A 226,153-nucleotide genomic window follows, 5' to 3' on the forward strand; every position below is an offset into this window, starting at 1 on the left:
CGCGCCGCCATGGCGATAGTTCCCCAGCACTCGCACCTCTTCACCGGCACCATCGCGGACAACCTTCGCATCGCTGCCCCGGACGCAACGGACGAGGAACTCTGGGAGATCCTCGAAACTGCCCAGACCATGCGCTTCATGCGGGATTTGCCACTGGGACTTGCCACGCCGCTTGGCCAGGGCGGCACCAACCTCTCGGGGGGCCAGCGGCAGCGGCTGTGCATTGCCCGCGCCCTGCTCCGCAAGACTTCCCTGTACCTGTTCGATGACAGTTTTTCCGCTCTCGACTATGACACGGACACCAGGCTGAGGCAGGCCCTGCAATCCACGCTGGCCGCCGCCACGGTCATAGTGGTCGCCGAGCGTATTTCTGCGGTTGAAGACGCGGGACTGATCCTGGTGCTCGACGGCGGCCGGCTCGTCGGGCAGGGAACACACCAGGAGTTGCTGGAAACATCCTCCACCTACCGGGAGATAGCCGAGTCCCAGTTGGCACTGGACGGACGCCCATGACTGAGCCAGCCGCCGTCGAGCAGACTCCGGAAAGGTTCTGGCCCACCGCACGCCGGCTTCTTGCCTTGCTGCGGCCCTTCCGCCTGCGCATGCTGGGCGCCGTCGCCGCCACCTGCGCCTTCGCGGGGATGAACGTCGCCGCGCCCAAGTATCTCGGTGACGCCACCGACATCGTGGTTGAAGGCGTCCTCCGCGGCGCCCTGGACCAGGACGGGCTCGGAGTCCTCCTCGGGGCCGTGGCGCTGATGTATGTCTGCGCTTCCCTTTTCAACTGGATCCAAGGCGCATTATCCGCCTACTCCGTGCAGGGCCTGATGTACGGACTGCGGGAGTCAGTGGAGGAAAAACTGCACCGGCTGCCGGTGCACTACTTCCGGGAACGTTCCAGGGGCGATGTCCTGAGCCGTGCCACCAACGACATCGACAACATCACCCAGGCGCTGAACCAGCTCCTGACGCAACTGATCATGTCCGTCCTGATGCTGTGCGGTTCGCTGGCCATGATGCTGTGGATATCGCCGCTGCTGGCTGCAATCGCGATCGCGACGGTTCCCTTTTCCACCCTCATCACGGTGCTCGTGGCAAGGAAGTCCCAGGCCCAGTTCGCCCGGCAGTGGACCGAAACCGGCGAACTCAATGCACACGTGGAGGAGTTCGTCACCGGCCACGAGGTCATCAAGGCGTTCGGGCAGCAGTCACAGGCTGCGGAAGTCTTCGCCCGGAGCAACGAGCGGCTCGCACGCGCCGCCACCAAGGCACAGTATTCAGCCGGGGTGGTGCAGCCACTGATGGTCCTGATGTCCAACCTCAACTACATCGCCGTGGCCGTGGTCGGGGCCCTCCAGGTCATCGCCGGCGCCATGACCATCGGTGGCATCCAGGCCTTCATCCAGTTCAGCAGGCTTTTTACCCAGCCTGTCGGCCAGATCGGAGGCATGCTGAACCTCATGCAGTCGTGCGCGGCTTCCGCAGCCCGTGTTTTCGTACTGCTGGATGCGGGGGAGGAGCCCGCTGATCCGCCGGCAGCGGGTGAGGTGGCCGAGACGCCCGGACGGATCGTTTTCGATGACGTGACGTTCGGTTATCCGCAGGCAGCACCGGCGGTCCGAAACCTTACCTTTGCGGTGGAACCGGGCCGGACGGTGGCGATTGTTGGGCACACCGGTGCGGGCAAGAGCACCGTCATCAACCTCCTGCTGCGGTTCTGCGAACCACGTTCAGGACGGATCACTATCGACGGGAGGGACATCGCGGCCATTCCACGGGACCTCCTGCGGGCACAATTCGGTGTGGTGCTGCAGGACGCGTGGCTCTTCGCGGGCACCATCCGGGAGAACATCGCCTATGGAAACCCCGGCGCAGCAGAAGCCGACATCCTGGCGGCGGCGGAGGCCAGCTACGTGGACCGCTTCGTCAGGTCCCTGCCCCGCGGGTACGACACCGTGCTGGAGAACGGCGGCGACGGGTTGAGCCAGGGCCAGCGGCAGCTGATCACCATCGCCAGGGCGCAGCTGGCGGGACGGTCGGTACTGATCCTCGATGAAGCAACGAGTTCAGTGGATTCACGGACGGAGCTGCTGATCCGCCAGGCCATGCAGCGGTTGCGCAGCGGCAGGACCAGCTTTGTTATTGCGCACCGTTTGTCCACCGTGCGCGACGCTGATCTAATCGTGGTCATGGACCACGGACGCATCGTCGAGCAGGGCAGCCACCAGGACCTCCTGGCCGCGAACAGTTACTACACCAGGCTTTACAGCGCCCAGTTCGCGCGGCAGGCGGGACGCCCCGGTGTGCTCGAGGCCGGCATTTGAGCGCGGCGGCCGGCTTTCCGGGCTCGTGGAAGCCGAACGCGGCCAGCTCGGTACCGCTGTTCGAGCAGCTGAGGCTCCAGGTCATCCATCTGGCCGACGGCGGAAAGCTGCCGCCGGGGACGCGCCTGCCCGCTGTCAGGGCCCTGGCGGAGAAGTTGGACGTCGCCCCGCACACGGTGGCCAGGGCATACAAGGAGCTTGAGGCGGCCGGCGTCGTGGCCACGCGTGGGAGGAACGGCACGGTGGTGTGTGCGCGTGATGAACGTCTCGGTGGACTTTCCGAGGCTGCCGCAGCCTATGCTGCCGCGGCCAAAGCCCAGGGTGCGTCGTTCGCCGAGGCGGTGCAGCTGCTGGCAGCAGCGTACGACGGCGGCTGAGGGCTGCCGCGTGGATGTTCGAAGAAGTTTTCGATTAGCATTAGTGGGTGCCTAAAGCCGTAGCTGAAGAATCTGCCATCCATTCCGTTGAAGCCGCCGTAGCCCAGATCGCGCCGCCGAAGCGCCCGGACCTTTCCCGCCTCGTAGTCAAGGGTGCCCGGGAGCACAACCTGCGCAACGTGGATCTGGACCTGCCGCGTGACGCCATGATCGTCTTCACCGGGTTGTCCGGCTCCGGCAAGTCGTCGCTCGCCTTCGACACCATTTTCGCCGAGGGGCAGCGCCGCTACGTCGAATCGCTCTCCGCCTACGCCCGGCAATTTCTCGGGCAGGTGGACAAGCCCGACGTCGATTTCATCGAGGGGCTGTCACCGGCCGTCTCCATTGACCAGAAGTCCACCAGCAAGAACCCCCGCTCAACAGTGGGAACCATCACCGAGATCTACGACTACATGCGTTTGCTCTGGGCGCGCGTCGGCCGGCCGCACTGCCCGGTATGCGGAGAGCCTGTGGCCAAGCAGACACCACAGCAGATCGTTGACCAGCTCCTCGAGCTGGACGAGGGCACCCGCTTCCAGGTCCTCGCTCCGGTGGTGCGCGGGCGGAAGGGGGAGTTTGTCGACCTCTTCAAGGAACTGACCGCCAAGGGGTACTCCCGGGCCCGCGTGGACGGAAACCTGGTCCAGCTGAGCGACCCGCCAAAGCTGGGCAAGCAGTTTAAGCACACCATCGAAGTTGTGGTTGACCGCCTGGTGGTCAAGGAAGGTATCAGCCAGCGGCTCACCGACTCCATCGAAACCGCCCTTGGCCTCGCCGAGGGCCGGGTCCTCGCCGAATTCGTGGATCTGGACGCTGACGATCCGCACCGCCTCCGGGCGTTCTCCGAGAACCTGGCGTGCCCGAACGAACACCCGCTGGCCATCGACGAAATCGAGCCCCGGTCGTTCTCCTTCAACAACCCTTTCGGCGCCTGCGCGGCCTGCAGCGGCATCGGTACCAAGCTGGAGGTGGACGAGGAACTCATCGTTCCCAACCCGGAACTCTCCCTGTCCGAAGGCGCCATCGCTCCCTGGTCCCTGGGCACTGCCACCACTGAATACTGGAACAGGCTCCTGGAAGGACTGGCCAAGGAACTCGGCTTCTCCATGGACACCCCGTGGGAGAAGCTGGGCAGCGACGTCCGCCAGACCGTCCTGCACGGCAAGGACCACAAGGTTGTTGTTCAATACCGCAACCGGTTCGGCCGGGAACGGAAGTACAGCACCGGCTTTGAAGGTGCCATCCAGTACGTCCACCGCAAGCACGGCGAGACGGATTCGGATTGGGCCCGGGACCGCTACGAAGAGTACATGCGGCAGATTCCCTGCCCCGCATGCAACGGCGCCCGGCTCAACCCTGCTTCCCTGTCGGTGCTCATCAACGGCAAGTCCATTGCCGACGTCGCCGCCCTCCCCATGCGTGACTGCGCCGAATTCCTGAACAACCTCGTGCTCACCGGCCGTGAGGCCCAGATCGCGCACCAGGTGCTCAAGGAAATCCAAGCCCGGCTGACCTTCCTGCTGGACGTCGGGCTGGAATACCTGAACCTTGAAAGGCCGTCCGCCACGCTCTCCGGCGGGGAAGCCCAGCGCATCCGGCTTGCCACCCAGATCGGCTCCGGCCTGGTGGGTGTCCTGTATGTCCTCGACGAACCCTCCATCGGGCTGCACCAGCGCGACAACCGGCGCCTGATCGACACCCTCACCCGGCTGCGGGACATGGGCAATACGCTGATCGTGGTGGAGCATGACGAAGACACCATCCACGTGGCGGACTGGGTGGTGGACATCGGACCCGGCGCCGGCGAACACGGCGGCCAGGTGGTCCACTCCGGTTCCTACAAGGAACTGCTGGAAAACACCGCGTCACTGACCGGCGACTACCTGTCCGGGCGCAAGAAGATCGAGGTTCCGAAGAAGCGCCGGAAGTACGACAAGAAGCGTGAACTGAAGGTGATCGGCGCACGGGAAAACAACCTCGTCAACGTCGACGCCGCGTTCCCGCTGGGCCTTTTCACCGCCGTGACCGGCGTGAGCGGTTCGGGCAAATCGACGCTTGTGAACGAGATCCTGTACAAAGTGCTGGCCAACAAACTCAACGGCGCCAAGCAGGTTGCCGGGCGGCATAAGACCGTCCAGGGACTGGAACACCTGGACAAGGTGGTGCACGTTGACCAGAGCCCCATCGGCCGTACGCCGCGCTCGAACCCGGCCACGTACACGGGCGTCTTTGACAACATCCGCAAGCTTTTCGCGGAGACCACCGAAGCGAAGGTCCGCGGCTACCTTCCAGGCCGGTTCTCCTTCAACGTCAAGGGCGGGCGCTGCGAAGCATGCTCCGGCGACGGCACGCTGAAGATCGAAATGAACTTCCTGCCGGACGTCTACGTTCCGTGTGAGGTGTGCCACGGCGCCCGGTACAACCGCGAGACCCTGGAAGTGCATTACAAGGGCAAGACCATCGCGGACGTGCTCAACATGCCCATCGAGGAGGGCGCGGAGTTCTTCGCCGCCTTCTCCCCGATTGCGCGTCACCTGAACACCCTCGTAGACGTAGGCCTGGGCTACGTCCGACTGGGCCAGCCGGCTACCACGCTGTCCGGCGGCGAGGCCCAGCGCGTCAAGCTGGCCGCTGAACTGCAAAAGCGTTCGAACGGCCGCAGTGTCTATGTCCTGGACGAGCCCACTACGGGCCTCCACTTCGAGGACATCCGCAAGCTGCTGATGGTCCTGCAGGGCCTGGTGGACAAAGGCAACACGGTGATCACCATCGAACACAACCTGGATGTCATCAAGAGTGCCGACTGGATTGTTGACCTCGGTCCGGACGGCGGCTCGGGAGGCGGCCAGATCGTCGCTGCCGGTACCCCCGAACAGCTCGCCAAGTCCACCACCAGCCACACCGCCACTTTCCTCGCGGAAATCCTGCCCTAAGGAGCAAAGTATTCCTTGGCGGGTATGCGAGTTTCAGGCATGCGTGCTGTCGTGAGAAACTAACCCGGTGACTCAAACAACAGTGCCCGTGATCTTTGACCTGGACGGCACTCTTGTCGATCCGGCCGGTGGGATAACAGACGGAATTGCTTCAGCCCTTCGCGGGCTGGGGCTTCCGGTTCCCGGCCAGGACCTGCTCGAAGCGATGATTGGCCCCAAGCTGAGCGACTCGCTGCTCAACGTGGCCCAGGTGCCGGCGGAGCTGCTGGACGACGTTATCCGCCGCTACCGGGAGTATTACGTGTCTACCGGAATCGCCCAGAGCCGGCTCTACCCGGGCGTCCGGGAGGTCCTTGAGTCCTACGCTGCCGCAGGCCGGCCGATCGCCGTGGCAACGCAGAAACCCCAAGGCCTGGCGCGCACGGTCCTGGAGCACCATGGAATCGACGGGCTGTTCCACGGCATCCACGGATCGGCAGATGACGAATCCGCTGTGGAAGGCGTTCCGCTGGGCAAGACGGAGATCATCGCCGCAGCCTTAAAGGACCTGGGCACGCAGCACGCGCTGATGGTCGGGGACCGGGCCCAGGATGTGGCGGGCGCCATTGCCAACGGCCTGGACTGCATCGGCGTTGCCTGGGGCTTTGCCCCCGACGGGGAGCTGGAAACGGCGGGTGCCGTAAGCGTTGTGGAAACCGCCGCGGAGCTGGTTTCCACCATCGACCGGTTGCAGGCCATCCACAGTGCCGCCATGAGCGAGGTGACGAACGATGGCACTTTTTGAGGCTGTCCGCTGGACCACGCGAAGCTTGATCTCCGGCTCCTGCCGGCCCACCGTCATCGGACTGGAGAACGTGCCCACAGACGGTCCGTTCATTGTGGCACCCAACCACCTCTCCTTCTTTGACAGCGTCATCGTCCAGGCGCTGATGCCGCGCCCGGTGGCGTTCTTCGCAAAGGCGGAGTACTTCACCACCGGTGGCGTCAAGGGCAAGGTCATGAAGTCCTTCTTCGAATCCGTGGGCTCCATCCCCGTGGAACGCGGTGAGCAGGCCGCCAGCGTCCAGGCGCTCAAGACCCTGCTGGACATCCTCGAGTCGGGCAAGGGCATCGGGATCTATCCCGAAGGCACCCGTTCCCGGGACGGCATCCTGTACCGTGGGCGCACCGGCGTGGGCTGGCTGGCGTTGACCACCGGAGCCCCGGTCATCCCGGTGGGCCTGATCGGAACGGAAAACCTTCAGCGCGCCGGGGAGAAGGGCGTCCGGCCGCAGCACTTCACCATGAAGGTGGGGGAGCCCCTGTACTTCGACAAGACGGGACCGGACCACTCGCTGCCGGCCCGCCGGGAAGTCACCGACCGCATCATGGACGCCATTGCTGAACTCAGCGGCCAGGAGCGGTCCACCAGCTACAACCAGGCCAAGATCGCCGATTAGGATCTGCAGGCCTCGGGTTAAGGCGCGGGTGGCTCCGTGTGGCGGAGGCACCCGGTGCGCCTCAGTAGAATGGATAGGTGGCAAATCCAGCAAGTTACCGCCCGCAGACGGGTGAGATTCCCACCAACCCAGGGGTGTACCGGTTCCGCGACCCCAACGGGCGGGTCATCTACGTAGGCAAGGCGAAAAGCCTCCGCTCCCGGCTGAATTCGTACTTTGCCAACCCTGCCGGACTCCTGCCCAAGACCTACGCGATGGTCCACGCGGCCAGCAGCGTGGAATGGACCGTGGTGGGCAGTGAGCTGGAATCGCTGCAGCTGGAATACACCTGGATCAAAGAGTTTAAGCCCCGGTTCAACGTCGTCTTCCGCGACGACAAGACCTACCCTTACCTCGCCGTAACCATGGGCGAAAAGTACCCGCGCGTGCAGGTGATGCGTGGCGACCGGAGGAAGGGCACCCGCTACTTCGGGCCGTACACCGCAGGAGCCATCCGGGAAACCATGGATACGCTGCTCCGCGTCTTCCCGGTGCGCAGCTGCAGTGCCGGTGTCTTCAAGCGCGCCGAAGCAAGCGGCCGGCCCTGCCTGCTGGGGTACATCGACAAATGCTCGGCACCCTGCGTGGGCCGCATCTCGCCGGAAGACCACCGCGCCCTCGCCGACGATTTCTGCGCTTTTATGGGCGGGGAGGCCAAACGTTTCATCGCCAAGCTCGAAAAGCAGATGGCGGAAGCGGTAGCGGAGCTCAACTATGAGCGGGCGGCCCGGCTGCGCGACGACATCGCGGCACTGCGCAAGGTTTTTGAGAGGAATGCAGTGGTGTTGGCGGAAGACACCGACGCCGATATCTTCGCCCTGCACGAGGACGAACTGGAAGCCGCAGTGCAGGTGTTCCACGTCCGCGGCGGCCGGGTCCGCGGCCAGCGCGGCTGGGTGGTCGAGAAGGTAGAGGATTCCACCACCCCCGACCTCGTGGAACACCTCCTGCAGCAGGTCTACGGGGACGAGGGGCACGGCCACGGCCGGCTGCCCCGCGAAGTCCTGGTGCCGGTCGCACCCAGCAACGCCGCGGAACTGACCGAGTGGCTGGGTGGGATGCGCGGCGCCAAGGTTGACATCCGGGTGCCGCAGCGCGGGGACAAAGCCGCCCTGATGTCCACGGTGCGCGAGAACGCCGAGCACGCATTGAAGCTGCACAAGACCCGCCGGGCGGGGGACATTACCGTGCGGTCGCAGGCCCTGCAGGAACTGCAGGAGGCGCTGGACCTTCCGGTGCCCCTGCTGCGCATTGAATGCTTCGACGTCTCCCACGTCCAGGGCACCAACGTGGTGGCATCGATGGTGGTGGTGGAGGACGGCCTTCCGAAGAAGTCCGATTACCGGAAGTTCTCGATCACGGGCGCCGCGGCCACCGACGACACTGCCGCGATGCACGACGTCCTGACCCGGCGGTTCCGCCATTACCTCCAGGACAAGTCGGCGCAGGTGGACGAGGCCGTCCTCAACTCCAGCGCGGACGAAACGGACCAGCGTGAAGCCGGAGGTGTGGAGACGGGGCAGCAGGAACCGGCCAGGGACGCGGCCCTGCTGGACACCACCACGCCGGCGCCGCGCGCCAAGTTCGCCTACCCGCCCAACCTTGTGGTGGTGGACGGCGGAAAACCCCAGGTCAACGCCGCCGCCCGGGCGCTGGCAGATCTGGGCATCGACGACGTATACGTCGTGGGCCTGGCCAAGCGCCTGGAAGAGGTCTGGCTGCCGGACAGCGACTTCCCGGTGATCCTGCCTCGGACATCCCAGGGGCTGTACCTGCTCCAGCGGATCCGCGACGAGGCCCACCGGTTCGCCATCTCGTTCCACCGGCAAAAGCGCGGGAAGGCGATGACCGTCTCCGCCCTGGACGGCGTTCCCGGCCTCGGCGCCTCCAAGCGGAAGGCCCTGCTGGCGCACTTTGGATCCGTGAAGGGCGTCAAGGCGGCTTCCGTGGCGGAGCTTTCCGAAGCGAAGGGGATCGGACCTGCCCTCGCGGGCGCCATCGTCAGCCATTTCTCCGCCGGCGGACCGGAGGCAGCCGCCGTACCGGCCATCAACATGACCACCGGTGAAGTCATCGAATCCTAGTGGAAACTGCTGAAACGCAGCGGAGTTGAAAGAAACTTAGCTAGGGTTGAGGGCGGGGTGTCGGCCGATGCGGGCCGGCCCACAAACCTAGAGCAGAAACGGGGCGGACCTAATGGCAGACACAACGGCGGAATCCGGAGCAGGGCAGGACGGGATGCTCCCCGTCAAGCCGCTCGAAGCGGAACTGCTGGTGGTCACCGGGATGTCCGGAGCGGGGCGCAGCACGGCGGCCGACGCGCTTGAGGACCACGGCTGGTATGTCGTGGAGAACCTTCCGCCGCAGATGCTGGGCACGCTCGCCGAGCTCGTGTCCCACGCGCCCCAGTCCATCCCGCGGCTGGCCGTGGTGATAGACGTCCGCAGCAAGGGGCTGTTCGCCGACATCCGCGCTGCCCTCGGCGCGCTGGCCGCCAGCGGCGTCGCCTTCCGCGTCCTTTTCCTCGACGCCAGCGACGACGTCCTGGTCCGGCGGTTCGAACAGGGACGCCGGCCCCATCCCCTGCAGGGCGGGGGCCGCATCCTCGACGGCATCGCAGCCGAACGCGACCTGCTGCAGGAACTGCGCGACAGCTCCGACGTCGTGCTGGACACCTCGGGCTACAACGTTCACGGCCTCGCCACGGCCATCACGGAACTCTTCAGTGAAACGGGACCCGTGGCCCTGCGGCTGAACGTCATGAGCTTCGGCTTTAAGTACGGCCTGCCCGTGGACTCAAACTACGTGGCAGACGTCCGGTTCATCCCCAACCCGCACTGGGTGCCGCAGCTGCGCCCGCACACCGGGCTGGACAAGGACGTCAGCGACTACGTGCTCGAAGCCGAGGGCGTCAAGAACTTCGTGGATCGCTATGTGATGGCACTGGAACCGGTCCTGGACGGCTACCGTCGCGAGAACAAGCACTACGCCACCATCGCCGTGGGCTGCACCGGCGGTAAACACCGCTCGGTGGCAGTCGCCGTCGAACTCTCCAAGAAGCTGGCCCAGTACCCGCGGGTCACGGTGACCACCACGCACCGGGACCTGGGCCGCGAGTAATGTCGCTTTTCACCGGGGCACTGCCGCTGGTTCCGCCGGCCGGAACGGCGGCCTTCCAACACGATAAGGGTCCGAATGTCGTTGCCCTGGGTGGCGGGCACGGCCTGTCCGCGTCGCTCTCTGCACTGCGCCTGCTCACCTCGGAGCTCACTGCGATCGTCACGGTCGCGGACGACGGCGGTTCTTCCGGGCGCCTGCGGGACGAGTACGGTGTCCTCCCGCCCGGGGACCTGCGGATGGCGCTCTCTGCCCTGTGCGACGACACCGACTGGGGACGCACCTGGCGAGACGTGATGCAGCACCGCTTCCGTCCCGGGAAAGGACCGGGCGGCTCGCTGGATGACCACGCCACCGGCAACCTGCTGATCGTCACCCTCTGGGAGCTGCTGGGTGACGCGGTCGCAGGACTGCGGTGGGCCGGCGCACTGCTGGGCGCCCGCGGCCAGGTCCTGCCCATGTCCACGCAGCCGTTGACCATCGAAGGCGACGTGCGGGTCACAGCCCCCGACGGCGAATCCGTGCTGCAGACCATCCGGGGACAGGCACGCTGCGCCGTGGCGGGCTCATTGGAGCAGGTGCGCCTCCTGCCCGAGGCGGCGCCGGCCTGCCCTGAAGCACTGAGCGCCATTGAGCTCGCGGACTGGGTGATCCTGGGCCCGGGCTCCTGGTACACCTCGGTGCTGCCGCACCTGTTGCTCCCCGAAATGCGGCAGGCGCTGTGCCACACCCCGGCGAAACGCTGCCTGACCATGAACCTGGCAACAGACACCAAGGAAACTTCCGGCATGACGGCGGCCGACCACCTGCACGTCCTGCGGCGCTACGCCCCGGAGTTCAACGTCGACGTTGTCCTGGCAGACCCCGCCTCCGTTCCGGACCGGCAGGAGTTCGAGAAGGCCGCCGCGATGATCGGCGCCGAGGTGGTCTTGGGTAAAGTAGGGGCGTCGGGCCGCCGACCCGTCCACGACCCCCTGCGTCTGGCCACGGCGTACAACGACATTTTTGGGAACAGTTAGGAAGGTGCCATGGCACTGACAGCATCAGTCAAGGAAGAACTGTCCCGTCTGGACATCAAGAAATCATCAGTCCGGAAGGCTGAAGTCTCCGCCATGCTCCGCTTTGCCGGCGGGCTCCACATCATCTCGGGCCGGATTGTCATCGAGGCCGAAGTGGACCTGGCCTCCACCGCCCGCCGCCTCCGGGCTGCCATCGCCGAAGTCTACGGGCACCAGAGCGAGATCATCGTGGTGTCCGCAGGGGGACTGCGTCGTGCCAGCCGCTACGTCGTCCGGGTAGTGCGCGACGGCGAGGCCCTGGCCCGCCAGACCGGCCTCCTCGACGGGCGCGGCCGCCCCGTCCGGGGGCTGCCCTCCGCCGTCGTCAACGGTTCGGCAGCAGATGCCGAAGCCGTATGGCGCGGTGCCTTCCTGGCGCACGGATCGCTCACCGAACCGGGACGGTCCTCCTCTCTGGAGGTCACCTGCCCCGGCCCGGAATCCGCGCTGGCACTTGTGGGTGCCGCCCGCCGCCTGGACATCCAGGCGAAGGCCCGCGAAGTCCGGGGCGTGGACCGGGTGGTCATCCGCGACGGCGACACCATCGCCGCCCTCCTCACCCGCATGGGAGCCCACGACGCGCTGATGGTGTGGGAGGAACGCCGGATGCGCAAGGAAGTACGGGCCACCGCCAACCGGCTTGCCAACTTCGACGATGCCAACCTCCGCCGCTCAGCCCAGGCCGCCGTGGCGGCCGGGGCCCGCGTGGACCGTGCCCTGGAGATTTTGGGCGACGACGTCCCGGAGCACCTGAAGTACGCCGGCGAGCTGCGGGTGGCGCACAAGCAGGCCAGCCTGGACGAACTGGGCCGCCTTGCCGATCCCGTGATGACCAAGGACGCAATCGCCGGACGGATCCGGCGCCTGCTGGCCATGGCGGACAAACGTGCGCAGGACCTGGGCATCCCGGGGACGGATGCCAATGTGACGCCGGAAATGCTGGACGAGTAACAGCCCCCTAGAATCAAAAAGATTCCGGGTGCCAGACGCCCGGATGCACAATCCGAGAGTTACCAACCGGACTGAGTGTCCACGATATTGGAGGATTTTGTGACCGAGTACGTACTGCCCGAACTCAGCTACGATTACGCTGCCCTGGAGCCGCACATCTCAGCGCGCATCATGGAGCTGCACCACAGCAAGCACCACGCAACCTACGTGGCCGGTGCCAACAACGCCCTGGCCCAGCTGGCCGAGGCGCGCGAGAAGGGCGACTTCGCCAACATCAACCGCCTGTCCAAGGACCTGGCGTTCCACACCGGCGGCCACGTCAACCACTCCGTGTTCTGGAACAACCTCTCCCCGGACGGCGGCGACAAGCCCGAAGGTGAGCTCGCAGCGGCCATCGATGACGCCTTCGGCTCCTTCGACGCCTTCCGCGCCCAGTTCTCCGCGGCCGCACTCGGCCTGCAGGGCTCCGGCTGGGGTTTCCTGGCTTACGAGCCCATCGGCGGAAACCTGGTCATCGAGCAGCTGTACGACCAGCAGGGAAACGTGGCGCTGGGCACCACCCCGCTGCTGATGCTGGACATGTGGGAGCACGCCTTCTACCTGGATTACGTCAACGTGAAGGCCGACTACGTCAAGGCATTCTGGAACATCGTGAACTGGGCCGACGTCGCCAAGCGCTTCGAGGCTGCACGCACCAACGCCACGGGTCTCATCACGCTCCCGTAGTGACCCGCGCTTCACACGCATGTAACAAAGTTCACATTTAGGGGGTAAAGCTCCCGGAATGTGGACCGTCCGCCCCCGCACTTGCGGGGGCGGACCCAGTTAAACGTAAGATAGGTCACGGAAGGCGGTTAGCCTTCAGCAATGAGGCTGGTCGCCCTCCGTCTGTAAATCATCTCTGCCCAATGGCGTGCGGGATCTGTTAGTTGGCTTGAACGCCCGCTCAACTAGTTGTGCTTTTGAAAGCACCAAGGAGACTGAAAAAGTGACGACCCGTATTGGTATCAACGGCTTTGGCCGTATTGGCCGCAACTACTTCCGCGCAGCACTGGCACAGGGCGCGGACCTGGAGATCGTTGCTGTCAACGACCTCACCAGCCCGGAGGCCCTGGCCCACCTGTTCAAGTACGACTCCGTCGGCGGCCGCCTGAAGGAAACCATCGAGGTCAAGGACGGCAACATCGTCGTCAACGGCAACGTCGTCAAGGTCCTGGCAGAGCGCGACCCCTCCAACCTTCCCTGGGGCGAGCTGGGCGTGGACATCGTCATCGAGTCCACCGGCTTCTTCACCAAGGCCGCCGATGCGCAGAAGCACATCGACGCCGGCGCCAAGAAGGTCCTGATTTCCGCCCCGGCCTCCGATGAGGACATCACCATCGTGATGGGCGTGAACCACAAGCTGTACGACAACGCCACGCACCACATCATCTCCAACGCATCCTGCACCACCAACTGCCTCGGCCCGCTGGCCAAGGTGGTCAACGACGAGTTCGGCATCGAGCGCGGCCTCATGACCACCGTCCACGCCTACACCGCGGACCAGAACCTGCAGGACGGCCCGCACAAGGACCTGCGCCGCGCCCGCGCCGCCGCCGTCAACATGGTGCCGACCTCCACCGGTGCAGCCAAGGCAATCGGGCTGGTCCTGCCGGAGCTCAAGGGCAAGCTGGACGGCTACGCCATCCGCGTCCCCGTCCCCACCGGTTCCGCCACCGACCTCACCGTCACCGTCTCCCGTGAGACCACGGTGGAGGAAGTCAACGCCGCCCTCAAGCGGGCAGCCGAGTCCGAGGACCTGCAGGGCTTCCTGACCTACACGGACGAGCCGATTGTCTCCTCCGACATCGTTGGCGATCCCGCATCCTCCATCTTTGACTCCGGCCTCACCAAGGTGATCGGCAACCAGGTCAAGGTTGTCTCCTGGTACGACAACGAATGGGGCTACTCCAACCGCCTCGTTGACCTCACGGAGCTTGTGGCAGCCAAGCTGGGCTAGGGTTAGACACATGACATCTCACACCCTCAACGAACTGATCGCTGAAGGTGTCCGCGGGCGGTACATTCTGGTTCGAAGTGACCTGAATGTGCCGCTCGACGGCTCTACAGTGACTGACGACGGCCGCATCAGGGCCTCACTGCCAGTGCTGGGAAAGCTCACGGACGCCGGTGCCCGCGTGCTGGTAACAGCCCACCTCGGACGCCCCAAGGGCGCCCCGGAGGAAAAGTACTCCCTTCGCCCCGCCGTCGACCGCCTGGCCGAACTGGCAGGCTTCAAGGTCTCCCTCGCCGGGGATACGGTGGGCAACTCCGCTAAGGAAGCTGCAGCCTCCCTCCAGGACGGCGAAGTGCTGGTCCTGGAGAACGTGCGTTTCGACGCCCGCGAAACCAGCAAGGACGACGCCGAGCGCGGCGCCTTCGCTGACGAGCTGGTGGCCCTGACGGGCGGCAACGGCGCATACGTCGATGACGCTTTCGGTGCCGTGCACCGCAAGCACGCCAGCGTCTACGACGTCGCCACCCGGCTCCCGTCCTACCTGGGCGACCTCGTGCACACTGAGGTGGAGGTGCTCCGCAAGCTGACGGCAGACACCCAGCGCCCCTACGTGGTGGTGCTTGGCGGCTCCAAGGTTTCGGACAAGCTCGCAGTCATCGACAACCTGCTCGGCAAGGCGGACACCATCCTGGTGGGCGGCGGGATGCTGTTCACGTTCCTCGCCGCATCCGGACACAAGGTGGCCTCCAGCCTGCTGGAGGAGGACCAGATTCCCGTGGTCCAGGACTACCTGAAGCGGGCAGCAGACGCCGGCACCGAATTCGTGGTGCCCACGGATGTTGTGGTGGCGGAGAAGTTCGCTGCCGACGCAGCCCACGAGACTGTTCCGGCCGACGCCATCGAGAACAGCAGCTTCGGTGCCCAGGGCATAGGCCTTGATATCGGTCCGGATTCAGCAGCCGCGTTTGCCGACCGGATCAAGGGTGCCAAGACCGTCTTCTGGAACGGTCCCATGGGAGTCTTCGAATTCGAAGCGTTCGCCGCCGGCACCCGGGCCATCGCGCAGTCCCTGACCGAAACCGGGGCCTTCACCGTGGTGGGAGGCGGGGACTCAGCAGCCGCCGTCCGCACCCTCGGCTTCGCTGACGACCAGTTCGGCCACATTTCCACAGGTGGCGGCGCCAGCCTGGAATACCTCGAAGGCAAGGAACTCCCGGGACTCAGCGTCCTGGACCGGTAGCAGCACCTCCGGCAGCAGTACCTGGCTCTTCAATCCTCCGGCCGGCAGGTTGCCCCGCGGCAGCCTGCCGGCCGAACACTTATCAAGACTTTTTGGAGAATACGTGACAACGTCAACGAACGGCGCCTTCGACCGCAAGCCCTTCATAGCGGGCAACTGGAAAATGAACATGGACCACGTGCAGGGCATCACCCTCCTGCAGAAACTCGCGTGGACCCTCTCCGACGCCAAGCACGACTACAACCGGGTCGAAGTTGCCGTCTTCCCGCCGTTCACCGACCTCCGCGGCGTGCAGACCCTGGTCCAGGGTGATGACCTGGACGTTGCCTATGGCGGCCAGGACCTCTCGCAGTTCGACTCCGGCGCCTACACTGGCGACATCTCGGGCCAGTTCCTGAATAAGCTGGGCTGCACGTACGTCCTGGTCGGCCATAGCGAACGCCGGACCATCCACAACGAGTCCGACGACGTCCTCAACGCCAAGGTGAAGGCCGCCTTCAAGCACGGCCTGGTTCCCGTGCTCTGCGTCGGCGAAGGGCTGGAAATCCGCCAGGCCGGCACCCACGTGGACCACACCCTGGCCCAGCTCCGCGCTGGTGTTGCAGGACTTACCCCGGAGCAGGCCAGCGAGCTTGTGGTGGCCTACGAGCCCGTCTGGGCCATTGGCACCGGCGAAGTAGCGGGGCCGGGTGACGCCCAGGAAATGTGCGCCGCCATCCGCGCCGAGCTCGAGTCCCTGTTCGGAGCAGACGTCGCGTCGAAGACCCGCCTGCTGTACGGCGGTTCCGTCAAGGCAAACAATGCAGCCGCGATCCTGAAGGAACGCGACGTGGACGGCCTGTTGGTGGGTGGCGCAAGCCTCGATCCGGCCGAGTTTGCTAATATTGTCAGGTTCGAGAGTCACCTGGTGACGGACTAGTCCGTCCCGCCGCGCATACTCCCGCAATTCCAACTTTCTGAAAGGCCGTCGTGGACGTTCTTCATGTCATTCTGCAGATCCTCCTGGGCATCACCAGCCTCCTGCTGACGTTGCTCATCCTCCTCCACAAGGGACGGGGCGGCGGACTGTCCGACATGTTCGGTGGCGGCATGAGTTCAGGGCTGAGCTCCTCCGGCGTGGCCGAGCGCAACCTCAACCGGTTCACGGTGATCCTCGGTGTCACCTGGGGCATTGTGATCATCGCCCTGGGGCTGATTATGCGGTTCACCGGCAGCGGCGACTCCTAAAGCACTGCCAAGAGGATCGGCGCGGGCACTGCCGCGGCGCTGATCTGCGAACTAAACTGTGGCTGTCGGTTTCCGGCAGCCACAGTTCTGTTTAAGAGGCAGGAGCCCCGATGGTACATCCAACGTCAGGTTTCCGGGGCACCCGCGCGGGTGTCACGGCAGGATCAGGACCAAGCCTCCAGGCCGCCGAGGACCACGGGAAAAGCCTCCCGCGCGTCCGGATCTCGTACTGGTGCGCCAAGGGACATGAAACCCGGCTGGTCTTCCTCAAACTTCCTGACGACCAGCTTCCTGCCGTATGGGACTGCCGGCGATGCGGGGCCATGGCAGCGAGGGATGGCATGGCGGCCGCCGAGGCCGACGGCATGGACGACGGCTACAAAAGCCACCTGGAATACGTTAAAGAACGGCGCTCCAGCCAGGACGCCGAAGACCTCCTGGCTGGAGCGCTGGAGAAACTACGCGCCCGCAGCGTCCTTCCGGACGAGCTGATGGGGGACGCGTGACGCCGCGTTCTCATCGATGAGCCAGAGGGTCCGCGACGTTCCCCGGGGACCCGCGGCAGGCACCTGGACAGGGTTGGCACCGGCCAGTGCCAGCCCCACTGCACCGGCCTTGTCCTCGCCCGCAACAACCATCCACACCTCAGACGCCGTGTTGATGGCGGGCAGCGTCAGGGAAACGCGCAGCGGAGGCGGCTTGGGCGAATTCCGCACACCCACCACCGTCCGCTCCTTTTCCCGGATTCCGGCATGCTCGGGAAACAGCGACGCCACATGCGCATCGGGTCCCACACCCAGCAGGACAACGTCCAGGCGGGGGAGTGCAGCCGGCTGTTCAGGCCGGTCATCGGACATGTCCGCGGCGTGCTCTGAAGCGGCAGCATCCCGCAGTTGGCGGGCGTAGTCCTCGGCAGCCTCTTCCGGAGTACCGAACTGGTCCGATGATCCCGGTTCATGGATCCGCTCCGGATCCACCGGAATGTGCGAGAGCAAGGCTTCGAACGCCTGCCTCGTGTTCCGGTCGGCATCGTCTGAGGAGACAAACCGCTCATCTCCCCACCAGAAGTTGACCTTGGACCAGTCGACGGCGGGCGCCGCCGGAGAGTCAGCAACAGCCTTGAGCGTGCCAATACCCACCGTGCCGCCGGTCAGGACCACGGTAGCTTCACCGTACTTGTCCTGGACATCAACAAGCTTGGTGATCAGGCGCGCCGCAATGGCCGCCATCAGCACGGACGAATCAGGATGAATGCTTACTCTTGGCTCAACGCTCACTGGGTCGGACGCTCCTTAGATTGGTACGTGGCAGTCCCATAGTAATCACTTCGCCGAACACTTCGTCCGGGTCCAGACGGCGCAGCTCCTCTGCAAGGCAGTCGCGGAGGCTGCGGCGTGGAAGCGAGATCCGCTGGGCAGGCTGGCCCGGCTGGGTCAGTTCGGCCACGGACAGTCCCGGGCGGAAGAGTTGCACGTCGCCGCCGGGGCGGGTGAGGCGGACGCGGCGGATGCCGGTCCCGGCCGGGTCCGCCACGATGGTGACCGGTGCGTCCAGAGTGAGGGTGAGCCAGGCCGCGAGGAGGATGGTGCTCGGGGAGTCCGAGGCACCTTCAACCGCGACGGCGGTCACGGGCGAGGAGTCCACCTGGTCCAGGACAGCGGCGAGTTGGATCCGCCAGTTGGTCAGGCGGGTCCAGGCGAGGTCCGTGTCCCCGGCCCGGTAGGTGGCGTGGATGTTCTCCAGCGCCGCCTGCGGGTCCGGTTCGTTGGCGGAGTCGGTGATTCTGCGGTGCGCGATGCGGCCGATGGAGGTTTCGCAGGCACTTTCCGGTGCGCCGTGCGGCCACCAGGCCACAATCGGTGCGTCCGGGAGCAGCAGGGCGGCGACGAGGGATTCGCTTTCGTGGGCGAGCTGGCCGTAGCCGCGCAGCACGATGACCTCGGAGGCCCCCGCGTCGCCGCCCACGCGGATCTGGGCGTCCAGTTTGTCCGCGGCGTCGGCCCCGGCGTCGGCCAGGACGATGATCCGGCAGGGGTGTTCCCGGCTGGCCTCGTTGGCTGCCTCGATCGCTTCTTCCTCAAGCCCGGACTTGGTGACCACCACGAGGGTGAGCACCCGGCCCAGGGCGATCACGCCGCCCTGCTCACGCAGGGCCATCAGCTTTTTGGAAACGTTCGAGGTGGTGGTGTCCGGCAAATCTACAATCATGGCCTTCTCCAGGTTCGTCCGTCACGGGCCAGCAGCTCATCAGCACTGGCCGGGCCCCACGATCCCGGGGCGTAGGGCTCGGGCTGTTCATCCAGGGTGGCCCAGTATTCCTCGAACGGGTCAAGGATCTTCCAGGACAGCTCCACTTCCTCGTGCCGCGGGAACAGCGGCGGCTCGCCCAGGAGTACGTCCAGGATCAGCCGCTCGTACGCCTCCGGGGACGACTCGGTGAAGGAGTGGCCGTAGCCGAAGTCCATGGTCACGTCCCGCACTTCCATCTGCGTGCCAGGAACCTTGGACCCGAACCGGATGGTCACGCCCTCGTCAGGCTGGACCCGGATCACCACGGCGTTCTGGCCGAAGTCATCCTCACCGTGGTCACGGAACAACAGGTTCGGTGCACGCTTGAACACCACCGCGATCTCGGTCACCCGGCGGCCCAGGCGCTTTCCCGCGCGCAGGTAGAACGGCACACCGGACCAGCGGCGGGTGTGGATGTCCACCCGGATCGCGGCGAACGTCTCGGTGGTGGAATTGGCCGGGATGCCTTCTTCCTCCAGGTAGCCCTGGACCTGTTCCCCGCCCTGCCAGCCGCCGGTGAACTGGCCCCGCGCAGAATGCGTGGACAGGTCATCGGGGAGCTTGACGGCGGCGAGGACCTTTTCCTTCTCCGCACGCAGGTCATCGGCGTTGAAGGAAATGGGTTCCTCCATCGCTGTCAGCGCCAGCAGCTGGAGCAGGTGGTTCTGGATCACGTCGCGGGCCGCGCCCACGCCGTCGTAATACCCTGCCCGGCCGCCGGTGCCGATGTCTTCGGCCATCGTGATCTGGACATGGTCCACATAGTTCGCGTTCCACAACGGCTCGAACAGCTGGTTCGCGAACCGCAAAGCCAGGATGTTCTGGACCGTCTCCTTGCCCAGGTAATGGTCGATCCGGAACACCGCGTCCGCCGGGAATACCGACTCGACAATGTCGTTCAGCTTCCGGGCCGATTCCAGGTCGTGCCCGAACGGCTTTTCGATCACCACGCGGCGCCACTTGTCGCCCTCGGCCTGCGCCAGGCCGTGCTTGGACAGCTGGCGGCAGACCTGCTCGAACGCCTTCGGCGGGATCGAGAGGTAGAACGCATGGTTCCCCCGGGTGCCGCGGACGTCATCGAGTTCCTTGATGGTCTCGCCGAGCCGCTCGAATGCACCGTCGTCGTCGAACTCACCCTGGACAAAGCGGATGCCCTCGGACAGCTGGTTCCACACCGCCTCATCAAAAGGCGTCCGCGCGTAGGCCTGGACGGAGGCCTTCACCTCAGCGGCGAAGTCCTCCTTGTCCCACTCACGCCGGGCGAAACCGACCAGCGCGAAGCTGGGCGGCAACAACCCCCGGTTGGCCAGGTCATACACGGCCGGCATGAGCTTCTTGCGGGCAAGGTCACCGGTGACTCCGAAGAGCACCAACGACGACGGACCGGCGATCCGGTTCAAGCGGCGGTCACGCGGATCCCGCAACGGATTCCGCGGCGGCTTTCCGGGGCGCGCCCCGGACGTCCTGCCGTATTCAGTTTCTGGCATGTTGCTTCTGTGCCTTAGCTTTCAGTAACGGAGGCTGACCTGGCGGACAGCGCAGCAATGATGTCCTGCAACTGTGCCACACCGGCAGCGCGGTCGGTCAGGTGCAGGCGAAGCACGGGACGGCCATGCTCGCTCAGGACCTGGGCGTCACCGGCGGCCTGCGCGGCGATCAGTTCACCGAACGTGAAGGGACGCTCCGGGATGGAAAGGTCTTCGGCCGAAGCAGCTGTGACCTGGAGGAACACACCGATGGCGGGGCCGCCCTTATGGAACTGACCGGTGGAGTGCAGGAACCGCGGCCCCCAGCCGAACGTAACCGGGCGGCCCGAGACGGCGGCAAGCTCATCACGTATGCCCTCGAGCTGCGCGAACGCCAGCCGGTCGAAGTAGGCCTGGACGCTCAGGTAGCTGTCCGGCTGGAGTGTTTCCAACAAAGCTCGGACTGCTTCCTCGGCCGTTGACGCATCGCTCAGCCACTCGCCGCCGCGGACCTCGATGGCGCCGTCGACGAAAGCTGCGGGGGTGGGTTCCGGCTGCGCGTCCAGCAGGCCGCGTGCCGCCACCTTGGCTGCCTCAACGTCGGGCTGATCGAACGGGTTGATACCGAGCAGGCGCCCGGCGACGGCCGTGGCGAACTCCCAGACCATCATCTGGGTGGGCAGCCCGCCAGCGATGGCAACCTGGTTTTCACCGAGTTCGACGTCGGCATCCGGGGCCACCAGCCGGACCACCAGCACGTCCTCGGCCCCGGAGGTTACCTCGGGCGAAGAGGGTCCGGCCACGACCGGCAGGACGCCGGTGCCCAGCTTGCCCGTCGATTCGGCGATGAGCTGCTCGGCCCAGTCGGCGAAGCCCACAATGCCCGAGCCGTCCTCGGCAATGACGATTTTGTTGCGCAGCGGGCTGGTTCCGCCCAACGCGGTCCCGAGCGCAAGGCCGATGTTCTCGGGTGCGTCGTCGTTCAGGACCTCGGCGGCCTCCTCGGCCTCATCCAGGAAGGCCTGGATGTCCACCCCGGCCAGGCCCGAGGGCACCAGGCCGAACGCGGTGAGCGCGGAGAAACGGCCGCCGACATTGGGGTCCGCGTTAAAGACGGCCCGGTAGCCGGCCTCACGGGAGGCCTTGTCCAGCGGGGAACCCGGATCCGTGACGATGATGATGCGGCTCTTGGCGTCGATGCCTGCGTCATTGAACGCCTTCTCGAAGACCCTTCGCTGCGAATCCGTCTCTACGGTGGATCCGGACTTGGAGGAGACCACAATCGCGGTCTCCGCCAGCCGGTCCGCCAGGGCAGCACGGACCTGGTCCGGGTCCGTGCTGTCCAGCACAGTCAGCTCGACGCCGGCGGTGCCCGCAATGACTTCCGGAGCCAGCGAGGACCCGCCCATACCGCACAGCACGATGCGGGTAACCCCTTCGGCGCGGAGGGCGTCGCGGAGTTCCAGGATCTCCTTCACCAACGGCTGGGAGACGGTGGCCGCCTCAATCCAGCCGAGGCGGATGGCAGACTCTGCTTCCGCGTCAGGGCCCCACAGGGTGTGGTCCTTCGCGAAGATCCGGGTGGCGATGCGGTCCTCCACCAGGGCGGGGAGGTGCTGTTCCAGTGCCTGCTGTGCGGCACCTGTGGCTTCGTAGCTGAGTGTGCTCATTGTCGGTTAGGAAGCCTTCCGTGCAGAGGCGAGGGCGCGCTCGACGTCGCCGAGCAGTTCCTTCCAGCTGGCCACGAACTTGTCCAGGCCTTCGGATTCAAGGATTGCGACGACGTCGTTGTAGGAGATGCCGAGCTTTTCGAGGGCGTCGAGGGTGTTGTTGGCTTCGGTGTAGGTGCCGGTGACGGTGTCGCCGGTGACCGTGCCGTGGTCGAAGGTGGCGTCCAGCGTCTTTTCCGGCATGGTGTTCACAACACCGGGGGCGACAAGTTCCGTGACGTACAGGGTGTCCGGGTAGGCCGGATCCTTCACGCCGGTGGAGGCCCACAGGGGACGCTGGGGGTGTGCGCCGGCTTCGGCGAGCAGGGCCCAGCGTTCGGTGGAGAAGAGCTCTTCGTAGACCTGGTAGGCCAGGCGGGCGTTGGCCAGGCCGGCCTTGCCCTTGAGGGCCTTTGCCTCGTCCGTGCCCAGGGCGTCGAGGCGCTTGTCGATTTCGGCGTCCACGCGGGAGACGAAGAACGAGGCCACGGAGTGGATCTTCGAGAGGTCGTGGCCGTTTTCCTTGGCCTGCTCCAGGCCGGACTGGAAGGCGTTGATGACGGCGCGGTAGCGCTCCAGGGAGAAGATCAGGGTCACGTTGACGCTGATGCCCTCCGCCAGGGTGGCGGTGATCGCTTCGAGGCCCTCAAGGGTGGCGGGGATCTTGATGAGGACGTTGTCCTTGTTGACCCTCTTGTACAGGTGCTTGGCTTCGGCAATGGTGCCGGCGGTGTCCCAGGCCAGGCGCGGGTCAACCTCGATGGATACGCGGCCGTCCACGCCATTAGTGGCTGCAGCGACGGGTGCGAACAGGTCGCAGGCGTCGGCGACGTCGGTGGTGGTGATTTCGAAGATGGTGTCCTCGACGGACGCGCCGGCTGCTGCCTGCTTTGCGATCGTGCCGTCGTAGTCGGCGCTGGTTGTGATCGCGGCGTGGAAGATGGACGGGTTGGTGGTCACACCAACCACGTTCTTCTCTTCGATGAGCTTGGCCAGGGTGCCGGTGTCCAGGCGCCCGCGGGAAAGGTCATCAAGCCAGATGGAAACTCCGGCGTCGGAGAGCTGCTGGGTGGGAGTAGTCATTGTTCTATATCTCCTAGGAAATCGGGTTTTCAGGCCTGCAGGCCTGCGAGGGAGTCCTTGGCGGCCGCAGCAACTGCTTCTGCGGTGATGCCGAACTCCTGGAAGAGGCGCTTGTAGTCCGCGGAAGCGCCGTAGTGCTCAAGGCTGACGGAACGGCCGGCGTCGCCGACGAATTCCTTCCAGCCCAGGGCCAGTCCTGCTTCGACGGACACACGGGCCTTGACGGCCGCGGGGAGCACTGACTCGCGGTAGGCGGCGTCCTGCTTGTTGAACCACTCAACGCAGGGCATCGAGACGACACGGGCGGCGATGCCTTCGGCCTGCAGGGCTTCGCGGGCCTTCACGGCCAGCTGGACCTCGGAGCCGGTGCCGATGAGGATGACGTCGGCCGGGACGGTGGCGCCGTCCTTGGCGGCTTCGGCCAGGACGTAGCCGCCCTTGGCGACGCCGGCAACGGAACCGAACGTGTCGCCGTCGGCCTCACCCTCGCCGCGTTCCCAGGTGGGGATGTTCTGGCGGGTCAGGACGATGCCGGCCGGGTTGGAGTGGTTTTCCAGCATCGTCTTCCAGGCCACGGCTACTTCGTTGGCGTCACCGGGACGGACCACGTCCAGGCCAACGATGGCGCGCAGCGAGGCGAGCTGTTCCACCGGCTGGTGGGTGGGGCCGTCCTCGCCCAGGCCGATGGAGTCGTGCGTCCAAACGTACAGGGACGGCACACCCATCAGCGCGCCAAGACGGATGGCGGGCCGCTGGTAGTCGCTGAAGATCAGGAACGTGCCGGAGAACGCGCGGGTCCGGCCGTGCAGGCTGATGCCGTTGACGATCGAGGCTGCGGCGTGCTCGCGGATACCGAAGTGCAGCACACGGCCGTACGGGTTGCCCTTCCACGCGTCCGTCTGCTTCGACGCCGGAACGAACGACGGCGAGCCCTCGATGGTGGTGTTGTTCGACTCTGCAAGGTCGGCAGACCCGCCCCACAGTTCGGGCAGGACCGGGCCCAGGGCGTTCAGGACCTTGCCCGAGGCGGCACGGGTGGAGACGTCCTTACCGGCCGGGAAGACCGGAAGGGCCGCGTCAACATCGTTGGGCAGTTCCTTGGCCTCGATGCGCTGCAGCAGGGCCGCGCCCTCGGGGTTGGCCGCCTGCCAGGCGTTGAAGGACTCTTCCCACTCCTTGCGGGCGGCAGCACCGCGGTCCACCACGGCGCGGGCGTGGGCCAGGACGTCCTGGTCCACGTCGAAGGACTTGGCCGGGTCAAAGCCCAGAACCTCCTTCAGTGCGGCGACTTCCTCTGCACCAAGGGCAGAACCGTGGATCTTGCCCGTGTTCTGCTTTTTGGGGGCCGGGTAGCCGATGATGGTGCGCAGCGACACGATGGACGGCTTGGACGTCTCAGCCTTGGCCGCGAGGAGCGCCGAGTAGAGCTCCTGGACGTCTTCCTTGTATTCACCGGTCTTGGTCCAGTCCACGCGCTGGACGTGCCAGCCGTAGGCTTCGTAGCGCTTGAGGACATCCTCGGTGAACGCGATGTCGGTGTCGTCCTCGATGGAGATGTGGTTCTCATCGTAGACAACAACGAGGTTGCCGAGTTCCTGGTGGCCGGCAAGCGAGGAAGCCTCAGCCGTGACGCCTTCCTGGAGGTCGCCGTCGGAGGCAATGACCCAGATGGTGTGGTCGAACGGGCTGCTGCCGGCGGGAGCGTCGGCGTCGAACAGGCCGCGCATCCGGCGCTGGGAGTAGGCAAAGCCGACGGAGGACGCCAGGCCCTGGCCCAGCGGGCCGGTGGTGATCTCCACGCCGGCGGTGTGCTTGTACTCGGGGTGGCCCGGGGTCAGTGAACCCCACGTCCGCAGCGCCTCCAGGTCCTTCAGCTCCAGGCCGTAACCGGAAAGGAAGAGCTGGATGTAAAGGGTGAGGGAGGTGTGGCCCGGGGACAGGACAAAGCGGTCACGGCCCAGCCAGTCAGGATTCCGCGGGTCGTGCCGCATCAGCTTCTGGAAAAGGAGGTACGCGGCCGGCGCCAGGCTCATTGCCGTTCCCGGGTGGCCGTTGCCCACCTTCTCCACGGCATCTGCTGCGAGCACGCGAATGGTATCCACCGCGCGCTCGTCCAGGCTGGTCCAAGACAGTTCTTGCTCTTCCAAATGTGGCACGAAAACCGGGCCCCTCTCTGTGCTGATGGCAGATGGCACACCGGATCCGTTTTAAGGCACGCTGTGTGGCGCCCGCTGCGGTGTGTACCAGCCGTTCACCATCGAAACGTTGATCTTTTCACTCAGCCACTGGCCAGTCCTGGAATGCGTTTTCCACTGCTTCCTTGCTGCGTGCTGATCTGGTGACAGCTTAGCTCTATTCCACTCTGCGGGAGGCCGAAATCTCACGTTTTGGACGCAATTTCGCCTTATGTGAATCCTTCTGAAGTGAGGGTGAGTTAATCTGCTCGAATCGATGCGCGAGCGATCATCAGCACCAAATGACGGGCCGTTGGGACGGGACCGGCACGGTATGATATTTGGAGGCCAGCGCCGGGTGGCGGACCTTTTTTAGCTCCCGCGACTCCCGGCCAAGGCGAGGATCGGTGATTACGGTTCCGCCGACGCTCCGAAGGGCGGGCCTCATGACACAGCTGGACAGCCAGACAGAACTGCCAACAGAACGGGTGACTGCCACCGTGAGCACAACAGATACGCCGCTGAACGCATCCCGGGCAACAAGCGCCGGGATTGCCCGTAAGGCCAAGGCGTATCTTGCCCTCACCAAGCCCCGCGTGATTGAGCTGCTCCTCGTCAGCACCCTTCCCACCATGATCTACGCGGAGCGCGGCTTCCCCTCGATCGGGCTCATCCTCGCCACGCTGGTGGGCGGCGCCTTCGCCGCCGGCAGCGCCGGAGCGTTCAACTGCTACATCGACCGCGACATCGACAAACTGATGCACCGTACCGAAAACCGTCCGCTGGTCACCGGTGAGGTGACGCCGCGTGAAGCGCTGGTCTTCTCTTGGCTCCTGGGCGCGGCCGCCATCGCCATCCTCTGGTTCGGAGCCAATCCGCTGTCCGCCTGGCTGGGACTGGGGGCCATCTTCTTCTATGTGGTGATCTACACGATCATCCTTAAGCGGCGTACCGCGCAGAATATCGTGTGGGGCGGTGCTGCCGGCTGCTTCCCGGTGCTGATTGCCTGGGCTGCTGTCACCAACTCGGTGGAATGGCCCGCTGTCATTCTCTTTATGGTGATCTTCCTCTGGACACCTCCGCATTACTGGCCCCTGTCCATGCGCTACGGCGAGGACTACCGCAACGCCAAGGTCCCCATGCTCGGAGCCATCGCCGGCGCCAAAGTGGTCTCCGTTCAGGTGGTCCTGTACGCGTGGGCCATGGTGGCCTGCTCATTGCTGATGATTCCCGCCGGCGGAGCCGGCTGGGTCTACACGGCCACCGCCGTCCTGGCAGGCGCCTGGTTCCTGTACGAGTCCCATTCCCTGTACAACCGGGCCCAGCGTGAGGACATCTCCGACAAGCGGGCCATGAAGGTCTTTCACGGCTCCATCAGCTACCTCACCCTGCTTTTCATTGCCCTGGCGGTTGATCCGTTCATCGGGCCGGCGGTTATGGCGGGCTAAAGGCGCCATCCTGCGGCACGTCAAGCCTCTCCCGGTTCTGCCGGGGGAGGCTTGCCCCGTTTAAGGAGTCCGGGAAGCCTTCAGGTGAGCGGACCCGCCGCGGGCCTCGCCGTCGCCGTTGCCGGGCTGGTCCAGGAGTTCGGCTGCCAGGTCACTGAGCGAGCCGGCATTCAGTTCCTCGACCCTGCCCAGGCCCCGCGAAGACCCGTCCCTGCGGGGACGCGTGCAGGCTGACCAGCAGGAACCACGCCGCCAGATTCCAAGCGCCCCGGTTCGGAAGGAACCGGGGCGCTTGGCATTGCAGATTGGGAAGCGGGCGGAACTACTCCACGGGGCTGGACCGGGCGATGTCCCAGGCGTTGGTTGCAGCCACCATCAGCAGCGCGGCACCCAGCATATGGGCGGCCACCAGCAGCGCTGGAATGCCGTTGTAGTACTGGGTGAAGCCGATGACGCCCTGAAGGAGTGTCACGCCGAGCAGTGCCAGGACGGCGGTGCGGAAGGACCCCTTGATCCGGCGCAGGAACACCAGTGCGAGTGCCACCAATGTTCCAGCGGTGATGAGGTAGGCGGGAACGGCGTGGATGTGGGAGAAAAGGTCCCAGTCCAGCCCGTTCCGGGGAGCGTCGGCGTCGCCAGCGTGCGGACCGGCCCCGGTCACCACCACGCCGAGCATCACCGCAAGCGCGGAGAAGAGCGCGACGGCGGCCGTCACCGGGCGCATGACACCCGGCAGGGCGGGGTGGGAGACGGTCCGGAACCGGCCCGTCCGGCCAAAGGCACGGTTCACCAACAGCGTGGCGAACACCACCAGCGCCATGGAGACCAGGAAGTGCAGGCCCACCACCCAGGGGTTGAGGTTCGTCAGTACGGTAATGCCGCCGATCACGGCCTGGGCCGGGATGCTGGCCAGCAGCCCCAGTGCCAGCAGGAAAAGGTCCCGGCGCTCCTTGCGCAGGTTCCACAGGTACACCAGCATCAGGGCTGCGACGGCGGCAAGGGCGAAGGTAAGGAGCCGGTTACCGAATTCGATGAACCCGTGGATACCCATTTCCGGTGTGTTTACCAGGGAAGTGTCCGTGCAGCGCGGCCACGTGGGACAGCCCAGGCCGGATGCCGTCAGCCGCACGGCGCCGCCGGTGACCACCAGGAGGGTCTGGCCGATCAGGGAGGCAACCGCCAGGCGGCGGACCCTGACGTCCACGGTGCGGGGCAGCCGGGACGACAGGCGGTTAACAAACTGGGGGAGGCGTGCGGCCGTGCTCACGGATATCTCAATTCCACTTGAACCAACGGATGGCTGCTGCCCCGGCAATGACGGTCCACAGCAGCAGGATGAGGGTGGCGCCGCCATTCAGCGTGCCGGCAAGGAAAGCCTCGCGCAGGGATTCACCCAGCGCGCCGGAGGGCAGTAACTCCACCATTGCCTGGGCACCGGCAGGCAGGCGTTCCGCCGGGAGGACGATTCCGCCCAGTGCGCCCAGCAGGATCCAGAGCAGGTTGGTGATGGCGAGCGTGGCTTCCGGCCGGACGGTCCCGGCCACCAGCAGGCCCAGTGCGGTAAAGGCGGCGGCGCCCAGTGCCAGGAGGAGCAGGCCGGGAATCCAGGCGGCTGCCTGCGGCTGCCATCCCAAGGACAGGGCCACCACAGCAACCACAACCACCTGCAGGCAGAGGACGGCCAAGACCGAAAGCGCCTTGCCGGCGATCAGCCCCCCGCGTCCCAGGGGGGTGGTGGAAAGGAAACGCAGCACGCCATAGCGCCTGTCGAAGCCGGTGGCGATGCCCTGGCCTGTGAATGCCGTGGACATGGCGCACAAGGCAAGGATCCCGGGTACGGCAACGTCAATGCGGCTGGCCCCCATCCCGTCCAGGAACGGCGTCACGGTCAGACCGACAAGCGCCAGGAGCGGCAGCACTACAGCCAGGATCAGCTGCTCGCCGTTCCGGAGCATGGCCAAAGACTCGTACTTGCCTTGCAGCAGAACGCGGCGCAGCAGGGAGGCGGGGTCCTGCCGGCCTGAAACGCCACCCAGGGTGGTGCTTGGACCATTGCCTGGAGTGGCGCCGGCAGCGCCCGGCGCTGTCCCGTTCATCGGATGTCCTTTCCCGAAATATCCAGAAAGACGTCTTCAAGGCTACGCGCCTGCAGGGTCATGGAAGCCGGCATGATGTTATGCGTTTCCCACCATCGTGCCAGTGCTGCGAGGTGGCCGGGAGTCAGGCTGCCCGTGACGGAGTAGCTGCCCGCGCGGGTCTCGGAGACGGCAATGCCGGCTGGCAGAAGCCCGGCAAAATCCAGCCCTGGATGCGCTTCGAACTCGAGTGTGCGGATGTGCTCGGCCCCTGTTTCCAAGGCAGGACTGCGCTGGAGCAGTTCCTGGACGGTGCCCTCGGCCACGTTGCGGCCGCCGTCGATGATGTAAACGTAGTCGGCCAGCCGCTGGGCGTCGTCCATCAGGTGCGTGGTGAGGATGATGCCCATCCCGGCGTCGCGTAGCTCGGAAATGAGGTTGAACACCAGTTGGCGGGACTGCGGGTCCAAGCCGGCACTGGGTTCGTCGAGGAACAGGACTTCCGGCCGGCCGATCAGCGCAGCGGCGAGGGCCAGGCGCTGCTTCTGCCCGCCGGAGAGCCGCCGGACGGTGGTCCGGCTGAACGCGTCGATGCCCAGCCGCTCAATGAGGTCATCCACGGGCCAGGGCCGTGCGTAGAGTCCGGCTATGTGCCGCAGCAAGGGAACAGGCCTGGACGACGGCGGCAGCCCGCCGTCCTGAAGCATCACACCCACGCGGGAGCGCAGTTCCGCCCCTGCCGTTGCGGGGTCGTGGCCCAACAGGGAGATGGTGCCGCCGCTTCTTTTTTGAAGGCCTTGGGCGCATTCGAGTGTGGTGGTTTTCCCGGCACCGTTTGCGCCCAGGAGGGCCGTAACCTGGCCGCGCTCAGCGACAAGGGAGATCCCGCTCACCACCCGGAGCATTTTTCCGTCCAGGCTTGCAAGCGGGCCTACATCCTTAACTAGCCCGCTGATGGACAGAACCGGGGATTGGGGGGATCGCACCCGAATATTCTACGGGATGTAGTATTTTCCGACGTCCTTCGGCGGCGCAGCAGGGACCTCCACGGGTTTTTGTCCAGGTATGAGGACTTCCGCAGTGGCCAGGCCTGCAGATCTGGACAAAAACTCCGCAGCTCTGCTGAGGTCAGCCTGCCCTTACTGGAGCGAGGGAGTAAATTACGACATGATTGTGTTGTGTATTCCATGAGCAATGCTACTGCTATGCCCTTTGCCGGGCACGGGACCTCACCGGCTCCCGCAGACCGCGGCCCCCTGGCCGCCGGTCCGGTGGCTGACGCCGATGAGCGCACCCGGGACCGCGTCCTCTCGGCCGTCCTGGAACATGGGCCAGTCAGCGCCGCTGAACTCGGCGACCTGCTGGGATTCACTCCGGCGGCGGTTCGCCGGCACCTGGACCATTTATCCCGTGCAGGCGTTATTGAAGTCAAGCGCGTGGCAAAGGCCGGCGCCGGGGCAGGCCGTCCCGCACGGCGCTATGTCCTCAGCTCCCAGGGCCAGTCGAGCCTCGGCAACGATTACCTGGATATTGCCGCACTTGCGCTCCAGCAGCTCCAGAAAGTTGCCGGGCCGGACGCAGTGCGGGCATTCGCCGTCGAGCGCTTCGCCGAGATGGAACGCCGCTACGCCCCGGAAATCGCGAAGGCGGGCCCGGACATCACCGACCGCGCCAAAGCCTTGGCGGACGCCCTGAGCCGCGACAACTTCGTGGCCTCGGCAGCCTCCATCGAGGCCAAGCCCCCGCTCCCGGCGGCACTCTCCAGCGTGCAGCTGTGCCAGGGCCACTGCCCCATCCAACAGCTCGCCGCCCGGTTCCCCGTGTTTTGCGACGTGGAGACCGAAGTGTTCTCGAGGCTGGTAGGTGTGGACGTGCGCCGCCTCTCCACACTGGCCCGCGGCGGGCACGTCTGCACCACCCATATACCCACAGGCAGGTTGTCTGCCCAAGGACCCCTGAGGTCCCCGGCAGCCCCCGCCAGCCTGAATGAAGTAAACAACCATCAGCAAGAAAGGCCGTGATGACGGACCAACTATCAGAGAAAGCGGTAGCCGAAAACACTGTGATCTCGGAGATTCTGGAAAAGAATCCCGAGCTTCACGGCATCGGCAACTACGAGTACGGATGGGCTGACAAGAACGACGTCGGCGCCAACGCACGCCGTGGGCTCAACGAAGAAGTGGTCCGGGACATTTCGGCCAAGAAGAGCGAGCCGGAGTGGATGCTCGACCTGCGCCTGAAGGGCCTGAAGTACTTCGACCGCAAGCCGATGCCCACCTGGGGTGCAGACCTCTCCGGCATCGACTTCGACAACATCAAGTACTTCGTCCGCTCCACGGAGAAGCAGGCTGCCACCTGGGAAGAGCTGCCCGAGGACATCAAGAACACCTACGACAAGCTGGGCATCCCCGAGGCCGAAAAGCAGCGCCTGGTTTCCGGTGTAGCCGCCCAGTACGAGTCCGAGGTCGTTTACCACCAGTTGCGTGAGGACCTGGAGCGCCAGGGTGTCATCTTCCTGGACACCGACACCGCCTTGAAGGAACACCCGGAGATTTTCCAGGAGTACTTCGGCACCGTGATCCCGGTGGGCGACAACAAGTTCGCTTCGCTGAACACCTCTGTCTGGTCCGGCGGCTCCTTCGTGTACGTCCCCAAGGGTGTCCACGTGGACATTCCACTGCAGGCATACTTCCGCATCAACACCGAGAACATGGGCCAGTTCGAGCGGACCCTGATCATCGCGGACGAGGATTCCTACGTCCACTACATCGAAGGCTGCACCGCGCCGATCTACACGTCGGACTCGCTGCACTCCGCTGTGGTGGAGATCATCGTGAAGAAGGGCGCCCGCGTCCGGTACACCACCATCCAGAACTGGTCCAACAATGTGTACAACCTGGTGACCAAGCGTGCCATCTGCGAAGAGGGCGCCACCATGGAATGGGTCGACGGCAACATCGGCTCCAAGGTCACCATGAAGTACCCGGCCGTTTACCTCGTGGGGGAGCACGCCAAGGGCGAAACCCTGTCCATCGCTTTCGCCGGCGAGGGCCAGCACCAGGACACCGGTTCCAAGATGGTGCACATTGCGCCGAACACCAAGAGCTCCATCATTTCCAAGTCGGTGGCCCGCGGCGGCGGCCGTGCAGCTTACCGCGGCCTGGTTCAGGTCCGCGAAGGGGCCAAGCACTCCGCCAACACCGTCCGCTGTGATGCTCTGCTGGTTGATACCATCAGCCGCTCGGACACCTACCCGTACATCGACATCCGCGAGGACGACGTTGTGATGGGCCACGAGGCAACTGTTTCCCGGGTCAGCGAAGAGCAGCTCTTCTACCTGATGTCCCGCGGCATGCGCGAAGACGAAGCCATGGCGATGATCGTCCGCGGCTTCATCGAGCCCATCGCCCGCGAGCTCCCCATGGAGTACGCACTTGAGCTGAACCGCCTGATTGAACTGCAGATGGAAGGGTCCGTCGGATAACGATGACTGAAATCACTACTGAAAAGGCACGCATCGGCGCGCCCTCAGCCCAGCCGTTCATCGACGGCTTCACCGAAGAAGGCGAGAGCCTCTCGCCGATCAATGCCGGCTCCAAGGCACCCCTTGCGGGTGCTTCGGCCAAGAGCCACTCCCACGGCGGCGGCGTTGGCATCCCGGACAGCTCACGTGCCGGCCGGCTGACCTCCTACAAGCTTGCCGACTTCAAGCCGCTCACCGGCATGGAGGAAGACTGGCGTTTCACCCCGCTGAAGCGGCTCCGCGGCCTGCACTCCGAGGTCCTCTCCGGCGCGGCACCCACCGTGGTGGTCACCGGACCCGAGCAGGTCACAGTGGAAAGCGTCAACCGCGACGACCAGCGGATTGGTACCGCCGGAATCCCCGAGGACCGCGTGTCAGCCAACGCCTGGGAAAACTTCGCCGGCGCCACCGTCGTCACCATCCCGGCTGAGTTCGAAGCCCTGACGGAGATCTCCGTCGATATCGAAGGCACCTCGCTCGAGGCAGCCGCCCAGCACCTCGTGATCGTGGCGGAAAAGTTCTCCAAGGCAGTTGTTGTCCTGAACCACAGGGGATCCGCCGTTGTATCGGAAAACGTTGAGATCATCGTTGAAGACGGCGCCAGCCTGACGGTTATCTCCCTCCAGGAATGGAACGACGACGCCGTCCACGCCTCCTCCCAGCAGGCAAAGATCGGCCGCGACGCCAAGCTCAAGCACGTCATGGTCAGCCTCGGCGGGGACCTGGTCCGCGTCACGCCGTCGGCACGCTTCACCGCCCCCGGCGGCGAGGCCGAGCTGTTCGGCCTGTACTTCGCCGACGCCGGCCAGCACCTGGAGCAGCGCCTGTTCGTGGACCATGCAGTACCCAACTGCAAGTCCAACGTGCTGTACAAGGGCGCACTGCAGGGCCGCAACGCCCACGCCGTCTGGGTTGGTGACGTCCTGATCCGCAAGGAAGCAGAGGGCACCGACACCTACGAGGCCAACCGCAACCTGCTGTTGACCGACGGCGCCCGTGCCGATTCCGTGCCCAACCTCGAAATCGAGACCGGACTGATCGAGGGTGCCGGCCACGCCAGCGCCACCGGCCGGATGGATGACGAGCACCTCTTCTACCTGATGGCCCGCGGCATCCCGGAACCGGTTGCCCGCCGCCTCGTGGTCCGCGGCTTCCTGAACGAGATCATCCAACAGATCAAGGTCCCCTCCATCGAGGAGCGGCTGACCGAGGCTGTTGAGCATGAACTCGCACTGACGGACAACTAGAGGTAACGGGGCACGGGCTTAAAGATGACTGACCAGCCAAAGGGCGAGCTTGTCTGCAAGGTGGATGAAATCCAGCTGAAGCAGGCGCTGCGGATCCTGATCGACGACTACCCTGTGGCGATCGTCAAGGACTCCATGGGGGAGATCCACGCAATCGGTGACACCTGCTCGCACGCGGACATTTCCTTGTCCGAGGGCGAAGTGGAGGGCTGCGCCATCGAGTGCTGGGGCCACGGCTCCCAGTTCGACCTGCGCAGCGGGGAACCGCTCCAGCTGCCGGCCTACGATCCCGTTCCGGTGTTCGCCGTCGAGATCCGGGGTGATGAGGTCTATGTGGACTTCACCAACATCCTCAACGGCGCCGAAGCCCCCAACTTCAGCTAGCACCACAGAATTACGAACCAACTTCCAGACAGAGACCGCACCGCAGCCGCCAGGCTCGGCGCAGAGGAGAACAAGACACATGTCTACTCTTGAGATCAAGGACCTGCACGTCAGCATTGAGACGGAGCAGGGCACCAAGGAAATCCTGAAGGGCGTCAGCCTGACCATCCGGACCGGCGAAACCCACGCCATCATGGGCCCCAACGGCTCCGGCAAGTCCACGCTGGCCTCCACCATCGCAGGCCACCCGCGCTACAACGTGACCAGCGGCTCCATTACCCTTGACGGCGAAGACGTCCTGGAGATGAGCGTTGACGAGCGCGCCCGCGCCGGTGTCTTCCTGGCCATGCAGTACCCGGTGGAGGTCCCCGGCGTCAGCATGACCAACTTCCTGCGCACGGCCAAGACCGCGATCGACGGCGAAGCCCCCAAGCTGCGCACCTGGACCAAGGACGTCAAGGCTGCCATGGAGCAGCTCCGCATCGACGCCGACTTCGCACAGCGCAACGTGAACGAAGGCTTCTCCGGCGGTGAGAAGAAGCGGGTGGAAATCCTGCAGCTGGAACTCTTCAAGCCCAAGTTCGCCATCCTGGATGAGACGGACTCCGGCCTGGACGTTGACGCGCTGAAGGTTGTGTCCGAGGGCGTCAACCGTGCCCACGCCGAGGGCAAGATGGGCACGCTGCTCATCACCCACTACACGCGGATCCTGCGCTACATCAAGCCTGACTTCGTGCACGTGTTCGTGGACGGCCAGGTTGTTGAGGAAGGCGGCCCCGAACTGGCCGACCGCCTGGAAGAAGAAGGCTACGACCGCTACGCGAAGGGCGCCGGCGCCGCCGCTGCACCCGTCGCCGCACAGGCCTAGTAAGGGACTTTCGCCATGACCGAAATCGACGCGTCCCGCACCAGCCTCGAGGACATCGAAGAGGCGCTGAAGGATGTCATCGACCCGGAGCTCGGCGTCAACATTGTGGACCTCGGCCTGCTCTACGGCCTGAAGTACTCCGATGACGACGGCGCGCTGCTGATCGATATGACCCTGACCACCGCCGCCTGCCCGCTCACCGATGTTCTTGAGGAGCAGGTGGGCCAGGCCCTGGACGGCGTTGTTGACGACTGGCGCCTGAACTGGGTCTGGATGCCGCCATGGGGTCCGGAACGGATCACCGACGACGGCAAGGACCAGATGCGGGCCCTCGGCTTCAACATCTAAATAAAGTACGACGACGGCGGGTCACCTTCCCGGGGAAGGTGACCCGCCGTCGTCGTTCCCCACCGCCCCTAGCCTCGCAAGCTCGGCCAGGGAACCCTGCCGGTGTGGGCCCACCTCAAAGCGTGGGCGCGGAGAAGGTGTCGCACTGGTTGATGTCGCCGGTTTCGTAGCCCTTGTAGAACCACCGCTGGCGCTGCTCGCTGGAGCCGTGGGTCCAGGCCTCGGGGGAGACCCGGCCGGTTGCTGCCTCCTGGATCCGGTCATCGCCGACGGCCGAAGCGGCGGACAGTGCGTCGTTCAGGTCCTGCTGTGTCAGGGCCTCCAGGAACGGCTGGCCTGCCGGGCCGGGCTGGGTTGAGGCGTGTTTGGCCCACAGACCCGCGTAGCAGTCGGCCTGAAGCTCAACGCGGACAGCGCCGGACTCCGGGCCCTGTGGGTCCTGCTGTGCCTGGTCCAGGTTCCCGAGCACGTTTTGGATGTGGTGCCCGAACTCGTGGGCCACCACATACTCCTGCGCCAGCGGACCGCCCGAGGAACCGAACCGGTCCACGAGCTCCTGGAAGAAGCCGGGATCGAAGTAGGCGGTGGTATCGGCCGGGCAGTAGAACGGGCCGACAGCGCTGGAAGCCGCGCCACAACCTGTGTTGACCCCCTGCTCGAAGATCACCGTCTCCGGCTGCGGGTACCGCACGTTGTACTGCTGCAGATAGGCGGGCCAGAACGCGTTCAGGCTGTTCACGGTGCCGGTGATGCGGCAGTCCACGCGGGCGTCTGCGTCGGCCCCGGTTTCGCAGGCCGGCGCGGTGCCCTGGCTTTGCGGCGCCTGACCTGCTCCCGCCAGTCCTTCCAGCAACTGCGGGTTGACGCCCAGGAGCGCGGCGATGAGCAGGATGAGCCCGCCGCCGATGCCACCGCCAACCTTTGCTCCGCGGCCCATGCCGCGCCGGTCCTGGACCTGCGAAGGATCCAGCTGCACATTGTCGTTGAAACTCATAAAGTCACATTACCCGCGGACCCGAAGCTCAATCCGTGCCGGCCGGTAAAGTTGATCCGATGCCTTTCCTCAACAGAATCCAGCGCTGGGCCGACGAACGGCCGCACGACACCGCCGTCGTGGTCGCGGGTCAACACCTCACGTGGGCGGAGCTCCGTGATTCCTCTGCTGCCCTGGTCGCGGAAACGAAGGCCGTCACCGCGCTCTGTGAAGCCAACTCAGTCCCCTTCGCCGTCAAGTTCGCCGCTGCGCTGGCCGGGGGACGACAGTGCGCCGTCGTCGACCCCACTTGGCCTGCTCTGCTGCAGGAGGACGTCGTCCGCCGCATTGAGTCATCGGCGCAGCCCGCCGCGGTGTCCCCGGACGATGTACTTGCGGACGGCACGCCGGAATCCACGTTCCTCATCGGTCTGACGTCCGGCACCACCACCGTCCCGAAGGCCTTCACACGGTCCCGCCGGTCCTGGCAGGAGTCCTTCGACGCGTCCATCGAGTTTTTCGGGCTGCGCCAGGACGATGTCACCCTGGCGCCAGGGCCGCTGGCAGCCAGCCTTAACCTCTACGCCCTGGCCGAGTGCCTCTACGCTGGGTCAGAATTCCAGACCCTTGACACGTTCGACGTCGGCGCCGTCCACGCAGCCATCTCGTACGACCGGGTCACCAGGCTTGTGCTGGTACCCACCATGCTGAGGATGCTGAGCGAGCGCGGACTGACAGGATGCGTGGACGCCTCCGGGGTTCGCAGCATTATCTGTGCCGGCTCTAAACTCGATGCGCGGACCCTCGAAGCTGCCCGACGCTGGGCCCCGAACGCCACCATCTACGAGTACTACGGCGCTTCGGAGCTGAGCTTTGTGTCCGGGGCCGGCCTGGCTGCGGGCGAGGAGGCATCCCTGGGCGGGACCGGCATCGGGAGCCCCTTTCCCGGCGTGGACGTCAGGATCCTCGATGACTCGGGCGGCGCCCTTCCGGACGGGACCGCCGGCAACATCTGCGTGCGGAGCCCCATGGTCAGCAACGGCTACCTCTGGGGTGACGACGGCCAGGCATTGAGGTCCTTCGACGGATGGTTCACTGTGGGGGACCAGGGCTACCTGGAGGCGGGGGAGCTCCACATCCTGGGGCGCCGCTCGGACATGATCCTCACTGCCGGCAAGAACGTGTACCCGCACGAGGTGGAACTGGCGCTGGCCGCGGTGCCCGGCGTAGCAGCCGCGGTGGCGGCCGGGATGCCGGATGACCTGCGGGGACAGCGGGTGGTTGCGGGGGTTGTCCCGTCCGCCGGCGCTGTTACTGCCACCCAGTTGCGGGCGGGCCTGGACAATATTTTGGCCCGCGACAAGTGGCCGCTGCAGTATTACGCGGTCACCGAACTCCCCGTTACGGACCGCGGGAAGATCAGCCGGAACCTGCTGCTGGACTGGATCAGCTCGGGGGACCAGAGGATCCGGAACCTTGGCGCCTGAGCTCCTTCCGCCGGACCGCCAGCCTGTCATCGTTGCGGCCCGCCGCACCCCCGTATGCCGCACCAACGGATCTCTGCGAAAACTGCGCGCGCACAAGCTGCTGGCGCCCGTCCTGCGCGAGCTCGTGGCGGGTCAGGGAATAAATCCGGGCTCCGTCACGGATGTGGTGATCGGGAACGCGGTGGGCGGCGGCGGAAACGTGGCCCGGCTTGCACTGCTGGAGGCCGGCCTGCCGGTTACGGTCCCAGGCCTCACCGTTGACCGCCAGTGCGGCTCCGGTCTGGACGCGATCGTCCTGGCTGCAAGGCTGGTGGCTGCCGGCGGCAACCCCCTGTATCTGGCCGGTGGAGTGGAAAGCACCAGCACCGCGCCCCTGCGCGCGCACCGGAACGACGACGGCGGGCCGGAGTTTTACGCGCGGGCACAGTTTGTGCCGGACACCCTCGGCGACCCGGACATGGGCGTGGCCGCAGAAAATGTGGCGCGGAAGTTCGGCGTAGGCAGGGCACGCCAGGATGCCTTCGCCCTGCGTAGCCACGGCTTGGCTCTTGCCGCCGCGGAAGCCGGAAATTTCGACGGCGAGCTGGTCCCGCTGGAGATAGCTGGCGGTACTGTTGCTGCGGACGATGGGCCACGGCGGGGCCTGAGCGCGGCGGTGATGGCGCGGTTCCCGCCCGCCTTTGTGGACGGGGGAACTGTCACGGCCGGAAACTCCTGCTTCGACGCTGACGCTGCATCCGCCGTCGTCATCACTTCGCTGCAGCGGGCCCGGGAAACGGGCGCCACTGACGGTCTGATGGTGCTCGGCACGGGGACGGCGGGCGTGGATCCCGAGCTGCTGGGCGTCGGCGCCGCCGCTGCTGCCCGCAGCGTGCTGACGGCCGCGGACGTGGAAGCTGACGAGTTGGACCTGGTGGAATTCAACGAGGCATTCGCGTCTCAGACACTTGCCTGCCTTGACGAGTTGGGGATCGACGCCGGGCGGGTGAACCTCGACGGCGGCGCGTTGGCTTTAGGGCACGCGTACGGAGCGTCGGGTGCTGTGCTGGTGACCCGCCTGCTGGCCCAGGCGCGGAAGACCGGAACGCCCGGGAGCTTGGCGCTGGCAATGATCAGCATCGCCGGCGGAATGGGTACCGCCGCCTTGCTGCAATACGAGCGCCTCTGAGGCACTCTCCCGGGAGCTTAGTCTTCGGCATCGCCCAATCCGCGGGCGGCGAGCGCCTCGCCCGTCTGCCGGGCGAAGGCCACGGAGGTGATGAACACCGGCAGGATCAGGGCGCGGGGATTGCGCTCCAGCCCCCGCGCACGCGCGGAATCACGGACGTCGGCGAAAGTGCCCGCGATGTAGGGGATGCTCCGCAGCATGATGCCGATGGTGAGGGCGAACCGCTCGGGGTCGGCGCCGAACCGACGGAAGGGGGTGGCCAATTTGACCACTCCGTCCAGCAGGCTCTGCACCGGTGTGGTGGCGGTCAGCAGCGACGCCGCCACCACACAAACGAGGATGTTCAGTACGATCCGGGCAGCGGTAGGTGCTCCGAGCTGCCACCACTGGAAAAGTCCGATGACCAGCAGAAGAGCGGCGAGCGGCCGGACGGCAGCCCAGAGGCGTTTCAGGCCGGCGCCCGTCAGCAGGAAGAGGCCGGCAAGCCCGCCCAGTACTGCCAGCGAAACCCGCCAGTCAACGATGACGAACGAGGCCAGCCCGCAACTGAAGACCAGGAGGAACTTCAGCGCCAGCGGTGCCCGGTGAATTGGGGAGTGGCCCGGCACATAGTTGGCCAGGAGGAAGCCGTGGCCCCTCATCGGCTGGCCGGTCCCTGGGCTTGATAGCCGTCCATGCACAACGCCCGGTACGCTGCCACGGCCTCCGCCGGGCCGCCGTCGAACGCGACTTCTCCCTGTTCGATGACCAGCACCCGGTCCATCTCCAGGGCGAGGTCGAGGTCATGGGTGGACATGATGATCTGCTGGTCGAGCCCGGACAGGGTCCGGCGGAGGAGCTCACGGTTGCGGAGGTCAAGGAGGGTGGACGGCTCGTCCAAAACCAGGACCGCGGGGTTTACCGCGAGCACGGCGGCGAGCGCCATGAGCTGGCGTTCGCCGCCGGAGAGCTCATGGATGCTCTGGTCCGCCAGGTGCAGGAGCCCCAAACGTTCAAGTGCTGCTTCAGCCTGGTTCCGCCGCTCGGCGCCGTTTTTCACAGCGCGGCGGAGTGACAACTCCACGTCCTCCCGGCCGGTGGGCATCACCAGCTGGGACAGGGGATCGGTGAAGACAAAGCCGACGTTCCGCCGTACTTTGCGGACGGCACGGACGGTATCCTCGCCGTCGACCAAAACAGTGCCCGCCGTGGGCTGGACGAGGCCATTGACCAGGCGCAGCAGCGTGGACTTCCCGGAGCCGTTGGCGCCGATAACGCCGATGCGCCGTTCCTCGAGCCGGAGGTTGACCTCGCTAAGGAGGACTTTGGGCTCCGGGGCGTGGTCCGTCTCGACGGCGACGGTTACCTGGTCAAAGGTCACTGCGGGCATGGTGCGGTCCTCAGGCCTTCGCAGGCTGGATGATGCTCCGCCGGACGCGGCGCACCAGGATGTCCGGGAAGGCGCGGTGGAGTGCGACGGCGATGACTGCTGCCAGGATGTTCTTGATGATGTCTCCCGGATAGAAGACGACGTCGCTCAGGAAGGCCTGTTCGAGGGTGGCCTTCGTGTTCAGGACGATGCCCGCGACGCCCAGTGAGTGCACAAACACAACACTGGTGACAGTGGCGGACAGGAACAGCCACAAGGCCCGGGCTTTGGTGGTCCGGCGGATTACCACCGTGGCCAGCCAGCCCACGACGCCCGCGGCGATGGGGAAGGCGAGGATGTAGCCGGCGGAAGGGCCGGCAAGGATGCCCAGGCCGCTGCGGCCCTGGCTGAAGATGGGCAGGCCGGCGAGGCCCAGCAGGACGTAGAGTCCGACGGCGGCGAAGCCCCTTCCGGGGCCCAGCACCAGACCGGTGAGCATCACGGCAAGGGTCTGGAAGGTGATGGGCACGCCGAAGCCGTTGACGGCCAGGCCGGGCACCAATGCTGCGCCGGCGACAAGGGCGGCGAAGACGGCGATCAGCCCAAGGTCGGTGGCGTTCCAGCGGCGGCGCCCGGTGTTCAAGGTGGTTTTGACGGCAGTGTCAGTGTTGCTCATGGCAGTCCTGTCGGGGTTGTACAAGCGGAATCTAATGTACTGCCGACGTTACTGCGGTGCGACGGCCCCTATTTTGTAGGGGGTCTACTAAGCCCGGCACCCAGCGCTGATTGCTGGGCACAATCGTGCTTTGATTTGGGCTGCACTATAGGTCGGGCTCGGTGTGTTCACCGTTGCCATGCAATTGGACCAGGAGTGCTTCCTGTTTGGGGGAAGCTTGCGCTTTTTCCCCGTAGCCGACCTGTGGCCTTAGCAATCTTCAGGACACGAGAGCTTCGCGTTGCACGGTCACGTCTTGCTCATCCGTAGAGACTCTGGCGTAGCCATCATTGTTGAGTTCATGAGCAGCAGTGTCTTATAGCCGCCATTCACCGGACAATGCATCGGACGGGAGATACGGGACGAATTTTCGTCGGGTTAGTGGCGTCGCAGGTCATGAGGGCCTCTTCCAGCGCAGGACCGGCTTTCGGGACGGGTTGTGGGCGAGCCTCCGCAGGACGAAGGGTCAGGGCTAGACTCGCTCTCATAACTAGCTTGGGGGACCAAATGAGCACGCCTACAGAGCCGACTCGCACGGCAACCGGTGGACTAAACAAGCTGTCCATTGCAGCGATTGTTCTTGCTGTCATAGCAGCATCGGGGTTCTGGTTTTTTGGGGTCGCGGTTCTTGCTGTTTTTGCAGTTGGCGCCGGCCACGTTGCCCTGAATCAAATCCAACTCAGAGACGAGCGAGGCAAGTGGCTAGCAATCGCTGCCCTCGCCCTTGGGTACGGCATTGCCACTCTGGCATTGATCAGCACTTTGGGGTTCATACCCAGCGCAGTCCAACAGTTTTCGCAGTAACTGTGATAGCGGAGCCACGCCACGAGCCGGATGATTGCTTTTGCCCGGCGGAACATCGAAGTACGTCGTGAAGATGGTTCCTCGCCTGGATCCTGTTACAACGGCGGCGGAAATCCCTCTTCAAGCATGTACTGGGAATGCTCTGGTTGTAGGCTCTGCACAATTGAAGAGGCGAGACAGGAGCCTATAGATCATGCAATCCCTTCTACACGCGCAAAAGGGCCCGATCCCTGCATCCCGGTTCATCCTGGTCGTGGCTGGCGCTCTCCTGCTTATTCCCGTCTATCCTTTCACCGCTGTCTCGGCGGCATTTTCGAGGATCGCCCTGATTCTGTCCTCGCGCGAGGCCCCCGGCAGGGGGAAGACGATCACAAGCATCGTCGGGGCCTCGCTGGTCTTAGTGGGCCGATCTCTTCACACTGATGTCTCTCCAACCCGGGACAGTGGGACCCATCATGGACGAAACGACAGAAATACTCCAAGGTGAAACCGCACACGACTAAAGGGTGCCGTGCGGGCCAACAACGGTCTGGCCGACATCCCTAACTCTTGTGCCGGTAAAGGTTCCCATCCAACTCGGTGTCTTAAAATCTTTCCGCCTCAAAACACTACCCAGAGATTTGCGAGTTGCGACTATGTAAAGCAGTGCAGCCCGTGAGCTAGTCACACCATTCGTTGCGGATCGTGCCGGAGGACTTACTTCTGTTAGCCCAAGCACTGGTTCAACGGCGAGCAATACTCATGTGGATATGATGTCGGGACCTGACAGCCTGAGGGGGCAGCGCCATCAAAACTCGAACTTTCTCCTTATTTCTAGCAAGCTATTTCGCGGCCGGACTTCTTCTGACCGGCTGCTCCAGTCCATCCGGTCTGAAAGTCTTGGAAGATGCGGCAGCATCAACCAACGATCTTCCCCCTGAGGTCACTCTCTCGGAAATCAAACTGGATAAGGTTGTCCTCGCGGCAGTGGCTGGCGGCAAGAAGTACTTTCTGGGCCAAGGTGCTGACGGCAAGAACACGTGCCTTATTGCTGTCCCTGCCGACCCAGCGCTGTGGAATGCCGGCTGCAGTGAAGCCACCGAAGGCGAGTTGCTCAGGACTTCCGGACCGGACCAGATCACGGCAATCCTTGTGGCGGACAGCTTCGATACCAAAGACCTGGAGTCTGCCGGGTGGGCAAAGATCCAGGACATCCTCGTGCCCGAGGGTAAGGCTGGAACAGCATCCTGACGCCCGGCAGCCAGGCCTAAAGCAGGTCGGTTCTCCTAGCCTCGACTCGAGGTCTCGTACCACTACGCCTCAAAACCGTAGAGTTCTGAGGGCAGTAGGGGATGGAGTTGGGAATTCTCAAGCGATGTATGGGGAGCGTGTATGCGCCGGCCGGAGGATGTCCAGTATGGGTCAGCGGGGCTATCATCGGCAGATGAATGAGCGCTTGGTTTCGACCGAGGCTGACGGATATACCTTCACGTTCGGTATTAGCCGGTCGTCGCTTCGGATGGCTGGGATGTGTGCAGTTGTTGCCGGGGCAATCCTGGCTGTCTTGATAAACGCGACGGAGCCTTTCCGCGTCCCTTTGGGCATTGCGCTGGGCGTCCTCTTAATCACCCTGCTAATCACTTTCGCCGTAAACAGTTCCTTAGGGACCCACGAGCTGGAGCCGGCGAGGGCTAAACGCGCCAGAGGGCCACGGGTGATGGTCGGCAAGATTATGGGTAAGAGATCGCTGGCGGCCGAGCTTGCCCTCCTTGCCGAACTGCACGGACGAGGCGCGCTTACTGACGAAGAGTTCAGCGCCGCAAAGCGCCGCATCCTTGGAGACAGCTGACTTATGCGTGCCGCCCTGATTGGACAGGTTCAGACGGACATGAAACCTGTCTAATCAGGGTTCCGAGAAGGGGCCTCAGGTTTTTGCCCGTCAGCAATAATCAGCTGTAGGACGCGAGGATCGTGCGCGTTGATCCGTTCATCGTGATGCGTCCGCCATAGGGCAGGATCCACTGGGGGCGGGTATGGCCGAACGGGACTCCGATGCAGATGACGGCCTCGGGGTTGTACCGGGTGACCTCCTCGATGACCGCGTCCCGCTGGGCGGCTCGCAGACGGGAGCGTTCATCGGGCTCCGGCCGGTGTTCAAAGTTGCTGGTTGGTGCCCTGGCTACGAGAATCCCCTGAACCGCGTTGAGGATGCCTCGCTCCCCGAGGCAGCGGACCCACCGCTTCACCCAGTCGGCGGGTGGGGTCAGCTCGCTGGTTTCCAGCAGCAGGATGGACCCGTGCAGGTCCCTAACCGAAGGCAGGCGGTCCGCCAACGCAAGCTGGTCGATGACCTCCAGGCATCCGCCCCACGTGCGTCCCGATACCAGCCGCTCCGGCCCGGCCCATGCCCAGGGTTCGGTGGGCTCCCGTTCACCGAATTCAACGAGGGCTTTGGGGTCGCGCCATTCATGGCCGAAGTCTTCGGATTCACCGGGATCGGTGATAGTGAGCTCTCCGCCGTTCATCAGGGCTGCCTTGAGGGAGGTGAGGTGGTCTTCGTCGATGCTGGGGCCCGGACCGAGATGTACTTGGGTGGAACCACCGTAGAAACCGCTAATGCCGTTCGCCCAGAGCCAGTTGAGCAGATTTGTGTTGTCGCTGTAACCAAGAAATATCTTGGGGTCGGCCCGGGCGAGTTCGGCGTCCAGATGAGGGATGACCGTGATCTGGTCATCGCCGCCGATGGTAGCGAGGATGGCTCGGATGGTTGGGTCAGCGAAGGCGGTGTTGAGGTCGGCTGCGCGGTCCCTGGCGGTGGCACCGAGATGCCGTGTCGTCGGGAATTCCACGGGTACCAGTCCGGTCACGCCTGTGAACCGGTTCATGGCCTGCTCGTGAACTGCAGGCGCGAAGCCGGGAGCAGCGAACGAAGGTGACAGAATTGCCACGCGGTCGCCCCTACGAAGTTTGGGTGCTGACACAATGGATCCGCGTTTTTCCATCCCGCCATTCAAACACAGTGGAAAAGACATAGGTTCTCCACACAAACGAACTCACCCGGCCCGGGGCTTGTCTTCGTAAAACTCGTCAGGAGAATCACGGACCGCGCTCGGTGTTTCTTTTATACGCCGCTAGATGGGCGTCTTGTGGAGCCAGATCAAACTGAATAGCGGGTGGCTACTGCATGGGGCGCTACGACTACCTGCACGTCGTCTTCGTAGAGAATGTTTCCCGGGTCATTCGAGTGAAGCACCTGCCACCCTACGCCATAGCGGCTAAGTAGATGCGTGTAAAACTACACTCCGACGAATAGATCGGTGGCCGTGTGCTTGAACCAGGATTGCGCTGAGGAGTTGATTGCCCGGTCGTAAATCAGCTTGTCCACAGTTGAAGGGTCGGTATACCCGGAATCGAAATGGTTATTCGCTTTCCTCCAGGCGACCCAGTCTTTGTCGCTGCGTTTTCCGTCTCTTGCCAAACCGTTGGCAAGAGCGAAAATTCCGGGGTAGCTACCACGACCGTTGGGATTGCTTGCTTGGTAGCGTACAAACTTTGACTCCATGTTCCCCAGCAATTACTAGCCGCATGATTAGGGCGGCAGGCGCCCTCTCGCAATGATGAACCCGTAAAGGGGTTTCCGAAACGTACTGGATCAGTCTTTTTTCAGTTCTTCGGCGAGCATCACGAGGATTCCGCTGGGACCGCGGAGGTACGTAAGTTTATAGAGATCGGCGTAAGTCGCCACGCCACGTAGCGGATAACAGCCGTGCTTTGCAGCTACCTCAAGGGCCGTGTCGATGTCGTCGACCGAGAAGGCCACGCGATGCATCCCGATATCGTTGGGACGGGTTGGCTTCGACTCGATAGCTTTAGGGTGGATGTATTCGAAAAGCTCAAGTCGACCGTAACCGTCCGGGGTCTGGAGCATCGCAATGTTGGCGTGGTTGCCATCAAGTCCGACGGCGGTGTCAGTCCACTCCCCGCTGACCGTGTCACGGCCCACGACCGTAAGCCCGAGGTCGGTGAAAAAGGCGATTGCCGCTTCGAGGTCGCGAACAGCGATACCGACATTCTCAAGTTTGATGGCCATATGTCGCAACCTACCAAGGCCAATCGATTACCTCCAGTGACGGGCGGGACCTGATTAAACAAGCCCCCGAGCCGGCTCAGAGGCGAGCGAGGCCCGGGGCTTGCCAGTGCCCCTGCCCGTCGCGGACCACCCGCCACCGTATAATCTGAGCATGCCGATCACGCGCCTAAACCGAGGCTTCCACGCCCAGCTGTCCATCCTCGAGCAGTGCGGGAGCGGTTTGTGAGCGGCGGTCTCGTCGCCCTGCTGGACGACGTCGCAGCCCTGGCCCGCATAGCCGCCGCCTCAGTGGATGACGTGGCCGCCGGGGCCGCCAAGGCGGGGGCCAAGGCCGCCGGCGTGGTGATCGACGACGCCGCCGTCACCCCGCAGTACGTGTCCGGGGCGGACCCGTCCCGCGAATTGCCGATGATCAAGAAGATCTTCTGGGGATCGCTCCGGAACAAGCTGTTGATCATCTTGCCGGCACTGCTGCTGGTCAGCGCCTTCGTCCCCTGGGCCATCCCGTTCATCCTCATGCTGGGCGGCACCTACCTTTGCTACGAGGGCGCCGAAAAGGTCTGGCACAAGCTCCGCGGCCACCACACCGCGGAGGAAGATGCCCCGGCGGTTGAACGCGGCCCCGAGGCCGAGGCCAAGGTCATCAAGGGCGCCATCACCACCGACTTCATCCTGTCCTGCGAGATCATGGTTATCTCGATGAACGAGGTGGCCGCAGATTCCTTGTTGTCCCGGGCGATTATCCTGGTGGTCGTGGCCCTGGTGATCACTGTACTCGTGTACGGTGCGGTCGGACTGATCGTCAAGATGGACGACATCGGCCTGCACCTGGCCGCAAAAGATTCAGCGGGCGCCAAGCGCTTCGGCGAGCTGCTGGTCAAGGGGATGCCCGCCGTGCTGGCCGCGATAACCTTCATCGGGACCATTGCCATGCTGTGGGTCGGCGGCCACATCATGCTGCAGGGTGCCTACGACCTCGGCTGGCACGGTCCGTATGACATAGTCCATGTCCTCGAGCACCCCTTCGCCGGGATCGCAGTGGTTGGCAGCTTCCTGGCCTGGCTCGTGAACACCTTGTGCTCAGCCGTCATCGGGCTCACTTGGGGCATCGTCGTCATGGCAATCGTGCATCCGCTGCTCAAAGCGCTGCCATTCGGAAAAAAGAAGGGCAGCCACGAGGAGGGCGACGTCCGCGCCGAACTCGCCGGTTACCGGCCGACGAAACGCAACACCGATCCCTCCTCCTAGCTCACAGGCAACGGGGGAAGACAAAGGGCACTAGGCGGGATCCTGTGCTGTGCGAATGTCGGGGCCCCCACCGACAAGTGCCCGCTTTGAGCGGGAGGTGCGGAAGGCGTTGCCTGCGGCAATGACTTCCAACAGGAGGATCAGGGCGGCGATCTGCTGCCACTCGCCGTCGAATACGTCCAGCTTGGTTGACATTGAGGCATTGAAGGACGCGTGCAGCAGCCCCACGATGAACAGACTGTACCCCGTTCCCAGGTAGGCGATTCCCATGAGTAAGCGGAAGAACGGGGCAAAAAGGAACAGGACCAGCCAGGAGATTGCCACGTCGCTCCAGGGCGTGCCGGAGAAGCCCCTCTCGGCAAAGGCGAACGGTAAATGGATGAGTGCGAACGGGATGGCGGTCAGCAGGGCGGCAATGACAGGTCCGCGCCGGTCCATGATTCGGTGCTGCACCACGCCGGTCCAGGCGAGCTCCTCCCAGATGTTGCCCAAGAGGGCACCGATGATCAGGGTGTTCAGCAGATAGTTGCCCAACAGCGGCCCCCAGCCCGCGGCGGGCGGATGGAACGTTCCGGTGGCTGCAGCAATGAGCGCCGTTAGCGCGGGAAGGCCCAGCAGTGCTGCCACGTACCACGCCGGAGCTACCCTCCACCGGAACGTCCGGCGGAACAGCTCGCGGACCGCGGGCCGGCCGTCGGCGACGCCCGTGACCAGGATGGCCGTGCCCAGCAGTATCACCAGCTCGGCGAGGATTCCCGGCAGGATGTCCCCCAGCAGCAAGAGGGACAGGATCTGGCCAGTCCAGGACAATAGGAGGACGATGAGCAGGAACGCTGCCACCGGATGATGTTTGATGAGGGACAGGGGAGCGTTACTAGAACCAGGCGAGCTCATCAGCAGTACCGCTTCCTAGATTTTCCGGTTAGGGAGGGCACCGCAGCGCATGCCGCCACGTGCCGAAGGAGCGCTGAGCCGCTGACGTGGGAATCAGGACCATTCTCTGCCCTCTGAGGACTGTGATCAAGCAAAAAGGATGAGCGTCCACTGCAGTTGCACCCGCAAGTGTGTCAGTGATGTTTCATCGCAGGGTCTCGCATTCCGCCGTAGGCTGCCGCGACACCTGCGAGGAAAATGAGCATAGCGAGGTAGACCGGGCCGAGAAGTCCCAGCGTGGCCAGGCCCCACGGGTAATGTGCGGGGAGGGCAACTGCGAGTCCGACGGTGGGACGATTACCGCTGAGGCGAAAGCCCACCGCACTCCTCTCCGCACCCCGTACCAGGACAAGGCTGTGATGGCCAGGCCTGTTGCAGCGATGAAGCCGCTGAGCGCAATGTGCAGATGGCTGATGTAGTGGTACAGCTCCGGGCTGAAGGCCTCGACCTCAGCTTTCCCCTTGTCCACTTGGTCGGGGCCAATGCCCAGCTCAAGGAAAGCGCCCGTGAAGTTGGATGCCAGGAAGACGACGGCGTACCCCACGAAAGCCAGCCCGGCAAGCGTCATGAGAGCGGCTCCCGTCCGCAGGCGGGATTCATTCCCCGGGATAGTTTGAGTGGGCGGGCTAGCCGCCACCCCCTCTCTTTTCTCATTTGTACTCGATAAGAGTCCCCGGGCTTCAGCCCTGTCAAGGGAGACTCCTGTACGGGAGGCGCTAACGTCCAGTTCGGTCCAAGGTCGAATACTGTGGGGCAGGTGACGGGCGGACAAACAACGACAGAATCCGGCTGGGTGAACGTGCCCCATGCCAGAATTTATTGGGAGGCAACGGGCGAACCTGCTGGCATTCCAGTCCTTTACCTTCACGGCGGCCCGGGTGGTTCCCTTGGTCGAGGCGGTTACCGTCAACGCCATGACCACAGCCGATTCCGCATCATCGGATTGGACCAGCGCGGTTGTGGCAAGAGCGCACCTGCTGCCCAGGACGACCTGGACCACCTGTCGGAGAACACGACCCAAACTTTGATCGAAGACATTGAGGCCGTCAGGGAGCACCTGGGCGTAGAAAAGTGGATCGTCACCGGAGTTTCCTGGGGCAGCACGCTTGCCCTCGCCTATGCCTTGGAACATCCCCGGCGGGTGTTGGGTATCGCTTTGGTGGCGGTGACAACAAGCAGCCGGGAAGAGATCCAATGGATCACAGAGGATGTCGGGCGCATCTTTCCTGAAGCTTGGGCTAAGTTCGCGCATGCGGCCAAGGCAGCCCCGGGTGAACGACTGGTTGAGGCTTACGCCCGCCGGCTGGCTGGCCAGGATCGCGAAGACGCCCGACTGGCCGCCCTGGCCTGGGACCGTTGGGAGTCTACGCACATATCCTTGGACCCCAGCTGGCTTCCTGGCCTCCTGTTTGAAGACGAGCGGGAGCGTATGACGTTCGCTCTTCTGGTGACGCACTACTGGGCCAGGGACGGGTTTCTCGTCGCCGGACGGGAAATTCTCCCGCGGATTCACGAGCTCAATGGCATCGCCGGTTACCTGATTCATGGCCGGCGGGACGTCAGCGGCCCCGTCGTCACTGCCTGGCAGCTGCACCGGCTTTGGGAATCAAGCTGCCTTGTCGTCATTGAGGATGAAGGGCATGGCGGCCCTTCATCCATGGCGGCACTGACGCGGGCAGTGGAAGATATCGCGGCCAAACGGGGCGCAGAACTCGGGGGAGCGAAGCCGTGATCAGGCCTGGGCCCGCGGCAGCACCAGCAGGTAGCCGGCTGGCATGTCGGTGCTCCAGCGCCGCGGCTCGCGGATAACGAATTGCGCAGCCAGCTGCTCGGGGGTGAGCAGGCTGTTCGGCTCGGGCGACGGACCCCACTGCCCGCTGCCGTGCGGGTAGAGCGGATCCAGGACGCGGATGCCGGTGACCGAAAACTCCGGGAACTGCTTTGGATCGCCGAGTGACTCGAAGCCACTCATCACCCACGCGTGGCGACCGCTCCACATAACCAGCCCCACCGGCCTGCCGGTGTCAGCGATGGCGCGGGCCGCCGTCTGCAGCGCGTCCTCATAGTTGCCGACGCTGACAACGGAGTACGGCCCCATCCCAACTTCGGTCAGGACCTGCGCCCAGCCCAAAGGGTTGGCGCCGTTGAACGAGTTGGACGACCGGGCCCGGGCCATGTCCCAGAGTTCGCCCTGGTGGGCGCGGTCGCCCCACGTGCCGCCGCCGGTGTCGTCTATCAGGTTGTGCGCTATCTGGATGCTCGCTGCAACACACCAGTCGAAGGTGTACTGCGGCACGAAGTCCCCCTCCTGATAGAGGTTGAGCGCGAACGGCTGGGGCACAGGCGGTGGCGCGGGAACCACCGTCGGAGTGGGGGTGGGGGTCCCCTGAGGCGGGAGGGCGACGTCGACGGAGGCTGAAGGTGCCGAGGACGGCGGGATCGGGCGGCCGGTATCGGCGTCATCGAGGCCGATCGCGGGCACACAACCCGCGAGGAAGGCCGCCAAGGCGACGAGCCAGGCGAGAAGACGGGTACGGGCACCAATCATGATTGGTCCAGTTTAGCGCTGCATGTCAGGCGCCGGCAGGGGAGGCGATCGTCCTCAGAACGCGTAGCGGATCCGGCAGTACGGCGCGATCTGCTCAATGAGCGCCGTAAGTTGCCGCACGTAGCGTCCTTTGGTTCCTGAACGGTAGCGAACGTTGGTGAAACCGTTGGAGGAGACCTTCGCTTCCTGCAGGTCCGGACGCCACAGCACGTTCTCGGCCTGCGGATGCCACCCCAGGTTGACCTCGTGGAGCCGCTCGTTGTGGGTCAGGAAGATGACTTCCGCCGCGAGCTGGGCTTTTGCGGCATCCGTGAGGGTGGCATCGAGCTGGCGCAGCAGGTCCTCCCAATCAGTGAGCCAGGTGTCGGTAATGATGACGGGGGAAAAGTTGACGTGCACCTCGTACCCGGCATCAACGAAGTCGTTGATTGCAGCTATGCGTTCACCCACCGGTGAGGTCCGGACGTCCACCGACTTCGCCAGATCAGCGGGCATAAGTGAGAAGCGAATCCTGGTGCGGCCGCCGTGGTCCCAGCCGAGCATGGCCGGGTTCACGTACTTGGTGGCAAAAGACAGCTTGGCTGTGGGCAGATCGCGGAAAAGGGTGACAAGATCCTCCACGTTGTCGCTGATCAGCGCGTCAACGGAGCAGTCGCTGTTTTCACCGATGTCGTAGACCCACAGGTCCGGGTCGCACTGGTTGGGCTCCAGCTTCATGCCCTGGCGGGTGGCGTGCCGCTCAAGCACTCCGGCAATCTGGTCGATGTTCGCAAACACGGTCACCGGGTTGCTGTACCCCTTGTGCCGGGGTACGTAGCAGTAGGCGCATGCCATGGCGCAGCCGTTCGCGGTGGAGGGGGCAATGAAATCCGCTGATCGGCCGTTCGGCTTGACGGTTAGCGCCTTCTTGACGCCGAGGACCAGGGCCTCCGTCTTGATCCGGGACCAGCGCGGCACGTTCGTTTCATCGCCGTGCACCTCCGGGATATTCCAGTGGTTTTCCACCAGTACGACGTCGGCGTCCGGCCAGCGTTCGACGATCTCCTTGCCCCGGGGCAGCTCCAGGGCAGCAGGCTGCGCATAGATGCGCCGGATCTGCAGCAGCCGGTTGAATTCCATGCCTTCATTCTCCCAAGCTGCCAAACATGCCGCGGCCGATTAAGCCCAAGGCATCTTGTGCTGGCGGCGAACCGCTACCTCCCTGGGTCCCGCCTGCGCCTTCAGCTCCGCAAACTCTTCAGCGCTCGCCGTCCGCTACTCGGCCGACGGCCGCCTGCGTTGCTGTTTGGTTGTTGACCGCAGTTTCTTGGCGACGAGGCGGCGGCGGTTGGAACCGCGGGTAGGTTTGGTTGCCCGGCGGCCGGGTGCAGCAGGAGCAAGGCCCCCTGCCACAAGGTCGGCGAGCTTGGCCAGTGCGATCTCGCGGTTGCGCAGCTGCGAGCGCCGCTCGGAAGCGGCCACCGTTACTACCCCGCCGATGAGGCGTGGTCCGAGACGCGTCAGCAGGATCAGCCGTTGGCTGTCTGAAAGCGCCAATGATTCCCTGACGTTCCACGAGAGTTCGACCCGGCTGTCCGAGGTGTTGACGTGCTGACCGCCTGGGCCGGACGACCGCGAAAACCGCCAGTCGAGTTCGGACGCTGGGATCGTCAGCCCGGGCAGCACTTCCAGTTCCATGCAACCAGCGTGACATGGTGTGGGACCTTCAAGAAGCGTTAACGGTCACGGTCCGGGTCGCCAGGACCTGGCCTGTAATCCAGTGCAGGAAGTCGACCGCGATGGTGTACCGTCCTGCCGCCGGCGGGCGGAGCAGGAAGTCAAACTTCTCGGCAGCACCCGACTTAAGGACGCTGGTTACCAGCGACTGGCCAGCCACCGCGGGCTGAACCGCCGGACCGTCCGGGTTGGGGGTGTTCCAGAAGGGGCGGCCATCGTGGGCGATTAGTTCGGCAATCTCAGCCGGTTTGCCGGCCGCATCGAGAAACCGCGTAAGGGTGGGGAAGTAGTCCACATTCACCATGCGGACGAGGGTGGGCGCGTAGCCGGGCCGGGGAACGTTCGCGCGCATCGCGCTGATGCTCCATACGCTGTCCCCTTTGGGTCTGGTGGGAATGGTGCCGCCCAGGAGAACGAAGTGTTTGGGGTCGAAGCGGTTAAGGCCTGCGTCGTCCCCGGACAACCCGGCTGCATGGTTCAGTTCGTGCCAACGCGGGTCGATCGAATAGGGGGCAATCAACGTCTCGGTGGCGATGTCGTACAGCGGGCCGTCCGTCGAGTGGCGGCGGGTTCCTTTCGGCGCCGGGGTGGTCGAGTTGACCGGCGGATCCACGATGATGGGCCCGAACATGCCCATCTGTACGTGCAGGGGTGTGTTGACGTGGCAGTGATAGAAGTACGTTCCCGCCGAGCCGCGGTTGGGGTTCCCGGCCTCGCCGACGTCTGGCCTCCACTGATAGGTGTAGTGGCCGGTAACTTCGAAGGAGGTGTGGCCTACGCCGTCATTCCGGGGATCAGGTTCGATGCCATGCCAGTGGATGGTGTGGACCCTCTTACTGGGTTTGATGGTTCCGTGAAACAGTTGTCCCTCCGTCAGCCGCAACAACGGTCCGGGGAGCCCCCGCCCTGACTTGCCGTGCTCGAAACTCCAAAATTCAAGTTCGGGGCCGTTAGGGAGTTTCAGTTTCTTGTTGAAGAAGTCGAACTCCATTCTGACGTCGGGGCGCTGGCGGAACTTGGTTTCCGGGCTTCCCTCGTGAGGCTGGTCCGAAGCAAACTCCACCTGGCTCCGGTATTTGTGATGGGCGTCGTCGGTGGTGCTCGGAAGGCCCGATTCTGGGTTGGTGCCCGCGGCCAGTACCCAATCAGCGACGAGGCCGCCGGGGTAAAGTCCGCCGGCCGCGGTCTGCGAGGGCTCCGCGTGGCAGTGCATCGGATACTTCCAGTCTTCGGTTCGGGCGTCCCACACCGGATCCACCACCTCGGGTGGGCGCCGGACGGGGAGCATTGACTCCTTGCGGTCCAACGGCTCCAGCTGAATGGTGTCCTCCCAGTGCTGCAGGATGACGTCACCCTCCGGGCTGACCGATCCACCTTCGCGGGGGAAATCACGGCCGTTGGCACGGACTGTCCAGACGTGGTTACCGTGGTAGTGCAGTTGGTGGTCCACGATGCCGGCGTTGACCATCCTCATCAGCTGGCCGGTGCGGACGGCGCCCTGGGCCGGCGAGGCGCTGAAGTTGCGCACATCGGTTTCGCGCGGGTGGCCTGAGGGCAGCGTGTCCTGCTCCCGGAGTTCGTTGAATTCCTCATTGGTGGTAACGGCCAGCGACTGGAAGCCGGAGTACCCGTTAAGGGTGAAGTACCGGGGCGCGGCCGGCGTTGAGGCGGGATTGACCGTTTGGCCCCGGGACGCGATGCGGGCCCACTGAGGATCCACGTCATGGCACAACCACAGCCACTGGCGTTCGAACTCGCTCCCGCCGGGGACGAGCCGCCAGGCGTTGGCCGGGTCTATGACCACCAGCGCGCCGTAGAGGCCAAGGGTCCGTTCCACCGGTTCGTTGCCCGGGTCCGAGAACAGATAAGTTCCCGGCGGGGGAGCTTCGAACTCAAGGAGAGTTGATGCTCCGGGAGCTATGGCGCCCGTGCCCTTATCCCCGCCCGCAGGGGCGATATGGAACCGGAGTTCGTGTTCCTGCGAAAGATGGTTGTGCACCAAAATCCGGATGGTGCTGCCTGTTTCGGCGATGAGGGTCCGGTCCGGAAAGTAGCTGGCCCAGTATTCCTTCCTCACCAGGTACTGTCCGGGATTTGCCGGGTCAGGCTGCAGCGGGGCTGGCCTGCCGTGCGGAGGCGGCGGAGCGGTGAGCGGATAAGTCCGGCTTGCCACAACGTCTCCGGCAGCCGTGAAGACCCGCGGGCCCATGGACAAGGACGGACTGATGTCCGACACGATGGTGCGGCGCTCGCCGAAGCCCCGGTGGTAGACCAGGGAACCGTCCACCATCGCCACATACCCCTCGTTGATATGGAAGTCCAGTAGGCTCATGACCGGACCTCGTTCGTAGTAAGGGACGGGAGCGCCAGCCGGTAGGTCCGGTCCTGCTGCTCGTCGGAGTAGTCCAGCGCCAGCTCCGGGGAATCACGCGGCGCCAGGTAGCTGATCAGTAGGTGCTCCGAGCTGTGTGGTGCTATCGGGCCGGGGTCGCGGTCGGAATCACGCGGCGTGACTGTTACCGCCGATGAACCCAGCTTTAGCCGGAGCTGGCCCGGACTGAAAAGCACCGGCACCGCCCCGGCATTCTGAAGTTGCACCTCGAGCAGTACGACGTCGGCCCAGGTGAGGTTCAGCGGTTCCGGCCCCGCCGCGTCTCTCAACGTCCCGTCGTCGTGGCCGTGAACGTCGGGGCTGGGCTGCGTTGTGGTACTGACACGCCGAATCCGCATACCGCCTCCGGCGCCGCCGGCCTTCATGTGGGAAGCAGCGGCCGCCAAGGTCTTGAAGGCCGGTTGTCCCTGGGCATCGAGCCGCGCGAGGCGTCCGGCCCGAACAATTGCCAGGGACCCAAATCCCGTGGCCACGCTCGTGGTTGTGTTCTCCCGACTCCGCCCGGCAATGCCATAGGTACCGCCGGCCAGCAGCAGGAAAGCGCCACCACTCAGCACCAATCCGAACTGGCGGCGACTGAGGCTTCGACTAGTGAAATGGCTTGATTGAGAATTCATGTCGTCTCCCTGTATTCGCGGATTGGGATCATCCTGCTGGCAACCACCTGCGGAAACCTTGGGGGCAGCTAGGAGGGTGTCTCGATGTGGTTCAGCAGGGTATTGCCGTAATGCCGTTCAGTTCACCGGTTTGGTCCAAAACCACTGGTGCAACCGGTGCCCTGGCTGCCACTCTGAGTCATGAATACTGCTGACCAGCCGTTTCCGGAGCCGGGCGGGCAGCCCCCCAAAAAATCGCCACCGCCACAGCCGCAATGAGGCTGCACGCCGACGGACTCCTCGACCTCGACGCCCCGATTGGCACCTATCTCCGTGGCTACCGCCCACACCCGCGGCACGGTCACCCACCACGAGGCAGCTCCTCACCCACACTGCGGGACTGGGCAACCCCCTGCCGGTGCGGTGGATCGCCCCGAGCATCATGCGGCAGTCCCAAACCGGCAGGCCTGCATCGTCCGCACCACGGGACACCACACACATCGGTTGGCAGCCGGGCAGCCTACTCCAACATTGGTTACCTGCTGGCGGGCGAAGTCATGGAGGCCGCCGCTGGACGCCCCGTGGAGTTATGCGTCCAGGACCTGGTGCTCAACCCGTTGGGCATGACCGCGACAGGATACGGCTATAACAGCGCGGCTCCACGTGCGGTGGGATATATGCGCACGGCACCTCTCCTTCGGCCGGTGCTGGTCCGGATTCTGCCGAAAGGGGTGGTGGACCGCAGGTGGGACGCTACACGAGCCTGAACCCGCTCCTGGTGAACGGCGCCGCGTACGGTGGCCTCGACGGCACTGCTGCCGACGCCTCCCGGCTAGCCGCGGCGCATGCTGCCGCGGCTACGGACCCGCATCCGGTTCTGAGACAGGACGACATCGACGAGATGCGGACTATCCACGCCTCCGGCAAGCCTTTCGACCATGGCATCGGCTGGTTCCGCAAACCGGCGGATGCCACGCGCAGCCCTGGATTCGTCGAATACTACGGGACCGGTGACGGCTTCTGGAACGCCATGCGCATTTACCCTGAGGACCGGTTGGCCCTGGTTGCCATGGCCAACACAACTGCCGCCTGGGACGTCGATCGCCTCTTTACCCGGCTCAAGAGCCTGCCCTGGGCATGATCAGTTTCAGTTCGCGCAGCTAAAGCCCGCAAGTGGGCGCACCGGCCAGGTGACGGTTCCTTGCCTCGATGAGCTTCTGGAGGTAGCGGGCCAGGACCAGTCTTTCGATTAGGCGACCTAGGAGTCCGAAAGGAGCCTCGAACTCGATCCGGTCCACCATTGTGGTCCCGGCAGGATCCTCCCTGAATTCGTGCACGTGCCGGAACCGCCGAAACGGTCCCCGAACCTGCTCATCCACAAAATATTCGGGTGCCCGCAGCTCGGTGATCCGGCTTGTCATCCTCAGCGGCAGGCCGAAATGCCAGGCCCGCCAAGTTACTTCGTTACCCAGCGAGATGAGGCCCGAGGTCACCCCGGCAATGGCTTCCTCACGGGACGCAGCCATCGATTCCTTATGGGCGTCGACGCTCCGGGCCAGGTCAAACAGCTCCGGTCTGGGCATGCTTGTATGCGTTGTGCACTCAAAGTAGACGGCCATTGTCAGAGTATGGCAGTTCTTCGTTTCCCTGCCCGACATGGTGCAGGCGGAAACGCGATCGCCGCCCGGGAGCTGGAACCGTACAACCCCACCCGTCCTGCGGTTCTACAGCGCAGGCGCGGACGGTAGACTTGGATGGGCCGTTCTCCGGCCATTGCCGCCCACGCCCACCACAGACGCTCTGGGCCGCGGCTTATCCCTCTGTGAAAGGCTTTACCTGCTGTGATTACTGTCCAGGATCTTGAACTGCGCGCCGGCGCCCGGCTCCTGATGGACCAGGTGAGCTTCCGCATCGACAAGGGAGACAAGATTGGCCTGGTGGGCCGCAACGGCGCCGGGAAGACCACGCTGACCCGGGTTCTCGCAGGGGAGGGGCTCCCTGCTGCCGGCAAGGTCACCCGCACCGGCGAGATCGGCTACCTGCCCCAGGATCCCCGCACCCCGGACATGGAGCAGCTCGCGCGGGACCGGATCCTGTCCGTCCGCGGCCTGGACATCGCCGTCGGCAAGCTCCGCCTGGCCCATGAAGAGATGGCCAGCGAGGACGCCGCTGTCCAGCGCAAGGCGATGAACCGTTATGACCGGCTCGAGTCCGAGTTCCTGGCGGCCGGCGGTTATGCGGCCGAGGCCGAGGCGGCCGCTATCTGTTCCAACCTCGCGCTGCCGGATCGTCTCCTGAACCAGCCGCTCAAGACGCTCTCCGGTGGCCAGCGGCGCCGCGTGGAGTTGGCCCGGATTCTTTACTCGGATGCCGAGACCATGCTCCTCGATGAGCCCACCAACCACCTTGACGCCGATTCCATCGCCTGGCTTCGCGACTTCCTGAAAAACCACCAGGGCGGACTGATCGTGATCAGCCACGACACCGAACTGCTCGAAGCCACCGTCAACAAGGTTTTCCTGCTGGATGCCAACCGCGCCCAGATCGACTTCTACAACATGGACTGGAAGCGCTACCTCACCCAGCGCGAAACCGACGAGCGTGCCCGGAAGCGGGAACGTGCCAACGCCGAGAAGAAGGCCCAGGTCCTCTTCGACCAGGCCAACAAGATGCGGGCCAAGGCCACCAAGGCCGTCGCAGCGCAGAACATGGCCAAGCGCGCCGAGCGCCTGCTGAGCGGGCTGGAGGCCGTCCGTGAGCAGGACCGCGTGGCAGCCTTGCGCTTCCCGGACCCGTCGCCCTGCGGCAGGACTCCGCTGACAGCCGAAGGCCTCAGCAAGTCGTACGGTTCACTGGAGATCTTTACCGACGTGGACCTTGCCATCGACCGCGGCTCCAAGGTTGTTATCCTCGGCCTCAACGGCGCGGGCAAGACCACTCTCCTGCGCATGTTGGCCGGCGTGGACAAGCCCGACACCGGTGACGTGATCGCCGGGCACGGCCTCAAGGTGGGCTACTACGCCCAGGAACATGAGACTCTCGACGTCGAGCGCACCGTCCTGGAAAACATGCGGTCCGCTGCTCCCGACATGAAGGACGCAGAGGTGCGCGGCATCCTGGGCTCCTTCCTGTTCTCCGGGGACGACGTCGACAAGCCCGCCGGCGTGCTTTCCGGCGGTGAGAAGACCCGCCTGGCCCTGGCCACCATCGTGGCCTCCAGCGCCAACGTCCTGCTCCTGGACGAGCCCACCAACAACCTCGACCCCGCCAGCCGCGCCGAGATCCTGGGCGCCCTCAAGAACTACAGCGGCGCCGTCGTCCTGGTAAGCCACGACGAAGGGGCGGTCGAAGCCCTTAACCCCGAGCGTGTCGTCCTGCTGCCCGACGGCGTCGAGGACCACTGGAACGAAGATTACCTGGACCTGATAACCCTGGCGTAAGCCTTCCCGCTGCCTGCCTTACGTCCGCTTCGCGGCGTAGGTGATTCCCGCGTGCTGGCTCCTTCGTCGCCTCTGACGCACGCTACATAAATCACCTACGCCGCTTCGCTCGTGCCTCTGGAGCCTTACGCTTCAACGCACCTTCAGTTCGATCGCTTCGGTTACTTCTTGAAGCTGCCGGTAGGTGATGCTGAACATTGAGTTGTGGTCGCCTGCGCCTGCCCAAAGGAGCTCGTGCTTCTGGAGCGACTCGTCCAGGAGGGTCCTGATCTTTTCGGGGTGGCCAACTGGGGCTACTCCGCCTACATGCTGACCGGTGTGCTTCAGGACGAACTCCGGGGAGGCGCGGCGGATTCGGCCTTCACCCAATTGCTCAGCCACCAGCTTTGTGTCCACGCGGGCTGCGCCGCTGGCAAGGATCAGCAAGGGCTCTCCGTTGAGGTCGAAGATCAGGCTGTTGGTGATTGCCGCGAGGTCGCATACCAAAGCCTCCGCCGCCGCGGCTGCTGTCGGGACGCCGGCCGGAAAGGTCCGCACAGTGTCGCCCACGCCGGAGCGTACCAACGCCAACCTCACCCGGCCGACCGGGCCGCCGTCGTACTCCGTCATGCGTCAGTAACCCTGAGCGTCCAGGAGGGCGTCTTCCTCTTCCTCCGAGGTCGCGTGCTTGCGTTTGCGCGGTGCGGAAGGACGACGGCCGGCTGCCGCGGCAACCGAGTGGATGGGGCTGCCCGAGTCGAGCGATCCGTCCGTGCTTGCGGCCTCGTCTTCGGCGTCGATCGCTGCGTTACGAGCCTGCTGGCGGGCCGCGTAGCCGAAGCCCACAAACATCAGCACGCCGAACGCGAACCACTGCAGCGAGTACGACAGGTGCGTGCCCTCCTCGGTGGACGGCTTCGGGAACGGCAGTGGCATCTCGGCGGCAGGCGGAGTTTCGGAGGCAAGCTGGCCGTACGCTCCGGTGAGCAGGGGGTGCCCAAGCTGCGCCGAGTAAGCGGCGAGGTCGATGGAAGCCAGCTGGCCTTCCGGCGCACCACGTTGCAGTTCCGGCTCCGGATGCTTCAAACGCACGACGACAGTCACCTCACCGGCAGGAGGTTCGGGCACCGAATCAGGGCTGCCCGGATTCATGTTGCCGATGGGCAGCCATCCGCGGTCAACCACCACGGTTTCGCCGGTGGTGAGTCGGAACGGGACAACCACCTCATAGCCCGGCTGGCCGTTCAGTGGCCGGTTCCGGACGACGCGCTGCTCATCGGCGAGGTACGAGCCCTTCAGCTCCACCTGCGTCCACTCCATGGCAGGGTCCAGCCGGTTGCTGAACTGCTCCTTGGCCTCTGAGAAGGGGATGGGCGTGGCCGAGTAGTTGGTCACCACACGGTTGATTTCCGCCAGGGTCTCCGCGCGCCGGTCCATCTGCCAGCGGCCCAGGAAAACGCAGGCGGACGCAAAGATGGCAGCCAGCAGGAGATAACCCAGCCACTTGCTGGAGAAGAGAAAACGGTACATTCAGCTGTCCTGCTCCAAGGCCCCGGACAAGCGGTGGTCCGCAAGCGGCAGAGTTTCCTTCCAAAGCCCGCGGGTCTGGAGGTAATCCTCCAGCCAGTCCCGGTGGTCTGCGCAGGCCAGCCAGGTCTTGCGGCGTTCGGGAGAGTGGATCTTCGGGTTGTTCCACTGGAGCTGCCAGGTTGCCTGGGCTCGGCACGCCTTCCGCGAGCAGATGGCAGCGGCTTCCGCCACCGTGGGATCGGTTCCCGCTGCGAAGTCAAAAATACTCATGATGCCCTTCGCTCCTGCCCGGATGGTGTTTCGTCGTCGTCAATCAACTCGCCCTGCAGGACCTCGCTGCCGTGCTCGTCATCCGGGGTGGGAGCGGGCGGGCTCTCAATCTCGGCCAGCGGGGCAGAATCCAGCAGCAGGTCGCTGTGGCCCTCGGCCTTGTCGTTGCCATTGGCTATGACAACCGCAATCCAAGGCAGGAACACTGCTCCGGCGACCATAACCAGCTTAAGCCAGCCGTCCACCACGAAGATCAGGATCAGGCATACCAAGCGGATTCCCATGGCCAGCGCGTATTTGACCATGCGCTGGTGCATGTCCTCGGAATGGGCTCCGGCGGCATCCGTGATGCTGTGGACTTCCGAATCGCCGGAGAACCGCCCGGGTTCTCCAGGCGCGGATTGTCCCGCGTGGTTTTCAAGGGTCACGGTGATTGATCACGCTCCAAAGGCTTACGTCAATTCTCTCACCAACGGCAGTGGTGCCCAAACCAAGCCCGGGGCTGACGCTAAGATCGAAGTCAGCCAAATCACCCCTCTTCTACGCGGCCCACTGCCGCAGAAATCCGGAGCCCTTTTCATGACTGAAGCAGCCACCGCCCCCCGCAGCGTCCTCATCACGGGCGGCAACCGCGGCATCGGCCTGGCCATCGCCGAAGCGTTCCTGGCCAATGGGGACAAGGTGGCCGTGACATACCGCAGCGAGTCCAAGCTGCCGGAGGGAATCCTGGGTGTGAAGGCTGACGTCACCGATGAGGCATCCGTGGATGCCGCCTTCAAGGAAGTGGAAGCGGCCCACGGGCCGGTGGAAGTCCTGGTGGCGAACGCCGGCATCACCAAGGACACCCTGCTGCTGCGCATGAGCGAAGACGACTTCACCTCCGTCATTGACACCAACCTGACTGGTGCGTTCCGGGTCATTAAGCGCGCCTCCAAGGGCATGATCCGCCTGCGCAAGGGCCGCGTGGTCCTGATCTCTTCGGTGTCCGGCCTGTATGGCGCCCCCGGCCAGATCAACTACTCCGCTTCGAAGGCGGGCCTGGTGGGCATTGCCCGTTCGCTGACCCGCGAACTGGGTTCTCGCGGCATCACTGCGAATGTGGTGGCCCCCGGCTTCATCAACACGGACATGACCGCTGAACTTCCTGAAGCAACCCAGAAGGACTACCTGTCCAGCATCCCGGCAGGACGATTTGCCGAGGCCACGGAGGTTGCCAACGTGGTCCGCTGGATCTCCAGCGAGGAAGCCGCCTACATCTCGGGTGCTGTCATTCCCGTGGACGGCGGCCTGGGCATGGGCCACTGACCCGGGAGCGGGACAGCAGCACCATCATGAGGCGGCCGCGAACGCCTCCGCCAGCCAATCTGCCACCTCGCCGTCAACCTCGTCCACGCCGTTTAGTTCCAGGTGGTGCATCCAGACACCAGGGGACGGATGGATGATCTCCTTGAACCGGCCGGATTCCAGGCGCCGTGGCAGGGCGATGGACAGCACCGCCGGAACGTTGGTCTTCAGGTATCGGCGCGGGTTCCAGACATAGGCGAACCCGCGCCGGTTCCGAAAAGCCACCTGGCTGGTGGTGGTCCGCACCGTGGCGTGATGAGGTATGACGTGCTGCACGGCCGCGCAGATCTGCAGCCCTTCCGGAAAACCGCTGAACACCTGCTCCGGAGTGGACACGGCACCGGACGCGCCCGCCTGCTTTTCCATACGGCGAGCCTACGCCGGGTCACTTTGTGGGGCGGCGCGTTGGCCGGTCCTGGCGCCTGGGCGCGTTCCGCCCAACTAGCCGTCGCCACCTTCTTTGTGGGGGTCGCACAAGCGGATCGGCGGCGGCCGCTGGCATGATGGACTGCAGACCTTCAGCGATTTAGACGTTTCGAACAAAGGGAGCTCGTATGGGACTGCTGGACAACAAGACCGCCATCGTCACCGGATCATCACGCGGCATTGGGGCTGACGTAGCCAAGATCCTCGCTGGCCAGGGTGCCGCCGTCGTGGTTAATTACCGCCAGAAGGCACCCCGCGCCAACAAGGTAGTGCAGGGAATTGAAGCCGCCGGTGGGCGTGCCGTGGCCGTGGGCGCGGACCTCACCACCCAGGAAGGCGTCCAGGCTCTGGCCTCCGCCGCCATGGAAAACTTCGGGACGCTGGACATCCTGGTGCTCAACGCCTCCGGCGGCATGGAAACCGGCATGGGCGAGGACTACGCGCTCAAACTGAACCGCGACGCCCAGGTCAACATGCTCCACGCAGCCGTGCCCCTGATGAAGGAAGGCTCCCGCGTGGTGTTCGTTACCAGCCACCAGGCCCACTTCATCAACACCGTGCCCACCATGGAGGCCTACGAGCCAGTGGCCCGCAGCAAGCGTGCCGGGGAAGACGCACTGCGCGAACTCATCCCCAGCCTCGCCGAAAAGGGCATCAGCCTGGTGGTTGTGTCCGGCGACATGATCGAGGGCACCGTCACGGCAACGCTGCTCGACCGCTCCACCCCCGGTGCCATCGAAGCGCGCCGGGCTGAAGCCGGAAAGCTGTACTCCGTGGAAGAGTTCGCGGAGGTAGTGGCCGGTATGGCTACCGCCGACGTCGAGTCCGGCCACACCGAATACGCGGGCGGCGCCGACTACTTCGGCAAGGGTGCCGGCCAGCCCAGCTAGGCCCCGGAACGCCGGTTAGGCCCACACCGTCAGGGAATCCTGATGGCGTGGGCCTATCGCGCTTAAGCGGGACTAGACGCCTGCCACGTGGCGGACGGCGTCGAGGTACGGCATGTTGACGGCAGCGTCAGCCACAGCACGCACGGCAGGCTTCGCGTTGAACGCGACGCCGATCCCGGCGGCGCCGAGCATGTCAAGGTCGTTGGCGCCGTCGCCCACGGCCACAGTGTGTTCCAGGGCGATGCCCTCAGTGGCTGCCCATTCACGCAGGTACTTTTCCTTTGCCGCCCTGTCCACCACTGCGCCCAGCACCTTGCCGGTCAGGGCACCGTCGACGATCTCCAGCTCATTCGCCTGCCAGTAGTCCAGCCCCAGCTCAGCGGCTATCGGCTCCAGGATCTGGTTGAACCCGCCCGACACCACGGCCACCACATGGCCCGCGGCCTTGAACGCCGCCACGAGTTCGGCGGCCCCCTCGCTGAGTTTCACCTCTTCACGGACAGAACGGACGACGTCGGCCGGCAGCCCCGCGAGCACCTGCACCCGGGCGTGGAGGCTCTGGGTGAAGTCCAGCTCGCCGCGCATGGCAGCTTCGGTGACAGCAGCCACCTCTTCGCGCTTCCCGGCGTAGGCGGCGAGGAGTTCGATGACCTCCTGCTGGATCAGGGTGGAATCCACGTCCATGATCAGGAGTTTGCGTTCCGCCGAGCGGAGACCGTTGGGGACCAGGGCGGTGTCCAGTCCGCTGATGGATGCCTCGGCGACGGCACGGCGTAGCGCAGCGATCCCGGCCGCAGTGGCGTCCGGAAGCTGAAGTTCGGCCACGTGCACCTGGTACCGCTCGTCGCCAAGGTCCGTTTCGGACAGCAGGGCTGCCCCTTGTCCGGTGAGGACGGAACGCAGCTGCTCCAGCCCGGTTGGGGTCACATTCAGGCCATAGCTGACGGCGGTCACGTTCGAAGTCATGCCTGCAATCTTAGTCAGCGGGGGAGGAGTCCCTTGAATTCATTGCGCGGCGGCTACCCGCCTGCCTTCCGGGCGGCAATCGTGTAGGTACAGGGAACAAGATCACGCTCAGATTCCGGCCACGCGAACCCGTCCGCCACCTCCACCATGCGGGGCGAGAACTTCCACGGGAGAGTTTTATCCTCACCCAGATGAAGAATCTGCAGACCCGCCGCGATGAGGGAGTTGATGATTTCCGACAAGGGGTGTGTCCACTGATACGTCCGGGAGTGGGCCACCTTGCCGTCGCCGGCGTAGGTGGACTCGTCGTCCCATAGCTGCGCTTCGCCATTCCCGAAGTACGGATACCGAAGCTGCAGTCCGTCGGCATGCTCATCAATGGCTAGAGGGCTGGGTGCCCGTCCCGGATGTAGAACGTTCCTCCGGGCCGCAGAAGCGCTGCTGCCTGACCGGCCCAGCGGGCCAGGTCCGGCAGCCAGTTAATGGTTCCGATGCTGGTGTACACAAGGTCGAAATCACCATCGACGGCGTCACGGGCCTCAAGGACATCCGACTCGACCCACGTGGCATCAAGGCCCAAACGTTGTGCCAGGCCGGCGGCGGACGCCAAGGCGCCTGGTGAGAAGTCCACGCCGGTGACCCGGGCACCGGCCCGGGCCAGGGAAAGCGTGTCGGTGCCGGAGACCGTGCCGCCAGGGAGGAATGGCGCGAGTGCGGCCAGGTCCGTCCGGATCACGCCGGTGAGACCGTTTGGGTCGTCCAACTCGCTGATCGCGTATGCCTTCTCGTGTAGGGGAACCCGGTCTTCCCAATTGGCACGGTTACTCGCACGCGCGGCATCCCAATCGATTCCAATCCGGCTATTACTCATGTGGCGAGTCTATGCAGAGGCAAGCGGGACCACCTGTTACCTCCAATGACAGACTGTCCCGATGGAGTGGAAGCGCGCGAAGGACTGGCTGATCGGTGCAACTGGACTTCTCCTCGTCCTGGGGATCGCAGCTGTGCTCCTGTGGTGGGTGGTGAGCGAACGGGCCGCCGGGGAGGCAGGACCTGTGCCGTCGCCGACGGTGGGCACCGAACGCATGCCAGGCGCAGAGCCTCCTGCCGGCCTGCGCGGGGACGAGGTGTGGCTGGCGGATCTTTCGCTGGATGCCGGGACAGTGGTGGCCGCGGGCTCGACGCTGCGGGACGTCCGGGTGGTGGGGCAGGACGTGACCACGGGACCGGACGGGCCGGTCGCTTCCCGGCTCACTGTAGATGCGACCGTCCCCTTCAACGTTGTCGCCGGGGAGCTTGGCAACGGGACCGAGGTCCGCGCTGCTGAAAGGGGCCAAGCCACGGTGCTTCGCACGGTCGAGGCCTTGGGCCGTGAACTGCGTGTGACAGCCACCGGCACAGTCGAGGTTGAGGCCGGCAGGCTCGTCGTCGAGCCACGCTCGATCGACTTTGGCGGGCCGGATTTCCTCTCCGACGCTACCGCCGCCGTCGTGCGGGAACTCGTAACCATAGAGCATGACATTGAGGGCCTGCCCGAAGGCCTCGTGCTCCAGGACGTCGTCGTCCAAGGTGACGGTTTCCGGGCCAACCTCCGGGGCGAGAACGTCCGGCTCGTCCGGTAACTTCACGCCTCCTGTCCGGGCATGACACCGGTTATCAGTCAGCCTCTTTTTTGTCCTAGTGTCTACTCCTATGAGTGATGTTCTGGAATTGGCTTCCGTTAGCGTTGTCCGAGGTAAAAAGACCCTGTTGGACAAAATTGACTGGGAAGTCAACGAGGGCGAACGCTGGGTAATCCTCGGACCCAACGGCGCCGGCAAAACCACTCTTCTCCAAATCGCAGCCGCCCGGATGCACCCGAGCAGCGGCAAAGCCGGAATACTGGACGAAATCCTCGGCCGGGTGGACGTCTTTGAACTCCGGCCCCGCATTGGCCTTTCCTCTGCCGCCCTTGCCACCCAGATCCCCGAACACGAGAACGTCCTCAATGTCGTGGTCACCGCCGCTTACGGCGTCACCGGCCGCTGGCGTGAAGGATATGAGCGCGACGACGAGCGGCGGGCCTTCCGCCTGCTCAACGACTGGGGGATGGGCCCGCTCCTGAACAGGACCTTTGCCACACTTTCCGAGGGGGAGCGCAAGCGCGTCCAGATCGCCCGCGCACTGATGACTGATCCCGAGCTGCTGCTGCTCGATGAACCCGCCGCCGGCCTGGACCTCGGCGGCCGCGAGGAACTCGTCCACAAGCTTGGGGAACTCGCCCGTGATGAGGCAGCACCGGCGATGGTCCTGGTCACGCACCACCTTGAGGAAGTCCCCCCGGGCTTCACCCACGCCATGCTGATGCGCGACGGCGGAGTGGTTGCCGCTGGCCCCATCACGGACGTACTGACGGCCGAACACCTCAGCACCACCTTCGGGCTGGACCTGGATGTGACCGTCAACGGCGGCCGGTACACCGCCGTCGCGCGCCGCTAAGGCGGCACTGCAGCACCTTGGATCTTCTCAGCAGTATCTTTGTGTCCATCGCCGGCCTCTGGGCCGGCACCATCAACGCTGTGGTGGGCTCCGGAACACTGGTGACGTTCCCCGTCCTCATCGCCTTGGGCGTCACCCCAGTTGTGGCCTCCATGAGCAACGCCATGGGCCTTGTCTTTGGCACCGCCGCCGGTGCCTTCGGTTACCGCCGGGAACTGAAAGGCCGCGGCCGCCAGCTGCTGCGGCTCCTTCCGGCGTCCCTCCTGGGCGGCATTTCCGGCGCCTGGCTGCTGCTGCACCTCCCCGAACAGGTCTTCCACTACGTCGCCCCGGTCCTCCTGGTTCTGGCCCTCCTGATGGTGGTGTTCCAGCCCCGCATGCAGGCCTGGGTCCGCAACCGTGAGGAGAATCCGGAGCACGCCGTACGGGACAAGCGCCATACCGTTCTCCTGGTGGTCCTTGTCTACCTTGCCGGTGTTTACGGCGGCTACTTCGTGGCTGCCCAGGGAATCCTGCTCGTCGGTATCCTGGGCGTGTTCCTCACCGGCACCATCCAGAACGCCAACGCCATGAAGAACATCCTGGTGCTGGGCGTGAACCTGGTGGCAGCCATCTCATACCTGTTGTTCGCGTTCGACCGAATCAACTGGCTGGTGGTGCTGCTCATCGCCATCAGCTCAAGCATCGGCGGCCTGCTGGGCGCCAAGGTGGGCCGCCGGCTTTCCCCGACAGTGCTCCGCGGTGTGATCTTCGTCCTGGGCCTGGTGGCCCTCGGATTCATGATCGCGAATCTGCTGAAATAATCACCCGGTGACAATTCACTATCTCGAGTCCGCCGCTGACCCCCGGGTGACCGACTACACCCAGCTCACGGACGTGCACCTTCGCAAGCTTCGCGAACCGGCTGAAGGCATGTACATCGCCGAATCGTCCCGCGTGCTGCGCCGTGCCCTCGCCGCAGGGCACCAGCCCCGGTCCTTCTTCCTCGCGGAAAAGTGGCTGGACGACCTCCAGGACATTCTGGGCGCCTACCCGCAGGTTCCCGCCTTCATCGGCAGCGCGGCCCTGCTGGAGGAGATCACCGGGTTCCATCTCCACCGCGGGGCCATGGCCGCCATGCAGCGCCCGGCGCCGGTCCCGTTGCCGGAACTGCTGGCCGGAGCACGGCGGGTGGCCGTCCTGGAGGACATCGTGGACCACACCAACGTGGGTGCCATTTTCCGCTCCGCCGCCGCCCTGGACATTGACGCTGTCCTTGTTTCGCCGCGCTGCGGCGACCCCCTCTACCGGCGAAGCGTCCGCGTGAGCATGGGCACCGTATTCCAGGTGCCGTGGGCCCGCCTCACCAGCTGGCCGGAGGACCTCCACCTGCTCAAGGACCAGGGGTTCACCGTGGCCGCCCTGGAGCTGACGGCGGATGCGCAGGACGTGGACGCGGTTGCCGCGCAGAATCCGGAGCGGCTCGCCCTGGTGCTGGGCACCGAGGGTGCCGGCATGAGCGCGGAGACCCTCGCCGCCGTCGACCTCGCGGTGAAGATCCCCATGCGCAACGGTGTGGATTCGCTGAATGTTGCAGCAGCATCGGCCGTTGCCTTCTGGGAGCTGCGCCCCCGGGATTAGGGGCCGACAGGCGGTTCGCGGGCACCCCGGTTATCCGCTATTATTGATAGCTGGCTGCCCTGCGTCTTACGGCGCGGAATGCGGCCATCCCATTCATACCTGGCAGCTGGCAAAATCCAGTTGTGCGAACAAAGGTCCCATTATGAAGTCTGATACCCACCCGAAGTACGAAGCTGTTGTTTTCAACGACTTGGCTTCCGGCGTCAAGTTCCTGACCAAGTCCACCGTTTCTTCCTCGAAGACCATCGAGTGGGAAGACGGCAACACCTACCCGGTCATCGACGTCGAAATCTCCTCTGAGTCCCACCCGTTCTACACGGGCAAGCAGCGCATCATGGACTCCGCAGGCCGCGTCGAGCGCTTCAACGCTCGCTTCAAGGGCTTCGGCGGCAAGAAGTAATTCACTTCCCCCAAGCTTCAAAGGGAAAGCCCGCACCGGTGACGGTGCGGGCTTTCCCCGTTAACGGCCGGCATCGTTTCAGGGGCCGTGCCATTTTGGGGCAGGATGGGAGGCATGACTGCCACGCCCGCTCCAGCTGCTGATTCCACGTCCCGCCGGCACGGCGAGTACAAAGTCCCCGGCGGCAAGCTCGTCGTGGTGGACCTAAACGTTGTGGACGGCCAACTGGCCGACGTATCCGTCAGCGGGGACTTCTTCCTGGAACCGGACGAAGCGCTGCTGGACATCAACCGCGGGCTGACGGGGTTGCCGGACACAACGACGGCGGCCGAGCTTGCCGCCGCCGTCACCGCTTCGCTGCCGGAAAGGGCCGCCCTGTTCGGCTTCTCGGCCGACGCCGTGGCGATCGCTGTCCGTCGTGCCCTGGCGAAAGCCACCTCCTGGGCGGACCACCAGTGGACCCTCATCCCGCCCACTGTCCTGCCCACTGAAATCAATGTAGCGCTCGATGAGGTCCTCACCGAGGAGGTGGGCGACGGCCGCCGCAACCCCACGCTCCGCTTATGGGACTGGCAGGAGCCCTCCACGGTGATCGGCAGCTTCCAGTCCTACCGCAACGAGGTGGACCCCGACGGCGTGGTGAAGCACGGCATCAACGTTGTCCGCCGCATCAGCGGCGGGGGAGCGATGTTCATGGAGGCGGGCAACTGCATCACCTACTCGCTGTACCTGCCCCAGACCCTGGTGGACGGCCTTAGCTTCGCCGACTCCTACCCTTTCCTGGACGCCTGGGTCATGGCCGCGCTCGAGAAGCTGGGCATCACCGCGTTCTACGTGCCGCTGAACGACATCGCCACCGACCAGGGCAAGATCGGCGGCGCGGCACAGAAGCGCCTTGCCAACGGCGGCATGCTGCACCACGTCACCATGAGCTACGACATCGACGCCGACAAGATGGTGGAAGTTCTCCGCATCGGTAAGGAAAAGCTCTCGGACAAGGGCACCCGCAGCGCCAAGAAACGGGTGGACCCGCTCCGCCGCCAGACCGGCCTGGCCCGCGCCGAAATCATCGCGGCCATGATGGAAGTCTTCACGGAGCGCTATGGCGCCACCCCCTCAGAACTGACCGAGACCGAACTGGCCACGGCGCGGGAGCGGGTAGACACGAAGTTCGGCACCGACGAATGGCTCCACCGGGTTCCCTGAGCTTTGACTGGACCGTAACCGCCGTTGGCGGTCGGGTTCGGTGCGCACAGGCTGGCCCTGCGCATCGAGGCGGGGCTTTACTGCGCAGGAACGCTCGAAGACGGAGCCTTGACCTCGGCGGCCTGTGCCGTCAGCGCCCGCAGCAGATGGCTGCGCTGCTCCACGATAATGCGGCGCAGTGCACGGGGCGCCTCTGCGTCGTCGGCCAGCCACTGGTCCGTGCGCCGAACGACGGGATGCTCCGTTGGTTCCGCCCCCTCGGTTAAGTCCTGCGACATTGGGTACAGGCCGCGGACAATCCGGCTCGCAATCTCGATGCTCCGCTCGTCCCAGACTTCGCGCAGGCACTCAAAGTATGGCTCCACGTAAGGTTCCAGCAGCTCCGCAGGGGCCGTCACGAACCCGATGATGGTGGCGGTGAGCAGCTGGTTGGACAGTTCATTTCCTTGAACGGCCTTGTTCCACGCTGCTGCCTTGACGTCCGGGTCAGGCCGGGAAGCGAGGGCGGTGGCGTGGCCGGCCCGTCCTGAGGCCGTGGTGTCACGGCCCAGCTCGGCGTCCAGCTCCGCCGCCGTCGCCTGGCCGTTCGCCGCCAGGGCGTGCCAGAGGTGCCACCGCAGCTCCGCATCCACGGCCAGGCCGACAACCGGCGACGTGCCGTCCAGCAGGCCCTTCAGCCGGGGCAGCATGGCGTCATCGTTCCTGCTGACGGTGGCGAGGGTCCTGGCCCAGGCCAGCTGCTGGTCCGAGCCGGGCTGGGCGCGGTCCAGTTCTGCGGCAGCTGCTGCCAGGAACGAAGCCCGGACTGCTTCGCGTCCGGCTGCCGGTGTGTAGCGTTCGACGGCGGTGCTTGCGTTGTCGAGGATGTTCAACAGGACGCCGATGCCTGGCTCAGCCGGTCCGAAGGCAGCCACAGCTTCGACGTACCGCGCGGCAGGGCTTTCGCCGTCGCGGGCGGAGTTCCAGAGCGCCGTCCAGCACAGGGCACGGGCCATCGGGTCCACGATCCGGTCCAGTGCGGCCAGGGCCGTCGCCTCGGATGCGGGGTCCAGCCGGACTTTGGCATATGTCAGGTCGTCGTCGTTCACGAGCAGGAGCGCGGGCCGTGGCACACCCGTGAGCTGGGGGAGTTCGGTCCGTGCCCCTGGCACATCGGTTTCGATACTTCCGGTGCGTACCAGCGCGCCGTCGGCGTCGAAATCGTAGGAGCCCACGCGCAGGCGGTGCGGGCGCAGTTCCTCGCGTCCAGTGACGGGATCGGTTGCCTCCTGGACGATCGCCACGCTGCCCAGAACGCCGTCGTCCGTCGGGTCTGCGGCGATGTCGAGGGACAGCCTGGAGATACCGGAGGTCTGCAGCCACTGCTGCGCCCAGCCGGCAAGGTCCCGCCCGGAGGAGGCGCTGAGGGCTGCCAGCAGGTCAGCCAGGGAAGTGTTTCCGTACGCGTGTTTGCGGAAGTAGTCGCGGGAGCCGGCGATGAACGCCTCGAACCCCACATAGGCCACGAGCTGCTTCAGCACTGACGCGCCCTTGGCGTAGGTAATGCCGTCGAAGTTCTGCTTCGCGGCCTCCAGGTCCGGGATGTCCGCCACAATTGGGTGCGTGGTGGGCAGCTGGTCCTGGACGTAGGCCCAGGCCTTGCGCTTGTTGGCGAAGTTCACCCAGGCGGTGTCCCAGTCCGTGGCGCGGTCAACGCCAAGGGTGCCCATATAGTCGGCGAAGGATTCCTTGAGCCACAGGTCATCCCACCACTGCATCGTCACCAGGTCCCCGAACCACATGTGTGCCATCTCATGCATCAGGGTGTTGGCCCGTGCCTGGTACTGCGCGTCGGTGGCGCGGGAAGTGAAGACGTAGCTCTCCGTGAACGTCACCAGGCCGGGGTTCTCCATGGCCCCGAGGTTGTATTCGGGGACAAAGGCCTGGTCGTACTTGCCCCAGGGGTACGGGTAGTCGAAAAGCCTGTTGAAGAAGTCCAGGCCGTTCTTCGTGAGCCGGAACAGCTCGTCGGTGTCGAAGGAATCCGCCATGGAAGCCCGGCAGTACAGGGCAAGCGGCACGTCCAGGGAGGTGCCGTCGTCGAGCGTTGCCTGCCAGCGGTCCTCCGCCTTGAAGTAGGGCCCGGCCAGCACGGTGGTGATGTAGGTGGACATGGGTTCGGTGGTGGCGAAGTCCCAGGACGCCGTTGACTGGTCGCCGGCAAGGAGGGTCCGGCCCACCTCCGCGCCGTTGGAGGCGACGTGCCAGCTGGCGGGAGCCGTCACATGGAAGGTGTAGCCGGCCTTCAGGTCGGGCTGTTCGAAGTTGGCGAAAACCCGGCGGGCGTCTGCCGGCTCGTACTGCGTGTAGAGGTAGCACTGGCCGTCGGCCGGATCCACGAACCGGTGCATGCCCTCGCCGGAGCGGCTGTACTGGGCGGTTCCGGTCACTGTCACCGTGTTTTCGGCCTGCAGATTGTCCAGCCTGATCCTGGCCCCGTCCACTGCGTCCTCCACACGGAGTTCCCGGCCGTTCAGGAACACGCGGTGGACATCGCCGATGAAGTCCAGGAAAGTCGAGGTGCCGGGCTGTGCCGCCGAGAAGGTGATGACGCTGCGGGTCGGGTAGCCTGCCACGTCCGGGTCCCCGGCCTGGCGCACGTCCAGCGAAACGTCGTAGCTGGTGGTGCTGATCAGGGCTGAACGTTCGGCGGCTTCGTCGCGCTGCAGATTCTCATGTGACACTCCGCTATCTAATCACGGCTTATGCGGCGATCAGCAGGGCGGCAGCGAGTCCCAGGAGTGCGATCAGGAGCCAGGATACGAGGGCGGCCAGGAGCGCACGGCCGCCGGTGTGGAGCAGCGTGCGCACACGTACGGCTGAGCCCAAACCGAACAGCGCGGCGCCGAGCAGGATGTCCTGCAGTGCTGCTCCGGCTTCAAGCCAGCCCGCGGCGAGCCAACCGGTGGAGCGGAGGCCCACCATGGCAATGAAGCCCAGGACAAAAAGAGGAACCACCGGTGGCAGTTTCGCCTCCCTGCCCTCCGCTCCCGGGCCGGGCTTGGCAAACAGCCGCTGGTGGGCACCCGCCAATGCCGCCACGGGTGCCAGCAGCAGCACCCGGGTAAGTTTGACGACGACGGCGATGCCCAGTGCCGCCGTCCCCGCGGTTTGCGCCGTGGCCACTACCTGGCCCACGTCGTGCACCGAGGCGCCCGTCCAGGCGCCAAAAACCGGCGCGCTGAGCTGCAGGGGATGGACCAGGAGGGGCATAACCCCAATGGCGAGGGTCCCGCAGAGCGTCACCAGCGCCACCGGCAGGACGGTGTCCACGTGCCGGATGCGCCGTACGGCCGCCATCGCGCCGATGGCGGACGCACCGCAGATCGAGAACCCTGTGGCCACCAGGAGTGAGGTCACCGGGGGGAGCCGGAACAGCCGGGAGATCAGGTAGGTTCCGCCGAAGCTCACCGCCACCACCCCCGCTATCAGCACCAGTGCCATCCAGCCCAGTCCCAGGACGTCCATAACGCTCACCTTCAGGCCCAGCAGGACAATTCCGCCGCGCATCAGGTGCTTGCCCGCAAAGTCCAGCCCCGGGCGCGCCCTCCCGGCAGTCCAGACTCCCGCCGCCGGCAGGTTGGCGGCCAGGACGCCCAGGACCACGGCCAGGGTCATGGCCGGGAGAACGGGCACGAGCCAGTGGACCAGGAAGGCAGCGGCCAAGGCAACAGCCGCTGTGGCCAGGCCTGGGAGCAACCGGTCAGCGCCGCCGGGGATGCCCGGGCCGGGGGTGGGGAGGCTTCTGCTGACTGGCACTCACCTACTGTGCCGGAAAGGACACGATATCCACGAACCAGACCACCTCCGCCAACACGCCACAATGGATGGCAGTAATGAATTCGAAACAAAAAGATGGTTGGCTATTGGACATGTCAGACCTATTCCAGGATTACTCCGTGGCCGCCGGCCGGACCGGAGCCTACGACGAGATGTTCGCCCCCGGGCAAGAAGCACGGGGCTCTTATGAGCAGGTGGCGGACGCCCTTCGCAAACTTTCCCTCGCCGACGTCAGCGCGCGGGCGGACTCCATGGCGCGCACCTTCCTGGACCGTGGTGTCACTTTTGACTTCGCCGGCGAGGAGCGCCCCTTCCCGCTTGATATCGTCCCCCGGGTGATTCCCGCGGCGGAATGGGATGTGCTTGAACGCGGCGTCGCACAGCGCGTGCACGCACTTGAGGCCTTCCTCAACGACGTGTACGACAAGATGAACGTGGTGTCCGACGGCGTGATACCCCGGCAGCTGGTGACCACCAGCGCACACTTCCACCGCCAGGTCCACGGCTTCGAACCGGCCGGCGGCGTCCGCGTGCACATCTCCGGCATCGACGTTGTCCGTGATGCCGCGGGGACCTTCCGGGTGCTGGAGGACAACGTGCGCGTCCCCTCCGGTGTGAGCTATGTCCTGGAAAACCGGCGCGCCATGGCCAAGGGCCTGCCCGAAGCCTTCGGCCAGCAGCTCATCCGCCCCGTGGAGGAGTACCCGCGCCGGCTCCTCTCGGCCCTGCGCAAAACCGCGCCGGCCGGCGTGGACGATCCCACCGTCGTCGTCCTGACGCCCGGGGTATTCAACAGCGCCTACTTTGAGCACACGCTTCTCGCGGGGCTGATGGGTGTTGAACTCGTGGAGGGCCGTGACCTTATCTGCCGCGGTAACCGCGTCTACATGCGCACCACGGCCGGCGAGCAGCGCGTGGACGTCATCTACAAACGGATCGACGACGACTTCCTTGACCCGCTGCAGTTCCGGGCCGATTCCATGCTCGGCTGTCCCGGACTCGTCAACGCCGCCCGGGCAGGCGGGGTGACTATCGCCAACGCAGTAGGCAACGGCGTCGCGGATGACAAACTGGTCTACAGTTACGTCCCTGACCTCATCCGCTACTACCTCAACGAGGAACCCATCATCGCGAACGTGGACACCTTCCGGCTGGAGGAGAAGGAAGCGCGCGAGTACACCCTGGACAACCTGTCAGAGCTCGTGGTCAAGCCGGTGGACGGCTCCGGCGGCAAGGGCCTGGTGATCGGCCCGGACGCCTCCCGGGACGAACTCGACGCCCTCCGCCAGCGGGTCATCGCGGACCCCCGCGGCTGGATCGCCCAGCCGGTGCTGCAGCTCTCCACCGTGCCCACGCTGAGCGGGGACAAGTTTGGCCCCCGCCACGTGGACCTGCGGCCTTTTGCCGTGAACGACGGCGACAACGTCTGGGTGCTCCCCGGCGGCCTTACCCGCGTGGCACTCAAGGAAGGGTCGCTGATCGTGAACTCCAGCCAGGGCGGCGGTTCCAAGGACACCTGGGTCCTTGCCGATTCGCCGCACCTGCCGGTGGAGACCGTGCCGCGGCAGTCCATGTCCATCCGCGAGCGTGTGTCCGTGTGGCCGGTCGAAAGCAACTGGCGCGACCGCCAGTCGGAGCAGCAGCAGTGAACCGGCCCACGACCGTGCCAATGTCTTTTTCAGTGTCGGGCCTGCAGGAGGTAGCCGCGAATGCTTAGCCGTATTGCCGAGTCCCTTTTTTGGATTGGCCGTTATGTGGAGCGTGCCGATGGTACGGCGCGTATCCTCGATGTTCACCTGGAGCGGCTGAACCACCTGCCCATGGACGAACGCAAAAGCGTGGCACAGGAGCTCCTGGCTGTGATGGGCGCCCGCCCGCAGAGCGAGGACTTCGGGCTGCCGGAGCTGCTCCACGCCCTGGCCTACGACAAGACCAGCGCCACTTCCATTGCCGGGTCATTGGGAGCCGCACGAGAGAACGCCCGCCGCGCCCGCGAAACGGTTTCCTCCGGCCTCTGGGAAAGCCTCAACACCACGTACTACGGGCTGAGCCAGCACCGCAAGGACGTGGTGGGCACCTACCGCTTCTGCAACTGGACGCTGGAACGCACCGCCATGGTGAGCGGACTGGCGGACACCACGGTGAGCCATGACGAAAGCTGGCTCTTTCTGGTACTGGGACGGTCCCTGGAACGGGCGGACATGACGGCGCGCATGCTATCCACCCGCGACGTCCTGTCCGCAGGCATGTCCTGGGTCAACATGCTCCGGTGCGCCGGTGCCTACGAATCCTTCCTGCGTACCCGTCGCGCTGCCTTCGGTGACCAACACGCCGCCGAGTTCCTGCTTCTGGACCGGCTGTTCCCGCGGTCCATTGTGTATGCGCTGCGGGACGCTGACGAATGCCTCGCCAAGCTGGATCCGTCTGCGCAGCGCGTGGGCTTCATCAACGACGCGCGCCGGATCGTGGGCCAGGCCCGCACGTTCCTTGAATTCCACCGCACGGACGACCTCATGTCCGAGCTGCCCGAACACATGGAACGCGTGCAGAAGGCAGTGTCCCAGGCCTCGGACGCCATTTCCCGTAAGTACTTCAATCAGGCCGACGAACTGGCTTGGGTGGGAGAAGTTTCATGACCCGGCTGAGCATCGTGCACAAGACGGCCTACAAGTACAACAAGCGGGTCACGCTGTCCTATAACGAGGCCCGCATGACGCCCCTCACGGATTCCCAGCAGGTGGTGCTGGAATCGGTGGTCAAGGTCTCGCCCTCGCAGGCTGCGGTGAGCACGTACCGCGACTACTGGGGGACCAGGGTCACGGCATTCGACATGCAGATGCCGCACGAGCACCTCGAGGTCGTCTCCAACATCACGGTGGAAGTACACCGTGCCGAGAAGATCCCCGCCGAGTCCGACATCGTGGGCTGGGATGTCCTCGCCTCGCCCGGGACGCTCAATACGTACAGCGACTGGCTTCCCCAGTCCCGGTTGAGCGGTCCCGGGGACGAGGTCCTGGGCCTCATACCCGAGGTGGTGGCAGGGAAGAACCCGCATGACGCCGCCATGGCAGTCTTCGAATGGATGCGCGGCGAGATGACGTACATGTCCGGCTCCACCGCCGTCACCACGAACGCAGAGGAAGCCTGGGGTCAGCGCCAGGGCGTGTGCCAGGACCTCGCCCACCTCGCCATCGGCGCGCTGCGGAGCTGCGGAATCCCGGCCCGGTACGTCTCGGGCTACCTCCACCCGCGTTCCAGCGCCGGCATCGGCGAGACGGTCGCCGGGCAGTCACATGCCTGGCTGGAATTCTGGGACGGTGACTGGCGCAGCTGGGACCCCACCAACCACAAGCCTGCCGGCGACTTCCACGTCACGGTGGCACGGGGGCGGGACTACCGCGATGTGCCCCCGCTGAAAGGCATCTTGTCCGGTGGCGGCGGGTCGGCTCTTAGCGTCAGCGTGGAGATCACCCAGCTGGCCTGACCGGCAGGTCCGGACCGAGAGCTGTAAACACCAGGGGCGTCCACATCTGTGGACGCCTCTGGTGCTTACTCCGGGGATGCCTTGGCGGCTCCGCTGAGCTGGGTCCACCACGTAAGAGGTTCCGTTACCTTGAACCGCCGGCCGGTGATGCTGTCCGGCGCGACCCGGACGAAAGCATCCTTTTTGCCCGCCTGCCAGGGGAAGAGGTAAAGCTCGGCAGTGGCAAGGACCTGGTCTGTTCCGGGGACCACCTCGGCAGTGCCTTTGACCACGACGCTCCAGGCCAACCCGTTGTCCGGATCCACGCCGTCCGCCTCCAGTGCCACCGCGGCGCCTTTCGACGCGCCAGCGAGCTTTGTGCCTTCCCCGGTACGGAACACAAGTGTTCCGCCGTCCACGGTGTAGTTGATGGGGAAGATATCGGGACGCCCGTCGGCCAGCACAGCAAGCCTGCCGACGGACACCGTCCGCAGCATGGCCCAGCACTCGTGGTGTTCCAGGTTCTGTACGTCGGGGGCAGTCTCGTGGCTCATGCCGCCGAGCATACGCCTACCAGGGGCTTGGCTTGTAGTCCTTGAGGAACACGCCGTACTGGTCCTCGCCGTTCTCGCCCATCACGATCGGATCGTAGACCCGTGCAGCCCCGTCCACCAGGTCCAGGGGCGCGTGGAAGCCTTCCTCCATGAGCCGGACCTTGGTGAAGTGCGGCCGCTCGTCAGTAATCCAGCCGGTGTCGACGGCGGTCATCAGGATGCCGTCGCTGTCCAGCATCTCCTGTGCGCTGGTCCGGGTCATCATGTTCAGCGCAGCCTTGGCCATATTGGTGTGCGGGTGGCCGGGGCCCTTGTAGGCGCGGGAGAACTGCCCCTCCATGGCGGAGACGTTCACAATGTACTTCCGCCGCGCGGTGGACTGCTTCATGGCCGAGCGCAATCTGCTGACCAAAAGGAACGGCGCCGTGACGTTACAGAGCTGCACCTCGAGCATTTCGAGCGGGTCCACCTCGTCCACCACCTGCGTCCAGCTGTTGATCGTCGCGAGGTCCGGGACCAGTCCGCCGGCGTCGATCGCTGTTCCCGCCGCGATCCGCTCCAGCGAAGCCGAACCGGTGGAGAGCGCCAGGGAGGTGATGGCGTCGCCGGCAAGGACCGGGTGCTCAGTAACGCTGCTGGCAAGGGCCAGGGGGTGCTTGTCGTGGGCGTGGCCGAAGGTCACCAGCTCGGGCCCGCCGTTGGCCTGCTCCAGGGCCGCGGGCAGCGGTTCGTCCTCAGCGTCCACCAGCGGCTTGTAGGCGTTGCCGGACCGGCGCACCGTCTGGGCTGCGTTGTTGATGATGATGTCCAGCGGGCCGGCCTCGTTCAGCGAGTCGGTCAAGGCCATGACCTGGGCGGGGTCCCGCAGGTCGATGCCCACGATGCGGAGCCGGTGCAGCCACTCGCCGCTGTCCTCCATGGCTGCAAAGCGTCGGGCCGCGTCCTTGGGGAACCGCGTGGTGATGGTGGTATGGGCGCCGTCGCGGAGCAGCCGGAGCGCGATGTACATGCCGATCTTGGCCCGCCCGCCGGTCAGCAGCGCGCGGCGGCCCGTCAGGTCCGTGCGGGCGTCGCGCTTGCCGTGGTTGAACGCGGCGCACTCGGGGCAGAGCTGATGGTAAAAGGCGTCAACCTGGGTGTAGTGCTGCTTGCAGATGTAGCACGGGCGGGACCGGATGAGATGGCCGGCCACCTTGCCGGTGGCGGAAGGAGCCAGTTTGTTCCCGCGGGTTTCGTCGTCGATCCTGTCCGGGGCCGCGGTGGCGGTCTGGGCAATCACTGCCCGGTCGGCCTCGGAGATCAGGTCCCGCTTGGTGACGCGGCGGTGCCTCTTGACGGCCTTGAACATCTTGCCGGTGGCACGGCGGACCGAAACGTAGTCCGGATGCTCCTCGTCATAGGCGTGGATCGTGTTGAGGACCTTGAGGCAGGCCTGGATTTCCTCAGGCGTCAGATCGGGGGAGCTCATTGGACCGATTTTACAGCCTGGGAGTCCCCGCCGGTCACACCATCAACAGGGCCGGCAGCGGGGGAGCGCCCGGCCCGGGCGCTCCCGGCAAGCGATCAGGAAATACTCGCGCCGGGCGCCATTTCCGCCGCTGCCGCAGCGTGCGTTTTGGCGACCTTGTCAACGGACTCGCGGACGTCCGGGTACTGCGCGGCGGCGGCCTTGACGGCGTTCGGCACAAGATGGAGGTTGGCGGCAGCGAGCTTGCGCTCTTCTTCGCCGGGCTCCGGAACCTCCTGGCCCTTGGACAGCACAGTAATCCCGGAATCGGTGACCTTGAAGCCGCGGGCGCGGTCCAGTTCCGGGTCCAGCCCAATCGCCGCCCCGGCCGGCACCTTGACGTTTTTGTCGATGATCGCCCGGTTGATAACGGCGCCCTCGCCGATCTGCACCTTGTCCATCAGCACCGAATCGATGATCCGGCTGCTCGTTGCCACATAGACATCGTTGGAGAGGACCGAGCCCTCCACAACACCGCCGGAGATCACTACGCCGCTGGAGACGATCGAGTCCAGGGCGGTGCCAACAGTGTTGTTCTTGCCGCGGACGAATTTGGCCGGCGGGGAGATGCTCTGCCGGGTGTAGATGGGCCACTCGGAGTTGTACAGGTTGAAGACCGGCAGCGGGGAGATGAGGTCCATGTGGGCATCGTAGAAGGAGTCGATGGTGCCGACGTCACGCCAGTAGGTGCGGTCCCGCTCGGTGGAGCCGGGGATGTCGTTGAGGGTGAAGTCGTAGACGCCGGCTTCGCCCTGGTTCACGAAGTAGGGGATGATGTCCCCGCCCATGTCGTGCTTGGTGTCGAGACGCTCGGCGTCGACGTGCAGCGCCGCTACCAGTGCGTCGGCGTCGAAGACGTAGTTACCCATGGAGGCCAGGAACTGCGAGGGATCTGCCGCCAGGCCGGGCGTGCTGGCCGGCTTCTCTACGAAGGCGGCAATCTTCTGGGGATCGTTCTGGTCCACCTCGATGACACCGAACTGGTCGGCCATGTGCAGGGGCTGCCGCACGGCGGCGACCGTCGCTTTGGCACCGCTGTTGACGTGCTGCGCCACCATCTGGGCGAAGTCCATGCGGTAGACGTGGTCCGCACCCACCACCACCACGATGTCGGGGTTGGCGTCGTGGATGAGGTTCAGGGACTGGTAAATGGCGTTTGCGCTGCCGAGGAACCAACTCTTGCCCACGCGCTGTTGCGCCGGGACGGAGGCGACGTAGTTGCCCAGCTGCGTGGACATGCGCCAGGTCTCGGAGATATGCCGGTCCAGGCTGTGCGATTTGTACTGGGTGAGCACAACGATCTGCAAATAGCGGGAATTCACCAGGTTGGACAGGGCGAAGTCGATCAGGCGGTAGCTTCCCGCAAAGGGCACCGCGGGTTTCGCGCGGTCTGCCGTCAATGGCATCAGTCTGTTTCCCTCGCCGCCTGCGAGGACAATGGCCAGGACTCTTTTGTTCAACGGCATAATGGTCGCTCCTGTACGCCTTCGTAACTCCCCAAGACAGTCCGGCATGCCCGGACTCCTTCACACTAGAACAGTTATGCGTGAAGGACTACCTTGGGTCTTGTGCGAATAGACATTGTGACTAAAGAGTTTCCACCGGAGATCTATGGTGGCGCGGGTGTCCACGTGGCCGAATTGAGCAGGGTGCTTAGTAAGCACGTTGACCTGCAGGTTCGTGCATTTGGGGCTCCCCGCGACGCCGACTACCATGGCGCGGCGGTGACGTCCTACTCCGTTCCGGAGGATCTTGGCTCGGCCAACGCCGCGGTGCAGACCCTGGGTGTGGACCTGCGGATCGTCCCGGACGTCGAAGGCGCGGACCTGGTCCATTCGCATACCTGGTACGCCAACATGGCCGGACATCTTGCCTCCCTGCTCCACGGGATTCCGCACGTTCTCAGCGCCCACAGCCTGGAACCGCTCCGGCCGTGGAAGGCAGAGCAGCTCGGCGGAGGTTATGCCCTGTCCTCGTGGGTGGAGAAGACCGCCTACGAAGCTGCAGCGGCCATCATCGCCGTGTCGGAGGGCATGCGGCAGGACATCCTGCGCAGCTACCCCGACGTGGACCCGGCCAAGGTGCGGGTGGTCCACAACGGCATCGACGTGGAGCTGTGGAACCGCGACGAGAACACTGACGCGGTCCGCGCCCTGGGCATTGATCCGGACAAGCCGAGCGTCGTTTTTGTGGGGAGAAACACGCGCCAGAAGGGCGTTCCCTACCTCCTGCGGGCCGCCGCGAAGCTTCCGGCCGACGTCCAGCTGGTCCTCTGCCTTGGCGCTGCAGACACTCCGGAACTGGCCGCGGAAACTGCCCGCCTGATCGAGGACCTGCAGCGGGAGCGCACCGGCGTTGTCCTCATCGAGCGCATGCTGCCCCGCAACGAGCTCATCCAGGTACTCAGCCACGCCACGGCATTCGCCTGCCCCTCCATTTACGAGCCGCTCGGCATCGTCAACCTCGAGGCCATGGCCTGCGGCGCAGCAGTGGTGGCGAGCGCCACCGGCGGTATCCCCGAGGTGGTGGAGCACGGCCGGACCGGCCTCCTGGTCGATCTGGAGCAGGTGACGGACGGTACCGGAACACCCCTTGACCCGGAAAAGTTCGTCACCGAGTTCGCCGCCGCCCTCACCGAGGTTGTCTCGGATCCCGAGCGCGCACGCGCCATGGGACAGGCCGGCCGGCTGCGTGCCGAACAGCACTTCTCGTGGGAATCCATCACCGAAACCACGCTTGAGGTGTACCGCTCAGTGCTTCCGGCGCAGGGCCAGCCCTCCTAGGGACATGACGACGGCGCCGCCCCCTTCACAAGGGGAGCGGCGCCGTCGTCGTTCCTTGCGTCCGGGGACGGTCAGTTGCGCTTGCCTACAGCGGTACGGGCTATCAGCACCTTTTCGTCAACAGGCGCCTGACCGCTGGCGCGCTGGCTCCGAAAGTAGGCGCGGGCCTCGTCCTGCCGTTTTTTCTCGGCACCGGTGGCGATCGTTGCCCGAACGTGCTGCTCGCCGTATCCGAAGGCGTCCACGAGGTCCACGGCGTGCGGGCGGAGCTTGACCAGCAGCCGGTTGATGTACTCGCCCACCGTGCGGCCCCGCTGCATGGAAAGGCGGCCGTTCATGAGGTACCAGGACAGGTTCTTTTCGATCAGGGAAAGCCCGAACAGGTCGCGCAGCCAGGTCAGCACTGTTTTCGTGCCGGGGTCCGTGACAACGCGGAGAGCGTCCGTGAACGCCTCCCACTGGAGCAGCTCGGCGTGCGCCTGGGCTGCGTCAATGAGCTCGTTCTGGTGCCGGTTGAACAGGGCTGCACCCTTCTCCTGCGACAACCTGCCCGTGCCCTTTAGCGCAGTGGCAGCTTCAGCCACCATGGTCTGGACACGGTCCGTGAGGAGCGCGCGCTGGCTTTCCTCGTCCCGCAGCGCAATGGCCGCCTTCTGCACGGAGCCGGTGTCCGCGACGAACTGTGCCACCTGGCGCAGGCCGGTGCGGTGGATGGCGGCGCCGGTAGCCTGGCCCACCACGTAACGGGCCAGGACCCCGAAGTCGACACTCCGGAATTCCTTGGCGTAGTCGGCCAGCAGCCGTTTGGCAACGAGCTGCAGCAGCACAGTGTTGTCGCCTTCAAAGGTGGCGTAGACGTCCAGGTCGGCCCGCAATGAGGCAAAACGGTTCTCGATCAGGAACCCTGCGCCGCCGCAGGCTTCGCGGCATTCCTGCAGGGTGTCCAGGGCATGCCAGGTGCTCAGCGGTTTCAGTGCTGCGGCGAGGGTTTCGAGGTCCTGGCGGTCCTCGTCCGTGTCATGGGCACCGGAGAACACATCGTCGAACTTTTCCAGCAGCTGCTCGTGCGCGAAGCCTGCTGCGTATGTGGTGGCCAGCCTCGTGAACAGGCGCTTTTGGTGGCGCTGGTAATCGAGGAGCACTTCCTCTTCGGTGTGGGAAGAGGCATTGAACTGGCGGCGCTCGGTGGCGTACTGGATGGCCGCCTTCAAGGCCACTTTGGATGCGGCTACGGCAGCCCCGTCGAGGGATACCCGGCCCTGTACCAGGGTGCCCAGCATGGTGAAAAAGCGGCGGCCCGGGCTGGCTATGGGGGAGGTGTACCGGCCGTCGGTATCCACGTTCCCATAGCGGTTCAGCAGGTTGGTCCGGGGGATCCGGACGTTTGTGAAGTGCAGCCTGCCGTTGTCGATTCCATTGAGGCCGCCCTTGACGCCGTCGTCCTCGCCGCCGATGCCCGGCAGGAATTCCTTTGTCGCGGGGTCCCGGAGATCCACGTAGAACGCGTGGACCCCGTGGTTGACGCCCCGGGTAACCAGCTGGGCGAAGACCACTGCGCCCAGGCCATCATTGGCCGCGTTTCCGATGTAGTCCTTCCAGGCAGCCCGGAAGGGGGTATGCACTACAAATTCGTCAGTGGAAGGGTCGTAAGTGGCGGTGGTGGCGATACTGGCCACATCCGAGCCGTGCCCTGTCTCCGTCATGGCGAAGCACCCCGGGATCTCCAGGTTCATGATGCCCGGGAGCCATCTGGCGTGGTGTTCGGCAGTGCCGAGGTGCATCACCGCGGAACCAAAAAGCCCCCATTGAACGCCGGCCTTGATCTGCAGCGAAGGGTCCGCCACCACCAGTTCTTCAAAACCGGCGATGTTCCCGCCGTGGTCATCCGAGCCGCCCAAGGACTCGGGGAACGCGCGGTGCACGGCCTCGTTCTCCACGAGGTACTTCAGCTGGCCGAACACCCTGGCGCGGTGTTCAGTGTGCGTCAGGCCTTCGATCTTGTGCAGCTCGGGTGACGCTGCGAGGTTGCGGGCCTGGAGCCGGACTGCGGCCCACTTGCCAAGGAGCTGCTCACCCAGCGCGTCGACGTCGACGGCGGGCTGTGCGGAGGCTGCTCCGGACGCGGCAGCGGCCACCGTGGCGGGGCGGTGCCTGTTTCCAGCGGGACGGTCCACTAGTTCAGTCATGTCATTGTCCTTCGTTGGTGCTGACAGATGGGTTGGTGGTGCTGCGGCAAAGCAAGGGGGTTCACGCGTCGGGGGCGGACAGCCTGGGCAGTTCAGGAGCGATGCCAACGCACAGCCAGGCGGTGATCTGCCGTGCCATCGCCTCCTGCCCTGGTTTTGTTGGGGAGTCCGGCGTACTCAGCCACTCTTCACCGGCATTCCGTACCAGCCCTATCGCCGCTTTGGGCCAGTAACCAATGACGGCCTCCTTGCCGTCCCCCAAATGCGAACGCATGGGGGTGGCGATCATGTCGGCGACGGCTTCAAAAAAATGTCCCAGGGCAGCCGATCCCGCTGCGGGGTCCTGCGTAGTCTCCGGTTCTGCTGCGGCATGCCTTGTCACAAAGGTGTAGACGTTGGGGCTTGTACTGGCCATCTGAAGGTAGGCGGTGACCATTGCCAGCAAACCTTCACGCGGGGTGACGGCGCTCTGCGCAGCCTCCTGGATCCGGCGCTGCATCTGGCTGAGGACAACTTCACCCACTGCCTGCTGCAACCCGGCTTTGTCCCCGAAATAGCGGTAGAAGACAGACTTGGAGGTGCCCGCTGCGGCGGCAATGTCCTCCATGGAGGCGTCGCTGCCCAGTGCGTGCACCGCGCGGCGGGCTGACTTGATCAGCTCCCTGCGCCGCTCCTCCCGGTGGCTCTGCCAGCGGGACGCGCGGCCGTCTCCGGGCCCGGCGGCAACGGCGGGCACATGCCCTGCTTCCTGGATGTTCACGATACCCAGCGTATCAGGTACGCTGGGTATCGGTAATCGAACGTGACCCGAGGAGACAGCCATGTCCATTGACGGACAGCCCACCACCGGACCCGACGCAGCCGGAACTCCCGCCGCAACTTCCGCCCCTGCACCCCGCAGGGCCGTCATCGTGGGAGGCAACCGAATCCCGTTTGCGCGGTCCGGCGGGGCCTACGCCAAGTCCTCAAACCAGGACATGCTGACAGCTGCACTGGACGGACTGATCGCACGTTTCGGACTGCAGGATGAACGCATCGGGGAAGTGGGCGCCGGTGCAGTGCTCAAGCACTCAAGGGACTTCAATCTCACCCGTGAGGCCGTCCTCGGTTCCGCACTGTCCCCCGAGACGCCTGCCTACGACCTCCAGCAGGCCTGCGCCACTGGGCTGGAAACTGTTGTAGGACTGTCGAACAAGATCAAGCTGGGCCAGATCGACTCCGCGATCGCCGGCGGTGTCGACTCTGCCTCTGATGCACCCGTGGTGGTCAGCGAAGGACTCCGTGAGGTGATCCTCGACCTCAACCGGGCCAAAACCCTTCCACAGCGGCTGCAGATCCTCAGCCGCCTCCGGCCCAAGGATCTGGCACCGCTGGCGCCGGGAACGGCCGAGCCGAGGACGGGGCTGTCCATGGGGGAGCACCAGGCATTGACCACGGCACAGTGGAAGATTTCGCGGGAGGCACAGGATGAAGTGGCCCTGAACAGCCACCGGAACCTCGCTGCCGCCTACGATGCCGGATTCTTCGACGACCTTCTCACCCCGTACCGGGGGCTGACGCGGGACGGCAACCTGCGGCCCGATACTTCCCTGGAAAAGCTCGCAACCCTGAAGCCGGTCTTTGGCAGGAACCTCGGTGCCGACGCGACCATGACAGCCGGCAACTCCACTCCGTTGACGGACGGCGCCTCCACTGTATTGCTGTCCTCCGAGGAGTGGGCCGACGCCCGCGACCTGCCCAAGTTGGCCGCTGTGGTGGACGCCGAAGCCGCCGCGGTGGACTTTGTGCACGGGAAGGACGGCCTGCTGATGGCACCCGTCTTCGCCGTGCCTAGACTGCTCTCCCGGCACGGGCTCACCCTTGACGACTTTGATTTCATCGAGATCCACGAAGCCTTCGCAGCGACTGTCCTCAGCATTCTGGCCGCGTGGGAGGACGAGGAATTCGGGCGGACCCGGCTGGGGCTGCCTGGTGCCTTTGGCAAAATCGACCGATCAAAGTTGAATGTCAACGGGTCCTCGCTTGCCGCCGGCCATCCGTTCGCCGCGACCGGCGGCCGGATTGTGGCTTCGCTCGCCAAGACGCTCCACGAAAAAGCCAGCACCGAAGGCCGTCCCGCACGGGGCCTCGTCTCGGTCTGCGCAGCCGGCGGACTTGGCGTCGCCGCGATTCTTGAATCACTGTAGGGGGAACGCATGACAGACAAGTACGCACAACTGGTAAACCAGGGTTTGGGCAGGAACGTGGCCAAAAAGCTCGGGCTGCCCCAGCCGGCAGTACTGCGCCGGTACGAGCCCGGCCAGCCCTTGATTACCGGGCCCATCCTGGTCCAGGGCGGCACTGCCGGTGCCGACAGCCTCGCCGCCGAACTGCTCTCCTGGGATCTCGACGTCAGGCGGCACGCCGTTCCGCGGGAGAAGCTTGGTGCCATCATCATGGTGCTGGACGAAGTGGCGGAACCTGAAGACCTCGGGAAGCCGATTCTCTCCGCTGCAGCCTCCCTGCGGGATCTCGCCCAGGGAGGCCGTGTCGTGACGGTGTCCCGGCCTGCCTCGGACGCACCCTCGCCGGCGGCAGCAGCCGCACGCCAGGGGGTGGACGGGTTCCTGCGCTCCCTGGCCAAGGAACTGCGTGGTGGTGCCACCGGCAACGGTATTCTCCTGGCGCGGGACGTGAACACAACGAGCCCAAGCGCGCTGGCGGCAATCCGGTTCTTCCTCTCCGGCCGCTCCGCATTCGTGGACGGCCAGTTCGTCACGGTGTCCACGACGGCGGGAGAACTTTCCACGGACCCTGAGAAGCCCCTGGCCGGGAGGATCGCCGTCGTCACCGGAGCAGCCCGTGGCATCGGTGCGGCCATAGCCCGGACACTGCACCGGGACGGCGCCACCTTGGTGTTGGTGGACATCCCTGCGGCGGGCGACCAGCTGGCTGCGGTGGCGAATGAGGTGCGGGGGACAGCCCTCCAGCTGGACATCAGCAGAGGGGAGGCCGGGCAACGGATCCTGGAGCACGCCGCCCAGCGGTACGGGCGCCTGGACATTATGATCCACAATGCCGGCATTACCAGGGACAAGCTCCTGGCCAACATGGATGAGGGCCGCTGGAACTCAGTGATCAACATCAACATTGCCGCCCAGCTCCGGATCAATGAGGCCCTCCTGGCCTCAGAACACTTCCGCAGCTCTCCCCGGATCGTCTCCGTCGCCTCCACCAGCGGCATCGCCGGCAACCGCGGCCAGACAAACTATGCGGCGTCCAAGGGCGGAGTCATGGGCATGGTTCGCGCGACTGCGCCGCTTCTAGCCGCCCAAGCCGGCAGCATCAACGCCGTCGCGCCGGGGTTCATCGAAACCGAGATGACGGCCCGGATACCCTTTGCACTGCGGGAGATGGGCCGGCGCCTGAACTCGCTTCAGCAGGGTGGCCAGCCAACCGACGTCGCAGAGACCATAGCCTTCCTGGCCAGCGACGCGGCTGGCGGTATCAACGGCGAGGTGCTCCGGGTCTGCGGCCAGAACCTGGTGGGGGCATGACGCCTGTACAGCCGCTCATCCTGGGGGAGATGCCGTCGCTTTCCAAGCTCTACGTCAATGCTGCCGCCCAGGCCGCCCGGCGCCGGCTGCTGGGGACGCATGACGGATCAGTCCTTCCGGCAGAGAGCCACGAAGTCCGCGGCGTCACGGTTGACGTCGGTAACCTTACGGCCTACCAGCACCTCATCGGCGAAACTGCCAGTGACGTGCTGCCCGCAGGATTCATCCACGCCCTGGCTTTTCCGCTCGCCATGAGCGTCATGAACCGGGATGATTTTCCCTTGCCGCTGCTCGGGATGATCCACCTGCGCAACGTCGTGGAACACAGGCGGCCGCTCGTCTTCACGGATACCCTGGTCATCGCCGCGCACGTGGAGAACCTTCGTGGTCACCGGTCGGGCACACAGGTGGACCTGGTGGTCGAGGTCCGCAGGGCCCCGGGTGGGGAAATCTCCTGGCGGGGGGTCTCCACCTATCTGGCCAAGGGCGTTTTCCTGCCGGGAATCGACAAACCAACAGTCGCCCCGGCACGGCCGGAGTTCACGGCGCCGGATCCCACCGCGCTGTGGCAGCTCGGGGTGGACACCGGAAGGGCATACGCGGCAGTTTCCGGCGACTTTAACCCGATCCACCTCAGCGTGCTGTCCGCCAAGGCACTGGGCATGCGCCGCTCCATCGCCCACGGCATGTACCTAGCGGCCAGGGCACTCGCCGACGTCGGCGCGGTCCGGGGGGATTCCTTCACTTGGGAAGTCGACTTTGAGGCGCCGGTTTTCCTTCCCTGCCGGGTCGCCCTGGACATCAGTACGGTGCAGGGGGCGGCAGGAGCTTGGGAGCGTTCCGACTTCGTCGCGTGGAATCCCCGCTCCGGCCGCCGTCACTTCAGCGGCTTAGTCGCCGCCCTCTAGAGTTTCCCCTGGGGCGGTGCCTCCGAATCACTTGACGGGTGGACGGCGCGAAGGATCCGGTGGAGGCTCAGGAGGATGGATTCGGACGCCGGAACCGCGCCTTCGTCCAGCTCACGGGTGGCGGTGGCTGCCATGCAGGCTTCCACCGCCGTCCTGGCGGCCTGATAGAGCTCCTCCTGCTGTTGCGGGTCTTCATTGCTGAATGAGCGCAGCAATTCGCCCGTGGCGGTGATAGCCCCGGCCAGCGGACCGTTGTCCTGCAGCGGGACGGTGTACGGCACGTCGCTTTCCCAGATGACGTCGGAGAGCACGTCCGTCATGTCCTGAATGTGGAAGGTTACCCTCTCCAGCTGGCGGAGATTACGGTAGTCACGGTCGATGTCCCGGGGGTGGAGTTTACGGCGGGGGTTGGCACGCCGGCTGGCATCGGCTTCCTTGACGAGATGGCGTACGGTGCGGGCGGCTGATGCAAGCTCATCCGAACGGCGCGACCATTCCTCGTGCTCGGGCGGCCATTCTTCCTCCAGCGCGGCGCCCATGTCGGTCAGTTGCCTGCCCAAGGCAAAGCGGAGTTCATCGAGGCTGGCCGCGGCGGCTTTCAAGTGCAGCGGGGGAAAAACCAAGAAGTTCACTGCGATGCCTACGGCAACGCCGGCGCCCATCTGCACAAGGTAGCCAAACGAAAAGTCGTCCGCGTTGCTGCCTCCCACGAGGAGCACCAGCAGGGCCGCCGTCGGAATCCAATCACTGCCCGAGCCAATTCCCGGCAACCCGCCCAGCAGTACGCCTATGCCCATGAACAAAGCGACCGTCAGGGGCGAGGGATCCGCGATGTTCACCAGGATGACCGCGAGACCTATTCCCATACTGAGTCCGGCGAGGGCCTGGAAGCCTTGCCGGACTGATCCGGCCACGTTGTGGTACATCGCCACCAGCGCTCCCAGCGGCGCGTAGTACGGGTAGTTCGCGGCTGCGCCGGGCATGAGCGGGGCGATGAGGAAGGCCAACCCTGCGGCCAGGGCGGCTTTGGCCGCCAACTGCAGGCGTTGTGCAGCGAGCGCCGCGGACAGTCCTTCCACTGCCTGCTTCAGAAACTGGGTCCCCTTGGCCCACCGGACTGCCGGACGTGCTTGAGATTTGCCCATCCGATCCACCCTAGGGGGCCTGTGGGGCAAGGGACAAAGCCACTGGTCAGGACGGCAGTAAAAGGCGGCGGGCGAAACTTCTAGGACAAAGCCGCCGCTGAACGGCGCACGGCTGCGGCCAACTGGTGTGCCTTTCCAGGGGTGCGGCCGTCCTCTGCCCGCCGTGGGATGTAGCCGAATCCCAGGCCGTAGGCGGGGTCCGCGAACCCGAGGGCAGCGTTGGCGCCTTCGTGGCCGAAAGCCCGGTGGCTGCCAAAGTTCCGGGAGGGATGCGGCTTCATAAAAACCACGGCGAAAGCGTTGTCCAGGCCGGAGGAACGGTCCAGGCCCCACACCTGTTCCTGGGACATCAGCTCCACCGTTCCGGGAGCCAGGAATCCTTCCCCACCGCTGACGCCGGTGGTGGCTGCGGCATAAAGCCGGGCCAGTCCCTCAGCAGATCCCACTCCGCCGGCCGCCGACATGCCGGCACCGCGGACACTGCGGACGTTGGGGAGCTCCATGATGGTGCTGACGGGTGCATTGCTGTTCAGCCCGTCGAGGCTGAGCGGATCGACCCAGGGCTGTTGCGGATCGATGGTGTACAGGACGTCCCGGTAGCGGGGCTCCATGTCCGCCGGCAGGCCCAGGAAGAAATCGATGTCCAGTGGCGTCCGAATCCGGCGGTCATAGAAGTCCTGCAGCGATTCTCCTGCGGTGCGGCGGCACAGCTCTTCCATGATGATCCCGATGGTCAGGGCGTGGTAGCCGAACTGGCGGCCAGGCTGCCAGGACGGCCGGGCCGCTGCGAGGCGGGCGGCAGCACCAGGGGTGGTGAACCCGTCAAGGGCGAAACCGCCCTCCACCCCCATGATTCCGGCCTGGTGGGACAGCGCCTCCCGCACCAGCAGCCGGTCCTTGCCATGCACCGCAAACTCCGGCCAGTAGTGGGCAACCCGGGCGTCAAGGTCAAGCAGCCCGTCCTGGACCAGGAGTGCGACCACCATGGCCGCGACTCCCTTCGAGCAGGAGTACGCGCCCGTTATCGTATCTTCGTCCATGTCCGGTCCACCTGTAAGTCCCACCACCTGCTTCCCGTGATGGTAGGCCGCCAGCTGCGCACTGTACTGCGGGTCCTCAGCCAGGAATGATTCGAAGAGCTCCAGGACATTTTCGTAGCCGGGCGCTACGTGGCATTGAGTTGTCTGCATCCGGCCAGTTTAGCCAGAAAGCGCTTTCCTTCAGGAGTCCGCTCCGTGTCCCGGCGCAACTTCTTCGCCGGTCTTCACCGGCCCCGGCGGGGTTCCATCCCCGAAGGGCCGGCCGCCCAGGGACTCGCGCCCGTGAGCGTCAAGCCAGCCACCCAGCGCTGGGCCGGCAGGGACGATGCCGGTGGGATTAATGTCCTCATGCACGATGTAGTAGTGCTGCTTGATCTGGACGAAGTCGGTGGTGTCGCCGAACCCGGGAGTCTGGAACAGGTCGCGCGCGTAGCCCCAGAGGGCAGGCATCTCGCTGAGTTTCTGGCGGTTGCATTTGAAGTGGCCGTGGTAGACGGCGTCGAACCGCGCCAGCGTGGTGAACAGCCTCACGTCGGCTTCCGTGATGGTGTCGCCCACCAGGTACCGCTGCCGGGAGAGCCGGTCTTCCAGCCAGTCCATGGTTGACCAAAGCCTCGCATAAGCGGCGTCGTAGGCCTCCTGCGACCCCGCGAAGCCGCAGCGGTAGACCCCGTTGTTGACTTCGGTGAACACCCGTTTGTTGACCTTGTCGATCTCCTCCCGGAGATGCTCGGGGTACAGCCGGGGTGCGCCGGGCCGGTGGAACTTCGTCCATTCCGTCGAGAAGTCAAGCGTGATCTGCGGAAAGTTGTTGGTGACCACTGCTCCGGTGGCCACCTCAACAATCGCCGGAACGGTAATGCCCCGCGGGTAGTCAGGAAACCGCTTGAAGTACGCCTCCTGCAGGCGTTCGATTCGCAGGACCGGGTCAACGCCGTCGGGATCCAGGTCGAAAGTCCAGGACCGCGCGTCATGCGTGGGGCCGGGCTGCCCGAGGGAAATGGCATCGTCCAGCCCCAGCAGCCGGCGGACAATAACCGTCCGGTTTGCCCAAGGGCATGCCCTTGCGGCGATAAGGCGGTAGCGTCCCGACTCCACTGGCCAACCGGGCTCCCCGTTAAGGCCCGGCCTGCCGTCTGCGGTGATCCGGTCCTCGATGTAGTTGGTGTCGCGGTTGAATTCCGCTCCACCGGTTACGTAGGCGCCGCGCGTGCTGTGCTCTGCGGTACCCCCGCCGTCCACTTGCTGGGTGCTTTCCGTTTCCTGGCTCATAAAACCACCCTAAACCCCGCTGGCAGGACTGCAGAGATAGGCTGCCAGGCGACCAGCCAGGACCCGCCCACCAGGACCGTAAACAGGAGGATCCACACAACGGAAGGAACCGCCGTCGCACGGTACAAGAGGTACGCGTCGGAACTGGCAAGCCGCTCCCTGCGCCGCAGGTGCACATGCGCGAGCTTAATCAGGTCCCGTACGGCGCCCACCAGCAGTACCAGGCCCAGGATGACGGACACATGGCCCACGAAACCGGCCGGCACCAGGAAAATAAGAGTTATGTTGCCGCCTATCGCAGCGGTGGTGATGAGGAACCCCGCGGAGTTGCGGAGGAAGAGCAGTGTCGCTGCAAGGGCCACCGTGCTGACCGCCAGGGCGGCAGGACCCCACCCGGTGAAGCCGCACCACACGAACGCGGCGCCTACGACTGCAGGGACGGGATACCCCCAGAAGCAGGACCACACGGTGGCGAGTTTGCTCCGGCTGTATGTGGTGGTGGTGCCTGAATGGTCGAACCGAAGCCGTATCCCTGACAACCGCTGGCCGCTCGTGACTGCTGCGAAGGCATGTCCCAACTCGTGGGTGGCTGTTGCAAGCAGGCCCACATACTTCCAGGACTGGCGGGGGATCGACAAGGCAGTCACTATGCCCAGGGCGAGAATCAGCTCAGTGAATGTAATGACGGGAAGGTCGGTGCGGCTGAAGGCACTGATGAACGTATTCCAAGGGTCCTTGGCAAGGTTCACCGAATGCTTCCCGGGCATGAGTGGTCATTTTTGGCCATAAGCACCTACGGTACTAGGGATGGGTGGACGCTGCCGCGGCGCCCTGCGGCGCTCCGTCCCAATGAAAGAAAAAACACAGGAACAGAGGAAACGTGTCATCTTTGAAGGAACGGTTGCAGGCCGACGTCGTCATCCATATGAAGGAACGCAATAAGACTGCGCTGACCACTGTCCGGAACGTCTTGGGCGAGATTGAGACCCGCGAGAAGTCGGGGAAGACACCCGTGCAGCTCGATGATGCGCAGGTGACGTCACTGCTTCAAAAGGAAGCAGCGAAGCGCCGGGACACGGCTGGCATCTACGCGGAAGCCGGACAGCCGGAGCGGGCGGCGGCGGAAATTGCTGAAGCGGAGGTGATCGAGTCTTACCTGCCAAAGCCCCTGTCCCTGCAGGAGGTGGAGGCGATTGTGGACGAGGTCATCGACGGGCTCCGCGCCGAGGGACGCGAACTGACGCCGCGGCAGATGGGCGAAGTGATGAAGCCCGTGACGGCGAAGGTTGCAGGGCGCTTCGATGGCAAGGAAGTCAGCCAGCTGGTGCGCCAAAAGCTCGCTTAAAGCGGAAAGGCACGTCCACACGATAGTGGGCGTGCCTTCTGCTCAGTTAGGGGCGGCTGAATGCGCCGTCCCGCCTGACTTCCTGATTTAGCCTTCGCACTCCGTGCAGTAGCTGTGGCCGTCCTTCTGGCGCGCAATCTGCGAGCGGTGGCGGACCAGGAAGCAGGAGTAGCAGGTGAATTCGTCCTCGGCCTGGGGGATGACCTGAACAACGAGCTCCTCAGCGACAAACTCGCCGCCGGGTACGCCCGCGCCGTCGAGGCCGTCAGCTTCGTCCAGCTCCAGGACGACGCTGCGCGCGTCGGGAGCGTTGGCTGACTGGAGCTGCTCGAGAGAGTTGTCCTGCGATTCCTTGACGTCGGAACGCAGTTCGTCGTAATCGGTTGCCACTTTAGGTGCTTCTCTTTTCTTTGGTTCGTCTGTCGCGTATGAAACGTACAGCATCATCCGGGTATTCCCCAATAGCCGGAGTATATTGACCGCCGTTTGGGTAGAGGTTTAAGGAAACGGCCTCAAGGTTCATCACCCTACTGTGGCTGTACGGGCCGGGGAGGTCGCAGCGAACGCTGCGGTCTCCCCACTATCTGAAGGGGTATATGTGGAGCAGCTCACTGCAGAATTCGGAGGCGCCGGGCGGACCGGCACGGGCGTTGGTCCTGTCCTGGAAAAGTTTGAGTCGGTATCAAGGATAGCCGTATTGCGCGGCGGGGGCCTCGGCGACCTCATTTTCGCTATTCCCGCCATTGCCGCATTGAAAGCGGCATACCCCCAGGCCTCCATAACCCTCCTCGGCACGCCGGCGCACAAGGCTTTGATCGCCGCGACGAAGAGCCCGGTGGACGAGGTTCAGGTCCTTCCCTTTTCCGAAGGTGTCCGGCCCGGAGCCGAAGACGAAGAAGAGCTGGAGCGGTTTTTCGAGGAGATGCGGGCACGCCGCTTTGATCTGGCGGTCCAGGTCCATGGCGGCGGGCGGTATTCCAATCCCTTCCTGCTCCGGCTCGGCGCCCGCCACACTGTTGGAACGCGCACGCCTGACGCAGCAAGCCTGGAGCGTACGGTGCCCTACCTCTATTACCAGCATGAACCGCTAAGGGCCCTGGAGGTGGCCGGGTTCGCGGGTGCGTTCCCTGTTGATCTCGAGGCGAGGCTGGCTCCGGCGGAGGGCCTGCGCCCCTCACCCCAAACGGCCGACGACGATAGCCAGCCTTTAGTGGTGATGCATCCCGGCGCTACGGATCCCCGCCGTCGTTGGCCGGCGGAGCGGTTCGCTGAACTTGCCGTCGCCTGCGCCGGGGACGGCTTCCAGGTGGTGGTAGTGGGCGATGAGAGCGAGAAGGAACTTGCCGGGCGGATCGTCGAACTGGCCGCCTCGGGCCACGTACGTTCCGTGGCTGGTGAACTGGACATGGCAGGCTTGGTGGCACTGCTGGTCCGTGCGGCGGTGGTGGTCGGAAATGACAGCGGCCCGCGCCACCTGGCCCAAGCCTTGGGGGTTCCGACCGTCGGTATCTTCTGGGCCGGCAACGTTATCAATGCCGGTGCACTGGGCCGGAGCCTTCACCGGATCCACGCTTCCTGGGTGACCGCCTGCCCCACCTGCGGCATAGATGTGACCCAAGTCGGCTGGACGGCACCGCGCTGCTCCCACGACGATTCGGCGGTGGCCGGCATCGCCGTGCGGGATGTGCACGAGGATGTCCGCAGCCTTGCGGCCACGGAACTGTCCGGGCAGCAGTCATGAGCGCTACGGAGAGTGCGCCAGCGCGGGAAGCCAACGAGCCGCACGACGGGAAACCGGAGCTCCTGGTCCTTCGGGCGTTGAAGCTTGGGGACCTGCTGGTCGCAGTGCCTGCCCTGAAGGCGCTCCGGCGTGAGTTCCCGGAACACCGGCTGAGGTACGCGGCCCAGGGCTGGCTTTCTGAGGCGCTGGGGCTCGTGGGCGGTTATGAACTTCTGCCCACGCACGGCCTGGACGAGCCGCTGGCCATGGAACCCGGCGTTGTGGACGTGGCAGTGAACCTGCACGGCAGCGGGCCGGAAAGCCAGGGCAGGATTGAGGCGTTGCAGGCCCGCCACACCATAGGCCACCGGAGCCAGTACCGGGACGGGCCGCCGTGGCGGGCCGAGCTCCACGAGAGGGAACGCTGGGTCAGTCTCCTGGCATGGCACGGCATCGAGGCCGACCCCCTGGACATCCACCTGGATACTCCCCATGTGCCCAGCCCCGTACCGGGTGCCACCGTTTTACACGTTGGAGCCGCCTACGGCAGCCGGCTCTGGCCCGCCGAGCGGTTCGCAGCTGTTGCCGCAGCCCTTGACTCGGCTGGGCACAACGTTGTCTTCACCGGTGGCAGCAGCGAGAGGGACCGGGCCCTTGACGTGTGCCTGCGGTCGGGGCTTGCCGAGGATGCAGTGTTGGCGGGACGGCTTGGCCTGGCGGAGTTCGCCGCGACCATCGCAGCGGCCCGCCTGGTGGTCTCCGCCGATACGGGGGCTGCGCACCTGGCTTCCGCGTACGGAACGCCGTCTGTGGTGTTGTTCGGGCCTGCTCCGCCCGAGATCTGGGGTCCGCCCCCGGGTCCGCACGTCGTCCTGACCCGCGCTGAGCTGCGGCGGGGAGACACTTTCGCGGCCGAGCCGGATCCGGCGCTGTTGGCCATTACCGTGCCGGATGTTCTCGCTGCAGTGCGGGAGCTAGGGGTGTTCTAGGCGTACTGCCCAGGCGCATCAAGCCGGGGCCGGCCAGGCCTCCTGCCGGACGCCGGAAAGTCCTAAAATAATGCCATGGGCACCGAGATCGAAATTGCCTTGGTATTGACGATGGCGTTCCTGTGGGTCGTCGGCACTTTCGCCATCCTGTCCGGGATTGACCGATTGGAGCGGAAGGCCCGGCGCCAGGAGCGCAGGGCCGACCGGGAGCGGCAACGCCGCGTCCAGTACCGTCCGGTTGCGCCCCGCTCCCGGCTGCTGGGCCGTAGAAGGCACGCGCACACCCGTTAGCCTGCACCCGGGGGAGGATGGCATCGTCTGTTTACCCCACCCCATGTGGTGGGGGAGCAGATTCGGACCGGGCCGCACCGGCGATCACCACCGAGTGGGGGTTGGGGTGGCCGGCCCGGACCAGGGTGGCAATGGCGTGCGCAATCTTCCGGCCACCCTGTGACGAAGGTTCAATGGGGTTGGCGTAGTCGGCGTCTTCGCTGCAGATCAGCCTCAGGTCGATCACCGGCGTGCCGCTGGAAAAGGCTGCCCGAGTAATCGAATCGTTGAAGAGGGACAGTGCTGCCCTGACGATCTTCTGGTTCGGTTCCGATGGGGGAGTGTCGTAGATGGTGCATACCGCCGCGGGCAGGCCCTGTGACAGGACGGCGGGCAGCATGGCCCGGTAGTCGGCGTCGAACCTGTCCCTTCCGGCGTCAAGCATGAGCAGGGCCTCGGCAACCGAGCCGGGCCGCTCCTGCAACAACGGCGCGTAGCCCAGGGCATCATTGCCACCGACGCTCACCACCAGGTGGGTAGCGTCCCGGGGAAGGCCGCGGAGCTGGCGGGCGACGCCGGTGATGACGTCCCCGTCGATGGCCAGGAGCGAGCATTTCCAGCCTGGCAGTTCCTGGCGCAGCTGGCTGATGACGTCCGGGCCGCCGTCAACATAGGCAGCATTGTCGAAGATGGAGTCGCCCAGCAGGACCACGTGCCCCGTCTCCTTGCCCTTTCCAAAGTCCATGAGGGTCATGTTCCACCCTGGTGCCCGTAACCGCCACCCGCGTCAGCGGGACAGAATCTGCCCTTCGTGGAACCCACCCGGCGACACGAGTGGGAACCGGGACAAATGACGCGCTCCTACTTCGCATCTACCGGTTAGGGAGTTCATCACCCAGAGGCCCGGAGCCCCGGGAGTATAGGTAGAGTCTCGAAGTGACCTCATCCAAGAACACCTTGATTGACGACATTGAGATCCGAATATCGCGCTCCAGCGACGCCGGGAAATTGAAAGACGCCTATCTGACAAACAGGGAGTACCTCACCCCCTGGGAGCCAGCACGCTCCGAGGATTTTTTCACTGTGGCCGGGCAGAACAAAATCATAGAAGCGCGTTTGGCCTCCTACGCTGCTGGTTCTGAAGTACCGTGGGTAATTCTCGATATGGATCGCATTATCGGCGCCATAACGCTTACTGGAATTGTGCTCGGACCTTTTTGCAGCGCCAACGTTGGGTATTGGATAGACCACGAGTACTCCGGCCGGGGAATCGGCTCGGCGGCCCTGACCCATGTGCTCGGTTATGCAAAGAACAAGATGGGCTTGCACCGCATCCAGGCGGCAACCCTTCTGCACAATGCCGCGTCACAAAAGATTCTTCAACGTGCCGGCTTCGAAAAGATTGGAGTGGCGCCGGCTTACCTGAAAATCGCCAGCACTTGGCAGGACCATAACCTCTACCAGCGCATCCTCTACTGAAAGACTGCGTCAGCGCGGCCGGTACCCTTGCCGTTCTGAGTGGCAGGGTCCTCAGCCGAAAGTCGGATGAAACCCGGTCTGTCAGCACGACGCGCACCGATTTAGACTGAAGCATTCCGGGCAACCCACCGCTTCCGGTCCACGTCGCGGGGACGCCCAGCCAGGACAGGAGGAACCTATAGGAGATCCGGGCCAAAGCTAGTTCTCGCTGGCGCGCAGGTCAGAACGGACCTGCGCAAGTTCAGGGACTTCATCGGATCTGACGGCACATTACCTGACGCAGGGCGACGAAGCCGTAGGAAAACCCCGTGACCGGGGAACTTCTAACGCCCGCTCGGGCGCAACCTAAGGAGAATGCCATGACCACAGCACGTGAAATTATGACCGGCGGCGTTGAATGCATCGGTGAGAATGAAACTCTGGAAGCAGCGGCGCGGAAGATGAAAGACCTGAACGTCGGCGCACTGCCAATTTGCGGCGAGGACAACCGGCTCAAGGGCATGATCACGGACCGGGACATCGTCATTAAGTGCTTCGCGGAAGGCGGCGATCCCCGTACGGCGAAGGCAGGCGATTTTGGCCAGGGCAAGCCTGTCACCATCGGTGCGGACGATTCCGTCGAAGAGGCGATCAGCACAATGCAGGAGCATCAGGTGCGCCGGCTGCCGGTCATTGACGGCCATGATCTGGTCGGCATTCTCACGCAGGCAGACATTGCCCGGAACTACCCGGAGGACAGAGTCGGGGAACTCGTAGAGCTCATTTCCTTCTACTGAGTGCACTCAAAACGAAGGTAGGAAGCGGCTGCCCCAGGGCCCTCCATCAGCTGTGTGCACAGCTGGTGTTCATCGCATTCATGTATGTGCAACACGTTTTCTCGCTAATGCCCATGTACCCGGGCGGTGAAATACGTCACGCCCTGATGCTGAGGAGGCCCTGATCAGTTCGGTCACCTGGTCCGCAATCCACCTCCCGGTCTTGGGCCTGTGGGTTATCCTGTTGCTCTGGCGCCGTAGGTTACTCCGAAAGAGCAATGCCTAGCGGAATATACCTTGGCAGAACTGGTTGAGCGAAGCGGCCGCGCGGTCAGACACAAGGAAGCCCCGGAAAATCAATGATTTTCCGGGGCTTCCGTTTGTGCGCGGAGGGGGACTTGAACCCCCACCCCCTTTCGAGGACTAGCACCTCAAGCTAGCGCGTCTGCCATTCCGCCACCCGCGCAGGTGGTATTTCGGGAACCGTTTCCGCCTTTCAGCGTTTCGGGTTTCTCCGAAGCAGCGAGAAAAACTCTAACACGACTTTTCCCGAAACATCGAATCGGACCAAGTGGGTAGGCTGAGGGCAGCAATCCAGCGCTGCAAACCCGTCATTCCCCAGTGAGGAGCCCTCAATGCCTGACGTCCTGCCCGAGGATGAAGTTGTCCGTATCTGCCAGGAACTCATCCGGATAGATACGTCGAACTTTGGTGACGGGTCCGGTCCGGGGGAGCGGGCTGCGGCAGAGTACGCCGCAGGGCTCATCGAGGAAGTCGGTATGGAGGCTGAGATCTTTGAGTCAGCGCCAGGGCGGGCCAACGTGGTTACCCGGATGGCCGGCGAGGATCCTTCCGCCAGCGCACTGGTGGTGCACGGCCACTTGGACGTGGTGCCAGCCCTCCGCGACCAGTGGTCGGTGGACCCGTTCGGAGCCGAACTGAAGGACGGGCTCATCTGGGGCCGCGGCGCCGTCGACATGAAGGACATGGACGCCATGATCCTCGCAGTCCTGCGAAGCTTTGCCCGCACGGGCAAAAAGCCCAAGAGGGACATCATTTTTGCCTTCTTCGCGGACGAGGAGGCAGGCGGCGCGTATGGTGCCCGCTACGCCGTGGACAAGCGCCCGGAGCTCTTTGAGGGTGCAACCGAAGCCATCTCGGAAGTGGGCGGGTTTTCGGCAACCATCGGCGGGCAGCGCACCTACCTGCTGCAGACCGCCGAAAAGGGCATCTCCTGGCTGCGCCTCGTGGCCCATGGGAGGGCGGGCCACGGCTCACAGATCAACACCGACAACGCCGTAACCCGGCTCGCGGCCGCAGTGAACCGCATCGGGGAATACAAGTGGCCGATCGAACTGACACCCACCACCAGGCAGTTCTTGGACGGCGTGACGGAACTCACGGGGGTTGAGTTCGACGCCGACAATCCCGACCTCCTGCTGAACCAGTTGGGGACGGTGGCGCGGTTTGTGGGCGCAACCCTGCAGAACACCACCAACCCCACGCTCGTGAAGGGCGGCTACAAGCACAACGTCATCCCGGAATCCGCTGAGGCGCTCATCGACTGCCGCACGTTGCCCGGCCAGCAGGAGCACGTCCTGGAAATCGTCCGGGAGCTGGCCGGAACGGGGGTGGACGTGAGCTACGTCCACAACGATGTGTCCCTCGAAGTGCCCTTCGCCGGCAACCTGGTGGATTCCATGATCGACGCCCTGCATTCCGAAGATCCCGGTGCCAAAGTGCTGCCTTACACACTGTCGGGCGGCACGGACAACAAGTCGCTCAGCAGGCTGGGCATCACCGGTTACGGTTTCGCACCCCTGATGCTGCCGGATGAGCTTGACTTCACCGGCATGTTCCACGGCGTGGACGAGCGCGTTCCCGCCGACTCCCTCAAATTCGGCGCCAGGGTGCTCAACACCCTGCTCACCAACTACTGAGCAGGCCCGCATGACCCCGGAAGAAGTCCTGCCGGACGCCCTTTTGGAACGGATCCGTGCCAGGGCCGCCGGATACGACAGGGACAACGCATTTTTTCACGAGGACCTGCAGGAACTTGCGGAGGCAGGTTACCTGAAGCTTTTTGTCCCCGCGGCCGACGGCGGGAAGGGCCTTGGGCTGGAAGCGGCGGCGCAGTGCCAGCGAAGGCTGGCAACGGCTGCGCCCGCCACCGCCCTGGCGGTCAACATGCACCTGGTGTGGACCGGCGTCGCGCATGTCCTTCAGGCAAGAGGGGACAACTCCCTGGATTTTGTCCTCAAGGAAGCCGCCCAGGGCGAAGTCTTCGCCTTCGGCAACTCCGAAGCAGGGAACGATTCAGTCCTGTTCGACTCCCGGACGGTGGCCGAGCGGCAGCCCGGCGGCGGCTACACCTTCAGCGGTACAAAAATCTTCACCAGCCTGTCGCCGGCGTGGACCAGGCTGGGCATCTTCGGAAAAGACCCGTCCGCAAGAGAGGGTGACGGTGAACTCGTCCACGGCTTCATCACGCGCGAAACAGCCGGCTACAGAATTCTCGATGACTGGGACACCTTGGGAATGCGCGCCAGCCAGTCCAACACCACGGTCCTCGAGGGCGTCCACGTCCCCGAAAACCGGGTCTTCCGGAAACTACCCGTCGGACCCAACCGCGACCCTCTGATTTTCGCCATCTTCGCGTGCTTCGAGACGCTGCTCGCAGCCGTCTACACGGGAGTGGGGGAGCGGGCGCTGGAAGTGGGCGTCGAAACCGTCAAGCGCCGGACTTCCTTCAAGAATGCGGGACGGAGCTACGCGCAGGATCCGGACATCCGCTGGAAAGTGGCGGAGGCCGCGATGGCTATGGACAACCTGTACCCTCAACTGGCCTCGGTCACCGCCGACGTGGACGCCCTCGCCGATCACGGTCCGCAGTGGTTCCCGAAACTCGTAGGCCTCAAGGTCAACGCCACGGAGACCGCACGCCGCGTTGTAGACCTCGCCATCCGCGTCAGCGGCGGATCAAGCTACTTCCGGGGATCAGAGCTCGAACGGCTCTACCGGGACGTTCTGGCTGGTATGTTCCATCCGTCCGACGACGAATCAGCCCACAACACAATAGCCACGGCCTGGCTGGGGCCCCTCGAGGATTAGACGGTCCGCTGGACCCCTGTTGTCTACACGGTCCGCTGGACCTGCAGAACCCGGCGGCGGAGCCAGAACCGCCTGCCGCCCCCGACGTACAGCTTGCTGCGCTCCAGTTCCCACTTGCCGTATTCGGAGTGCTCCACCAGCCGGCGCCTGGCTTCGTGCAGTGAATCGACAGGGCTGACCGTCAGTACCAGGTACTCGTACTGCTTCGCATAGTCCCGTTCCCGCTGGACCGAGCTGGTGAGAAATTGTTCCTTCATTTGCTCTCCATTTTCGTCCTTTTCCGGCTAACGTGAAGGCATGAGCATCGATCCGCGTGTCGCGCTTCAGTCCTTGACCACCGCTTTGGAAGAACACCTTATAGCAGCATCCAACCGCCGCGGAGATGGTGACCCCTCCGTGGAGGCGGCGTTTTTCGCAGTAGCCGATGCTTTTGAAGTCTACGAGGACGCACTCTACGAGGCCTACAACGAGGTCACGCCGCTTCAGGTCTTTGACGACGAAGATGACGAGGAAGAGGAAAGCGACGTGGACGACGAAGACCTTGAAATTGTCGAGGACCGGAACGTCTGACACAAGGCACGGGCCCCGCTCCCAGCGAAAGCCCTACTGAAGCGCTGATGCGTCTTCCAACGCGCAGGCTATCTCCGGCGGCAGGGGCGTCAGTTGGGCATCCACGATTTCCTTGAGCTGCGCAGGCGTGCGCGGGCCGACTATCGCCGTGGCGACACCGTGCTGGGAAAGCAACCAGCTCAGCGCCACGTCCTGCGGCGTCCGGCCCAGGCCCTTGGCCGCCATGCACACGGCCTCGACTGTCCTGGACGCTTTCCCGTCCAGATAAGGCTCGACATACCCGGCATCCGTGACGGACGCTCCCCGTGAACCGGCAGGAATGCTGCCCCGGTACTTTCCGGTCAACACCCCACGGCCAAGGGGTCCCCATGCCATCAGGCCCAGGCCTGCATCCTCGATTGCCGGAATCAGCTCCGCTTCAGGCTGCCGCTGCAGGAATGAGTACTCGGCCTGGGCCGCCACCAGGGGAAACCCTGCGATGGCCGCGGCCTTGGCCGTCTGCCAGCCGTTGAAGTTCGAGACCCCGGCGTACCGGGCCCTTCCGGTCCGTACGGCGAACTCCAGCGCGGACAGCGTTTCGTCCAGCGGCACGTTGCCATCCCAGGCCTGCGCAAACCAGATGTCCACGTAGTCGGTGCCCAGCCTGGCCAGGCTGGCCTCCAGGCCGGTGAGCATCGCGTTCCGTGACGTGTCCACACCCCGCCGGCCATCCGGCGTCGTCATCCCTGCCTTGGTGGAGATGGAAATCTCCGTGCGGGCAACCACGTCGCCCAGCATTGCCCCAATCATGGCCTCCGAACGTCCATCGGCGTACGAGGCTGCCGTATCGACATGCCGTCCGCCGGCGTTCAGGAAGGTGCGCAGCAGCTCGGCGGCGTCCTGTTCGTCGGTCTCGCCGGCCCAGGACATGGTGCCCAGGGATAGGGCGGAAACTCGCAATCCACTGTTGCCGACGTAACGCTGCTGCATAGCAGCAAGCTTACGGGCAGAACCAGCACTGCCCATGCCGTAGGGTCTTAGCGTGAACTGGTTTGAGGCGGCCCTGCTGGGCCTTGTGCAGGGACTGACCGAATTTTTACCGATTTCATCAAGCGCCCATCTGCGGATCGTTGGGCAGTTCCTGCCGAACGCCGCCGACCCCGGAGCCGCTTTTACCGCCATCACGCAGCTGGGTACCGAAACCGCGGTCCTGATCTATTTCTGGCGGGACATCGTCCGGATCGTAAAGGCGTGGGCCGGTTCCCTTTCCGGAAAAGTCTCCAGGCAGGACCCTGACGCCAGGATGGGCTGGCTTGTTATCCTGGGCAGCCTGCCCATCGTGGTGCTGGGTCTGCTGTTCCAGGACCAGATCGAGTCAGTGCTCCGCAGCATGTGGATCGTGGCCACCATGCTGATCGTGTTCGGCCTGTTCCTTGCCGTTGCGGACGCAGTGGGCAAGCAGGAACGGGACCTCAGCCGGCTGACCTACAAGCACGGCATCCTCTACGGCCTTGCTCAGGCCATGGCGCTCATCCCCGGCGTGTCCAGGTCCGGCGGTACCATCACCGCGGGCCTCCTGATGGGCTACACCCGCGAAGCTGCGGCACGGTACTCGTTTCTGCTGGCCATTCCCGCGGTGTTTGGCAGCGGGCTGTTCCAGCTCTACAAAACCGTGTCCAATGAGGGCATCACCGGCCCCTACGGGTTGCCGGAGACAGCCCTGGCCACCGTGATCGCCCTGGTGGTGGGCTACATCATCATTGGCTGGTTCCTGAAGTTCGTCTCCACCCGGAGCTACCGCCTGTTCGTCTGGTACCGGATCTTCCTGGGCCTGGCCCTGTACCTCCTTCTCGGTTTCAATGTCATCAGCGCCTAGCACTAGGCTTGGCGTGTGAAATCCTGGATCTCCCGCCCTGTTCCCAACGTGCCCGGCAGCATGCCGGCCATCCGGTTGTTCGATACCGCTGTGGGCCGCGAGGTGGCCCTGGAAACAGATGGCCGGCCCTCCATGTACGTTTGCGGCATCACGCCCTACGACGCCACGCACATGGGCCACGCCGCGAGCTACGTGGCGTTCGACCTCCTCAACCGCGTTTGGCGCGATGCCGGCCATGAGGTGTCCTATGTCCAGAACGTGACGGACGTGGATGATCCGCTGCTGGAACGCGCCACGGCCACCGGCGTGGACTGGCGGGACCTCGCAGCAAGCCAGATTGAGCTTTTCCAGACAGACATGGAAGCGCTCAACGTCCTCGCGCCGGACCACTACGTCGGCGCGGTCGAGTCCATTTCACTGATCGTGCCCGAGGTGGAGCGGCTGGTCAGCCTGGGGCTGGCTTACAAGGTGCAGGGCACCAACGGCGAGCCGGACGGGGATGTCTATTACGACGTCGAGGCCGCAGGCAAGCAGTCCGCGTCACCGGACGCCTGGTCCCTGGGATCCATCTCCGGCCTCGCCGAAAGTGAAATGCTGGAGCTCTTCGCCGAACGTGGCGGTGATCCCGGCCGCTCCGGAAAGCGCCAGGCGCTGGACCCGCTGCTGTGGCGGGTGGCGCGGGAAGGCGAGCCCAGCTGGCCCGGCGGCAGCTTGGGAGCCGGCCGGCCCGGCTGGCATATCGAGTGCACGGTCATCGCGCAGAAGTACCTGCCCTCGCCCTTTACCGTCCAGGGCGGCGGGTCGGACCTGATCTTCCCGCATCACGAAATGGGTGCCGGCCACGCGTTTTCACTGGCTGGAGTCCCCCTTGCCAGGCATTACGCCCACGCCGGAATGGTGGGGCTGGACGGCGAAAAGATGAGCAAGTCCAAGGGCAACCTGGTGCTGGTGTCGAAGCTGCGCGCCGCAGGGGAGGACCCGGCAGCCATCCGGCTCGCCATCCTTGCCCACCACTACCGTTCGGACTGGTCCTGGACGGACGAAGGATTCGCTGCCGCGAAGTCAGACCTCGCGTCATGGCGCCGTGCGCTGGACCAAGCCCCCGAAGGCTCCGCGGAACCGCTGATCGTGGAGATGCGGGCAGCCCTTGCCACCGACCTGGACGCCCCCTCTGCCGTTGCAGCGGTCTCCAGCTGGGCACGGAAGGCGGACGACACCGGCGCTGCCGCCAGCCCTGCAGACCAGCACCTGGTAAAGGACGCCGTCGACGCCCTCCTGGGCATCCGGCTCTGAACTGGCAGTCCCCGGCGTAACGCCGGGAACTGCCATCTACAGGAACCCGCCTTTAGGGCCTGTCCTGCCCGCGGCGTTTGAGGTAACGCTCAAACTCGCGGGCAATGGACTCGCCCGTGGCTTCCGGAAGGTCAGCGGTGTCTTTGGCCTCTTCCAGCTGCCGCACGTAGGCCGCGATTTCCGGGTCCTCGGTGGCCAGCTCGTCCACGCCACGTTCCCAGGCATCCGCTTCCTCCGCCAGCTCGTGCGTGTCAAGGGGAACCTGGAGCAGTTCCTCGATCCGGTGGAGGAGGGCCAGCTGTGCCTTCGGCGATGGCGCCTGCGCAACATAGTGGGGGACGGCGGCCCATAGCGAGACCGTGGGGATGCCTGCAAGGAGGGACACCTCGGAGAGTACTCCGACGATTCCCACCGGGCCTTCGTACTGCGAGGCTTCCAGGTTCATGCGTTCCCGCAGCGGTGCGTCGTCGGAGGACGTGCTCACCGGAATGGGCCGGCTATGCGGAACATCTGCCAGCAGTGCGCCCACCAGGACAACGTAGTCGACGTTCAGTGCTTCGGCGTGCACCAGGAGTTCCGCCGTGTAAGCCCGCCATTTATAGGACGGCTCGGTGCCTTGGACAAAAATGACGTCAACGTTCGAGCCGGGTGCGCTGGCCTTGTAGATCCGGGTGGAGGGCCACTTGATCTTGCGTTCTCCGGCAGCATTCCTGCGCACGGTGGGCCTTGTGAACTGGAAATCGTAGTACTCGTCGGCATCTATGGACGCCACTTTCTTGCCGCCCCACAGCTTATTGAGGTAGCGCAGCGAGTCGCTTGCAGCCTCCCCGGCGTCGTTCCAGCCTTCAAAGGCGGCCAGCATCACTGTGACGCGCTGTCCGTCAGCCACAGGCTGCAGGAAGCGCTCACGGGCGGGTCCGGCACCCGGTTCGGTGGTGTCTCCCTCGAAGCTATTCATTTCTTCACCCTACGTCCAAGGAGCAGGGTCTTGCATTGAATGAAGCGCCGAAAAATGCGTCTGAATCTCCCGAAGAGGCAGCAAACCCGGCCGTATTCGCCGAGGGCGTAGCCACAGCCCCCGTCCAGACAGTCCCCGTAGACTGGGGGCATGCGACCGCCACCCACAAGTTCCCCGCTCAAAGCCGTCCTCTGGGACATGGACGGCACCATCGTGGATACGGAGCCCTACTGGATAGCGGCTGAACATGCACTGGTGGAAGCCCACGGCGGAAGTTGGTCCCATGAACAGGCCATGCAGCTCGTAGGACAGTCTTTGACGTTCTCCGCCGGCCTCCTCCAGCAGGCGGGCGTCGATCTTGGGGTCCGCGACATCATTGACACCCTCACCGCAGAAGTGGTCTCCAGCGTTAGGCGTCGGGTGCCGTGGCGCCCGGGTGCGCGGGAGCTCCTGGAAGACCTCCACCTTGCCGGTGTGCGATGCGCACTGGTGACCATGTCCGAGGGGCCGCTGGCCCGGGAAGTGGTGTCAAGCCTTCCCCGCCCCTACTTCGAAGTGGTAGTCACCGGGGATACCGTGGCGCAAGGAAAGCCGCACCCGGAGGCGTACCTGAAAGCAGTGGAACTGCTCCAGGAAGACGACGCCGGTCTGGCGATCCACCACTGCGTGGCGCTTGAAGATTCGGAACCGGGCGTGGCAGCGGCAGTGGCGTCCGGAGTGGCCACCGTCGCCATTCCCCACATCGTCCCACTGCCTGAAGACGGGCGCTACACGTTATGGGAGTCCCTGGCGGGACGGTCCCTGGCTGATCTTGAGGACCTGGTGGTGGCCCGCTCAGCAGCGCCGTCCGCTGCAACACCGGCCGGCCTGCTGGAGACTTCCCATGACTGAGACCGCGGCCCCGGTCCGCCGGGAGGGAATCCCATTGGGCAGGATTGCCGGTGTTCCCGTTGTCCTCGCTTATTCGTGGTTCCTCATCGCCGCCTTCACCGTGATTGTCTACGGGCCCGTACTTGGCCGGAACAACCCTGCCCTTGGTGCAAGCGCTTACATCATTGCTTTCGCCTACGCTGTCCTGCTGCTCGTCTCCGTCCTGGTCCACGAACTGGCCCATGCCCTGACGGCCAAGATCTATGGGTGGCCAACCCAGAAGATCGTGCTCAACCTCTGGGGCGGGCATACGCAGTTCGAGAGCTTCACTGCCACCCCGGGACGGTCCGTGCTGGTGGCCCTTGCCGGCCCCGCCGCCAACTTTGTCCTGGCCGCAGGCGCCTGGCTGCTTCTGACCGGTGCCACCCTGGGCAGTGTCGCCGAGATCCTCACTAACATCTTTATGTGGGCAAACTTCCTCATTGCCGTCTTCAACGTCCTGCCGGGGCTCCCGCTTGACGGAGGCCGGCTGGTGGAATCCGCCGTCTGGAAGGCCACCGGCAGCCAAGCCAAGGGAACGGTGGCAGCAGGTTGGGGCGGCCGCATCATCGTGGTTGCGCTCGTCTACTGGTTCATCCTCCGGCCACTGCTTGCCGGTGACTCACCGGAGTTCAGCCTGCTCATGATTACCGTGCTGGTGGGCGGCTTCCTGTGGATGGGAGCCTCGGCCGCCATCCAGCAGGGAACGCTGCGCGGACGGCTGCATCTGGTCAGCGCGGCAGGGTTGTCGACGCCAGCCGTCGGCCTGCCTGCCACGGCGTCGGTGCAGGACGCACTCCGGCTTGGCGCACCGGACAGAACGTCAGTGGTGGTGTACGGCCATGGCGGACGGCCCGAGGCCGTCGTTGATCCTGCTGCGCTGGCTTCGGTTCCGGCCGCTGCCGCCGGGGCAACTCCCATCACTGCTGTGTCCTATGCCCTTGCCGCGGGCGCGTACGTACCGGAATGGTCGAAGGGACAGGAACTCCTGCACTTCCTCTCCCAACTCGAAGGACGGGACTACGCCGTAGTGGACCACAACGGCAGGGTGACCGGGCTGCTCTCCCAGGACGCGGTGCTGTCCGCGATCACGGGCAGGCGCCAGCAACCCGGTAGGCACCCGCAGGGCAGGAACCGGTAGAGTTACCTGCCGGTCGTGCATTGCCGCCGCAGAAGCCACAATGTCCTTAAGGACATCGGCGCGGGGGCACCACAGTTTTACAGGAGCGAGGAAAATCATGAGCAGCGAAACTGCCGTCAACGAAGCCACAGCAGCAGCCGAGTCCGGTGTCGCCGCCAGCGGCTCGCAGCCGGTGGGAGCTGCCCGTCGCCGCGGTCCCTTCCGGGAAGGCGAACGCGTCCAGTTGACCGACGAGCGGGGGCGCATGAACACGATCACCCTCGAAAGTGGCGGTGCTTTCCATACCCACCGCGGTTTCCTGAACCACGATGACATCATCGGCAAGGTTGACGGCTCAGTAGTGGTCAACAACGTGGGCCAGCAGTACCAGACCCTGCGCCCGCTGCTCTCTGATTTCGTCCTCTCCATGCCCCGGGGAGCTGCCGTGGTGTACCCCAAGGACGCCGGGCAGATCGTTACCATGGCCGACATCTTCCCCGGTGCCCGGGTGGTGGAAGCAGGCGTTGGATCCGGCGCCCTCTCCATCTCGCTGCTCCGCGCTGTCGGAGACAACGGCTACCTGCACTCCTTTGAACGGCGTGAAGAATTCGCGGACATCGCCCGTGGAAACGTTGAGACGATTTTCGGCGGCCCGCACCCTGCCTGGCAGATCTCCCTTGGCGACTTCCAGGAGGAAGTGGTGCGCAGCGAGGCCCCGGGCTCCGTGGACCGCGTGGTCCTGGACATGCTCGCGCCCTGGGAGTGCCTCGATGCCGTGGCCACGGTCCTGGCGCCGGGCGGCGTGTGGATCAACTACGTGGCAACCGTCACCCAGCTCTCCAGGACAGCGGAGGCCATTCGCGCCGACGGCCGGTTCACTGAGCCGGACGCCTGGGAGTCGATGGTCCGTGGCTGGCACCTCGAGGGCCTCGCCGTCCGCCCCGACCACCGGATGGTGGCCCACACCGGCTTCCTGCTGGTCACCCGCCGGCTGGCCGACGGCGTCACTGGCATCTCCGTCAAACGGCGCCCCTCAAAGACAGACTTTAACGAGGAGGACGTCAACGCCTGGACGCCGGGCGCGGTGGGGGAGCGGCTGGTCTCCGACAAAAAGCTTCGGCGCGCCGCCCGCGATGCCATTGCGGGCACGAACGTCAAGGACACGCCGGACATCACGAACTAGTCCATATTTCGGGAGTCTCCCACCCTACCTGCCATCTTGGGACTAAGGTCTTAATAGAAGCGCAGGAAGGGGCTGATACATCATGGAGACGCCAAACCAGGACTCCGGACGTACACCGGCAGAGCAGTCTGCCGCCAACGACCTCTCGGTTGCCGACCGCCAGGTCAACATCCTTAGGGACAAGCTCAGGCACATCGACCGCCAGTTGGCTGCGGCAACGCAGAACAATACCAAGCTGGTCACGATGCTTGAGGCCGCGAAGGCCGAGATTCTCCGGCTGAAGAACGCGTTGGACCAGGAAGGACAACCTCCCTACAGCTTCGGCACCATTCTCCAGCTGAACCCCCGGAGGCAGCCCTCACCGGGCAGCAGCGGGCAGGCGGCCACTGAAGAATCAGTGGACATCTTCAACGCCGGCCGGAAAATGCGGGTGGGCATCAGCCCCCTAGTGAACATCAACCAGCTGGCCGTGGGCCAGGAAGTCCTCCTCAACGAGGCGCTCCTGGTCGTCGCCGGGCTCGGTTACGAGCGGGCGGGGGAACTGGCCACCCTAAAGGAGATGCTCGGCTCGGACCGCGTTCTCGTGGTGGGACGGGCCGACGAGGAGCGGGTGGTCCGGCTTTCCGGTGCGCTGCTCGCCGAAAAGCTCCGGGTGGGCGATGCCCTCTCCATCGACTCGAGGACCGGCTACGCACTGGAGAAAGTGCCGCGGTCCGAGGTGGAGAACCTGGTCCTCGAAGAGGTCCCCGACATTACGTACGAGGACATCGGTGGACTGGGACCGCAGATCGAACAGATCCGCGACGCCGTCGAACTGCCCTTCCTGCATCCGGACCTTTACCGGGAACACGGCCTGAAGGCGCCCAAGGGCATCCTGCTGTACGGCCCTCCCGGCTGCGGTAAGACCCTCATCGCCAAGGCCGTGGCCAATTCACTTGCTGCCCGTGCCGCGGAGCGCTCCGGGAACGTGGACCTGAAAAGCTACTTCCTGAACATCAAGGGCCCCGAACTCCTGGACAAGTACGTAGGCGAAACGGAGCGCCACATCCGGCTCATCTTCTCCCGCGCCCGGGAAAAGGCGTCAGACGGCAGCCCCGTAGTGGTATTTTTCGACGAGATGGACTCGCTGTTCCGCACCCGCGGCACAGGGATTTCCTCCGACGTCGAAACCACCATCGTTCCCCAGCTGCTCAGCGAGATCGATGGTGTGGAGCGGCTGGACAACGTCATCGTGATCGGCGCGTCCAACCGTGAGGACATGATCGACCCGGCAATCCTTCGGCCCGGCCGGCTGGATGTCAAGGTCAAAATCCACCGCCCGGATGCCGAGGCTGCTGCGGACATCTTCAACAAGTACATCACTCCGGACCTGCCGTTCCACGAATCCGACCTCGCTGAGCACGACGGTGACGTCCAGGCCACGGTGGACGCCATGGTCCAGCGCACGGTGGAAGCCATGTACTCCACGGACAAGTCGAACGAGTTCCTGGAAGTCACGTACGCGAACGGTGACACCGAGATGCTGTACTTCAAGGACTTCAACTCCGGCGCCGTGGTGCAGAACGTGGTGGACCGGGCCAAAAAGTACGCCATCAAGGACCTGTTGACCACACACCAGAAGGGGCTGCGGATCGAGCACCTGCTGCGGGCCGTGGTGGACGAGTTCCGCGAACACGAGGACATGCCCAACACCACCAATCCGGACGACTGGGCCCGGATCTCCGGCAAGAAGGGTGAACGGATCACTTACATCCGCACCATCGTTCAGGGCAAAGCCGGCCAGGAGCCTGGAAAGTCGATCGAAACAATGCCGACCACAGGGCAGTATCTATGACGGCTGCGCAGGAACCTGCCCCCGGGGGAGCCCTCCCCGTAGGCGGGGCCTTGCGGGTCATGGGAGCAGAAACCGAATACGGCATCCATGCCCCGTCCGCCCCGTCGGCGAACGCCACCATGATGAGCGCGAGGGTGGTCCAGGCATATGCCCAGGTGACCCGCCAGCGTGCCGCAGGCGGGGCAGAAACGCGGTGGGACTACACCGACGAGGAACCCCTCCATGACGCACGGGGCTGGACGGTGGACAGGGGATCCGCCCACCCCAGCCAGTTGACCGACCAGCCGCCGGTACTGGACGCGGAGGCCGTTGCGCTGGCCTACGGCCGGGAGGAACTCGAACTCGACGGGCAGGATGAGTCCGGCACCCTCCTGATGAACATGGTCCTCGGCAACGGAGCCAGGTTGTACGTGGACCACGCCCATCCCGAGTATTCAAGCCCTGAGGTGACGAACCCCCGTGATGCGGTCAAGTGGGACGCTGCCGGTGACGTCGTGGCGCTGGCCTCGGTGCGGCGGCTGTCCGCTGATCCCGACCTGCCACCGGTAAACCTCTACAAGAACAACACTGACAACAAATCTGTGTCCTACGGGTCACACGAGAACTACCTCATGCCCCGCTCCGTTCCGTTCGGGGATATCGTCCGCGGGTTGACGCCCTTCTTCGTCAGCCGCCAGATCCTCTGCGGGTCCGGCCGGGTGGGGATCGGACAGGACGCTTCCACCCCCGGCTACCAGATCAGCCAGCGGGCTGATTTCTTCGAAGCCGAGGTGGGCCTTGAAACCACCATCCGGCGTCCCATCATCAACACCCGGGACGAACCCCACTCCACCGCGGACAAATACCGCCGCCTGCACGTGATCATCGGTGATGCCAACCTCAGCCAGGTCTCCAACTACCTGAAGTTCGGAACCACGGCCATGGTCCTCAGCCTTATCGAAGCCGGGCTCGCACCAAAGATCGAGGTGTACGAACCCGTGGCCGGACTGCAGACGGTCAGCCACGACACCTCCCTTACCGCGACGCTTCGTCTGCTGGACGGCAGGCGTGTCACAGCCCTCGACCTCCAGTGGATGTATCACGAAGCCGCTGCAAAGCTGGCACAGGACACCGGGGTCGGTGACGCCGTGGACGGCGATGGACACACCCACGACGTGCTGGACCGGTGGGCCACCGTCCTCACCCAACTGGACAATGACCGGGCAGCGGCTGCCCGGTCCGTTGAGTGGGTCGCAAAGCTCTCGCTCCTTGAGGGCTACCGCGAACGTGACGGCCTGGAGTGGAACGACGCCCGGCTTGGGCTGGTTGACCTTCAATGGGCCGACATCAGGCCGGAAAAAGGCCTTTACTACCGCTTCCTCGCCAGGAACCGCGTGGACAGGATTGTCGACGACGGCGCCATAGCGGCTGCCGTGGGCGAGCCGCCGCCGGACACCCGTGCGTTCTTCCGCGGCAAGTGCATCAGCAGCTTCGGCAAGGACGTGGTGGGGGCCAGCTGGGACTCGGTCATCTTCGACGTCCCGGGCTACGGCAGGCTTCAGCGCGTGCCCACCCGGGAGCCCCTTCGGGGAACCAAAGCACTGACCGGAGCGTTATTCGAACGCTACCGTGAAGCAGGCCCCTTCCTCGCGGAACTCCTGGGACACAACAGAACTCCGCCTGCGGCATAAACCGCGCCGGAAGGCCTGCATCGTGGCAGGATTGGCATATCGGAGGATCCGCCGGATCCGACGGCAGGAAAGGGAGAGGTAAAGATGGCAGGCCAGGAGCAGCAGCAGCCGCAATCGCGCGATACCCAGGTCGACGAGGACATTCCCGAGGCCCCGCCCGCGCCGCCCGAAGCGCAGGCATCAGCATCAACCGAAGGCGTGGATGACCTCCTCGACGAGATCGACGGAGTGCTCGAATCCAATGCCGAGGAGTTCGTGCGGGCCTTCGTCCAAAAAGGCGGCCAGTAACCCGGACCGGTGGGTGGCGGATGCCGCGGACGGCCGGAATCTGTACCGACGTTGAAGAACTACGTTCAAGGAGTGCATGAGTGCAGGAATCAACCGCCAACCAGGTAGCCGCCAACGCCACCTCGTCCTTTACGGAACATCTGCAGCGGGACCGGCCCGAACTCCTGCCGTACAACAGGGGACATCGGGCCGTCGTGCCCGGGACCCCACCGCTGCAGGTTCCGCATGCCACCACGATTGTGGCCATGAGCTACGCCGGCGGTGTTCTGATGGCCGGGGACCGGCGGGCCACCATGGGCAACGTGATAGCCAGCAGGCACATTGAAAAAGTCTTCCCTGCCGACCGTTATTCCGTCCTCGGCATCGCCGGCACTGCCGGCATAGCGATTGACCTCACCCGACTGTTCCAGGTGGAACTGGAACACTACGAGAAGATAGAGGGCACCCTCCTCAGCCTGGAAGGCAAAGCCAACAGGCTGGGAGCGATGATCCGGGGCAACCTGCCCCTCGCCATGCAGGGACTCGCCGTGGTGCCGCTCTTCGCCGGCTTCGACACCAGCGCCGGCGTGGGAAGGCTGTTCTCGTATGACGTCACGGGTGGCCGGTACGAGGAACACGAGCACCATACGGTCGGTTCAGGCTCTGTCTTTGCCCGGGGCGCCCTGAAAAAGCTGTGGCGTCCAAACCTGAGCGAGGCCGAAGCGGTGTCCGTCGCCGTCGAAGCCCTCTACGACGCCGCCGACGACGATTCCGCCACGGGCGGACCGGATACCGTCCGCCAACTTTGGCCTGTCATTTATACCGTGGACAAGGTCGGCGCACGGCGGGTAGCCGAGGACGTGCTCGCGGCGGCCGCTGGAAACATCATCGAGGCCCGCACCAACGCCGGACGGGAGGCCTGAGATGACCCAGCAGTTTTACGTATCGCCAGAGCAGCTAATGAAGGACCGTGCGGATTTCGCACGGAAGGGAATAGCCCGCGGCAGGTCAGTTACGGTCATCAGCTGCGCAGACGGCATTGCCCTGGTCGCCGAGAACCCCTCCCCGTCCCTGCATAAGATCGGCGAGATTTACGACAAGATCGCATTCGCGGCCGTCGGGAAGTACAACGAATTCGAAAGCCTCCGGCAGGCCGGCGTCAGGTACGCAGACGTCCGCGGCTACTCCTACGACCGCGAGGACGTTACCGCCCGCGGCCTCGCCAGCGTCTATGCACAAAGCCTCGGCGCAGTATTTACCGCCGAGCAGAAGCCATTTGAGGTTGAACTCGCAGTGGCGGAGGTAGGTCCCACGCAGGCCGAAGACCACCTCTACCGCCTGACTTTTGACGGCTCCATTGCAGACGAACACCAGTTTGTTGTGATGGGCGGCCAGGCAGACAAGGTGTCCTCAGCCATCGATCAGGGCTGGCGGAGCGAAATGAGCTTTGCAGACGCCCTGCGGCTTGCCATGGCAGCACTGGTTCCGGGCACCGAGACTGGCGAACAGCCCAAGGCATTGCCTGTAACGGCCGTGGAAGTTGCCGTGCTGGACAGGTCATCGGAGAGCTCGCGGGGTTCGCGGCGCGCCTTCCGCAGGCTCGACGACGCGGATATTACTGCATTGCTGGCCTAGGAGGACAGATGGACAAGAGAATCTTCGGTATCGAAACGGAATTCGGGATTTCGTATTCCAGCCCCGACTCGAGGCCTCTTGCCCCCGAGGAGGTGGCCCGGTACCTCTTCCGCAAGGTGGTCAGCTGGGGCCGTTCATCCAACGTCTTCCTCACCAACGGCTCGAGGCTGTACCTCGACGTCGGCTCCCATCCCGAATACGCAACGGCTGAGTGTGACGACCTCGCGCAGCTGATCGCCCACGACCGGGCAGGGGAGCTGATTCTCGACGACCTCGTAGACGAAGCGCAGGCCCGCCTCGGGGCTGAGGGCTTCAATGGCACGGTCTATTTGTTCAAGAACAACACGGACTCGGCCGGAAACTCCTATGGCAGCCATGAGAATTACCTGATTCCCCGCCGCGGTGAATTCTCCCGGCTGGCCGAGATCCTGATTCCCTTCCTGGTCACCCGGCAGCTCATCGCCGGCGCCGGAAAAATCCTGAAGACCCCGCACGGGGCAACCTTCGCCTTCTCCCAGCGCGCGGACCATATCTGGGAAGGGGTCTCCTCGGCCACCACCCGGTCCCGCCCCATCATCAACACCCGCGACGAGCCGCACGCGGACGCCGAGTTCTACCGCCGGCTGCACGTCATCGTCGGCGATTCGAACATGTCCGAAGCCACGGCCCTGATGAAGGTGGGCACCGTTGACCTGGTCCTGAGAATGATCGAGGCAGGGGTCATTATGCGGGACATGCGGATGGAAAACCCTATCCGCAGCATCCGCGAAATCTCCCATGACCTCAGCGGACGGGCACTGGTCCGCCTCGCCAACGGGCGCCAGCTTACCGCTTTGGAAATCCAGCAGGAGTACCTCACAAAAGTAACTGCCTTCGTCAAAGAGCACGGTGCCCACAACTCCCATGTCCCGGTGATCCTCGACCTCTGGGAACGTACGCTGAAGGCTATCGAAAGCGGCGACACCCGGGGCATCGACACCGAGATTGACTGGGCCATCAAAAAGAAGCTGATGGACAACTACAGGGAACGCCACGGGCTCGGGCTGGACGCCCCACGGATAGCCCAGCTTGATCTGACCTACCATGACATCTCCCGCAGCCGCGGCCTCTACTACCTGCTTCAGGGCCGCGGGGCCGTCCGGCGGATTGTGGACGACACCGTTATCAAGGACGCCGTTGACGCGCCGCCGCAAACCACGCGCGCAAAGCTTCGCGGTGACTTTGTCCGGCGGGCGCAGGAGTTGGGCCGGGACTACACCGTGGACTGGGTGCACCTGAAACTGAACGACCGGGCACACCAGACCATCCTGTGCAAGGATCCGTTCCGCAGCGTCGATGACCGCGTGGATGCCCTTCTCGATTCTATGGGCTGACACCCAGCTTCAGGGGCTATTCTGGATAGGGTCCCTTTAAAGGGCCTGCCGCGGTGCCGCCCGCTGAGATGCGGACCACTGCCTCCATCTTGCCCCGACGAAAGTTCTCTTACGTGCGCCGACTACTAGCAATCCTTCTTCCCGCCCTGCTGCTGTTGACCGCCTGCGGTGGTTCAACCGCGGAGCCGGAACCCACCAGCAAGTCAGCTGGCGAGACTGCAAAGTTCGACTCCCTCAAACTGACCGACAACGGGGACAAAAAAGCTCCGGGAGTGGAGTTCACCAAGCCGCTGGAAGTGGCAGAGCCCACCATCAAGGTGGTCACCGAGGGCGACGGCGACACAGTGAAGGCGAACCAAATCGCCAACATCTCCATCCTCGCCCTCAACGGTACGGATGGATCCACTCTCGAGGACACGTTCGCCAGCGAGCCCGAGCCGTTGGAACTCAACGAGGAATTGAAGACCGGCAGCGAGGTCATCTACAACGCGTTTGTAGGCGTTAAGGTCGGTTCCAGCCTTGCACTCGCCGTTCCCGGTCAGGCCGCTGCTGCCGGCGGCGAAGCCCAGCCTACCCAGCTGCTGGTGATCAAGGTCCTTTCAGCCTCCGACGTCACCCCGGTGCTTGAGAAACCCGAAGGTGAGACAGTTACCCCGCCGGCCGGCCTGCCCACCGTCACTGAGAAAGACGGCGTTCCGGAGATCTCCGTCGAAGGGGTTGCCGCTCCTACCGCACTGGTCTCCCAGGACCTCATCAAGGGCAACGGCCCCGCTGTCAAGGAGACCGACACCCTTACAGTGAACTACGTGGGCGTCAACCTGGTGGGGGGAACGAAATTCGACTCGAGCTTCGACCGTGGCGAGCCTGCATCCTTCCCCCTTACCGGCGTCATCAAGGGCTGGACCCAGGGACTGGCCGGCAAGACTGTAGGCTCACGCGTCCTGCTGGTGATCCCCAAGGACCTGGCCTACGGCGACGCCGGTCAGGGCGAAGCCAAGGGCGATCTTGTCTTCGTAGTGGACATCCTCGGAGCCAAGTAGCAACAATGGCAACAGGCCCGGCCCCCGCCGCGGCATCCAATCAGCACACCAACTACAGGACACCAAGGAGCAAGCATGTCTTTTGGACAGCGGGAATTTGACCGCCAAAAGCCCGAAATCGACTTCCCCGAGGGCGACGTTCCCACGGAACTCGTCATCACCGACCTCATCGAGGGGGACGGCCGCGAAGCAAAAGCCGGAGACACCGTTTCCACCCATTACGTCGGAGTTGCCTGGTCCACGGGTGAGGAATTCGACGCCTCCTGGGGCCGCGGCGCACCGCTGGACTTCCGGGTGGGAGTCGGACAGGTCATCCAGGGCTGGGACCAGGGCCTCCTCGGCATGAAGGTTGGCGGCCGCCGCCGCCTCGAAATCCCCTCCGAGCTTGCCTACGGTTCCCGTGGCGCCGGCGGCGCCATCGCCCCCAACGAAGCCCTGATCTTCGTGGTTGACCTCGTGGGCGTTCGCTGACCCCAGCAGAAATCCGTGTGGAGCGCGGCAGCAACAGGACCATCACATCCCGTTGCTGCCGCGCTTCCTGCGTTACGCCGCGGAGTTTAGTAACGTAGCGAGGGTGTCCGCATCCCGTACTGAACGCCTCCTGAACCTGCTGATCGCCCTGCTGAACACGAGGTACGGCCTGCGCCGGAACGAACTGCGCGCAACGATCTACCGCGACACCCCCGGCAACGAGGCATCCTTCGGCCGCATGTTCGAACGGGACAAAAGCGATCTTCGCAATTTCGGCTTCGACGTCGAAACGCTGACGGACCTGGGCTGGAGCGAGGATGATCCCGCCACCACCCGCTACCGGATCGGCAAAGAATCCAACCGCCTGCCGGACGTTCAGCTCGGGCCGGAGGAGTGGACGGTACTTCTCCTGGCCTCCCAGTTGTGGGAGCGCGCAGCACTGGGCACAGCCGCACAGAGCGCGTTGCGGAAGCTCCAGGCCTCCGGAGCGATGGCCGACGTCCAACTGCCGGCAGGGGTCCAGCCCAGGATCAAGCCCGCCGGCCAGGCCTTCGACGACCTTGTTGCCGCGATGCACGCCAAGCACCCCGTCACGTTCACCTACCTTGCCGGCAGTACCGGAACCGAGGAACAACGGTCGGTTGAGCCCTGGGGGCTCGGAAGCCGCTTCGGGCACTGGTACCTTGCGGGCTACGACAGGGTCCGGAAGGCACCCCGCCATTTCCGCCTGTCCCGCTTCACCAGCGCGGTGACCATCCTCGAGCGCGAGCAATTCACGCCGCCGCACGACTTCAACATCCGGCAGGAACTGGACCGCCTGCCGCAACTGCCGCTGCGCACCGCCGTCGTGGACGTCCGAAAAGGGCGGCTATTGGCACTGCGCCGCCGTGCTGTCGCACAGGACGTTGCGCTGGAAGGTGCACAGGGCAGCGGCGCCGCAGAACCACCCGAAACGGGCTACGAGCGGATCAGCCTGGAGTACCGGGACCCGGAGGTTCTTGCCGAAGAACTAGCTTCCTACGGCCCTGACGCTTTGGCAGTAGCTCCCGCCGAACTTGCGGACGCCGTCCGGCGCCGGCTTCGCGCCGCAGCAGAGTTCAGCGCCGCCCCTGTCCCCGCATTCAGGTTCGCCAGCACTCCCTCCCGGCCCGTCCGCGCGCGCACCTCGGAGGACCAGCTCAAGCGGATGCTCCAACTGGTGCCCTTCCTGGTCCACAACCAAGGCCTGCACATCGAGGACGTCGCAAACCGCTTCGGGATCAGCAGGAAGGAACTGGAGGATGATCTGCAAATCCTCATTTGTTCAGGCCTTCCGGAGGGATATCCCGACGATCTGCTGGACATCCAGTGGGAGGACGACCACGTCTACATCACGCAGGACCTGGACCTGACCAAACCCGTCCGCTTCACCGTGGAAGAGGCGTGCGCCCTCCTGACCGGGCTGGAGACGCTCAACGGGTTGCCGGAGGTAGCAGAGGGCAGCGCCCTGGAATCGGTGACGCTCAAGCTCCTGGCGGCCGCCGGCGAGGAAGGGCTCCGGGCAGCTTCCCTTGCCGGTCCGGAAATGGCACCGGCAGATGCCGCGACACACGCCACGGTACGGCAAGCCATCGAGTCCGGATCCCAGCTGCGCCTGACGTACCTGGCCCCGCAACGGGACAGCGTCTCGGAACGTGACGTCGACCCGCTCCGCCTCTATTCGCTGGACAACATCTGGTACTTCGAGGCCTATTGCCATTCAGTGGAAGGGCTGCGGAATTTCAGGCTGGACCGCGTCCAGGACCTCCACCCGAACGGGCGGCCGGTGCCGGCCGGTACAACCCCCGCCGACGGGGTTCCGGCCAAGCTCTTCACGGCCAGGGACGACGACACGATTGTCACCGTCCAGCTCACCCGGCAGGGGAGGGGGCTGGCCGACGACTATTACGCGGAACGTACTGCCGAGCTCGACGACGGCGGGCTGGTTGCTGATATCCGGTTCGGCAACACCGCGTGGCTTCCGATGTTCGTGGCCCAGCATGGCGGTTCCGCCCGGATCCTGGCCCCGGCGGAACTGGCCGACGCGGCCCGCACATGGCTGGCGGCGTCCCTGGCCAGGTACGGCGGCTAGACTTCTCAGCATGCCTTGGTGGTCCTGGATTTTGATATGGGTAGCGCTCGTAGCGCTCTCACTGCTCCTTTATGTCTTTTTGGGCTTCCGGCTGTTCCGCCAGTTCATGGCCACCCTCAAGGACTTGGGGGCAGCCGGTGAAAAACTGGGGCAATTGGGCCCCATCGAGCAGTCGGACGCGTCCCCGGATCCAACGAAGCCGCAGCCGGGTTCCGCAGTTTTTGCCTCCCCGACCGTCATGCGACATGATTACGAGGCATCCAAGTCGTCCCGACGGGAAGAACGCCGCCTCAGACGAGTGCAGCGCAAGACGGACCGGGGTCAGCCGCAGGCGCTCGGCGATCTGGACTTCACATAGAAGTAAAATGTACTTAGACGAAAGGATTTCCCGTGGGAAGACTGTTTGATGGCCCCTGGCCGATCGTAATTATCATCGTTGTTGCTTTGCTTCTTTTTGCCGCGCCCAAACTTCCGGCGATGGCACGCAGCCTGGGCCAGTCCATGCGGATCATCAAATCCGAGGTCAAGGAAATGAAGAACGACGGCAAGACCGACTCCAATGACGCCTCCGGTCCCGTGGAAGGCACCATCGTCAACCACCCCAAGGCGAAGCCCGGCGAGTCGACAGACGGCACTGACGTTCCGCCGTCGAACCGCGCCTGACCCCCAGTGGCACTGTCGCGGGCCCGTAAAGCCAACCCCGAAGGGCGCATGGCTCTTTGGGACCACCTCAAGGAGCTGAAAAACCGGCTGATCAAGTCGGCTATCGGCGTCGTCATTGGCGGCATCGGAGGCTGGATACTTTACGATCCGTTGCTGAAGGCGCTGGCCGATCCGGTCAACCGCATCTCCCAGCAAACCGGCGGGCTCTCGGCGATCAACTTCGGAACCATCGCCTCGCCGTTCGACTTCAAGCTCCAGATGTCGCTCCTCATCGGGGTGGTCATTTCCAGTCCCATCTGGATCTACCAGCTGTGGGCGTTCATCACGCCAGGCCTGACCTCCAAGGAGCGGCGGTACACCCTCGGCTACATGGCGGCCGCCGTCCCGCTCTTCCTTGCCGGTATCTGGGCTGGCTGGCTTGTGGTGCCGCAGGTGGTCCGCGCACTGACACAGTTCACACCGGACGGCTCGTCCAGCGTGATTGATGCGCGCACGTACATTGAGTTCGTGACGCGGATGGTCCTGGTGCTGGGGATCGCCTTCCTGGTCCCCGTGGTGCTGGTGGGCATCAACATGGCCGGTGTTATCTCCGGCCAAACCATCCTCAAGGCCTGGCGCGTCACTGTGTTCCTGGTGTTTGTGCTGGCGGCAATTGCTGCTCCGGGGGCCGACGCCATCTCCATGTTCATGCTTGCGGGCCCGCTGCTGGTGCTCTTTTTCGCGGCCATCGGGATCTGCCTGATGAATGACAAGCGCAGGGAGCGCCGCCAGGCCAAGCGCCTGGCGGAAACTGATGCCACAGCCGACATCGCCACCCCGGGCAGTGAGCTGAAGAACCTCTAGGCTCCTATTAGGCTTGGAGTATGTCCTCCAACGACGGTTCGTTCCGGCCCAGGCTATTCCCGTCCGGCCCCAGCGATCCTGAAGAGTTATCGCCGGCCGAGAGGTACCGTGCCAGCGCCGAACGAACGGCAGAGGCGGCCACTTACCTCGGTTCCTTTTCGCGCACCCTGGACTTCGAGCTCGACGACTTCCAGCGGCAAGCCTGCCGTTCCCTGCAGGAAGGCAGGGGGGTGCTGGTCGCAGCGCCCACCGGGGCCGGAAAAACCATCGTTGGCGAGTTCGCGATCTACCTGGCGCTCCAGCGGGGCCTGAAGGCGTTTTACACCACACCCATCAAGGCGCTGAGCAACCAGAAGTTCACTGAGCTCAGCGACAAGTATGGAGCCGACAGCGTGGGCCTGCTGACCGGTGACACCAGCATCAACGGTGATGCCCCGGTGGTGGTAATGACCACAGAGGTCCTGCGCAACATGCTCTACGCCGATTCGGCAACCTTGGGCGACCTGGGCTACGTGGTGATGGACGAGGTGCACTACCTTGCCGACCGCTTCCGCGGTGCCGTCTGGGAAGAGGTCATCATCCACCTCCCCAGCGAAGTGCAGGTGGCCTCCCTCAGTGCCACCGTATCCAATGCGGAGGAATTCGGCGCCTGGCTTGATACCGTCCGCGGCGATACAGACATCATTGTGTCCGAGCACCGGCCGGTGCCGCTCTGGCAGCACGTGATGGTGGGCCGCCAGATCATGGACCTGTTTGCCGGGGAAACCACCTTCGACGAGATTGCTCCACCCGTGGACTCCGACGAGGCTCAAGAGAACTCCAGCAAGGACAGGGCCAAGAGCCGGGGCTTCGACGTCAACCCCGACCTCCTCACGGTGGCCCGCAGCGAAAGCATGCAGAGCTTCCGTGCCAGATCGGGGCCCAACGGCCGGGGCCAGCGCGGAAGACGCGGGAATGAGCGCCCTGGCCGGGGCGGAGACGAACGGGGAGTGCGGCCGGCCAGCCGGCCCCAGGTGATTGCAAGCCTTGACCGCATGGACCTCCTGCCGGCCATTACCTTCATCTTCTCCCGGGCCGGTTGTGACGCTGCCGTTGCCCAGTGCGTCGGTTCCGGGCTGTGGCTCACTACGGAAAAAGAGCAGCGGATCATCGCCGAGCGCGTGGACGAGGCCGGCCATGACATTCCCCCGGACGACCTGGACGTTCTGGGCTTCTGGACCTGGCGGGACGGCCTGCTTCGGGGTTTCGCGGCGCACCACGCCGGGATGCTGCCCACCTTCAAGGAAGTAGTGGAGAAGCTCTTCGCCGACGGCCTGGTGAAGGCTGTTTTTGCCACCGAGACGCTTGCCCTCGGCGTCAACATGCCGGCCCGCTCCGTTGTGCTCGAAAAGCTGGACAAGTTCAACGGTGAAGCGCATGTGGACATCACTGCCGGGGAGTACACCCAGCTGACCGGCCGCGCCGGCCGCCGCGGCATCGACGTCGAAGGCCACGCTGTGGTGCTGTGGCAGCCGGGTACGGACCCGACGGCGGTCGCCGGCCTGGCCTCACGGCGTACCTACCCCCTGAATTCCAGCTTCCGGCCCACCTACAACATGAGCATCAACCTCCTGGCCCAGTTCGGCCGGGTAAGGGCCCGCGAGATCCTGGAGTCCTCCTTCGCCCAGTTCCAGGCGGACCGCTCTGTGGTCGGCCTGGCACGGCAGGTCCGCAGCCGCGAGGAATCGCTGGCCGGCTACGCGAAATCGATGACCTGCCACCTCGGGGACTTCACGGAGTACGCGCGGTTGCGCCGGGAGCTCTCCGACGCCGAGAACACCACCTCCCGCACCAAGTCACGGGCGCGGAAGTCGCTCAGCGATGATTCGCTGGCGCGCCTGCTTCCCGGCGACGTGGTGCACGTTCCGGGCGGCCGGGCCCCTGGCCCCGCGATTGTGCTGAGCTCGGACCACAGCAGCCGGGAGCCGCGTCCCGCCGTGCTGACCCTGGACAACCAGCTGCGCCGCATCGGGACCGATGACCTGGAAGGTCCCATCGCGCCCGTGACGCGCATCCGCATCCCCAAGTCCTTCAACGCCAAGGTTCCCAAGTCCCGGCGCGACCTCGCATCCTCGGCCCGGAACGCGCTGCGGGAAAACCGCCCGCCTGCACCCGGCAATAACCGCAACAACGACTTCGGCCTCGCCACCGCCCTGCCGAACCAGGAAAAGCGGATCGCCGACCTTCGACGCGCACTCCGCGCCCACCCCTGCCACGGGTGCAGTGAACGGGAGGACCATGCCCGCTGGTCCGAACGCTGGTGGAAGCTCCGGCGGGAAACGGATGGGCTGGTCCGGCAGATCCAGGGCCGCACCAACACCATCGCCAAGACGTTCGACCGGGTCTGCGACGTCCTGTCCTCCTACGGTTACCTCGAACCCGCCACCGACGGCAGGCTGATCATCAGCTCCGACGGGCACCGGCTGCGGCGGATTTACGGCGAGAAGGACCTGCTGATTTCCCAGTCGCTCCGGCTTGGCGCCTTCAATGACCTTGACGCCGCGGAGATCGCAGCCCTTGCCAGCGTCCTGGTGTACCAGGCCAAGCGCGAGGACCGGGGGCTGCGCCCGCGGATGCCCAGCGTCTCCCTGGAGACCTCGGTGGACATCGTGGTGCGCGAATGGTCCGCCTTGGAGGATACGGAAGAGGAATACAAGCTTCCGTTGACCGGCGAACCCGAACTGGGCCTGGTGTGGCCGATCTACAAGTGGGCGCGGGGCCGGCACCTGCAGGACGTCCTGAGCGGCACCGACCTCGCGGCGGGTGATTTCGTCCGCTGGGTGAAACAGGTGGTTGACCTGCTGGACCAGCTCGCAAAGATTCCTGGCCTGGATCCCCGCCTCGCACGCCTTTGCTCCGACGCCATCTCGCTGATCCGCCGCGGCGTCGTGGCCTACTCTTCCGTTCTCTGACCTACCGCCCGCTGCTGCCGGCCGTCTTATCTCCAGGAGTACTGCTTACCTATGCCCCGTCCCGAAGACCTGCCCGGATCCCGTGCCAAGACCAGCCCGGTCCTCTATCGCAACGGCTCTGTCTACACAGCCGCCGACCCCTTTGCCACCGCCATGCTTGTGGACGGAGACACGGTGGCGTGGGTGGGATCCGAACAGGCAGCTACTTCCATCGCGGACAGCTCCATGGACATCATCGACCTCCGCGGCGCGCTGGTTGCCCCCGGCTTCGTGGACTCCCACATGCACCTGACGGAAACAGGAATCGCCTTGGATTCCCTGGCACTGCAGAAGGCCAGCTCTGCACGTGAACTTTTGGACGCCGTCGCCGCCGCACCCGGCGATGGTCCGGTCCTGGGCCACGGCTGGGATGAAAGCACCTGGGCCGATGCCAGCCTGCCAAGCGCGGAGGAACTGGAGCGGGCTTCAGGAGGCCGCCCGGTGTACCTGTCCCGCGTGGATGTCCACTCAGCCCTGGTCTCGGCGTCGTTGGCAGACTCGGCAGGCCTCCGCGGCCTTGACGGCTTCGACGGCGGCCCAAGGGTCCGGCGGGCCGCGCACGCAGCAGCCCGGCAGGCAACGCGCCGGCTCCCCGAGGAAGTGCTCCGGGGGCACCAGCGCCGGGCCCTCACGGAGGCTGCCGCCAACGGCTACGTGGCAGTCGCTGAGATCGGCGCTCCGCATATAGGGGGCGCCAAGGACCTCAGGCTGGCGGCAAGCTGGAACAACAACAACGGGGGAGTGCCGGTGCCTGACGTACTGCCGTACTGGGGCGAACTGGCGACATCCGAAGAGCACGCCCGCAGCATTCTTGATCAGCTGGGCGTCGGCGCCCGGGGCCTGGCCGGCGACCTTAACATCGACGGCTCCATAGGATCACGGACGGCGGCCCTCAGATCGGTTTACAGCGACGCCCCCGAAGAGTCCGGCAGCCTGTACCTGACTGTTGAGGAAGCAGCGGCGCATCTCGCTGCCTGTTCCCTCGTCGGGATCCAGGGCGGTTTCCACGTTATTGGGGACGCCGGGCTGGATGCCGCACTGCAGGCCTTGGAGCTCGCGGCGGCCGAGGTGGGGGAGCAGCGCGTCCGGGCTGCAGGCCACCGGTTTGAGCACGTGGAAATGGTGGATGCAACAGCCATCGCAACGCTTGCCCGCTACGCCGTGACCGTTAGTGCCCAACCAGCGTTCGACGCTGCATGGGGAGGTCCCGGAGGACTGTACGAGAAGCGGCTGGGGGAGAGGAGCAGGTCCATGAATCCGTTCGCCAGCCTGTACTCCGCGGGGGTTCCGGTGTGCTTTGGCAGTGACAGCCCCGTGACCCCGCTCCGCCCCTGGTCCAGCGTCAGGGCCTGCGTGGAGCACCACAATGAGGATGAGCGGATTTCGGCGCGCGCGGCTTTCCTGGGACACACCCGGGCAGGGTGGCGGGCAGCCAGGTATCACAACCCCATGGCGGGCCAGTTGGTCCCCGGAGCTCCGGCGAGCTTTGCTGTGTGGGAGGTTGAGGAGCTGATGGTACAGGTGGCCGACGGCAGGGTGCAGTCGTGGAGCACCGATCCGAGGGCCCGAACACCGTTGCTGCCTGCGCTGGACACCGGCTCCGACCCGGTTTGCCTGCAGACGGTAAGGGACGGTTCTGAACTGTACTCCAGCTCTTCGCTGCGTTCCTGACCCCCGTTCCTGACCCCCCGGTTCCTGGCTCCTGTGCCGCCCGCCCTATAATAGGTAGCTGCGCCTGCCAGCGATTTCGCTCGTCCGCGGGCGCACCGACCGTTCCCACCAGGAAGGCTCTCTGTGCGCGTCCTTACCATCATCCCCACCTACAACGAGCTGGAATCGCTGCCTATCACCCTGCAGCGGCTCCGCGCAGCCGTACCGGCCTCGGACGTGCTGGTAGTGGATGACAACAGCCCTGACGGCACGGGCCGGCTGGCCGACGGGTTTGCGGCCGAGGACGCCCAGGTGCATGTCCTGCACCGCAAAGGCAAGGAAGGGCTGGGAGCCGCCTACATCGCCGGTTTCAGGTGGGGGCTGGACGCCGGATATGACGTGCTGGTGGAGATGGACGCCGACGGCTCCCACCAGCCCGAACAGCTGCCCCAGCTCCTCGAGGCCATCGACCAGGGCGCCGATCTTGCCATGGGTTCGCGCTGGGTCCCCGGCGGAAGCGTGGTGAACTGGCCGTTGTACCGGCAGGCCATCTCGCGGGTGGGAAGCACCTACGCCCGCCTCATGCTGGGCCTGAAGATCAAGGACGTCACCGGCGGCTACCGCGCCTTCCGCAGGACCACGCTGGAAAAGCTCAACCTGGACCAGGTGGACTCAGTGGGCTACGGCTTCCAGGTTGACCTCGCCTGGCGGGTTTCCCGCATGGGCCTGCGGATCGAGGAACGGCCCATCACCTTTGTGGAGCGCGAACTCGGCGCCTCCAAAATGAGCGGCAACATCGTGGTGGAGGCAATGATCAACGTCACGAAGTGGGGGCTCCAGGCTCGTTGGAACACCCTCACGCGCAAGAAGGCGTCGGCGCAGCCGTAACTAGCCCTGGCCTGCCAAGAAGCGGCCGCGGCAAAAGCAAGGGCCGTCCCCCACGGAATGGGGGACGGCCCTTGGTGCATTTTTGGGTGCTAGGCGGAGCGGCGCTCTCCGCGGCGTTCGCGCAGGATGGTCAGCCGGTCCTCCAGGATCTGCTCCAGCTCCGGAAGCGAGCGGCGTTCCAGCAGCATGTCCCAGTGTGTGCGGACGGCCTTGTCATTGCTGGTGTCCGGGCGTTCGCCGTCGACCAGGAGGGCTTCCTTGCCGGTCTTGGAAACCCAGACCGGGGGAATCTCCGCCTCGGAAGAGAACGTTACGAAGACCTGCTCGCCGTCCTCGCACCGGTACTCGACGCGCTGGCGCGGAGCCGGCTCGACTCCGGACTCGGTCTCCATGCTCTGCGCACCAAGGCGCATGCCCCGCAGGCTGCGATCGCTCATGTTTTCTCCCTCTGATCGGTTCGCGGAGTAAGACCCCGCGCAAGCCGGTGGCTAAAAAGCACCTCCGGACTACTGTGTGCTCTGTGCTGCATCTTAAGATTCAACGCATCGCGAAGCTTGGTTGTTCCAGCGGATCTGCTCCTGCCGGACAAATACCCAATTATACGGGTGTCATGCCATCCGGGCCAAAATAGAGGGGATCCGCAATTGCTGCGGATCCCCTCGAAACGCTTTCCCGGCCTTGAGCCTATGGCTCGGAGGTCTTGGCTCCCACTTCGTCGAACAACCCCGCCGCGGCGGGATCAGGGTTGGTTCCCCCCAATGCGTTGCCGATTCCCTTGAGGGCTTCGCCGACTTCGCTGGGGATGATCCACAGCTTGTTGGAAGAACCTTCCGCGAGCTTTGGAAGGGTCTGCAGGTATTGGTATGCCAGCAGTTTCTGGTCCGGATTGCCCTTGTGGATGGCGTCAAAGACCTTCTGGATGGCCTGGGCCTCGCCGTCGGCACGCAGGATGGCGGCTTTGGCGTCGCCTTCCGCCGCCAGGATGGACGCCTGCCGCTGGCCTTCGGCCGTCAGGATGGCTGACTGCTTGGTGCCTTCGGCAGTAAGGATGGCGGCACGGCGGTCCCGCTCCGCGCGCATCTGCTTCTCCATCGAGTCCTGGATGGAGTGGGGCGGGTCGATGGCCTTGAGCTCCACGCGGGAAACGCGGATGCCCCAGCGGCCGGTTGCCTCGTCCAGGACGCCGCGCAGCTGGCCGTTGATCTGGTCGCGCGAGGTGAGCGCCTCTTCGAGGTTCAGGCCGCCCACAACGTTGCGCAGCGTGGTGGTGGTCAGCTGCTCCACCGCCTGGATGTAGTTGGCGATCTCGTAGGTGGCGGCCCGCGGATCCGTGACCTGGAAGTAGACCACGGTGTCGATGGAGACCACCAGGTTGTCCTCGGTAATAACCGGCTGCGGAGGGAACGACACCACCTGTTCGCGGAGGTCCAGCAACGGCAGGAGCCGGTCCACGAACGGGATCAGGATGGTCAGCCCTGGATTAAGCGTGCGCTGGTACTTGCCCAGCCGTTCGACCACGCCTGCGCGGGCCTGCGGAATTATCCGCACCGACCGGACCAGCACGATAATCACAAACACGATCAGGACCACCAGCACAATGGCCAATGCAGTTCCTCCTGCGTTATCCATACATCTCCTTGTTCCCCATTTGTTCAGGCTGTATCAGGACTGGCCAACTGCTTCCGGCGGCGCTGACACCACTGCCGTGGCTCCTTCGATGGCGGAAACCACAACTTTTTGGCCGGCGGGAAGAACGCCCCCGGCAGAACGGGCTGTCCAGATGTCTCCGCCGATCTTGACCAGTCCGCCGTCGGATGTCACCGGTTCCATCACCACGGCCTGCTCGCCGATGAGCCGGTCAATGTTGGTGCGCTGCTCTGACGGACCGTTCTTCAGGTGGGCCAGAGCCACGGGCCGGACAAAGGCAATCATGAGCAGGGACACCACGCAGAAGACCACGATCTGTAGCCAGAGGTCCGCGCCTGCGAAGTCCGCGACCAGTGCGGCGAGGGTGCCTCCGCCGAGCATGATGAAAAACAGGTCAAGCGTGATCATCTCGATCACTGCAAACGCCAGGAAGGCCGTGAGCCACAATGCCCACCAGTTTTCCCCGAGCCATTCGAACAACGTTCTCCCCCTTCGCTACGGGGAGCATGCACGCGCGCACCCGCCAGTAACTGTCCTTCAATCTTAGTGCGGCCCACTTCGCTGTGGGCGGGCTCTCACCAGCGGGGCAGCGATAGTGGCCAAGTCGTTACGTCGCGGCCGCTTTCCTCGGCCGGAACACCGTCAGCCTGAACCTGGCTTCGGCCTGGACCGGCTCGGGCATCGCGAGCAGCCGTTCAGACAGGTCCCGCCGGGCAAGGTGGTGGCCGGCCGGGCCCATATAGGCGAGGTCCGCGGCCTCCCGGCGGGTCAGTGCCAGTTGAATCCCGACGTCGGTGCTTGTCTCGGCGTCAAAATGGCTGCTCATCGCTTCGGCCAGCCGGGCGTCCTTGTCTTCCTCGATGCCAAGCATCCCGGTAGCGGCTGCGATGGCGCCAAGGTGCCCGCTCCGTGGAGTAACCACCACCAGCAACCCGGTGGGTCGCAGGATTCGGGCAAACTCGGCGGCATTGCGTGGCGCAAAGATGACTGTGATGGCGTCCACCGAATTATCTGCCAGCGGCAGAGGCTGCCAGACATCGCATACCAGGTTCACGGCCTCGGGGTTGAGCCGCGCGGCGCGGCGCAGCGCGAACTTGGAGATGTCCACGCCCAGCGCAGCCACGTGGCGGCGGCTGCGCGCCGCGGCCTGATCGAGCACAGCCCTGAGGTAATGTCCCGTTCCCGTCCCTGCGTCAAGGACAGCACTGCCCCCTTCAGGCAGGCAGGGCACGACGGCGGCTGCCACCGCAGTTGCCAACGGGCGGTAATGCCCCGCCGCCAGGAAATCGGAGCGTGCTTGGACCATTTCCGCGGTGTCGGCCTCGAAAGCAGTGCCCTTCCCGACCAGCAGGTTGAAGTAGCCTTGGCGTGCGGCGTCAAAGCTATGGCCGGCAGGGCACACCAGGCGGTTCTGACCGGCATCGGCGGCTGTCCGACGTTCCAGCGGTTTCCGGCACACCGGGCACAACAGTGGCGGGTCAGTCGTAGGGGGCATGCGAACCATCCTATGGCTCCAGCATCCGGTTTTTCTGGACGGGTCGTGGTACCGGCAGATCAGTGGAGGCTGATGCCGGCAGGACCTGCGCCGAAGCCGAGCCCCTGCTGCGCCTTGGCGATGCCTGGCTCTGCCCAATGGGCGGCGTATTCGGCGTTGGTGCTCAGGGACCTGAGCTGCGCGCGGTCCACGTACAGCACACCGTTCAGGTGGTCAGTCTCATGCTGGACAATCCTGGCCTGCCAGCCGGAAAACTCCCGCTGCATCCGTGTGCCATCCGGAGTCTGGAAGTCAAGAAGCACATTCTCGTACCGGGCCACCACGGCCTGGAGGCCGTTGAGGGAAAGGCAGCCCTCGTAGAAGGATGCCAAGCCATCGCCCTGGGGCGTGTAGCGGGGGTTCAGGACCACAAGGAAGTCCAGGGGGCTCCGGTGACGCAGGGCGGCGGCCTCAGGATCGACGTCGAACTGGTCCTCCACGACGGCCAGCTGCAGCGGTATGCCGAGTTGAGGCGCGGCCAGCCCCACGCCCGGAGCCTCATGCATCACCTGGCGCATGAGCGTAATCAGGTGCCCGAGCTGGTCGTTGGACAGTTGCCCGTCAAAGGCGGCAGCGCGCTGCCTGAGCGCGGGGTGACCTGCCTGCACAATGGGCGGGAGCGCACCTGTTTCGAGGATCCGCTCCACGGTTTCGCGGATCTGCTCTGCGGTGTGGGTGGTCTCCGGCGCGCCTTGGTTCATGGGGAAAGCCTAGCGGCCGGGCGGCCCCGGCTCGGCTAGTGTCTATCCCGTGCCTGAAGACTCCTCCGTGCAGACCCCGCCGCTGGACCATGTCCTTGAATTCATCCGCGTCCTGGAATCCGGCGGGGGAGCGGCAGCCATCAGGCCTTTCCTCGCCGACTCCTTTGTCCTGGTGGAGGCGCCGCACCTCCTGGCGCCCGAAGGCTCCAAGCGCGCACTGGCGGAGGTCCTGGCGGGCGCCGACCAAAGCCCGGAAGTGGTGGCCCACCAGAAGTTTGTGGTCAGGCGGACCACCTGTGAGGGCGGACGGGTGGCGGTGGAAGCGGATTGGTCCGCGACGGCCCTGATGGACCTTCGTTACTGGGACCGGGGGGAGATTATCCGGGCCAGGACGTCGTCGGTGTTTGAAGTCAGCGATGGGCTGATCGTCAGCCAGGACAGCTATGACTGCTACTTCAGGTAACCCTGCTACGTCCGGTAGGCCAAAGCGGCGCCCACGCCGGCTGCCTGTCCAGGTCTTGCATGGTGAAGCGGCGGGCCACCCACTGGTTTACTGACGGGGTGGCAGCTGCCGCGCTGATCCCCAGATTTCGGAGGTCCAGCAAGGGCCGGGGCAACGGCCGCCCCAGCAGCATGTTGATCTCGGACTGCCGCTGAGCCAGCCTCGCGGCACGTTGCCGGTTGGCCTGGAACTCCTTGAACTGCAGGTCAACCTGCTCGGGGTTTGCAAGTGCCGCCTGGAGGAGGGGAGAAAGGGCCCAGGCGTCCAGCCACCCGAGGTTCATGCCCTGTCCGCCGATGGGGCTGATCTCGTGGGCAGCATCTCCGAGCAGGAACACCCTCCCGGCCATCATCCGGCGGGCCATGGTTGAACGGACGCTGAACGCGCTCACCATGGTATTGGTGCGGGCATCCGGGAAGATCCCGGTTCGGCGCAGGACCTGCTGTGCCAACTCATCCGGCGTGGCGGTACCGGCAGGCTTCCCCAACCGCACAACCCAGCGCCGGACCCCGCCCGGCAGCGGAAAAGACTCAACGATGCCTCGCGGCTCAAGGAACAGGACTGCCCGTTCGCCGTAAAACCCGGCGTCCTGGAAATCGCCCATGAGGTAGTGGTCGGGATAGTTTTTTTGGCGCACGGGCACACCCAGGAGGCCGCGCACCTGGGACCGCGCGCCGTCGGCCGCTACAACGAAGGATGCCGTCCACGTGGATTCCCTGCCTGTGCCCTCCCCGGCAGGTCCGGCGGCGACGGCGACCTGCCCGCCGTCGTCCTTCACCCGCCTGACGCGCACACCCCTGACGAGGGCGGCGCCGTCCAGTTGGCGGACACGCTCCTCCAAAAGCTGTTCCGTGCGGAACTGGGGCAGGGCCAGCACGAAGGGAAAGGCCTCCGAGACTCCGGCGAATGACATGGTGCCCACAGTCTTTCCGCCGCTGACTGCCAACCCTTCCCGGATTTGTACGCCCTCCTGCACCGCGGAAGCCGCAATGTCGATGCGCTGCAGACCCTCAAGGGCGGGGGGATGGATGCCGATGGCCCGTGAGTGCAGGTTCCTGGCCTGCCTCTGCTCCAGGACCTTGACGCTGACGCCGTCCTGAAGCAGCAGGGCGGCCAGGTACAGGCCCACCGGGCCCCCGCCGATGATCAGAACCTCCGTTTCCGTTGACATGTCAGTTCCTGCGCAGGGCGAGAATCTGATGGAATTTGGAGCTGGTTTCAACGGTCCAGCCCGGGGGAGCGAGGTCCGCCAATTCGGCGGGGGTGTAGCTCCTGCGGATGGACGTCAAGCCGTCCGCCCGGATGAAAGAACGACGGAACGGCAACGCGGCGGCAGAGAAGAGGGCGTAGGCGGCGGGGCTTCGCCTCAAGTCGTTGTGCAGCGCTTTTTTAGTGCTGAGAGCGGCTGAATCGGCGAGCAGTTGCTGTAGTTCGTGCGCCGAAAGGTGGTGCAGAACGTGGTTCGAAATGACGAAGTCGAAGTGCCTTCCTTCCCGGAGAAGATCCGCGCTGTGCGCCTGCCGGAACTGCACACCGGGTATGGGCGGCCTTGCCAGCGCGTACGCGGCCGCACGTGGATCAGGGTCTATGCCGGTGATGTGCATCGGAAGTCCGTCGCGCCGTGCCCAGCCTGCCAACATATGCGCGAGGTCACCTCCGCCGGCGCCGATGTCGAGCAGTGTGGCTGGAGCGGTGTTCGCAGCCAGGGAGGGACGAAGCTCCCTGACATAAAGCCCCCGCCAACCCGCAAGCGCGCGGTTGACCACTGCGAACTGGCGGTACGTGTTCTGGAGGAGCCGGGCGTCGCACTCCGGCCTGTCCATGATTTCCAAGGCGTCGACGGCGCGCTGCCGCAACAGCAAGTCCATGGATTAGGGGACCGATACTTCTGCCGCTGCCTGGCCCGGCACGTGTTCCACCAGTCCTGCACTGGGAGCCTGGCCCACTTTTGTGAACAGCGCGGTTTCCACTGTGAGTCCCGGGCCGAAGGCCATGGAGCAGATGCGTTCGTCCCCGTCCTCAGGCTCCTGTTCCAGGATGTGTTTGAGGACAAAAAGTACTGTGGCGCTGCTCATGTTTCCGTAGTTCCGCAGCGTCTCCCGCGCCGGCACCAGCTGCTCTTCGGTGAGGCCGAGCCGGGACTGGACTTTGTCCAGAATGCTCCGGCCGCCCGGATGGATGGCCCAGTGCCGGATGGAGGTGTAGGGGAGTGCTTCCAGTTCCGGGTCCTTGGCCAGGAGGGGCCGCAGGGCACCCACAATATGGTCATCGATGATGTGCGGCACATAATTTCCAAGCACCATTTCGAATCCGTGGTCGCCGATGTTCCAGGCCATCGCGTCCTCGCCGACCGGGGTGAGGACCGTTTCGAAGTGATCGAGCTGGAGCAGGGACTTTTCCGCCGACCCGCTGCGTGCAGTGACGACGGCGGCGGCCGCACCATCAGCGAACAGGGCTGAGCCCATGATCGTGTCCGGATCGTTTGAGGTGCGGACGTGCAGGGAACACAGCTCGGCACACACCACCAGGACAACGGCCTGCGGGTCGGCCTCGCAGAACAGCTTTGCGGCGCGCAGTGCAGGGAAAGCTGCGTAGCAGCCCATGAAGCCCAAGTGGTAGCGCTGGACAGCGGGATCCAGGCCCAACTCCCGAACCACCTTATAGTCAGGGCCCGGGTTGAAGAACCCGGTGCAGGAGACGGTGATGAGATGAGTTATGTCAAGTAAATCGAGTTCTGGGGCAGCGTTGACGGCGGAGCGGGCAGCCTCCACAAAGAGCTTGGTTGCCTCGCGGCCGAAAATATCGTTGCGGACCTTTGTGCCAGGGTTCAGCAGCAGGCCGGTCTCCTGATCGAAAAACTGCGGATTTTCGGCGCGATGATCCGTGGTGAGTTCTTCGACGGCGGTGAAGCGTGTATCAATCGCCGCGGAATCAAAACAGGTATTGACCAGCCGTGAACCAAGCCTGGACAATCCGGGCTGGGCCGCAAAGACGTCACGGGCTTCTGCCTGGAGCAGCATCGTTTTAGGAACTGCAGTTTCAAGTGATCGCACGTAGACCGTCATTGACTCATTCTTAACGAGCGCCCGGAATAAGACAATGCTGACCTGCGGATTCATCGTCCCCATGAACGATACTGGGCACGGGTCGCAAATGTATTGTTTCCCGCCCCCTCCCGGGTCCGATACAAAACGCCGATAATCTACATTATGTAAAGTTGCAGTTGAGAAGGGTTGGAAGTAGCACCCATTTCCAGTCTCATGCTTTCCCCTGGTGGACTTAAGCAGGATCGCGCTCTAGCGTTCAAGCTGACTGCACGATGAGGAAAATCAAACTGGTGGGGGCCATTAGATGCGAAAAGCTATTGCCGTTTTAGGAATCGCGGGGCTGGGAATGGCTGGCGGAAATGCTCCCGCCGTCGCGGCCCCTGTCGCAAACCAATCGGGCGCGTTAATCTGCCACCTCACAGAGTCGGGCACGTATGAGCCGTTTCTTGTCTCTCGCCATGGCATGATCCATAACCTGAATGGCCATGGAAGTCACAGTGGCGACATCATTCCGTTTCCCGGGTTTGGCGGTTCCCCTGCTGGCCAGAACATGACCCCGGAGAACGTTGTGATCTTCAACAACGGTTGCGTTGGAGCGGCGGGCTCACCGGCAGGTCCAGCCGTTCCCGCTCCACCGGCAAACCCCGCCGTTCCCGCTCCACCGGCAAACCCCGGGAAAGCGCCGGGCGTTGCCAGCACGAATCTGGGATACAACGTGGATACCGGCGTTCAAGCGCAACCTGTCCGGACGGAATCCGTCCATCTCCTCCCCACCTGGTTGGGCTGGGCCAGCGGCCTCCTCGCGGCCGGATGCGTATGGACGGTCTGGAGATCAAGGGCCCACGCGAAGGGCTCTGCCCGATAAAAGCCGTGCTCGCCGTACGTCTCCAACAGTTCCGAGGCACCTCTGTTCTTGCAGGCAGCCTCGCGGGCTTGCTGCTGGTTGCCGGGTGCGGCGCTGCATCAAATGTCAATCCACCCGCGGGTTCTGTGGGGTCGCCGCAAGTCATCAGTGAACGGCGTCCGGTTCCGCATGCTGCTAGCGATCCGGTGGCTTCCCCACCGATTCGCATACGCTACCCCGCCGCCGGCATGGACGTTGCCGTTCACGCCCTCGACCCTGATGCGGAAGCCGAGGCCAGCCGCAACCTCGTGCCGCCGGAGACGATGGACGGCTATTGGCTGGCGTCCTTTGGTTCTCCCGGTGCAGGCTCCTCGAACACAACCTATATCATCGGCCATAGTTGGGTAGGGCGGGAGGCACCGTTCAATAAACTGAGCACAGCAACCGCTCCGGGCGACAAGCTGACAGTTTGGACAGCGGCGGGGAACCTGGACTTTCAAGTGGATTCGGTCGCTACCTACACGAAGGCAACCCTGCGGGACAGCACCGTCTGGGCTGTTGTACCCAACAGGCTGGTACTGATCAGTTGCCACACGGGCGATCCCAATGGCAAGAACGTAGTGGTCACCGCGTCCCCTTCGCCAACCGGCCGTAGCGGCCCATCGCCCACCCGTTCCTATTGGCGGTGATCTACCAACCAACGAGGCAGGTCATACGGGATTCCCGGCAACGGCCCTCAGAAGGACATTGGGGGTCTTCACCCTGCATAGACCGGCTATTGGGACGGCTTCAAGACTGGCGTTGCGCCAACTACCGCCCGGGGCGAGATGTTCGGCTTAGCCCTGTTTCCTTATTCCCACCGGCTCTTGTTGCCCGCCTGAGACGTAACGCGAAGTAGACGACGGCGGCCCCGCTTAGAACTCCCAGCGTCCATGTGCCTTCAATCCCGAACAGCGGACCACTGGTACATACACTTGTAGCGCCCGAGCCCTCTGCGGCATCAAGGCACTCACCACGTCTGAACCCGAGGTAAAGGACGTTGAAGACGACTAAGCCCAGGATCGCCATAGCCCAGGGCCACCGCGGTGAGCTGTTCTCTGAATTTGCGTCCATGAGTTCACCCTATGGACGGGCAGCGGAAAAGCGTTCCCGCAAAGGTCTCGGTCCGAACACATTTATTGACCGAAACAACGAACTGAATAGACGTGGTGCGGCACTAACAGTGCCCAACCGCTCCGCCGGGTAAAGTGCACGCCATGACATCAACGTGCCCAAAACTTCAGCCGTCCCGTAGCCTCGGGCACGTCCCGGAAAGCCTGCTTCCCTGACATGACGGCCAACGACCTTTACTACACCTCCCCAGCGCTGGACTGGCTGGACGGGCTTCCCCTGGGCAACGGCCGTCTCGGCGCCATGGTGCTGGCGGCTCAACACCAGGTCAGGCTGCAGGTCAATGACAGTACGGCATGGTCAGGGAGCCCGGCCAGCGAGCACCGCTGTGGAGCCATCAGCCCTAAAGTTGCGTCGGCCGCCCTTGCCAGTGCGCGGGCGGCGATAGCCGAGGACCGGCCGGTTGATGCAGAACGTGACCTCGAGGCACTGCAGGGCCGGTACTCCCAGGCATACCTGCCGTTTGCCGACGTGTTCATAGAGACCCTGAAGCCCGGCCGGCTGGTGGAACGTGGCCTGTCCCTTCGCTCGGCTACGCACAGCAGCCTTCAGGAGGCGGCCGGCACCAGCATCCGGCAGGAATCCTTCATCAGCGCCCCGGACCAGGTACTGGTCCACCGGCTCCGCTCTGAGTCCCCCACTGAGGTCATCCTGCGCCTCCAGACTCCCCTTCGCCAGACGTACTGCGCGTCCGGATCCAGCGAACTCTCCCTGCAGCTACATCTTCCCGCGGATGCCGCTCCCGGCCACGAACCGGACGAGCCGCCCCTGACCTGGGAATTGCCGGGGATCGCACCGGTGGCCGGCGCGGCTGTCTTGGCCCTGGCCCACGATGGACAACCCGGCGCTGCCGGCAGCGATGGTGGTACTGCGTTAGTCGTCCTTTCCGGTATCACCGAACTGGTCTTGGTGCTGGCCACCAGCACCACTTTCACGGCACCCGGCCACCCGCCGCGCGGCAGTGCCGGCGATTGCGCCGCAGAAGCCTCCGCCCGTGCCCATGCAGCCCTGGACCGTGGCTTTGACGTGCTGTGGAAGGACCACGTGGAAGCCCACAGGTTCCTCTTTGACCGGGTGAGCCTGGTCCTCGAGCCGCGCCCCGATGCGCAAACAATCCTTCCAAACCTGCCCACAGACCAGCGGATCCTGTCGGCCGCCGGACAGCCAGGCGCCGCTCCGGCTGCTGATCCCGGCCTGGTGTCGCTGCTCTTTGATTACGGGCGGTACCTGCTGATCTCGTCCTCCCGGCCCGGCTCCCTGCCGGCAACGCTGCAGGGAATCTGGAATGACGAACTGCAGCCGCCATGGTCCTCCAACTACACGCTGAACATCAACACTGAAATGAACTACTGGGGAGCAGAAGCAGCCAACCTTGCCGAGTGCCACGAGCCACTGCTGGACCTGGTGGAGGCACTGGCAGAACACGGACGTGCCACGGCTCGAACCCTCTACGGAACGCGCGGCTGGGCAGCGCACCACAACAGTGACGCCTGGGCGTTTACGTCCCCCACGTCCGGACATGCCAGCTGGTCCCAGTGGGCAATGGGCGGCGTGTGGCTCGTTTGCCACTTGGATGAGCGGCGACGCTTCGGCTCAGCCACTCCGGACGAATTGCGGCGCTTCTGGGCGATCGCAGTCGGAGCCGCAGAATTCGCATGCGACTGGCTCATCGACGACGGCGGCGCCACTTTGCAGACCCGGCCCTCCACCTCCCCCGAAAACTGCTACCTGAGTGGACAAGGCAGGGCCGCCGTTAGCACCTCCACCGGAATGGACCGGGCGCTGCTGAGCTGGCTCTTTGACACCGTACTTGCCCTGGCTGAAGAAGTAGGCGAAGCGGACCACCCCATTGTGCGGGAGTCTGCCACTGCACGGGCGCGGATCGCTCCCCCGGCCATCAGCAGCGGTACTGTCCTCGAGTGGGGCCCATCCCACCCCGAAACGGAACCGGACCACCGGCACGTTTCGCACCTGGTTTTTGCCTATCCCGGCAGCACTCCCCTGTCCCGTGACCTGCGCGCGGCGGTTGGCACAACGCTGGACCGCAGGGGCGACGACTCCACCGGCTGGTCACTGATCTGGAAGCTGTGCCTCCGCGCCCGGCTCGGGGAACCGGAGCGGGTAGCCGACCTGCTGCGCCTTATCTTCAGGCCTGTCGCCACCACGGCCGTGGACCACTCCGGTGGCCTCTACCCGAATCTGTTCGCTGCGCACCCGCCTTTCCAAGTGGACGGAAACCTCGGGTTCATCGCAGCGGTGACGGAGATGCTCCTCCAGAGCCACGCCGGAGAAATCCGCGTGTTGCCCGCGCTTCCGGGGGAACTCGCCGCGGGCAGCGTCAGCGGGCTGGTTGCCCGGCCAGGCATCACCGTTGACATTCGCTGGGAGCAAGGCGCCGCCGTCGAACTTTCATTGACGCCGCGCAATGCCGCGGCTTCCCGGGCGCACACGGTGTGCATCGGCGGATGGACCCGTTCCGTGGAGTTGCGGTCCGGCTATCGCACGCGGCTGGTCGCTGCCGGCGCGGAGTTTCATATTTCACATATCGACGCACCCGCCGGGGCTTTCGTGGCATAGCCCGGGCCCGCTGCAGCAACAGGGGCTGGCAAGTCAGCGGCGCGGCCTGATCCCTGCCCCGACGACTGCGCCAATGCCGAGGCCCAGGGCGAAGCCGATAAACGGGCTGTCAAAGACAGCAAGGCCCAACGTGATTCCGACGGCGGCTCCCACGAGGCAGCAGATCCAGAGCGGTTTATTCATTGGACCTGCTGCCGGCCGGGTTTTCCGGGAGTACTGCCGTAATTGGATCGGGCATCCACCCAGGTACGGCCACCCGGGAGTCAGCCGTCGTAGGCTCTCTGCAGTTCAGCAATGTCCAGTTTCCGCATTCCGAGCATGCACTGCATCGCCCGCTGCGACCCCTGTGGGTCCGGCCCGGCAATCAACGAGCCCAGTACGGAGGGAACGATCTGCCAGGATACTCCGAAGCGGTCCTTGAGCCACCCACACTGGCTTTCGCTGCCACCGTCCGTCAGGGCCGTCCAGTAGCGGTCCACGGCCTCCTGGTCCTCGCAGTCGACCACAAACGAGACTGCCTCGGTGAAACTGGAAGCCCGTGCACCATTCAACGCAGTGAACCCGCGGCCTTCCAGCTCGAACTCGACGGCGATGGCCTGGCCTGCGGGACCGGGCGCACCTTCGCCAAAGCGCGAGATGTTGAGTATCTTCGAGTCGTCGAACACTGACGTGTAGAACTCTGCGGCCTCTTCCGCCTGGTTTTCGAACCAAAGACATGTCCCGATGGTGCGTGGCATAGTTCCTCCCTTCCGGCTTGAGCCTAGTGCTGAAGCCCCGGGGGGACAACGGCCTTAAGGCGCAAGTGGGCTCACACGTCGGGCGGTCAGGGGGCGGATGGTCCTGCCGCCAGCTGGCTGACGAGTCCCAGCGTGTTGCCCTCGCTGTCCCGGATGAATGCCAGCCACTCGTCCGTGCCTGCCGGACCAAGAAGCCCGTCAGTGTGGCTGTAGATCACGTGCGGCGCCGCCACTACGTCCACTCCCCTGCCCGTGAGCTCCTCCACGGACTTCCTTACATCCGGAACGTCCAGATACAAAAGAGCCCGCGGGGCACCGGCTTCCAGCAGCAGCCGCACGCCGTCGAGGTCGAAGAACACCAGGCCGGGCGGGTCGAACACCGCCGTGGGTTGGACCGCCAGCAGCTCGGAGTAAAATTCCGCTGCGCGCCGGAGGTCGCCGGCGTACTGGGCAACCTGGATCAACCGCATGGTTCCCGCCTTCCTTCTGCCTGGTTCGTCCATCCTGCTCAATGACCGGATGTCCGGCAAGGGGTAACCGAGCGTCCGGTAGGGCGGCGCAACTGGAACGCTGCCAATTGCTAGGCTCGAAAGCATGACACCACCGATCCACCGGACCCGCCCTTCGTCCCCGGGACGGCTGGCAGCAGCTGCAGCCATCGCCGACGCCGTCCTGATCCTGGTGTTTGCCGCCGTCGGCCGTGACGCCCACCAACGGGGCGACGTTGTTGCCGGAGTGCTGCTCACTGCCTGGCCGTTTTTGGCCGGGGCAGCCCTTGGCTGGATGGCGGCAAGAGCATGGCGCAACCCCTTGTCGGTGCGCTGGACGGGCCTGGCGGTTTGGCTGGGTGCCCTGGGGGGCGGCATGGTGCTCCGGTTGCTGACGGGCCAGACGGTTGTGCTGCCGTTCATCATCGTGGCATTGCTGAGCCTGGGGCTGCTGCTGGTGGGGTGGCGGCTGGCATGGGCAGGGGTCCGGCGGCTCCGGAGCGCCTGAAAGAAGGTGGCGTGGCTGAGGTCCGCGGGCAGCCCGCCCTGATGTAATAGGCTGGCAGCACCGAGAAGCTTGCCGGGCTATGCTACGGCGCAACAGATCCGGAAGGATTTATCGTGATCACCGCATTTGTTCTGATCAAGACCGACGCTGCCCGCATTCCTGAGACGGCCGAGGAGATCTCAGCGATCGAGGGCATCAGCGAGGTGTACTCCGTTACCGGCGAATGGGACCTGATCGCGGTGGCACGGGTTCCCCGGCACGAGGACCTGGCCGACGTTATTGCGGACCGCCTGTCCAAGGTTCCTGCCGTCGTCCACACAACAACGCACATCGCATTCCGCGCCTACTCCCAGCATGACCTGGACGCTGCTTTCGCCCTCGGCTTCGAGCAGTAGCCGGGCAGGGCGATCACTGACGGCTCAGCGAGACCCAATTCTCCAGGACGGCTGCGGCAGCGCCTGAGCCAATGGATTCGGCTGCGCGGCTGAATGCCTTCTGCATCCGGTCGAGGAACGGGCCGTCCGCACCGGTGTCGAACGCCACCAGGCCGGCTGCCGCATTAAGGAGAACGGCGTCCCGGGCCGGACCTTCCTTGCCAGCAAGGACATCGCGGACCACCGCGGCATTGGCCTGGGCGTCTCCCCCGCGGAGCTGCTCAACAGTTGCCGGTTTGATGCCCAGGTCCGCTGGGGAAAACGTCAGTTCCGTCACACTGCCATTGCGGATCTCCCAGACAGTTGAGGGACCCGTGGTGGTCAGTTCGTCGAGCCCGTCATTCCCGCGGAACACCAGGCCACGGCTTCCGCGCTGGGCCAGGACCCCGGCAACCAGCGGCGCCATTCTTGAGTTCGCGACGCCCACTGCTGACGCCTGCACTTTGGCAGGGTTGGTCAGCGGGCCAAGGAAATTAAAAGCGGTGGGGATGGCCAGTTCGCGCCGGGGCACGGCTGTGTGCCGGAATGAGGGGTGGAAAACCTGGGCGAAGCAGAAGGTGATGCCCGCATTCTCAGCATTGCGTGCCACCTGTTCGATGGACAGGTCAAGGCGGACGCCCAGTGCCTCCAGCACGTCTGCCGAGCCGGACGACGACGACGCCGCCCGGTTGCCGTGCTTAACCACCTTCGCGCCTGCCCCGGCAGCCACCAGGGCGGCCATCGTGGAAATGTTCACGGTGTTCAATTGGTCACCGCCCGTCCCGACGATGTCCAGCTTTTCACCTGTGATGGAGACCGGCCTGGCGTGGGCCAGCATGGCGTCGACCAGGCCGGAGAGCTCTTCGACGGTTTCGCCCTTGGCGCTGAGGGCCACGAGGAATCCGGCGATCTGGGCGGGCGTCGCTTCCCCGGACATGATGGTGTCCATAGCCCAGGCGGTGCTGTCCGCCGTGAGGTCCTTGCCGCTGATCAGTGCCGAGATCAGCCGCGGCCAGGTGTGGCCTGGCGCCGCTGCAGATGCCTGTGAAGTCACCTGCTGATGCTATCGGGGGATGGCCGGGAGTGACCAATATGAACGGGCAGGGAAACTTTTTGCGGGGATTTCGCGTCTTTGTAGAAAAAGTCCCCCGAAAAGGCGGTTTGCGTTGGGCAGCACGGACTTTTACAGACATAATGTCTATGTGACATCTGCGACCCATGCCCCCAGTACCCCGGCGCACCCCACGCTGAACCGCCCCAATATGGTTTCCGTTGGAACCGTTGTGTGGCTGTCCAGCGAGTTGATGTTCTTCGCCGGTCTCTTCGCCATGTACTTCACCCTGCGCTCCACGAGTGCGGAAATGTGGGCGGATGAGACGGCCAAGCTCAACTTCCCCTTTGCGCTCGCCAACACGATCGTCCTCGTGGCAAGTTCATTCACTTGCCAGATGGGCGTCTTCGCCGCCGAGCGGCTGCAGCCGCGCCGAACCGGCGGGGCCTTCCAGTTCGCCCGCTGGGGAATGAACGAGTGGTTCACGCTGACCTTCCTTATGGGGGCGTTCTTCGTCGCCGGCCAGGCCACGGAATACGCGATGCTGGTTTCCGAGCACGTCTCGCTCTCCTCGAACGCCTATGGTTCGGCCTTCTACATGACCACCGGCTTCCACGGCCTCCACGTGATCGGCGGCCTTGTGGCCTTCCTCCTGATCATGGGCCGTTCCTTCGCCGCGAAGAAGTTCGGGCACTTTGAAGCAACGTCTGCGATCGTCACCTCGTACTACTGGCACTTCGTGGATGTCGTCTGGATCGGCCTCTTCCTGGTCATCTACGTACTCAAGTAGCCAGCTTTGATTCTTTTTCTACAAGAGGCAGAATTTCAGGTAGCGGCTCCCGGAGCCGGCGCAGGATCGAATAAAGGAACCACCACGTGAAGGCACTCTCGCAAAAGCGGCGTCACCCACTGGCAGCAATCGCGCTGCTGCTGATGGGGCTCCTCATCACCGGCGGGCTGTACGCCGTGGCCACCACCGTCAACGAGGCCAAGGCCTCCACCACCACCTTCAGTGCAAATGACGTCGAAGAAGGCGGCAAGCTCTTCGCCGCCAACTGCGCCACCTGCCATGGCATGGGTGGGAGTGGCTCCCAGGACGGCCCGTCCCTCGTCGGTGTTGGCGCCGCATCGGTTGACTTCCAGGTGGGCACCGGCCGCATGCCGATGCAGATGAACGGCCCCCAGGCTCTGGAGAAGCCCGTCCAGTTCAACGATGAGCAGACCCACCAGCTTGCAGCCTATGTTGCCTCCTTGGGTGCCGGCCCGGCAATCCCTGAAGAGAGCCTGCTCGACGAAGGCGGCGATGCAGCCGCCGGTGGCGAACTCTTCCGCACCAACTGCGCCATGTGCCACAACGCTGCCGCTGCCGGCGGCGCCTTGACCCGCGGTAAGTTCGCGCCTGCCCTGGAGGATACGTCCGGCAAGCACATCTACGAGGCCATGGTCACCGGTCCGCAGAACATGCCGGTCTTCAGCGACTCCAACATCACCCCTGAAGGCAAGCGCGACATCATCACCTTCCTGAAGCAGATTGAAACCAGCGGCTCCCCCGGCGGCGCTGAGCTGGGATCCCTGGGTCCCGTCGCAGAAGGCCTGTTCGTCTGGGTAGCAGGTCTCGGCGTCATCATCGCCTTCACCATCTGGCTGACCTCGCGGACGTCCTAGGACCTCCGCGAAGCCCTCCACAACTTCTGCTGATCCGTCAGCAGCTTGATATTAGAAACTAACCCGGCACCCGCCGGGACGAGAGAAGGATGAGGCGAATTATGGGCAACCATAGTGACGGCAGTCCGAACCACTCGGGCACCGTAGCTACGGCTGGTCAGAATGAGGTGGAGAAGTTCCAGGACCCTGGAATTCCTCCGCACCGTTTGCGCCTGGCTGACACGGACCCGAAGGCCGCAAAGCGGGCAGAACGGCAGGTCGCCTTACTATTTGGCATCTCTGTTGTTGGAACCCTGATCTTCCTGGTGGCGTACTTCGCCATTGATCTGGGAGCCGGCGAATCAACTATCGGCAACATCCGGCTCCAGAACATGCTCCTGGGCCTTGGAACGGCTTTCGCGATGCTCGGCATCGGTACCGGTATCGTGCACTGGGCCAAGGCCCTGATGCCGGACCACGAAGTCTCCGAAGAGCGCCACGCCATCCGCTACGAAGAGGACCGCCAGGCTGCTGTCCGAATCGTTGACGACATCGTGGAAGAGACGGGCATCAAGCGCCGTCCGCTGATCCGCAACACCCTGCTGGGTGCAGTTGCACTTGCCCCGCTGCCTGCGGTTGCCATCTTCGGTGACCTCGGACCGCGCCCGGACAACAAGCTTGCCCACACCATGTGGGCACCCACGGACGGCAAGCTCAAGCGCCTCGCCCGTGACCCTGACGGAACGCCCATCAAGGCCTCCGACGTCACCATCGGTTCAGCCTTCCACGTCATCCCGGAGGGCCTGAACGAACTTCACGAGGGCAAGCTCAACGAGAAGGCCAAGGCCGTTGTGCTGCTCATGCGCCTGGATCCCGACTCGCTGAACCCCTCCGCGGGCCGAGAAGACTGGGGTTACAACGGCATCGTTGCCTACTCCAAGATCTGCACCCACGTCGGTTGCCCCGTTGCTCTCTACGAGCAGCAGACGCACCACCTGCTGTGCCCGTGCCACCAGTCCACCTTCGACCTCACGCAAGAGTGCAAGGTGATCTTCGGCCCCGCCAGCCGGCCGCTCCCCCAGCTGCCCATCGCAGTTGATGACGAGGGCTACCTGGTCGCCACCAGCGACTTCAAAGAACCTGTAGGACCAAGTTACTGGGAGCGTGATATGCATGAGCGCAGCATCAACAGCTGAGCCCGCTTTCGTCGCCAAAACCAAGACAGGCCGGTTCACCGACTTCGTCGATGCACGTGTTGGCGGTTCCGGAATCCTCCGTGAATTCGGGCGCAAGGTCTTCCCGGACCACTGGTCCTTTATGTTCGGCGAAGTAGCTCTGTACTCCTTCGTCATCCTGCTGCTTTCGGGCACGTTCCTGACGTTCTTCTTCGATCCGTCCATGGCGGAGACGCATTACGACGGCTCCTACGTTCCCCTCAAGGGCGTTGAAATGTCGGTGGCCTATAACTCGTCACTGGACATCTCCTTCGATGTCCGTGGTGGCCTCTTTATGCGCCAGGTCCACCACTGGGCAGCACTGCTGTTCGTGGCTTCCATCGCCGTGCACATGCTGAGGGTCTTCTTCACCGGAGCCTTCCGCAGGCCCCGCGAAATGAACTGGGTTGTCGGCAGTGTCCTCCTGATCCTGGCTATGGCCGCAGGTTTCACGGGTTACTCCCTCCCCGACGATCTGCTCTCCGGCAACGGCCTGCGCATCATCGACGGCGTGATCAAGTCCATCCCGATCGTGGGCACGTACATCTCGTTCTTCCTCTTCGGCGGAGAATTCCCGGGCACTGCCATCATTGGCCGCCTGTACATGCTGCACATCCTCCTGGTGCCGGCACTGATCCTGCTGATGATCGTCCTGCACCTCTTTATGGTCGTCGTGCACAAGCACACCCAGTACCCCGGTCCGGGCCGCAACGACAACAACGTTGTGGGTTACCCGCTGGGTCCTGTCTACGCTGCGAAGGCCGGTGGATTCTTCTTCATCGTCTTCGGTGTCCTGGCCCTCATGGCCGGGTTCTTCACCATCAACCCGATCTGGAACTACGGTCCGTACGACCCCTCCCCCGTTTCGGCCGGTACCCAGCCCGACTGGTACATCGGCTTTGTTGACGGCGCGCTGCGCCTGATGCCCGGTACGTTGGGAGACTGGCAGGTCGAGCAAAACTGGTTCGGCTACGTGTTTAGCTTCAACGTCCTGCTCCCGGCCCTGGTGCCCGCCGGCATTCTGTTCACGGTGATGTTCATGTACCCGTGGATTGAGCGGTGGATCACCAAGGACGACCGTGAGCACCACGTGCTTGACCGTCCGCGCAACGCCCCGACCCGTACCGCCATCGGAATGGCCGGCTTCGTCTGGTATTGCGTGATGTGGGCAGCTGCAGGTTCCGACCTCATTGCCACCCACTTCGGTGTCTCCTTGAACGATGTCACGTACTGGTTGCGTACCCTGTTCATCATCGGCCCGATCATTGCGTTCATCGTCACCAAGCGGGTGGCCCTGGCCCTGCAGCGCAAGGACCGCGAGATCGCCCTCCACGGACGCGAGACCGGGCGTATCGTCCGACTCCCGCACGGCGAGTTCATCGAGGTGCACGCACCACTGGACGAGTACAAGCGCTACAAACTCGTGGGCTTTGAGTCGCCTGAGGTTCTGCCGGCAGTACCGAATGAGCACGGTGTGGTGACCCGCAAGGAGAAGCGGCGCGCATTCCTCTCCAAGTGGTTCTTCGAGGACCGTGTAGCTCCGGCCACCCCTGCTGAGCTGGAAGCGGCCCACGGCCACGGCCACGCAGCAGTTGAAGCACCTCAGGAAGCAAAAAGCCTGAGCCACTAGGCACGCAGTCTGGTTCCAAACAGGAAGGCCCGGTCCAAATGGACCGGGCCTTTCTGTTTCCCCTCCACCGCTGTCAGGGCACGCTGCAGGAACAACCAAGGCGGGCGGGGGTCGGGGCAGAGGCTCGCCAGCTTAGAGGTTACGGGACCGCCGCGCCCCCGGGCGCTGCAACGGGACCCACAGCTTATAGCGGTCGGCGCGGTAATAGGAGACGGAGTAGTCCACCATGGTGCGGGAAACAAAAGCGTGGCGCTGGATTTTGAGCAACGGAGAGCCGACTTCGACGTTGAGCAGCCGGGCGGTGGAGGGCGATGCTGCGGTCGCCTCGATCATGTCCTCTCCCCACTCCATCACGAGGCCGAACTGTTCGCTCAGCACGTTGTACAGCGAGGTGGGGGGCTCTCCGTCCAAGAGGCCGGGAACGCGGTGGGCCGGTATGAAGTTCTCATCCACGCTCATGGGCTCCCCGTCCGCCAACAAGAGGCGCCGGAAGCGGACCAGTGGCGTGCCCTCGTCCAGCTGAAGCTCACGGGCCAGGAATGCGCTGGCTCCGATTTGTTCGAAGCTCAGTACTTTGGCTGCGGGAACCATGCCGCGGCGCTGCATCTCCTCGCTGTACGAGGTCAGCTTCACCTGCAGGTCCAGCTTTGGCCTGCGAACGAACGTGCCGAGCCCCACCACGCGCTCGATGACTTCCTCACCAACCAGCGCGTCAATCGCCTGCCGCACCGTCATCCTCGCAAGCCCAAAGCGCTCCGCCAGGTCGCGTTCGGAGGGCAGCGCGGAGCCCGGCCGGCACTGATCGGCAATGTACGTACGAAGGATCTCGCGCAGCTGGACATAGATTGCAGTTCCGCTGGTGCGGTCGATTTCGCCGGCTATTGCCCCTGCGCTAGCCGCCATGGTGGGTCTCCCCTGGGTTCACGTTCACCTAGCCATTTTATGACAGGTCTAGACCACCCGCCGCCGCCAGCTGGCCGTATTTAGCCCGACGGGTACACGGGCCGCTATATTTGGACAGGAATTTTTTCAGCACCGACGGATGGGGCCGTCACCAACAAGGAGTTCGCGTTGCCAACACAGAAGGCCGTGGTCACAGCCCCGATCGGACTGCACGCGCGTCCGGCGGCTGTATTCGTCCGGGCGGTGACTGAAACGGGGCTTCCCGTGACCATCACCAAGGCCGGCATCAGGAGAGTGGATGCGCGGTCGCTATTGCACGTAATGGCCGCAGATTTTCCCTGCGGCTGCGAAGTGGAACTGGGCATCGAGGATTCGGCCTTGAACGGTGCCCTGAGCCGCGAGAAGGCCGAGGGTGCCCTCCGGACCCTGGGTGAGCTGTTGGAGTCGCAGGGGCGGGAATAAGACCCGGGCAAAGGGCAACCTGAGGGGAGGCCGGCCACGCCAGGGCGCGGCATTAAAAGTACAAATAACGACGGCGGGCCCCACCAAAAAAGTGGGGCCCGCCGTCGTTGTTCTTTTTGCCTAGTGGGCGTGGTCGCCGCGGCTGTACTCGTATACCCAGCCGATAAGTGCCACAACGGCCAGGCCGGCCGCGATGTAGACGATCCAGAACCCTACTGCCAGGCCCAGGAAACCTGTGGCGCACGCCAGACCGAGGACCAGCGGCCACCAGCTCCAGGGGCTGAAGTGCCCCTGCTCGCCGGCACCCTCGTGGATCTCCGCATCACTGCGGTCCTCAGGGCGAAGGCCGACGCGCTTGCCGGTGAAACCGAGGTAGCCGCCAATCATGCCGGCGAGGCCGCCGACCAGGAGGATACCGAGGATACCGACCCACTCACCCCAATCGGTGAGGAAGCCGTAAATCACCGAAACCGGTACGAAGAAGAAGACTCCGGAACCAAAGATCCATGACTCAATTTTCACTGTGCAGTGTCCTTCTGGTCGGCGTTACCGAGCACGTTGGCCGCGGGAGCCGGTGACTCGATGGTGTGGACCTGTCGAAGCTCGGGGTGGTGAAGGTCCAGCGCTGGCCGCTCGGAACGGATCCGGGGCAGCGAGGTGAAGTTGTGCCGCGGCGGCGGGCAGGACGTCGCCCACTCCAGCGAGGCACCGAAGCCCCAGGGGTCATCAACCTGCACCTTTTCGGCACTGCGCCAGGTGATGTAGACGTTCCAGAAGAACGGAATCAGCGATGCACCGAGGACAAACGAGGCAACCGTGGAGAACTGGTTCATCCAGGTGAAGTTGTCCTCCACCAAGTAGTCGGCGTAGCGGCGGGGCATGCCCTCAACGCCGAGCCAGTGCTGGATGAGGAAAGTGCCGTGGAAGCCCAGGAACAGGAGCCAGAAGTGGATCTTGCCCAGGCGTTCGTTGAGCATCTTGCCGGTCCACTTGGGCCACCAGAAGTAGAACCCGGCGAACATCGCGAACACCACCGTGCCGAACACCACGTAGTGGAAATGCGCCACCACGAAGTAGGAGTCGGAGACGTGGAAGTCCAACGGCGGGGAGGCCAGGATGATGCCGGTTAGGCCGCCGAAGAGGAACGTGATCAGGAAGCCGATGCTCCACAGCATGGGCGTCTCGAACGTCAGCGAGCCGCGCCACATGGTGCCGATCCAGTTGAAGAACTTCACGCCTGTGGGCACCGCGATGAGCATGGTCATAAACGCGAAGAACGGCAGCAGCACCGCACCGGTGACGTACATGTGGTGTGCCCACACCGTCACGGACAGGGCAGCAATGGCGATCGTGGCGTAAACCAGGCCCTTGTAGCCGAAGATCGGCTTGCGGCTGAAGACCGGGAAGATCTCGGAAACGATGCCGAAGAACGGCAGCGCGATGATGTACACCTCGGGGTGGCCGAAGAACCAGAACAGGTGCTGCCAGAGCACTGCACCGCCGTTCTCCGGATCAAAGATGTGCGCACCGAAGCGGCGGTCCGCTCCCAGGGCGAACAGCGCGGCGGCCAGCGGCGGGAACGCCATCAGCACCAGGATGGCGGTGACCAGGGTGTTCCAGGTGAAGATCGGCATCCGCCACATGGTCATGCCGGGGGCGCGCATGCAGATGATGGTGGTGATGAAGTTGACCGCACCGAGGATGGTGCCGAAGCCGGACAGCGCCAGGCCGAACACCCACAGGTCCCCGCCGATGCCGGGGCTGAAGGTGGTGTTGGACAGCGGAGCGTAAGCGAACCAGCCGAAGGACGCAGCGCCCTGCGGGGTGATGAACCCGGACACCGCGATGGTGGAGCCAAAGAGGAAGAACCAGAAAGCCAACGCGTTCAACCGCGGGAACGCAACGTCAGGTGCGCCGATCTGCAGCGGCATGATGACGTTCGCGAAACCTGCGAACAGCGGGGTGGCGAACATCAGCAGCATTACGGTGCCATGCATGGTGAACAGCTGGTTGTACTGTTCCTTGGTCTGCAGGATCTGCATGCCCGGTTCGAACAGTTCGGCACGGATCAGCAGCGCCATAACGCCGCCAAGGCAGAAGAACACAAACGACGCAATCAGGTACATGTACCCGATGGTCTTGTGGTCGGTGGAGGTGATCCAGTTGACGACGATGCGCCCCTTGGATTTTGGAACCACGGGAGCCGTGAGAACTCCGGTGGGTGCGGATTGAGTGTACGTAGCCACGTCGCTCCCCTTACTTAATTTCGTTCAGGTTCGGGTTGCGGTCGTACTCCACACCGAGGAGGCCCGTGTTGCCGGCGGCCTTGAGCTCTTCCAGGTGCGCCTGGAATTCAGCTTCCGAAACCACCTTGACGCGGAACAGCATTTCCGAGTGGTACTCGCCGCAGAGTTCGGCGCACTTGCCGTCGTAGGTGCCCTCTTTAGTGGGGGTAAACCGGATGTAGTTGGTCTTGCCCGGGATCATGTCGCGCTTCTGCAGGAAGGCGGGAACCCAGAAAGAGTGGATCACGTCGCGTGCGTTGAGTTCGAGGTCAACTGACTTGTTGACGGGCAAGTACAGCGTGGGGAGCTGTTCCTTGTCGATCGTGTTGCCGGTCAGGTGCGCCTGGACGCCTGCCTCGTAGACGTCTTCTTCGATGACGTCGCCGGCTTTGTAGTTGAAGTCCCATGCCCACTGCTTGCCGCGGACGTCGACAACGACGTCGGCGGGCTGTGACCGGTCATCAATGGCCTGCTGGTCGCGGTCCGTGAAGTAGAAGAACACCAGGACCATAAAGAGCGGAATGGTCAGGTAAAACACTTCCAGCGGAAGGTTGAAGCTGGTCTGGCGCGGGAAGCCCACAGTGCCCTTGCGGCGCCGGTAGGCCACGAGGCACCAGACGATCAAGCCCCAGGTAATGATGCCCACAGCCAAGGCGGCGATCCATGAGTTGACCCAGAGGTCCATGATGCGGTCGCTGTTGCTGGTGGTGCCACGTTCTGTGGGCAGCCACCCCTTCTCTACCTCTGGCGAACATCCGGTCAAAACCAACGCGCCGGCAATTGCCAAGCTTGTGATCGTGGTGATCGTTTTGCGTCGGCTGCCGGTTCGGTTCTGCGAACTCACAGACGGCCCTTCCTACTTGTTGCTGCTGTTGTCCGGGCAGCCATCGGCGCCGCGGGCACACTAAAAGTTTTACTACTCGGTGTAGAGCTTACCGCTCCGCCGGGAGTTTCGCCCACATGTCGGCGCCGCGCCTCCTTCCGTGATTATTGGGAGGGGGCGCGGCGCCGGCATCGGGCGAAATAACCGGCTTAGTGGAAGGAGTCTCCACAGGCGCAGGAGCCGCCGGCGTTCGGGTTGTCGATGGTGAATCCCTGCTTCGAGATTGTGTCCTCAAAGTCGATGCTGGCACCACTGAGGTAGGGGACGCTCATCTTGTCCACAACAACTTCGACGCCGTCGTAGTCCCGGACAGCGTCGCCGTCCAGGAGCCGTTCGTCGAAGTAGAGCTGGTAGATCAGTCCTGAGCAGCCGCCGGGCTGCACAGCAACCCGGAGCCGCAGGTCGGTGCGGCCTTCCTGCTCGAGAAGACTGCGGACCTTGCCTGCTGCGACGTCGGTCAGGTTGACTTCGTGGACAGGCAGTTCTTCACTGGCCGCGCTGGTGGTCTGGGTGCTGTTCTCATTGGTTGCGGTGCTCATTGGCCTACCTTCTTAGGACGGTCTGGCGGCCCCGCGCTAACGGTGCCTGCCCCTACGGATTCGGTATGGGCTATAGCTACATGCTACGCGGGGCGCACGTGTAGCTCTAACTCCTGACGTAACCACGGAAGCCTCTTCCTTGTTCCCGCGGAGCGACTTCCAGCTTACGCTTCGGGGTGCGGCCAGGGGTGGCGTCAGGACGACAGGCCGCCGCGTCTACAGTCCCTCGTTCAGGCGTGACAGCAGCAACGCTTCCGCCAGGATGGCTTTCCGGAAATCCCCAAGGTGCAGTGACTCGTTGGCGCTGTGGGCGCGGGAGTCCGGGTCCTCTACACCGGTCACCAGGATCTGCACGTCCGGATACACGTCCATGAGGTCGGCGATAAACGGAATCGAACCGCCGATTCCCGTCTCCACGGCCTGAACGCCCCATGCCTCCCCCAATGCCCACATCATCATCCCTGCCGCGGCAGAAGAGGTGTCAGTCTTGAACGGGTTGCCGCTCTCCCCCGGCGTGAAGGTAACCTTGGCGCCGAAGGGAGCGTGGGCCTCCACGTGCTTGCGGACGGCCTCCATCGCTTCTTCAGGAACCTGCCCCGGCGCAAGCCGCAGGCTGAACTTGGCCCGTGCCCGGGGCAGCAGGGTATTCGAGGCCACGTCAACGGCAGGTGCGTCAAAGCCGATGATGGACAGCGCCGGCTTGGTCCAGAGCCGCGAGGCGATGCTCCCCGAGCCGGCGAGGCGGACGCCCTCGAGCACTGAGGCATCCGACCGGTAGTCAGCCTCCGGGAACTCCACCGTCGCATTGTCGAAGGCCACAAGACCCCGGATGGCGACGTTTCCGTCGTCGTCATGAAGGGTGGCGATCAGGCGGGACAGCAGCGTGGGGGCATCCAGCACCGGTCCCCCAAACATCCCTGAATGGACCGCGTGCTCCAGGACCTGGACTTCGATGGTTCCGTCCACCAAACCGCGGAGGCTCGTTGTCAGGGCCGGAACACCCACCTTCCAGTTGCTGGAATCGGCGACGACGATGGCATCAGCACGGAGCAGCTCCCGGTGTGCCTCCAGGAAAGGCCGGAATGTGGGGGAGCCTGCTTCCTCCTCGCCCTCGAAAAAGAAGGTCACTCCCAGGCCCAGCCCGTCCCCCAGGACCTCGGAGACCGCCGTGAAGGCCGCGATGTGGGCCACGATGCCGGCTTTGTCGTCTGCGGCGCCGCGGCCGTACAGGCGCCCATCCTTCTCAACAGCCGTGAACGGTTCGGTATCCCACAGTTTTTCGTCGCCCGCGGGCTGGACGTCGTGGTGGGCGTACAGCAGGATGGTCGGCTTGCCTTCGGCGGCCGGGCGGCGGGCGACGACGGCGGGGCCGCCCGGCGTGCCGTCGGATTTGTCGCAGCCAAGGACCTGCACATCCTTCAGGCCAGCCCCGCGGAGCAGTTCCGCCACGGCTTCGGCACTGCGGTCCAGAGGCGACCGGTCGAAGCTGGGCCAGGCGATGCCCGGAATCGCGACCAGTTCCTTAAGGCTGGCCAGGGTGCTCTCAAAGGAACGGTCGATGGCGGCCCGGAGGTCCTCCGTGCCGGGGTTTGGGTCGAGGCCGGAAGGTGTGGAGCCGGCAATGTTGTTGGGGGTGGCCGTCGGAGATGAAGTCATGGAAAAACATTACCCTCGTCACTTTCAACGCCCTGGCAGCCGTGACAGTAGGGCCGGAAGGCCAAGCCGCCGCAAGGTATTCTGTTCAGGTGTTCGGACGTAAAAAAGAAGCGCCCTCGGCGCAGGAATTATCAGACCAGCAGGCTGCGGAAGCTGCGGCCCGCCAGGACGGCATAGCCGGCAAGGGAGCTCCCACTCCAACGCGCAAAGCCCAGGAGGCTGCGCGGAAGCGCCCGTTGGTGCCGGAGGACCGCAAAGCCTCCAAGGCTGCCGAGCGCCAAGCCATCCAGGACCAGCGGCTCAAAATGCGCCAGGCGCTGGACACCGGCGACGAGAAGTTCCTGCCGCTGCGCGACAAGGGACCCCAGAAGCGGTTTACCCGTGACTATGTGGACGCACGGTTCAGCCTCGGTGAGTACCTCATGTTCGGCGCCCTCGTCTTCGTCCTGGTTTCCCTGGTGGTGCCTGCGTCCAGTGACCTGATGATCTACGTCCTGGGCGGTTTTTGGGTGATGTTCCTGGCCGTCTTCGTTGACGTGTTTATCCTGTCCCGCAAGCTCCGCAAGAGGTTGACCGAGAAGTTCGGCGAGGTGGAGCGGGGCACGGTCTGGTACGGCTCCATGCGTTCGCTACAGTTCCGGAAGCTGCGGCTGCCCAAGCCTCAGGTCAAACGCGGACAGTACCCCGCCTAACCTGGTTCCCCGCGTCCTCCCATTCAATAGACAACGAAACCCCGGCGGAATGTCCGCCGGGGTTTCGTTGCAACCAGGGGTATATGCCCACCGCACCCGGTACGGCGGCGGCAGCCGCTTCAACGCAACGACGCGCTAGGACCGCCGGTTCTTCGCCAGTTGCCGGTTGATGCGCGATGCCCAGAACGGCCCTTCGTAGAGGAAAGCCGTATAGCCCTGGACCAGCGTGGCCCCAGCATCCAGCCGGTCCTGGACGTCCTGCGCCGTTTCTACTCCGCCAACGGCCACGAGGGTCAGGGCGTCACCGGTGGTCTGCTTGAGCCGGCGCAGCACTTCCAGGGAACGCTGTTTGAGCGGAGCGCCGGAGAGCCCGCCCGCACCGCACTTTTCCACCAGGTCTGCAGGGGACGCCAGGCCTGTCCTGGCGATAGTGGTGTTGGTGGCAATGATGCCGTCCAGCTTCAGGTCCAGGGCAAGGCGTGCGACGTCGTCGATGTCCTCGTCGCTGAGGTCCGGAGCGATTTTCACCAGCAGGGGAACGTGGCGGCCCGCTGCACGGTCGGCTTCTTCGCCGACGGCGGTCAGCAGCGGCCGGAGGCTTTCCACGTCCTGCAGGAGCCGAAGGCCGGGGGTGTTGGGCGAACTGACGTTGACCACAAGATAGTCGGCGGCGGGCGCAAGGCTGCGGGCACTGGCCAGGTAGTCATCCACAGCATCAGCCAATTCAACAACCTTGGTCTTGCCGATGTTGACTCCGATGACCGGGCGCACCGCCGGGTGCCTGCGCTGAAGTGCGGCACGGGCGGCCTTGAGCCGCGGGGCGACGGCGGTGGCGCCGTCGTTATTGAATCCCATCCTGTTGATTACGGCACGGTCCTCTACCAGGCGGAAAAGGCGCGGCTTTTCGTTGCCCGGCTGGGCCTGGCCGGTAATGGTGCCCACCTCAACGTGGCCGAACCCGAGCTGGCTCAGTGCCTCAATGCCATGGCCTTCCTTGTCGAAACCTGCGGCAAGGCCGAAGGGCGAGGGAAAGGTGACGCCGAAGGCGGTGGTCTGCAGCGACGGTGCCGGGGCCGTCAGTTTCTCCAGGACCTTCCCCGCACCGGACCGATGTGCCAGCCGGATGGCCTTGAACCCTATTGTGTGGGCGCGCTCGGCGTCCATCCATGAAAAGGCCAGCCTGAAGAATGTGGGATAAACGCGCATGCCTCCAGTCTTCCGTCTTGGCGGGCCCACACCAAAATGAGCACGGACCAAAATGACGCGGGCCGGCCAAGCGGCGGAATAGCATAAAGCCATGGAATGGCAGCGGGACATCCTGGGCGAGGAATTCGAGTCCCATGCCTTTACAGCCGCCGGACCGGACGGTGTGGAGCGGACCGCCACGCTGGTGCGGTTCCGCCCGGCCGTAACTGGCGTCCTCCCGCCGGGGCACCGCAGGGCCGTCCTTTTCCTGCACGGCTGGAGCGACTATTTCTTCAATGTGGATCTTGCCCGCTTCTGGTCTTCGGCCGGCTACGACTTCTACGCACTGGACATGCATAACCACGGCCGGAGCCTGCGTCCGGAGACTCCGGGCGGTTACGTCTCGGACCTCGCCGACTATGACGCCGAGGTTGAGATGGCGTGCCGCCTGATCAGCCAGGAGGGGACTAACCGGCCGCTGACCCTGATGGGGCATTCAACGGGAGGGCTGGTGGCTGCGCTGTGGGCCAGCAGGCATCCCGAAGCGGTCTCGCAGCTCATCCTCAACAGCCCATGGCTGGAGATGCATGGAAGTGCGCTGGTGCGGCGCGCGGCGTCAAGCATGGTGGGACCTGTTGCCCGTTTCCGGCCGGAGGCTGTGCTCAGGCTTCCGGAGCGCGGCTTCTACTGGCGGACCATCAGCAGTTCTGCGGATGGGGAATGGTCCCTGGATGACCGCTACCGGCCGCCCATGGCTTTCCCGGTGCGAGCCGGTTGGCTCAGTGCGGTACTCGCCGGCCACGCCAAGGTGGCGCGCGGGCTCAACATCGAGGTTCCCATCCTGGTGCTGTTATCCCGGGGAAGCGCGAACGGACTCTTCTGGTCCGAAGAGATGCGGCGGACGGACGCTGTGCTGGACGTCAACGTTATTGCTGCCCGCGCCCTCACCCTGGGCCGCACCGTGACGGTGGAAAGGATTGAGGGCGCACTGCATGACGTGTTCCTCTCCCCTGCCGCTGTGCGTGCGGACGCCTACGCGCGGCTGTCGCGCTGGCTCCGCGCCTACGGCGACCTGGCAGACGCCGAAGAGGGTCCCAAACAACACTGACCGGCTGTTCCTGACCGGGCTACTGCCCCGGGCCTGCTCCGTCGACAGGGCGGGCTGCGTCCACTGCACCACCGTAACGGCGGTCCCGGCGGGCGTACTCTTCCACGGCGGACCACAGGGTCCGGCGGTCGACGTCGGGCCACAGGGTGTCCATAAATACGAACTCGGCGTAAGCGGACTGCCAGAGCAGGAAGTTGGACAGCCGCTGCTCCCCCGAGCTGCGCAGGAACAGGTCCACGTCCGGAAGGTCCGGCTCGTCAAGGTACTTCTGGATGGTGCGCTCGGTGATGGCACCGGGTTTGAGCCTGCCGGCAGCGACTTCCCCGGCAATGGCGGACACGGCGTCCGTGATCTCCGCCCGGCCGCCGTAATTAACACACATGGTCAACGTGCAGGTGCTGTTCCCTGCAGTGAACTCCTCAGCTTCTTCAAGTTCCCGGATCACGGACCCCCAGAGCCGGGGCCGCCGGCCGGACCACCGGACGCGCACGCCCCATTCGTCGAGCTGGTTCCGCTGCCTCCGAAGCACGTCCTTGTTAAATCCCATCAGGAAGCGCACTTCCTCCGGGGAGCGGCGCCAGTTCTCCGTGGAAAAGGCGTAGACACTGACGTATTCGATGCCCAGCTCGATGGCACCGGCCATAACATCCAGCAGGGCCGGCTCGCCGGCCTTATGGCCTTCTATCCTGGGCAGTCCCCGCTGGTTCGCCCACCGGCCGTTGCCGTCCATCACGATGGCAACATGCCGGGGGATGAATTCCGCCGGAATGGACGGCGCCACCGCGCCCGAGGGATGCGGGTACGGGGCAACCACGGGGTGGCTCCGCTGACGGGACGTGTTGTTCTTTTTTCCCAGGGCCACTGTCAGCTGCGCTCCACATGTTTGAGGGACTTCAGTACTCGTTCAAGGTGCCACTGCAGGTAGGCGGCCACGAGGCCGGCCGCTTCCTTGCGGTGCACGGGCAGGGAGCCGTCCGCAGTGGCCCAGTCTCCCGTCAGCAGCGCCGCGAGTAGCACTACCGTTTCCGGCGCGGGCGCAGGCGACCCCGGCGGCCGGCAGCCATTGCAGACCATACCGCCCACGGGTGCGGAGAAAGCGCTGTGCGGGCCCGGGAGCCCGCACCGGGCGCAGTCCGTGAAGCTGGGCGCCCAGCCGCCGGTGGCCAGTGCCCGGAGCAGATAGGAATCCAGGATCAGCCCGGCCGCATGCTCATTCCGGCTCAGTGAGGCAAGGGCTCCGACCAGCAGGTTGTACTGGGCGGTTCCGGATTCACCGTCGACGTCGGTGAGCTTTTCTGCGGTTTCCGTCATGGCGGCAGCTACCGTGTAGCGGCCGTAGTCTGCAGCGATGCTTCCGCCGTAGGCGCCCTTGGCCACGGCCTGGGTCACGATGTCCAGCGACTTTCCGGACACGAGCTGCAGGTCCGCCACCATAAACGGCTCGAGGCGCGCGCCGAACCGGCTGCTGGTCCGCCGGACTCCTTTGGCCACAGCCCGCACCTGTCCGTGGTGCTTCGTCAGCAACGTGATGATGCGGTCCGCCTCGCCCAGTTTGTGGGTACGGAGCACGACGGCGTCGTCCCGGTACGCGCGGGAGGCGAAAGAGTGTTGGGCCACGCCTTTATCTTCCCATCCTTTGCGGGCACCGCCCTTCCGGGCACCAAGGGGCGGCGTTGTGCCGCCGGGATGTCCCCGGCGGCACAACGCCCCGTGCGTCAGGCCTGGGCGTCCCGGACGGCGCGGTTCACAGCAGAAATAACAGCCTTCAAGGAAGACATGCTGGTGTTGGCGTCGATGCCGACGCCCCAGAGCACGCGCTCCCCCACTGCACACTCCACGTAGGCGGCCGCCATGGCGTTGCCGCCCTCAGAGAGGGCATGCTCGCTGTAGTCCAGCACGCGGACGTCCACGCCGTCTTCCCGGAGGATACTCAGCAGGGCGGCGATGGGGCCGTTGCCGGTGCCGGTCCGCTGAACCTGCACGCCGTCCACGGTGAGTGAGGCGTGAAGTGTCATGCCGCCGTCGTCATCCGTCTCTGTCTTGACAGCGCCCAGGGAGTATCGGCCCCACTGCCCGTCAGTCTTGCCGGAGGGCAGGTACTCGTCTTGGAACACCTGCCACAGCTGGGCACCGCTGACTTCGCCGCCCACTGTGTCCGTGCGCTTCTGGATGACGCCGGAGAACTCGATCTGGGCACGGCGCGGCAGGTCCAGGCTGTGCTCGTTCTTCAGCAGGTAGGCAACGCCGCCCTTGCCGGACTGGGAGTTGACCCGGATCACGGCTTCATAGCTGCGGCCCAGGTCTTTCGGGTCCACGGGCAGGTACGGTACTTGCCAGGTGAAATCGGCAACGTCCTTGCCGGCGGCAGCCGCGTCCCGTTCGAGGGCTTCGAAGCCCTTCTTGATGGCGTCCTGGTGGGATCCGGAGAACGCCGTGAAGACGAGGTCGCCACCGTAGGGCGAACGCTCGGGGACGGGCAGCTGGTTGCAGTACTCCACAGTCCGGCGGACGTCGTCGATGTTGGAGAAGTCGATCATGGGGTCGATGCCCTGCACGAAGAGGTTCAGGCCAAGCGTGACCAGGTCCACGTTGCCGGTCCGCTCGCCGTTGCCGAAGAGGCAGCCTTCGATCCGGTCGGCCCCGGCCATGTAGCCCAGCTCGGCGGCCGCGACACCCGTTCCACGGTCGTTGTGGGGGTGCAGTGAGAGAATGATGCCTTCCCGCGGGTGCAGGTGGCGGCTCATCCATTCAATGGAATCGGCGTAAACGTTGGGGGTGGCCATTTCCACGGTGGCGGGCAGGTTGATGATGACCTGGCGGTCGGCGGAAGCCTCAAAAACATCGGCGACGGCGTTGCAGACCCGCACTGCGTATTCCAGCTCGGTGCCCGTGAAGGATTCCGGGGAGTACTCGTAGGTCACGTGCGTGTCCACCAGGGTCTCTTCGTACTTCTTGCACAGCCGCGCGCCCTGGAGGGCGATGTCCAGGATCCCGTCCTCATCCTGGTTGAAGACCACACGGCGCTGCAGCACCGAGGTGGAGTTGTACAGGTGGACGATCGCCTGCTTGGCACCTACCAGGGACTCGTAGGTCCGCTCGATCAGGTGCTCCCGGGCCTGTGTCAGGACCTGGATGGTGACGTCGTCCGGGATGTGGTTGCCTTCGATGAGCTGGCGGACAAAGTCAAAGTCGGTCTGCGACGCAGACGGGAAACCTACCTCGATCTCCTTGTACCCCATACGGACCAGCAGGTCGAACATCTTCATTTTGCGGGCCGGGCTCATGGGATCGATCAGGGCCTGGTTTCCGTCGCGCAGATCAACTGCGCACCAGCGTGGAGCCTTGGTGATGATTTTGTCCGGCCACGTGCGGTCAGGCAGTTCGACTTTGATCAGGTCCTGGAACGGCGTATACCGGTGGGCGGGCATTCCGGAGGGCTTCTGTGCGTTTCGCATTACTATCGGGGCCTTTTCTGTGATTCTTCTTTGAAAGGGTGGCCGGGCAACACAAACTCCGCAGCGAGGGTGGGCCTTGCGCTAGATCGCGTCTGAGGCCTCGCCGCGGCAGCTAAGAAGGAGAAGCTCTGCACGCACCTTTTGAGAGTAACACGGGTGCGTAAGATGAAAGAGCACTACCGTCCGTTACGTCCACCATGCAGACGCCGACCGGTATCCCGCCGGCCGCGGTCAGCAAAAAGGAGCTTCAGTGCCCATTTCGGGGATCGACCTGTCCACCTTTGATAACACCGTCCGGCCGCAGGATGACCTCTACCAGCACGTTAACGGTGCGTGGCTGAAGGCTACCGAAATCCCCGATGACCGGCCCCTGGAAGGCACGTTCACCGCCCTGCGGGACGGGTCCGAGATTGCTGTCCGCGACATCATCGAGGAAGCAGCGGCAAAGGGCGGAGCCGCCAGCGGCATCGAGCAGAAGGTCGGGGACCTCTACAACAGCTTCATGGACGAAGCCGCTGTAGAAGCGAAGGGCATGGAACCGATCCGCCAGCGGCTCGCCGAGGTGTTCGCCACCACCTCCGTGGCAGACTTGGTCTCCCTGGCGGGCCGGTTGTTCCGGGCAGATGTGGGTGGGCTGTTCTACATTTACCCGGCTCCGGACGCAGGCAATCCGGACAGGGTCCTCCTCTACGTTGGCCAGGGTGGTCTCGGACTGCCCGATGAATCGTATTACCGGGAAGAAAAGTTTGCCCTCATGGTCTCCGCCTACGGCGCGCATGTGAAGACGATGCTTGACCTGGCCGGCGTGCCGGATGCGGTCGGCGCTTCCGGGCGGGTGGTTGCCCTCGAGACCAAGCTGGCGTCCCATCACTGGGACAACGTCACCCTTCGGGACCCGCAAAAGACCTACAACCTGAAGTCGGCGGACGAGGCATCCGCCATGTTCCCGCTGCTCACAACCTGGTTTGAAGCAGCCGGCATCGACGAGGAAAAGCGGCATGAAATTGTGGTGAGCACCCCTCCGTTCTTCGACGGCGCCGCCGGGCTTCTCGAGAGCGAACCGCTGGCCCACTGGCAGGAGTGGCTGGCCATGCGGGTAGTCAGCGCCGCTGCCCCCTACCTGTCCTCTGCTTTTGTTGACGCCAACTTCGCCTTCTATGGGACCACCATCAGCGGCACCCCCCGGAACAAAGACCGCTGGAAGCGCGGCGTGGGCGTTGTGGAAGGCGGCCTCGGCGAAGCCGTGGGGCAGGTCTATGTGGCGCGGCACTTTCCGGAAACGCACAAGGCCCGTATGCAGACGCTGGTCGCAAACCTGATTGAGGCCTACCGCCGAAGCATCACCGCTGTGGGCTGGATGGGCGAAAACACCAAGGCCGAGGCGCTGCGGAAGCTGGAGGGGTTCCGGGCGAAGATCGGCTATCCGGAAGAGTGGATTGACTATTCGGCCGTGGAGATTGACCCGGCTGATCTGCTGGGCAACGTGGAACGGGCACACAACGCCGACGTCGACCGGCACCTTGATGAGGTGGGCAAGCCGGTGGACCGGAACAAATGGCTGATGACCCCGCAGACAGTCAACGCCTACTACCACCCGATGATGAACGAGATCGTTTTCCCGGCGGCGATCCTGCAGCCGCCGTTCTTCACCGCCGACGCTGACGACGCCGTAAACTACGGCGGGATCGGCGCGGTGATCGGGCACGAAATCGGCCACGGCTTCGACGACCAGGGGTCACAGTTCGACGGCGGCGGTGCACTGCGGAACTGGTGGACCGACGAGGACCGCCAGGCCTTCGAAAAGCTGACGGCCAAGCTGGTGGCGCAATACGACGCGCTTTCCCCGTACGCAGCACCCGGACATAACGTCAACGGGCGCCTCACCCTCGGCGAAAACATTGGCGACCTCGCCGGGCTGGCCATTGCCTACAAGGCCTACCTGATCAGCCTCGATGGAAAGGAGCCGGAGGTCCTGGACGGCCTCACGGGGCACCAGCGCTTCTTCGCATCCTGGGCGGCAGGATGGCGGCAGGTGATCCGGAGCGAAGAAGCCATCCGCCGGCTGGCAACGGACCCGCATTCGCCCAACGAGTTCCGGACCAACGCCATCGCGAAGAACCTCGGCGCCTTCCACGACGCCTTTGAAGTCACTGACCAGGACGGCATGTGGATGTCCCCGGAAGAGCGCGTCAGCATCTGGTAGCAAACAGAAACGGGGCCCGTCGAGCGGGCCCCGTTTTTCTGTCTTAGGCGGCTTGCGGCCGTCCAGCTTGCGTCCGTCCTGGCCGTGCCTTGCTAACCCTCGACGATCAGCATGGGGTTGGCCTGCTGGCAGAGGGTGTCCCCCGCTGTCTGGTTGACGATATTCTCCGGCAGCGCAGCCGGCGCCCCGTAGGTGGCACCCGAAGTGAAATCGGTGCCCAGATAGACCTGGACGCCGGACACGGCCGGAGCGGGCAGCACTTGCGCCGCCGGGATTCCCAGCAGCGCCGCAACGTCAGCAGCCACGTCCGCAAAGCCGGTGCCGTAGTAGACGGCGGACTGTTCCACGGCGGTTGCCTCGAATTGTCCGGCCTGGGTGAATCCGCCGCCGATCAGGGCCTGGACTATTTCCTGTGCGCGCCCTGGCACCCCGGTCCCGTTGGCAACGGTGACGGGCTGAAGCGCCTTGTCATAGGGCGGCACCGGAGGAGCCGTTTCACTTGGAGTCCCCGTAGGCGGAGCACTGGTTTCCGTGGGCGCAGGTGTGGGCGGCGCTGTGGGGTCTGTCAGGTCGATGTCCTGCCGCAGCGCGGAGAACAGCTGGGACCCGGCGGGTTCGGCGATCTGCAGCCTGTTTGGATCCAGAACGGCGGGCGTGGTGGGAACGGCCACGAACGCAACTTTGCTGATATCAATGTCCTTAAGCCGGTTGCCGATGGTCAACAGGGTGGGAACCGAAGCCAGGCCCTCGTCGACGGTCAGGTTCTGGGTGACGACGTCGGCGATCTTCAGCATCTTGCCGGGATCGGAGAGGGTGCCTTCATCCTTGATCTTCCGGGTGAGCGAGGACAGGAACCCCTGTTGGGCCTTGATTCGGCCAAGGTCACCGCCGTCGGCAAACGCGTGGCGGGTCCGCAGGAAGGCGAGGGCCATTTCACCTTGAACAGCGGAGGTGCCCTTCGGGAGGCGGAGCCGGGAATCGGGGTCAAAGACGGCGTCACTGATGCATACGTCCACGCCGCCCACGGCGTTGGACAGTTCCTTCACCGCGTTGAAGTCCGCCATCATGAAGTGGTCCACTTCCAGGCCGGTAATCCGGTTGACCGTGTCCACGGCGCAGCCGATGCCCGCCTCGGCCATGGCTTCATTGATCATCACACCGCTGCGGGCGGGATAGGTCTGGTTGCTTTCCTCGTCCTTGCATTCAGGAATGTCAACCAGCAGGTCGCGGGGAAAGCTGATGACACTGACGCGCTTGTTATCCGCGGAAATGTCCATCAGCATCATGACGTCGGACTTGCCGTAGCCGCGTGAATCGTCCGCCGTGCCATACTCGGCGTTCTTGCCGTCCCTGGTGTCTGAGCCGAGGATCAGGATCTGCATCCGCCCGGTCGCATCGCTCACCGATTCGTTACTTCCGCCCCCGGCGTTCAGGGGTGCCTTGGAAAGGTTGCCTTGGAGGCGGAGAAACCAGAATCCTGCGAATGCCAAGGCACCCACGAGGGCCACCGACAGCACGCCCGTCGTGATCTTGAGCCACAACGGCATCCCGCGCACGGGGCCAAAGTGGCGGGCGGCTCCAACGGTGCCATCATCCGCGTGCCGGGACACTGGTCCCCCTGCTGACACGTCAGCTCCGTTTTCGCGCTTGTCGCGGCCTCGCCCCACGTGGTGAACCTTCCTCTAGATTCTGAATCCGGTCCATTTTAGTGGTCCAGGCTGGGAAATCCCCGGACGGCCACCGGCCGCACGTATTAAAACGTTCAGAAGCCCAGCTTGACCAGCTGTTTCGGATCCCGCTGCCAGTCTTTGGCGACCTTCACGTGCAGGTCGAGGTAGACGCGCGTCCCCAGGAGGGCCTCGATTCCCTTCCGTGCGTTTGTGCCCACTTCGCGCAGCCGGCTGCCGCCCTTGCCGATGATGATCGCCTTCTGGGACGGGCGTTCGACGTAGAGGTTCACGCGCACGTCCAGCAGGGGGTTGTCCTCCGGGCGGTCCTCCCGGGGCACGATCTCTTCAACGACCACGGCCAGGGAGTGCGGCAGTTCATCGCGGACGCCTTCCAGCGCCGCTTCGCGGATCAGCTCTGCGACCATCACGGCTTCCGGCTCGTCGGTCAGCTCCCCGTCCGGGTACAGCGGGGGCGACGGCGGCATGTGGCTGATCAGGACGTCGGCTACGGTTTCCACTTGGAAGCCGTCGCTGGCGGATACCGGAACAATATCCTTCCAGCCTTCCTCCCCCAGCACTTCCCGCCCGAGCGCGGCGACGGCAAGGAGCTGCTCCGTCAGGGCCTGCCGGTCCACCAGGTCGGCTTTGGTGACAATAGCAATGACAGGCTGGCGGCCAACAGCGGCGAGCTGGGCCGCGATGTACCTGTCGCCGGGCCCGATCTTTTCATTGGCGGGCAGGCAGAACCCGATGGCGTCCACCTCGGCAAGGGTGTCCGCCACGAGGTCGTTCAGGCGCTTTCCCAGCAGCGTGCGGGGTCGGTGCAGGCCTGGTGTATCCACAAGGATCAGCTGTGCGTCCTCGCGGTGGACGATGCCCCGGATGGTGTGGCGGGTGGTCTGCGGCTTGGCGGAGGTAATGGCTACCTTCTTGCCCACCAGGGCGTTTGTCAGTGTGGACTTACCCGCGTTGGGGCGGCCCACCAGGACTGAAAATCCTGCGCGGAAGCCCCCGAAGTCTTCGTCGCCTGCGGCCTTATTTTTCTTGCTCACGTGGAACTCCCTGCTGGGTTGCTTCCGCCTCCTGGAGGAGGTCTTCAAGGTCAGTGTCTACTTTTGGAACCTGCGCCGCAATGATGTGGCTGACCCGGTTCCGGCGGCCTTCGAGCCTTTCGGCGCGCAGCGACACACCGTCAACTTCGACGCTGCTGCCGACGATGGGTACACGGCCCAGCGCTTTGGCGAGCAAGCCTCCAACTGTGTCCACTTCGTCGTCGTCAAGCTCGATGTCAAAAAGCTCGCCAAGGTCATCGATGCTCATCCGGGCGCTCACGCGGTACGAGCCGTCGCCCAGTTCCACGGCCTCGGCGCTTTCGGTGTCGTATTCGTCGACGATTTCGCCCACGATCTCCTCGATCAGGTCTTCGAGGGTGACGAGTCCGGCGGTACCCCCGTATTCGTCGATCACGATGGCAACATGCGTGGATTCCTTCTGCAACTCGCGCAGCAGGTCACTGACCTGCTTCGATTCGGGCACGTACCGCACCTCCCGGACCAGCGAATCCACCAGGGGCGGCTCCTCGTCGGGCGCCAATTCATGCAGGACGGCCGCGACATCCTTGAGGTAGATGATGCCCAGGATATGGTCCGTGTCTTCGCCAATCACAGGAATCCTGGAATACCCGGACCGCAGGAAAAGCGACATGGCACGACGGAGGCTGGAGCCGGCTTCGATGCTGAGGATGTCTGTCCGCGGCACCATCACGGCACGGACCAGGGTGTCGCCGAAATCGAAGACCGACTGGATCATCTCGGCCTCGGTGTCCTCGATCATGTCCGATTCGCTGGCACGTTCAACCAGCTCACGGAACTCCTGCTCGCTGAAGAACGCCTCATCGCCGAGCGGTGCACCGGGGGCAGCAGCGCTTCCCAGCGCCACGAGCCACCCCGGGATGGGTCCGAGCACCCAGGTGAGGAAACGGATCATCGGTGCCGTGAAGCGCACCACGGCACCTGAGTGGAGCCTTCCGAGCTGGCGGGGAGAAACGCCCACAATGACGAATCCCAGGAGGGCCATGATGCCGGTTGCGGCAAGCCCTGCCAGCCAGATGTTGTCGAGCAGGCTGTACAACAGGACGGCGACGGCAACCGCTGAGGCCATCTCAAACCAGATACGCCAGAACCGCAGCGCTCGGATGTGCGCAACGGGCTGTGCCAGGATCCGGCGCATCGCGGTGCCGCGGCTCTTGACGAGCGCCTCTTCGGCGTCGTGCCGCGGGAGGAAGTTAAAGGCGGCTTCGGCCGCGGTCAGTACTGCCGCGACGGCCAGGAAAGCCAGAGCCATCGCGACGAGGAGCAGAGGGGTCACTGGGTGGTCTCGGCGGGCGCTTCTTTACCGGTGAAGCCGGAGAGGAGTTCGCGCTGAAGGCCGAACATCTCGGCCTTCTCCTCGGGCTCGGCGTGGTCGTAGCCCAGCAGGTGCAAAATACCGTGCGTGGTCAGCAGCAGCATCTCGTCCTGCAGCGAGTGTCCGGCGTTCCGGGCCTGGACCGTTGCGACCTGCGGGCACACCGCAATGTCCCCCAGCATGCCCTGGGGCGTCGGGCGGTCAGGCGTACCCGGGGTCAGCTCGTCCATGGGCACGGACAGCACGTCAGTGGAGCCGGGCTCGTCCATCAGCTCGATGTGAAGCTTCTCCATCGCAGGCTCGTCCACCAAAAGGATGGACAGTTCGGCCTGCGGATGAATGTAGAGCTGCTCAAAGATGTACCTGGACAGGGCAACGAGTTCGGATTCGTCCACTTGGACGCCGGACTCGTTGTTCACCTCGATGCTCACGCGTGTTCCCCCCGTTTTTCCCGGCTTGCCGAATGCTTGACCCGGCTGCGCTGGGTGTCGTCCCAGATGCTGTAGGCATTGACGATATCGCCTACCAGGCGGTGCCGCACCACGTCTGCTGCGTCCAGGACGGAAAAGTTCACACCATCAATGCCCTGCAGAATCTCTTCCACGATCCGCAGCCCGGACCGGGTACCGAAGGGCAGGTCCACCTGGGTGACATCGCCCGTAACTACCATTTTGGATCCGAAGCCAAGCCTCGTGAGGAACATCTTCATCTGCTCGGGCGTGGTGTTCTGCGCCTCGTCCAGGATGATGAAGGCGTCATTGAGCGTGCGGCCGCGCATGTAGGCCAGCGGCGCCACTTCGATGGTCCCCGCCGCCATGAGCCGCGGAATGGATTCAGGGTCCATCATGTCGTGCAGGGCATCATAAAGCGGACGGAGGTACGGATCGATCTTGTCGCTCAAGGTCCCGGGAAGGAAACCAAGCCGCTCCCCCGCCTCGACGGCCGGGCGGGTCAGGATGATCCGGCTGACTTCTTTTTGCTGCAGGGCCTGCACTGCTTTGGCCATGGCCAGGTAGGTCTTGCCCGTTCCCGCGGGCCCGATGCCGAAGATCACCGTGTTGACGTCGATGGCGTCTACGTAGTTCTTCTGGTTCAGGGTTTTGGGACGGATGGTTTTGCCACGGCTGGACAGGATGTCGTGGGTCAGGACATCCACGGGATTCTGCATCGACTGCGAGCGGAGGAGGGCCACGAGCTGCTGCAATACAGCCGGGCTGATGACCGTGCCGCGGGCAACGAGTCCGCGGACCTCATGGAGGAGCCGCATAATCCGCGGCACATCAGCCGCCGGTCCGCTGATGGAAAGCTCATTGCCGCGGACGTGGAAGTTCACGTCAGGAAACTGTTCCTCGATGAACCGCAACGCTTCATCATGGCTGCCCAGCGATTGAACCATCTGGTCCGAGTTGTCGAAAAGGACTACTTCGGTCCGGACGCCGGGGAGTGTATGGGGAAACTCCCCCGCTGCGCCCTCGCCTGTGACGAGCCTGCGCTTTCCGTTAGCTGATTCAGTCATGGTGCTGGCCCGCAGGCCTGTGATCCCCTCGATGTCGAAACAATAGCTGTTGGCTGATTTGCGGCGGCTGGTGCCGTTGCTTCCAGCGGTACCTTCCATCCTACGCCAGCAGGCACACCAGACCCCATACAGCAATGGGGCGCCGGGACGGCTCCCACCCGGCACAAGACGTGTTTCGCGTCATTAGGTATCAACTTCATATCGGCCTCATATCGTTCCAGTTGCAGTTGGACCGCGCAGCGCATCCCGGCGCTTCTGCTCCCCGGGGCTGTGTAATGCTGGAAATCCAGCGTGGTGCTGGAGTATCAAAGCCGACCGGGGATCGGCTACCCGACCAGGAAAGGACAGGGCAATCAAGTTGCCGGAAACCGCAGCGCCCCGCCGGGCCCGAGGTGCCTTTAGCGGCGCCCGTTCAGCGGTCCTTGCCGGTCTCCTGGTCACGGTCCCTGTCCTGGCAGGCTGCATCGCAGCGCCGGAGCCCTCCCCCACCGGCACACTGTCCTCCAGCACTCCCGCCCCGGGAATTACCTCCGGTGCCCCGTCCACGAGTGCACCCCTGGAGACTACCCAGTCCTCCAACAAGGCCCCCGTCTACTGGATTGGGCGCAGCAACAGCGATGTCTTCCTCTACCGGGAGTTCCGGGACGTTCCGGAGCAGGAGAATCCCGTGACCCGCGCCCTGCGCGCCATGATGTCCGAAAAGCCCCTGGACCCGGACTTCTTCACGCCGTGGCAGAACCCCAAGCAGCTGGCCACGTCCATTTCCGGCAAGGACGTCATCACCGTGGACGTGTCGGAAGATGCCTTCAACAGCAATCTTGACGCCGACATGGCGGCCCGGGCCATCCAGCAGCTTGTCTACACGGCTACCGCGGCTGCTGCGAGCTCAGGGCTGATTGATTCCGGGCAGCAGATCCGTGTCCGGATCCTCGTGGACGGACACACCGACTACGTCGCTTTTGACCATGTGCAGCTGGGGTCACTCATGGCCCGTACCGCCGGGCTGGTGGCTCCGGTCTGGATCATCGACCCGCAGGAAAACGTGGAAGTGGCCGACGGCAGCGTCAAGATCACCGGACGAAGCACCCTGCCCGGCGGCAAGCTGCGCTGGCAGATCCTACGGTCCGGAGACAACGGAGACAAAACCCCTTTCCTGACGGGAGAAACAACGGCGGCTGCGGATCCCGCGCAGGCCGGGGTGTTCACCTTGGCCCTGACGCTGCCTGAGGGTGACTTCGAACTTCGGGTTGCCCAAACTTCGAACGCGGACGGCCAAGTGGACGGAACCGAGGACACCCGGAGCTTTCAGGTCCGCTAGCCCCGCCCGCCGGGCGGCTCAAACTATGGGAGCCGCCCAGCGGCCCAGGACGTCGCTGGCAAGAACGACGGCGGCAGGACCGGCCGTTGATGAGCGCAGCACGTGGTGTCCCAACAGGGCGGTGACGGCACCCCGGCCGCAAAGCCTTGTCACTTCACGCTGGCTGATCCCTCCCTCGGGTCCTACGATCAGCAGCACTTCGCGCACGCCGTCAGCGGCCCCGGGCGGGAGCCAGGATTCCAGGACGGACCGCAGGGGCCGCACCGCGTTCTCGTGCAGGATAACGGCGAGGTCGGCCGCCTCCACCGCGGAGGCCAGGCCGGCGGTGTCGACGGCGGCACGCACTTCAGGGATCCAGGCACGACGGGCCTGTTTGGCGGCGGCAGTGACAACGGATTGCCATTTTGCGTGGGCCTTGGCGGCCCGGTCACCTTTCCAGCGTACGATGGACCGCTCTGACTGCCACGGGATAACAGCGTCGATGCCCAGTTCAGTGGCCGTCTCAACGGCCAGCTCATCCCGGTCGCCCTTGGCCAGGGCCTGGACCAGCACCAGCCTGGTGCCCGGCCGGTCCTCAACAACCACCGAGGTGCATTCCACTTCGAGCCCGGAGGAGGAAGCGGCGGTAACCTTGCCGCTCATGCGGGTACCGGCGCCGTCAACGATGTCCACGGCTTCGCCCGGAGCGAGCCGCTTGACCGTAACCGCATGCCGGGCCTCGGGTCCTTCCAGGACGAAGACACCTTCCGGCACCATCCCGTCCAGGGACCCGGCCGCAGTGAAAAAGACGGGGTTGCTCACCGCTACAGGTTACCGAGCCGGTCCCGGAGCTTGGCGAACATGCCACCGCTGGCAGCAAGCTTGCCATCCGTAATCTGCTCGCCGCGAAGCTTGGCCAGCTGGCGCAGCAGGTCCTCCTGCGCCGGATCGAGCTTCGCCGGCGTCTCGACCTGGAGGTGAACCTTCAGGTCACCACGGCCGTAGCCGCGCAGGTGGGTGACACCAAGGCCGCGCAGCGTGATGATCTCTCCGGACTGCGTGCCGGCCTTCACGTCGATCTCCTGCGGCCCATCGAACGTTTCGAGGGTCACGTCGGTTCCCAGGGCAGCTGCCGTCATGGGGATGTTCAGGGTGGCGTGGAGGTCGTCGCCTTCGCGGACGTAGGTGGCATCGTTGTTGACGCGGATTTCCACGTAGAGGTCACCGGTGGGGCCACCGGCGGGACCGGCCTCGCCCTGCCCGGACAGCTGGATGCGCGTGCCGGTGGCGACGCCGGCGGGGACCTTGATGGTCAGGGAACGGCGGCTGCGGATCCGGCCCTGCCCGCTGCATTCGTTGCAGGGGTCCTTGATAACGGTTCCGAAGCCTTCGCAGGTACCGCAGGGCGCGGCGGTCATGACCTGGCCGAGGATGGAACGCACGGCCCTCTGGACCTGGCCGCTGCCACCGCAGATGTCGCAGCGCTCCGGATGGGTTCCGGGACGGCAGCACGAGCCATCACAGGTGGGACAGACCACTGCCGTATCCACTTCGAGCTTCTTGTTGACCCCGAACACCGCGTCGCGGAGTTCGATCCGGACGCTGATGAGCGCGTCCTGCCCGCGCCTGACCCGTGACGCGGGGCCGGTGGTGCCGCCGGCGCCGAAGAATGTGTCGAAGATGTCCTGGAAAGCAAAGCCCTGGCCGGCATACGCTCCCCCGCCGAACCCGTTGTCCGTGCCGTTCTCGTTGCCGGTGGTGTCGTAGACCCGCCGCTTTTGGGGGTCCGAGAGAACTTCGTAGGCGTGGGTCACTGCCTTGAAGCGGTCCGCAACATCCTCACCGGGGTTAACGTCCGGGTGAAGGGTCCGGGCCAGCTTGCGGTAGGCCTTCTTGATCTCTTCTCCGGTGGCATCCGGTGAGACTCCAAGGACTTCGTAGTGGCTGCTCAAAGTTCGTATCTCTTCCTTGTTGTTTTTGCCTGCAGTCTTACTGCATCACTGCTGGGCGCTTTTGGGCGCCGTCATACGGTCAGGGCCCCAAAATCCGTGACAGGTAACGGGCGACAGCCCTAACGGCTGCCATGGTGGTGGGATAGTCCATCCTGGTAGGACCCAGCACGCCAATCTTGGCGACGCTGTCCGGGCCGTAGCCCGTGGCCACAACAGATGCTTCCGCCAGGCCGTCATAGGGGTTTTCACGGCCGATGCTCACGGCTACGCCGCGGTGATCCTGCGCCATCTCGCTCAGCAGGCGCAGCATCACCACCTGTTCCTCAAGCGCCTCCAGCACAGGCCCGATGCTGAGCGGGAAGTCAACGTTGGAACGGGCGAGGTTGGCCGTGCCGGCCATCACCATACGGTCTTCGCGGCTGCTGTGGGCCAGGCCCTCCAGTCCGTGCGCCAGCGCCTGGGCTGCCTGCCGCTGTCCCGGGGCGACACCGGACACCACTGCGGGCAGGGAGTGCCCCAGTTGGGCCAAGGGGGTCCCGGCGAGGGAGCCAAGGAACCTGGCGCGCAACGCAGCGAGGGCTTCATCCGCCAGGTCCTGCCCGACGTCGATAACGCGCTGTTCCACCTTTCCGGTGTTGGCGATCAGCACCACCAGCACCTTCCGCGGTGCCAGGAGAACGAATTCGATGTGTCGGATCAGTGCTCGGTTAAGGTGCGGATACTGGACAACCGCCACCTGGTTAGTCAGTTGGGACAACAGCCGGACGGTCCGTTCCAGGACGTCGTCGAGGTCATCCGAGCCCTCAAGGAGGGACTGGATAGCCCGCCGCTCCGCCTGGGACAGGGGCTTCACAGCGGAAATCTGGTCGACGAAGAGCCGGTAGCCCTTGTCTGTGGGGATGCGGCCGGCGCTGGTGTGGGGCGCCGTAATCAGCCCTTCGTCCTCAAGCGCGGCCATGTCATTGCGGATGGTGGCGCTGGAGACACCAAGATGGTGCCGCTCCACCAAAGCCTTGGACCCGACGGGCTCGCGGGAGTGGACGTAGTCCTCCACGATGGCCCGCAGTACTTCCAGTTTGCGTGGCTCGCTCACTCTCCACCTCCATCCAGGGTTCAGGGCAGGCGTTCCGCCCGCACCGTGACGCTACAGCGGTTAGCACTCGACATGCCCAAGTGCTAACAGTCTATTATGACTCACCCCGTTGTTAGCATTGGTACCGCTCCGGGCGAAATTCCCGGCCGTGATCTAGCGCGAGGCGGAGTGATTCGATGCATTACCAGAACTGGGGAGCCCAGGACCTTTCCGCGCCCGCCAAGACGCAATTGCCCGAAGTGCCCGTAGAACGGGGCATGGTGCTGGAGGACGTGCAGTCCGGCTGGGTTGGCGCAGTGACCCGGGTGGAGAAATCAGGCGGAATGCATGTGGTGGCACTGGAGGACCGCAACGGAAAGTCCCGCTCCTTCCGGCTGGGCTTCGGGTTCCTCCTGGAAGGCCAGGCGATCCGACTGATGCCGCCCGCTCCGCGGCCGACCGCAGGCACGGCGACAGCCGCCGGCAGGACGGCCTCGGGTTCTGTCCGCGTGGCAGGCCAGAGAGCCCAGGTTGCCAAGGCGAGCCGCATCTGGGTCGAAGGAAAGCACGACGCCGAACTCGTGGAGAAGGTGTGGGGAGATGACCTTCGGGTGGAGGGCATCGTCGTCGAGCCGCTGCACGGCATTGATGACCTCGCGGCCGCTGTGGCCGACTTCAAGCCGGGGCCCGGCAGGCGCCTGGGCGTGCTGGTGGACCACCTGGTGCCCGATTCGAAAGAGTCCCGCATTGCCGATGCCGTGATGGCATCTCCCGGTGCCGCGGGGAATGTGCTGATTGTGGGACACCCCTACGTTGACGTCTGGCAGGCCATCCGCCCGGCTGTCCTGGGGATCGAGAAGTGGCCCGTGGTGCCGCGCGGGCAGGACTGGAAAACAGGCATCCTTGCAGCCTTCGGCTGGCCCCACGAAACCAAAGAGGACATCGGTCTGGGGTGGCAGAAGCTGTTGGGCGCCGTCCGCAGCTACGCGGACCTGGAAGCGTCGCTGCTGGGAAGGGTGGAGGAAGTCATCGATTTCCTCACGGTTCCCTGAAGCCCCGTCAAACCTCATTGCCGCGCGCCTGTTCCTGCCCCGTGTTGGGACAGGCATCACCGCTGCACCCAGTATTCTTGATACTGCAGTGTCTGCGGATCGCAGCACCGGCAACAGTAGACATGGCATTCTTAGTCAGCACCATTGCACTTTCGAAGGAACAGACTGTGGCAGAAAACGCACGTGAGCACAGGGACAGCCAGGGCGGCCAGGGCCGTTCGGAGTACCACGGCGTTCCGGCAAATGCGCTGCCCCTGACGGCCAGCGAGGACCGGCAGTGGGCCACCCTGGCGCATTTCGGCGGCATTTTGGGTTGCGTTCCTTCCCTGCTGATCTACCTGATCTTCCGTGACCGGGGCCCGTTTACCGCCCAGGAGTCCAAGGAGGCGCTGAACTTCAGCCTGCCGCCCACCATCGCGGCAGTGGTTGCCAACATCCTTGTCTTCGTGCCGGTGGTCGGCAACATCTTTGCCGTCGTCGCAACACTGATCTGGATCGCCCTCACATGCTTCTCGGTGGCCGCCGGCATCCACGTCAACAAGGGCCAGCCGCACCGCTACCCGTACAACCTGCGCTGGATCAAGTAGCGCAGGCAGACTCCGCTCCCCTGCAAACCGTCCATCAGCGTCCGGCATGATGGGTGCATGCGCAGCGTCGAGTTGACCTTCGGGGAACCCACCGATTCTTCAATCAGGACGGATTGGGCCCGCCTTCTTGAAGCCGGCCTGCCGAGCCTGGCCACGCATACCTCACCGAGCAACAGGCCACACATCACCCTGGCGGCAGGCGACAACCTGGACCTCGGGTCCGCGGCGGAGGATCTGTGGAGCGGCCTGCCGATTGACGTCCGGTTTTCCGGTTTGGTGGTTTTTCCTGCCGGTTCCGGCAAGTACGTGCTGGCGCGCCTGGTGGTGCCGGCGGCGGGTTTGCTGCAGATGCACGCGCGGCTGCATCAGCGGTGCACGGAGGCTTTTGCCAATACCCTGCCGGATGCGTGGACACCGCATGTCACCCTCGCGCGCCGGATTCCAGGCCACCTGCTCGGAACCGCCATAAATGTCCTGGGCGTGCTGACGCAGGGAGAGTGCACCGGAGCCCGTCTCTGGGACAGCCCCACCAGGACCACCACCACCCTCGGCGGCGAATAATCAGGCTGGGAGTACGCGGCGGACCACCGCATCCGCCAGCAGCCTGCCTTTGAGGGTGAGGACAAGCCGTCCCCGGAAGGCTTGGGCAGGCTCCACCAGGCCGTCGGCAATCAGGCCTGCGACCTCGTGCCGGCCGTCAGCACCAAGGGAAGAAACCTCAAGACCGGACTGCAGGCGCGCTTCGAGCATCACCCGCTCCACGTTCCGGGTTTCCAGGTCCAGCGTCTCCCTGCCGGCAGCCGGCGAAAGGCCCTGCGCTAAACGGCCGGCATAGGCAGTGGGGTGTTTGACGTTCCACCAACGGACCCCGCCCACATGTGAATGCGCGCCCGGCCCGATTCCCCACCAGTCATCGCCGCGCCAGTAGGCGAGGTTGTGGCGGCAGGCCTGGTCCGGCGTGCGGGCCCAGTTGCTGACCTCGTACCAGCCGAGGCCGGCTTCGGTGATCAGCTGGTCGGCGAGTTCATACTTGTCGGCGTGGTCGTCGTCGTCAATTCCGGGGACTTCACCCCGGCGGATCTGAGCGGCGAGCTTGGTACCGTCCTCCACGATCAGCGCGTAGGCGCTGATGTGGTCAGGTTCGTAGGACAAGGCGGTCTCCAGCGAGTATCGCCAGTCTGCGAGGGACTCCCCCGGTGTCCCGAAGATCAGGTCGAGGCTGACTGCGAGGCCGGCCTCGCGTGCCCATTGCACCACCTGCGGAACCCGGCTGGGCGTGTGCGTGCGGTCAAGTACCTTGAGCACATGCGGAACGGCAGACTGCATGCCGAAGGAGATCCGGGTGAACCCTGCGTCCTTCAAGGTGGCAAGGGATTCGGGCGTGACCGAATCGGGGTTCGCCTCCGTGGTGACTTCAGCACCGTCTTCGATGCCCCACTGGTCGATGGCCCGCCGGAGAATCAGGGCAAGGTCGTCTGCGGGAAGCAATGTAGGCGTGCCCCCGCCGAAAAACACGGTGCTCAGCCTGCGCGGGGGAAGGCCGGAGTCCGTGAGGACCTTGGCCGCTATCGACACCTCTGAAGCGGCCGTGCCGGCGTAGGCGTCCTGGGAGGCGCCGCCGCCGAGCTCCGTGGCAGTGTAGGTGTTGAAATCACAGTAGCCGCAGCGCACTGCACAAAACGGGATGTGGACGTACAGCCCAAACGCCCGGTCCGCCGAACCGTCCACTGCCTGGGCGGGCAGCAGACCGTCCGACGGCGCCGGGTCGCCGAGGGGAAGGGTGCTAGGCATCGCAGGGGCCTCCGGTGTTGCCGGACGCTGTGTTCACTACTTCTTGGCCTTGTCCTTGGACTCGTCTGTGGTGAGGGCGGCGATGAACGCTTCCTGGGGGACCTCAACCCGGCCCACCATCTTCATGCGCTTCTTGCCTTCCTTCTGCTTTTCCAGCAGTTTGCGCTTACGCGAGATGTCACCGCCGTAGCACTTGGCCAGCACGTCCTTGCGGATGGCGCGGATGCTTTCGCGGGCGATGATCCGGGAGCCGATAGCCGCCTGGATGGGCACCTCGAACTGCTGGCGGGGGATGAGCTCGCGCAGCTTGGTGGTCATCATGACGCCGTAGGCGTAGGCCTTGTCACGGTGGGTGATGGCGGAGAAGGCATCCACCTGCTCACCCTGGAGCATGATGTCCACCTTCACCAGGTCGGCCACCTGGTCGCCGTCGGCCTTCCAGTCCAGGGAACCGTAGCCGCGGGTCTTGGACTTGAGGATGTCGAAGAAGTCGAACACGATCTCGGCCAGCGGCAGTCGGTAGCGGATTTCCACCCTGTCCTCGGACAGGTAGTCCATGCCGCCCATAACGCCGCGCCGGCTCTGGCACAGTTCCATGATGGCGCCGACAAATTCGTTCGGGGCCAGGATGGTGGCGGACACCATTGGCTCGCGGACCTCGGAGATCTTGCCGGAGGGGTATTCGCTGGGGTTGGTCACGTGGACCACCTTCTTGTCCTCCAGCGTCACCTCGTATTCGACGTTGGGCGCCGTGGAGATCAGGTCCAGGTTGTATTCACGTTCCAGCCGCTCGCGGGTGATTTCCAGGTGGAGCAGACCCAGGAAGCCAACGCGGAAGCCGAAGCCAAGCGCTGCGGAGGTCTCCGGCTCGTAGACCAATGCGGCATCGTTGAGCATCAGCTTCTCCAGGGCATCGCGGAGCACCGGGTAGTCCGTTCCGTCCAAGGGATACAGGCCGGAGAAGACCATCGGCTTTGCATCGGCGTAGCCGGGGAGCGAATCGGCGGCCGGCTTGGCGAGGTTTGTCACGGTGTCGCCAACCTTGGACAGGCGGACGTCCTTTACGCCGGTGATGAGGTAGCCCACTTCGCCGACGCCCAATCCCTTGGACGGGGTGGGCTCCGGGGAGCTCACCCCGATCTCGAGGAGTTCATGGGTGGCCCGGGTGGACATCATCTGGATGCGTTCGCGGGGGTGCAGCATGCCGTCCACCACACGAACGTAGGTGACCACGCCGCGGTAGGTGTCGTAGACGGAGTCAAAGATCATGGCACGGGCGGGGGCGTTTGCATCGCCTTCCGGGGCCGGAAGGTCGCGAACGATCTTGTCCAGCAGTGCTTCGACGCCCATGCCGGTCTTTCCCGAGACGCGAAGGACATCCTCCGGGTCCCCGCCGATCAGGCTTGCCAGCTCCGCCGCGTACTTTTCGGGCTGGGCCGCCGGGAGGTCGATCTTGTTGAGGACCGGGATGATGGTGAGGTTGTTTTCCATCGCCAGGTACAGGTTGGCGAGGGTCTGGGCCTCAATGCCCTGTGCTGCGTCGACCAGGAGGATCGCTCCTTCGCAGGCTGCAAGCGAGCGGGAGACCTCATAGGTGAAGTCCACGTGGCCCGGAGTGTCGATCATGTTCAGCGCGTAACTGGTGCCGTCGAGTTCCCACGGCATACGGACAGCCTGGGACTTGATGGTGATGCCGCGCTCACGTTCGATGTCCATGCGGTCCAGGTACTGAGCCTTCATGTCGCGGGACTGAACGACGCCGGTGAACTGCAGCATGCGGTCAGCCAGGGTGGACTTGCCGTGGTCAATGTGCGCGATGATGCAGAAGTTCCGAATGATGGCCGGATCTGTCGCGGCGGGCACCGGGGCGGTGCGGGCCATGGGAGACACGCAGGGTCCTTACTGTTGGCATTCACGCGGTCGCCGCCAAGGCGCACGGAGGGCACCCTGCGGACACTCCGCACATCTGGAAATTCAAGTGTCCCACGTCCGGGCCTGTGGCACTGCATTGCGGGCCCCTTTGACGTTCCAGGCCTGCGACCCGGGCCGGAGTTAGGGTTGCCTGATGGCTATCAATTTCCGTTCGCTGGCAAACGCACTCAAAGCAGGCCTCCGCGTGCTGCAGAAGGCGGGCCGCGGCGCCCCGGCCGGTAAAGCCGGGACGGCTCGCATCGCACCCTCGCCTGCCGCTCCTGGCAACGGCAATTACCCCGGCGACTTTGAAGGCCGGTTCACCATCAGTTACGCGCCGCAGCCGGACGGCGACCCGGATCCGGGCGAGGTGGTGTGGGCGTGGGTGCCTTACGAGGAGGACCACACGCGCGGCAAAGACCGCCCGGTGCTGCTGGTGGGCCGCAGCGGCGGATATCTCCTTGGGCTGATGCTCACCAGCAAAGACCGGGTCCCCGACTCGGGAGCATCAGCAGGATATGTGGACATCGGCGCCGGCGGCTGGGACCGCCAGGGCAGGCCCAGCGAGGCCCGGCTGGACCGCATTGTCCAGCTCCGGCCGGACAGCATCCGGCGGGAAGGCGCCGTGCTGGAGCGTGCCCGCTTTGAGAAGGTGGCCGAAGGGCTCCGCCGGCGACACGGCTGGAGGTAAGTTCCCAAATGGCCAGTCCTGCGCCTGACCTGCTATTCTTTATAGCTGTGTGTCCGTGCAGGTCGACGGCCACTGATGGTTGGCCGCCATAGGTATCCCCACGCCGCTCAGTCAATGGCCAATCTGAAAGCCCTCTAGACCATTTCCGCATTAAAAAGAGAGTTCACACGTGGCGAATATCAAGTCCCAGAAGAAGCGCATCCTCACCAACGAGAAGGCACGCCTGCGCAACAACGCAGTCAAGTCCGAGCTGAAGACGGCCATCCGCGCCGTCAACACCGCCGTTGAGTCCACGGACAAGGATGCAGCTGCTGCTGCCCTGGTTGCTGCCAGCCGCAAGCTGGACAAGGCTGTCAGCAAGGGTGTTCTGCACAAGAACAACGCAGCAAACCGCAAGTCGGCGATCTCCAAGAAGGTCAACGCACTGTAAGGTTTCCAGTTCGCTTGAACTGATGGTTGTGGCCGGTACCGCTTTGGTACCGGCCACACATCTTTAAGTTCCTGCGCTGTTTTAACCAACTACGTTCTCGCTTTTCCCGGCGCTCGGTGTGACGTGGTGCTGGCCTACCTGCCCTGGACGGACATGGCAATCACCGTGACGGCATGTTCAACCGCGTAGACGGGATCGCGGGAGAGGCCTTTGACCTGGGCGTCGGCTTCGGCGGTGGCCTGGATGGAGCGGACCAGTCCTTCCGGCGTCCAGCGCCGGACGTCCCTCTGGGCCTGTTCCACCAGCCAGGGCTGCATCCCGAGCTCGGCGGCTATCTGGGCCGAGGAACCCGAAGCGCCGGCCACGCGCGCCACGGTCCGCAACTTTGCTGCCAGCGCGGCGACAAGGGGGACAGGGTCTGCCCCCGTGGCAAGGGCATGGCGGAGAGTGGACAGCGCCAGCGGACCGTTTCCTGCCATGGCAGCGTCGGCCACCTTAAACGCCGTGGCCTCGATCCGTCCGCCGTAATAGCGGTCCACAATGTCAGTGGTCACCGTGGTGCCGGCATCAGCGATCAACTGGCTGCATGCTGCCGCCAGTTCCGAAAGGTTCGCTCCCACCGCGTTGACGAGAGCCTGCACGGCGTCCTGCTCGATCCTCCGCCCGGCGCCTTTGAACTCGGCGGTGACAAAAGCCATCTTGTCCGCGTCCTTTTTGAGGGGCTGGCAGTCCACCACCGGCCAGCCGGCCTTCTTGATCCCGTCGAGCAACTTCTTCCCCCGGACTCCCCCGCCATGCCGCAGCACCAGGACGGCGTCGGACTCGGGGTGGCCGAGGTAGGCAAGCGCGTCGGCCAGGAAGGCGTCGTTCATCGATTCGACGGCCTCAACTTCGATGAGCTTGCTTTCGCCGAACAGGGACGGGCTGACTTGCATGAGCAGGGTCCCGGCCTCGTAGGCTGCGGCGTTGATACGGCTGAACTCAACGTCCGGGGCGGCTGCCCGTACCTGTGCCCGGACCCGGTCCACGGCCCTGATGCCGAGGTACTCCTCAGGCCCGGTGACCAGGACGACTGCGGCGGGGGTTACGTCCCGCCAAGTGGGGCCGTTCGACGCCGGCGAACGGGTTGCACGTTTCTGCGCAGCGGCCATCAGGGCTTCCTTCCGGAAAGTTTTGTGGAGTATCCCAGCCTGCCACGTCCTGCGGCCCCCTCCAAGCCCGAGCCACGCTTCGGCAGCACGCGCAGGGCAGGGAAGCGCCGGGCAGGCATGCGCCGCGGCTTGCGGCCGTAGCTCTTTAGCCTTCCGGCAGCGTACCGTTCCAGCACTTCAATCAGGGAGACGGTGCACCTGTGCGAGGCCATAACAAACCGGACGAGCCGGCGCGGGCGGACCGCGGCCCAGACGGCCAGGAACGTCAGCACGGACAGGAACACCATGGTCAGCAACCCGGGCACACCCTCGGGCCAGGGAAGGGCTGCGCCGGGAAGCTGCGAGGTGAATCGGGCCGTCCCGGCCACACCGGCGCTGAAGGTGCCGGCCACCGCGATCAGGACAGTGGCCGCCCACGGTGCCAGGACTACCAGGGGCACAGCAGCCGTTCCCAGCAGGGTTACAGGCGCCACCAGTGGGGATGCTACGACGTTGGCCAGCAGGGAGTAGGTTGAAAACTGGGGCTGCAGCACAACAATCACCGGTCCGCAGAGCAGCTGCGCGGACAAGGGAACAGCCACAGCGGCCGCTGCCCAGCGCGGGACGTACGAAGGGGTCCATGCCATCATGCGCTGACCCAGGATGATGATCCCCAGTGTGGCCAGGACCGACAGAAGGAACCCGAAACTTGATCCCAGCCCCGGGTCCACCAGCAGAAGACCGATCACGGCGAGGCACAGGAAGCTCAGGCCTCGTCCGGACCGGCCGGCAGCCAGGGCCGCCACTGCCACGGCTCCCATCAGGGCTGCCCGCAGCACGCTCGCGTCGGGTCCGACGAGCAGGACGAACAGCCCAAGGCCTGCCACAGCAAGCCCGGCGGCCGGCAACCGGGGTAAGCGGAATCTCCGGGCCAGCAGCAGCAGGGCGCCCAGGACAAGGCTGCAGTTGGCACCGCTGACGGCAGTCAGATGGGTCATGCCAACGCTTTTCATGGCGGAATTCAGGCCCTCGTCCAAGGCGCTGGTGTCCCCGGTAACCATTCCGGGAAGCAGGCCGCGGGGATCCGGGGCGAGGAAAGAGGCCGCCGAAACAAAACGTTCCCGCAGTTCCTTTGCTGCTCCCTGCATGATGGGAGAGGCAAAGGGCTGCCCTGGGCCGGAGGACGCCGTGAGGATACCGGCCTCCTCCTTTCCGGGATCAGCGGGGCGGAGCTTTCCCGTTGCGCGGACCATCTCGCCGGGCACCACAGTGCCCCAACCGCCACCGCCCATCACCACCAGTTGTGCCCGCGTCCGAAGCACAACACCGCCGGTACTGACATCGCGGGTCCAGACAGGTACGGACCAGCGCGCGGGCGGGCCAGCCTGGTTAGGTGCAGTCAGGGCACGCGGGGTTCCTGCCACTTCAAGGACCGCTACTACTGACTTCCCGGAGGAGACGGCGGCCGCGAGGGGACCGTCGTGGCGCTGGGTGGCGGCCACCGCCGAGTGCGCTGCCGCCGTCGCTGCCAAGAGGAAGGCAACAGCCGTGGTGGTGAGGAAACTGCGCCGGGCCGGTATTCCGTGACTTCGCCGGGCTATGCGCGAGGTACGAGCTTTGAAGGTGCGGTGCAGCAGCAGCGCGGCCAGGACGAGGAGTGCGCAGCAGACGCCGCCCAGAGCCAAGGGGTGCAGCCAGAGCCCGGCGACGGAGGCAGCCCAGACAAGCACCGCCGGCAACGCCAGCCGGACGTCGGTGCGCCGGCGCGGGGTTCCGCTACTGTCGGCGTCTGCCTCCTGCCGGGCTTTCCTGTTGCTGTCACGGAACCGCGCTGACTGCGCTCCGTAGAACTTTTGGAAGCTTCTCCCGGGCCCATGGGCAGAACGGAGCACCCTCCGTCGCAGGTCGGCCGGCGGGCCATCACGGGTGCTGGTCCCGGCCGCAGACCGCGGCCCATCCGCCGCTCCTGCCTGCTGCGCCTCATGCCGGCCGAGCGCATGCACGCGGACCGCCGACTCCACATAGCGGCTCCAAGGGCTCGCCCGGGTTTTCGATGGCCGGTTATCCATGGCGCCGCCCGAGGATCATCGTCATCGTGATGCGTAGTCTTCGTCTCATATGGTCACCAGCGGCAGCAATGCTTCAAGCATCTTCGGGCCAACACCGTCAATGGCGTCAAGGTCCTCGACCGCCTTGAACGGGCCATGCTCCTTGCGCCAGTCCACAATTCGCTGTGCCAGCACGGGGCCGACCTTGGGCAATCCATCCAGTTCCTCCACCCCGGCCGTATTCAGGTTGATCTTCGATCCTGCCGCCCCTCCGGCGTTCGCGTCCCCCGGATCGCCGACGGCCGGGGCTCCTGAATCCTCCGAGCCGGCCGGCAACGCTTCGCCCTGCTGCGGGACGTGGATCTTTTGCCCGTCCTCAACAACCAGGGCGAGGTTGAGGCGGTTCAGGTCAGCGCCGGGAGCTGCCCCGCCGGCGGCGGCAATGGCCTCGTGCACCCGGCTGCCACCGGGCAGTTGGACCACTCCGGGCATAAGCACGGAACCGGCAACATGAACCACCACTGTCCCTGTTGGGGCGCTTTCCTGCGGGTCGGACTCCGGACCGGCTCGGCTGCCGCCGCCGCTGTCCTCTCCGGGGGCACCATCTTCGGCCGCTGGGGCGGTGGTTCCGGGGCTTACTCCGCTCAGTGGCAGGATCTCCGGCCGTCCGGAGGCCGCCTGCCACCAGAACCAGGCGCCGGCAGCGACTGCAAGGATGCCCAGGAGCACGCCAAGCCGGAAGCTGAGGCGCCAACGGATGGCGGGGCCGACGTCGAAGGACTCCGTAGCGGCAATTTCGTCACCGGGAAGGGTACGGCCAGGTTTTTCTTCGCCATCAGTTCCAGGGCCCCGATACTCAAAAGAGGGCCCGCCGTCGTCGCCTAGCAACAGCCCGCGGGAATTCTCACCCAAGGCAGCCTGCAACCGGGACCTGGCGTTGCGCGCCTGTTCACCTGCTGCTCCAGCATTTCGGCGTGACATACCCCCACGCTAGGGACAGGCCGCACCCGGGCAACAGTGCCGCAACCGGCTATGTGGAAAGGACGCAAATACTGACAACCCACCGCCGTCGCAACCTTCTGCATCAAGGGGTGATTCAGAAGTTTGCCAAGGCGTCACGCAGCATCTGGTGGCCCTGTTCCTCGAACTCATCGTCGCCAACCTGGTAGGCCCAGGCCGCGGTGGAGACCGCCTCGCGCAGCAGGAGGACCTTCCAGAGTTTGCTGTCTCTCCGATCTGAACCGTACCCCTCGAAAAAGGCGGACTACAGTTGAGGAGCGTTCCTCCATTGCTGCACGGCAAGGCGGCAGAAGTCGCTGGTGGCCGGCCTGTACCCGTAGCGGCCAAAGTCGATGATCCTGAGCTCGGTCCCGTCCATGAGCCAGTTGCGTGGCTGCCAGTCACCGTGGGTCGGCACGATCACCACCGGTTCCGGCTGATAGGTGCGGAAAACGGCCCTGGCTTTTTCGGCGGCAGATTCTTCAATGCGGTGCGGTGTGTCCAGCCAAGCCAGCGCTTTCGCAGTCGCTGCAGCCTCATAGTAAGGGTCGGTACGTCTGGCTTGTTCGTGAAATTCGCGTAATAGGCACCCCGCTTGTAGGTACGTCTCCGTCTCAAATTCGGCCTCGGTTCCCCGCTTTGACGACGTATCTATGCTGTCCATGCCCCACTTCAAGTACCGCAGTGTCAACGAGATTCCAGGAAAAATCATTCAGGAGACGAACGCCTGGCAGCCAGGCTTCCACGAGTTCAGCCTGTCTCGTTGTCAGCCGGTTCTGGTGCCAGGGTCCCATTCCAGCAGAGTAGCCGGTCGGACTGCGCTGTCCGGATGCGGCCGCGCGCTGGGACGCGCTTCAAGGCCCTGGCCAGGGCCCGGGCGGACTTCGGTGGTCGCGGTCATCGTCGCGGCCACCGGAGACCGGGGCGCAGCGCCATGGCCTGCGATCTCGACAGCCCAGTGGTAGGGATCGGGCAAGGATGGATAGCCGCAGCGGTGGGCTCGGGACGGCGGTTTGGGATGGCCACGAGCTCCCGGCACCAATGGCCTTACTCCGGCTGGTCCTCTAAGGACGAGATGATGCTGCCACAACCCTGGAAGAACATCCGCCGGCCCAAGCCGCCGTCGGTCCAGATCCAAATGATCGAGTAGTCCCTGGATGCGGCGTCCACGATCCCTGTACCGGTGAGGCCGCCTTCGGCAAAGCTGACCCGATCCCCCGCAGCGAACCGGGGGTGCCGCACCCTGTTCCGGCGCGGCCTGGATGGGGTTGTTTTGCCTACCACTGGAGGTCGCCTGGGACTGGGAGGTTATACGCGTTCATGAGCTTCCTTAGGTCGCGGGCCAGTTCTGCCAGCTCATTACGACCCTGCCCGCTGCTCCCAGGTCACGCACCAGGCGTGGTCAACCAAGACTATCGGGCAGTGATGGGAGACTGCCCCGACCGCGCTTATTCGCGGAGTATGACCAGACCGCTCCTGCCGGGCCTAGACTCTAGCCATGAAGACGGGTCGGGGGATCCTGGGAATCGCTGCTCTGGTCGCAGCCACGCTGCCGTCCGCGGGCTGCAGCACAGCGTGTCCGGCCATCGGCTACGTCAGCGGCCTCGAAGTGATAGTTGAGGGCGATACGGCAGCGGTGGAGGAAGTCCAACTGTGCACCGATGAAGGCTGCTCGGCGCCAGCGCCGACGGCGGCCCCTGCCCCGTCCGTTTCCGTCACCGATCACGGGGTACAGCTGCCAAACGGAGGCTTCTCTCCAGCACCCGGGCCAAGTGTCCCGGCGCCGATTTACCCCGACACCCTGTACATCGGCAGCAAGGAGGGAGACACCTGGCGGTTCACCTTCATTCTCGGCCCGGTACCAACCCTTATCACCCTGCGTGCCCTGGCCGGAGATGGCGCGGTGCTGGCTGAGCAGGAAAACGACCTGGAATGGAGCAGGGAGGACCCCTTCAACCCCTGCCCCGGGCCGATCAGCACTCCCCCGGTCGTCTTCATGGTAGGTGAACGATGACTACGGATACCGACGTCCTGCGCCGCTTTAGGCCCAGAACTGCCACCTTCTGCATGGTGGTGCTGGTAGCTGCTTTGACATCCTGTGCATGGCAGGCAGACCCTCCGCTAGGTTCCACTCCGCCACCCGGACAGCCCGTACTGCCCATCGGGACAGTCTCGCCGCAGTACGGCGAACTCCCAATTGACCGCACAACAGACGCCGCTCCGACCGTGCCCTGGCAGTTGGTCCGGGTCGACCGCCAAAAGAACCGGACATACCTTTCGGCGTCCACCGCTGCCTGCAGTCACCGAACACAGTCCGAGTCACCGATACCGCCTCGTCCATCCAGATCGCGGTCACCGGCACAGGCGGCGGTGATGCGTGCAGCATGCAGTACGTCACCCTGAACGGCTACGTCCGGCTCGGCTCCATGGGCGGCCGGGAGATCATCGGTAACGCCAGCTGAAGCGATGGCAGCGTGCTGGGTGAGCAGGAGAACTTGGATTAGGCAGACCCGTTCAAACAACTATGTGGTGGCCCCGCAGGTCACCGTAGCTCTCCATTGGCACCACGTATTGGAGCCGGATGTAATCAAGCCACTTATTGCAAGGCAGATTCGGGCTGTAACCGCGTGAAGAAAATCTCTTTACGCCTTCAACTTACATATGGTGAAACTCCTACTGCAAATGCAATAGGGGCTTAGCTCAAGCGAGCTTTCGCGGTTGGTCCGCGTTATAGCGGGCGAGGATTTCTTCGTAGATCGCCAAAGATACCCGGATTTCATCGGTCTGTTCTTTAGCCCGCAACTTCTCGATGATGTTCGAGAGGTCGCGCTTGATGACCCAATGCGGGTCGTAGGCTTCATGGGGCCGAGGAACGTAGTCGTTCATCACTTCTCACCCCCTTCAGCCGGAGTATCTTCACATTCGAGCTGGTAGCGCAGGAACGCAACTTGGTTGTCGATTTCCCGCTGTCTGCGAGGGGAAACCCATTCCAGTACTTCTGAGTTTTCAACCATTTGATAATCACCCCTTACAGGCAAGATAGACGACGCCGGACAAGACCGGCGAAGGTTTCAGGCAAGGTAGGCGAAAGTCTTGTCGGCGGCTTGTTTGGCCATCCGAACAGGACGCTCATCGTGCGCTTTTCTTCCATCGTCGCCCTCGTTGGACCGGGTGTTCCCCTCGTGGAACTCCGTCACTGCGTAGAGAGCGCCGTACTTGGTGTAACGGAGTCCGTCATCGAAAGTCGGTGACGATTCCAAAAGGCCGCGCTTTTCTCCGCCAGCCACGCCGGGGCCCCGATACTCAAAAGGAGGACCGCCGTCGTCCCCCAGCAACACCCCGCGGGAATTGTCACCCAGGGTAGCCTGCAACCGGGACCTGGCCTGGCGCGCCTGTTCACCTGCTTCTCCTGCATTCCGGCGTGACATACCCCCACGCTAGGGACAGGCGCGCCCGGGAAAACAGGGCGACAACCGGCTATGTGGAAAACGCGGCGACGACGGCGCAGCTGACCGATTCGCCGAACTCGTCGAGGGCGTCATGCGTGCCCGCAATAAGGCTCTTGCTGATGCTCCGATTCGAGTGGAAGGGCTGCTGGCACGGTCTGCCATTGCATCTACAAGCACCGACCACGGTATGGCCGTGCGCCATTTGGTGGACGCCGTGACACTGTTGGAGGAGCACCCTGCATCCAGGACCAGGGACCTGTGGCTGGCCGAGGCCCTCACCCGAGCCGGGGATGCATGGCGCCTGGCCGGACGATATCCGGAGGCGGGAAAAGCATTAAACCAAGTGTTCGGGCTGCCGCACTTACCGGGGCTTAACCGTCTAGGATCCGTTCGGTTTGAGGGCCATCGGACCAAGCAAGGCGTCTTTCAGTTCATCACCCATGCCAGGTGGAACCTCAAGGTCGACGCCCATGGCCAGGACCGATCGGCTGATGAAATTTCGCGCAGCGGCGGCCATCGTGATGTCCACGATTTCGCGGTCGCTGAAGCCCAGGTCGCGTAATAACTGCGAGTCACGGTCGGTCATGGCGGCCGCATCCGTGCAGACCCTCATGGCGTAATCCATCATCGCTACTTCGGCCTCGGACAGACCGGCATCGTGGAAGTCTCTTGCGATGGCTAGCAGTTGTTCTTCTTTGAAGATGCCGAGCGACTTTTCGCCGTGGGCCAGCCTGCAGTGTGTCGAGCCGATGGCTTGGGAGGCGGCCAGCGTTACCAGTTCGTAGAGTCGTGGCCCGAGTGGTTTGCTGATGGCTTTGAGGAGCGCTTGGCATGCAAGGTATGCCTCCGGGTTTAAGCTCAGCGCCTTCGTGTAGCTGGGCACATATCCCAGCGAGCGTCGGTCGTCTTCGTAGATTTCAGCAACCAGGCCTGTGGCTTCGGATTCGGGTGTCATTCGCAGGATCGACATGGGAACTCCCTAATCAGCCGGCGGCGGCAACCGGCCGGCGCTGCCACTTCCCCGTATGGAGGTCGTGATCTGGGACCAATTTTCGGCTCTGCCCGACGGATAGTAAATGGCTGGATCCCCCCATCTGCGCCCCGCTTTCCTGAACTGAATGTTTCAATTTGCCGCGGACCCAGCTCAAGTCCATCACGACGGCACGGGCCCCATACCGGAGCGGAGACGCTACCCGGGGCCCAGAAGCTCTTCGGATCGTCCGCGCCCAGGAGGGGGTGGGCCGCTGCGCCGCAGCTGACCCGTGAAGTAGTGCCGAGGTCAGTCGGGGGGCAAACCGGCGACGCGGGCAAAGATCTGGCCGTCCAGGCCTTTGTGTCCTCCGACCTGGCCACGCTGTCCGACTCAGGGACTCAACCGATGACGATTACATATTGGCGACGGCTCCGCTGCAAATACGCATGGGCTTGCCAACCCATTGCTAAGTATGCTTATTATTGGCGCTGTCGGATGGGGATTTGACTGCGAGGGGTAATCGAAAAGGGTGCGCTCAGTGAACGGGGGCACCTTTTTCGTGCCCTCGCTTCGCTCACCATGACGGTACGCTCGTCCCATGGGGGAATCAGAAGAGCTGCGGACACTGCCCGAAGGGTGGACCTGGGAAGGATTGGCCGGTCCGGAGCTCGACTGGCTGGGCAACGGATTCCTTGACGATCCGGTCAACGGTCCGCTCCCGAATGGCTTCAGGCACAGCACCTGGGTCCTCCATGCCCAGTTCTTTCGGCCGGCTGATGTCCCCGCGGAGCCTGAACCCGATGATGTGGACGAGGTGCCCGGCTTCGGTTTCGGCGCGCACGCTCCTGAGGGCTGGCAGAGGATCACCTGGGCTGAGACCGCCTCCCGCAAGGGTGTCCCTTTGCAGGGCCCCGCCGGGGACAGTGGCCTGGAGATCCCACCGGCCTACTGCTGGTCAGCGCTGCTGAACGAAAGCGATGCCGACTACGTGGTCATGCACCCGGGCATCCACCCCGACGACTCGCTCTGGCCAACGGAAGGCTCCCTGGGTAAAGCTGACCTGGAGGCGATCGTTCCGATCCTCGCAGCGCACACCGGCTCGACCCGCATGCGTGGCAGGTTTTCGCCCATCACCAGCATCTTCGATGTTGAGGCCATGCGAACCTTCACCTTCGATTTCACGACCATGTTGACCTCCATGCTGGCAACCGGGGTCCAGGAGTTCAGTCCGGAGCTGTGGTGGCCTGAAGACAGGGCCTGGGTGCTGTGGACTGACTATGACCTGATGGGCACAAGGGTTTTTGGCAGCAAGGAACTGATCGACGCCCTGCGGTCGGACCCCGACATCGAGACGCTGGACTGGCACCGTGTCAGGCTCCGCCCGCCCGCGCCTCCGCGGCCTCCGAGCCGTCTGGAGTTGCGCGTGCAGAAGCTCCTGGCCGAGCAGGAAGCTCAGTCCAGCGCGTCGTCATTCTCGAACGGCATAGCCCCATGCGCCCATCTGTCAGCCCTTTCGGTTTGGGAATGTTCTGGCACCAATATGGCAGACCAGCTCCTACCGGCACAGCATCTTGGCCATGGCGGTCATTACTTATCGCCGTGTTCAGCCCACCGTCATGTGCGGCTGGTAGGGTCCGGACATGGATCAACTGATGACGGACCAGACGGCAGCCGCCACCGCCCGGAGCCTGGCCGGCCGGGCCGGGTATGACGCTGATTTCCTCGGAGTCCCGGTCCCGATCCCCGCACTGCCCGGCGTGAAGACTGTCCTGCTCCCCTACACGCACTTCTCGGTCCTCATGCGCCCGGACAAGCGGCTGGCCGCGGTGACGGCCCTGGCCATGGACGGAACGAAGCTGATGGATCTGGACCGGTCCGGCATCCCGTGGCGGCTGGACCCGCGTCTGCCGGAAGACCAGCAAACCGGCGAACGCGTGTACGCCCGCAACGACCTGGACCGCGGACACCTGGTCCGCCGTGCCTCCGCGGTGTGGGGCGATACCCGGGCCGAGGCCGCCCAGGCGAATGAGGACACCTTCTACTACACGAATGCGGCCCCGCAGGCGGCCAAGTTCAACCAGGGCATGGAACTCTGGCTGGGGCTGGAGTCGTACCTGCAGGAGCACGCCGCGGATCACAGCCGGCGGGTCGTGGTGTTCACCGGGCCCGTTTTCAGCGAGAACGACCCGGTCTACCGAGGCGTGGACATCCCGCTGCGCTTCTTCAAGGTCGCCGCCTTCCTCCACGAGGGTGAACTGGCTACCACCGGCTACGTCGTGGATCAGACACCCCAGCTCGATGACCTGCCGGAGATCCTCCGCCCCGGCGTCACCGATGACGCTCCCCCGCTGGGGCCGTTCCGCACCTTCCAGGTCCCTGTCCGCGACATCGCGGCCCTCACCGGATTGGATCTGGACCAGCTCGTGGCCGTGGATAGGATGCCCATCGCGGCAGCCCTGCCCAGGGCCCGGGTGACGGAAACGTGGCGGGAGCTCCACTCCCTCGAAGACCTAGACCTGGACTTCGACTTGGGCGAGTGACGGCAGGTTCCAGCTGGCTGGGCCTGCTGCTGCTGCGTAAGCCTGAAGAAGCTCTTCGGATCGTCAGCGCCTAGGAGGTCGTGATGGAAGACGATGGCGTCCACGAACCGGGTATCCACGAACAGGACCGCGACCGTCCGGGAGTGAACCACCGTGTACCGGGTCACTTCTTCCACCCAGGAATGGATCCCGGTGTACTCCTTGACGAACAACCCGTCCCCGAGCAGGCCCCGCTCCTCGAGCAGGTCGTAGACAACATTCCAGGCGAGATCCATCAGTTCGTGGATCGCCGCCTCAACCGTTGGAGCCGTCATAGCTCCATGGTGCTTCCGGGCCCTGACAGTCTTGTGGAGCCTGGGCGTGTCCCTTAGCCGCCTGTCGCCGGGCACCGGCGTCAGTTTTAGAAGACGGCTGCACAGAATGTCGGAAGTCATCTGCACAACCGGAAGGACAGATGTAGACTCCCCGATTATTATTACGCCATTCTCGTACCACCTGATTTCCCAATCATTGCTGCAGGAGAACCGACGACGATGATCATCCTGCACGTGGCGATGTCCGTGGACGGCTTCATCGCTGGCCCGGAGCACGACATGTCCTGGACCGGCGGCTCTGAATACAGCACCGCGAATGACCTGGCCGCCACAGTCGCCGGAGCCACCGGCGCCGTCCTGGCCGGGCGTGGCTGGTATGACCTCGCAAGCTCTGATGAAGGCGGCGCCGTAGCAGGTGTCTACGGAGGCGACTGGTCCGGTTCGGTGGTCGTGGTCACCCACCGCCCCCACGAGATCGTCCCCGAGCTGCGACTTGAAACGGCCGCCGACCTCGAAACGGGACTAGCTCGTGCCAAGGAACTCGCGGGCAGCAAGGACGTCGGGGTCTTTGGAGGCAACCTAGCGAGGCAGATCCTCGAGCGCGGCTGGCTGGACGAAATCATCGTCCAAGTCGTCCCCGTCATCCTCGGCGGAGGCGTGCCGCTGTTCGGTGCGCCTCCTCGGCCGCGAGTGACCCTATATCGCACTCACGCAGGTACGAGCGGACAATTGACAGACATGCGCTTTCGGGTTCTCAGTGCGTGACTTGGCGCCTGTTTACAGGCCTGCGCGTGGCGTGAGGAAGGGCCGGCATCGATGCCTGTCCCATTACCCCAGTCTCTTGAAACCCCAAGGTTTCGAGCGAAATCGATGGCGTGGATTTTGAACAGGAGTGGCATTCGCCGCGCTGGCGCACCACGTCTAAGCGAGCAGCCATTTCATGGCCTCGGTCTTGGAAGTGAAAAAGCGTGCCGGGCAGGGAAGGTTTCGCACGCTGAGGGACCAGTTGGCGAGTATCCGGTCCACTGGGCTGGTGCCCAGCAAGGCTAGCGCGAGGCGGCGCATGGAATGGTGAAAACGGAACGCGCCTGGCGACTGAGGCATTCGGTGGTGGTCATGTCCACCAGCATTGGGAATTCCGATTCTTGCGCAATGGTGTATACGGCTGCCATTGCTGCTCGGGCGTCGGCGGCCTCGATTCGGACTTTGGGCTTCCAGAGAAGATGAATGACTTCGTCATTTTCGAGTGTCACGGTGCCCTTGCCGCCCTCAACCACGATCGGTTCCATTGACTATCCCCCAGGTTCGTTTTGCCCCGATCCTAGTCGGACTAAAAATCGAACCGCAGGTCAGTCGGCGGTTGAGCTAGAAAAGAATGCCGACAATAGAGTCGGCGGGTGCCAGTGCAGATAACTTCTGAAAACGACAACCGGTAAAATCCCGTCAACGAAAAGGTCCGCGCGAGAGCGCGGATACTGGCTGGCCCGCGGCTCCTGTATCAACGACCCGTCAACCATTCCGGCTGGTCGCTGTCACGCTCGTGCGCGCCCCTTAGGCCACCGGCCGCCCCTTTTCCGTGAGCTGGTGCAGGGGCGTTGGCCGGCGCTATTGACTCCCGCTGCGCCCCGCGATATACCTCAACTAAGTCAAGCAGCAGGCCCCGCATCATCTCATCCGGAGACCGCTGTGACCGCCCCCGATTCCCCCAGCTCCCCGCATAATTCTGCCCTTCAAGAGCAGACGCGGGCCTCCCCTGCACACCTCTGAACTCCGCGGTTCAGCCTGGGCTATTGCCCTCACCATTTATGCCCCGTGCCTTACGGGCCAGCCGCCGAACCCTTCAGTTCTAGGAGAAGTGTCGCAGTGGACACGCTTCCAGCAGTGCTCCTTGTCATCGGTGCGGCATTTGCCTGGATCGGCCTGACCGCCATTGTCGTCCTCCATCTCCGACGCAAACGAAGCGGGTCAACGCTGGTTGCCTCGGCCCCGGGAGGGGTTGGCCACCATGTGAGGCCATGGCGGGCCGGTATTCACCGAAACCGCGCTGCTGCACGCGCCCGGAGGGTTAGCCTCCGGCGGGCTCGAGGCAGCGGCACCACCCACCACTCCGGATAACTTTGGGAGCAATCGTTGAATGCCGAAACGATCTTCGGATTCAGCATGGGATACTTTGCCACGCTTTTCGGCATCTTTCTCACCTACCTGCCGTACCTAATCCTCTTTGTGCTGCTACTGATAGCGGCCGGGGTCCTGCAGCTGGTGCTGCTGCCTTTCGCCCTCTTGATAAGGAAGCTGCGGCGAACAAAGCCGCGGACAACCCCGGACAGCGCATGGATCCTGGACCGGTCGGACAGGCAGCCAAGTGACCAGCTCCTGCTGCCCAGGCGGCACACTGCGGCGCCCCAGTGATGAGGTCGGTCCGGCCTGCAGGAGCGTGTCCTGGTGGATGACGACCGTGGGCCGGTCCCCCAAGCTCTGGCACCGGCCCACGGCGGCGGCCCTCCCTGGGAGGGGCCGCCAGCACCTGCCCCCACATCCTTGGGGCAGCAGGTGGTCCTAGCCCGCTTCCGGACAGGGCTCCTCACAGCTGGGCTGTGGCGCGGAAGGGATGATGCCGCCAGGCAAGGCAGAGCGGCGGATGAGCTCCGCGTCCACAAGACGAAGGAGCTCCTGCACCGCGGTTGCCCTATCCGCCTCGACACGGCGGTCAAGTACGTGCCTTAGCCAGAGGAGGTCCGATATAGGCACGGCCGGCCAGCGCCGAAAGGATTTGAAGATCCTGCCGGCAGGTGTGAGGCCGAGTGTTGTGTCTTGACGGGAGGTATCAGCGTCGGATGCCATGGTCGGTGACTCTCTAGGGAGTGCCGTGCCGGCTGACTGCTCAACCGCGAGTATGTACAAGTTACCCACTCGGGCCCGGGAATCACGCTGCTGACGGATTTTGTCCTGTCCCGGAGCTGTTACCAGCATTACGGCTGGGTGCAAAAAACGGCACCGAAACTATTAAGACAGGCGACAAACGGCCCCGGGATTTATTGGCGTGTGACACGGATCAGGTGTTCTTTACGGTTCCGCCGCGAAGCGGCAACAACTCTCGTTTCGGGGCTTTGCCCTCCCTAATCTTAAGCTATCCAACCGCTCCACCTACCTGGATGGCACCCCAATGAGAAAACTCCTCCTCTGGCTCACCGCGCTCTTGGCGGCCGTTGGGCTGGGCATCGTGACGCCGGGGCCAGCCTCGGCAGCAACCTATTGCGGGCTCGCATGGGGATCTCTGGCCAAATCCGCGCCCGAGATGAGCTCCGCCTCCGTCACCAACGTCCGGACAGGGCAGCAACCCTGCTTCGACCGGATGGTGGTTGACCTCAACGGCCCCGCGAGGGGCTACACGGTCCGGTACGTCCCGGAGATCATCCAGGACGGCACCGGCTTCACGATTCCGGTCTACGGCAACGCACGCCTGCAGGTCGTCGTGAACGCACCCTCCTACGACCAGAACGGCAACGTCACCTACAACCCGGCAGCGAAGGCTGAGCTGTCCAACGTGGCCGGCTACAAGACATTCCGGCAAGTGGTCTATGCGAATAGCTTCGAAGGTTCCACCAGCATCGGCTTGGGCGTCCGTGCCCGGCTGCCCTTCCGGGTCTTCACTTTGGACGGGCCAGGATCCGGTTCCCGGCTGATCGTGGACGTAGCCCACTCCTGGTGATGGAACGAAAAAGGTGCCGCGCCCCGTTGATCGGGGGTGCGGCACCCTTTCTTTTCCGCCTCGGAGGTCCAGAGCCTACGTCTGAAGCCGGACGAATGATTTTGGGTCGTCGGCGCCGAGGAGGTCGTGATGGAAGACGATGGCGTCCACTGGCCGGGTGTCCACGAACAGGACGGCGGTCTCCCTGGAGTGGACCACCGTGTAGCGGGTATCGTCTTCCACCCAGGAATGGATCCCGGTGCACTCCTCGACGAACAGCCCGTCACCGAGCAGGCCCCGCTGCTCAAGCAGGTCATAGTCAACATTCCAGGCGAGATCCATCAGTTCATGGATCGGCGCCTCAACAGTTGGAGCCGTCATAGGTCCATGGTGCTCCCGGGCACCGACAGAATCGGGCAGGTGGTAGGTGTGTCCGTGAACTGACCCGCGGCTAGACTGACTCTCTCCGAAGCGCAGACCGGTGTCCACGAGGAACCCGAGAACGGCCGGAAGTAGGGATCCATGGCCGCGCCTAGGGCGTTGTACTCCTCCTTGGTGAGGAACCACATATGGTCCCCACCCTCAGCGTCGTTGGGGAGCTTCACTCCTTCGCACGGGTTGTCCTCCCTTTACCCGAGCAGCGCAGCGGTAGAGAAGCACCCGGTCAGCCGGCATACTCCGCCACAAGGTCGCTGCCCACAATAACGGCAAGGACCCCCAGCCCCGCATGCGCGGCCAGAACCGCGGGCAGCGAGCTGATCTGGGCAGGGGGGCACTGCGGCAAGGCAGCAGCCAGTCGTTCGGCGAGGCGTTCCGCTTCCGCAGGGTTGCCGAAATGGTGGACGGCGAGTCGTACCCCTGCGGCGGTTCGGGCAGAAGCGTCCGCGGCCACGAGTTCCTCCAGCCGGGCAACGGCCCGGACCGCTGAACGCACCTTTTCCAGCGGTACGATCTTTCCGCCGTCGACGCCAAGAATGGGCTTGATCGCCAGCATGGTGCCCCACAGGGAAGCAGCCGTCCCGATCCGTCCTCCGCGGCGAAGCTGCTCGAGGCTTGGAACGTAGAAATAGACCTTGGTCCGAGCTGCCTGACCGGCGGCGGCAGCGGCCACTGCCCCGGAATCGGCGCCTTCCCCGGCAACGCGAACGGCTTCCTGGACGGCCATCCCGAGGGCCATGCCCACCGTTCCCGAGTCGACGACTTCCACCGGAATGCCCACCCTGCCGGCGGCAAGCCGCGCCGCATCGGCAGTCCCGGACAGGCCACCCGAAATGTGCACGGAAACTACCGCTTCATAGCCCCTGCGCCGCGCCGCCAGGTAGGCCTGTTCGAACTGTCCGGGCGAGGGCCGGGAGGTTTTCACGGACGTCCCGCTGGCCAGGGCCAGCGCTATGGTCTCCGAGATGTCGTCGTCGCCCTCACCGTAGATCTCATCCCCTACCATCACGGGCATGGGAATGACGGTCAGCCGGCCGTCGCCGCTCAACCCGGCAATCCACTCAGTCGGCAACGCCGCGGCGGAGTCGGTCACCACAGCAACACGTACGACGGCGCCTGCTTCAGGTGCAGGGCTTTCCTGCTTCCGGAGGCGGTTCAGAAGGCGCGCCCGGACCCAAGGCCAGGCGGCGGCGTCGCGGTGTGGCAAGGGAGCCTCCTGGGTCACAGCAGGCCGCCGGGGTTTCCGGCGGCCTGGTCCGGCTTATGCCGGGACGATGTTGACCAGTTTAGGGGCGCGGACGATGACGGTGCGGATGCCCCGCCCGTCAAGGGCGCGCTGGACGTTGTCCGAGGCCAGCGCCAGTTCGCGCAACTGGTCCTCCGAGACGTCGGGCGAAACCTCAAGCCTGTCCCGCACCTTGCCCTGCACCTGCACCACGGCGGTGACGGTGTCCTGCACCAGCAGCGACTCGTCATGGGCCGGCCAGCCGGCATTGGCCACCGAGGCCGCGTGGCCAAGGACACTCCACATGTCCTCCGCTGTATAGGGGGCGAACAGGCTCAGGATCACTGCGACAGCCTCGGCCGCCTCCCGCACTGCCGGATCTGCTCCCCCGGCACCGGAGTCGATGGCCTTGCGGGTGGCGTTAACCAGCTCCATCAGCTTGGCCACCACGACGTTGAACTTGTTGGCGTCCAGCAGCTCGGCAGCGTCTGCAATGGTCCGGTGGGTAATCGAGCGGAGGGCCCGGTCGCCGGACGCGAAGTCAATGCCGGGTTCGCTGGCGACGTCCTGGGCCAGCCGCCAGGCGCGAGCCAGGAACTTCGCTGAACCGGACGGCGAGACGTCTGCCCAGTCGACATCGTCCTCCGGCGGAGAGGCGAAGATCATGGTGAGGCGGACGGCGTCAACACCGTACTTGTCCAGCTGTTCACCCAGGTCCACTCCGTTGCCCAGCGACTTGCTCATGGCCTTGCCGCCGTTAAGGACCTGCCCCTGGTTCAGCAGCGCACTGAAGGGCTCGGTGGCTTCAATCAATCCGAGATCGTTGATGACCTTGGTGAAGAACCGGGCGTACAGCAGGTGCAGGATGGCGTGCTCCACGCCGCCCACGTACTGGCCCACGGGCATCCAGTCATTGATTTTCTCCGGATCGAAGGGACCGTCCGTGTACTGCGGTGACACAAAGCGCAGGAAGTACCAGGACGAATCCACGAACGTGTCCATGGTGTCGGTGTCCCGCTTGGCCGGGCCGTGGCAGGAAGGGCAGTCGACGTTGACCCATGCTTCGGCTGCCGCCAAGGGCGAGGTGCCCTTCGGCGACAGGGCCTCGCCGCGGAGATCGGCGGGCAGCGTCACGGGCAGCTGCTCATCCGGCACGGGGACTTCCCCGCAGGACGGGCAGTGGATGATGGGGATGGGGGTTCCCCAGAACCGCTGGCGGCTGAGCAGCCAGTCACGCAGCCGGAAGTTGACGAACTTCTCACCTGTGCCCTGGCGTTCCAGGATGGCGATCGCGGCCGGAATGGCCTCTGCCTTGGGCAGGCCGTCCAGGTCGCCGGAGTTGATCAGCGTGCCCTCCCCTGCGGTGGCGGTGCCGGAGACTGCCGGGTCTTCCTCGCCGGTATCCAGAACCGCCCGCACCGGGAGGTCAAACTTGCGGGCGAAGTCGAGGTCGCGCTGGTCGTGGGCGGGGACGGCCATGATGGCCCCCGTGCCGTAGTCAGCGAGAACGTAGTCCGCGGCCCAGACAGGAAGCTTCTCCCCGTTCAACGGGTTCAAGGCATAACGGCCGGTGAAGACACCCGTCTTTTCGCGCTCGGTGGACTGTCGTTCGATTTCCGTGAGCGCCTTGACCTGCTCGCGGTAGTCTTCCAGGGCAGCAGCGTGTTCATCGGTGACGAGCTCCACGGACAGCGGAGCGTCTGCGGCCACTACAAAGAACGTTGCACCGTACAGGGTGTCCGGGCGGGTGGTGAAGACCGTGACCTCTTTGGCTGGCTTGCCGCCGTCGGCCTCGATGACGAAGTTGACGTGCGCACCCTCGGACCGGCCGATCCAGTTCTTCTGCATCGCCAGGACGCGCTCGGGCCAGTGGCCTCGCAGCTGTTCCATGTCATCCAGCAGACGGTCAGCGTAGTCCGTGATCTTGAAATACCACTGGTTGAGCGACTTCTTGGTGACAGTTGTGCCACAGCGTTCGCAGGCGCCATTGACAACCTGCTCGTTGGCCAGCACGGTCTGGTCCTTGGGGCACCAGTTGACCGGGGAATCCTTCCGGTACGCCAGGCCGCGCTCGTAGAAGCGCTTGAACAGCCACTGCGTCCACCGGTAGTACTCCGGGTCGGAGGTATGCAGCCGGCGGGACCAGTCGGCGGAAATGGCGTAGCGCTTGAAGGACGCGGCCTGGGTTTCGATGTTGGCGTAGGTCCACTCGCTGGGGTGGGCGTTGCGCTTGATCGCGGCGTTCTCGGCGGGCAGGCCGAAGGAGTCCCAGCCGATCGGGTGCAGGACATCGAAGCCCTGCTGGCGGAGGTAGCGGGCCACAACGTCACCCATGGCAAACGCTTCGGCGTGCCCCATGTGCAGGTCGCCCGACGGGTACGGGAACATGTCAAGCACGTAGCGCCGCTCGCGGGACCCGTCGTCGACAGGGGTGAAAACCTTGAGGTCTTCCCACACCTGCGGCCACTTGGCCTCCATGGCGGCAAAGCTGTACGTGCCCTCCTCGGGCACCTCCGCCGACACTGTTGCTGTTCCGGTCTCTGTCTCCGGCTGAACGCCCACTGCTGCCCTCTTCTGTTCTGTTACGGCATCTGTGCTGCCATAACGGCCTGATCCTGCTGCTGGCGGCCCGGAAACTGCCCCGGACACACAAAAGCCCCTCGCCATGGAGGGGCTGCCGCTCGGTTATCCGTCGTTTCGGATGCCGGGCGGCTAACTAAGCAGAAGGATCGCACGCATGAAACCACTTTAGCGCACGAAGCGGCCGGGCTGGTGTCGTGCCAACCTGTACCACCGCCGGCCCGCGTCATTAGACTTGAGCCGGGCAACCCGGCTTACTTACCCGGCAGGTGACTCCTTGGGCGATGACGCGAGTGACATGGGCGATGACGCCGGCGCTGCCTTTAGCCCCAATCCCGCTCGCGGTGGCCTTTTCCTGCCGCTTGGCGGACACCTTCACCTCACCCGGGCGGAGGCCGGCGGCAAGGCCGCGGCATTGTCGGACCTGAAATCCGCTGGCTTTCCCGTCCCTTCCGGGTTCGTCGTCCCGCGCGCGGCTTTGGGCGCACGTTCGGGTGGCGGGCAGGATGCCTGGGACCGCCAATTGCAAAACGCGGCCGGGGCAGCTGGTCCCGGCCCCTATGCCGTCCGCTCCTCGGCGGCTGCCGAAGACCTGCCAGGCGCCTCCGACGCAGGGATGTATGAGAGCTATTTGGACGTGCCGGTCGAGGACCTCCCCTCGGCCGTCATCCGCTGTTTCCGATCGGCTGATGCCGGCCGCGTCCGGACTTACCAGGAATCGCTGCCGCCGGTTGCCGCCCCGCCCGGCGGACCAAAGGCCGATCCGGGCGCTGGAGACGAGGACCCCACCGACGCCGGGCAGATGGCCGTCCTCGTCCAGCAGATGGTGGACGCCGCGGCCGCCGGCGTCGCCTTCACCGCACATCCCTTGACCGGCGCCCGGGACGAGACGGTGATTTCCGCTGTGAAAGGGCTTGGGGAAAAGCTGGTGGGAGGTTCGGAGCGTGGCGAAGAGTGGCTGGCGCGCGGCGGATCAGTCGTCCCACAGCGTGGTGCCGGTGCTGTCCTCACAAAGGAAAGCGCGACGGCGGTTGCCGCCATGGCGGGGAACGTCGCCCGGCATTTCGGCTGCCCCCAGGACGTGGAGTGGGTGGTGGACTGCTCCGGCCGCGTCCAGGTTGTGCAGGCACGTCCGATGACAGCGGTTCCGGAGCCGGTGCTATGGCCGGCCCCGGGAAAGGGCGCCTGGCTGCGGAACTTCCGGCTCGGAGAATGGCTGCCGGAACCGGTCACCCCGCTCTTTATGGACTGGATTGTTCCCTGCCTGGACTCCGCCTACAACGACGCCGTCTTCCGCTCCACCGGCCTTCGGGTTCCGATGGGCCATGCCACCGTCAACGGCTGGTATTACGTGGCCCCGCCGACACCCCGGGCACTCCCCCACCTGCTTTTTAGCGGAACGCGGCACTCGCTGCCCTACTTTTTCAACTCCGTGGTCCGGCCGATGCTCGATCCCGCTGGTGCAGACCGCGCCGTCCTGCGGGATCTTGAGCTTGAGTGGCGCACCCAACACCTGCCGGCCTACCGCAGCCTCGTAGACAGCTACCGCGGCGTCCCGCTGCCGGCAACCCTGGCCGGGCTGATGGATCTCGTTGAACAGCTGGCAGGAGCCGCCGGAGGATATCTGTGGTTCTTCGCCGCCACGGGCGGGGCGGCCTGGAAGATGGAGATGGTGCTGGCCAGGTTCTGGCGCAGGCACCTTGCCACCGAATTCGCCTTCCGGAAGGAATTGGAACTGTACGACGGCGGCGGTTACCAAGTGCTGCTGGGCGGCCTGTCCCCGGCGTTGCCGCCCAGGGTTCCGCACGCCGTCTACAGCCTCGACTGGTATCACCCGACGGCGGCCGAGGAGCCCGGCCCGGCTGCTCCCTTCGGCAGCAGTTCCCGGGGATCCGCTGCTGCGGCTTCCCGGCGGCGTAGAGCCGAAGATGCCTGCCGCTCCATGCTCAAGGGCTCGCGCCTGCTGCGCCGGTTCGACAATCTACTCGCGGTTGCCCAACACTATGCGCTGCTCCGGGAGGAACAGGTGCGGGATTTCACCCTTGGCTGGCCGCTGCTGCGTTGTTGCGCTGCAGAGATCGGGACGCAACTGGAACAGGCGCACGTCATCAGCAACAGGGACGACGTGTACTTCCTGACCCGGCAGGACCTGCGGCTCGACGCGCCGCCCCAGCAGGACAATGTGGCGGCACGCCGCGCGGACTGGCTCCGGCAACGGAAACTGGCCGCCCCGCTGATGCTGGGCAAGCTCCCGATGCTCGGCAACACATTTGACCGGCTGGCCAACACGGCGCGAAGCGCCGGCAAATTTCCCGAAGGTGCCCTGGTGGGTCATCCCGCAAGCCCAGGCCGGGCACGCGGCCGCGTCCGTACCGTCGAAGGACCCGAGGACTTTTCCGCGTTTCAACCAGGTGAGGTGCTCGTGGCCAAGGCCACCGCACCGGCCTGGACTCCCCTCTTCGCCGACGCGGCCGCCGTCGTAACAGACGGCGGAAACCTGGCAGCCCACGCCTCCCTGATAGCCCGCGAATACGGCATCCCGGCAGTAGTGGGCACAGGCACCGCCACCCAAGAGCTCCGAACAGGCCAGCTGGTGACGGTAGACGGCAACGCAGGAACTGTAGAAACCCACGAGGAGTAAGCGTCGCCGACACGTCCGCGAGGATGGCGGCCCCACGAGGAGGTAGGGCGCGCACCGCAACAAGCAAGGGAGGCGGCCCCTCGCCCGGGTGTGGTGGGCACCCGAGGGAGCAGCAGGGGACAGGCGGGGCAGGGGCCGCCTTCCTCGCGCCCCAGCCGCGCACTCTCAGTGCCGGAAGACGCTACCGCACGTCCTCGTCCACCCAATCCATGGACTTCGTCACGGCCTTCTTCCACAGCCGCATCTGCCGGTCCTGCTCGGCCTGGTCCATCTGGGGTTCCCAGCGCTTGTCTTCAGACCAGTTGGATGACAGTTCGCCGAGGTCCTTCCAGAACTCGACTGCGAGGCCGGCGGCGTAGGCGGCGCCCAGGGCGGTGGTCTCCACCACCTTGGGCCGGATGACGGGGACGCCAAGGATGTCTGCCTGGAACTGCATCAGCGCATCATTGGCAACCATGCCGCCGTCGACCTTCAACTCGGAGAGCGGTACACCGGAGTCCGCGTTCACGGCGTCGAGCACCTCGCGGGTCTGGAACGCTGTGGATTCCAGCGCTGCCCGGGCAATGTGGCTCTTGTTAACAAACCTGGTGAGGCCCACGATGGCGCCCCGGGCGTCGGAACGCCAGTATGGCGCGAAGAGCCCGGAGAATGCCGGAACGATGTACACGCCCCCGTTGTCCTTCACCGAAGCGGCCAGGGTTTCCACTTCCGGGGCGCTGCTGATCATGCCCAGGTTGTCCCGCAACCACTGGATCAGTGAGCCGGTGACAGCGATGGAGCCTTCAAGGGCGTAGTGGGGTGCCGCGTCGCCAAGCTTGTAGCCGACCGTAGTCAGCAGGCCGTTCTTGGAGTGCACGATTTCCTCGCCGGTGTTGAAAATCAGGAAGCAGCCCGTCCCGTAGGTGTTCTTGGCTTCACCGGTCTGGAATGCCGCCTGGCCGAACGTGGCTGCCTGCTGGTCGCCGAGGATGCCGGCCACCGGAACCTCGCGGAGAAGCTGGGAGGTGTGGACGGTGCCGTACACCTCCGAGGAGGACTTGATCTCCGGCATCATGGACCGCGGAACGCCGAAGATGCCCAGGATTTCCTCGTCCCATTGGAGGGTCTCCAGATCCATGAACAGCGTGCGCGAGGCATTGGTGACGTCGGTGACGTGGACGCCGCCGTCCACCCCGCCGGTGAGGTTCCACAGGACCCACGCGTCGGTGTTGCCGAACACCAGGTCCCCGGCTTCGGCCCGCTGGCGTGCGCCGTCCACATTGTCCAGGATCCACTTGATCTTGGTGCCCGAGAAGTATGTGGCCAGCGGTAGGCCCACCTTCTGCTTGAAGCGGTCCGCTCCCCCGTCGCTGGCAAGTTCGTCCACGATGTCCTGCGTGCGCGTGTCCTGCCAGACGATGGCGTTGTACACGGCTTCACCCGTTGTTTTGTCCCACACCACGGCGGTTTCACGCTGGTTAGTGATGCCGACGGCGGCAATATCGTGCCGCGTCAGGTTCGCCTTCGAGAGGGCTGAGGCGATGACCTCACGGGTGTTGTTCCAGATCTCGGCGGGGTTGTGCTCCACCCAGCCGGCTTTCGGGAAGATCTGTTCGTGTTCCATCTGCCCGGAGGAGACGATGCTGCCGCTGTGGTCGAAGATGATGGCCCTGGTGCTGGTGGTTCCCTGGTCGATGGCGATTACGTACTGGTTCACGATGACGTCCTTGTCTTGAGGTGTGATTTTGAGCGGTGGTTGGGTGCGGGGTCAGGCTGCTGCTGTGGCGATGATCGGGACAATCCGGGCGACGAGGCCGCCCAGGGCACCGCCGACCAGCGGGCCGACCACAGGGATCCAGGAATAGCCCCAGTCGCTGGAGCCCTTGCCCTTGATGGGCAGCAGGGCGTGGGCGATACGGGGGCCGAGGTCACGGGCGGGGTTGATGGCGTAGCCGGTGGGTCCGCCGAGTGATACGCCGATGCCGACGACGAGCAGTGCGACAGCCAGCGGCCCGAGGCCTGACGGGGTGCCGCCGAAGGTGAGGATGACGAACACCAGCACGAAGGTGCCGATGATCTCGGTCACCAGGTTCCAGGAGCTGGAACGAATGGCCGGGCCGGTGGAGAAGACGGCCAACTTGCTGGCGACTTCCTCTTCAACGTCAAAATGCTGCTTGTAGGCGAGCCAGCAGACCACTGCGCCGAGGAAGGCACCCAGCAGTTCTCCGCCGAAGTAGGTCAGCGTAGAGGCGAAATCGACGGGAACATCAGGGGCGTATTCGCCGGCTCCGTTGGCGAGCAGGCCGAGCGTCACGGCGGGGTTCAGGTGCGCCCCGGATTTCGCGGCCACATAGACACCCGCGAAAACTGCGACGCCCCATCCCCAAGTGACCATCAGGAACCCGCCGCTGTTGCCTTTCGTCCCCCGCAGGGCGACGTTGGCGACGACGCCGCAACCCAGCAGGGTCAGCATCGCCGTTCCGAAGACTTCGGATAGAAAAACAATTCCAAGAGACATCTTTGACTCCTCTATTTTCTGTTGTCAGTCCTTCGCGGGTTGAAGGACCGTTGGGCCGGGACGGGTTGGGTGCCCCGGCCGACAGCCTGTCCTATGCGACCAGGCTGTGCGTTTCTACGCGGTGGAACCGCTGCAGCACGTCCTGCGCGTGCCGGATTTCCGCTGCACGTGCTGCGGCGTCCCATCCCAGCGGACCGGAGAGCACCTCCGCCACCTCGTTGAGCAGCTCGCCAGTCACGAGGCCCCGGAAGGCAAGGGACGTGCGGCGGATGAGGACATCCACGAGGTGTCCAACCTGCTCATGGGCTGCCATGAACTCCAGTTCACGGGCACTCAGTTCCCGGGTGGAGTGCAGCAAGTGGTCCGGCCCGCCGTCGAGGTAGGCCATCACCGCCTCTGCCCTGGTTCCGTAGCGGGTGAGCAGGCCGGCGGTCCGGTCCGCGTCGCGGCCGGCAGTCATGTGGTCCTTGATCCACTTCTGCACGCCCGCCTCGTCCGCGGGGAAACCGGCGCCGCCGCCGATGGCGAGCTGCGCTGTCGATACTTTCCGCTGCACGCCGAGTTCGGCGAGGACGTCATTGGTCAGGTGTTCGGCCAGCGCCCGAAAGGTGGTCCATTTGCCACCCACCAGGCTGAGGACGACGGCGCCCGCCCCGGTTGTGCTGTTCCCGGGGGCACGGCGCTCGATCCGGTAGTCCCGGGAGACGAAGCCGGGCTGCGTCGCATCGTGTCGAGGCAGCGGCCGCACGCCGGAGAAGGTGTAGACAATCTGTTCGCGCTTGACGGGGATGCTCGGGAAGACGTGACCGATGAGTTCGAAGAAGTACTCGATTTCCGCATCGGTGCAGACGGCATCCTGGGCCATGTCGGCATCAATGTCCGTGGTCCCGACGAGGACGCGGTCCCCCATCGGATAGATGAGTACGATGCGGCCGTCCGTGTGTTCAAAGAAGATTTCGCGTCCCCGGCAGGCGGCGAGGAGCCCCGGGTGGTCGAGCACGATGTGGGAACCCTTGGTGCCGCCCATAAAGCTGGAGGCTGCTCCCATGGCTTCGTTGGTGAGGTCCACCCAGGCGCCCGTGGTGTTAACGATGACGTCGGCCGTGAAATCGAATTCCTCACCGGTCAGCTCATCCCGCAACCGCAAGGTGCTTCCTTTGCCGGTGCCGCGGTTGGGCTCGCCCGTCATGGATCTCAGTGACAGGTAGTTACTGGCACGGGCCGTACTGCCTTGGGGGTTAGCGCCGGACGCGTGGCCTGTCTTTTCGCCGTCCTGCAGGACATCAAGGGTGAGCCGCTCGGGGTTGTGTACGGAAGCATCGAAGTACGTGGCCGTGTACTTGACGTCGGGGCGGAGGGCGGGCAGTTCAGCAAGGGCGCGTTTATGTCCCCTGAACTGGTGGCGCGGCACTGTGCCGCCGTCGCGGGAAAACGAGTCGTACAGGCTGAGGCCGATCTTGATGAGGAAGGCGCCGCGTTCCTTGGGCTTGCCCTGCTGCTTGTGGGTGAGGAAGCGCAGAGGGGCCGCGAGCACTCCGGAAAAGGTGCTGAAGATGGGGATAGTGGTCTGCAGCGGCTTGACGTAGTGGGGTGCGATCCGGAGTAGTCTGTTGCGCTCCACTACAGACTCCCTGACCAGCCGGAACTCGCCGTTTTCGAGGTAGCGGATGCCGCCGTGGATCATGTGCGAGGAGGCGCCGCTGGCGCCCTGGCAGTAGTCACCACGTTCCACAAGTGCCACGTCAATTCCCTGCAGGGCGAGGTCCCGGAAGGTCGCAACGCCGTTAATCCCGCCACCTACCACCAGCACTTTTGCGTGCGGCCGGAGCCGCAGATTATGTACTGATGCGCGTTCGGCTCCCGGCTTTGGTGCGGCGGGGCGGGCCGGTGAATCCTTTGGTCCCAAAACAACTCCTGGGGCTTTGTGTGGTGCGGACACAGAAAGTGATCCGCCGTTCTCATCTATTGTTTGGAGTAATGGAAAATGGAGTCAAGCACTATGCACAAACGTGCAGAATGGAGTTCAGGTGGACGCTTCCCGGCATGCTGATGCCCTTCGGGCTGCACAAATGTATTACCTGCAGGACCTCACGATGGATGCCATCGCCCGCGAACTTGGGACATCCCGCTCGACTGTTTCCCGGCTGTTGTCCTCGGCCCGCGATTCGGGGCTGGTCCAGGTCCAGATCCGCAATCCCCTGGATACAGGACCGGAGTTGGAGGGCCTGATTCGCCGCCGGTACGGAGTAGACGCACACGTTGTGCCGGTCATGGAAACACTCAATGAGGCCGAGACCCTGGACCGGGTGGCGATGCAGGCCGCCCGCACCATCGGGCCCCTGGTGGATTCCAACGCGATCATCGGTGTCGCCTGGGGTTCCACCCTCAGTGCCGTCAGCCGCCACCTGACCAGGAAAATTACCCACGACAGCGTGGTGGTGCAGCTGAATGGCGCGGGCAACATGCACACGACAGGCATTACCTACGCCAGTGACATCATGCGCCGCTTCGGCAGCGCCTACGGCGCGCGGGTGGAACAATTCCCCGTTCCGGCATTTTTCGACCACGCCGCCACCAAGTCAGCCATGTGGAATGAACGCAGCGTGCAGCGGATCCTTGAACTTCAGGCCAAGATGAGCATCGCGATCTTTGGGGTCGGATCCGTTGATGCCGATTTCCCCAGCCACGTCTATGCCGGCGGTTACCTGGACGAGGGCGACCTCAACATCCTGGCAACGTCCGACGTCGTGGGTGATGTTGCGACGGTGTTCTTCCGCGCTGACGGTTCCTCCGACGGGATCGTCCTGAACGAACGGTCCACGGGCCCGGCCCTCGCCGAACTTCGGCAGGTAAGGCGCAGGATCTGCGTGGTTTCCGGCGTGTCCAAGATCAACGGGCTCAAGGGCGCCTTAGCGGCGCGCCTGGCTACGGACCTGATCCTTGACGAGGCCACAGCGCGCCGCCTGGTGGGTATGGAGGGCCTTGCCGTGGCGAGTAGGTAGAGTCATGGCTATGAGGATCTCCCCGCGGCTGAGCCTGAACAACGGCGTGCTGATCGACCAGCTGGGCTACGGCCTGTACAAGGTGCCGCCATCGGAGGCGGCGGGCCTTGTGGCCATGGCCCTCGGCTCCGGATACCGCCACTTCGACACTGCCGCCATGTACGGCAACGAGTCAGGGGTTGCCCGCGGCATCAGTTCACAGCTCGGCACGCAGGCAGGCAGCGGTGGCTCCGGTGAACTTTTCCCGTCACCGGCCAGGGAGGACATCTTTGTTACCACCAAAGTGTGGAACGACCACCACGGCTACGACGCCACCCTGCGTGCATTCGACAACTCCATGGTCAACCTGGGCCTGGACTACGTGGACATGTACCTCATCCACTGGCCCTGCCCCCGGCGCGGGCTGTACCCCGAAACCTACCGGGCCATGGAGACGCTCTACCGCGAGGGAAAAGTGCGGGCCATCGGCGTCTGCAACTTCCAGCCCGCCCATCTGGACCGGCTAATGCAGACCGCAGAGGTGACCCCTGCGGTCAACCAGATCGAGCTGCACCCCTGGCTCCAGCAGGTGGAGCTGCGGAAAATCCACGATGATCTCGGGATCAGGACCGAGGCGTGGAGTCCCCTGGGACGCGGACATGTGCTGGCGGATCCTGTAGTCCAGGCCTGCGCCGCCGAACACGGCAGGTCGCCGGCGCAGATCATCCTCCGCTGGCACATACAACTGGGGAACATCGCCGTCCCCAAGGCAAGCACCGAGGCGCGCATCCGCGAGAACCTGAACGTCTTCAACTTTGAACTCTCGGCCAGGGACATGGATGCGCTCGCCGGCCTGGACCGGGGACAGCGGACCGGCTCCCACCCGGACAACGTCAATTAGGACTCCCATGGAAACAGCACACACCGGGCAAGCCTCCACGCCCGCCTTCATCGGCCCGGACCTGGCCGGCCGCACCCGTGCCTCCTCGGTGCAGCTGGCCGGCGGCAGGGTGGCTTTCTGGACCTACGAGCCAGTGCTGCAAACCGCTGCGACCCGGACCATGCTGGTGATCCACGGATTCCGCGGCGACCACCACGGGCTCCTTCGGGTGGCCGACCAGCTTCCGGAGATGCGCATCATCATGCCGGACCTGCCCGGCTTCGGCAGCTCGGAAGCCTTCGCGCCAGGTGGTCACACAGTTCCGGGCTACGGCGCATTCATCACGGAATTCATGGCGGCACTGGGCCTGGGGCCGGATACGGTCCTGCTGGGGCACTCGTTCGGGTCCATCATTGCCGCCCATTTCGTGGCCGCCCACCCCGGCGCCGTGAATCCACTGATCCTCATCAACCCCATCGCAGCGCCTGCCCTCGAGGGCCCCAAAGGCGTGATGACCAGGCTGGCAGTGCTGTACTACCGCGTTGCCGCCCGCCTTCCCCGTCCGCTGGGGCTGGCCCTGCTCCGCAGCCCGTTGATTGTCCGGGTGATGAGCGAGACCATGGCCAAGACAGGCGACCGGGACCTTCGGCGCTTTATCCACGGCCAGCACCATGCGTACTTCAGTGCTTTTGCCAGCCGTGACAGCCTCCTCGAATCCTTCACTGCCTCGGTCAGCAGCCATGTGGCCGAGGTGGCCGGCAGCCTGACCCTTCCTGTGCTCCTGATCGCGGGTGAGAAGGATGAAATCGCCACGCTTCCCGACCAGCACCAGCTCGTCGAACTGCTGCCGGACGGCGAACTCGAGGTTATTGCTGATGTTGGCCACCTGATCCATTACGAAACGCCGGAGCCAGCCGCCCGCCACATCCGCAGCTTCCTTAGGGACCACCCCGCGTGAAGCTTGTCATCGACGCCCGGTTCACCCGGACAGACCATCACGACGGCATCAGCCGCTACGGTGCGAGCCTGATCGCGGCCGCCTCCAAGATTGCCGACGTTTCGATGCTGATCTCTGACATCCGCCAACTGGCCCTGCTGCCGGATGTGCCGTACACATTGATCAACAGCCCCCTGTCCCCCGCGGAACTGTTCGTTGCCCGCAAGATCAACCCGCTCGGCGCGGACGTGGTGGTCTGCCCAATGCAGACGATGGGCACCTTGGGCCGCAAGTACGGCCTGATCCTGACCCTGCACGACCTCATCTACTACGAGCACCCAGCACCTCCGGGATTCCTGCCGGCCCCGGTGCGGCTGCTCTGGCGCCTCTATCACAAGGCGTACTGGCCGCAGCGCCTCCTACTCAACCGGGCCGACGTCGTAGCCACCATCAGCCGGACCACCGAGGCGCTGATGGCCAAGTACCGGCTGACGCGCCGGCCTGTCCGGATTATCAGCAATGCGCCGCAGCCGGCCCAGGAGCCTCGCAGCCCGGAGGCCGGCGCCAAACCCTGCCTCGTGTACATGGGCTCATTCATGCCCTACAAAAATGTCGAAACCATGGTGGCCGGAATGGCTGGACTGCCCGGATTCACGCTTCACCTGCTCAGCCGGATCACTCCTCAGCGGCGCGCCGAACTGGAGAAGCTCATCCCGCCTGGAGCGACAGTGGAGTTCCACAACGGCGTCACCGACGAGGAATATGCCACGTTCCTGGAAACAGCCACCGCGCTGGTGACTCTTTCACGGGCCGAAGGGTACGGACTGCCGCTGGTCGAGGCCATGGCGCTGGGCACGCCGGTCATCGCCAGCGACATTCCAATATTCCGGGAGGTGGGCGGCGATGCAGCCAGCTATGTTGACCCGGCATCGCCCCAGCAGTTTGCCGACGCCGTGAAGAAACTGGACGACCGGGAATTGTGGGAGGAAACCTCACGGCGCTCCGTTGCCCGTGCCCGCGAGTTCAGCTGGGAGGAATCCGCCCGCCAACTGGTGGACGTGGCACACGACATCGTGGCCCAGCGCCGCGGCCAGTAGGCTCCGCTACAGTACGTCCACTCCGTCCAGTCGCAGCTGGACAGGTTCCGCACTTCGCTTTGCGGCCGTTGCCGCCCGGGTAGCCCTTAGGACGCGGGTGACCGCCGCGGCCTGGGCGTAGGGGAAGAACAGGAGGGTCCGGACGTCCTCCGCCGAACGGCGGGTGGAGGGCGGCCCGCTGAGAATGAGCGGCGCGGGGCCTGCCGTACGGAGGTGGATCCCGGCGTGCTCCAGTTGCGCTGCCACTGCACCCGAGAAATGCCCGACGGCGGCCCGGGGGCCGGTGATGGAGGCAATGCGCACCGCCGGCGGAAGCTGCAGTTCGGCCCGGAGGGAGAGCTCGCGTTCGGCGTAACCTGCAGGATCCCATCTCAGCAGCGCCCCCACAGCTGCGGTGTCCGCTGCCGTAACCACCACAAGGCCGCCTTCGGCAGCAGGCCTAACCAAAGCCCCGGCATTGAACCAGCGGCGCACGGTGTCCTCGCTGGCGCGCAATGACTCGCGGCGCAGCAATGAGTCACCGTCCAGCAGCAAGGCGGCGGCATATCCCCCTTCGGCTACGGGTTCGGCTCCTACCGTGGCCACCACCAAGGCCTTGCTGTTGGTTACGCGTGCCTTGACCTGGTCCCCGGAGGACGTGATGACGGTTTTGCCGGGGAAGGCCCTGCCGAGCTCCTCGGCCGTCCGGATTACGCCCGTTGCGCCCCTGCGAAGCTTTCGGCTGCTGCAGTGCGTGCAGTGCCAGTCGGGCGCCGGGGTGGAGCACCACCGGCATTGCGGCAGGGCTGAGGTTCCGCTGGCCCCGGCCACGGCCAAGGGCCCCTGGCAGGCAGCACAGCGCGCGGGCTCCCGGCAGTGGTCACACACCAGCGACGGCGCGTAGCCGGCGCGGGCCACCTGCACCAGGACCGGTCCCCGTTCGAGTCCTTCCTTGGCGACCCGCCAGGCAGTGCCGGGAAGGCGGGCGATCCTGGCGAGCGGATCCCGCTCCTGCTCGAAGCTGTCGGCCGTGTTCACCACGCGGGGGACGGTGCGGCGGACCAGCGTGCGGTCCGCTTCCACGGGCAGCGCCCAGCCTGTCTCGGTGAGCCGCTGGACCTCCGTGCTGCGGGAATGGGCTGCCAAAAGGCAGGCAGCCCCGGACTGTTCGGCGCGCAGGAGCAGGACTTCGCGGGCGTGGGCGTAGGGCGCGCGCTGCTCAATGTGGAGGTCGTCGCCGTCGTCCCAGCACACCACGAGCCCCAGGTCCTTGACCGGAGCATAGGCAGCTGACCGGGTCCCGATGGCAACCCGCGCGGTACCGGCGAGGATCCGCAGGAAGTTCTGGTAGCGGGGCGTGGGGCCGTCCTCCGCGGTGAGGCGTGCTACGGCCTGCTCCGGCAACAGCGCTCCCACGGCCTCTTCAAGCTGGTCCAGGTCCCGGTTGTCCGGGACCACCACCACAGCTCCCCGCCCGGAAGCATAGGCTGCGGCAATGGCCTGGGCCAGCAACTGCGGCCAACCGCCGGGTCCGTAGCCTTGGAGAGGATTTAGGACCGCCCGTGGGGAACCACCGTCTTTTAGGTGTCGCAGGAAGGCCAGGCCGTTCCGGAAACCTACCCAGGCATCGTCTGCGCCGGGGCCCTTAGCTGCAGCGCCTTCACCTGTCTCCAACGTCGGAGTTTCCGCGGAAGCGGGGTACGCCTTCTCCAACCGGGCTACCCGCGGCGGGACGGCAACCCGGAGGACATCGCTGACGGTTCCCGCGTAGCGGGAGGCTACGGCGGTGACCAGGTCGCGGACCCCGGGTGTCAGGACGGGAACCGGGGAAACGACTTTCGCCAGCGGCAACAGGGTGTGGCCGGCGTCGGACTCCGCCACCCGTTCCATAATGAACCCGCTGAGGTCCTGGCCGTTGAACTTGACCTTGACCCTGACGCCGGGCTGGGCATCCTCATCCAGCCCGGCAGGAACGCCGTAGTCAAAAGGCCGGTCCAAGTGGGGCAGCGAGGATTCCACCAACACCCTGGCCACCGGAAGGTGGTCCGCCAGCTCCGGGCCCGCCTGCTGTTTGCGGGAAGGGAAACCCTGCAGCAGGGACGGCTGTACCGCGGCCGGCAGATCCAGCAACGGTTGCATGGAATCGTCAGCAACCACTTCGGCTACCTCCGTTCAGCATCACCGGGTGGACCTGGTCAGTAAACCAGCAGGCACGGACATCCCACCCGGCAGCGGCATCCGCGCCAAGTTCGGCCCCGGCCACCGGCTACGCGTTGAAGAAAGCCTTCAGGTCGTCCACACGGTCCAGGCGCTCCCAAGTGAAGTCCGGATCGTCCCGGCCGAAGTGCCCGTGGGCTGCAGTCTTGGCGTAGATGGGCCGTTTCAGGTCCAGGGCGTCGATGATGGCGCGGGGACGAAGGTCGAAGATTTCGGCGATGGCAGCGCTGATGCGGGCGGGGTCCACCGTTTCGGTGCCGAACGTCTCAACGTACGTGCCCACGGGACGCGCCTGGCCGATGGCGTAGGCAATCTGGATTTCGGCGCGTTTGGCCAAACCTGCTGCAACAACGTTCTTGGCAACCCACCGCATGGCGTAAGCGGCGGAGCGGTCCACCTTGGACGGGTCCTTGCCGGAGAAGGCGCCGCCGCCGTGGCGTGCCATGCCGCCATAGGTATCAACGATGATCTTCCGCCCGGTCAGGCCGGCGTCACCGACAGGGCCGCCGATAACAAACTCGCCGGCCGGGTTCAGGATGTTTGCGGCCCGGGAGATGTCCAGGTTGGCGCCGGCCAGCACGGGGGCGATGACGATGGAGGCGAGGTCAGCGCGGAGCTGTTCGAGGCTTGCGCCTTCGGCGTGCTGGCTGGAGATGACCACGGTTTCGACGGAGACCGGCAGGTCCTTGTCATAGCCGACGGTCACCTGGGTCTTGCCGTCCGGGCGGAGGTACGGCAGCTCCCCTGACTTGCGGACTTCGGTGAGTCGCTCCGAAAGGCGGTGTGCCAGCCAGATGGGGGTGGGCATGTAGGAGGGAGTTTCGTCACTCGCGTAGCCGAACATCAGGCCCTGGTCGCCTGCGCCCTGAAGGTCGTAGTCATCCTCCTGGCGGCCCTCGCGGGCTTCGAGGGAGTTGAAGACGCCACCGGCGATGTCGTTGGACTGCTGGCCGATGGACACGGAAACGCCGCACCGGGCGCCGTCGAACCCGTTGGCCGAGGAGTCATAGCCGATGCCCAGAATGGTCTCGCGGACGATCTGCGGAATTTCCACGTAGGCGTCGGTGGTGACCTCACCGGCCACGTGGACCAGGCCGGTAGTGGCCATGGTCTCCACGGCGACGCGGGATTCCGGGTCCTTGTCCAGCAGGGCGTCAAGGATGGCGTCGCTGATCTGGTCGCAGATCTTGTCAGGGTGGCCTTCGGTGACCGACTCGGACGTGAAGAGCCGGAGCGCGGAGGGCGTGGCCGCGTGGGAGTGGGGAAGGTGCAGCGGTAAAGTCACTCAACTACCTTACTGGTTGGGATTCGTCCTCCCCGCAGGAGACCCCGGGAGATGTCCTCTTGCTAAGCGAACGTGGCCGGAAACACGTCAGGCGCGGGGGGAAACGTGATTCAGTTCAAAGGCGATCCGGCTGATGATGGCCGCCGAAACTTCAGTCTTGGTGCCGGCAGCCTCCTGTGGTTCGGCGCCGGACCGGGCCAGGATGACAACGGAATTCGTATCCTGGCCGAAGACCTTATCCGCGCCCACATGGTTCACCACCAGCAAGTCGCAGCCTTTACGCTCCAGTTTTGCTTCCGCGTAGGCCAGCACGTCACCGTGGCTGTCGCCGGTTTCGGCAGCGAAACCTACGATCAGCTGCTGCCTTTCCGCGTGGCCGCCGCTGTTCCGGACTTCCACCAGTTCGTGCAGGATGTCCGGGTTGCGGACCAGCGTGATCACGGGGTCTGCGCTGTCATCGCGCTTCTTGATTTTGGTGTCCGAGACCTCCGAGGGGCGGAAGTCCGCCACCGCGGCGGACATAATCACGACGTCGGAATCCGCCGCTGCTGCCAGCGCCGCCTCACGCAGCTGCAGGGCAGTCTCCACGGGCACCACTTCCACGCCTGCCGGCGGGGGAACTTCCATATGGGCTGCGAGCAGGCGGACCGTAGCGCCGGCATTCCGGGCGGCGACGGCCAGCGCCACTCCCTGCTTACCGGAGGACCTATTGCCCAGGAACCGTACCGGGTCCAGGGGTTCGCGGGTTCCGCCGGCGCTGATGGTGACGGTGCGTCCCGCGAGGGGCAGCTGGTAGTCCGACTGGCCCTGGACAAGGGCCAGGGCGGCATCGAAAATCACCTCGGGCTCGGGCAGCCTCCCCGGACCTGAATCAGAGCCGGTCAGCCTGCCGGTTGCCGGTTCCAGGACGGCCGCTCCGCGGCTCCGCAACGTTTCCACGTTCGCCCGGGTGGCCGCGTGCTGCCACATCTCGGTGTGCATGGCCGGGGCGAACAGTACCGGGCCGTGGGCCATCAGCAGGGTGTTGGTGAGGAGATCCCCGGCCTGTCCGGTAGCGGCTTTGGCCAGGAGGTCGGCAGTGGCCGGGGCGATGACCACCAGGTCCGCTTCGTGGCCCAGGCGGACGTGGTTGACCTGGTGGACGTCGTCGAAAACACTGTTGCTGACCGGATTTCCGGACAACGCCTCCCAGGTGGCGGTGCCCACAAAGCGGGTGGCCGCCTCCGTGGGGATCACAGTGACGTGATGGCCGGCTTCAGTAAAAAGCCGGAGGAGCGATGCCACCTTGTAGGCGGCAATCCCTCCCCCGACTCCGAGGACTATGCGCACGTGACCTCCGTCAACAGCACGTCAGGCGGCAGTATTACTCTGCGGCTTCGATCGGCGTGGAGACCAGCTTGCCTTCGTTGATCTCGCGCAGGGCGATGGAAAGCGACTTCTCGTTCAGCTTGGTGTCTACCAGCGGGCCAACGTATTCGAAGAGGCCCTCGTGCAGCTGGGCGTAGTAAGCGTTGATCTGACGAGCACGCTTGGCACCGAAGATCACCAGGCCGTACTTTGAATCTGCTGCTTCAAGCAGCGAGTCGATCGGCGGGTTAATGATGCCTTCAAGGTTCGTGGACACGAATTCTCCAAATTTCTAGCGGGCTGACCGTTCCGGCGTTCCGTGCGGATGCGGGGTCAGCCCCATGAGTGAAACAAGCTCGTCCGCTGCCCGGCGAACGTCGTCGTTAATGACGGTGTAGTCGAACTCCGGTTCAGCAGCAAGCTCCAGTTTAGCGGTTTCCAGCCGGCGCTGCTGTTCCTCAGGTGTTTCCGTGCCGCGGCCCACCAGCCGGCGGACCATTTCGTCCCAGCTCGGCGGCGCGAGGAAGACGAACTGAGCGTCCGGAACGGCTGCCTTGACCTGGCGCGCGCCCTGCAGGTCAATCTCCAGCAGCACCGACCGGCCCTCGGCGATCGCCTGATTCACGGTGCTCTTGAGAGTCCCGTAGGTGTTTTGGCCGTGCACTACCGCCCACTCGAGGAATTCTCCCTCGGCAACGAGCCGCTCGAATTCCTCCTTGGCCTTGAAGAAGTAATGGACTCCGTCAACTTCACCTGGCCGCGGGGCGCGGGTGGTGGCTGATACGGAGAGCCAGACCTCGGGGTAGTTGTCCCGGATGTAGGTGGACACGGTGCCTTTGCCAACAGCCGTCGGACCAGCGAGGACTGTCAGTCCAGGTTTTTTGCTCACGTATTCCTTTATGCCGGAGTTCGGGGAAAGCGGGAAGTACCCGCTCTAGTTCTCGTCTATAAAATCTACCAGCGCCCGGCGCTGGTGGACGCCCAGGCCGCGGAGCCGGCGGGAGGCCGCGATACCCAGCTGCTTCATGATGGCGGCGGCCCGGACTTTTCCTACACCGGGCAGTGCCTCCAGCAGTTCCGAAACCTTCATCCGGGCCATCGCTTCGTCCTCCAGCGCGGAATTGATGATGTCCGCTGCGGAGCTTGCACCGTTCTTGAGGTTTTCCTTGGCCGCGGCCCGGGTTGCCCTGGCTGCCGCCGCTTTGTTCAAGGCATCAGTTCGTTCGGATGCGGATAAGGGTCGCAGCACCATGGTGGACACCCCCGGATCTGGGTGGATACGTCCAAGGGCGGCCGCCCTTGGACATGTCCTGAAACTACCCTTTGGTGCTGCCCGAATCAATGCATCGGGGGAAACGGGCAGCTATTCGCCCCGCAGCCCGTCAAGCGTCAGCTGGGCAGCCTCCTGCAATGCGCGCAGCTGCGGTCCGGCCGAAAGAATGTCCCGGCTGGAAGTTCCCAGCACCTGCGGGTGGGCACTGCCGAAGGTGGCACGGAGGTCGGCCGGAGTGGCACCCTGCGCTCCCAAGCCCGGCGCCAGGATGGGCCCGCGCATGCCGGCGAGGTCCACATCAAGATCCGAAAGGGCAGAACCAACGGTTGCACCGACTACCAGGCCGACCGAACCGAGCTCCCCCGGGTAGCGGCGGTTTTCCCCGCCGGCCGCCAAGGCAATCCTTCGTGCCACGGAGTCCGCTCCCCCAACATGCTGGACCGAGGCTCCTTCGGGGTTGGACGTCAGGGCGAGGACAAACACTCCACGCCCCGTGTCGGCCGCGAGATCGAGGGCCGGACGCAACGACTCGAACCCAAGGTAGGGGCTGAGCGTCACCGAGTCTGCGGCCAGCGGGGAACCGTCACGGAGCCACGCGTCTGCGTAGGCCGCCATGGTGGATCCGATGTCCCCGCGTTTTGCATCGGCAATGGTGAGTACAGCCTCGTCCCGGGCAACTGCAAGGATTTCCTCCAGTACAGCCATCCCCGCGGAACCGTGGCGCTCGTAGAGCGCCACTTGCGGCTTTACGGCGGCAGCGAGGGAAGCGACGGCCTCCAGGACCGTCAGGGAAAACGAGCGGAGGCCGTCGACGTCGTCCTTCAGCCCCCAGCCGGCCAGCAGGGATGGGTGGGGGTCGATCCCAACACACAACGGACCGCGGGCGGCCATGGCCGCACCGAGCCGGGAACCGAAGGGCTCCCGGCCCTGCACTTCAGCGGATGCTGCCTGCTCAGGCATGCTGCAGGGCCGCCTTCTGGGACTCTGCGAGGGCAGCGGCGTGCTCCTGCAGGCTGGTGACCGACCATTCGTAGGTGCGCATCGCTTCGATGGCCTGGACGGCCGCATTGAACTCGGCCACCGTTGTGATGCAGGGGATGCCGATGGACGTGGCGGCTGCACGGAGTTCGTAGCCGTCGCTGCGGGCTTCACCGCCGGAGGGGGTGTTGAAGACCATATCGATCTCGCCCGCGATGACGAGGTCGGCGATGGTGCCTTCGCCTTCGGCGCTGCTGCCTTCTGCCACCTTTCGGACCGGCGTGGCCTGGATGCCGTTGCGGCGCAGGACATCGGCGGTGCCGCCGGTGGAGACGATCTCGAAACCGAGGTCGGAGAGCCGCTTGACACCCATGATCACCGAGCGCTTGTCGCGGTTTGCCACCGAGACGAAGATCTTGCCTTCGGTGGGCAAGGCGTTGTTGGCAGCTGCCTGGCTCTTGGCGAAAGCGGTATCGAAGTGCTTGTCGATGCCCATCACCTCGCCGGTGGAGCGCATTTCGGGTCCGAGCAGGGAGTCAACCACCTTGCCCTCAAGGGTGCGGAAGCGGCTGAACGGCAGGACTGCCTCCTTGACGGACACCGGGGCGTCCAGGGGCAGGGTGGAGCCGTCGCCGACCTCGGGCAGCATCTTGTAGGCGCTGCGGAGCTGGCCTATGGTGACACCGGTCCCGATCAGGGCGGCGGCCTTGGCCATCTGCACGCCGGTGGCCTTGGACACAAACGGCACCGTCCGGGAGGCCCGCGGGTTGGCTTCGAGGACATACAGGACGTCCGAGGCCAGGGCGAACTGGATGTTGATGAGGCCGCGCACGCCCACGCCTTCGGCGATGGCCCGGGTTGCGGTGCGGACGCGCTCCAGGACGTTGGTGCCCAGGGTGATGGGCGGCAGGACGCAGGCGGAGTCACCGGAGTGGATGCCGGCTTCCTCGATGTGCTCCATGATGCCGCCCAGGTACATGTCCGTACCGTCGAAGAGGGCGTCGACGTCGATTTCGACGGCGTCCTCCAGGAAGCGGTCAATCAGCACCGGGTGGTCCGGGGTAATTTCCGTGGCGTTGGCGATGTAGCGGGACAGGTTGGGCTCGTCGTAGACGATCTCCATGCCGCGGCCGCCCAGGACATAGGACGGGCGGACCAGCACCGGGTAGCCGATCTCGTCAGCGATCTTCTTGGCGTCCTCAAAGGACACTGCGGTGCCGTTCTTCGGGGAGATCAGGCCGGCCTTGTCCAGGACCCGCGAAAACGCCCCGCGGTGCTCGGCGAGGTCGATGGCTTCCGGGGAGGTGCCGAGGATGGGCACGCCGGCATCAGCGAGCTGCTGGGCCAGCTTGAGCGGGGTCTGGCCGCCGAGCTGGACGAAGACGCCCATCACGCCGCCCGTACGTTCCTCCGCCGCGATAACCTCCAGCACGTCCTCAAGCGTCAGGGGCTCGAAGTACAGACGGGTGGAGATGTCGTAGTCCGTGGAGACGGTTTCCGGGTTGCAGTTGACCATCACGGTCTCGTAGCCGGCCTTGCGCAGTGCCATCGAGGCATGGACGCAGGAGTAATCGAACTCGATGCCCTGGCCGATGCGGTTGGGCCCGGAACCGAGGATCAGGATGGACGGCTTGGAGTGCAGCGCAACCTCGTCCTCCTCGTCATAGGCCGAGTAGTGGTACGGGGTGTAGGCCGCGAACTCCGCGGCGCAGGTGTCCACGGTCTTGTAGACGGGACGGACGCCCAGTGCCTGGCGGACGCCGCGGACCACAGCCTCGGAATTGTGGGTGAGGGCGCCGATCTGCTCGTCGGAGAAGCCGTGGCGCTTGGCGCGCTTCAGCATGTCGGCCGTGAGTGCGCCGGCCTGGCGGATCTCGCGGGAGATCTCGTTGAGCAGCTGGAGCTGGTCCAGGAACCAGGGGTCGATCTTGGTTGCCTCGAAAAGGTCCTCCACGCTGGCTCCGCCCAGGAGGGCGCGCTGGACCTGGTGAAGCCGTTCCGTCGTCGGGCGCTTTGCCTTTTCGATGAGCTCAGCCACTTCCCATTCGGGAACGGAGCTGAAGTCCAGCTGGGAGCCCTTCTGCTCCAGCGACCGCAGCGCCTTCTGCAGGGCCTCGGTGAAGTTGCGGCCCATGGCCATGGCCTCGCCCACCGACTTCATGGTGGTGGTGAGGGTGTTGTCCGCGGCCGGGAACTTCTCGAACGCGAAGCGCGGTACCTTCACCACAACGTAGTCGAGGGTGGGCTCGAAGGACGCCGGGGTCTTCTGGGTGATGTCGTTCGGGATCTCGTCCAGCGTGTAGCCCAGGGAGAGCTTGGTGGCGATCTTGGCGATGGCGAAGCCGGTTGCCTTGGACGCCAGGGCCGAGGAACGGGACACGCGCGGGTTCATCTCGATGACCACCACGCGGCCGGTGGCGGGGTCGATGGCGAACTGGATGTTGCAGCCGCCGGTGTCCACGCCCACTTCACGGATCACGGCGATGGAGATGTCGCGCAGCCGCTGGTATTCCCGGTCCGTGAGGGTAAGGGCGGGAGCCACGGTGATGGAGTCGCCGGTGTGGACGCCTACGGGATCGAAGTTCTCGATGGAGCAGACCACCACGACGTTGTCGTTTTTGTCCCGCATCATCTCGAGCTCGTATTCCTTCCAGCCGAGGATGCTCTCTTCAAGCAGCACCTCGGACGTGGGGCTGTACTGCAGGCCCTGGCCCACGATGCGGCGGAGGTCGTCCTCGTTGTAGGCGAGGCCCGAGCCGAGTCCGCCCATGGTGAAGGACGGGCGGACCACCATGGGGTACCCGAGGTCATCGGCAGCCTTCAAAGCCTCGTCCATGCTGTGGATGATGTGGCTGCGGGCGGACTCTGCACCGCAGCGCTCCACCACGCCCTTGAACTTTTCGCGGTCCTCGCCGAGTTCGATGGCGGCGATATTGGCACCGATCAGCTCCACGTTGTACTTCTCGAGCACACCGTTCTTGTCCAGGGCGATGGCCGTGTTGAGCGCTGTCTGGCCGCCCAGGGTGGGCAACACGGCGTCCGGGCGTTCCTTGGCGATGATCTTCTCCACCACCTCGGGGGTGATGGGTTCGATGTAGGTGGCGTCGGCAAACTCCGGGTCGGTCATGATGGTGGCCGGGTTGGAGTTGACCAGGATGACCCGCAGGCCCTCCTCCTTGAGGACGCGCAGCGCCTGCGTGCCGGAGTAGTCGAATTCGGCAGCCTGGCCGATGACGATCGGGCCGGAACCAATGACGAGGACGCTTTTGAGATCTGTACGTTTCGGCATTACTTCTTGTCCTCAGTCTTGTTGTCGTTTTTGTGTTCCGCGCCGGCGGAGTGGGCAGAGTCCACGGGATCCTTGGACAGGTTGGCGGTCCTGCCGTCCCGGGTGCCCTCCATCAATTCAATGAAGCGGTCAAAGAGGTAGGCGGCGTCGTGCGGTCCGGCCGCTGCCTCGGGGTGGTACTGCACGGAGAAGGCGGGGATGTCCAGGCAGGCAAGGCCTTCCACGACGTCGTCGTTCAGGCTGACGTGGCTGACCTCCACGCGCCCGTAGCGTGCCTCGGGAGCCTGCGTGGCGCCGTCGAGCGGAGCATCTACGGCAAAGCCGTGGTTCTGGGAGGTGATCTCAACCTTGCCCGTGCGGCGGTCCATCACGGGCTGGTTGATGCCGCGGTGGCCGTAGCGCAGCTTGTAGGTGCCGAAGCCCAGGGCACGGCCCAGGATCTGGTTTCCGAAGCAGATGCCGAAGTAGGGCAGTTTTTCGTCCAGGACGGAGCGGAGCAGCTTGACCTGGGCGTCGGCCGTGGCGGGGTCGCCGGGGCCGTTGGACATAAAGAAGCCGTCCGGGTTGACTGCCTTGACGTCTTCCAGGGTGGCGGTGGCGGGGAGGACGTGGACCCGGACGCCGCGCTCTGCGAACCGGACGGGGGTCATGGCCTTGATGCCGAGGTCGACGGCCGCGATGCTGAAGCGGGGGTCGCCGTCCCAGCCGTGGTCCTTGGGTTCCACCACGTAAGCCTCGTCAACGCTGACTTCCTCGGCCAGCCGGGCGCCTTCCATCGGCGCGCTGGCGAGCACGGCGTCGACCAGTTCCTTGTCCGTGGCCTGCGCGGCTTCGCCGGAGAAGATGCCGGCTCGCATGGTTTTGTGCTCGCGCAGGTGGCGGGTGATGGCGCGCGTGTCCACACCCTGGATGCCGACAATGCCCTGGTCCACCAGCTCCTCGTCCAGCGAACGCTCCGAGCGCCAGTTCGAGGGGCGGCGGGCGGCGTCGCGGACGATGTAGCCGGCCACCCAGATGCGGCGGGACTCGGCGTCGTCGTTGTTCACACCGGTGTTCCCGATGTGGGGGGCGGTCTGGACCACGAGCTGTCGGGCGTAGGAGGGGTCCGTGATGGTCTCCTGGTAGCCGGTCATGCCGGTGGCGAAGACTGCCTCGCCCAGGGCGGTTCCGGTGGCGCCGTAGCTTCGTCCGCGGAAGATGCGGCCGTCCTCGAGCACCAGCGCAGCTGGAGCGGAAACTGGGGCCGATACTGCTGTGTTTGTTGTCACTGTCTTACTTTCCACTATTGGCATCAGCCGCTGGGGCCGAAGAAATCAATTCCTGAAGTGCTGCGAAAAGCACGTTCCTGTCCTCTGCGCGGCGGGTGCGGAAGCCGGTGTCCAGCTCGTGGCTGCCGTGCGTCCACGCCAGGACCAGGAGGCCGTCCTTTTCCACGAATTTGCCCGCCATGCCGCTGTCCAGCCGCACCCCGGTGAGGGAAGCCGCGGGAATGTACAGCGCCGGTGCCCCTGCCCGGTCAAAAAGGACGCCGTGCGGGTAAAGCTTAAGCGTGGCGTTCGTCCGGATACCGAGCCCGTGAACTGCGATCCGGTCCAGCCAGTCACCGCCTGTGGTGGACGCGACGTACTGCCCCTCGGCAGTGGTGAGCGGCTCCCCCGGCGCCTCGGGCACCGAAGGCAGCTGTTCGACGTCGGCCTGGCGGCGCAGGCGGTTCCGCCAGCCCAGCCAGATGAGGCTGAAGGCTGCGGCGATAAGGGCCAGCGTGATGACCAGCGAGAGCAGCTGGGTGTCCATCAGGCGGCGCCTACGGAAGCGGCGTGCCGGTACGGGGTGTTGAGGGCGCCGTCCAGGACAGTTGGGTGTCCCTTGAAGAACGTGGCAACAACCTTGCCTGGCAGTTCCATGCCCTTGAACGGCGAGTTCCGGCCCATGGTGGCCATCAGGGAAGGTTCAACCGTCCAGCGCGCGCTGGGGTCCACCAGGATGACGTTGGCGGGTTCACCTGCTTCCAGCGGGCGGCCCTGGTCCTCCAGGCGGCCGATCTTGGCGGCAGCGGCGGAGGTCACCCGGGCAAAGTCTGCCCAGGTCATCAGACCGGTTTCGATCATGGTGTGCTGCACCACGGAGAGTGCCGTCTCCAGCCCGGTCATGCCCATGGCGGCCTGCGCCCACTCGCACTCCTTGTGCTCGCTGGGGTGCGGGGCATGGTCGGTGCCGACGACATCGATGGTCCCGTCCGCGAGGCCGGCGCGCAGGGCCTGGACGTCGGCGTCGGTACGCAGTGGCGGGTTGACCTTGTAGACGGGATCGTAGCTGCGAACCAGGTCATCGGTCAGCAGCAGGTGGTGCGGGGTGACCTCTGCCGTGACATTGATGCCGCGTTCCTTGGCCCAGCGGATGATTTCCACCGAACCGGCCGTGGAGACGTGGCATACGTGGAGCCGGGAGCCAACGTGCTGGGCCAGCAGGACGTCCCGCGCGATGATGCTTTCCTCCGCCACTGCCGGCCATCCGGCAAGTCCCAGCACCGCTGACACTTCGCCCTCGTTCATCTGGGCGCCGGCGGTAAGCCGCGGCTCCTGCGCGTGCTGGGCCACCACGCCGTCGAACGCCTTGACGTACTCCAGCGCCCTGCGCATGAGGACCGGGTCGTGGACGCAGATGCCGTCGTCCGAGAACATGCGGACGCGGGCACGGGAATCGGCCATGGCGCCGAGCTCGGCGAGCTGCTCACCGGCGAGCCCCACTGTCACGGCGCCGACGGGGCGCACGTCCACCCAGCCGGCCTTTTGACCCAGGCTGTACACCTGCTCCACCACGCCGGCGGTGTCAGCGACGGGAGTGCTGTTGGCCATGGCGTGCACGGCGGTGTAGCCGCCCAGGGCAGCGGCGCGGGTTCCGGTCTCCACGGTCTCGGCGTCCTCGCGGCCCGGCTCTCGGAGGTGGGTGTGGACGTCCACCATGCCCGGCAGCGCGACCAAACCGGCGGCGTCGATGACGGCGGCATCAGTGGCCGACAAGCCGGTTCCGGTTTCGGCGATGAGGCCGTCACGGATCAGGAGGTCCCCCTGCGCTGCACCCAGGATTGAGGCCCCGCGGATCAGATAGGTTCCGGTGTTGCCTGCCATCAGTTGCTCTCCTTGGTGGAATGGGTGCCGGTATACGCCAGGGCGGGGGTGGCGGCTGGTTCCCGGGTGTCCCCGGAGAGCAGCAGGTAAAGGGCGGCCATGCGCACGGACACGCCGTTGCGGACCTGGGCCAGGACGGTGGAGCGGGGGGAATCGGCGGCGGCTGCGGAGATTTCCAGGCCCCGGTTCATGGGTCCGGGGTGCATGATGATGGTGTCTTTCATACCCAGTGCGTCCAGCGCCCGCAGCCGGTTGTCGTCAAAGCCCCACCGCCGCGAGTATTCGCGGGTGCTGGGGAAGAAGGATGCGTTCATGCGTTCGCCCTGGACGCGGAGCATCATCACGGCGTCAACGCCCTGCTCGATGGTTTCATCCATGTTGTAGCTGACCTTGCAGGGCCACTTTTCGACGCCGATGGGCAGCAGCGTGGGCGGCGCCACCAGGGTGACCTCGGCGCCGAGGGTGCGCAGGAGCCAGACGTTGGAGCGGGCCACGCGGGAGTGCAGGACGTCGCCGGCGATGGCCACCCGCATGCCCTTCAGGTCGGCACCTTCGGAGCCGGTCCCGGCCAGGCGGGCCCAGTGCCGGCGCATGGTGAATGCATCCAGCAGGGCCTGGGTGGGATGTTCGTGGGTGCCGTCGCCGGCGTTGATGACGGCGGCGTCGATCCAGTCGGTGGCAGCCAGCCGGTGCGGGGCACCCGAGGCCCAGTGCCGGATGACGACGGCGTCAGCCCCCATGGCGGAAAGCGTTTGGGCTGTGTCCTTGAGGGACTCCCCCTTGGACACCGAGGAGCCCTTGGCGGCAAAGTTGATGACGTCTGCCGAGAGGCGCTTGGCGGCGGCTTCGAAGGAGATGCGGGTGCGGGTGGAGTCCTCGAAAAAGAGGTTCACCACGGTGCGGCCGCGAAGAGCGGGCAGCTTCTTGACCTCGCGGTCACCTACGGCAGCCATTTCCTCGGCGGTGTCGAGAATGCGGATGGCGTTGGCAAGGCTGAGGTTTTCGGTGGAAAGCAGGTGCTTCACGAGCGGCCCTCAATCACTACTTCGTTGACCGGTGTACCGCCTGGGGCGGTATCGGTTTCCTCGAGCCGGACCCGGACTTTCTCCGCGGATGACGTGGGCAGGTTCTTGCCAACATGGTCTGCACGGATGGGCAGTTCCCGGTGGCCGCGGTCGATCAGTACGGCGAGCCGGACGATGCGGGGCCGGCCCAGGTCCACGAGGGCGTCAAGGGCGGCACGGATAGTGCGGCCCGAGTACAGGACGTCGTCAATGAGGACAACCACCTTGTTGTCGATGCCTGTACGCGGGAGCTTGGTGGGGTACGGCGGGCGCGTGCCCTGGTGGGACAGGTCGTCGCGGAACATCGTGACGTCCAACTGGCCAACAATCGCGGCGGCGTCCACGCTGGGATCAGCGGCGGCGATTTTTTCCGCAAGCCTCGCAGCCAGCGGGTAACCGCGGCGGGGAATGCCGAGCAGGACGAGGTCCTGGGAACCTTTATTGGCCTCGAGGATCTCATGGGCGATACGAGTGAGGGCCCGGTCGATGTCCGCCTGGCTAAGGACTACCCTGGCTGGAACCGGTGCGCTGGTGACAGAAGTCAACGCTCGTCTCCCCTTTCCCCGCCTCACAGGACGGAATTAAAAAAGGATCATGTGCGTTCCAAAATTACCACATGGGCCTGGCTGGACCGGTGCCCGGACAGAGCGGTGATGGTCACACACTCGCGGCCACAGTGCCGGAGGTCCTTGGACGCATGGCGTAAGCCACCTAGGCTTTCGGGTATGTCGACGCATCCCCGCTTCCCGGCGTCCGAGCCACCCGAAGATCCCTTCCGGGCGGCACGTGCTCCGCTCCCGCACGAAGCCAACCCGAGCTGGATGGGGCAGGTGCAGCCCGAGAACTACCGGCCGGCGCCGGGGCATCAGGGCCGGCCCGTGGATACAGTGGTGCCGCCGCAGGTCCAGGGAACGGTAGTTCATGCCGGCCGGACCCGCAGCGGCGGGTTGCTCGGGCTGACCATCGGGGGCAGTGCCCTTGCTTTCCTCAGCCTCTTCCTGGTGGTGCCGTTCCTGCTCTCGAACACTGGACCGGCCGGCTTCCTCGTGGGTTTCGTGGCCTCGCTCATTCCCCTGTCGGTGGTGCTCCTGGCCGTGTATGTCATCGACAAGTGGGAACCTGAGCCCAAGCGGCTCCTGTACTTCGCCTTCACCTGGGGCGCTGCGGTTTCCATCGCAGTCACCCTGCTCATCCAGCCGTTTTTTGTGCTGGGCTTCCAGTTGTCTGACGGAGCGGACCTGCAGACCTACATGGCTACAGTGCAGGCGCCCATTGTGGAAGAGTTCGCCAAGTCCTTGGGACTGCTGCTTCTGCTCCTGCTGGCCAGGAAACACTTCGACGGACCTGTGGACGGAGTGGTTTTCGCCTTCACTATCGCAGGCGGCTTCGCCTTCACCGAGAACATCCTGTATTTCGGCCGGGCAATTGCGGAATCGGCGGACCCGGCCAGCAACTTCGCCCAGGTGTTTTTCCTCCGCGGTGTGATGTCCCCCTTTGCCCACGCCATCTTCACCGGCACCACCGGGCTCATCATGGGCTTCGCAGCGCGGCGCTGGCACGCAGGCGCATCGGTTGCCGCCTTCTTCGTGGGTCTGCTGCCGGCCATGTTCCTCCACAACCGCTGGAACAGCATGGGCCAGGGCTTCCTGTTGGACTACATCCTGGTCCAGGTTCCCATCTTCTTCCTTGCCGTGGCGGGCATCATCCTCCTGCGCGTGGCGGAGAAGCGGCTGACGCGCCAACGCCTGCTCGAATACTCCGCCGCCGGCTGGTTTACGCCCGCCGAGGTGGAGCTCCTTGCCACGTTGGGCGGCCGCCGTACGGCCTTGAACTGGGCCGGCAGCTACGGCAGGAGACGGCAGATGAAGGAATTCCTGAAGGCGGCGACCCAGCTGGCCAACACCCGCCAGCGCATCCTCAGCGGCCGCGACGTCCAGCTGCACCAGGCTGAAGAGCGCCACCAGCTCCAGCGCATCCTGGCCCTGCGGGCCGCCGTCGCCCATTGAACGCTGCCGCCACCCCACTTATAAGTCGCTGGCTGGCAGCTTAACCACCAAAGGGCTGGCCTCCACTTTGGTGGAAGCCAGCCCTTTGCGTTCCTGCCGCCTAGGCGAGCAGGGAAGGCTTCAGCTGCTGCAGGCGGCCCAGGAGGCCGTTAATGAACTGCGGCGACTCGTCGGTGGACAGCGTCTTGGCCAGCGCAACCGCTTCGCTCACCGCCACGCCGTCCGGGACGTCGTCGTTGTACAGGAGTTCCCAGGTACCTATCCGGAGGATGATGCGGTCAACAGACGGCATCCGCTCCAGGCTCCAGCCCTGCGAGTACGTCTCGAGGAACTCATCGATGGCTGCCTGCTGTGAAAGCACGCCCTCAACGATTTCCAGGGTGTACGGGTTGACGATCTGGTCAGTCTTCTCCCGGCGCGCCCGGAGCACGTCGAAGGCCGAAACAGAGCGCTGCTCTGCTTCGAAAAGAACGTCCAGGGCCCTGTTTCGGGCTTTACCGCGGGCGCTCACTACTCGGTGACCCGGCCGAGGTAGCTGCCGTCGCGGGTGTCCACCTTGACCTTGGTGTTGTTCTCGATGAACAGCGGAACCTGGATCTCGTAGCCGGTTTCC

At 64.7% G+C, this 226,153-nt stretch carries 219 protein-coding genes and 1 tRNA gene (2 of these 220 only partly in view); 109 read left to right on the forward strand and 111 right to left on the reverse strand.

Annotated features, from left to right (window positions below):
- The 16 genes from AC5RUQ_RS15550 to AC5RUQ_RS15625 form a co-directional block, all read left to right on the forward strand.
- Positions 1-513, forward strand: the end of a protein-coding gene (locus AC5RUQ_RS15550; protein WP_493948254.1) for an ABC transporter ATP-binding protein. Its footprint begins 1,260 nt before the window's first position; the window shows 513 of its 1,773 coding nt (coding positions 1,261-1,773); its start codon lies off the left edge, out of view; it ends in the stop codon at positions 511-513.
- Positions 510-2,324, forward strand: a complete 1,815-nt coding sequence (locus AC5RUQ_RS15555) for an ABC transporter ATP-binding protein (protein ID WP_493948255.1) — start codon at positions 510-512, stop codon at positions 2,322-2,324. The genes AC5RUQ_RS15550 and AC5RUQ_RS15555 overlap by 4 nt, the downstream gene beginning before the upstream one ends.
- Positions 2,321-2,701 carry a GntR family transcriptional regulator gene (locus AC5RUQ_RS15560; protein ID WP_493948256.1) on the forward strand — a complete coding sequence of 127 codons (381 nt, stop codon included), beginning with the start codon at positions 2,321-2,323 and terminating at the stop codon, positions 2,699-2,701. Before AC5RUQ_RS15555 ends, AC5RUQ_RS15560 begins: the two co-directional genes overlap by 4 nt.
- A gap of 47 nt (positions 2,702-2,748) precedes the next feature.
- On the forward strand, positions 2,749-5,673 hold the full coding sequence (gene uvrA / locus AC5RUQ_RS15565) for an excinuclease ABC subunit UvrA (protein ID WP_493948257.1): 2,925 nt from the start codon (positions 2,749-2,751) through the stop codon (positions 5,671-5,673).
- 67 nt (positions 5,674-5,740) lie between these two features.
- The gene (locus AC5RUQ_RS15570; RefSeq protein ID WP_493948258.1) at positions 5,741-6,457 is read left to right on the forward strand and encodes an HAD hydrolase-like protein; all 717 of its coding nucleotides are present in this window, start codon (positions 5,741-5,743) and stop codon (positions 6,455-6,457) included.
- Entirely contained in the window at positions 6,444-7,112 is a 669-nt protein-coding gene (locus tag AC5RUQ_RS15575) for a lysophospholipid acyltransferase family protein (protein ID WP_493948259.1), read from the forward strand. Before AC5RUQ_RS15570 ends, AC5RUQ_RS15575 begins: the two co-directional genes overlap by 14 nt.
- A gap of 77 nt (positions 7,113-7,189) precedes the next feature.
- Positions 7,190-9,235, forward strand: coding sequence for an excinuclease ABC subunit UvrC (gene uvrC / locus AC5RUQ_RS15580; RefSeq protein WP_493948260.1), 2,046 nt, complete (start codon positions 7,190-7,192; stop codon positions 9,233-9,235).
- 112 nt (positions 9,236-9,347) lie between these two features.
- Entirely contained in the window at positions 9,348-10,271 is a 924-nt protein-coding gene (gene rapZ / locus AC5RUQ_RS15585; RefSeq protein WP_493948261.1) for an RNase adapter RapZ, read from the forward strand.
- Complete coding sequence (locus AC5RUQ_RS15590; RefSeq protein WP_493948262.1) at positions 10,271-11,287, forward strand: gluconeogenesis factor YvcK family protein; 1,017 nt, start codon at positions 10,271-10,273, stop codon at positions 11,285-11,287. The genes rapZ and AC5RUQ_RS15590 overlap by 1 nt, the downstream gene beginning before the upstream one ends.
- A gap of 9 nt (positions 11,288-11,296) precedes the next feature.
- On the forward strand, positions 11,297-12,277 hold the full coding sequence (gene whiA / locus AC5RUQ_RS15595) for a DNA-binding protein WhiA (RefSeq protein WP_256247729.1): 981 nt from the start codon (positions 11,297-11,299) through the stop codon (positions 12,275-12,277).
- A 99-nt stretch (positions 12,278-12,376) separates the two neighbouring features.
- The gene (locus tag AC5RUQ_RS15600; protein ID WP_493948263.1) at positions 12,377-13,003 is read left to right on the forward strand and encodes a superoxide dismutase; all 627 of its coding nucleotides are present in this window, start codon (positions 12,377-12,379) and stop codon (positions 13,001-13,003) included.
- Positions 13,004-13,265: 262 nt separating this feature from the next.
- A complete protein-coding gene (gap, locus tag AC5RUQ_RS15605; RefSeq protein WP_493948264.1) occupies positions 13,266-14,276 on the forward strand; it encodes a type I glyceraldehyde-3-phosphate dehydrogenase in 1,011 nt (336 codons plus the stop codon).
- 10 nt (positions 14,277-14,286) lie between these two features.
- A complete protein-coding gene (locus tag AC5RUQ_RS15610; RefSeq protein WP_493948265.1) occupies positions 14,287-15,513 on the forward strand; it encodes a phosphoglycerate kinase in 1,227 nt (408 codons plus the stop codon).
- A 103-nt stretch (positions 15,514-15,616) separates the two neighbouring features.
- A complete protein-coding gene (tpiA, locus tag AC5RUQ_RS15615; protein ID WP_493948266.1) occupies positions 15,617-16,432 on the forward strand; it encodes a triose-phosphate isomerase in 816 nt (271 codons plus the stop codon).
- A gap of 50 nt (positions 16,433-16,482) precedes the next feature.
- Complete coding sequence (secG, locus tag AC5RUQ_RS15620) at positions 16,483-16,740, forward strand: preprotein translocase subunit SecG (RefSeq protein ID WP_307095161.1); 258 nt, start codon at positions 16,483-16,485, stop codon at positions 16,738-16,740.
- Between the two features lie 110 nt (positions 16,741-16,850).
- Positions 16,851-17,246: an RNA polymerase-binding protein RbpA gene (locus AC5RUQ_RS15625; RefSeq protein WP_493948267.1), complete on the forward strand. Its 396-nt coding sequence runs from the start codon at positions 16,851-16,853 to the stop codon at positions 17,244-17,246.
- Here the strand turns inward: AC5RUQ_RS15625 and pgl are convergent.
- Genes pgl through tkt form a run of 6 tightly spaced genes read right to left on the reverse strand, consistent with a single transcriptional unit; the run spans position 17,199 to position 25,434 of the window.
- Positions 17,199-18,017: a 6-phosphogluconolactonase gene (gene pgl, locus AC5RUQ_RS15630; protein ID WP_493948268.1), complete on the reverse strand. Its 819-nt coding sequence runs from the start codon at positions 18,015-18,017 to the stop codon at positions 17,199-17,201. The two genes, AC5RUQ_RS15625 and pgl, sit on opposite strands and share 48 nt — an antisense overlap.
- Positions 18,007-18,948, reverse strand: coding sequence for a glucose-6-phosphate dehydrogenase assembly protein OpcA (locus AC5RUQ_RS15635; protein WP_163163542.1), 942 nt, complete (start codon positions 18,946-18,948; stop codon positions 18,007-18,009). Before AC5RUQ_RS15635 ends, pgl begins: the two co-directional genes overlap by 11 nt.
- A complete protein-coding gene (zwf, locus tag AC5RUQ_RS15640; protein WP_493948269.1) occupies positions 18,945-20,516 on the reverse strand; it encodes a glucose-6-phosphate dehydrogenase in 1,572 nt (523 codons plus the stop codon). The genes AC5RUQ_RS15635 and zwf overlap by 4 nt, the downstream gene beginning before the upstream one ends.
- A gap of 14 nt (positions 20,517-20,530) precedes the next feature.
- Positions 20,531-22,165 carry a glucose-6-phosphate isomerase gene (locus AC5RUQ_RS15645; protein WP_493948270.1) on the reverse strand — a complete coding sequence of 545 codons (1,635 nt, stop codon included), beginning with the start codon at positions 22,163-22,165 and terminating at the stop codon, positions 20,531-20,533.
- Positions 22,166-22,171: 6 nt separating this feature from the next.
- The gene (gene tal, locus AC5RUQ_RS15650) at positions 22,172-23,287 is read right to left on the reverse strand and encodes a transaldolase (RefSeq protein WP_493948271.1); all 1,116 of its coding nucleotides are present in this window, start codon (positions 23,285-23,287) and stop codon (positions 22,172-22,174) included.
- A 29-nt stretch (positions 23,288-23,316) separates the two neighbouring features.
- Entirely contained in the window at positions 23,317-25,434 is a 2,118-nt protein-coding gene (gene tkt / locus AC5RUQ_RS15655) for a transketolase (RefSeq protein WP_493948444.1), read from the reverse strand.
- Between the two features lie 515 nt (positions 25,435-25,949).
- Here tkt and AC5RUQ_RS15660 point away from each other — a divergent pair.
- Together AC5RUQ_RS15660 and AC5RUQ_RS15665 are read left to right on the forward strand one after the other, a co-directional pair.
- Complete coding sequence (locus AC5RUQ_RS15660) at positions 25,950-26,909, forward strand: heme o synthase (RefSeq protein ID WP_163164135.1); 960 nt, start codon at positions 25,950-25,952, stop codon at positions 26,907-26,909.
- Positions 26,910-26,993: 84 nt separating this feature from the next.
- Entirely contained in the window at positions 26,994-27,143 is a 150-nt protein-coding gene (locus tag AC5RUQ_RS15665; RefSeq protein ID WP_493948272.1) for a hypothetical protein, read from the forward strand.
- An 88-nt stretch (positions 27,144-27,231) separates the two neighbouring features.
- On the opposite strand, the gene AC5RUQ_RS15670 is transcribed toward AC5RUQ_RS15665, so the two are convergent.
- Genes AC5RUQ_RS15670 through AC5RUQ_RS15680 form a run of 3 tightly spaced genes read right to left on the reverse strand, consistent with a single transcriptional unit; the run spans position 27,232 to position 29,970 of the window.
- Entirely contained in the window at positions 27,232-28,176 is a 945-nt protein-coding gene (locus AC5RUQ_RS15670) for a COX15/CtaA family protein (RefSeq protein WP_493948273.1), read from the reverse strand.
- A gap of 7 nt (positions 28,177-28,183) precedes the next feature.
- A complete protein-coding gene (locus tag AC5RUQ_RS15675; RefSeq protein WP_493948274.1) occupies positions 28,184-29,005 on the reverse strand; it encodes an ABC transporter permease in 822 nt (273 codons plus the stop codon).
- Positions 29,002-29,970, reverse strand: a complete 969-nt coding sequence (locus AC5RUQ_RS15680; protein WP_493948275.1) for an ABC transporter ATP-binding protein — start codon at positions 29,968-29,970, stop codon at positions 29,002-29,004. The genes AC5RUQ_RS15675 and AC5RUQ_RS15680 overlap by 4 nt, the downstream gene beginning before the upstream one ends.
- Positions 29,971-30,171: 201 nt before the next feature.
- Between AC5RUQ_RS15680 and AC5RUQ_RS15685 the strand changes: the two genes are divergently transcribed.
- The 6 genes from AC5RUQ_RS15685 to AC5RUQ_RS15710 all read left to right on the forward strand — a co-directional run bounded on the left by AC5RUQ_RS15685 (position 30,172) and on the right by AC5RUQ_RS15710 (position 35,354).
- Positions 30,172-31,005: a helix-turn-helix transcriptional regulator gene (locus tag AC5RUQ_RS15685; RefSeq protein WP_493948276.1), complete on the forward strand. Its 834-nt coding sequence runs from the start codon at positions 30,172-30,174 to the stop codon at positions 31,003-31,005.
- Positions 31,005-32,468 (forward strand): Fe-S cluster assembly protein SufB, encoded by a 1,464-nt coding sequence (sufB, locus tag AC5RUQ_RS15690; protein ID WP_256247745.1) that lies wholly within the window; start codon positions 31,005-31,007, stop codon positions 32,466-32,468. The genes AC5RUQ_RS15685 and sufB overlap by 1 nt, the downstream gene beginning before the upstream one ends.
- A gap of 2 nt (positions 32,469-32,470) precedes the next feature.
- Positions 32,471-33,754: a Fe-S cluster assembly protein SufD gene (gene sufD / locus AC5RUQ_RS15695; protein ID WP_493948277.1), complete on the forward strand. Its 1,284-nt coding sequence runs from the start codon at positions 32,471-32,473 to the stop codon at positions 33,752-33,754.
- A 24-nt stretch (positions 33,755-33,778) separates the two neighbouring features.
- Complete coding sequence (locus tag AC5RUQ_RS15700) at positions 33,779-34,138, forward strand: non-heme iron oxygenase ferredoxin subunit (protein ID WP_163163562.1); 360 nt, start codon at positions 33,779-33,781, stop codon at positions 34,136-34,138.
- A 79-nt stretch (positions 34,139-34,217) separates the two neighbouring features.
- Positions 34,218-35,006, forward strand: a complete 789-nt coding sequence (gene sufC / locus AC5RUQ_RS15705; protein WP_163163564.1) for a Fe-S cluster assembly ATPase SufC — start codon at positions 34,218-34,220, stop codon at positions 35,004-35,006.
- A gap of 15 nt (positions 35,007-35,021) precedes the next feature.
- Positions 35,022-35,354 (forward strand): metal-sulfur cluster assembly factor, encoded by a 333-nt coding sequence (locus tag AC5RUQ_RS15710; protein WP_163163566.1) that lies wholly within the window; start codon positions 35,022-35,024, stop codon positions 35,352-35,354.
- 115 nt (positions 35,355-35,469) lie between these two features.
- Here the strand turns inward: AC5RUQ_RS15710 and ypfJ are convergent, their stop codons facing one another.
- Positions 35,470-36,348, reverse strand: coding sequence for a KPN_02809 family neutral zinc metallopeptidase (gene ypfJ / locus AC5RUQ_RS15715; RefSeq protein ID WP_493948278.1), 879 nt, complete (start codon positions 36,346-36,348; stop codon positions 35,470-35,472).
- A gap of 59 nt (positions 36,349-36,407) precedes the next feature.
- On the opposite strand from ypfJ, the gene AC5RUQ_RS15720 reads away from it, so the two are divergent.
- Complete coding sequence (locus AC5RUQ_RS15720; RefSeq protein ID WP_493948279.1) at positions 36,408-37,814, forward strand: class I adenylate-forming enzyme family protein; 1,407 nt, start codon at positions 36,408-36,410, stop codon at positions 37,812-37,814.
- Positions 37,804-38,982, forward strand: coding sequence for a thiolase family protein (locus AC5RUQ_RS15725; RefSeq protein WP_493948280.1), 1,179 nt, complete (start codon positions 37,804-37,806; stop codon positions 38,980-38,982). Before AC5RUQ_RS15720 ends, AC5RUQ_RS15725 begins: the two co-directional genes overlap by 11 nt.
- Positions 38,983-38,999: 17 nt before the next feature.
- Here AC5RUQ_RS15725 and AC5RUQ_RS15730 read toward each other — a convergent pair whose 3' ends face one another.
- The 3 genes from AC5RUQ_RS15730 to AC5RUQ_RS15740 are packed head-to-tail and all read right to left on the reverse strand — an operon-like array spanning position 39,000 to position 41,006.
- On the reverse strand, positions 39,000-39,623 hold the full coding sequence (locus tag AC5RUQ_RS15730) for an energy-coupling factor transporter transmembrane component T family protein (protein WP_493948281.1): 624 nt from the start codon (positions 39,621-39,623) through the stop codon (positions 39,000-39,002).
- On the reverse strand, positions 39,620-40,351 hold the full coding sequence (locus tag AC5RUQ_RS15735) for an energy-coupling factor ABC transporter ATP-binding protein (RefSeq protein ID WP_493948282.1): 732 nt from the start codon (positions 40,349-40,351) through the stop codon (positions 39,620-39,622). Before AC5RUQ_RS15735 ends, AC5RUQ_RS15730 begins: the two co-directional genes overlap by 4 nt.
- Before the next feature lie 10 nt (positions 40,352-40,361).
- Positions 40,362-41,006 (reverse strand): biotin transporter BioY, encoded by a 645-nt coding sequence (locus AC5RUQ_RS15740; RefSeq protein WP_493948283.1) that lies wholly within the window; start codon positions 41,004-41,006, stop codon positions 40,362-40,364.
- A 1,722-nt stretch (positions 41,007-42,728) separates the two neighbouring features.
- Between AC5RUQ_RS15740 and AC5RUQ_RS15745 the strand changes: the two genes are divergently transcribed.
- Both AC5RUQ_RS15745 and AC5RUQ_RS15750 read left to right on the forward strand, forming a co-directional pair.
- A complete protein-coding gene (locus AC5RUQ_RS15745; RefSeq protein WP_493948284.1) occupies positions 42,729-43,079 on the forward strand; it encodes a hypothetical protein in 351 nt (116 codons plus the stop codon).
- Between the two features lie 193 nt (positions 43,080-43,272).
- On the forward strand, positions 43,273-43,677 hold the full coding sequence (locus AC5RUQ_RS15750; RefSeq protein WP_493948285.1) for an SHOCT domain-containing protein: 405 nt from the start codon (positions 43,273-43,275) through the stop codon (positions 43,675-43,677).
- A 100-nt stretch (positions 43,678-43,777) separates the two neighbouring features.
- On the opposite strand, the gene AC5RUQ_RS15755 is transcribed toward AC5RUQ_RS15750, so the two are convergent.
- Together AC5RUQ_RS15755 and AC5RUQ_RS15760 are read right to left on the reverse strand one after the other, a co-directional pair.
- Positions 43,778-44,830, reverse strand: a complete 1,053-nt coding sequence (locus AC5RUQ_RS15755; RefSeq protein ID WP_493948286.1) for a S66 family peptidase — start codon at positions 44,828-44,830, stop codon at positions 43,778-43,780.
- A gap of 650 nt (positions 44,831-45,480) precedes the next feature.
- Positions 45,481-45,918: a VOC family protein gene (locus tag AC5RUQ_RS15760; RefSeq protein ID WP_493948287.1), complete on the reverse strand. Its 438-nt coding sequence runs from the start codon at positions 45,916-45,918 to the stop codon at positions 45,481-45,483.
- 222 nt (positions 45,919-46,140) lie between these two features.
- Between AC5RUQ_RS15760 and AC5RUQ_RS15765 the strand changes: the two genes are divergently transcribed.
- Positions 46,141-47,166, forward strand: a complete 1,026-nt coding sequence (locus AC5RUQ_RS15765; RefSeq protein ID WP_493948288.1) for a DUF808 domain-containing protein — start codon at positions 46,141-46,143, stop codon at positions 47,164-47,166.
- A 30-nt stretch (positions 47,167-47,196) separates the two neighbouring features.
- Here AC5RUQ_RS15765 and AC5RUQ_RS15770 read toward each other — a convergent pair whose 3' ends face one another.
- Complete coding sequence (locus tag AC5RUQ_RS15770; protein WP_493948289.1) at positions 47,197-48,060, reverse strand: CPBP family intramembrane glutamic endopeptidase; 864 nt, start codon at positions 48,058-48,060, stop codon at positions 47,197-47,199.
- A gap of 184 nt (positions 48,061-48,244) precedes the next feature.
- A complete protein-coding gene (locus tag AC5RUQ_RS15775) occupies positions 48,245-48,667 on the reverse strand; it encodes a hypothetical protein (protein WP_493948290.1) in 423 nt (140 codons plus the stop codon).
- 231 nt (positions 48,668-48,898) lie between these two features.
- Here AC5RUQ_RS15775 and AC5RUQ_RS15780 point away from each other — a divergent pair, with 231 nt between their 5' ends.
- The gene (locus tag AC5RUQ_RS15780) at positions 48,899-49,831 is read left to right on the forward strand and encodes an alpha/beta fold hydrolase (protein ID WP_493948445.1); all 933 of its coding nucleotides are present in this window, start codon (positions 48,899-48,901) and stop codon (positions 49,829-49,831) included.
- On the opposite strand, the gene AC5RUQ_RS15785 is transcribed toward AC5RUQ_RS15780, so the two are convergent.
- The 5 genes from AC5RUQ_RS15785 to AC5RUQ_RS15805 all read right to left on the reverse strand — a co-directional run bounded on the left by AC5RUQ_RS15785 (position 49,832) and on the right by AC5RUQ_RS15805 (position 55,372).
- Positions 49,832-50,647 carry a hypothetical protein gene (locus AC5RUQ_RS15785; RefSeq protein ID WP_493948291.1) on the reverse strand — a complete coding sequence of 272 codons (816 nt, stop codon included), beginning with the start codon at positions 50,645-50,647 and terminating at the stop codon, positions 49,832-49,834.
- A gap of 54 nt (positions 50,648-50,701) precedes the next feature.
- A complete protein-coding gene (locus AC5RUQ_RS15790) occupies positions 50,702-51,766 on the reverse strand; it encodes a spore photoproduct lyase family protein (protein WP_493948292.1) in 1,065 nt (354 codons plus the stop codon).
- 135 nt (positions 51,767-51,901) lie between these two features.
- A complete protein-coding gene (gene arfB, locus AC5RUQ_RS15795) occupies positions 51,902-52,324 on the reverse strand; it encodes an alternative ribosome rescue aminoacyl-tRNA hydrolase ArfB (RefSeq protein ID WP_493948293.1) in 423 nt (140 codons plus the stop codon).
- Positions 52,325-52,352: 28 nt separating this feature from the next.
- The gene (locus AC5RUQ_RS15800; protein WP_493948294.1) at positions 52,353-54,695 is read right to left on the reverse strand and encodes a multicopper oxidase domain-containing protein; all 2,343 of its coding nucleotides are present in this window, start codon (positions 54,693-54,695) and stop codon (positions 52,353-52,355) included.
- Complete coding sequence (locus AC5RUQ_RS15805; RefSeq protein ID WP_493948295.1) at positions 54,692-55,372, reverse strand: hypothetical protein; 681 nt, start codon at positions 55,370-55,372, stop codon at positions 54,692-54,694. The genes AC5RUQ_RS15800 and AC5RUQ_RS15805 overlap by 4 nt, the downstream gene beginning before the upstream one ends.
- Positions 55,373-55,605: 233 nt before the next feature.
- Here AC5RUQ_RS15805 and AC5RUQ_RS15810 point away from each other — a divergent pair, with 233 nt between their 5' ends.
- Together AC5RUQ_RS15810 and AC5RUQ_RS15815 are read left to right on the forward strand one after the other, a co-directional pair.
- On the forward strand, positions 55,606-56,118 hold the full coding sequence (locus AC5RUQ_RS15810) for a serine hydrolase domain-containing protein (protein ID WP_493948446.1): 513 nt from the start codon (positions 55,606-55,608) through the stop codon (positions 56,116-56,118).
- A complete protein-coding gene (locus AC5RUQ_RS15815) occupies positions 56,097-56,492 on the forward strand; it encodes a hypothetical protein (RefSeq protein ID WP_493948296.1) in 396 nt (131 codons plus the stop codon). Before AC5RUQ_RS15810 ends, AC5RUQ_RS15815 begins: the two co-directional genes overlap by 22 nt.
- Before the next feature lie 19 nt (positions 56,493-56,511).
- On the opposite strand, the gene AC5RUQ_RS15820 is transcribed toward AC5RUQ_RS15815, so the two are convergent.
- On the reverse strand, positions 56,512-56,934 hold the full coding sequence (locus AC5RUQ_RS15820; RefSeq protein ID WP_493948297.1) for an SRPBCC family protein: 423 nt from the start codon (positions 56,932-56,934) through the stop codon (positions 56,512-56,514).
- A gap of 258 nt (positions 56,935-57,192) precedes the next feature.
- On the opposite strand from AC5RUQ_RS15820, the gene AC5RUQ_RS15825 reads away from it, so the two are divergent.
- On the forward strand, positions 57,193-58,791 hold the full coding sequence (locus tag AC5RUQ_RS15825; RefSeq protein ID WP_430226160.1) for an ABC-F family ATP-binding cassette domain-containing protein: 1,599 nt from the start codon (positions 57,193-57,195) through the stop codon (positions 58,789-58,791).
- 132 nt (positions 58,792-58,923) lie between these two features.
- On the opposite strand, the gene AC5RUQ_RS15830 is transcribed toward AC5RUQ_RS15825, so the two are convergent.
- Genes AC5RUQ_RS15830 through AC5RUQ_RS15845 form a run of 4 tightly spaced genes read right to left on the reverse strand, consistent with a single transcriptional unit; the run spans position 58,924 to position 60,998 of the window.
- Complete coding sequence (locus AC5RUQ_RS15830) at positions 58,924-59,400, reverse strand: YbaK/EbsC family protein (RefSeq protein ID WP_493948298.1); 477 nt, start codon at positions 59,398-59,400, stop codon at positions 58,924-58,926.
- 3 nt (positions 59,401-59,403) lie between these two features.
- Entirely contained in the window at positions 59,404-60,300 is an 897-nt protein-coding gene (locus AC5RUQ_RS15835) for an SURF1 family cytochrome oxidase biogenesis protein (protein WP_493948299.1), read from the reverse strand.
- A complete protein-coding gene (locus AC5RUQ_RS15840; RefSeq protein WP_493948300.1) occupies positions 60,301-60,570 on the reverse strand; it encodes a hypothetical protein in 270 nt (89 codons plus the stop codon). It abuts the gene before it with no gap.
- Positions 60,567-60,998: a DUF3099 domain-containing protein gene (locus tag AC5RUQ_RS15845; protein WP_493948301.1), complete on the reverse strand. Its 432-nt coding sequence runs from the start codon at positions 60,996-60,998 to the stop codon at positions 60,567-60,569. Before AC5RUQ_RS15845 ends, AC5RUQ_RS15840 begins: the two co-directional genes overlap by 4 nt.
- A 151-nt stretch (positions 60,999-61,149) precedes the next feature.
- On the opposite strand from AC5RUQ_RS15845, the gene AC5RUQ_RS15850 reads away from it, so the two are divergent.
- Positions 61,150-61,875 carry a beta-ketoacyl-ACP reductase gene (locus tag AC5RUQ_RS15850; protein ID WP_163163647.1) on the forward strand — a complete coding sequence of 242 codons (726 nt, stop codon included), beginning with the start codon at positions 61,150-61,152 and terminating at the stop codon, positions 61,873-61,875.
- Between the two features lie 24 nt (positions 61,876-61,899).
- Here the strand turns inward: AC5RUQ_RS15850 and AC5RUQ_RS15855 are convergent, their stop codons facing one another.
- Positions 61,900-62,280 carry a DUF5655 domain-containing protein gene (locus AC5RUQ_RS15855; RefSeq protein WP_493948302.1) on the reverse strand — a complete coding sequence of 127 codons (381 nt, stop codon included), beginning with the start codon at positions 62,278-62,280 and terminating at the stop codon, positions 61,900-61,902.
- A gap of 188 nt (positions 62,281-62,468) precedes the next feature.
- On the opposite strand from AC5RUQ_RS15855, the gene AC5RUQ_RS15860 reads away from it, so the two are divergent.
- A complete protein-coding gene (locus tag AC5RUQ_RS15860) occupies positions 62,469-63,230 on the forward strand; it encodes an SDR family oxidoreductase (protein WP_493948303.1) in 762 nt (253 codons plus the stop codon).
- Positions 63,231-63,302: 72 nt separating this feature from the next.
- On the opposite strand, the gene serB is transcribed toward AC5RUQ_RS15860, so the two are convergent.
- The 3 genes from serB to AC5RUQ_RS15875 form a co-directional block, all read right to left on the reverse strand.
- A complete protein-coding gene (serB, locus tag AC5RUQ_RS15865) occupies positions 63,303-64,196 on the reverse strand; it encodes a phosphoserine phosphatase SerB (RefSeq protein WP_493948304.1) in 894 nt (297 codons plus the stop codon).
- Positions 64,197-64,249: 53 nt separating this feature from the next.
- Positions 64,250-64,438, reverse strand: coding sequence for a hypothetical protein (locus AC5RUQ_RS15870; protein ID WP_493948305.1), 189 nt, complete (start codon positions 64,436-64,438; stop codon positions 64,250-64,252).
- 140 nt (positions 64,439-64,578) lie between these two features.
- Positions 64,579-65,067 (reverse strand): class I SAM-dependent methyltransferase, encoded by a 489-nt coding sequence (locus AC5RUQ_RS15875; RefSeq protein ID WP_493948306.1) that lies wholly within the window; start codon positions 65,065-65,067, stop codon positions 64,579-64,581.
- 61 nt (positions 65,068-65,128) lie between these two features.
- Here AC5RUQ_RS15875 and AC5RUQ_RS15880 point away from each other — a divergent pair, with 61 nt between their 5' ends.
- From AC5RUQ_RS15880 to lplAB, 6 genes are all read left to right on the forward strand, one after another.
- Positions 65,129-65,818: an LmeA family phospholipid-binding protein gene (locus AC5RUQ_RS15880; RefSeq protein ID WP_493948307.1), complete on the forward strand. Its 690-nt coding sequence runs from the start codon at positions 65,129-65,131 to the stop codon at positions 65,816-65,818.
- Positions 65,819-65,888: 70 nt separating this feature from the next.
- Positions 65,889-66,674 carry an ABC transporter ATP-binding protein gene (locus tag AC5RUQ_RS15885; protein ID WP_163163657.1) on the forward strand — a complete coding sequence of 262 codons (786 nt, stop codon included), beginning with the start codon at positions 65,889-65,891 and terminating at the stop codon, positions 66,672-66,674.
- A gap of 17 nt (positions 66,675-66,691) precedes the next feature.
- Positions 66,692-67,477 carry a sulfite exporter TauE/SafE family protein gene (locus tag AC5RUQ_RS15890; RefSeq protein WP_493948308.1) on the forward strand — a complete coding sequence of 262 codons (786 nt, stop codon included), beginning with the start codon at positions 66,692-66,694 and terminating at the stop codon, positions 67,475-67,477.
- 7 nt (positions 67,478-67,484) lie between these two features.
- Positions 67,485-68,294: a TrmH family RNA methyltransferase gene (locus AC5RUQ_RS15895; RefSeq protein ID WP_493948309.1), complete on the forward strand. Its 810-nt coding sequence runs from the start codon at positions 67,485-67,487 to the stop codon at positions 68,292-68,294.
- 142 nt (positions 68,295-68,436) lie between these two features.
- Positions 68,437-68,694: a type B 50S ribosomal protein L31 gene (locus AC5RUQ_RS15900; protein WP_090956047.1), complete on the forward strand. Its 258-nt coding sequence runs from the start codon at positions 68,437-68,439 to the stop codon at positions 68,692-68,694.
- Between the two features lie 114 nt (positions 68,695-68,808).
- The gene (gene lplAB / locus AC5RUQ_RS15905; RefSeq protein WP_493948310.1) at positions 68,809-69,900 is read left to right on the forward strand and encodes a lipoate-protein ligase LplAB; all 1,092 of its coding nucleotides are present in this window, start codon (positions 68,809-68,811) and stop codon (positions 69,898-69,900) included.
- Between the two features lie 77 nt (positions 69,901-69,977).
- Here the strand turns inward: lplAB and pepN are convergent, their stop codons facing one another.
- Both pepN and AC5RUQ_RS15915 read right to left on the reverse strand, forming a co-directional pair.
- Positions 69,978-72,623, reverse strand: coding sequence for an aminopeptidase N (gene pepN / locus AC5RUQ_RS15910; RefSeq protein WP_493948311.1), 2,646 nt, complete (start codon positions 72,621-72,623; stop codon positions 69,978-69,980).
- A gap of 19 nt (positions 72,624-72,642) precedes the next feature.
- Positions 72,643-73,698, reverse strand: coding sequence for a YeiH family protein (locus AC5RUQ_RS15915; RefSeq protein WP_493948312.1), 1,056 nt, complete (start codon positions 73,696-73,698; stop codon positions 72,643-72,645).
- A 113-nt stretch (positions 73,699-73,811) separates the two neighbouring features.
- Here AC5RUQ_RS15915 and AC5RUQ_RS15920 point away from each other — a divergent pair, with 113 nt between their 5' ends.
- The 3 genes from AC5RUQ_RS15920 to AC5RUQ_RS15930 are packed head-to-tail and all read left to right on the forward strand — an operon-like array spanning position 73,812 to position 77,203.
- Positions 73,812-75,368 carry a circularly permuted type 2 ATP-grasp protein gene (locus tag AC5RUQ_RS15920; protein WP_493948313.1) on the forward strand — a complete coding sequence of 519 codons (1,557 nt, stop codon included), beginning with the start codon at positions 73,812-73,814 and terminating at the stop codon, positions 75,366-75,368.
- A gap of 60 nt (positions 75,369-75,428) precedes the next feature.
- The gene (locus AC5RUQ_RS15925) at positions 75,429-76,355 is read left to right on the forward strand and encodes an alpha-E domain-containing protein (protein ID WP_102975536.1); all 927 of its coding nucleotides are present in this window, start codon (positions 75,429-75,431) and stop codon (positions 76,353-76,355) included.
- On the forward strand, positions 76,352-77,203 hold the full coding sequence (locus tag AC5RUQ_RS15930) for a transglutaminase family protein (protein ID WP_493948314.1): 852 nt from the start codon (positions 76,352-76,354) through the stop codon (positions 77,201-77,203). The genes AC5RUQ_RS15925 and AC5RUQ_RS15930 overlap by 4 nt, the downstream gene beginning before the upstream one ends.
- Before the next feature lie 65 nt (positions 77,204-77,268).
- Here AC5RUQ_RS15930 and AC5RUQ_RS15935 read toward each other — a convergent pair whose 3' ends face one another.
- The 3 genes from AC5RUQ_RS15935 to glgC all read right to left on the reverse strand — a co-directional run bounded on the left by AC5RUQ_RS15935 (position 77,269) and on the right by glgC (position 80,709).
- Complete coding sequence (locus AC5RUQ_RS15935) at positions 77,269-77,736, reverse strand: pyridoxamine 5'-phosphate oxidase family protein (RefSeq protein WP_493948315.1); 468 nt, start codon at positions 77,734-77,736, stop codon at positions 77,269-77,271.
- A 16-nt stretch (positions 77,737-77,752) separates the two neighbouring features.
- Positions 77,753-79,204: an SDR family NAD(P)-dependent oxidoreductase gene (locus tag AC5RUQ_RS15940; RefSeq protein ID WP_493948316.1), complete on the reverse strand. Its 1,452-nt coding sequence runs from the start codon at positions 79,202-79,204 to the stop codon at positions 77,753-77,755.
- 95 nt (positions 79,205-79,299) lie between these two features.
- Positions 79,300-80,709 (reverse strand): glucose-1-phosphate adenylyltransferase, encoded by a 1,410-nt coding sequence (gene glgC, locus AC5RUQ_RS15945; protein WP_493948317.1) that lies wholly within the window; start codon positions 80,707-80,709, stop codon positions 79,300-79,302.
- A gap of 102 nt (positions 80,710-80,811) precedes the next feature.
- On the opposite strand from glgC, the gene glgA reads away from it, so the two are divergent.
- Positions 80,812-82,026 (forward strand): glycogen synthase, encoded by a 1,215-nt coding sequence (gene glgA / locus AC5RUQ_RS15950; protein WP_493948318.1) that lies wholly within the window; start codon positions 80,812-80,814, stop codon positions 82,024-82,026.
- A gap of 71 nt (positions 82,027-82,097) precedes the next feature.
- On the opposite strand, the gene AC5RUQ_RS15955 is transcribed toward glgA, so the two are convergent.
- Both AC5RUQ_RS15955 and AC5RUQ_RS15960 read right to left on the reverse strand, forming a co-directional pair.
- Entirely contained in the window at positions 82,098-84,212 is a 2,115-nt protein-coding gene (locus tag AC5RUQ_RS15955) for an acyl-CoA dehydrogenase family protein (RefSeq protein WP_493948319.1), read from the reverse strand.
- Between the two features lie 61 nt (positions 84,213-84,273).
- On the reverse strand, positions 84,274-84,966 hold the full coding sequence (locus tag AC5RUQ_RS15960) for a TetR/AcrR family transcriptional regulator (protein ID WP_493948447.1): 693 nt from the start codon (positions 84,964-84,966) through the stop codon (positions 84,274-84,276).
- A 67-nt stretch (positions 84,967-85,033) separates the two neighbouring features.
- Here AC5RUQ_RS15960 and AC5RUQ_RS15965 point away from each other — a divergent pair, with 67 nt between their 5' ends.
- The 3 genes from AC5RUQ_RS15965 to AC5RUQ_RS15975 are packed head-to-tail and all read left to right on the forward strand — an operon-like array spanning position 85,034 to position 88,656.
- The gene (locus tag AC5RUQ_RS15965) at positions 85,034-86,398 is read left to right on the forward strand and encodes an acetyl-CoA C-acetyltransferase (RefSeq protein WP_493948320.1); all 1,365 of its coding nucleotides are present in this window, start codon (positions 85,034-85,036) and stop codon (positions 86,396-86,398) included.
- Between the two features lie 9 nt (positions 86,399-86,407).
- The gene (locus tag AC5RUQ_RS15970) at positions 86,408-87,748 is read left to right on the forward strand and encodes a 3-oxoacyl-ACP reductase (RefSeq protein WP_493948321.1); all 1,341 of its coding nucleotides are present in this window, start codon (positions 86,408-86,410) and stop codon (positions 87,746-87,748) included.
- Positions 87,745-88,656 carry a MaoC/PaaZ C-terminal domain-containing protein gene (locus AC5RUQ_RS15975; RefSeq protein ID WP_493948322.1) on the forward strand — a complete coding sequence of 304 codons (912 nt, stop codon included), beginning with the start codon at positions 87,745-87,747 and terminating at the stop codon, positions 88,654-88,656. Before AC5RUQ_RS15970 ends, AC5RUQ_RS15975 begins: the two co-directional genes overlap by 4 nt.
- Here the strand turns inward: AC5RUQ_RS15975 and AC5RUQ_RS15980 are convergent.
- From AC5RUQ_RS15980 to AC5RUQ_RS15995, 4 genes are all read right to left on the reverse strand, one after another.
- On the reverse strand, positions 88,653-89,735 hold the full coding sequence (locus AC5RUQ_RS15980; protein WP_493948448.1) for an FUSC family protein: 1,083 nt from the start codon (positions 89,733-89,735) through the stop codon (positions 88,653-88,655). The genes AC5RUQ_RS15975 and AC5RUQ_RS15980 overlap by 4 nt on opposite strands.
- A 146-nt stretch (positions 89,736-89,881) precedes the next feature.
- On the reverse strand, positions 89,882-90,991 hold the full coding sequence (locus AC5RUQ_RS15985) for a serine hydrolase domain-containing protein (protein ID WP_493948323.1): 1,110 nt from the start codon (positions 90,989-90,991) through the stop codon (positions 89,882-89,884).
- Positions 90,992-91,021: 30 nt separating this feature from the next.
- Complete coding sequence (locus AC5RUQ_RS15990) at positions 91,022-92,113, reverse strand: glutathione S-transferase family protein (RefSeq protein ID WP_493948324.1); 1,092 nt, start codon at positions 92,111-92,113, stop codon at positions 91,022-91,024.
- Positions 92,110-92,880 (reverse strand): M50 family metallopeptidase, encoded by a 771-nt coding sequence (locus tag AC5RUQ_RS15995; RefSeq protein WP_493948325.1) that lies wholly within the window; start codon positions 92,878-92,880, stop codon positions 92,110-92,112. The genes AC5RUQ_RS15990 and AC5RUQ_RS15995 overlap by 4 nt, the downstream gene beginning before the upstream one ends.
- A gap of 113 nt (positions 92,881-92,993) precedes the next feature.
- Here AC5RUQ_RS15995 and AC5RUQ_RS16000 point away from each other — a divergent pair, with 113 nt between their 5' ends.
- Positions 92,994-93,458: a GatB/YqeY domain-containing protein gene (locus tag AC5RUQ_RS16000; protein ID WP_430226187.1), complete on the forward strand. Its 465-nt coding sequence runs from the start codon at positions 92,994-92,996 to the stop codon at positions 93,456-93,458.
- Positions 93,459-93,545: 87 nt separating this feature from the next.
- Here AC5RUQ_RS16000 and AC5RUQ_RS16005 read toward each other — a convergent pair whose 3' ends face one another.
- Positions 93,546-93,848, reverse strand: coding sequence for a DUF4193 domain-containing protein (locus AC5RUQ_RS16005; protein WP_066275770.1), 303 nt, complete (start codon positions 93,846-93,848; stop codon positions 93,546-93,548).
- Positions 93,849-94,056: 208 nt separating this feature from the next.
- Between AC5RUQ_RS16005 and AC5RUQ_RS16010 the strand changes: the two genes are divergently transcribed.
- From AC5RUQ_RS16010 to AC5RUQ_RS16020, 3 genes are all read left to right on the forward strand, one after another.
- Positions 94,057-95,199 (forward strand): glycosyltransferase family 9 protein, encoded by a 1,143-nt coding sequence (locus AC5RUQ_RS16010; protein ID WP_493948326.1) that lies wholly within the window; start codon positions 94,057-94,059, stop codon positions 95,197-95,199.
- On the forward strand, positions 95,196-96,167 hold the full coding sequence (locus tag AC5RUQ_RS16015) for a glycosyltransferase family 9 protein (protein WP_493948327.1): 972 nt from the start codon (positions 95,196-95,198) through the stop codon (positions 96,165-96,167). The genes AC5RUQ_RS16010 and AC5RUQ_RS16015 overlap by 4 nt, the downstream gene beginning before the upstream one ends.
- 75 nt (positions 96,168-96,242) lie before the next feature.
- Positions 96,243-96,458 (forward strand): hypothetical protein, encoded by a 216-nt coding sequence (locus tag AC5RUQ_RS16020; RefSeq protein WP_493948328.1) that lies wholly within the window; start codon positions 96,243-96,245, stop codon positions 96,456-96,458.
- A 31-nt stretch (positions 96,459-96,489) separates the two neighbouring features.
- Here the strand turns inward: AC5RUQ_RS16020 and AC5RUQ_RS16025 are convergent, their stop codons facing one another.
- On the reverse strand, positions 96,490-97,191 hold the full coding sequence (locus AC5RUQ_RS16025; RefSeq protein ID WP_493948329.1) for an SGNH/GDSL hydrolase family protein: 702 nt from the start codon (positions 97,189-97,191) through the stop codon (positions 96,490-96,492).
- 182 nt (positions 97,192-97,373) lie between these two features.
- Here AC5RUQ_RS16025 and AC5RUQ_RS16030 point away from each other — a divergent pair, with 182 nt between their 5' ends.
- The gene (locus AC5RUQ_RS16030; RefSeq protein ID WP_493948330.1) at positions 97,374-97,916 is read left to right on the forward strand and encodes a GNAT family N-acetyltransferase; all 543 of its coding nucleotides are present in this window, start codon (positions 97,374-97,376) and stop codon (positions 97,914-97,916) included.
- 359 nt (positions 97,917-98,275) lie between these two features.
- Complete coding sequence (locus AC5RUQ_RS16035) at positions 98,276-98,692, forward strand: CBS domain-containing protein (protein ID WP_493948331.1); 417 nt, start codon at positions 98,276-98,278, stop codon at positions 98,690-98,692.
- Positions 98,693-99,054: 362 nt separating this feature from the next.
- Here AC5RUQ_RS16035 and AC5RUQ_RS16040 read toward each other — a convergent pair.
- A tRNA-Leu gene (locus AC5RUQ_RS16040) sits at positions 99,055-99,137 on the reverse strand.
- A gap of 169 nt (positions 99,138-99,306) precedes the next feature.
- On the opposite strand from AC5RUQ_RS16040, the gene AC5RUQ_RS16045 reads away from it, so the two are divergent.
- Complete coding sequence (locus tag AC5RUQ_RS16045; RefSeq protein WP_493948332.1) at positions 99,307-100,611, forward strand: M20/M25/M40 family metallo-hydrolase; 1,305 nt, start codon at positions 99,307-99,309, stop codon at positions 100,609-100,611.
- A gap of 10 nt (positions 100,612-100,621) precedes the next feature.
- Positions 100,622-101,782, forward strand: coding sequence for an acyl-CoA dehydrogenase family protein (locus tag AC5RUQ_RS16050; RefSeq protein WP_493948333.1), 1,161 nt, complete (start codon positions 100,622-100,624; stop codon positions 101,780-101,782).
- Positions 101,783-101,805: 23 nt separating this feature from the next.
- On the opposite strand, the gene AC5RUQ_RS16055 is transcribed toward AC5RUQ_RS16050, so the two are convergent.
- Complete coding sequence (locus tag AC5RUQ_RS16055; RefSeq protein ID WP_163163719.1) at positions 101,806-102,039, reverse strand: DUF5703 family protein; 234 nt, start codon at positions 102,037-102,039, stop codon at positions 101,806-101,808.
- Between the two features lie 40 nt (positions 102,040-102,079).
- Here AC5RUQ_RS16055 and AC5RUQ_RS16060 point away from each other — a divergent pair, with 40 nt between their 5' ends.
- The gene (locus AC5RUQ_RS16060; RefSeq protein ID WP_104043962.1) at positions 102,080-102,352 is read left to right on the forward strand and encodes a hypothetical protein; all 273 of its coding nucleotides are present in this window, start codon (positions 102,080-102,082) and stop codon (positions 102,350-102,352) included.
- Positions 102,353-102,385: 33 nt separating this feature from the next.
- On the opposite strand, the gene AC5RUQ_RS16065 is transcribed toward AC5RUQ_RS16060, so the two are convergent.
- Positions 102,386-103,321, reverse strand: a complete 936-nt coding sequence (locus AC5RUQ_RS16065; RefSeq protein ID WP_493948334.1) for an aldo/keto reductase — start codon at positions 103,319-103,321, stop codon at positions 102,386-102,388.
- A 52-nt stretch (positions 103,322-103,373) separates the two neighbouring features.
- Between AC5RUQ_RS16065 and AC5RUQ_RS16070 the strand changes: the two genes are divergently transcribed.
- On the forward strand, positions 103,374-104,207 hold the full coding sequence (locus AC5RUQ_RS16070; RefSeq protein WP_430226199.1) for an undecaprenyl-diphosphate phosphatase: 834 nt from the start codon (positions 103,374-103,376) through the stop codon (positions 104,205-104,207).
- 15 nt (positions 104,208-104,222) lie between these two features.
- Positions 104,223-105,500: a cysteine--1-D-myo-inosityl 2-amino-2-deoxy-alpha-D-glucopyranoside ligase gene (gene mshC, locus AC5RUQ_RS16075; protein WP_493948335.1), complete on the forward strand. Its 1,278-nt coding sequence runs from the start codon at positions 104,223-104,225 to the stop codon at positions 105,498-105,500.
- Positions 105,501-105,552: 52 nt separating this feature from the next.
- Here mshC and AC5RUQ_RS16080 read toward each other — a convergent pair whose 3' ends face one another.
- A complete protein-coding gene (locus tag AC5RUQ_RS16080; RefSeq protein WP_461190198.1) occupies positions 105,553-106,458 on the reverse strand; it encodes a PAC2 family protein in 906 nt (301 codons plus the stop codon).
- Between the two features lie 150 nt (positions 106,459-106,608).
- Between AC5RUQ_RS16080 and AC5RUQ_RS16085 the strand changes: the two genes are divergently transcribed.
- The 18 genes from AC5RUQ_RS16085 to AC5RUQ_RS16170 all read left to right on the forward strand — a co-directional run bounded on the left by AC5RUQ_RS16085 (position 106,609) and on the right by AC5RUQ_RS16170 (position 127,104).
- Complete coding sequence (locus AC5RUQ_RS16085) at positions 106,609-107,349, forward strand: HAD family hydrolase (RefSeq protein ID WP_493948336.1); 741 nt, start codon at positions 106,609-106,611, stop codon at positions 107,347-107,349.
- Positions 107,342-108,508: a site-2 protease family protein gene (locus tag AC5RUQ_RS16090; RefSeq protein ID WP_493948337.1), complete on the forward strand. Its 1,167-nt coding sequence runs from the start codon at positions 107,342-107,344 to the stop codon at positions 108,506-108,508. Before AC5RUQ_RS16085 ends, AC5RUQ_RS16090 begins: the two co-directional genes overlap by 8 nt.
- Before the next feature lie 97 nt (positions 108,509-108,605).
- Positions 108,606-109,670: a tRNA (adenine-N1)-methyltransferase gene (locus AC5RUQ_RS16095; RefSeq protein WP_493948338.1), complete on the forward strand. Its 1,065-nt coding sequence runs from the start codon at positions 108,606-108,608 to the stop codon at positions 109,668-109,670.
- Positions 109,671-109,752: 82 nt separating this feature from the next.
- Entirely contained in the window at positions 109,753-111,504 is a 1,752-nt protein-coding gene (arc, locus tag AC5RUQ_RS16100) for a proteasome ATPase (RefSeq protein ID WP_163163736.1), read from the forward strand.
- Complete coding sequence (gene dop, locus AC5RUQ_RS16105) at positions 111,501-113,174, forward strand: depupylase/deamidase Dop (protein ID WP_493948339.1); 1,674 nt, start codon at positions 111,501-111,503, stop codon at positions 113,172-113,174. The genes arc and dop overlap by 4 nt, the downstream gene beginning before the upstream one ends.
- 84 nt (positions 113,175-113,258) lie before the next feature.
- A complete protein-coding gene (locus AC5RUQ_RS16110) occupies positions 113,259-113,462 on the forward strand; it encodes a ubiquitin-like protein Pup (RefSeq protein WP_141941378.1) in 204 nt (67 codons plus the stop codon).
- An 80-nt stretch (positions 113,463-113,542) separates the two neighbouring features.
- The gene (gene prcB, locus AC5RUQ_RS16115; RefSeq protein ID WP_493948340.1) at positions 113,543-114,364 is read left to right on the forward strand and encodes a proteasome subunit beta; all 822 of its coding nucleotides are present in this window, start codon (positions 113,543-113,545) and stop codon (positions 114,362-114,364) included.
- A gap of 1 nt (position 114,365) precedes the next feature.
- Positions 114,366-115,076 carry a proteasome subunit alpha gene (gene prcA, locus AC5RUQ_RS16120; RefSeq protein WP_493948341.1) on the forward strand — a complete coding sequence of 237 codons (711 nt, stop codon included), beginning with the start codon at positions 114,366-114,368 and terminating at the stop codon, positions 115,074-115,076.
- Positions 115,077-115,084: 8 nt separating this feature from the next.
- Positions 115,085-116,449 carry a Pup--protein ligase gene (gene pafA, locus AC5RUQ_RS16125; RefSeq protein ID WP_256247842.1) on the forward strand — a complete coding sequence of 455 codons (1,365 nt, stop codon included), beginning with the start codon at positions 115,085-115,087 and terminating at the stop codon, positions 116,447-116,449.
- Between the two features lie 113 nt (positions 116,450-116,562).
- Positions 116,563-117,489: an FKBP-type peptidyl-prolyl cis-trans isomerase gene (locus tag AC5RUQ_RS16130; protein WP_493948342.1), complete on the forward strand. Its 927-nt coding sequence runs from the start codon at positions 116,563-116,565 to the stop codon at positions 117,487-117,489.
- A 75-nt stretch (positions 117,490-117,564) separates the two neighbouring features.
- Positions 117,565-117,960: an FKBP-type peptidyl-prolyl cis-trans isomerase gene (locus AC5RUQ_RS16135; RefSeq protein ID WP_066275847.1), complete on the forward strand. Its 396-nt coding sequence runs from the start codon at positions 117,565-117,567 to the stop codon at positions 117,958-117,960.
- A 103-nt stretch (positions 117,961-118,063) separates the two neighbouring features.
- Complete coding sequence (locus AC5RUQ_RS16140) at positions 118,064-120,070, forward strand: helix-turn-helix transcriptional regulator (RefSeq protein WP_493948343.1); 2,007 nt, start codon at positions 118,064-118,066, stop codon at positions 120,068-120,070.
- 10 nt (positions 120,071-120,080) lie between these two features.
- Positions 120,081-120,428 (forward strand): hypothetical protein, encoded by a 348-nt coding sequence (locus AC5RUQ_RS16145; RefSeq protein ID WP_493948344.1) that lies wholly within the window; start codon positions 120,081-120,083, stop codon positions 120,426-120,428.
- 32 nt (positions 120,429-120,460) lie between these two features.
- Positions 120,461-120,733, forward strand: coding sequence for a Sec-independent protein translocase subunit TatA (gene tatA, locus AC5RUQ_RS16150; RefSeq protein WP_493948345.1), 273 nt, complete (start codon positions 120,461-120,463; stop codon positions 120,731-120,733).
- 48 nt (positions 120,734-120,781) lie between these two features.
- A complete protein-coding gene (tatC, locus tag AC5RUQ_RS16155) occupies positions 120,782-121,576 on the forward strand; it encodes a twin-arginine translocase subunit TatC (RefSeq protein WP_493948346.1) in 795 nt (264 codons plus the stop codon).
- Positions 121,577-121,596: 20 nt separating this feature from the next.
- Complete coding sequence (locus AC5RUQ_RS16160) at positions 121,597-124,527, forward strand: DEAD/DEAH box helicase (RefSeq protein ID WP_493948347.1); 2,931 nt, start codon at positions 121,597-121,599, stop codon at positions 124,525-124,527.
- Between the two features lie 51 nt (positions 124,528-124,578).
- Entirely contained in the window at positions 124,579-126,237 is a 1,659-nt protein-coding gene (locus AC5RUQ_RS16165) for an amidohydrolase (protein WP_493948348.1), read from the forward strand.
- Between the two features lie 123 nt (positions 126,238-126,360).
- The gene (locus tag AC5RUQ_RS16170; protein ID WP_493948349.1) at positions 126,361-127,104 is read left to right on the forward strand and encodes a polyprenol monophosphomannose synthase; all 744 of its coding nucleotides are present in this window, start codon (positions 126,361-126,363) and stop codon (positions 127,102-127,104) included.
- An 89-nt stretch (positions 127,105-127,193) separates the two neighbouring features.
- On the opposite strand, the gene AC5RUQ_RS16175 is transcribed toward AC5RUQ_RS16170, so the two are convergent.
- The 5 genes from AC5RUQ_RS16175 to AC5RUQ_RS16195 all read right to left on the reverse strand — a co-directional run bounded on the left by AC5RUQ_RS16175 (position 127,194) and on the right by AC5RUQ_RS16195 (position 130,986).
- Positions 127,194-127,541: an RNA polymerase-binding protein RbpA gene (locus tag AC5RUQ_RS16175; protein ID WP_013600997.1), complete on the reverse strand. Its 348-nt coding sequence runs from the start codon at positions 127,539-127,541 to the stop codon at positions 127,194-127,196.
- 247 nt (positions 127,542-127,788) lie between these two features.
- The gene (locus AC5RUQ_RS16180; RefSeq protein WP_163163758.1) at positions 127,789-128,733 is read right to left on the reverse strand and encodes an SPFH domain-containing protein; all 945 of its coding nucleotides are present in this window, start codon (positions 128,731-128,733) and stop codon (positions 127,789-127,791) included.
- Positions 128,734-128,766: 33 nt separating this feature from the next.
- Positions 128,767-129,231, reverse strand: a complete 465-nt coding sequence (locus AC5RUQ_RS16185; RefSeq protein WP_493948350.1) for an NfeD family protein — start codon at positions 129,229-129,231, stop codon at positions 128,767-128,769.
- Positions 129,232-129,358: 127 nt separating this feature from the next.
- Positions 129,359-130,246, reverse strand: coding sequence for a putative RNA methyltransferase (locus AC5RUQ_RS16190; RefSeq protein WP_493948351.1), 888 nt, complete (start codon positions 130,244-130,246; stop codon positions 129,359-129,361).
- 59 nt (positions 130,247-130,305) lie between these two features.
- Positions 130,306-130,986: a peptide deformylase gene (locus AC5RUQ_RS16195; RefSeq protein WP_493948352.1), complete on the reverse strand. Its 681-nt coding sequence runs from the start codon at positions 130,984-130,986 to the stop codon at positions 130,306-130,308.
- Positions 130,987-131,035: 49 nt separating this feature from the next.
- On the opposite strand from AC5RUQ_RS16195, the gene AC5RUQ_RS16200 reads away from it, so the two are divergent.
- A complete protein-coding gene (locus AC5RUQ_RS16200) occupies positions 131,036-131,449 on the forward strand; it encodes a nuclear transport factor 2 family protein (protein ID WP_493948353.1) in 414 nt (137 codons plus the stop codon).
- Here AC5RUQ_RS16200 and AC5RUQ_RS16205 read toward each other — a convergent pair.
- The 3 genes from AC5RUQ_RS16205 to AC5RUQ_RS16215 are packed head-to-tail and all read right to left on the reverse strand — an operon-like array spanning position 131,442 to position 134,553.
- Positions 131,442-132,659, reverse strand: a complete 1,218-nt coding sequence (locus AC5RUQ_RS16205; RefSeq protein WP_493948354.1) for an FAD-dependent oxidoreductase — start codon at positions 132,657-132,659, stop codon at positions 131,442-131,444. The genes AC5RUQ_RS16200 and AC5RUQ_RS16205 overlap by 8 nt on opposite strands.
- Before the next feature lies 1 nt (position 132,660).
- Positions 132,661-133,356 carry a class I SAM-dependent methyltransferase gene (locus AC5RUQ_RS16210; protein WP_493948355.1) on the reverse strand — a complete coding sequence of 232 codons (696 nt, stop codon included), beginning with the start codon at positions 133,354-133,356 and terminating at the stop codon, positions 132,661-132,663.
- A 3-nt stretch (positions 133,357-133,359) separates the two neighbouring features.
- A complete protein-coding gene (locus AC5RUQ_RS16215) occupies positions 133,360-134,553 on the reverse strand; it encodes a type III polyketide synthase (protein WP_493948356.1) in 1,194 nt (397 codons plus the stop codon).
- 798 nt (positions 134,554-135,351) lie between these two features.
- Between AC5RUQ_RS16215 and AC5RUQ_RS16220 the strand changes: the two genes are divergently transcribed.
- Positions 135,352-136,068, forward strand: a complete 717-nt coding sequence (locus AC5RUQ_RS16220; RefSeq protein WP_493948357.1) for a class F sortase — start codon at positions 135,352-135,354, stop codon at positions 136,066-136,068.
- A gap of 640 nt (positions 136,069-136,708) precedes the next feature.
- Positions 136,709-139,126 carry a glycosyl hydrolase family 95 catalytic domain-containing protein gene (locus AC5RUQ_RS16225; protein ID WP_493948358.1) on the forward strand — a complete coding sequence of 806 codons (2,418 nt, stop codon included), beginning with the start codon at positions 136,709-136,711 and terminating at the stop codon, positions 139,124-139,126.
- A 33-nt stretch (positions 139,127-139,159) separates the two neighbouring features.
- Here the strand turns inward: AC5RUQ_RS16225 and AC5RUQ_RS16230 are convergent, their stop codons facing one another.
- The 3 genes from AC5RUQ_RS16230 to AC5RUQ_RS16240 form a co-directional block, all read right to left on the reverse strand.
- A complete protein-coding gene (locus AC5RUQ_RS16230) occupies positions 139,160-139,309 on the reverse strand; it encodes a hypothetical protein (RefSeq protein ID WP_493948359.1) in 150 nt (49 codons plus the stop codon).
- A gap of 80 nt (positions 139,310-139,389) precedes the next feature.
- Positions 139,390-139,863 carry a VOC family protein gene (locus tag AC5RUQ_RS16235; RefSeq protein ID WP_493948360.1) on the reverse strand — a complete coding sequence of 158 codons (474 nt, stop codon included), beginning with the start codon at positions 139,861-139,863 and terminating at the stop codon, positions 139,390-139,392.
- Positions 139,864-139,949: 86 nt separating this feature from the next.
- A complete protein-coding gene (locus AC5RUQ_RS16240; protein WP_493948361.1) occupies positions 139,950-140,333 on the reverse strand; it encodes a VOC family protein in 384 nt (127 codons plus the stop codon).
- A 124-nt stretch (positions 140,334-140,457) separates the two neighbouring features.
- Here AC5RUQ_RS16240 and AC5RUQ_RS16245 point away from each other — a divergent pair, with 124 nt between their 5' ends.
- Both AC5RUQ_RS16245 and AC5RUQ_RS16250 read left to right on the forward strand, forming a co-directional pair.
- Positions 140,458-140,859 (forward strand): DUF3054 domain-containing protein, encoded by a 402-nt coding sequence (locus tag AC5RUQ_RS16245; protein WP_493948362.1) that lies wholly within the window; start codon positions 140,458-140,460, stop codon positions 140,857-140,859.
- Positions 140,860-140,972: 113 nt separating this feature from the next.
- Entirely contained in the window at positions 140,973-141,254 is a 282-nt protein-coding gene (locus AC5RUQ_RS16250) for an Lrp/AsnC family transcriptional regulator (RefSeq protein WP_139029459.1), read from the forward strand.
- Positions 141,255-141,267: 13 nt separating this feature from the next.
- On the opposite strand, the gene trpD is transcribed toward AC5RUQ_RS16250, so the two are convergent.
- Positions 141,268-142,326: an anthranilate phosphoribosyltransferase gene (trpD, locus tag AC5RUQ_RS16255; RefSeq protein ID WP_493948363.1), complete on the reverse strand. Its 1,059-nt coding sequence runs from the start codon at positions 142,324-142,326 to the stop codon at positions 141,268-141,270.
- Between the two features lie 148 nt (positions 142,327-142,474).
- Between trpD and ctaE the strand changes: the two genes are divergently transcribed.
- The 4 genes from ctaE (at position 142,475) to qcrB (ending at position 146,811) form a co-directional block, all read left to right on the forward strand.
- Positions 142,475-143,113, forward strand: a complete 639-nt coding sequence (gene ctaE / locus AC5RUQ_RS16260; RefSeq protein WP_493948364.1) for an aa3-type cytochrome oxidase subunit III — start codon at positions 142,475-142,477, stop codon at positions 143,111-143,113.
- Positions 143,114-143,199: 86 nt separating this feature from the next.
- A complete protein-coding gene (gene qcrC, locus AC5RUQ_RS16265; protein WP_493948365.1) occupies positions 143,200-143,988 on the forward strand; it encodes a cytochrome bc1 complex diheme cytochrome c subunit in 789 nt (262 codons plus the stop codon).
- Between the two features lie 101 nt (positions 143,989-144,089).
- Entirely contained in the window at positions 144,090-145,163 is a 1,074-nt protein-coding gene (gene qcrA, locus AC5RUQ_RS16270) for a cytochrome bc1 complex Rieske iron-sulfur subunit (RefSeq protein ID WP_493948366.1), read from the forward strand.
- Positions 145,141-146,811, forward strand: coding sequence for a cytochrome bc1 complex cytochrome b subunit (gene qcrB, locus AC5RUQ_RS16275; protein ID WP_493948367.1), 1,671 nt, complete (start codon positions 145,141-145,143; stop codon positions 146,809-146,811). The genes qcrA and qcrB overlap by 23 nt, the downstream gene beginning before the upstream one ends.
- 132 nt (positions 146,812-146,943) lie before the next feature.
- On the opposite strand, the gene AC5RUQ_RS16280 is transcribed toward qcrB, so the two are convergent.
- On the reverse strand, positions 146,944-147,714 hold the full coding sequence (locus tag AC5RUQ_RS16280) for a GntR family transcriptional regulator (RefSeq protein WP_493948368.1): 771 nt from the start codon (positions 147,712-147,714) through the stop codon (positions 146,944-146,946).
- Between the two features lie 168 nt (positions 147,715-147,882).
- Here AC5RUQ_RS16280 and AC5RUQ_RS16285 point away from each other — a divergent pair, with 168 nt between their 5' ends.
- On the forward strand, positions 147,883-148,176 hold the full coding sequence (locus AC5RUQ_RS16285; RefSeq protein ID WP_493948369.1) for an HPr family phosphocarrier protein: 294 nt from the start codon (positions 147,883-147,885) through the stop codon (positions 148,174-148,176).
- Between the two features lie 120 nt (positions 148,177-148,296).
- Here AC5RUQ_RS16285 and AC5RUQ_RS16290 read toward each other — a convergent pair whose 3' ends face one another.
- From AC5RUQ_RS16290 to AC5RUQ_RS16310, 5 genes are all read right to left on the reverse strand, one after another.
- Positions 148,297-148,698, reverse strand: a complete 402-nt coding sequence (locus AC5RUQ_RS16290) for a cytochrome c oxidase subunit 4 (protein WP_307095005.1) — start codon at positions 148,696-148,698, stop codon at positions 148,297-148,299.
- Positions 148,695-150,422, reverse strand: coding sequence for an aa3-type cytochrome oxidase subunit I (gene ctaD / locus AC5RUQ_RS16295; protein ID WP_493948370.1), 1,728 nt, complete (start codon positions 150,420-150,422; stop codon positions 148,695-148,697). Before ctaD ends, AC5RUQ_RS16290 begins: the two co-directional genes overlap by 4 nt.
- Positions 150,423-150,432: 10 nt before the next feature.
- Positions 150,433-151,305: an aa3-type cytochrome oxidase subunit II gene (gene ctaC, locus AC5RUQ_RS16300; RefSeq protein ID WP_493948371.1), complete on the reverse strand. Its 873-nt coding sequence runs from the start codon at positions 151,303-151,305 to the stop codon at positions 150,433-150,435.
- Positions 151,306-151,493: 188 nt separating this feature from the next.
- A complete protein-coding gene (locus AC5RUQ_RS16305) occupies positions 151,494-151,883 on the reverse strand; it encodes a HesB/IscA family protein (protein WP_493948372.1) in 390 nt (129 codons plus the stop codon).
- Positions 151,884-152,099: 216 nt separating this feature from the next.
- On the reverse strand, positions 152,100-153,539 hold the full coding sequence (locus AC5RUQ_RS16310) for a dipeptidase (protein WP_493948373.1): 1,440 nt from the start codon (positions 153,537-153,539) through the stop codon (positions 152,100-152,102).
- An 89-nt stretch (positions 153,540-153,628) separates the two neighbouring features.
- On the opposite strand from AC5RUQ_RS16310, the gene AC5RUQ_RS16315 reads away from it, so the two are divergent.
- Positions 153,629-154,231, forward strand: coding sequence for a DUF3043 domain-containing protein (locus AC5RUQ_RS16315; protein ID WP_493948374.1), 603 nt, complete (start codon positions 153,629-153,631; stop codon positions 154,229-154,231).
- 135 nt (positions 154,232-154,366) lie between these two features.
- Here the strand turns inward: AC5RUQ_RS16315 and AC5RUQ_RS16320 are convergent, their stop codons facing one another.
- Entirely contained in the window at positions 154,367-155,437 is a 1,071-nt protein-coding gene (locus tag AC5RUQ_RS16320; RefSeq protein ID WP_493948375.1) for a quinone-dependent dihydroorotate dehydrogenase, read from the reverse strand.
- 91 nt (positions 155,438-155,528) lie between these two features.
- On the opposite strand from AC5RUQ_RS16320, the gene AC5RUQ_RS16325 reads away from it, so the two are divergent.
- Positions 155,529-156,524: an alpha/beta hydrolase gene (locus AC5RUQ_RS16325; RefSeq protein WP_493948376.1), complete on the forward strand. Its 996-nt coding sequence runs from the start codon at positions 155,529-155,531 to the stop codon at positions 156,522-156,524.
- A 19-nt stretch (positions 156,525-156,543) separates the two neighbouring features.
- On the opposite strand, the gene AC5RUQ_RS16330 is transcribed toward AC5RUQ_RS16325, so the two are convergent.
- The 3 genes from AC5RUQ_RS16330 to leuA all read right to left on the reverse strand — a co-directional run bounded on the left by AC5RUQ_RS16330 (position 156,544) and on the right by leuA (position 159,979).
- Positions 156,544-157,386, reverse strand: a complete 843-nt coding sequence (locus AC5RUQ_RS16330) for an isoprenyl transferase (protein WP_493948377.1) — start codon at positions 157,384-157,386, stop codon at positions 156,544-156,546.
- A gap of 2 nt (positions 157,387-157,388) precedes the next feature.
- Positions 157,389-158,141 carry a DNA repair protein RecO gene (gene recO / locus AC5RUQ_RS16335; protein ID WP_256249657.1) on the reverse strand — a complete coding sequence of 251 codons (753 nt, stop codon included), beginning with the start codon at positions 158,139-158,141 and terminating at the stop codon, positions 157,389-157,391.
- Positions 158,142-158,239: 98 nt separating this feature from the next.
- The gene (gene leuA / locus AC5RUQ_RS16340) at positions 158,240-159,979 is read right to left on the reverse strand and encodes a 2-isopropylmalate synthase (RefSeq protein ID WP_493948378.1); all 1,740 of its coding nucleotides are present in this window, start codon (positions 159,977-159,979) and stop codon (positions 158,240-158,242) included.
- A gap of 250 nt (positions 159,980-160,229) precedes the next feature.
- On the opposite strand from leuA, the gene AC5RUQ_RS16345 reads away from it, so the two are divergent.
- Positions 160,230-162,182, forward strand: coding sequence for a M13 family metallopeptidase (locus AC5RUQ_RS16345; protein ID WP_493948379.1), 1,953 nt, complete (start codon positions 160,230-160,232; stop codon positions 162,180-162,182).
- Between the two features lie 92 nt (positions 162,183-162,274).
- Here the strand turns inward: AC5RUQ_RS16345 and AC5RUQ_RS16350 are convergent, their stop codons facing one another.
- The 5 genes from AC5RUQ_RS16350 to AC5RUQ_RS16370 form a co-directional block, all read right to left on the reverse strand.
- Complete coding sequence (locus AC5RUQ_RS16350) at positions 162,275-163,729, reverse strand: LCP family protein (protein ID WP_493948449.1); 1,455 nt, start codon at positions 163,727-163,729, stop codon at positions 162,275-162,277.
- Positions 163,730-163,944: 215 nt separating this feature from the next.
- Positions 163,945-164,904, reverse strand: a complete 960-nt coding sequence (gene era, locus AC5RUQ_RS16355) for a GTPase Era (RefSeq protein ID WP_493948380.1) — start codon at positions 164,902-164,904, stop codon at positions 163,945-163,947.
- Positions 164,888-166,219, reverse strand: coding sequence for a hemolysin family protein (locus AC5RUQ_RS16360; protein ID WP_493948381.1), 1,332 nt, complete (start codon positions 166,217-166,219; stop codon positions 164,888-164,890). Before AC5RUQ_RS16360 ends, era begins: the two co-directional genes overlap by 17 nt.
- Entirely contained in the window at positions 166,216-166,689 is a 474-nt protein-coding gene (gene ybeY, locus AC5RUQ_RS16365) for an rRNA maturation RNase YbeY (RefSeq protein WP_387546947.1), read from the reverse strand. The genes AC5RUQ_RS16360 and ybeY overlap by 4 nt, the downstream gene beginning before the upstream one ends.
- A complete protein-coding gene (locus AC5RUQ_RS16370; RefSeq protein ID WP_430226235.1) occupies positions 166,686-167,774 on the reverse strand; it encodes a PhoH family protein in 1,089 nt (362 codons plus the stop codon). Before AC5RUQ_RS16370 ends, ybeY begins: the two co-directional genes overlap by 4 nt.
- A 358-nt stretch (positions 167,775-168,132) precedes the next feature.
- Between AC5RUQ_RS16370 and AC5RUQ_RS16375 the strand changes: the two genes are divergently transcribed.
- Positions 168,133-169,092 carry a GerMN domain-containing protein gene (locus AC5RUQ_RS16375; protein ID WP_493948382.1) on the forward strand — a complete coding sequence of 320 codons (960 nt, stop codon included), beginning with the start codon at positions 168,133-168,135 and terminating at the stop codon, positions 169,090-169,092.
- Positions 169,093-169,110: 18 nt separating this feature from the next.
- On the opposite strand, the gene AC5RUQ_RS16380 is transcribed toward AC5RUQ_RS16375, so the two are convergent.
- From AC5RUQ_RS16380 to hrcA, 3 genes are all read right to left on the reverse strand, one after another.
- Positions 169,111-169,893 (reverse strand): 16S rRNA (uracil(1498)-N(3))-methyltransferase, encoded by a 783-nt coding sequence (locus AC5RUQ_RS16380; protein ID WP_493948383.1) that lies wholly within the window; start codon positions 169,891-169,893, stop codon positions 169,111-169,113.
- Positions 169,894-169,895: 2 nt separating this feature from the next.
- The gene (gene dnaJ, locus AC5RUQ_RS16385; RefSeq protein WP_493948384.1) at positions 169,896-171,023 is read right to left on the reverse strand and encodes a molecular chaperone DnaJ; all 1,128 of its coding nucleotides are present in this window, start codon (positions 171,021-171,023) and stop codon (positions 169,896-169,898) included.
- Between the two features lie 79 nt (positions 171,024-171,102).
- Complete coding sequence (hrcA, locus tag AC5RUQ_RS16390; protein ID WP_493948385.1) at positions 171,103-172,116, reverse strand: heat-inducible transcriptional repressor HrcA; 1,014 nt, start codon at positions 172,114-172,116, stop codon at positions 171,103-171,105.
- Between the two features lie 176 nt (positions 172,117-172,292).
- On the opposite strand from hrcA, the gene AC5RUQ_RS16395 reads away from it, so the two are divergent.
- The 3 genes from AC5RUQ_RS16395 to AC5RUQ_RS16405 all read left to right on the forward strand — a co-directional run bounded on the left by AC5RUQ_RS16395 (position 172,293) and on the right by AC5RUQ_RS16405 (position 174,295).
- The gene (locus AC5RUQ_RS16395) at positions 172,293-173,147 is read left to right on the forward strand and encodes a DUF3097 domain-containing protein (protein WP_493948386.1); all 855 of its coding nucleotides are present in this window, start codon (positions 172,293-172,295) and stop codon (positions 173,145-173,147) included.
- Between the two features lie 167 nt (positions 173,148-173,314).
- Entirely contained in the window at positions 173,315-173,734 is a 420-nt protein-coding gene (locus tag AC5RUQ_RS16400) for a DUF4870 domain-containing protein (RefSeq protein WP_493948387.1), read from the forward strand.
- 57 nt (positions 173,735-173,791) lie between these two features.
- A complete protein-coding gene (locus AC5RUQ_RS16405; RefSeq protein WP_493948388.1) occupies positions 173,792-174,295 on the forward strand; it encodes a 2'-5' RNA ligase family protein in 504 nt (167 codons plus the stop codon).
- On the opposite strand, the gene hemW is transcribed toward AC5RUQ_RS16405, so the two are convergent.
- Positions 174,296-175,525: a radical SAM family heme chaperone HemW gene (gene hemW, locus AC5RUQ_RS16410; RefSeq protein ID WP_493948389.1), complete on the reverse strand. Its 1,230-nt coding sequence runs from the start codon at positions 175,523-175,525 to the stop codon at positions 174,296-174,298. It abuts the gene before it with no gap.
- 36 nt (positions 175,526-175,561) lie between these two features.
- On the reverse strand, positions 175,562-177,415 hold the full coding sequence (gene lepA, locus AC5RUQ_RS16415; RefSeq protein WP_256249668.1) for a translation elongation factor 4: 1,854 nt from the start codon (positions 177,413-177,415) through the stop codon (positions 175,562-175,564).
- A 175-nt stretch (positions 177,416-177,590) separates the two neighbouring features.
- Between lepA and AC5RUQ_RS16420 the strand changes: the two genes are divergently transcribed.
- Positions 177,591-178,127, forward strand: a complete 537-nt coding sequence (locus AC5RUQ_RS16420; protein ID WP_493948390.1) for a type II toxin-antitoxin system PemK/MazF family toxin — start codon at positions 177,591-177,593, stop codon at positions 178,125-178,127.
- A 169-nt stretch (positions 178,128-178,296) separates the two neighbouring features.
- Complete coding sequence (rpsT, locus tag AC5RUQ_RS16425; RefSeq protein ID WP_011692086.1) at positions 178,297-178,557, forward strand: 30S ribosomal protein S20; 261 nt, start codon at positions 178,297-178,299, stop codon at positions 178,555-178,557.
- 134 nt (positions 178,558-178,691) lie between these two features.
- On the opposite strand, the gene holA is transcribed toward rpsT, so the two are convergent.
- The 5 genes from holA to AC5RUQ_RS16450 form a co-directional block, all read right to left on the reverse strand.
- A complete protein-coding gene (holA, locus tag AC5RUQ_RS16430) occupies positions 178,692-179,708 on the reverse strand; it encodes a DNA polymerase III subunit delta (RefSeq protein WP_493948391.1) in 1,017 nt (338 codons plus the stop codon).
- The gene (locus AC5RUQ_RS16435; RefSeq protein ID WP_493948392.1) at positions 179,708-181,708 is read right to left on the reverse strand and encodes a ComEC/Rec2 family competence protein; all 2,001 of its coding nucleotides are present in this window, start codon (positions 181,706-181,708) and stop codon (positions 179,708-179,710) included. The genes holA and AC5RUQ_RS16435 overlap by 1 nt, the downstream gene beginning before the upstream one ends.
- Before the next feature lie 93 nt (positions 181,709-181,801).
- On the reverse strand, positions 181,802-182,716 hold the full coding sequence (locus AC5RUQ_RS16440; RefSeq protein ID WP_493948393.1) for a ComEA family DNA-binding protein: 915 nt from the start codon (positions 182,714-182,716) through the stop codon (positions 181,802-181,804).
- Positions 182,717-182,999: 283 nt separating this feature from the next.
- Complete coding sequence (locus AC5RUQ_RS16445; RefSeq protein ID WP_493948394.1) at positions 183,000-183,398, reverse strand: phosphotransferase; 399 nt, start codon at positions 183,396-183,398, stop codon at positions 183,000-183,002.
- A gap of 383 nt (positions 183,399-183,781) precedes the next feature.
- Positions 183,782-184,018 (reverse strand): hypothetical protein, encoded by a 237-nt coding sequence (locus AC5RUQ_RS16450; RefSeq protein WP_493948395.1) that lies wholly within the window; start codon positions 184,016-184,018, stop codon positions 183,782-183,784.
- Positions 184,019-184,232: 214 nt separating this feature from the next.
- Here AC5RUQ_RS16450 and AC5RUQ_RS16455 point away from each other — a divergent pair, with 214 nt between their 5' ends.
- The gene (locus AC5RUQ_RS16455; protein ID WP_493948396.1) at positions 184,233-184,748 is read left to right on the forward strand and encodes a hypothetical protein; all 516 of its coding nucleotides are present in this window, start codon (positions 184,233-184,235) and stop codon (positions 184,746-184,748) included.
- A gap of 686 nt (positions 184,749-185,434) precedes the next feature.
- On the opposite strand, the gene AC5RUQ_RS16460 is transcribed toward AC5RUQ_RS16455, so the two are convergent.
- The 3 genes from AC5RUQ_RS16460 to AC5RUQ_RS16470 all read right to left on the reverse strand — a co-directional run bounded on the left by AC5RUQ_RS16460 (position 185,435) and on the right by AC5RUQ_RS16470 (position 187,153).
- Positions 185,435-185,623 (reverse strand): hypothetical protein, encoded by a 189-nt coding sequence (locus AC5RUQ_RS16460; protein ID WP_163163857.1) that lies wholly within the window; start codon positions 185,621-185,623, stop codon positions 185,435-185,437.
- Positions 185,624-185,805: 182 nt separating this feature from the next.
- A complete protein-coding gene (locus tag AC5RUQ_RS16465) occupies positions 185,806-186,162 on the reverse strand; it encodes a hypothetical protein (protein ID WP_493948397.1) in 357 nt (118 codons plus the stop codon).
- Between the two features lie 400 nt (positions 186,163-186,562).
- Positions 186,563-187,153 carry a carboxymuconolactone decarboxylase family protein gene (locus tag AC5RUQ_RS16470; protein ID WP_493948398.1) on the reverse strand — a complete coding sequence of 197 codons (591 nt, stop codon included), beginning with the start codon at positions 187,151-187,153 and terminating at the stop codon, positions 186,563-186,565.
- A gap of 601 nt (positions 187,154-187,754) precedes the next feature.
- Between AC5RUQ_RS16470 and AC5RUQ_RS16475 the strand changes: the two genes are divergently transcribed.
- The 4 genes from AC5RUQ_RS16475 to AC5RUQ_RS16490 all read left to right on the forward strand — a co-directional run bounded on the left by AC5RUQ_RS16475 (position 187,755) and on the right by AC5RUQ_RS16490 (position 190,775).
- Positions 187,755-188,867, forward strand: a complete 1,113-nt coding sequence (locus AC5RUQ_RS16475; RefSeq protein ID WP_493948399.1) for a hypothetical protein — start codon at positions 187,755-187,757, stop codon at positions 188,865-188,867.
- On the forward strand, positions 188,809-189,696 hold the full coding sequence (locus AC5RUQ_RS16480; protein ID WP_493948400.1) for a DNA/RNA non-specific endonuclease: 888 nt from the start codon (positions 188,809-188,811) through the stop codon (positions 189,694-189,696). The genes AC5RUQ_RS16475 and AC5RUQ_RS16480 overlap by 59 nt, the downstream gene beginning before the upstream one ends.
- An 83-nt stretch (positions 189,697-189,779) precedes the next feature.
- Complete coding sequence (locus AC5RUQ_RS16485) at positions 189,780-190,067, forward strand: hypothetical protein (RefSeq protein ID WP_493948401.1); 288 nt, start codon at positions 189,780-189,782, stop codon at positions 190,065-190,067.
- A 162-nt stretch (positions 190,068-190,229) separates the two neighbouring features.
- Positions 190,230-190,775: a dihydrofolate reductase family protein gene (locus AC5RUQ_RS16490; protein ID WP_493948402.1), complete on the forward strand. Its 546-nt coding sequence runs from the start codon at positions 190,230-190,232 to the stop codon at positions 190,773-190,775.
- A 156-nt stretch (positions 190,776-190,931) separates the two neighbouring features.
- On the opposite strand, the gene AC5RUQ_RS16495 is transcribed toward AC5RUQ_RS16490, so the two are convergent.
- Complete coding sequence (locus AC5RUQ_RS16495) at positions 190,932-191,114, reverse strand: DUF7793 family protein (protein WP_493948403.1); 183 nt, start codon at positions 191,112-191,114, stop codon at positions 190,932-190,934.
- Entirely contained in the window at positions 191,057-191,299 is a 243-nt protein-coding gene (locus tag AC5RUQ_RS16500) for a DUF7793 family protein (RefSeq protein ID WP_493948404.1), read from the reverse strand. The genes AC5RUQ_RS16495 and AC5RUQ_RS16500 overlap by 58 nt, the downstream gene beginning before the upstream one ends.
- A gap of 841 nt (positions 191,300-192,140) precedes the next feature.
- Here AC5RUQ_RS16500 and AC5RUQ_RS16505 point away from each other — a divergent pair.
- Together AC5RUQ_RS16505 and AC5RUQ_RS16510 are read left to right on the forward strand one after the other, a co-directional pair.
- Complete coding sequence (locus AC5RUQ_RS16505) at positions 192,141-192,419, forward strand: hypothetical protein (RefSeq protein ID WP_493948405.1); 279 nt, start codon at positions 192,141-192,143, stop codon at positions 192,417-192,419.
- A 754-nt stretch (positions 192,420-193,173) separates the two neighbouring features.
- A complete protein-coding gene (locus AC5RUQ_RS16510; protein ID WP_493948406.1) occupies positions 193,174-193,719 on the forward strand; it encodes an AMIN-like domain-containing (lipo)protein in 546 nt (181 codons plus the stop codon).
- Between the two features lie 75 nt (positions 193,720-193,794).
- Here AC5RUQ_RS16510 and AC5RUQ_RS16515 read toward each other — a convergent pair whose 3' ends face one another.
- The 3 genes from AC5RUQ_RS16515 to leuS form a co-directional block, all read right to left on the reverse strand.
- Positions 193,795-194,079 carry a hypothetical protein gene (locus AC5RUQ_RS16515; protein WP_493948407.1) on the reverse strand — a complete coding sequence of 95 codons (285 nt, stop codon included), beginning with the start codon at positions 194,077-194,079 and terminating at the stop codon, positions 193,795-193,797.
- A 283-nt stretch (positions 194,080-194,362) separates the two neighbouring features.
- On the reverse strand, positions 194,363-195,343 hold the full coding sequence (locus AC5RUQ_RS16520) for a DegV family protein (protein WP_493948408.1): 981 nt from the start codon (positions 195,341-195,343) through the stop codon (positions 194,363-194,365).
- A gap of 54 nt (positions 195,344-195,397) precedes the next feature.
- Positions 195,398-197,923 carry a leucine--tRNA ligase gene (gene leuS, locus AC5RUQ_RS16525; protein ID WP_493948409.1) on the reverse strand — a complete coding sequence of 842 codons (2,526 nt, stop codon included), beginning with the start codon at positions 197,921-197,923 and terminating at the stop codon, positions 195,398-195,400.
- Between the two features lie 295 nt (positions 197,924-198,218).
- Here leuS and AC5RUQ_RS16530 point away from each other — a divergent pair, with 295 nt between their 5' ends.
- Entirely contained in the window at positions 198,219-200,582 is a 2,364-nt protein-coding gene (locus AC5RUQ_RS16530; RefSeq protein WP_493948410.1) for a PEP/pyruvate-binding domain-containing protein, read from the forward strand.
- A gap of 181 nt (positions 200,583-200,763) precedes the next feature.
- Here the strand turns inward: AC5RUQ_RS16530 and glpK are convergent, their stop codons facing one another.
- The 3 genes from glpK to AC5RUQ_RS16545 form a co-directional block, all read right to left on the reverse strand.
- Positions 200,764-202,278 carry a glycerol kinase GlpK gene (gene glpK, locus AC5RUQ_RS16535; protein WP_493948411.1) on the reverse strand — a complete coding sequence of 505 codons (1,515 nt, stop codon included), beginning with the start codon at positions 202,276-202,278 and terminating at the stop codon, positions 200,764-200,766.
- A 51-nt stretch (positions 202,279-202,329) separates the two neighbouring features.
- Positions 202,330-203,079 carry an MIP/aquaporin family protein gene (locus AC5RUQ_RS16540; protein WP_493948412.1) on the reverse strand — a complete coding sequence of 250 codons (750 nt, stop codon included), beginning with the start codon at positions 203,077-203,079 and terminating at the stop codon, positions 202,330-202,332.
- A 91-nt stretch (positions 203,080-203,170) separates the two neighbouring features.
- Positions 203,171-204,985, reverse strand: a complete 1,815-nt coding sequence (locus AC5RUQ_RS16545; RefSeq protein WP_493948413.1) for a glycerol-3-phosphate dehydrogenase/oxidase — start codon at positions 204,983-204,985, stop codon at positions 203,171-203,173.
- Between the two features lie 163 nt (positions 204,986-205,148).
- Here AC5RUQ_RS16545 and AC5RUQ_RS16550 point away from each other — a divergent pair, with 163 nt between their 5' ends.
- The 4 genes from AC5RUQ_RS16550 to AC5RUQ_RS16565 are packed head-to-tail and all read left to right on the forward strand — an operon-like array spanning position 205,149 to position 208,974.
- The gene (locus AC5RUQ_RS16550; RefSeq protein WP_493948450.1) at positions 205,149-206,081 is read left to right on the forward strand and encodes a sugar-binding transcriptional regulator; all 933 of its coding nucleotides are present in this window, start codon (positions 205,149-205,151) and stop codon (positions 206,079-206,081) included.
- 10 nt (positions 206,082-206,091) lie between these two features.
- Positions 206,092-206,961 carry an aldo/keto reductase gene (locus AC5RUQ_RS16555; protein ID WP_493948414.1) on the forward strand — a complete coding sequence of 290 codons (870 nt, stop codon included), beginning with the start codon at positions 206,092-206,094 and terminating at the stop codon, positions 206,959-206,961.
- A 7-nt stretch (positions 206,962-206,968) separates the two neighbouring features.
- Positions 206,969-207,898 carry an alpha/beta fold hydrolase gene (locus AC5RUQ_RS16560; RefSeq protein ID WP_493948415.1) on the forward strand — a complete coding sequence of 310 codons (930 nt, stop codon included), beginning with the start codon at positions 206,969-206,971 and terminating at the stop codon, positions 207,896-207,898.
- Complete coding sequence (locus AC5RUQ_RS16565; RefSeq protein WP_493948416.1) at positions 207,895-208,974, forward strand: glycosyltransferase family 4 protein; 1,080 nt, start codon at positions 207,895-207,897, stop codon at positions 208,972-208,974. Before AC5RUQ_RS16560 ends, AC5RUQ_RS16565 begins: the two co-directional genes overlap by 4 nt.
- 6 nt (positions 208,975-208,980) lie before the next feature.
- Here AC5RUQ_RS16565 and AC5RUQ_RS16570 read toward each other — a convergent pair whose 3' ends face one another.
- The 13 genes from AC5RUQ_RS16570 to pyrR form a co-directional block, all read right to left on the reverse strand.
- On the reverse strand, positions 208,981-211,092 hold the full coding sequence (locus AC5RUQ_RS16570) for a primosomal protein N' (RefSeq protein ID WP_493948451.1): 2,112 nt from the start codon (positions 211,090-211,092) through the stop codon (positions 208,981-208,983).
- A 127-nt stretch (positions 211,093-211,219) separates the two neighbouring features.
- Positions 211,220-212,455, reverse strand: a complete 1,236-nt coding sequence (gene metK, locus AC5RUQ_RS16575; protein ID WP_493948417.1) for a methionine adenosyltransferase — start codon at positions 212,453-212,455, stop codon at positions 211,220-211,222.
- 87 nt (positions 212,456-212,542) lie between these two features.
- Positions 212,543-213,784 carry a bifunctional phosphopantothenoylcysteine decarboxylase/phosphopantothenate--cysteine ligase CoaBC gene (gene coaBC, locus AC5RUQ_RS16580; protein ID WP_493948418.1) on the reverse strand — a complete coding sequence of 414 codons (1,242 nt, stop codon included), beginning with the start codon at positions 213,782-213,784 and terminating at the stop codon, positions 212,543-212,545.
- Positions 213,785-213,818: 34 nt separating this feature from the next.
- On the reverse strand, positions 213,819-214,079 hold the full coding sequence (gene rpoZ, locus AC5RUQ_RS16585) for a DNA-directed RNA polymerase subunit omega (RefSeq protein WP_003800778.1): 261 nt from the start codon (positions 214,077-214,079) through the stop codon (positions 213,819-213,821).
- A gap of 15 nt (positions 214,080-214,094) precedes the next feature.
- Positions 214,095-214,691, reverse strand: a complete 597-nt coding sequence (gene gmk, locus AC5RUQ_RS16590; RefSeq protein WP_430226332.1) for a guanylate kinase — start codon at positions 214,689-214,691, stop codon at positions 214,095-214,097.
- Between the two features lie 45 nt (positions 214,692-214,736).
- Complete coding sequence (mihF, locus tag AC5RUQ_RS16595) at positions 214,737-215,054, reverse strand: integration host factor, actinobacterial type (RefSeq protein WP_493948419.1); 318 nt, start codon at positions 215,052-215,054, stop codon at positions 214,737-214,739.
- 111 nt (positions 215,055-215,165) lie between these two features.
- Positions 215,166-216,035, reverse strand: a complete 870-nt coding sequence (gene pyrF / locus AC5RUQ_RS16600) for an orotidine-5'-phosphate decarboxylase (RefSeq protein WP_493948420.1) — start codon at positions 216,033-216,035, stop codon at positions 215,166-215,168.
- Complete coding sequence (gene carB, locus AC5RUQ_RS16605) at positions 216,028-219,342, reverse strand: carbamoyl-phosphate synthase large subunit (protein WP_493948421.1); 3,315 nt, start codon at positions 219,340-219,342, stop codon at positions 216,028-216,030. The genes pyrF and carB overlap by 8 nt, the downstream gene beginning before the upstream one ends.
- A complete protein-coding gene (gene carA, locus AC5RUQ_RS16610; protein WP_493948422.1) occupies positions 219,342-220,634 on the reverse strand; it encodes a glutamine-hydrolyzing carbamoyl-phosphate synthase small subunit in 1,293 nt (430 codons plus the stop codon). The genes carB and carA overlap by 1 nt, the downstream gene beginning before the upstream one ends.
- Positions 220,615-221,136, reverse strand: coding sequence for a PH-like domain-containing protein (locus AC5RUQ_RS16615; protein ID WP_493948423.1), 522 nt, complete (start codon positions 221,134-221,136; stop codon positions 220,615-220,617). Before AC5RUQ_RS16615 ends, carA begins: the two co-directional genes overlap by 20 nt.
- Entirely contained in the window at positions 221,136-222,470 is a 1,335-nt protein-coding gene (locus tag AC5RUQ_RS16620; RefSeq protein ID WP_493948424.1) for a dihydroorotase, read from the reverse strand. The genes AC5RUQ_RS16615 and AC5RUQ_RS16620 overlap by 1 nt, the downstream gene beginning before the upstream one ends.
- Positions 222,470-223,495 (reverse strand): aspartate carbamoyltransferase catalytic subunit, encoded by a 1,026-nt coding sequence (locus tag AC5RUQ_RS16625; protein ID WP_430226338.1) that lies wholly within the window; start codon positions 223,493-223,495, stop codon positions 222,470-222,472. The genes AC5RUQ_RS16620 and AC5RUQ_RS16625 overlap by 1 nt, the downstream gene beginning before the upstream one ends.
- On the reverse strand, positions 223,492-224,079 hold the full coding sequence (pyrR, locus tag AC5RUQ_RS16630; RefSeq protein WP_104044538.1) for a bifunctional pyr operon transcriptional regulator/uracil phosphoribosyltransferase PyrR: 588 nt from the start codon (positions 224,077-224,079) through the stop codon (positions 223,492-223,494). Before pyrR ends, AC5RUQ_RS16625 begins: the two co-directional genes overlap by 4 nt.
- 180 nt (positions 224,080-224,259) lie before the next feature.
- On the opposite strand from pyrR, the gene AC5RUQ_RS16635 reads away from it, so the two are divergent.
- Entirely contained in the window at positions 224,260-225,540 is a 1,281-nt protein-coding gene (locus tag AC5RUQ_RS16635) for a PrsW family intramembrane metalloprotease (protein WP_493948425.1), read from the forward strand.
- 100 nt (positions 225,541-225,640) lie between these two features.
- On the opposite strand, the gene nusB is transcribed toward AC5RUQ_RS16635, so the two are convergent.
- Both nusB and efp read right to left on the reverse strand, forming a co-directional pair.
- A complete protein-coding gene (gene nusB, locus AC5RUQ_RS16640) occupies positions 225,641-226,051 on the reverse strand; it encodes a transcription antitermination factor NusB (RefSeq protein ID WP_163163910.1) in 411 nt (136 codons plus the stop codon).
- Positions 226,051-226,153, reverse strand: the final stretch of a protein-coding gene (efp, locus tag AC5RUQ_RS16645; protein WP_050054941.1) for an elongation factor P. Its footprint extends 461 nt past the window's final position; 103 of the gene's 564 nt are visible here — the last part of the coding sequence; its start codon lies off the right edge, out of view — the gene reads right to left on this strand; its stop codon occupies positions 226,051-226,053. Before efp ends, nusB begins: the two co-directional genes overlap by 1 nt.

This window comes from Arthrobacter sp. MDT2-3 (assembly GCF_059090465.1).

Bases quoted from the DNA above. Each gene is read 5' to 3' on its own strand.
- AC5RUQ_RS15555 (WP_493948255.1), top strand. From the start codon at position 510: ATGACTGAGCCAGCCGCCGTCGAGCAGACTCCGGAAAGGTTCTGGCCC.
- AC5RUQ_RS15575 (WP_493948259.1), top strand. From the start codon at position 6,444: ATGGCACTTTTTGAGGCTGTCCGCTGGACCACGCGAAGCTTGATCTCC.
- rapZ (WP_493948261.1), top strand. From the start codon at position 9,348: ATGGCAGACACAACGGCGGAATCCGGAGCAGGGCAGGACGGGATGCTC.
- AC5RUQ_RS15590 (WP_493948262.1), top strand. From the start codon at position 10,271: ATGTCGCTTTTCACCGGGGCACTGCCGCTGGTTCCGCCGGCCGGAACG.
- whiA (WP_256247729.1), top strand. From the start codon at position 11,297: ATGGCACTGACAGCATCAGTCAAGGAAGAACTGTCCCGTCTGGACATC.
- AC5RUQ_RS15610 (WP_493948265.1), top strand. From the start codon at position 14,287: ATGACATCTCACACCCTCAACGAACTGATCGCTGAAGGTGTCCGCGGG.
- AC5RUQ_RS15625 (WP_493948267.1), top strand. From the start codon at position 16,851: ATGGTACATCCAACGTCAGGTTTCCGGGGCACCCGCGCGGGTGTCACG.
- AC5RUQ_RS15635 (WP_163163542.1), bottom strand. From the start codon at position 18,948: ATGATTGTAGATTTGCCGGACACCACCACCTCGAACGTTTCCAAAAAG.
- zwf (WP_493948269.1), bottom strand. From the start codon at position 20,516: ATGCCAGAAACTGAATACGGCAGGACGTCCGGGGCGCGCCCCGGAAAG.
- AC5RUQ_RS15645 (WP_493948270.1), bottom strand. From the start codon at position 22,165: ATGAGCACACTCAGCTACGAAGCCACAGGTGCCGCACAGCAGGCACTG.
- tal (WP_493948271.1), bottom strand. From the start codon at position 23,287: ATGACTACTCCCACCCAGCAGCTCTCCGACGCCGGAGTTTCCATCTGG.
- AC5RUQ_RS15675 (WP_493948274.1), bottom strand. From the start codon at position 29,005: ATGAACGGGACAGCGCCGGGCGCTGCCGGCGCCACTCCAGGCAATGGT.
- AC5RUQ_RS15685 (WP_493948276.1), top strand. From the start codon at position 30,172: ATGAGCAATGCTACTGCTATGCCCTTTGCCGGGCACGGGACCTCACCG.
- sufB (WP_256247745.1), top strand. From the start codon at position 31,005: ATGACGGACCAACTATCAGAGAAAGCGGTAGCCGAAAACACTGTGATC.
- sufD (WP_493948277.1), top strand. From the start codon at position 32,471: ATGACTGAAATCACTACTGAAAAGGCACGCATCGGCGCGCCCTCAGCC.
- AC5RUQ_RS15700 (WP_163163562.1), top strand. From the start codon at position 33,779: ATGACTGACCAGCCAAAGGGCGAGCTTGTCTGCAAGGTGGATGAAATC.
- sufC (WP_163163564.1), top strand. From the start codon at position 34,218: ATGTCTACTCTTGAGATCAAGGACCTGCACGTCAGCATTGAGACGGAG.
- AC5RUQ_RS15710 (WP_163163566.1), top strand. From the start codon at position 35,022: ATGACCGAAATCGACGCGTCCCGCACCAGCCTCGAGGACATCGAAGAG.
- ypfJ (WP_493948278.1), bottom strand. From the start codon at position 36,348: ATGAGTTTCAACGACAATGTGCAGCTGGATCCTTCGCAGGTCCAGGAC.
- AC5RUQ_RS15720 (WP_493948279.1), top strand. From the start codon at position 36,408: ATGCCTTTCCTCAACAGAATCCAGCGCTGGGCCGACGAACGGCCGCAC.
- AC5RUQ_RS15730 (WP_493948281.1), bottom strand. From the start codon at position 39,623: ATGAGGGGCCACGGCTTCCTCCTGGCCAACTATGTGCCGGGCCACTCC.
- AC5RUQ_RS15735 (WP_493948282.1), bottom strand. From the start codon at position 40,351: ATGCCCGCAGTGACCTTTGACCAGGTAACCGTCGCCGTCGAGACGGAC.
- AC5RUQ_RS15740 (WP_493948283.1), bottom strand. From the start codon at position 41,006: ATGAGCAACACTGACACTGCCGTCAAAACCACCTTGAACACCGGGCGC.
- AC5RUQ_RS15750 (WP_493948285.1), top strand. From the start codon at position 43,273: ATGAATGAGCGCTTGGTTTCGACCGAGGCTGACGGATATACCTTCACG.
- AC5RUQ_RS15755 (WP_493948286.1), bottom strand. From the start codon at position 44,830: ATGGAAAAACGCGGATCCATTGTGTCAGCACCCAAACTTCGTAGGGGC.
- AC5RUQ_RS15760 (WP_493948287.1), bottom strand. From the start codon at position 45,918: ATGGCCATCAAACTTGAGAATGTCGGTATCGCTGTTCGCGACCTCGAA.
- AC5RUQ_RS15770 (WP_493948289.1), bottom strand. From the start codon at position 48,060: ATGAGCTCGCCTGGTTCTAGTAACGCTCCCCTGTCCCTCATCAAACAT.
- AC5RUQ_RS15775 (WP_493948290.1), bottom strand. From the start codon at position 48,667: ATGACGCTTGCCGGGCTGGCTTTCGTGGGGTACGCCGTCGTCTTCCTG.
- AC5RUQ_RS15785 (WP_493948291.1), bottom strand. From the start codon at position 50,647: ATGATTGGTGCCCGTACCCGTCTTCTCGCCTGGCTCGTCGCCTTGGCG.
- AC5RUQ_RS15790 (WP_493948292.1), bottom strand. From the start codon at position 51,766: ATGGAATTCAACCGGCTGCTGCAGATCCGGCGCATCTATGCGCAGCCT.
- arfB (WP_493948293.1), bottom strand. From the start codon at position 52,324: ATGGAACTGGAAGTGCTGCCCGGGCTGACGATCCCAGCGTCCGAACTC.
- AC5RUQ_RS15800 (WP_493948294.1), bottom strand. From the start codon at position 54,695: ATGAGCCTACTGGACTTCCATATCAACGAGGGGTATGTGGCGATGGTG.
- AC5RUQ_RS15805 (WP_493948295.1), bottom strand. From the start codon at position 55,372: ATGAATTCTCAATCAAGCCATTTCACTAGTCGAAGCCTCAGTCGCCGC.
- AC5RUQ_RS15820 (WP_493948297.1), bottom strand. From the start codon at position 56,934: ATGCCCAGACCGGAGCTGTTTGACCTGGCCCGGAGCGTCGACGCCCAT.
- AC5RUQ_RS15830 (WP_493948298.1), bottom strand. From the start codon at position 59,400: ATGACGGAGTACGACGGCGGCCCGGTCGGCCGGGTGAGGTTGGCGTTG.
- AC5RUQ_RS15835 (WP_493948299.1), bottom strand. From the start codon at position 60,300: ATGTACCGTTTTCTCTTCTCCAGCAAGTGGCTGGGTTATCTCCTGCTG.
- AC5RUQ_RS15840 (WP_493948300.1), bottom strand. From the start codon at position 60,570: ATGAGTATTTTTGACTTCGCAGCGGGAACCGATCCCACGGTGGCGGAA.
- AC5RUQ_RS15850 (WP_163163647.1), top strand. From the start codon at position 61,150: ATGACTGAAGCAGCCACCGCCCCCCGCAGCGTCCTCATCACGGGCGGC.
- AC5RUQ_RS15855 (WP_493948302.1), bottom strand. From the start codon at position 62,280: ATGGAAAAGCAGGCGGGCGCGTCCGGTGCCGTGTCCACTCCGGAGCAG.
- AC5RUQ_RS15860 (WP_493948303.1), top strand. From the start codon at position 62,469: ATGGGACTGCTGGACAACAAGACCGCCATCGTCACCGGATCATCACGC.
- serB (WP_493948304.1), bottom strand. From the start codon at position 64,196: ATGACTTCGAACGTGACCGCCGTCAGCTATGGCCTGAATGTGACCCCA.
- AC5RUQ_RS15875 (WP_493948306.1), bottom strand. From the start codon at position 65,067: ATGAGTAATAGCCGGATTGGAATCGATTGGGATGCCGCGCGTGCGAGT.
- AC5RUQ_RS15880 (WP_493948307.1), top strand. From the start codon at position 65,129: ATGGAGTGGAAGCGCGCGAAGGACTGGCTGATCGGTGCAACTGGACTT.
- AC5RUQ_RS15885 (WP_163163657.1), top strand. From the start codon at position 65,889: ATGAGTGATGTTCTGGAATTGGCTTCCGTTAGCGTTGTCCGAGGTAAA.
- AC5RUQ_RS15900 (WP_090956047.1), top strand. From the start codon at position 68,437: ATGAAGTCTGATACCCACCCGAAGTACGAAGCTGTTGTTTTCAACGAC.
- lplAB (WP_493948310.1), top strand. From the start codon at position 68,809: ATGACTGCCACGCCCGCTCCAGCTGCTGATTCCACGTCCCGCCGGCAC.
- AC5RUQ_RS15920 (WP_493948313.1), top strand. From the start codon at position 73,812: ATGTCAGACCTATTCCAGGATTACTCCGTGGCCGCCGGCCGGACCGGA.
- AC5RUQ_RS15925 (WP_102975536.1), top strand. From the start codon at position 75,429: ATGCTTAGCCGTATTGCCGAGTCCCTTTTTTGGATTGGCCGTTATGTG.
- AC5RUQ_RS15930 (WP_493948314.1), top strand. From the start codon at position 76,352: ATGACCCGGCTGAGCATCGTGCACAAGACGGCCTACAAGTACAACAAG.
- AC5RUQ_RS15935 (WP_493948315.1), bottom strand. From the start codon at position 77,736: ATGAGCCACGAGACTGCCCCCGACGTACAGAACCTGGAACACCACGAG.
- AC5RUQ_RS15940 (WP_493948316.1), bottom strand. From the start codon at position 79,204: ATGAGCTCCCCCGATCTGACGCCTGAGGAAATCCAGGCCTGCCTCAAG.
- glgC (WP_493948317.1), bottom strand. From the start codon at position 80,709: ATGCCGTTGAACAAAAGAGTCCTGGCCATTGTCCTCGCAGGCGGCGAG.
- AC5RUQ_RS15955 (WP_493948319.1), bottom strand. From the start codon at position 84,212: ATGACTGAACTAGTGGACCGTCCCGCTGGAAACAGGCACCGCCCCGCC.
- AC5RUQ_RS15965 (WP_493948320.1), top strand. From the start codon at position 85,034: ATGTCCATTGACGGACAGCCCACCACCGGACCCGACGCAGCCGGAACT.
- AC5RUQ_RS15970 (WP_493948321.1), top strand. From the start codon at position 86,408: ATGACAGACAAGTACGCACAACTGGTAAACCAGGGTTTGGGCAGGAAC.
- AC5RUQ_RS15975 (WP_493948322.1), top strand. From the start codon at position 87,745: ATGACGCCTGTACAGCCGCTCATCCTGGGGGAGATGCCGTCGCTTTCC.
- AC5RUQ_RS15985 (WP_493948323.1), bottom strand. From the start codon at position 90,991: ATGCAGACAACTCAATGCCACGTAGCGCCCGGCTACGAAAATGTCCTG.
- AC5RUQ_RS15990 (WP_493948324.1), bottom strand. From the start codon at position 92,113: ATGAGCCAGGAAACGGAAAGCACCCAGCAAGTGGACGGCGGGGGTACC.
- AC5RUQ_RS15995 (WP_493948325.1), bottom strand. From the start codon at position 92,880: ATGCCCGGGAAGCATTCGGTGAACCTTGCCAAGGACCCTTGGAATACG.
- AC5RUQ_RS16015 (WP_493948327.1), top strand. From the start codon at position 95,196: ATGAGCGCTACGGAGAGTGCGCCAGCGCGGGAAGCCAACGAGCCGCAC.
- AC5RUQ_RS16020 (WP_493948328.1), top strand. From the start codon at position 96,243: ATGGGCACCGAGATCGAAATTGCCTTGGTATTGACGATGGCGTTCCTG.
- AC5RUQ_RS16025 (WP_493948329.1), bottom strand. From the start codon at position 97,191: ATGACCCTCATGGACTTTGGAAAGGGCAAGGAGACGGGGCACGTGGTC.
- AC5RUQ_RS16035 (WP_493948331.1), top strand. From the start codon at position 98,276: ATGACCACAGCACGTGAAATTATGACCGGCGGCGTTGAATGCATCGGT.
- AC5RUQ_RS16045 (WP_493948332.1), top strand. From the start codon at position 99,307: ATGCCTGACGTCCTGCCCGAGGATGAAGTTGTCCGTATCTGCCAGGAA.
- AC5RUQ_RS16050 (WP_493948333.1), top strand. From the start codon at position 100,622: ATGACCCCGGAAGAAGTCCTGCCGGACGCCCTTTTGGAACGGATCCGT.
- AC5RUQ_RS16055 (WP_163163719.1), bottom strand. From the start codon at position 102,039: ATGAAGGAACAATTTCTCACCAGCTCGGTCCAGCGGGAACGGGACTAT.
- AC5RUQ_RS16060 (WP_104043962.1), top strand. From the start codon at position 102,080: ATGAGCATCGATCCGCGTGTCGCGCTTCAGTCCTTGACCACCGCTTTG.
- AC5RUQ_RS16065 (WP_493948334.1), bottom strand. From the start codon at position 103,321: ATGCAGCAGCGTTACGTCGGCAACAGTGGATTGCGAGTTTCCGCCCTA.
- AC5RUQ_RS16080 (WP_461190198.1), bottom strand. From the start codon at position 106,458: ATGAATAGCTTCGAGGGAGACACCACCGAACCGGGTGCCGGACCCGCC.
- AC5RUQ_RS16085 (WP_493948336.1), top strand. From the start codon at position 106,609: ATGCGACCGCCACCCACAAGTTCCCCGCTCAAAGCCGTCCTCTGGGAC.
- AC5RUQ_RS16090 (WP_493948337.1), top strand. From the start codon at position 107,342: ATGACTGAGACCGCGGCCCCGGTCCGCCGGGAGGGAATCCCATTGGGC.
- AC5RUQ_RS16095 (WP_493948338.1), top strand. From the start codon at position 108,606: ATGAGCAGCGAAACTGCCGTCAACGAAGCCACAGCAGCAGCCGAGTCC.
- arc (WP_163163736.1), top strand. From the start codon at position 109,753: ATGGAGACGCCAAACCAGGACTCCGGACGTACACCGGCAGAGCAGTCT.
- dop (WP_493948339.1), top strand. From the start codon at position 111,501: ATGACGGCTGCGCAGGAACCTGCCCCCGGGGGAGCCCTCCCCGTAGGC.
- AC5RUQ_RS16110 (WP_141941378.1), top strand. From the start codon at position 113,259: ATGGCAGGCCAGGAGCAGCAGCAGCCGCAATCGCGCGATACCCAGGTC.
- prcA (WP_493948341.1), top strand. From the start codon at position 114,366: ATGACCCAGCAGTTTTACGTATCGCCAGAGCAGCTAATGAAGGACCGT.
- pafA (WP_256247842.1), top strand. From the start codon at position 115,085: ATGGACAAGAGAATCTTCGGTATCGAAACGGAATTCGGGATTTCGTAT.
- AC5RUQ_RS16135 (WP_066275847.1), top strand. From the start codon at position 117,565: ATGTCTTTTGGACAGCGGGAATTTGACCGCCAAAAGCCCGAAATCGAC.
- AC5RUQ_RS16145 (WP_493948344.1), top strand. From the start codon at position 120,081: ATGCCTTGGTGGTCCTGGATTTTGATATGGGTAGCGCTCGTAGCGCTC.
- tatC (WP_493948346.1), top strand. From the start codon at position 120,782: ATGGCTCTTTGGGACCACCTCAAGGAGCTGAAAAACCGGCTGATCAAG.
- AC5RUQ_RS16160 (WP_493948347.1), top strand. From the start codon at position 121,597: ATGTCCTCCAACGACGGTTCGTTCCGGCCCAGGCTATTCCCGTCCGGC.
- AC5RUQ_RS16165 (WP_493948348.1), top strand. From the start codon at position 124,579: ATGCCCCGTCCCGAAGACCTGCCCGGATCCCGTGCCAAGACCAGCCCG.
- AC5RUQ_RS16175 (WP_013600997.1), bottom strand. From the start codon at position 127,541: ATGAGCGATCGCAGCCTGCGGGGCATGCGCCTTGGTGCGCAGAGCATG.
- AC5RUQ_RS16180 (WP_163163758.1), bottom strand. From the start codon at position 128,733: ATGGATAACGCAGGAGGAACTGCATTGGCCATTGTGCTGGTGGTCCTG.
- AC5RUQ_RS16190 (WP_493948351.1), bottom strand. From the start codon at position 130,246: ATGCCCCCTACGACTGACCCGCCACTGTTGTGCCCGGTGTGCCGGAAA.
- AC5RUQ_RS16195 (WP_493948352.1), bottom strand. From the start codon at position 130,986: ATGAACCAAGGCGCGCCGGAGACCACCCACACCGCAGAGCAGATCCGC.
- AC5RUQ_RS16205 (WP_493948354.1), bottom strand. From the start codon at position 132,659: ATGTCAACGGAAACGGAGGTTCTGATCATCGGCGGGGGCCCGGTGGGC.
- AC5RUQ_RS16210 (WP_493948355.1), bottom strand. From the start codon at position 133,356: ATGGACTTGCTGTTGCGGCAGCGCGCCGTCGACGCCTTGGAAATCATG.
- AC5RUQ_RS16215 (WP_493948356.1), bottom strand. From the start codon at position 134,553: ATGACGGTCTACGTGCGATCACTTGAAACTGCAGTTCCTAAAACGATG.
- AC5RUQ_RS16220 (WP_493948357.1), top strand. From the start codon at position 135,352: ATGGACGGTCTGGAGATCAAGGGCCCACGCGAAGGGCTCTGCCCGATA.
- AC5RUQ_RS16225 (WP_493948358.1), top strand. From the start codon at position 136,709: ATGACGGCCAACGACCTTTACTACACCTCCCCAGCGCTGGACTGGCTG.
- AC5RUQ_RS16230 (WP_493948359.1), bottom strand. From the start codon at position 139,309: ATGAATAAACCGCTCTGGATCTGCTGCCTCGTGGGAGCCGCCGTCGGA.
- AC5RUQ_RS16235 (WP_493948360.1), bottom strand. From the start codon at position 139,863: ATGCCACGCACCATCGGGACATGTCTTTGGTTCGAAAACCAGGCGGAA.
- AC5RUQ_RS16240 (WP_493948361.1), bottom strand. From the start codon at position 140,333: ATGCGGTTGATCCAGGTTGCCCAGTACGCCGGCGACCTCCGGCGCGCA.
- AC5RUQ_RS16245 (WP_493948362.1), top strand. From the start codon at position 140,458: ATGACACCACCGATCCACCGGACCCGCCCTTCGTCCCCGGGACGGCTG.
- qcrA (WP_493948366.1), top strand. From the start codon at position 144,090: ATGGGCAACCATAGTGACGGCAGTCCGAACCACTCGGGCACCGTAGCT.
- qcrB (WP_493948367.1), top strand. From the start codon at position 145,141: ATGAGCGCAGCATCAACAGCTGAGCCCGCTTTCGTCGCCAAAACCAAG.
- AC5RUQ_RS16280 (WP_493948368.1), bottom strand. From the start codon at position 147,714: ATGGCGGCTAGCGCAGGGGCAATAGCCGGCGAAATCGACCGCACCAGC.
- AC5RUQ_RS16305 (WP_493948372.1), bottom strand. From the start codon at position 151,883: ATGAGCACCGCAACCAATGAGAACAGCACCCAGACCACCAGCGCGGCC.
- AC5RUQ_RS16310 (WP_493948373.1), bottom strand. From the start codon at position 153,539: ATGACTTCATCTCCGACGGCCACCCCCAACAACATTGCCGGCTCCACA.
- AC5RUQ_RS16320 (WP_493948375.1), bottom strand. From the start codon at position 155,437: ATGCGCGTTTATCCCACATTCTTCAGGCTGGCCTTTTCATGGATGGAC.
- AC5RUQ_RS16325 (WP_493948376.1), top strand. From the start codon at position 155,529: ATGGAATGGCAGCGGGACATCCTGGGCGAGGAATTCGAGTCCCATGCC.
- leuA (WP_493948378.1), bottom strand. From the start codon at position 159,979: ATGCGAAACGCACAGAAGCCCTCCGGAATGCCCGCCCACCGGTATACG.
- AC5RUQ_RS16350 (WP_493948449.1), bottom strand. From the start codon at position 163,729: ATGCCGTTGTGGCTCAAGATCACGACGGGCGTGCTGTCGGTGGCCCTC.
- AC5RUQ_RS16370 (WP_430226235.1), bottom strand. From the start codon at position 167,774: ATGACTGAATCAGCTAACGGAAAGCGCAGGCTCGTCACAGGCGAGGGC.
- AC5RUQ_RS16395 (WP_493948386.1), top strand. From the start codon at position 172,293: ATGCATTACCAGAACTGGGGAGCCCAGGACCTTTCCGCGCCCGCCAAG.
- AC5RUQ_RS16405 (WP_493948388.1), top strand. From the start codon at position 173,792: ATGCGCAGCGTCGAGTTGACCTTCGGGGAACCCACCGATTCTTCAATC.
- hemW (WP_493948389.1), bottom strand. From the start codon at position 175,525: ATGCCTAGCACCCTTCCCCTCGGCGACCCGGCGCCGTCGGACGGTCTG.
- AC5RUQ_RS16420 (WP_493948390.1), top strand. From the start codon at position 177,591: ATGGCTATCAATTTCCGTTCGCTGGCAAACGCACTCAAAGCAGGCCTC.
- holA (WP_493948391.1), bottom strand. From the start codon at position 179,708: ATGGCCGCTGCGCAGAAACGTGCAACCCGTTCGCCGGCGTCGAACGGC.
- AC5RUQ_RS16440 (WP_493948393.1), bottom strand. From the start codon at position 182,716: ATGTCACGCCGAAATGCTGGAGCAGCAGGTGAACAGGCGCGCAACGCC.
- AC5RUQ_RS16445 (WP_493948394.1), bottom strand. From the start codon at position 183,398: ATGGACAGCATAGATACGTCGTCAAAGCGGGGAACCGAGGCCGAATTT.
- AC5RUQ_RS16455 (WP_493948396.1), top strand. From the start codon at position 184,233: ATGAAGACGGGTCGGGGGATCCTGGGAATCGCTGCTCTGGTCGCAGCC.
- AC5RUQ_RS16465 (WP_493948397.1), bottom strand. From the start codon at position 186,162: ATGTCACGCCGGAATGCAGGAGAAGCAGGTGAACAGGCGCGCCAGGCC.
- AC5RUQ_RS16470 (WP_493948398.1), bottom strand. From the start codon at position 187,153: ATGTCGATCCTGCGAATGACACCCGAATCCGAAGCCACAGGCCTGGTT.
- AC5RUQ_RS16475 (WP_493948399.1), top strand. From the start codon at position 187,755: ATGGGGGAATCAGAAGAGCTGCGGACACTGCCCGAAGGGTGGACCTGG.
- AC5RUQ_RS16480 (WP_493948400.1), top strand. From the start codon at position 188,809: ATGACGGACCAGACGGCAGCCGCCACCGCCCGGAGCCTGGCCGGCCGG.
- AC5RUQ_RS16485 (WP_493948401.1), top strand. From the start codon at position 189,780: ATGGAAGACGATGGCGTCCACGAACCGGGTATCCACGAACAGGACCGC.
- AC5RUQ_RS16490 (WP_493948402.1), top strand. From the start codon at position 190,230: ATGATCATCCTGCACGTGGCGATGTCCGTGGACGGCTTCATCGCTGGC.
- AC5RUQ_RS16495 (WP_493948403.1), bottom strand. From the start codon at position 191,114: ATGCCTCAGTCGCCAGGCGCGTTCCGTTTTCACCATTCCATGCGCCGC.
- AC5RUQ_RS16500 (WP_493948404.1), bottom strand. From the start codon at position 191,299: ATGGAACCGATCGTGGTTGAGGGCGGCAAGGGCACCGTGACACTCGAA.
- AC5RUQ_RS16510 (WP_493948406.1), top strand. From the start codon at position 193,174: ATGAGAAAACTCCTCCTCTGGCTCACCGCGCTCTTGGCGGCCGTTGGG.
- AC5RUQ_RS16515 (WP_493948407.1), bottom strand. From the start codon at position 194,079: ATGACGGCTCCAACTGTTGAGGCGCCGATCCATGAACTGATGGATCTC.
- AC5RUQ_RS16540 (WP_493948412.1), bottom strand. From the start codon at position 203,079: ATGTCTCTTGGAATTGTTTTTCTATCCGAAGTCTTCGGAACGGCGATG.
- AC5RUQ_RS16550 (WP_493948450.1), top strand. From the start codon at position 205,149: ATGTATTACCTGCAGGACCTCACGATGGATGCCATCGCCCGCGAACTT.
- AC5RUQ_RS16555 (WP_493948414.1), top strand. From the start codon at position 206,092: ATGAGGATCTCCCCGCGGCTGAGCCTGAACAACGGCGTGCTGATCGAC.
- AC5RUQ_RS16560 (WP_493948415.1), top strand. From the start codon at position 206,969: ATGGAAACAGCACACACCGGGCAAGCCTCCACGCCCGCCTTCATCGGC.
- AC5RUQ_RS16570 (WP_493948451.1), bottom strand. From the start codon at position 211,092: ATGCAACCGTTGCTGGATCTGCCGGCCGCGGTACAGCCGTCCCTGCTG.
- mihF (WP_493948419.1), bottom strand. From the start codon at position 215,054: ATGGTGCTGCGACCCTTATCCGCATCCGAACGAACTGATGCCTTGAAC.
- pyrF (WP_493948420.1), bottom strand. From the start codon at position 216,035: ATGCCTGAGCAGGCAGCATCCGCTGAAGTGCAGGGCCGGGAGCCCTTC.
- carB (WP_493948421.1), bottom strand. From the start codon at position 219,342: ATGCCGAAACGTACAGATCTCAAAAGCGTCCTCGTCATTGGTTCCGGC.
- carA (WP_493948422.1), bottom strand. From the start codon at position 220,634: ATGCCAATAGTGGAAAGTAAGACAGTGACAACAAACACAGCAGTATCG.
- AC5RUQ_RS16615 (WP_493948423.1), bottom strand. From the start codon at position 221,136: ATGGACACCCAGCTGCTCTCGCTGGTCATCACGCTGGCCCTTATCGCC.
- AC5RUQ_RS16620 (WP_493948424.1), bottom strand. From the start codon at position 222,470: ATGGCAGGCAACACCGGAACCTATCTGATCCGCGGGGCCTCAATCCTG.
- AC5RUQ_RS16635 (WP_493948425.1), top strand. From the start codon at position 224,260: ATGTCGACGCATCCCCGCTTCCCGGCGTCCGAGCCACCCGAAGATCCC.